Source organism: Prevotella sp. KH2C16, assembly GCF_900113305.1.
Lineage (GTDB): Bacteria > Bacteroidota > Bacteroidia > Bacteroidales > Bacteroidaceae > Prevotella.
Map to the genome: position 1 here is coordinate 115344 of NZ_FOOW01000001.1, position 230686 is coordinate 346029.

At 51.9% G+C, this 230686-nt stretch carries 182 protein-coding genes and 1 tRNA gene (2 of these 183 only partly in view); 86 read left to right on the forward strand and 97 right to left on the reverse strand.

What is annotated here, in order from left to right:
- Nucleotides 1–943, reverse strand: the 5' portion of a protein-coding gene (locus tag BM114_RS00480; protein ID WP_092108988.1) for a zinc-dependent metalloprotease. 1616 nt of this gene lie to the left of the window's left edge; only the first 943 of its 2559 coding nucleotides appear in the window; it begins with the start codon at nt 941–943; the stop codon falls past the left edge of the window.
- A gap of 140 nt (nt 944–1083) precedes the next feature.
- Between BM114_RS00480 and BM114_RS00485 the strand changes: the two genes are divergently transcribed.
- Nucleotides 1084–2580, forward strand: a complete 1497-nt coding sequence (locus BM114_RS00485; RefSeq protein ID WP_092108992.1) for a xylulokinase — start codon at nt 1084–1086, stop codon at nt 2578–2580.
- Between the two features lie 100 nt (nt 2581–2680).
- Nucleotides 2681–4000 carry a xylose isomerase gene (gene xylA, locus BM114_RS00490; protein ID WP_092108997.1) on the forward strand — a complete coding sequence of 440 codons (1320 nt, stop codon included), beginning with the start codon at nt 2681–2683 and terminating at the stop codon, nt 3998–4000.
- Between the two features lie 202 nt (nt 4001–4202).
- On the opposite strand, the gene BM114_RS00495 is transcribed toward xylA, so the two are convergent.
- Nucleotides 4203–5642, reverse strand: a complete 1440-nt coding sequence (locus BM114_RS00495; RefSeq protein ID WP_092109001.1) for an aspartate ammonia-lyase — start codon at nt 5640–5642, stop codon at nt 4203–4205.
- Nucleotides 5643–5683: 41 nt separating this feature from the next.
- Nucleotides 5684–6883, reverse strand: coding sequence for a porin (locus BM114_RS00500; RefSeq protein ID WP_092109004.1), 1200 nt, complete (start codon nt 6881–6883; stop codon nt 5684–5686).
- 397 nt (nt 6884–7280) lie between these two features.
- Between BM114_RS00500 and BM114_RS00505 the strand changes: the two genes are divergently transcribed.
- Entirely contained in the window at nt 7281–9788 is a 2508-nt protein-coding gene (locus tag BM114_RS00505) for a glycoside hydrolase family 31 protein (RefSeq protein ID WP_092109007.1), read from the forward strand.
- Between the two features lie 8 nt (nt 9789–9796).
- On the opposite strand, the gene BM114_RS00510 is transcribed toward BM114_RS00505, so the two are convergent.
- The 12 genes from BM114_RS00510 to BM114_RS00560 all read right to left on the reverse strand — a co-directional run bounded on the left by BM114_RS00510 (nt 9797) and on the right by BM114_RS00560 (nt 30376).
- On the reverse strand, nt 9797–10345 hold the full coding sequence (locus BM114_RS00510; RefSeq protein ID WP_092109010.1) for a hypothetical protein: 549 nt from the start codon (nt 10343–10345) through the stop codon (nt 9797–9799).
- Nucleotides 10346–10463: 118 nt separating this feature from the next.
- Nucleotides 10464–11930 carry a D-xylose transporter XylE gene (gene xylE / locus BM114_RS00515; protein WP_092109013.1) on the reverse strand — a complete coding sequence of 489 codons (1467 nt, stop codon included), beginning with the start codon at nt 11928–11930 and terminating at the stop codon, nt 10464–10466.
- A 44-nt stretch (nt 11931–11974) separates the two neighbouring features.
- Nucleotides 11975–12214 (reverse strand): hypothetical protein, encoded by a 240-nt coding sequence (locus tag BM114_RS14220; RefSeq protein WP_177207007.1) that lies wholly within the window; start codon nt 12212–12214, stop codon nt 11975–11977.
- A 223-nt stretch (nt 12215–12437) separates the two neighbouring features.
- The gene (locus BM114_RS00520; protein ID WP_092109016.1) at nt 12438–14741 is read right to left on the reverse strand and encodes a GH92 family glycosyl hydrolase; all 2304 of its coding nucleotides are present in this window, start codon (nt 14739–14741) and stop codon (nt 12438–12440) included.
- A 9-nt stretch (nt 14742–14750) separates the two neighbouring features.
- Nucleotides 14751–17267, reverse strand: coding sequence for a glutaminase family protein (locus BM114_RS00525; protein ID WP_092109708.1), 2517 nt, complete (start codon nt 17265–17267; stop codon nt 14751–14753).
- Between the two features lie 35 nt (nt 17268–17302).
- Nucleotides 17303–19561 carry a GH92 family glycosyl hydrolase gene (locus BM114_RS00530; RefSeq protein WP_092109020.1) on the reverse strand — a complete coding sequence of 753 codons (2259 nt, stop codon included), beginning with the start codon at nt 19559–19561 and terminating at the stop codon, nt 17303–17305.
- 136 nt (nt 19562–19697) lie between these two features.
- Nucleotides 19698–21995, reverse strand: a complete 2298-nt coding sequence (locus tag BM114_RS00535) for a CotH kinase family protein (protein ID WP_092109025.1) — start codon at nt 21993–21995, stop codon at nt 19698–19700.
- A gap of 408 nt (nt 21996–22403) precedes the next feature.
- The gene (locus BM114_RS00540; protein ID WP_092109030.1) at nt 22404–23900 is read right to left on the reverse strand and encodes a calcineurin-like phosphoesterase C-terminal domain-containing protein; all 1497 of its coding nucleotides are present in this window, start codon (nt 23898–23900) and stop codon (nt 22404–22406) included.
- Nucleotides 23893–25413: a hypothetical protein gene (locus BM114_RS00545; RefSeq protein WP_092109033.1), complete on the reverse strand. Its 1521-nt coding sequence runs from the start codon at nt 25411–25413 to the stop codon at nt 23893–23895. Before BM114_RS00545 ends, BM114_RS00540 begins: the two co-directional genes overlap by 8 nt.
- 2 nt (nt 25414–25415) lie before the next feature.
- Nucleotides 25416–25874: a hypothetical protein gene (locus BM114_RS00550; protein WP_092109709.1), complete on the reverse strand. Its 459-nt coding sequence runs from the start codon at nt 25872–25874 to the stop codon at nt 25416–25418.
- 5 nt (nt 25875–25879) lie between these two features.
- On the reverse strand, nt 25880–27280 hold the full coding sequence (locus BM114_RS00555) for a RagB/SusD family nutrient uptake outer membrane protein (RefSeq protein ID WP_092109711.1): 1401 nt from the start codon (nt 27278–27280) through the stop codon (nt 25880–25882).
- 12 nt (nt 27281–27292) lie between these two features.
- A complete protein-coding gene (locus tag BM114_RS00560; protein ID WP_092109038.1) occupies nt 27293–30376 on the reverse strand; it encodes a SusC/RagA family TonB-linked outer membrane protein in 3084 nt (1027 codons plus the stop codon).
- 206 nt (nt 30377–30582) lie between these two features.
- On the opposite strand from BM114_RS00560, the gene ruvB reads away from it, so the two are divergent.
- From ruvB to ybeY, 3 genes are read left to right on the forward strand one after another with little or no spacing between them, the layout of a single operon-like run.
- Nucleotides 30583–31644: a Holliday junction branch migration DNA helicase RuvB gene (gene ruvB, locus BM114_RS00565; RefSeq protein ID WP_092109042.1), complete on the forward strand. Its 1062-nt coding sequence runs from the start codon at nt 30583–30585 to the stop codon at nt 31642–31644.
- Nucleotides 31641–32093 (forward strand): pantetheine-phosphate adenylyltransferase, encoded by a 453-nt coding sequence (gene coaD / locus BM114_RS00570; RefSeq protein ID WP_092109046.1) that lies wholly within the window; start codon nt 31641–31643, stop codon nt 32091–32093. The genes ruvB and coaD overlap by 4 nt, the downstream gene beginning before the upstream one ends.
- A gap of 2 nt (nt 32094–32095) precedes the next feature.
- The gene (ybeY, locus tag BM114_RS00575) at nt 32096–32521 is read left to right on the forward strand and encodes an rRNA maturation RNase YbeY (protein WP_092109051.1); all 426 of its coding nucleotides are present in this window, start codon (nt 32096–32098) and stop codon (nt 32519–32521) included.
- Between the two features lie 350 nt (nt 32522–32871).
- On the opposite strand, the gene BM114_RS14225 is transcribed toward ybeY, so the two are convergent.
- Both BM114_RS14225 and BM114_RS00580 read right to left on the reverse strand, forming a co-directional pair.
- Nucleotides 32872–33042: a hypothetical protein gene (locus tag BM114_RS14225; protein ID WP_177207008.1), complete on the reverse strand. Its 171-nt coding sequence runs from the start codon at nt 33040–33042 to the stop codon at nt 32872–32874.
- A gap of 17 nt (nt 33043–33059) precedes the next feature.
- Complete coding sequence (locus BM114_RS00580) at nt 33060–36686, reverse strand: hypothetical protein (RefSeq protein ID WP_255406372.1); 3627 nt, start codon at nt 36684–36686, stop codon at nt 33060–33062.
- A 529-nt stretch (nt 36687–37215) separates the two neighbouring features.
- Between BM114_RS00580 and BM114_RS00585 the strand changes: the two genes are divergently transcribed.
- A complete protein-coding gene (locus BM114_RS00585; protein ID WP_092109055.1) occupies nt 37216–38349 on the forward strand; it encodes a helix-turn-helix domain-containing protein in 1134 nt (377 codons plus the stop codon).
- Between the two features lie 151 nt (nt 38350–38500).
- Here BM114_RS00585 and BM114_RS00590 read toward each other — a convergent pair whose 3' ends face one another.
- The 9 genes from BM114_RS00590 to BM114_RS00630 form a co-directional block, all read right to left on the reverse strand.
- A complete protein-coding gene (locus tag BM114_RS00590; RefSeq protein ID WP_092109059.1) occupies nt 38501–40099 on the reverse strand; it encodes a S41 family peptidase in 1599 nt (532 codons plus the stop codon).
- Between the two features lie 32 nt (nt 40100–40131).
- Complete coding sequence (locus tag BM114_RS00595) at nt 40132–42126, reverse strand: DNA topoisomerase IV subunit B (protein ID WP_092109062.1); 1995 nt, start codon at nt 42124–42126, stop codon at nt 40132–40134.
- A 52-nt stretch (nt 42127–42178) separates the two neighbouring features.
- The gene (locus tag BM114_RS00600) at nt 42179–43327 is read right to left on the reverse strand and encodes an N-acetyltransferase (protein ID WP_092109065.1); all 1149 of its coding nucleotides are present in this window, start codon (nt 43325–43327) and stop codon (nt 42179–42181) included.
- 113 nt (nt 43328–43440) lie between these two features.
- The gene (locus BM114_RS00605) at nt 43441–44625 is read right to left on the reverse strand and encodes a THUMP-like domain-containing protein (RefSeq protein ID WP_092109068.1); all 1185 of its coding nucleotides are present in this window, start codon (nt 44623–44625) and stop codon (nt 43441–43443) included.
- Nucleotides 44625–45416 carry a glycerophosphodiester phosphodiesterase gene (locus BM114_RS00610; protein WP_092109714.1) on the reverse strand — a complete coding sequence of 264 codons (792 nt, stop codon included), beginning with the start codon at nt 45414–45416 and terminating at the stop codon, nt 44625–44627. Before BM114_RS00610 ends, BM114_RS00605 begins: the two co-directional genes overlap by 1 nt.
- Nucleotides 45417–45957: 541 nt before the next feature.
- Entirely contained in the window at nt 45958–46836 is an 879-nt protein-coding gene (locus BM114_RS00615) for a hypothetical protein (RefSeq protein WP_143089217.1), read from the reverse strand.
- 169 nt (nt 46837–47005) lie between these two features.
- Nucleotides 47006–47764, reverse strand: a complete 759-nt coding sequence (locus BM114_RS00620; RefSeq protein ID WP_092109074.1) for a succinate dehydrogenase/fumarate reductase iron-sulfur subunit — start codon at nt 47762–47764, stop codon at nt 47006–47008.
- A 5-nt stretch (nt 47765–47769) separates the two neighbouring features.
- Nucleotides 47770–49749 (reverse strand): fumarate reductase/succinate dehydrogenase flavoprotein subunit, encoded by a 1980-nt coding sequence (locus BM114_RS00625; protein WP_092109077.1) that lies wholly within the window; start codon nt 49747–49749, stop codon nt 47770–47772.
- A gap of 37 nt (nt 49750–49786) precedes the next feature.
- The gene (locus BM114_RS00630) at nt 49787–50470 is read right to left on the reverse strand and encodes a succinate dehydrogenase/fumarate reductase cytochrome b subunit (protein ID WP_092109080.1); all 684 of its coding nucleotides are present in this window, start codon (nt 50468–50470) and stop codon (nt 49787–49789) included.
- A 220-nt stretch (nt 50471–50690) separates the two neighbouring features.
- Between BM114_RS00630 and mnmG the strand changes: the two genes are divergently transcribed.
- The 6 genes from mnmG (at nt 50691) to deoC (ending at nt 57056) form a co-directional block, all read left to right on the forward strand.
- The gene (mnmG, locus tag BM114_RS00635) at nt 50691–52562 is read left to right on the forward strand and encodes a tRNA uridine-5-carboxymethylaminomethyl(34) synthesis enzyme MnmG (RefSeq protein ID WP_092109083.1); all 1872 of its coding nucleotides are present in this window, start codon (nt 50691–50693) and stop codon (nt 52560–52562) included.
- A gap of 49 nt (nt 52563–52611) precedes the next feature.
- A complete protein-coding gene (locus BM114_RS00640; RefSeq protein ID WP_092109086.1) occupies nt 52612–53142 on the forward strand; it encodes an adenine phosphoribosyltransferase in 531 nt (176 codons plus the stop codon).
- 156 nt (nt 53143–53298) lie between these two features.
- Entirely contained in the window at nt 53299–55152 is a 1854-nt protein-coding gene (gene uvrC, locus BM114_RS00645; RefSeq protein WP_092109089.1) for an excinuclease ABC subunit UvrC, read from the forward strand.
- A 101-nt stretch (nt 55153–55253) separates the two neighbouring features.
- A complete protein-coding gene (gene dtd, locus BM114_RS00650; protein WP_092109093.1) occupies nt 55254–55706 on the forward strand; it encodes a D-aminoacyl-tRNA deacylase in 453 nt (150 codons plus the stop codon).
- Between the two features lie 49 nt (nt 55707–55755).
- The gene (locus BM114_RS00655; protein WP_092109096.1) at nt 55756–56082 is read left to right on the forward strand and encodes a nucleotide pyrophosphohydrolase; all 327 of its coding nucleotides are present in this window, start codon (nt 55756–55758) and stop codon (nt 56080–56082) included.
- Between the two features lie 26 nt (nt 56083–56108).
- On the forward strand, nt 56109–57056 hold the full coding sequence (gene deoC, locus BM114_RS00660; protein WP_092109099.1) for a deoxyribose-phosphate aldolase: 948 nt from the start codon (nt 56109–56111) through the stop codon (nt 57054–57056).
- Nucleotides 57057–57261: 205 nt separating this feature from the next.
- On the opposite strand, the gene BM114_RS00665 is transcribed toward deoC, so the two are convergent.
- Nucleotides 57262–58239, reverse strand: coding sequence for a polyprenyl synthetase family protein (locus BM114_RS00665; protein ID WP_092109102.1), 978 nt, complete (start codon nt 58237–58239; stop codon nt 57262–57264).
- Nucleotides 58240–58327: 88 nt separating this feature from the next.
- On the opposite strand from BM114_RS00665, the gene polA reads away from it, so the two are divergent.
- Together polA and BM114_RS00675 are read left to right on the forward strand one after the other, a co-directional pair.
- Nucleotides 58328–61090: a DNA polymerase I gene (polA, locus tag BM114_RS00670; RefSeq protein ID WP_092109105.1), complete on the forward strand. Its 2763-nt coding sequence runs from the start codon at nt 58328–58330 to the stop codon at nt 61088–61090.
- A 107-nt stretch (nt 61091–61197) separates the two neighbouring features.
- Nucleotides 61198–62052, forward strand: coding sequence for a tetratricopeptide repeat protein (locus BM114_RS00675; RefSeq protein ID WP_092109108.1), 855 nt, complete (start codon nt 61198–61200; stop codon nt 62050–62052).
- A gap of 191 nt (nt 62053–62243) precedes the next feature.
- Here the strand turns inward: BM114_RS00675 and BM114_RS00680 are convergent, their stop codons facing one another.
- Complete coding sequence (locus BM114_RS00680) at nt 62244–63131, reverse strand: cation diffusion facilitator family transporter (protein WP_255406373.1); 888 nt, start codon at nt 63129–63131, stop codon at nt 62244–62246.
- Between the two features lie 163 nt (nt 63132–63294).
- Between BM114_RS00680 and ychF the strand changes: the two genes are divergently transcribed.
- Together ychF and lgt are read left to right on the forward strand one after the other, a co-directional pair.
- A complete protein-coding gene (gene ychF, locus BM114_RS00685) occupies nt 63295–64398 on the forward strand; it encodes a redox-regulated ATPase YchF (protein WP_092109114.1) in 1104 nt (367 codons plus the stop codon).
- Nucleotides 64399–64532: 134 nt separating this feature from the next.
- Complete coding sequence (gene lgt, locus BM114_RS00690; protein WP_092109117.1) at nt 64533–65390, forward strand: prolipoprotein diacylglyceryl transferase; 858 nt, start codon at nt 64533–64535, stop codon at nt 65388–65390.
- A 61-nt stretch (nt 65391–65451) separates the two neighbouring features.
- Here the strand turns inward: lgt and mutS are convergent, their stop codons facing one another.
- The 3 genes from mutS to BM114_RS00705 form a co-directional block, all read right to left on the reverse strand.
- Entirely contained in the window at nt 65452–68115 is a 2664-nt protein-coding gene (gene mutS / locus BM114_RS00695; RefSeq protein WP_092109120.1) for a DNA mismatch repair protein MutS, read from the reverse strand.
- 67 nt (nt 68116–68182) lie between these two features.
- Complete coding sequence (locus BM114_RS00700; RefSeq protein WP_092109123.1) at nt 68183–69469, reverse strand: histidine-type phosphatase; 1287 nt, start codon at nt 69467–69469, stop codon at nt 68183–68185.
- A gap of 172 nt (nt 69470–69641) precedes the next feature.
- Nucleotides 69642–70676, reverse strand: coding sequence for a C1 family peptidase (locus tag BM114_RS00705; RefSeq protein ID WP_092109127.1), 1035 nt, complete (start codon nt 70674–70676; stop codon nt 69642–69644).
- A 159-nt stretch (nt 70677–70835) separates the two neighbouring features.
- Between BM114_RS00705 and BM114_RS00710 the strand changes: the two genes are divergently transcribed.
- Genes BM114_RS00710 through BM114_RS00725 form a run of 4 tightly spaced genes read left to right on the forward strand, consistent with a single transcriptional unit; the run spans nt 70836 to nt 74380 of the window.
- The gene (locus BM114_RS00710; protein WP_092109131.1) at nt 70836–72095 is read left to right on the forward strand and encodes a peptidase U32 family protein; all 1260 of its coding nucleotides are present in this window, start codon (nt 70836–70838) and stop codon (nt 72093–72095) included.
- Nucleotides 72082–72510 (forward strand): SufE family protein, encoded by a 429-nt coding sequence (locus BM114_RS00715; protein WP_092109134.1) that lies wholly within the window; start codon nt 72082–72084, stop codon nt 72508–72510. Before BM114_RS00710 ends, BM114_RS00715 begins: the two co-directional genes overlap by 14 nt.
- A gap of 10 nt (nt 72511–72520) precedes the next feature.
- Complete coding sequence (locus tag BM114_RS00720; protein WP_177207009.1) at nt 72521–73834, forward strand: retropepsin-like aspartic protease; 1314 nt, start codon at nt 72521–72523, stop codon at nt 73832–73834.
- 3 nt (nt 73835–73837) lie between these two features.
- Nucleotides 73838–74380, forward strand: a complete 543-nt coding sequence (locus tag BM114_RS00725; protein WP_092109140.1) for an RNA methyltransferase — start codon at nt 73838–73840, stop codon at nt 74378–74380.
- A 233-nt stretch (nt 74381–74613) separates the two neighbouring features.
- Here BM114_RS00725 and BM114_RS00730 read toward each other — a convergent pair whose 3' ends face one another.
- The gene (locus tag BM114_RS00730) at nt 74614–75786 is read right to left on the reverse strand and encodes a hypothetical protein (protein ID WP_092109143.1); all 1173 of its coding nucleotides are present in this window, start codon (nt 75784–75786) and stop codon (nt 74614–74616) included.
- Between the two features lie 130 nt (nt 75787–75916).
- Here BM114_RS00730 and cysS point away from each other — a divergent pair, with 130 nt between their 5' ends.
- The 6 genes from cysS (at nt 75917) to BM114_RS00760 (ending at nt 85159) form a co-directional block, all read left to right on the forward strand.
- A complete protein-coding gene (cysS, locus tag BM114_RS00735; protein WP_092109146.1) occupies nt 75917–77407 on the forward strand; it encodes a cysteine--tRNA ligase in 1491 nt (496 codons plus the stop codon).
- A gap of 29 nt (nt 77408–77436) precedes the next feature.
- Nucleotides 77437–80286 carry a leucine--tRNA ligase gene (leuS, locus tag BM114_RS00740; RefSeq protein WP_092109149.1) on the forward strand — a complete coding sequence of 950 codons (2850 nt, stop codon included), beginning with the start codon at nt 77437–77439 and terminating at the stop codon, nt 80284–80286.
- On the forward strand, nt 80283–81242 hold the full coding sequence (locus BM114_RS00745; RefSeq protein ID WP_092109152.1) for a YitT family protein: 960 nt from the start codon (nt 80283–80285) through the stop codon (nt 81240–81242). The genes leuS and BM114_RS00745 overlap by 4 nt, the downstream gene beginning before the upstream one ends.
- The gene (locus BM114_RS00750; protein ID WP_092109155.1) at nt 81208–81789 is read left to right on the forward strand and encodes a non-canonical purine NTP diphosphatase; all 582 of its coding nucleotides are present in this window, start codon (nt 81208–81210) and stop codon (nt 81787–81789) included. The genes BM114_RS00745 and BM114_RS00750 overlap by 35 nt, the downstream gene beginning before the upstream one ends.
- A 95-nt stretch (nt 81790–81884) precedes the next feature.
- A complete protein-coding gene (locus BM114_RS00755) occupies nt 81885–83891 on the forward strand; it encodes a type IX secretion system anionic LPS delivery protein PorZ (protein ID WP_255406374.1) in 2007 nt (668 codons plus the stop codon).
- The gene (locus tag BM114_RS00760) at nt 83867–85159 is read left to right on the forward strand and encodes an ArnT family glycosyltransferase (protein WP_092109716.1); all 1293 of its coding nucleotides are present in this window, start codon (nt 83867–83869) and stop codon (nt 85157–85159) included. Before BM114_RS00755 ends, BM114_RS00760 begins: the two co-directional genes overlap by 25 nt.
- A gap of 630 nt (nt 85160–85789) precedes the next feature.
- Here the strand turns inward: BM114_RS00760 and BM114_RS00765 are convergent.
- Nucleotides 85790–86839 (reverse strand): glycosyltransferase family 9 protein, encoded by a 1050-nt coding sequence (locus BM114_RS00765; RefSeq protein ID WP_092109161.1) that lies wholly within the window; start codon nt 86837–86839, stop codon nt 85790–85792.
- 9 nt (nt 86840–86848) lie between these two features.
- On the reverse strand, nt 86849–87454 hold the full coding sequence (locus tag BM114_RS00770; RefSeq protein WP_092109164.1) for a DUF4254 domain-containing protein: 606 nt from the start codon (nt 87452–87454) through the stop codon (nt 86849–86851).
- Between the two features lie 293 nt (nt 87455–87747).
- Between BM114_RS00770 and BM114_RS00775 the strand changes: the two genes are divergently transcribed.
- From BM114_RS00775 to BM114_RS00795, 5 genes are all read left to right on the forward strand, one after another.
- Nucleotides 87748–87984 carry an acyl carrier protein gene (locus BM114_RS00775; RefSeq protein WP_092109717.1) on the forward strand — a complete coding sequence of 79 codons (237 nt, stop codon included), beginning with the start codon at nt 87748–87750 and terminating at the stop codon, nt 87982–87984.
- Nucleotides 87985–89247, forward strand: coding sequence for a beta-ketoacyl-ACP synthase II (gene fabF, locus BM114_RS00780; protein ID WP_092109167.1), 1263 nt, complete (start codon nt 87985–87987; stop codon nt 89245–89247).
- Complete coding sequence (rnc, locus tag BM114_RS00785) at nt 89237–90304, forward strand: ribonuclease III (RefSeq protein ID WP_092109169.1); 1068 nt, start codon at nt 89237–89239, stop codon at nt 90302–90304. The genes fabF and rnc overlap by 11 nt, the downstream gene beginning before the upstream one ends.
- 144 nt (nt 90305–90448) lie before the next feature.
- A complete protein-coding gene (locus tag BM114_RS00790) occupies nt 90449–90805 on the forward strand; it encodes a hypothetical protein (RefSeq protein WP_092109171.1) in 357 nt (118 codons plus the stop codon).
- A 40-nt stretch (nt 90806–90845) separates the two neighbouring features.
- Complete coding sequence (locus tag BM114_RS00795; RefSeq protein ID WP_092109174.1) at nt 90846–93116, forward strand: TonB-dependent receptor; 2271 nt, start codon at nt 90846–90848, stop codon at nt 93114–93116.
- A gap of 454 nt (nt 93117–93570) precedes the next feature.
- Here BM114_RS00795 and BM114_RS00800 read toward each other — a convergent pair whose 3' ends face one another.
- From BM114_RS00800 to BM114_RS00835, 8 genes are all read right to left on the reverse strand, one after another.
- Entirely contained in the window at nt 93571–95472 is a 1902-nt protein-coding gene (locus tag BM114_RS00800) for a family 20 glycosylhydrolase (RefSeq protein WP_092109177.1), read from the reverse strand.
- Nucleotides 95473–95489: 17 nt separating this feature from the next.
- Nucleotides 95490–97976, reverse strand: coding sequence for a glycoside hydrolase family 3 C-terminal domain-containing protein (locus tag BM114_RS00805; RefSeq protein ID WP_255406375.1), 2487 nt, complete (start codon nt 97974–97976; stop codon nt 95490–95492).
- Between the two features lie 70 nt (nt 97977–98046).
- Nucleotides 98047–100164, reverse strand: coding sequence for an alpha-N-acetylglucosaminidase (locus BM114_RS00810; RefSeq protein WP_255406389.1), 2118 nt, complete (start codon nt 100162–100164; stop codon nt 98047–98049).
- Between the two features lie 48 nt (nt 100165–100212).
- Complete coding sequence (locus BM114_RS00815) at nt 100213–101124, reverse strand: endonuclease/exonuclease/phosphatase family protein (protein WP_255406376.1); 912 nt, start codon at nt 101122–101124, stop codon at nt 100213–100215.
- Nucleotides 101125–101282: 158 nt separating this feature from the next.
- Entirely contained in the window at nt 101283–103064 is a 1782-nt protein-coding gene (locus BM114_RS00820; RefSeq protein WP_369808385.1) for a RagB/SusD family nutrient uptake outer membrane protein, read from the reverse strand.
- A gap of 15 nt (nt 103065–103079) precedes the next feature.
- A complete protein-coding gene (locus BM114_RS00825) occupies nt 103080–106538 on the reverse strand; it encodes a TonB-dependent receptor (protein ID WP_092109189.1) in 3459 nt (1152 codons plus the stop codon).
- A gap of 237 nt (nt 106539–106775) precedes the next feature.
- Entirely contained in the window at nt 106776–107789 is a 1014-nt protein-coding gene (locus BM114_RS00830; protein WP_092109192.1) for a FecR family protein, read from the reverse strand.
- Nucleotides 107790–107854: 65 nt separating this feature from the next.
- Nucleotides 107855–108448, reverse strand: a complete 594-nt coding sequence (locus BM114_RS00835; RefSeq protein WP_092109195.1) for an RNA polymerase sigma-70 factor — start codon at nt 108446–108448, stop codon at nt 107855–107857.
- 262 nt (nt 108449–108710) lie between these two features.
- Here BM114_RS00835 and BM114_RS00840 point away from each other — a divergent pair, with 262 nt between their 5' ends.
- Nucleotides 108711–109238, forward strand: a complete 528-nt coding sequence (locus BM114_RS00840) for a very short patch repair endonuclease (RefSeq protein ID WP_092109198.1) — start codon at nt 108711–108713, stop codon at nt 109236–109238.
- A gap of 207 nt (nt 109239–109445) precedes the next feature.
- On the opposite strand, the gene BM114_RS00845 is transcribed toward BM114_RS00840, so the two are convergent.
- The 3 genes from BM114_RS00845 to BM114_RS00855 form a co-directional block, all read right to left on the reverse strand.
- Nucleotides 109446–110822 (reverse strand): TrpB-like pyridoxal phosphate-dependent enzyme, encoded by a 1377-nt coding sequence (locus BM114_RS00845; RefSeq protein ID WP_218151478.1) that lies wholly within the window; start codon nt 110820–110822, stop codon nt 109446–109448.
- A 62-nt stretch (nt 110823–110884) separates the two neighbouring features.
- A complete protein-coding gene (locus BM114_RS00850; protein WP_369808386.1) occupies nt 110885–112162 on the reverse strand; it encodes an O-acetylhomoserine aminocarboxypropyltransferase/cysteine synthase family protein in 1278 nt (425 codons plus the stop codon).
- Between the two features lie 117 nt (nt 112163–112279).
- On the reverse strand, nt 112280–112654 hold the full coding sequence (locus tag BM114_RS00855; protein WP_092109207.1) for a DUF488 domain-containing protein: 375 nt from the start codon (nt 112652–112654) through the stop codon (nt 112280–112282).
- Between the two features lie 390 nt (nt 112655–113044).
- On the opposite strand from BM114_RS00855, the gene BM114_RS00860 reads away from it, so the two are divergent.
- The 3 genes from BM114_RS00860 to BM114_RS00870 are packed head-to-tail and all read left to right on the forward strand — an operon-like array spanning nt 113045 to nt 117361.
- Entirely contained in the window at nt 113045–114553 is a 1509-nt protein-coding gene (locus tag BM114_RS00860; RefSeq protein WP_092109211.1) for a GH3 auxin-responsive promoter family protein, read from the forward strand.
- 25 nt (nt 114554–114578) lie between these two features.
- Entirely contained in the window at nt 114579–116549 is a 1971-nt protein-coding gene (locus BM114_RS00865) for an Ig-like domain-containing protein (RefSeq protein WP_092109721.1), read from the forward strand.
- A gap of 2 nt (nt 116550–116551) precedes the next feature.
- Entirely contained in the window at nt 116552–117361 is an 810-nt protein-coding gene (locus BM114_RS00870) for a DUF3108 domain-containing protein (protein WP_092109214.1), read from the forward strand.
- 47 nt (nt 117362–117408) lie between these two features.
- Here the strand turns inward: BM114_RS00870 and BM114_RS00875 are convergent, their stop codons facing one another.
- From BM114_RS00875 to BM114_RS00940, 14 genes are all read right to left on the reverse strand, one after another.
- Complete coding sequence (locus BM114_RS00875) at nt 117409–117855, reverse strand: DUF4252 domain-containing protein (protein ID WP_092109217.1); 447 nt, start codon at nt 117853–117855, stop codon at nt 117409–117411.
- A gap of 4 nt (nt 117856–117859) precedes the next feature.
- On the reverse strand, nt 117860–118318 hold the full coding sequence (locus BM114_RS00880; protein WP_092109220.1) for a hypothetical protein: 459 nt from the start codon (nt 118316–118318) through the stop codon (nt 117860–117862).
- Nucleotides 118319–118330: 12 nt separating this feature from the next.
- Complete coding sequence (locus BM114_RS00885) at nt 118331–118825, reverse strand: RNA polymerase sigma factor (RefSeq protein WP_092109223.1); 495 nt, start codon at nt 118823–118825, stop codon at nt 118331–118333.
- Between the two features lie 13 nt (nt 118826–118838).
- Nucleotides 118839–119327 (reverse strand): DUF4252 domain-containing protein, encoded by a 489-nt coding sequence (locus tag BM114_RS00890; RefSeq protein WP_092109225.1) that lies wholly within the window; start codon nt 119325–119327, stop codon nt 118839–118841.
- A gap of 13 nt (nt 119328–119340) precedes the next feature.
- Nucleotides 119341–119838 (reverse strand): DUF4252 domain-containing protein, encoded by a 498-nt coding sequence (locus BM114_RS00895; RefSeq protein WP_092109228.1) that lies wholly within the window; start codon nt 119836–119838, stop codon nt 119341–119343.
- A gap of 282 nt (nt 119839–120120) precedes the next feature.
- Entirely contained in the window at nt 120121–121098 is a 978-nt protein-coding gene (locus BM114_RS00900) for an aldo/keto reductase (RefSeq protein WP_092109231.1), read from the reverse strand.
- Nucleotides 121095–122954, reverse strand: a complete 1860-nt coding sequence (locus BM114_RS00905; RefSeq protein ID WP_092109723.1) for a 4-hydroxy-3-methylbut-2-en-1-yl diphosphate synthase — start codon at nt 122952–122954, stop codon at nt 121095–121097. Before BM114_RS00905 ends, BM114_RS00900 begins: the two co-directional genes overlap by 4 nt.
- A 36-nt stretch (nt 122955–122990) precedes the next feature.
- Nucleotides 122991–123500: a 5-(carboxyamino)imidazole ribonucleotide mutase gene (purE, locus tag BM114_RS00910; RefSeq protein ID WP_092109235.1), complete on the reverse strand. Its 510-nt coding sequence runs from the start codon at nt 123498–123500 to the stop codon at nt 122991–122993.
- A 10-nt stretch (nt 123501–123510) separates the two neighbouring features.
- Nucleotides 123511–124122, reverse strand: a complete 612-nt coding sequence (locus BM114_RS00915; RefSeq protein WP_092109239.1) for a phosphatase PAP2 family protein — start codon at nt 124120–124122, stop codon at nt 123511–123513.
- On the reverse strand, nt 124119–125624 hold the full coding sequence (rpoN, locus tag BM114_RS00920; RefSeq protein ID WP_092109242.1) for an RNA polymerase factor sigma-54: 1506 nt from the start codon (nt 125622–125624) through the stop codon (nt 124119–124121). The genes BM114_RS00915 and rpoN overlap by 4 nt, the downstream gene beginning before the upstream one ends.
- Nucleotides 125625–126275, reverse strand: coding sequence for a hypothetical protein (locus BM114_RS00925; protein WP_092109245.1), 651 nt, complete (start codon nt 126273–126275; stop codon nt 125625–125627).
- 136 nt (nt 126276–126411) lie between these two features.
- The gene (locus BM114_RS00930) at nt 126412–127743 is read right to left on the reverse strand and encodes a porin family protein (RefSeq protein ID WP_177207010.1); all 1332 of its coding nucleotides are present in this window, start codon (nt 127741–127743) and stop codon (nt 126412–126414) included.
- Between the two features lie 11 nt (nt 127744–127754).
- Nucleotides 127755–128321, reverse strand: coding sequence for an RNA polymerase sigma factor (locus BM114_RS00935; RefSeq protein WP_092109251.1), 567 nt, complete (start codon nt 128319–128321; stop codon nt 127755–127757).
- Nucleotides 128322–128511: 190 nt separating this feature from the next.
- Nucleotides 128512–129111 carry a DUF4840 domain-containing protein gene (locus BM114_RS00940; RefSeq protein ID WP_092109254.1) on the reverse strand — a complete coding sequence of 200 codons (600 nt, stop codon included), beginning with the start codon at nt 129109–129111 and terminating at the stop codon, nt 128512–128514.
- Between the two features lie 261 nt (nt 129112–129372).
- On the opposite strand from BM114_RS00940, the gene BM114_RS00945 reads away from it, so the two are divergent.
- Nucleotides 129373–130179 (forward strand): carboxylesterase family protein, encoded by an 807-nt coding sequence (locus tag BM114_RS00945; protein WP_092109257.1) that lies wholly within the window; start codon nt 129373–129375, stop codon nt 130177–130179.
- Between the two features lie 35 nt (nt 130180–130214).
- On the opposite strand, the gene BM114_RS00950 is transcribed toward BM114_RS00945, so the two are convergent.
- Nucleotides 130215–130985, reverse strand: a complete 771-nt coding sequence (locus BM114_RS00950) for a hypothetical protein (protein WP_092109260.1) — start codon at nt 130983–130985, stop codon at nt 130215–130217.
- A 114-nt stretch (nt 130986–131099) separates the two neighbouring features.
- The gene (locus BM114_RS00955; RefSeq protein ID WP_092109263.1) at nt 131100–132110 is read right to left on the reverse strand and encodes a LacI family DNA-binding transcriptional regulator; all 1011 of its coding nucleotides are present in this window, start codon (nt 132108–132110) and stop codon (nt 131100–131102) included.
- 147 nt (nt 132111–132257) lie between these two features.
- On the opposite strand from BM114_RS00955, the gene rbsK reads away from it, so the two are divergent.
- From rbsK to BM114_RS00975, 4 genes are all read left to right on the forward strand, one after another.
- A complete protein-coding gene (gene rbsK / locus BM114_RS00960; RefSeq protein WP_092109725.1) occupies nt 132258–133175 on the forward strand; it encodes a ribokinase in 918 nt (305 codons plus the stop codon).
- Between the two features lie 28 nt (nt 133176–133203).
- Entirely contained in the window at nt 133204–134217 is a 1014-nt protein-coding gene (locus BM114_RS00965; RefSeq protein ID WP_092109266.1) for a GRP family sugar transporter, read from the forward strand.
- A gap of 43 nt (nt 134218–134260) precedes the next feature.
- Nucleotides 134261–135772: an ADP-ribosylglycohydrolase family protein gene (locus tag BM114_RS00970; RefSeq protein WP_369808389.1), complete on the forward strand. Its 1512-nt coding sequence runs from the start codon at nt 134261–134263 to the stop codon at nt 135770–135772.
- A gap of 100 nt (nt 135773–135872) precedes the next feature.
- Entirely contained in the window at nt 135873–138464 is a 2592-nt protein-coding gene (locus BM114_RS00975) for an ADP-ribosylglycohydrolase family protein (RefSeq protein WP_255406379.1), read from the forward strand.
- A 68-nt stretch (nt 138465–138532) separates the two neighbouring features.
- Here the strand turns inward: BM114_RS00975 and BM114_RS00980 are convergent, their stop codons facing one another.
- Nucleotides 138533–139069 carry a nitroreductase family protein gene (locus tag BM114_RS00980; RefSeq protein WP_092109275.1) on the reverse strand — a complete coding sequence of 179 codons (537 nt, stop codon included), beginning with the start codon at nt 139067–139069 and terminating at the stop codon, nt 138533–138535.
- 105 nt (nt 139070–139174) lie between these two features.
- Nucleotides 139175–140014, reverse strand: a complete 840-nt coding sequence (locus tag BM114_RS00985) for an aldo/keto reductase (protein WP_092109278.1) — start codon at nt 140012–140014, stop codon at nt 139175–139177.
- A gap of 234 nt (nt 140015–140248) precedes the next feature.
- Here BM114_RS00985 and BM114_RS00990 point away from each other — a divergent pair, with 234 nt between their 5' ends.
- Together BM114_RS00990 and BM114_RS00995 are read left to right on the forward strand one after the other, a co-directional pair.
- Entirely contained in the window at nt 140249–140485 is a 237-nt protein-coding gene (locus BM114_RS00990; RefSeq protein ID WP_092109281.1) for a YecH family metal-binding protein, read from the forward strand.
- A 13-nt stretch (nt 140486–140498) separates the two neighbouring features.
- Nucleotides 140499–140795 carry a glutaredoxin-related protein gene (locus tag BM114_RS00995; protein ID WP_092109285.1) on the forward strand — a complete coding sequence of 99 codons (297 nt, stop codon included), beginning with the start codon at nt 140499–140501 and terminating at the stop codon, nt 140793–140795.
- A gap of 342 nt (nt 140796–141137) precedes the next feature.
- On the opposite strand, the gene BM114_RS01000 is transcribed toward BM114_RS00995, so the two are convergent.
- From BM114_RS01000 to BM114_RS01020, 5 genes are read right to left on the reverse strand one after another with little or no spacing between them, the layout of a single operon-like run.
- Nucleotides 141138–142232: an ABC transporter permease gene (locus tag BM114_RS01000; protein ID WP_092109288.1), complete on the reverse strand. Its 1095-nt coding sequence runs from the start codon at nt 142230–142232 to the stop codon at nt 141138–141140.
- Nucleotides 142233–142234: 2 nt separating this feature from the next.
- Nucleotides 142235–143296 (reverse strand): ABC transporter permease, encoded by a 1062-nt coding sequence (locus BM114_RS01005; RefSeq protein ID WP_092109291.1) that lies wholly within the window; start codon nt 143294–143296, stop codon nt 142235–142237.
- Nucleotides 143297–143299: 3 nt separating this feature from the next.
- Entirely contained in the window at nt 143300–144817 is a 1518-nt protein-coding gene (locus BM114_RS01010; RefSeq protein WP_255406380.1) for an ATP-binding cassette domain-containing protein, read from the reverse strand.
- A 9-nt stretch (nt 144818–144826) separates the two neighbouring features.
- The gene (locus tag BM114_RS01015) at nt 144827–145738 is read right to left on the reverse strand and encodes an HlyD family secretion protein (RefSeq protein ID WP_092109295.1); all 912 of its coding nucleotides are present in this window, start codon (nt 145736–145738) and stop codon (nt 144827–144829) included.
- 32 nt (nt 145739–145770) lie between these two features.
- The gene (locus BM114_RS01020; protein ID WP_092109298.1) at nt 145771–147009 is read right to left on the reverse strand and encodes a TolC family protein; all 1239 of its coding nucleotides are present in this window, start codon (nt 147007–147009) and stop codon (nt 145771–145773) included.
- A gap of 169 nt (nt 147010–147178) precedes the next feature.
- Between BM114_RS01020 and BM114_RS01025 the strand changes: the two genes are divergently transcribed.
- From BM114_RS01025 to BM114_RS01035, 3 genes are all read left to right on the forward strand, one after another.
- Nucleotides 147179–148084, forward strand: a complete 906-nt coding sequence (locus BM114_RS01025) for a helix-turn-helix transcriptional regulator (protein WP_092109301.1) — start codon at nt 147179–147181, stop codon at nt 148082–148084.
- A 332-nt stretch (nt 148085–148416) separates the two neighbouring features.
- Entirely contained in the window at nt 148417–150294 is a 1878-nt protein-coding gene (locus tag BM114_RS01030; protein ID WP_092109304.1) for a DUF6057 family protein, read from the forward strand.
- Nucleotides 150272–151738 (forward strand): TolB family protein, encoded by a 1467-nt coding sequence (locus BM114_RS01035; protein WP_092109307.1) that lies wholly within the window; start codon nt 150272–150274, stop codon nt 151736–151738. Before BM114_RS01030 ends, BM114_RS01035 begins: the two co-directional genes overlap by 23 nt.
- A gap of 37 nt (nt 151739–151775) precedes the next feature.
- Here the strand turns inward: BM114_RS01035 and BM114_RS01040 are convergent, their stop codons facing one another.
- The 5 genes from BM114_RS01040 to BM114_RS01060 form a co-directional block, all read right to left on the reverse strand.
- A complete protein-coding gene (locus BM114_RS01040) occupies nt 151776–153089 on the reverse strand; it encodes a class I adenylate-forming enzyme family protein (RefSeq protein WP_092109310.1) in 1314 nt (437 codons plus the stop codon).
- Entirely contained in the window at nt 153086–153322 is a 237-nt protein-coding gene (locus BM114_RS01045; protein WP_092109313.1) for an acyl carrier protein, read from the reverse strand. Before BM114_RS01045 ends, BM114_RS01040 begins: the two co-directional genes overlap by 4 nt.
- 172 nt (nt 153323–153494) lie before the next feature.
- Nucleotides 153495–154361, reverse strand: coding sequence for an AmmeMemoRadiSam system radical SAM enzyme (gene amrS / locus BM114_RS01050; RefSeq protein ID WP_092109316.1), 867 nt, complete (start codon nt 154359–154361; stop codon nt 153495–153497).
- Between the two features lie 2 nt (nt 154362–154363).
- A complete protein-coding gene (gene amrB, locus BM114_RS01055; RefSeq protein WP_092109319.1) occupies nt 154364–155851 on the reverse strand; it encodes an AmmeMemoRadiSam system protein B in 1488 nt (495 codons plus the stop codon).
- Nucleotides 155852–156041: 190 nt separating this feature from the next.
- Nucleotides 156042–157136 carry an SGNH/GDSL hydrolase family protein gene (locus BM114_RS01060; protein ID WP_092109322.1) on the reverse strand — a complete coding sequence of 365 codons (1095 nt, stop codon included), beginning with the start codon at nt 157134–157136 and terminating at the stop codon, nt 156042–156044.
- Nucleotides 157137–157372: 236 nt separating this feature from the next.
- Here BM114_RS01060 and BM114_RS01065 point away from each other — a divergent pair, with 236 nt between their 5' ends.
- Entirely contained in the window at nt 157373–157717 is a 345-nt protein-coding gene (locus tag BM114_RS01065; RefSeq protein ID WP_092109326.1) for a DUF1893 domain-containing protein, read from the forward strand.
- Between the two features lie 58 nt (nt 157718–157775).
- On the opposite strand, the gene BM114_RS01070 is transcribed toward BM114_RS01065, so the two are convergent.
- The gene (locus BM114_RS01070) at nt 157776–159494 is read right to left on the reverse strand and encodes a Na/Pi cotransporter family protein (RefSeq protein WP_092109329.1); all 1719 of its coding nucleotides are present in this window, start codon (nt 159492–159494) and stop codon (nt 157776–157778) included.
- Nucleotides 159495–159759: 265 nt separating this feature from the next.
- On the opposite strand from BM114_RS01070, the gene BM114_RS01075 reads away from it, so the two are divergent.
- The 5 genes from BM114_RS01075 to BM114_RS01095 all read left to right on the forward strand — a co-directional run bounded on the left by BM114_RS01075 (nt 159760) and on the right by BM114_RS01095 (nt 167368).
- A complete protein-coding gene (locus tag BM114_RS01075; RefSeq protein WP_092109332.1) occupies nt 159760–161418 on the forward strand; it encodes a nucleoside kinase in 1659 nt (552 codons plus the stop codon).
- 175 nt (nt 161419–161593) lie between these two features.
- Nucleotides 161594–162820, forward strand: coding sequence for a glycoside hydrolase family 27 protein (locus BM114_RS01080; RefSeq protein ID WP_255406381.1), 1227 nt, complete (start codon nt 161594–161596; stop codon nt 162818–162820).
- Between the two features lie 254 nt (nt 162821–163074).
- The gene (locus BM114_RS01085) at nt 163075–164976 is read left to right on the forward strand and encodes a 2-oxoacid:acceptor oxidoreductase subunit alpha (RefSeq protein ID WP_092109337.1); all 1902 of its coding nucleotides are present in this window, start codon (nt 163075–163077) and stop codon (nt 164974–164976) included.
- An 18-nt stretch (nt 164977–164994) separates the two neighbouring features.
- Nucleotides 164995–166008 (forward strand): 2-oxoacid:ferredoxin oxidoreductase subunit beta, encoded by a 1014-nt coding sequence (locus BM114_RS01090; RefSeq protein ID WP_092109340.1) that lies wholly within the window; start codon nt 164995–164997, stop codon nt 166006–166008.
- Between the two features lie 88 nt (nt 166009–166096).
- On the forward strand, nt 166097–167368 hold the full coding sequence (locus tag BM114_RS01095) for a glycoside hydrolase family 18 protein (RefSeq protein ID WP_092109343.1): 1272 nt from the start codon (nt 166097–166099) through the stop codon (nt 167366–167368).
- A gap of 179 nt (nt 167369–167547) precedes the next feature.
- On the opposite strand, the gene fucO is transcribed toward BM114_RS01095, so the two are convergent.
- The 8 genes from fucO to BM114_RS01135 all read right to left on the reverse strand — a co-directional run bounded on the left by fucO (nt 167548) and on the right by BM114_RS01135 (nt 176085).
- A complete protein-coding gene (fucO, locus tag BM114_RS01100; protein WP_092109346.1) occupies nt 167548–168702 on the reverse strand; it encodes a lactaldehyde reductase in 1155 nt (384 codons plus the stop codon).
- 102 nt (nt 168703–168804) lie between these two features.
- The gene (locus tag BM114_RS01105; RefSeq protein WP_143089219.1) at nt 168805–169173 is read right to left on the reverse strand and encodes a tellurite resistance TerB family protein; all 369 of its coding nucleotides are present in this window, start codon (nt 169171–169173) and stop codon (nt 168805–168807) included.
- Between the two features lie 3 nt (nt 169174–169176).
- Nucleotides 169177–169455, reverse strand: coding sequence for a hypothetical protein (locus BM114_RS01110; protein WP_092109352.1), 279 nt, complete (start codon nt 169453–169455; stop codon nt 169177–169179).
- A 298-nt stretch (nt 169456–169753) separates the two neighbouring features.
- Entirely contained in the window at nt 169754–170755 is a 1002-nt protein-coding gene (locus BM114_RS01115) for a hypothetical protein (RefSeq protein WP_092109355.1), read from the reverse strand.
- A gap of 10 nt (nt 170756–170765) precedes the next feature.
- Nucleotides 170766–172136 (reverse strand): MBOAT family O-acyltransferase, encoded by a 1371-nt coding sequence (locus tag BM114_RS01120; protein ID WP_092109359.1) that lies wholly within the window; start codon nt 172134–172136, stop codon nt 170766–170768.
- Nucleotides 172137–172148: 12 nt separating this feature from the next.
- Complete coding sequence (locus tag BM114_RS01125) at nt 172149–172379, reverse strand: acyl carrier protein (protein WP_369808387.1); 231 nt, start codon at nt 172377–172379, stop codon at nt 172149–172151.
- 25 nt (nt 172380–172404) lie between these two features.
- A complete protein-coding gene (locus tag BM114_RS01130) occupies nt 172405–173898 on the reverse strand; it encodes an amino acid adenylation domain-containing protein (RefSeq protein ID WP_092109366.1) in 1494 nt (497 codons plus the stop codon).
- A 207-nt stretch (nt 173899–174105) separates the two neighbouring features.
- A complete protein-coding gene (locus BM114_RS01135) occupies nt 174106–176085 on the reverse strand; it encodes a glycoside hydrolase family 97 protein (protein WP_092109369.1) in 1980 nt (659 codons plus the stop codon).
- Between the two features lie 151 nt (nt 176086–176236).
- On the opposite strand from BM114_RS01135, the gene BM114_RS01140 reads away from it, so the two are divergent.
- Both BM114_RS01140 and buk read left to right on the forward strand, forming a co-directional pair.
- Nucleotides 176237–177094, forward strand: a complete 858-nt coding sequence (locus BM114_RS01140; RefSeq protein ID WP_092109372.1) for a phosphate acyltransferase — start codon at nt 176237–176239, stop codon at nt 177092–177094.
- Nucleotides 177095–177112: 18 nt separating this feature from the next.
- Complete coding sequence (gene buk / locus BM114_RS01145; RefSeq protein WP_092109375.1) at nt 177113–178174, forward strand: butyrate kinase; 1062 nt, start codon at nt 177113–177115, stop codon at nt 178172–178174.
- Nucleotides 178175–178365: 191 nt separating this feature from the next.
- Here the strand turns inward: buk and BM114_RS01150 are convergent, their stop codons facing one another.
- Nucleotides 178366–179070, reverse strand: a complete 705-nt coding sequence (locus tag BM114_RS01150; RefSeq protein ID WP_092109379.1) for an SIR2 family NAD-dependent protein deacylase — start codon at nt 179068–179070, stop codon at nt 178366–178368.
- Nucleotides 179071–179209: 139 nt separating this feature from the next.
- Between BM114_RS01150 and BM114_RS01155 the strand changes: the two genes are divergently transcribed.
- The 6 genes from BM114_RS01155 (at nt 179210) to BM114_RS01180 (ending at nt 185207) form a co-directional block, all read left to right on the forward strand.
- Complete coding sequence (locus BM114_RS01155; RefSeq protein ID WP_092109382.1) at nt 179210–179815, forward strand: FKBP-type peptidyl-prolyl cis-trans isomerase; 606 nt, start codon at nt 179210–179212, stop codon at nt 179813–179815.
- A gap of 127 nt (nt 179816–179942) precedes the next feature.
- The gene (locus tag BM114_RS01160; protein WP_092109386.1) at nt 179943–180827 is read left to right on the forward strand and encodes an FKBP-type peptidyl-prolyl cis-trans isomerase; all 885 of its coding nucleotides are present in this window, start codon (nt 179943–179945) and stop codon (nt 180825–180827) included.
- A gap of 22 nt (nt 180828–180849) precedes the next feature.
- Complete coding sequence (locus BM114_RS01165; RefSeq protein ID WP_092109389.1) at nt 180850–181761, forward strand: FKBP-type peptidyl-prolyl cis-trans isomerase; 912 nt, start codon at nt 180850–180852, stop codon at nt 181759–181761.
- Nucleotides 181762–181883: 122 nt separating this feature from the next.
- Nucleotides 181884–182348: an Lrp/AsnC family transcriptional regulator gene (locus BM114_RS01170; protein WP_092109393.1), complete on the forward strand. Its 465-nt coding sequence runs from the start codon at nt 181884–181886 to the stop codon at nt 182346–182348.
- A gap of 31 nt (nt 182349–182379) precedes the next feature.
- Entirely contained in the window at nt 182380–184140 is a 1761-nt protein-coding gene (locus BM114_RS01175; RefSeq protein WP_092109396.1) for a membrane dipeptidase, read from the forward strand.
- 2 nt (nt 184141–184142) lie between these two features.
- A complete protein-coding gene (locus tag BM114_RS01180) occupies nt 184143–185207 on the forward strand; it encodes a M28 family peptidase (RefSeq protein ID WP_092109400.1) in 1065 nt (354 codons plus the stop codon).
- 75 nt (nt 185208–185282) lie between these two features.
- Here BM114_RS01180 and BM114_RS01185 read toward each other — a convergent pair whose 3' ends face one another.
- Entirely contained in the window at nt 185283–185933 is a 651-nt protein-coding gene (locus BM114_RS01185; protein WP_092109403.1) for a DUF4294 domain-containing protein, read from the reverse strand.
- A 112-nt stretch (nt 185934–186045) separates the two neighbouring features.
- On the opposite strand from BM114_RS01185, the gene BM114_RS01190 reads away from it, so the two are divergent.
- The gene (locus tag BM114_RS01190; RefSeq protein ID WP_092109406.1) at nt 186046–188040 is read left to right on the forward strand and encodes a ComEA family DNA-binding protein; all 1995 of its coding nucleotides are present in this window, start codon (nt 186046–186048) and stop codon (nt 188038–188040) included.
- Nucleotides 188041–188106: 66 nt separating this feature from the next.
- Here BM114_RS01190 and BM114_RS01195 read toward each other — a convergent pair whose 3' ends face one another.
- The 9 genes from BM114_RS01195 to BM114_RS01235 form a co-directional block, all read right to left on the reverse strand.
- Nucleotides 188107–189291 (reverse strand): glycosyltransferase, encoded by a 1185-nt coding sequence (locus BM114_RS01195; protein WP_092109409.1) that lies wholly within the window; start codon nt 189289–189291, stop codon nt 188107–188109.
- Nucleotides 189292–189326: 35 nt separating this feature from the next.
- Nucleotides 189327–190121 (reverse strand): DUF5672 family protein, encoded by a 795-nt coding sequence (locus tag BM114_RS01200; protein ID WP_092109412.1) that lies wholly within the window; start codon nt 190119–190121, stop codon nt 189327–189329.
- A gap of 3 nt (nt 190122–190124) precedes the next feature.
- Entirely contained in the window at nt 190125–191039 is a 915-nt protein-coding gene (locus BM114_RS01205) for a glycosyltransferase family 2 protein (RefSeq protein ID WP_092109417.1), read from the reverse strand.
- A complete protein-coding gene (locus BM114_RS01210; RefSeq protein ID WP_092109421.1) occupies nt 191036–192004 on the reverse strand; it encodes a lysophospholipid acyltransferase family protein in 969 nt (322 codons plus the stop codon). The genes BM114_RS01205 and BM114_RS01210 overlap by 4 nt, the downstream gene beginning before the upstream one ends.
- Nucleotides 192001–193974, reverse strand: coding sequence for an LTA synthase family protein (locus tag BM114_RS01215; RefSeq protein WP_092109424.1), 1974 nt, complete (start codon nt 193972–193974; stop codon nt 192001–192003). The genes BM114_RS01210 and BM114_RS01215 overlap by 4 nt, the downstream gene beginning before the upstream one ends.
- Before the next feature lie 99 nt (nt 193975–194073).
- Nucleotides 194074–195903 (reverse strand): ABC transporter ATP-binding protein, encoded by a 1830-nt coding sequence (locus BM114_RS01220; protein ID WP_092109427.1) that lies wholly within the window; start codon nt 195901–195903, stop codon nt 194074–194076.
- A gap of 360 nt (nt 195904–196263) precedes the next feature.
- Nucleotides 196264–197598 (reverse strand): tRNA (N6-isopentenyl adenosine(37)-C2)-methylthiotransferase MiaB, encoded by a 1335-nt coding sequence (miaB, locus tag BM114_RS01225; RefSeq protein ID WP_092109430.1) that lies wholly within the window; start codon nt 197596–197598, stop codon nt 196264–196266.
- The gene (locus tag BM114_RS01230) at nt 197595–198578 is read right to left on the reverse strand and encodes a phosphatase PAP2 family protein (protein ID WP_255406383.1); all 984 of its coding nucleotides are present in this window, start codon (nt 198576–198578) and stop codon (nt 197595–197597) included. The genes miaB and BM114_RS01230 overlap by 4 nt, the downstream gene beginning before the upstream one ends.
- 2 nt (nt 198579–198580) lie before the next feature.
- A complete protein-coding gene (locus tag BM114_RS01235) occupies nt 198581–199576 on the reverse strand; it encodes an NAD-dependent epimerase/dehydratase family protein (protein WP_092109436.1) in 996 nt (331 codons plus the stop codon).
- A 476-nt stretch (nt 199577–200052) separates the two neighbouring features.
- Between BM114_RS01235 and BM114_RS01240 the strand changes: the two genes are divergently transcribed.
- The 3 genes from BM114_RS01240 (at nt 200053) to BM114_RS01250 (ending at nt 203468) form a co-directional block, all read left to right on the forward strand.
- Complete coding sequence (locus tag BM114_RS01240; protein WP_092109439.1) at nt 200053–200277, forward strand: hypothetical protein; 225 nt, start codon at nt 200053–200055, stop codon at nt 200275–200277.
- 227 nt (nt 200278–200504) lie between these two features.
- Nucleotides 200505–202787, forward strand: coding sequence for a ribonuclease R (gene rnr / locus BM114_RS01245; RefSeq protein ID WP_092109442.1), 2283 nt, complete (start codon nt 200505–200507; stop codon nt 202785–202787).
- Between the two features lie 15 nt (nt 202788–202802).
- Nucleotides 202803–203468, forward strand: a complete 666-nt coding sequence (locus BM114_RS01250) for a PAQR family membrane homeostasis protein TrhA (protein ID WP_092109445.1) — start codon at nt 202803–202805, stop codon at nt 203466–203468.
- Between the two features lie 24 nt (nt 203469–203492).
- Here the strand turns inward: BM114_RS01250 and BM114_RS01255 are convergent, their stop codons facing one another.
- Both BM114_RS01255 and upp read right to left on the reverse strand, forming a co-directional pair.
- Nucleotides 203493–204341, reverse strand: a complete 849-nt coding sequence (locus BM114_RS01255; protein ID WP_092109448.1) for a patatin-like phospholipase family protein — start codon at nt 204339–204341, stop codon at nt 203493–203495.
- Nucleotides 204342–204396: 55 nt separating this feature from the next.
- Nucleotides 204397–205056, reverse strand: a complete 660-nt coding sequence (gene upp, locus BM114_RS01260; protein WP_092109451.1) for a uracil phosphoribosyltransferase — start codon at nt 205054–205056, stop codon at nt 204397–204399.
- 221 nt (nt 205057–205277) lie between these two features.
- On the opposite strand from upp, the gene pckA reads away from it, so the two are divergent.
- The 11 genes from pckA to BM114_RS01315 all read left to right on the forward strand — a co-directional run bounded on the left by pckA (nt 205278) and on the right by BM114_RS01315 (nt 217520).
- Nucleotides 205278–206891, forward strand: a complete 1614-nt coding sequence (gene pckA, locus BM114_RS01265; RefSeq protein ID WP_092109454.1) for a phosphoenolpyruvate carboxykinase (ATP) — start codon at nt 205278–205280, stop codon at nt 206889–206891.
- 877 nt (nt 206892–207768) lie between these two features.
- Nucleotides 207769–209172 carry a DUF6242 domain-containing protein gene (locus BM114_RS01270; protein ID WP_143089220.1) on the forward strand — a complete coding sequence of 468 codons (1404 nt, stop codon included), beginning with the start codon at nt 207769–207771 and terminating at the stop codon, nt 209170–209172.
- 6 nt (nt 209173–209178) lie between these two features.
- A complete protein-coding gene (locus BM114_RS01275; protein WP_092109460.1) occupies nt 209179–209859 on the forward strand; it encodes a type IX secretion system protein PorG in 681 nt (226 codons plus the stop codon).
- Nucleotides 209859–210647 (forward strand): isoprenyl transferase, encoded by a 789-nt coding sequence (locus BM114_RS01280; RefSeq protein ID WP_092109465.1) that lies wholly within the window; start codon nt 209859–209861, stop codon nt 210645–210647. The genes BM114_RS01275 and BM114_RS01280 overlap by 1 nt, the downstream gene beginning before the upstream one ends.
- Entirely contained in the window at nt 210647–213286 is a 2640-nt protein-coding gene (locus BM114_RS01285; RefSeq protein WP_092109468.1) for a BamA/OMP85 family outer membrane protein, read from the forward strand. The genes BM114_RS01280 and BM114_RS01285 overlap by 1 nt, the downstream gene beginning before the upstream one ends.
- 82 nt (nt 213287–213368) lie before the next feature.
- Entirely contained in the window at nt 213369–213884 is a 516-nt protein-coding gene (locus BM114_RS01290) for an OmpH/Skp family outer membrane protein (protein WP_092109471.1), read from the forward strand.
- 114 nt (nt 213885–213998) lie between these two features.
- Nucleotides 213999–214484: an OmpH/Skp family outer membrane protein gene (locus tag BM114_RS01295; RefSeq protein WP_092109473.1), complete on the forward strand. Its 486-nt coding sequence runs from the start codon at nt 213999–214001 to the stop codon at nt 214482–214484.
- Between the two features lie 77 nt (nt 214485–214561).
- Nucleotides 214562–215068, forward strand: coding sequence for an OmpH/Skp family outer membrane protein (locus BM114_RS01300; RefSeq protein WP_092109476.1), 507 nt, complete (start codon nt 214562–214564; stop codon nt 215066–215068).
- Nucleotides 215069–215073: 5 nt separating this feature from the next.
- Nucleotides 215074–215907 carry a glutamate racemase gene (gene murI, locus BM114_RS01305; RefSeq protein WP_092109729.1) on the forward strand — a complete coding sequence of 278 codons (834 nt, stop codon included), beginning with the start codon at nt 215074–215076 and terminating at the stop codon, nt 215905–215907.
- A gap of 4 nt (nt 215908–215911) precedes the next feature.
- The gene (rbfA, locus tag BM114_RS01310; RefSeq protein WP_092109478.1) at nt 215912–216247 is read left to right on the forward strand and encodes a 30S ribosome-binding factor RbfA; all 336 of its coding nucleotides are present in this window, start codon (nt 215912–215914) and stop codon (nt 216245–216247) included.
- Nucleotides 216248–216287: 40 nt separating this feature from the next.
- A complete protein-coding gene (locus BM114_RS01315) occupies nt 216288–217520 on the forward strand; it encodes an FtsX-like permease family protein (protein ID WP_092109481.1) in 1233 nt (410 codons plus the stop codon).
- Nucleotides 217521–217587: 67 nt separating this feature from the next.
- On the opposite strand, the gene BM114_RS01320 is transcribed toward BM114_RS01315, so the two are convergent.
- Together BM114_RS01320 and aroQ are read right to left on the reverse strand one after the other, a co-directional pair.
- The gene (locus tag BM114_RS01320) at nt 217588–218286 is read right to left on the reverse strand and encodes an O-methyltransferase (protein WP_092109484.1); all 699 of its coding nucleotides are present in this window, start codon (nt 218284–218286) and stop codon (nt 217588–217590) included.
- Between the two features lie 15 nt (nt 218287–218301).
- The gene (gene aroQ / locus BM114_RS01325) at nt 218302–218718 is read right to left on the reverse strand and encodes a type II 3-dehydroquinate dehydratase (RefSeq protein ID WP_092109486.1); all 417 of its coding nucleotides are present in this window, start codon (nt 218716–218718) and stop codon (nt 218302–218304) included.
- 39 nt (nt 218719–218757) lie between these two features.
- Here aroQ and xerD point away from each other — a divergent pair, with 39 nt between their 5' ends.
- The 11 genes from xerD to BM114_RS01385 all read left to right on the forward strand — a co-directional run.
- Entirely contained in the window at nt 218758–219678 is a 921-nt protein-coding gene (xerD, locus tag BM114_RS01330) for a site-specific tyrosine recombinase XerD (RefSeq protein ID WP_092109489.1), read from the forward strand.
- A gap of 189 nt (nt 219679–219867) precedes the next feature.
- A complete protein-coding gene (locus BM114_RS01335) occupies nt 219868–222687 on the forward strand; it encodes a M16 family metallopeptidase (protein WP_092109492.1) in 2820 nt (939 codons plus the stop codon).
- Nucleotides 222688–222980: 293 nt separating this feature from the next.
- Nucleotides 222981–223469: a hypothetical protein gene (locus BM114_RS01340; RefSeq protein ID WP_143089221.1), complete on the forward strand. Its 489-nt coding sequence runs from the start codon at nt 222981–222983 to the stop codon at nt 223467–223469.
- Between the two features lie 468 nt (nt 223470–223937).
- Nucleotides 223938–225197, forward strand: coding sequence for a methionine adenosyltransferase (metK, locus tag BM114_RS01350; protein WP_092109499.1), 1260 nt, complete (start codon nt 223938–223940; stop codon nt 225195–225197).
- Entirely contained in the window at nt 225194–226225 is a 1032-nt protein-coding gene (locus BM114_RS01355) for a DUF4271 domain-containing protein (protein ID WP_092109502.1), read from the forward strand. The genes metK and BM114_RS01355 overlap by 4 nt, the downstream gene beginning before the upstream one ends.
- A 9-nt stretch (nt 226226–226234) precedes the next feature.
- Nucleotides 226235–226984, forward strand: coding sequence for a uroporphyrinogen-III synthase (locus tag BM114_RS01360; RefSeq protein ID WP_092109504.1), 750 nt, complete (start codon nt 226235–226237; stop codon nt 226982–226984).
- A 4-nt stretch (nt 226985–226988) separates the two neighbouring features.
- Nucleotides 226989–227390 (forward strand): ribonuclease P protein component, encoded by a 402-nt coding sequence (locus tag BM114_RS01365; RefSeq protein ID WP_092109507.1) that lies wholly within the window; start codon nt 226989–226991, stop codon nt 227388–227390.
- Nucleotides 227387–227635 carry a membrane protein insertion efficiency factor YidD gene (gene yidD, locus BM114_RS01370; protein WP_092109509.1) on the forward strand — a complete coding sequence of 83 codons (249 nt, stop codon included), beginning with the start codon at nt 227387–227389 and terminating at the stop codon, nt 227633–227635. Before BM114_RS01365 ends, yidD begins: the two co-directional genes overlap by 4 nt.
- A 60-nt stretch (nt 227636–227695) precedes the next feature.
- The gene (tyrS, locus tag BM114_RS01375) at nt 227696–228997 is read left to right on the forward strand and encodes a tyrosine--tRNA ligase (protein ID WP_092109512.1); all 1302 of its coding nucleotides are present in this window, start codon (nt 227696–227698) and stop codon (nt 228995–228997) included.
- Nucleotides 228998–229055: 58 nt separating this feature from the next.
- Nucleotides 229056–229126, forward strand: a tRNA-Gln gene (locus BM114_RS01380).
- Nucleotides 229127–229789: 663 nt separating this feature from the next.
- Nucleotides 229790–230686: the beginning of a SusC/RagA family TonB-linked outer membrane protein gene (locus BM114_RS01385; RefSeq protein WP_092109515.1), read on the forward strand. 2784 nt of this gene lie beyond the right edge of the window; only the first 897 of its 3681 coding nucleotides appear in the window; its start codon is at nt 229790–229792; its stop codon lies beyond the right edge, outside the window.

A 230686-nucleotide genomic window follows, 5' to 3' on the forward strand; every position in this document is an offset into this window, starting at 1 on the left:
GCTTGTCCTTTGGTTCAAGGCGGTAACGGGCTATGAACGACTCACGCTCTGTCTTGTGCTGGTCGTCGCTGAAGACAGTGAAGTTATTCACAAAGTAACCCACCCGCTTGTCCCATAGGCGTTTACGCATGGGCTGCACGGGAAGCATCACGATAGAAGTGTTCATGCCGAGTGTGGCACTCCCTGTAGAAGCGGCGGCCAATCGCCCACTCGTAATGGCATAGGTGCGGGTGGTGGCTACTTCTATGTTAATGGGAAACACCTTCACGGTGTCGATGAATGTACGGTCGGAAGAGAGTGCGCCAAGCTTGGGAGCGCCCAATCTGCCTCCCGAAATGGAAGTCATCAGTTTGTTATCTTTCAGGAAAAGACCAGTAACCTCTATCAGGTTCAGGTGCTTGTCCTTATTCTTTCCGATAATCTTAAACGAAGCCACGATGGGATCCGTCGTCGAAGCCTGCAAGGTTTTAGAGATGTTATCCTTTTCGTCGGCAATCTGAGAGAGCACATAAGCACGCAGGAGCATGGTCTTGTAGTCGCGCTTCTCAAAATATACAGTAGCCTCGTTGACCTCTTCTCCAGAGAACTTGCCGAATCCCTGCGGCACGGAGGTATAGCGGGTAACGCAAAGCAGGTATCGCCCAAGCAATGAATCCGGCACCTCAAAATACCATTTGTCCTCTATATGGCGAACCGTGAAAAGCCCCTTGTGCATGGTGCCTTTCTTCTTCAACAGTTCTTCATACTCGTTCTTCTTCTCCGGTTTTTTCTTGGCATCAGCTTTCTTGTCTTTGGAAGACGACTTCCTGTCAAGCTTGGAACTGTCTTTTACAACTACAGAGGTATCTTTCTGAAAGGTAAAGGACGGCAAATTGAAAGCTTGCAGATTCAGACTGAAAGCTACTGTGGCAATGCACAGTAGTAAAGGTTTCTTGTTTCTCATTTGTTACAACTAATTGTTTCAAGTTGCAAATTTAATTATTAATTCGGAATTATCGAAATAATATATTTGGAAATGATGTTTTTTTCAAGATATTTTATATCTTTGCAATTGAGGATTTTAAACCTAACGATATTCTTTACATGAGCAGACAATACTTATTGGGCTTTGATGTTGGCAGCAGTTCTGTCAAGGCATCGCTCGTAGATGTGGAGACAGGGGCTTGCGCAGCAGCAGCTTTCTTCCCCGAACATGAGGCTCCCATCAAGGCCGTGAAGGCAGGATGGGCAGAGCAGGACCCCGACTCATGGTGGCTGTATGCCAAGCAAAGCCTTGCCAAGATTATGGCTGACAACGCCGTCAAGGGCGAGGACATCAAGGCTATTGGCATTTCTTACCAGATGCACGGCCTCGTTTGCGTCGACAAGGAATGCCGTCCGCTGCGCGATGCTATCATCTGGTGCGACTCGCGTGGCGTTCCTTATGGAGAGAACGCTTTTGAGAACATTGGAAAAGAGCTGTGCCTCGAACACTTGCTGAATTCCCCGGGCAACTTCACGGCCGCTAAACTGGCATGGGTGAAAGACAAAGAACCCCAGCTATACGAACAGATTTACAAGATAATGCTCCCCGGAGACTATATCGCCATGAAACTGAGCGGAGAGATTAACACCACCATTTCCGGTCTTTCAGAGGGCATATTCTGGGACTTCAAGCAGAAGCAAGTGGCTGATTTCCTCATGAAATATTATGGTTTCAGAGAAGACATCATAGCCGACATCGTACCGACATTCTGCGTTCAGGGACAGGTCTCAAAGGGCGCAGCCGAAGAAACAGGACTGAAGGAGGGCACTCCCATCAGCTATCGCGCCGGCGACCAGCCCAACAATGCCTTGTCGCTGAATGTGTTCAACCCAGGAGAAATCGCCTCTACTGCCGGCACTTCGGGAGTAGTTTACGGGGTCCTCGGTGAAGTCAATTACGACAAGAAAAGCAGAGTAAACACTTTTGCGCATGTGAATTACACAGAGAACCTCACCCGACTGGGCGTACTGCTCTGCATCAACGGAACGGGAATCCTCAACGCCTGGGTGCGCCGCAATGTGGCTCCGGAGGGCATCTCCTACAGCGAGATGAACGACCTTGCCGCAAGCATCGCCATCGGCTCAGAAGGCCTGAGAGTCATCCCATTCGGCAACGGGGCAGAGCGCGTGTTGGAAAACCGCGAGGTGGGATGTTCCATTCACGGCATCAACTTCAACAACACTACCCGTGCGCATATTGTGCGGGCCGCCCAGGAAGGCATCGTGTTCAGTTTCTGCTACGGCATGGAAATCATGCAGCGCATGGGAATGGACATCCGGAAAATACACGCGGGCAAGGCCAACATGTTTCTCAGCAAGCTATTCCGCGACACTCTGGCCTCTACCAGCGGCGCTTCCATCGAGCTCTACGAAACCGACGGCAGCCAGGGAGCTGCCAAGGGAGCCGGAATGGGAGCCGGCATCTATAAAGACCACGACGAGGCCTTTGCCACTCTGAAGAAGCTTGAGGTCGTAGAACCTGACTGTGCACGCCAGAGAGCGTATCTCAATGCCTACGCAGAATGGAAGGAAACCTTAAAGAAATCCGTAGGCTAAGGCAAAAACAATAAGACAACAAAACATTAACCCAGAAGTCCGCGCCCATTCTTTATCAAACAGGATCAGGCACAGCTTCAAAACGATTATTTTAATAAATATGGCAAAAGAGTATTTTCCACAAATCGGCAAGATTCCTTTCGAGGGAACCGAGTCGAAGAATCCTCTCGCATTCCACTATTACGATGCGGAGAAAGTAGTTTTAGGCAAGAAGATGAAAGACTGGCTGAAGTTCGCCATGGCTTGGTGGCACACCCTCGGTCAGGCTTCGGGCGACCAGTTCGGAGGCCAGACCCGCTCCTATGAATGGGACAAGGCGGCCGACCCCATACAGCGTGCCAAGGACAAGGCCGACGCAGGTTTCGAAATCATGACCAAACTCGGCATCGAATATTTCTGCTTTCACGATGTAGACCTCATTGAAGAGGGCAAGGACATCGAGGAGTATGAGGCTCGCATGGTGGAGATTACAGACTATCTGAAAGCAAAGATGGCGGCCGACCCTACCAAGAAACTACTCTGGGGAACGGCAAATGTATTCGGGCATCAGCGTTATATGAACGGAGCCAGCACCAACCCCGACTTCAATGTAGTGGCACGGGCCTGCGTCCAGATCAAGAACGCCATCGACGCAACCATCAAGCTCGGAGGCACCAACTATGTGTTCTGGGGCGGAAGAGAGGGATATATGAGCCTCCTGAACACCGACCAGAAGCGTGAGAAGGAGCACATGGCCACTATGCTGGGAGCCGCCCGCGACTATGCCCGCAGCAAGGGTTTCACGGGAACTTTCCTGATTGAACCCAAACCGATGGAGCCCACAAAGCACCAGTATGATGTGGATGTAGAGACCGTATTGGGATTCCTCCGTGCACACGGACTGGACAAGGACTTCAAGATTAATATTGAGGTTAACCATGCCACACTGGCCGGCCACACCTTCGAGCACGAACTTGCAGTGGCCGTAGACAACGGAATGCTCGGTTCCATCGATGCCAACCGCGGCGACGCCCAGAACGGTTGGGACACCGACCAGTTCCCGATTGACAACTTCGAGCTCACGCAGGCCATGATGGAAATCATCCGAAACGGCGGACTGGGCAACGGAGGCTCTAACTTCGATGCCAAGCTCCGTCGCAACTCCACCGACCCGGAGGATATCTTCATCGCACACATCAGCGGCATGGACGCAATGGCACGCGCCCTCGAGAACGCAGCCGCCATCCTCGAGGAGAGCGAACTGCCTGCCATGAAGAAGGCACGCTATGCCAGCTTCGACAGCGGCAAGGGCAAGGAGTTTGAGGAAGGAAGGCTCTCGCTTGAAGACATTGTCAGCTATGCAAAGGCCAACGGCGAACCCGCACAGACCTCAGGCAAGCAAGAGCTCTATGAAACTATCGTAGCACTCTACAGCAAATAATGGAACCTGGGCTCGCAACCGAGCTCCGGTTCATGCAGCGAGGAGAGGACCGCCCGGTGTCCCCTCCTCGTTCTCTTTTTACTACCAAGTAGCCTTATAGCCACCTCAAGGCTGACAAAATCGGCGAGATTGAACGACAAAATCGGCGATTTCGTAGAACGAAACCGCCGATTTTGTTAGCCCGTTTGCCGTCAGCGGGCGATTATTGCCGCACCTTTGCAATGTCGTCTTTCAGCCTGAAGCTATGCGACTGGAGCATGTTGTCTGGATCGAGGGCATTGTCAAGCTCCTCTTGCGTCATCAGTTTCTTTTCCAAGACGATGTCGTAGACAGATCGGCCAGTCTCCAGAGCCTCCTTGGCCACTTTCGTACTGTTTTTGTATCCGATGATAGGATTGAGGGCAGTTACGATGCCGATGCTGTTCTTCACCATCTCCTTGCAGTGCTCCTGATTGACCGTGATGCCGAGAATACACTTCTCCGTGAGCGTGTCAATAGCGTTGCGCAGCCAGCAGAGGCTCTCAAAGAGACACTCGGTGATGACCGGCTCCATGACATTCAGTTCAAGCTGGCCGGCCTCAGCGGCAAAGCTAACGGTGGTGTCGTTACCGATTACCTTGAAGCAAGTCTGGTTTACCACCTCGGGAATGACCGGATTCACCTTGCCCGGCATAATGCTCGAGCCCGGAGCCATGGCAGGCAGGTTGATTTCATGCAGTCCGCACCGCGGACCGGAAGCCATCAGGCGGAGGTCGCTGCAAATCTTCGATAACTTGACAGCCAGCCGCTTCAGCGCACCTGAATAGCTGACATAGGCACCCGTGTCGGGCGTTGCCTCGACAAGGTCGGGCGAGGAGATGAAGTTCTCGCCGGTAAGCTTGCTCAAGTTGGCTGCACAGAGTTCAGCGAAACCGGGCACGGCATTCAGTCCGGTGCCGATGGCCGTACCGCCCATATTGATCTCGTGGAGCAACTGTACATTGCGGTCGAGATTCAGGATTTCCTCCTCGAGGTTGTCGGCATAGGCATTAAACTCCTGCCCGAAGGTCATGGGGACGGCATCCTGAAGCTGCGTGCGCCCCATCTTGATATCCTTCTTGTACTCCCCTGCCTTGTAGCGGAAGGCACTGATGAGGCCCGTGAGGCTGGCCACGAGGGTCTTGTTCATACGAATTAGGGCCAGACGGATGGTTGACGGGTAGACATCATTGGTGGACTGTCCGCAGTTACAATGATCGTTTGGCGAACAATACATGAACTCCCCGCGCTTATGCCCCATGATTTCAAGAGCCCGGTTGGCGATTACCTCATTGGCATTCATGTTGACCGAGGTGCCCGCGCCGCCCTGCATCATGTCGATGGGGAAGTCTTCGTGCATCTTCCCCTCGATAAGCTCGTGGCAAGCCTGCTCGATGGCAGCTGAAATCTCGTCGTTGATAACGCCCAGGGCATGGTTGGCCTGTATAGCCGCCAGCTTCACATAGGCTATCGCAATGATATAGTCGGGATAGTCGCGCATCTTCATGTGAGAGATGCGATAGTTGTTGATGGCACGCTGTGTCTGCACACCGTAGTAAGCTTCTGCAGGCACTTTGAGTTCTCCTAAGAGGTCAGACTCTACACGGAATTTTTCTTCACTCATAGCTTTATTCGTTTAAAAGTTTTATTGATGTTGATATTTTCTTAGAAAGCCTTGATGCGATACATGAATCCGAGCTCCACACGATGGGTGTCGTAGTCTTCAAGAGTGCATTGGCTGGTATAGTTATATTTCCTGCCTATATAGGCGGCAAACAGCCGGAAGTTCTGGCGCTTGACGGGGTAATACTCCACGCTGGCCAGATAGCCCCATGCCTTGCGGTAGTTTTTGAACTGCTCTATCTTCTCGACGCTCGCCGTCTCATACATCCCCTTGAGCATCAGATTCCATTGCGGGGCGAACTGCCAATTGGCCTTTGCCACCAATGCATCATAGTGCACATCGCTGAAATACCCCGCCCCCGAGGCCGAGAGGTAGTCGGCCGCCTCGGTGGAGGCTATGCGCAGACAGTCTAACCCATCGGAGGCTGCATAATAGTCCATATAGAACTGAAGCCTCGGCAGGTTGAGCCTCTGTCCCAGCATGAGCAGTCGACTGTATTTATGGCGGGCCTGCGTCTGGATTCCCCACGACCACCGCGTCTGCAACCGGTCGTTCAGGAAGCTCCCGTTCCATAGGAATATATAGGTAAGCGGATGCTTCGATGCCTCCACTTCCTTCACGGCACCCGCATTGGCAAGCGTCAGCGGGGCGTCGCCATACTCCTCGCTGAACTTGCCGTTATAGGTGTTGGTAACATTCAGGTTGAGTTCCTGCGTGGCTAAAGGTCTGTAAGAGAGATTCACGCCCGCCATGAAGATGTCCATATAGTTGAGCATGTCGCTGTATTGGTAGATGAACATCGGGTTCTCATCATACTCGAATCCGCCGAAGTTCTGGCATACCTTACCCGCCTGAACGCCTATCTTCTCATTGAACTGGTATCCCACGAAGAGCAAGTCCGTGGCTTTGGCAAAGTTGTCTTCCCCCTTTGCGGCGTTACTCTTGTTCAGCCGATGGCGGAAACGATAGCTCAGCTTCGGCGTGATATTGCCCTTTATCTCGAAGCGGGCATCCCTGTTGCGGAACGCCGAGCCCCACTCCTTCCTTTCATACGACTCCTGAAAGGCAGCCGAATAGTTGAAATATACCTGAAAGGCATCCGCCTTCTTCTCCAACTTAAGCACACGCTCTGTCAGGCTCTCAATATCTGCGTCGTCTCCGCCCATCCCCGGATTTTTGCCTTGCGACCACGCTCCTGTCGAGAAACACAGCACGACTGCCATCAGCATTATCTTCTTCATACTATTCCGTGATGATTAAAAGGTTCATACGATAATGTCTATTGCCGCGACGGCAGCAATAGCAACGATGACGAATACTTCGTTACAGTACATGGTGATTGCCATAATATCAGTATTGATTACTTTAAGTCCAGCTCTTGTAGTGTATTTTTGCAAAGATAGCAAAACTTTTTCAATACAGCTCATAAAAACCAGATATTTTCTTGCAGCCTCCTTTTTCCGCTTCTATTTCCATTCCTCGCCTCCATGGGGCATATTACCATTCATACAAACGGGTTAGCAACAGCGTTACAAACGACATGGCAGATCGATAAAAAGTTATAAATTATCGGCGGCAAAACTTGCCATATTGAAACTTTTTTCGTAATTTTGAAGCAAATATCAATAACCTAAACAAATGAAGAATCAATCCAGATTACTGCTCATGTTATGCTGTGTGGTATTTGCCCTGCATGCCAACGCACAAAAAAACATTGCCTATCAAGACGCACAAGTCCGTATTTCCCTGATTACAGACGGGGTTGCAAGGTTAGAATATGTACCCGACGGAAAGTTCATGGATGACTTCTCGTTCATTGCCGTCAATCGCGACTATCCCCAGGTAGACTACAAGGTCAGCAACCACAGCAAGCAGGTAGAAATCAAGACGGCCCAAATGGTGATTCGTTACCTGAAAGGCAGCGGCAAGTTTACGCCTTCCAACCTCACCATCACCTCTGCCAAGGGAGCCCGGAAGCCCTTCAGTTGGAAACCGGGGCAAAAGGATGACAAGAACCTTCTGGGTACTTATCGCACTCTTGACGGCTACGACGGCGACTACCAAACCTGGGAAAAGCGCACGATGCCTATTGAGGATGGACTGCTCTCACGCAACGGATGGACCTTCATAGATGATTCTGAAGGCTATATATTCGACCATTCCGACTGGCCTTGGCTGGCTAAACGACACGAGGAAGGCTCTACGCAGGACTGGTATTTCATGGCTTACGGGCACGACTACAAGAAAGCGCTGAAAGACTTCACTGTTTTCTCAGGCAAGGTGCCGTTGCCTCCACGCTACGCTTTCGGCTATTGGTGGAGCCGCTACTGGTCATATTCCGACGCGGAACTACGCGATCTCGTGCGCAAGTTCCATCAATATCAGATTCCGCTCGATGTGCTTGTCATCGACATGGACTGGCATTACACCGAGAAAGGCAAGGGAGGCTGGACCGGCTACACATTCAACAGGCGTCTTTTCCCCGATCCTGCCAAGTTCCTGGGGTGGCTCAAAGGCAACGACCTGCAGATTACATTCAACCTTCACCCCGCCGACGGCATCAAATCCTACGAGGAACACTATCCTGAAATGGCCAAGTGGATGGGCATAGACCCCGCCACCCAGCAGGACATTCCTTGGCAGGCCTCCAGCAAACGGTTCATGACGGGATGGCTCAACACCCAGCTCCGCCCCATGGAAAACATGGGGGTGGACTTCTGGTGGCTCGACTGGCAGCAGTGGGGCAATGACAAAGAGTTCCCGAAACTTAGCAACACATGGTGGATTAACTACGCCGTGTTCACCGATATGGAGCGTAACCGCGACACGCGACCCATGCTCTACCACCGTTGGGGCGGTCTGGGCAACCATCGCTATCAGATAGGATTCTCCGGAGACTCACACATCACCTGGAAATCTCTCGACTTCCAGCCTTACTTCAACTCCACCGCATCCAATGTGCTCTATGGCTTCTGGAGCCACGATATCGGCGGCCATATGGGCGCACCGGGCATAGACCCCGAGCTCTATGTGCGCTGGATGCAGTTCGGAGCCTTCAGTCCCATCCTGCGCACGCACTCTACCAAGCAGGCCGCACTCAAGAAAGAACCTTGGGTTTTTGACAATGAGCACTTCGAAATGCTGCGCAATATCGTGCTGCAACGCTACCGCATGGCGCCTTATGTGTACACCATGGCCCGCAAGACCCACGACGAGGGACTCTCGCTCTGCCGCCCGATGTACTATGACTACCCTGAAAGCCAGGAGGCCTACGACAACAAGGACGAGTATATGTTCGGAGACCAGATGCTGGTCTATCCCATTACTGCTCCCGCCAAGGACGGAATCTCGGAGAAACAGGTATGGCTCCCCGCCGGAAACGACTGGTTTGAGACCGCTACGGGCACGCTCCTCAAGGGCGGGCAGGCTGTTTCCCGCACCTTCCAGTTAGACGAGATGCCGGTTTATGTCAAGGCCGGTTCCGTGATTCCCGAGTACGGCGAGGTGAAGAACCTGCGCCGCAACGACAATTCCATCACCGTAAGCGTGTTCCCGGGACAGCGTGGCGAGTTCTGCATGTATGAGGATAACGGCAACGACAAGGACTATGAGAACAATTATGCTACGACCCTGCTCTCCTCGGAGCGGGTCGACAATAGGCTGACCGTGAAGATCGGTGCTCGCAAAGGCAACTATAAGGACATGCCGGCACGGCGCCAGTTCAAGGTGAAAGTGGTGGCCTCGGCCATTCCCGAGCAGGTTAGCGTGAACGGGACAGAAGCCAAATATGAGTACGACGGCGAGAATCTGGCTCTCATCATCGATGTGCCGCAGACCGACTGTGCCGTGGAGAAGACCATCACCATTACTTATCCCAAGGATGCCGTCGATGTTTCCGACGGCCTGCAGGGGCAGATGAAGCATGTGCGCAACGGCATCGTGATGCTGAAATACAACAATGCGGGCATCGTGCTCAACGAGGAACTGGGCACCATGGGGTCGCTCGGTGAGGCCTTGCAGTACTTTTCCGACCGCTTCAACGAGCTCGTGAATACCTTCAAGGCCAACTATCGCAATCTGCCTGAAATCCTCAAGGCCAACAAAGTTGACGATGCGGCCATGGCCAGATTCCTTCACCAGAAGTAAATCACCGGCTACAGCCGTCCGTACAGCAGGAAAGAGAGCAGGATGAGCAATGCTATCAGGCCGACCGCAGCCAGCAGCAGCGAGATACCCAGATTCTTGCGGTCGGTCTTGTCGGCATGGCGGTCGAAGAGATTCCTGCCGCTCCAGCCGTCAATTTCATCCATCAGCCTGCGGTCGGAACAGGCATACAGCCCCATATCGGTCTTATAAAGGCTGCCGTCCAGCAGGGTAACGACCAGCATTTTGTGCACGGCCGTGTGGGTAGCGACCGACGACAGTCCCCTCTGATAGGTGCATGACGCCACCTTCTCCCATCTTATCTTGCGATGCCATTCGGCTACTTCCATGCCTTCCCGGTCGAGAATCATGTAGTCCTTGCCGCCAACGAAATAAGGCAGGATGGTAAAGAAAGCTATTCCCACGGCTATCAGGCCGCAGGCAATCCATCCTCCACCCGTGTTACGAAAGCACAGCGTGAGCACACCTGACAGCAGGATGAGCATCGTGCCGATATAGACTGCCGTGCGGCTTTGCCTGATGAGTAGTCGGTTTCTCATGCTGCTGCGTGATAAAAGGCTTGATAAAAATAATATAGAGACATCTCACCCTGCAAGCCGGGCGAAGCGAGAGCAAGGCAATTCCTTCTTCCGTTTCGCCCGATTGGCCAGCAGACGATTATTTTCTCCAGAGATGCGTCATGTCTTCCAGCGTCTTGCCCTTCGTCTCGGGGACGAGTCTCCACACGAAGAGAGCGGCCACGACGCAGATGCAACCATACAGACCATAGGTAAACCAGTGGCCGAAATCGTCGCCCGGAGCCAAGTGCATATTGAACATCGGCACGAAAGTGGAGCTCACGATGAAGTTGAAAATCCACTGGAAGGCCACGGCGATGGCCACGGCGGCACCCCGGATGGTGTTCGGGAATATCTCGGCGATGAGCACCCAGGTGATGGGCCCCCACGAGAACATGAAGCTCGCGCTGTAGACCATGATGGAAATCATGCACACCATGGACAGCGCGGGGTTGCCGAAAGTGAGCGCCACGCCGAAGGCACCGATAGCCATGCCGATGGAACCCCAGATGAGCAGCGGCTTGCGACCCAGCTTCTCCACCGTGAAAATGGCAATGAGCGTAAAGGTAAGGTTGATTACTCCCATCAGCACCGTCTGCACCATGGGGTTGTCCATGCCCATGTCGCCGAAGATGCGAGGCGCATAATAGAGCACAGCGTTGATGCCGATGGCCTGCTGGAAGACGCTCAGCATGATGCCGATGAAGATGCACATGAAGCCGTAGGAGAACAGCCGCTCGGTCTTCACGCTGATGGTCTCCTTGATTTCGGCAAGGATTTCCCGTGCCACGGCCGTCCCGTTGATGCGGGAAAGGATGCTGAGTGCCTTCTCGTCCTGGCCACTCATCACGAGGTAACGAGGCGTCTCGGGCACGAAACAGATGAGGATGGCAAACAATCCGGCGGGCACCATCTCGCTTCCGAACATATAGCGCCACCCCGTGGAGACGGTCCAGGGGTCGCTGCCAGGCATCACCTGCGCCACGCCCTGTCCTATCGACTCGATGACAGGATTGGTGTGCTCGCCTAAGATGAGGAAGTTGACGAAGTAGACGATGAGCTGACCGCCGATAATGGCAAACTGGTTCCAGCTCACCAGCATGCCGCGGATGTTGGAGGGAGCCACCTCGCCGATATACATCGGGCAGATGGCCGACGCCATGCCGACACCGATGCCACCGAGAACACGATAGAGATTGAAGACCAGAAGCAACCGGAAACTGGCCTCGCCCTCGGGCAGCACATAGCTTTCAGGCGTCATGGAGCCCCATGCGGAGAAGAAGAAACACAGACCGGCGAAGACGAGCGACCGCTTGCGACCGAACTTTCCGGCGAAGAGACCCGACAAGGCACTCCCGATGATGCAGCCGATGAGGGCACTCGAAGAGGTAAATCCATGCATGAACTCTGAATACTGGAAGTCCTTGGCGCCCAGAAAGAAGGCCTGGAGCCCCTTCTCCGCTCCCGAGATAACGGCCGTGTCATAGCCGAAGAGCAAGCCTCCGAGCACGGCGACCAGCACGATAGAAAACAAGTAGGCTCTGCTACCGTTCTGTGTTTGTTCCATATAATTGGTTTGTTTAAGTTTATAATCGTTAGGTTCTGATGTCCTTACAGACGATGCAAAGATAACAAAAAACGATAAAAAACAAAAAGGAATTCCGGAAATAAAAACCAAAAAGAGGGCAAAGAGACATCCTTTTGCCCGGCTATGGATTGTTTCCAACTTTCCGGAAACGCTATTCTCGGCTGATGAAAGCCGCCATTACGAAATGTGGGAAGGGCTAAGAGCATTGGTGCAAGCGGTTTAAAGGATTGTCGCAAGCCGCTGAAACATGTTGTTTCAGTCATTGAAACACGGTGTTTCAGCCGTTGAAACAATTTGTTTCAACTACTGAAACTATTTCGGAAGGGCACTACTATTTCTCCTGAATATTACGATTGCGATCGAAAGAGGCCACATCCACGGCAAGCGGGAGCAACGGACGGCAGACAGCGAGAAGGCGAAGAGATCGGCCTTGCGCCACATCCCTTCGCCTTCTGCATCATCGGGTTCCTCACCGAAGACACTCCTTTACCGCCTCTTGGCTTTCCCCGCAGCCTTCTGCAGCGTCTTCGAGAATGAGTAAGGCGCACTTCCCGGTGCCGTTCCGCGCAACTTGTCGGGTGTGGCGGAGAGGCTGTAGCGGATGTCGGCACCCTTTACGAGGTCGGCATGCGTGAGGAAGTTCTTGTCATAGGAAGCCCCGTCGACGGTCATCGAGTGGATGTATCGGTTAGCTTCCGACAAGTTCTCCGCGTCAAGATTCACCTTTCGGCCGTTCTCGAGATGGAGAGTTACATGGCGGAAATAGGGCGTTCCGAGCACATACTCGTTGCTGCCCGGGCACACGGGATAGAACCCCATGGCCGAGAACACATACCAAGCCGAGGTCTGGCCGTTGTCTTCGTCGCCGCAATAGCCGTCGGGCATGGCGCTGTAGAGCCTGTCCATCACCTCCCGAATCCAGTATTGCGCCTTCCAGGGCTGGCCGCTGTAGTCATAGAGATATATCATGTGCTGGATGGGCTGGTTGCCGTGGGCGTAGTTGCCCATGTTCATGATCTGCATCTCGCGTATCTCGTGGATGACCCCGCCATAATAGCTGTCGTCGAAGACTGGGGGCACCACGAAGACGGAGTCCATCATGCGATTGAAGGTCTCGTTGCCTCCCATGAGATCGATGAGCCCCTGCGGGTCGTGGAACACGCACCATGTCCAGTGCCAGCTGTTGCCCTCGGTGAAGGCATCGCCCCACTTGTAGGGACTGAACGGGCTCTGGAACTTGCCGTTCTTCAGGCGGCCCCGCATCATGTTGACGCTCTTGTCGAACACATTCCGATAGTTCAGGGCACGCCGGGCGAAGGGTTTTAGCTCTTTGGCCGACTTGCCGAGCGCCTTTCCGAACTCGTAGATGCACCAGTCGTCGTAGGCATACTCGAGGGTGCGGGCCACATTCTCCTTGATGTTCACATCATAGGGCACATAGCCGAGCTTGTTGTAATAGTCCACGCCGGCACGCCCCGTGGACATAATCTGCGGATGGGCGGCATTGGCCCCGTGGACCACGGCCTCCCAGAGAGTCTCTATGTCGGCCTTGCTGCGCACTCCCTTCAGGTAGGCATCGGCCACCACGGAGGCCGAGTTGTTGCCTACCATGCAGTCGCGATGTCCCGGCGAGGCCCACTCCGGGAGGAATCCGCTCTCACGGTAAGCGTTGGCAAGCCCGTTCTGCATCTTCTCCCCCATGGAGGGATAGACCAGGTTCACGAGCGGGAAGAGGCTCCGGAAGGTATCCCAGAAGCCTGTATCGGTGAACATATAGCCCGGAAGCACCTGGCCGTTGTAAGGGCTGTAGTGCACGGTCTGCCCCCCCGCGGTAACCTCATAGAAGCTGCGCGGGAAGAGCACGGCACGATACAGGCAGCTGTAGAAGGTGCGCAGGTGGTCGATGTTGTCGTCTTTCACCTCGATGCGACCCAGCGTCTCGTTCCAGCGTTGCCGCCCACGGTCCTTCACCTCGTCGAAAGTCAGGGAGCCCAGCTCCGTCAGGTTCTGCTCTGCCTGCTCGTAGCTGATGAACGAAGAGGCCACGCGCACATGCACCTGCTCGCCCCTCCGGGTCTTGAATCCTACGATTCCGCCGGCATGCTCGTTACCCGTTTCCAGACTGCGGCGGTTGATGACGCTGTCGTTGACGGTGGCCGTATAGGTAAACGGCTTGTCGAAGACCAGTACGAAGTAGTTCTTGAAGTTGTCGGGCACGCCTCCGTGGTTGAAGGTCGTGTACCCGATGATCTTGTTTTCCTCGGGAATGATCTTCACATAGGAGCCGTGATGGTAGGCGTCGAGCACGAGATAGGAATGCTCGCTCTCGGGATAGGTAATCCGGAAGATGGCCGCACGGTCGGTGGGAGCCACCTCGGTAACCACATCATAGTCGGCCAGATAGACCTTATAATAATAAGGTGTGGCCACTTCTGCCTTGTGCGAGAACCAACTCTCGCGCCTATCCTCGTCGAAGACAGGCGCCCCCGTCTCCGGCATCAGCGAGAACACGCCGTAGTCGTTGATCCAGGGACTCGGCTGATGGGTCTGCTTGAAACCTCTTATCTTGTTGGCCGAGTAGGTGTATTGCCAGCCGTCGCCGTTCTTTCCGGTCTGCGGAACCCAGAAGTTCATGCCCCAGGGCATGGCAATGGCGGGATAGGTATTGCCCGTGGACAGGGCAAACTTGGAGTCTGAACCTACCAACGTGCTCACATAGTCGACAGGGTCGGTGGCTGCTCCTGCACCCAACGCGAGGAACAGCAGCGATGCTGCTAATATTCTTTTCATATTTATCGGTTATTTACTCTTTGCCAATTCGCGGTCCATGAGCACCTTCATCCAGTAACCGCCGACCACGGAGCGAGCCTTGAAGCCCACCCACTGGCCGCTGGTGGTATAACTCCAGTCGCTCAAGGGAACGCGTGAGGAAGTCTCGTTGATATAGTTATATACAGGTTCCATGAACTTGAGGAAGTCCTTGTTGTCCTTTGTCATGGCAGCCACCCACATCACCCAGTCGGTCTTGGTGTAGTCCTTGCGGTTGTCAAGGGGCACTCCGTAGCGGTTCTGCTGCTTCAGATAGAAGGGGAGCTCGCGCTTCATGACGCTGCCGGGGAACACCTTCGTGCCCCACAGCTTATCCCACACCATGTTGTATTTCAGGCTCCAGGTGTTGTCGCGGTCGAACGCCAGCCGGTAATGATCGCCCTCGCGAGCGTCTTTTTCCCATTTCGAAGCCATCTCCCGGGCCTTGGCAAGATATTTGTCATAGGCTTTCAGGTCGCCCCTTAGCCTGCACATCCCAGCGTATCCCACAACTCCCATGATGGCTTTCACGGAGAGATTGCAGTTGTGCGCCCAATGACCCGCAAAGTCGTCGGTGCAGAGCTGGTTGGTAGGATCCTGCCCGTTCTCGACGAGATAGTCGGCCCAAGTGGTAATGACATCCCAGTAAGGGTCTACATATCGGGTGCTGCCCTCCAGGCGGCAGAGCTCGGCAGCGAGAATAATCATGTTGCCGCTCTCCTCCAAAGGCATGTCGCCGCCATAGACCTGACCGTTGGCAATGGGATAGGTTCCGAGGTCGTGAGCGGCGAAAGGCTTGTTCCAGCGGCCGCTTTTCGAATACTCGAAGATGCTCGTCATCATTCCCTTCAGCAAGTCTGGATTATAGAGCAGGAAGAGCGGAGCCGAGGGATAGGTCAGATCCACAGTGTTCACGCAGCCGTTGGAGTTGTTCTCCTTGCAGAAATAGAGCAGGTTTCCCGCCTTGTCCATGAAGAGCTTGTGGGCTGCCAGCACCTGACGGTAACAGCCGGAGAGTATCTCGGCATAGTGGGCGTTGCCAGCCTTCAGCCCGTCGTCATAGATTCGCTTGTCAAGAGCCTTGGCCTTGGCCATAATATCTGCATACTGCGTTCGGAACTTATCGAACGCATCGAAGATGGAAACCTTGCCCCCATGCGTCCAGTAGGCCTTATAACGCTCGAACATATATTCCATGTCATAGACCTCGTCGTAGCCCACCATCGTATAGCTCGCTGCCCGGGCGGTCGTTCCGAAGTCGTGCTCATAGGCCAGTATCGGCATCGTAGAGGCCTTGTAGTTGCGAATCAGGCGACTCCCGACGGCCTGCGCAGAGCCCGAGATTAGAAGATTTCTGATTTCCGACTGGCTGCCCAGCGTGAGTTTGCCATTCAGACCGCAGAGATAGAAATACCCCCAGTCGCAGGAAATGTTGTCCCCGGCCTTGGCAAGATAGGGTTGCTCTATGGTTCCCGTCTTGAGATACTCCACTCCATGCTCCGTGATAAGACTGCTCTCGGTGGGCTGGTCGTTCTTGTTGAGCACCATTTGCGGCGTCGTTGTGATAAAGAGCTGAGCCTGATGAGCCTTTCCGTCGTTAGACCGAACCTGATAGGAAATGTAGTTAATGGGGGTGGAAACCATGTCGAGGTCGTCTATGAGCATCGGGGCCGTGAACACGAGGTCAAGGTCCAAGCCGCCGCAACGGAAGGTGTAGTAAGTACTCGTGGCCATAACATCACATCCCAACTGACGAGCTTTTTGCTCTTGATACCCCTTAGGGGCAATATCCTTCGCGAAGCCTACATCCGCCATGGCACCTCCCTTGCCGTTATGGCAATGGAAAGCGATCATGTTCCCGCCCTCTTTGAGAAGTGATTTCTGCTGTTCACTAAGCCTCTTGCTCACCCCCATACCGTAGTGAGAAGACGACTTTGCAAGCAGTTTGCCGTTGGCGTAGACCTCCATGTCATCGTCGAAAGAGAGTATGAGATAGAGTTCTTCCCTCAAGTCTTCCTCCTTGAAGTTAACGACACGGCGAACCCAGATGTCGGAATCATAGTCTTTCCAGAGGGTGCGCACCCCGGTATTGCCCTCGCTGCCAAAGGCTCCCTTCCCTTCTTTCCAACCCTGGGCATTGAAATCCACGGCAGTCCAGTTGTCCGCCGGCCTCTCACGAGTGTAAAGCGCATCATAATCTTCCTCGTCTCCGGCGGGAACGAGCGTCTCAAGAATCTCCCGAGGCTCCCCGCCCATGAAGCGATAGTTTACCCCGTCTACACGCAGGATTCCATTCAACGGCTTCTTATAGCGTGCCCAGTGCTGCGTGAAACCGTCGTAAAGATGATCGAACGGCGACCAGATAGACAGGTAAGGGTCGTTCATGAGTATCGGATTCGAGGGTAGGCGCAGCGCCGATTCCCTATAAGGCTCAAAGAAATCGTCATTCTGAGCATTCGCCGTGAAGGCAAGCGTCAGGCCAATCAGTAAGGTTGCAAGTTTCTTCATCATATCAATTATGGATAAATTATTAAAGTTCTCTCTTATTTCAAGACAAATTTCAGCAACTTGCCTTTTGTAAGTTCATCGTGAGAAATACGATATTTGCCAAGCTTCTTGCCCCCAAGCGTCATGCTCTGGATGAGATGCGAGTCTTTCGCCGGATGCACCGCCTCGATGACAATGTCGCCCTCTGGATAATAACGCTTGTCAAGATGCAGGGTAACTCGGTCGAAGACAGGAGCCGTGAGCGAATAGTAAGGACTGCCTGGGCAGTCGGGATAGAAGCCCATCATGGTGAAGAGAGCCCATGTCGACATCGTTCCGCAGTCGTCGTTGCCGGGAATGCCGTCGGGCTTGTCGGTAAAGTTTTTCATCAGTTGTCTGTAGGTTTGCTCCTGCGTGCGCCATTCCTCGCCCTTAAAGTAATTGAAAAGATAAGGATAGGCTATGTCGGGCTCGTTGGCAGGGTCATAAAAGCCTTTGTCAAAAACCATCTGAAGTTTGTCCACAAAAGCCTTGCCGCCACCCATTAGCTTTGCCAGACCCGGGATATCGTGCGGTACATAGAAGGTGTAGTTCCATGCGGAGCCTTCATGGAAGCCAGGCGCATTGCTGAAGTCAGCACCGTCTTCCGGATTGAAAGGCGAGAGCCAGGAGCCGTCGGCCTTCTTCGGACGGAGCGTTCCATCGGCCTTGGAGTAATAATTCTTGTAGCCCAAGCTGCGCTTCAGAAAAAGCCTTGCATCGCCCCTATGCCCCAATGCCGAGGCGAGATTTGACAAAGCGTGGTCGGCAATATAGTATTCCAGCGCATGGGAGACGCTGTTATCGCCGGAGTTATCCTGTGCATAAGCCCCCATAGGAACATAGCCTTTCTGGATATAGCCGTCGATATCAGGGCGCATCAGGTTGTCCTTGCCGGGCAAGGTGGCACTCTTGCGGAATGCCTCATAGGCCGTTTTAATATCGAAATCGCGCAATCCTTTCAGGTAAGTGTCTGTAATGACGGGAATGGCAGGGTCGCCCTCCATCGTCCAGGTCTCCCTCCCATAAAGCTCCCACTTGGGCATCCAACCCCATTCCTTGTACATTTCAATCATGGAGCGGACCATGTCAAGCTGCCGTTCGGGATAGAGCAAGGTCTCCAACTGATGCACATTGCGATAAGTATCCCACAGGGAATAGACCGTATAGCGGTTACCCGAGTTAACGCCGTTTGTCGCACTCTCCATCTTAGGATACTCGCCGTTGACATCCTGGAGTACATTGGGATGAATCTGACTATGGTAAAGGGCCGTATAGAATATCTTTTTCTGAGCCTCGCTACCCCCTTCGACAGTAACCACACTCAAGGTTTTCTCCCACTCCTGACGGGCTTCCGCGCACACCTTGTCGAAGTTGAAGCCCTGTTGTTCCTTCTCCAGATTCTCCCGGGCATTGGCCGTAGAGACAAAGCTGACGCCTATCTGTACCTCCAACTGCTCGCCTTCCTCGGCATCGTAGCTGAAATAATAGCCAATCTCGTTACCGGCAAGTTCCCGGCCATAGTTCTTATAGAGCTTGTATTTGCCGTTGTCGTGGTCCCACTCGGCAGCCACGCCGGCAAGTTTAGGCTGCTTCTTCCAGAACCCGGCTTCCTTGGGAGCCTTGTTGACACGCATCACGAAGTACATGGGAAACACAGCCTGCGAGTTATAGCAGAAAGTACCCACCAGACGAGTTCCCTCTATCTCTGTCAACGAGACACGCTTGATGGAACCGCCCACCTCATTGGTAAGTCCGTTACCAACATTCATCAGCAGATGCGCTTCTCCTTTCCGGAAAGTGAAGCGCTCAATGCTGGAGCGCATAGCGGCCGTAACCTCACAGCGGATGCCATACTTCGTAAGCTCATTGCTGTAATATCCCGGCGAAGCCTTCTCGTTCTTATACTCAGAACCATAGTTGTGATAGTCGACATCCAACTTACCACTTGTAGGCATCAACAGGAGCGTTCCCAACTCCGGGCACCCCACTCCGCTCAAGGTTACATGGGCAAATCCCGTGAAATACTTGTTCTCATAGAGATAGGGCGTTGACCACCAACGGGAATCCTTATCGTAGACATTCAAATCTGAGCCCATTACATTGAACGGCACGACCGACATCATGGAATGCGGGCGGATAGCCCCGGGAGTACAAACGCTGAAATTAGTGGTCCCGATGAAAGGGTCTACATAATCGACAACGCTTTTCTGGGCACTCGCACTAAATGTGCATGAAAGGAAAACTGCCGACAGTAAGGATTGCTTAAGTTTCATGATTCAGGATTTTGTAATTTGCTACAAATTTACAATAAATTTCCAAGAACGCAAAACGAGAGGATAAAAATAAGGACAGAAACCAGCAAGTATAAGAAAAGCCGGAATCCGCCTCATATATACAGAGGTGTCAGATTTATTTGATTATAATCCTGCGAGCCGTGCCATCGGCATACCTCACGATATTAAGTCCCCTCTGCAAGGTCCTCCTCTTCGTGCCATTAATGGAATAGACGGCCACAATGGCCTGAGAAACATTCACCATAGGAGTCTCGATTCCTGTGGTTACAGGGACATAGGCCAGGGCAAGTATTGCCGGATGGCCCTTTTCCGAGCCTCGTGTGAACCTGACGCTCTCAATAGTCTTGTTCGCATCCGTGGGGACACTCTGTTCTATTATTTGAAAATTGGCATTACCCTGAAGTTCACCGGCATCCACATTCGCCCATCCCACATGCGTCGTGGCCATCCTATGAAGATGATTCACGATGGCATGGCTGTCGGCCGTGTCCCAATTGTTAAAGTGTATGCTGCCGATACCGGTAGTACCGTCGGTGTAATTAACGGTTACAGATACCGTATTATCCCCGTCGGCACTTAAGCCTGCAAAATAGAGACAAGAGCTCTGCACGGGAGAAGAAAACAGCAAAATTCCTTCGTTAACGGCACATTCATTGCTTGCATCAGCTCCCTTGAGGACAAGGGCGTTGTTTATCGTAGCCGTCTTTGAGACATTCAATTTGTAGCTGGCATGCGGGCTCGCCAGATTCCCCTCTTCATCACAAACATATCCGTCGGAAAGACTGCTGCTTGCCCCTTTGGCATAATAGACGAAGCCTGCCGTGTCGAAGCCCATGTTCCTTGCCTCGGCATCGTGTGTGGTCGTATTCATGATATTCGAAACATCCTCACAGATTACATCACAATTAAAACCGCTCTTAATATCAGCGGGGAGTGCCGTAGATGGCTGGTCGCCCTGCCCGCCAGTATCGCCGCCATCAGGATTGGAACCAAGCCATCCCGCATCAACAAAGGACAGACGGGTCTTGACATAGTCATGGAGGGCTTCCTTTTGGGCAGCCAGGTTCTCGAAATGATTACTCCATGCCTGATTGTCGCGGTCAGCAGCCCCATTTGCAGTAAGCACCGTTTGCAAGGAATCGAGCTTAGCGGTGATGAAAGCCTCGGAATAATTGCCCATACGAACCTCTGCCCAGCGCCTCTTCAGTTGCTTGACATAAGCCTCATCGTTCATCAACTTATACCAGAAAAACGGGATAAGCTGATTATCCCTGACATACATCACATCGTTGGCCGTATAGCGCCAGATGCCATCAGCCTCCGGTGAATAGTAGCCCTCGTTGCCATAGGCGATGTTAAAGTCCCAGAGAGCAGTCTTCCACTTTGCGTTATCGCCGAGCTTAGCGGCATGGGAGTCGCTGTATTTATAAAGTGGCGAGCTCAGGCGATACCCGTCGATGTTGTTGGAAACCTCGACGGCAATCTCCTGATCGATAAACGACGGCACATCAATATACTGCCGATATCCGGTAGCCTGATCCTTGTAATTGACAGAGGAAAATGCATCTTCCATGGCGTTGATGGCATCCTGTATGGCTTTTTCCGTACCTGCAGGAAGCTCTGCGAAGTCCTCATATTCCGGTTCCTTATACTGATAAGTGATCTTCCTGCCGTAGATTTCCGTCCCGTCGCTCTTCGCGGGAGGATATTTCGACTGGTAGTAGTGATCTTCGTCGTCGCGGTCTATCTCCACATGAAAGTCTCCCGACATATCCTCAGGCGTTACATCATTCAGATTCAGGCGACCGGAGCCCTTGGTGGCACGCTCCGACATGATATAAATGCCATAGTAGATGCCGTCGACGATTACCTCACAATACTTCATGTGAGGCGCAAAGGTATGGCTCCCACGAGCCATGGCCATCGTGAGAACATCGCGCATATAGCTCTTGTCTTGCCAAGGTGCCAAGAGTGCCCAGTCATTGTCCTTCTCCATGCCCATGATCTTCACCTTTTCTTTTTTTGCATCCACACCGTTGGCGACAACATCGCTCGCCTTCAGCGGACGGATGGAGAAAGGTTTCTTCCTTGAGTTGTAGAACGACGAATTGCCGCGATACTTGATGGAGACATATCCTTCGTAATCCACTTTTTGGCCGGTGTGGACCAGCGTATCACGATAGTTGTGCCCGTCGCCATTATCTATGATTTTCATCGTTGCTAGTGTCTTGCTGTCGCGACGGATGGTCTGTCCTTTCACATTGATGAACACAAGGGGAAGATTCGTCTGCGTAAAGGTTACCTTCTTAGCAGGGGCGAAGTTGTCAGAAGCCCACTCGCGGCCATCCCACTGCGCAAAAGAAGACATAGCGGCGAGACACCCCGCAAAGGTAAGGAGTAGATGTCTAAGCATAGGCTTTATTCAAATTTTGTCCGATCTCAATCATATAACATTTCGGAATATAAAAAACCACCCTTCTTTTCAGGAAATTCCGCGAAAAGGGAAGTAAAGGTCTGAAATACCCCAAGTCTGTTCCTTGGATTTTTTTATCCTACAAAAATAGAGATTTTTTCCCTTTCCGGCAAGCATTCCTACAGAAAATTGAGAAAGAGGTGAAAATCAGCCTTTTACATTACAGCTAAAAACCCAAAAGTAAAAGGCGGCCTTTTACGCTCCTTTTAGCCGTTAGAAGCTCTCCTTTTAGCCGTTAAAAGGCGACCTTTTAACGGCCTTTTACAAAACCGCCGTACAACTACCTTGAAAGCCTTTGCCGAGAAGGGCTTTTTCAACCATGGCATTTAGCCTTACGAAAGGTTGCCCTTAGTCATAAACGAACACTCGTTGTCCCCTTGCCTCGAGCCCGTATCTATCACTTGCCTGCACTTCTATGCGGTGGACTCCCTTGCGGGCAGAGTCGGGAAGAGGAAGCACCCATAGCTGAGGCGAAGGATTCCTGCGCATCGGATTGACGCGGTTATACCTCGTGGGGTATGATTTCAGAAGGTTCATTTCGCGTATCCGCGCCACATTAGGGTCGATGAAATCGGCCTTTTTTGCCAATTGCCACTCACCTCCGTCAATGCGGCATCTCACCTCGGTAGAGTCGCAGCCGCCCCAAACGGTCAGCAGGGCCTGATAAGATTCCATGTCTCTTAAGTCCCGAAGGTGGGTATCAAGGGTGTCGATACCTGTAATGTGGATATTCATCTGCCTGCTCTCGTCGAGCCCTATGCCCTTACAGCGCAGCTTATAGGAATTGCCCTCAAAGTCAAGAACAAAGTAGTTGCGAGGCGTTCCGCCCTGCTGAAGAGCCGAGGGCACGCCCTCCCAGTCTTTTTCTCCTACCCACCAGAACCCGCAGGTGGCACCGGCTCCGAGCTCATGGACATGAATTCCGGGCTTTCCATAGAAGAAGCGCATCACGCGGTGGAGATGTCCCGTAATGGCAAGCACCTCTTCCCTGCCTTTCAGAATGTCGAGAAGAGCATTGCGATTCTTCGTGATGGCCAGAGGAATATGCATGCTCAGGCAGATAAGGTTACCCTTGGGAACCAGGCTGACATCGTTTTTCACAAACTCCAGTTGCTCCTCCGTCAGCTCTCCGTGATAGCCTCTGGCTCCGTCGCCATAGACATTGTTGAGGACAATGAAGTGCACCTTCCCCTCGTTGAAGGCATAGACATCGGAGCCGAAAATCGTGTTATAAGTCTTTGTCTGGCCTCGGCGGACACTGTCGGCATCACGGTCGTGATTTCCGATGACCGTCCAGCTTTGCGACGGCAACAGTTCCATCATTTCCTTCAGTTTAGACTGGAGAGGGAGGTTGTTGTTCACCAGGTCGCCAAGGAAGAGATTTACATCAGCCGAATCCGTATCGAGAAGTTCCGGCCACAAGGTTTTTGCAGCATAGTCGAGTTCCTGATAGTTGCCCACCTGCACATCGCCGATAGCATTCAAGCGGAAGTTCCGTTTCACGGCCTTGGACTTCAATCCGAAATCACAGCCATCCTTCATTTTCTTTAAACTGACGACGAAACTGCTGTTTACCACCTTGCCGGCCGACATGGTATAGTCAGAAGGCAAGATGGGGAAGACACCGAATCCGTCGGCAAGGCGGATTCTGTACTTTCCCTTTCCGTTTGTCATCACGATATCCCTGCCGTTTGAGACGGGTATATTGGCTATTCCTCTCTCATGACGGTCTCTCTGCCCGTTGCGGTTAGAATCCAGATACACATAGCCTTCGACTGTCTGCTGGGCTTCAGCACCGACTGTCGAGAGCAAGGAAAACAATATTAAGACAGCAATCCTACTCATACTTGAAGATACGGACTTTACTACTGTCGTCAGTAAAGGTTACATAGCCCACTCCTGTCTTTGCAAAGCCGATACTTAGACCCGTAGCAGAGATATCGGCAATCTTCACGGGAGAGCTCCATTGCTGGGTTTCCTGATCAAGATACATGAAATAAGGATACCCCTGATCGGCCAAATTGTTATAGACAATATAAGGTGTGCCGTCGTTGGTAACGGCAAGGGCTACCTCGGTATGACGGTCGGGAGCGAAGCCGAGGGGCAATACATTTCCGCCGAGAGTCAGCCAGCTGTCAGTCGTGGAATCGTAGTATTTCATACGAATGGCCGCTGCCCCGGAGGCATCGTCCAATGTCCAGATATACGGAGTCTCGTCTGGAGCCACATAGACACCGATTGTAGAGATGTTATTAAAATTAGGAGTATTGCCGGGCTCAAGATAGTTGAGTATCATGGCCGTCCATTCACCGTTTTCATACTTCAGGACATTGTACCCGCAATTGACGCCGCTTACCATGCCCCGATTGATGCTGATGACATAGGCAGCCTTGCTACCGCCTGCCACATTCGACATATACACAAGGTTGGTGAGCATAGACGGGGTCTGGCTCGTCCAGCCACCGTCCTTGTAGTTAGAAACCACGAGGGTGCGGCGGACATAGTCTGACTTGGTACTGTTATTCACCTGGGCACCTACTATCTCGCCGTTAGCAAGGACGGCAATACCCAGATAGTTGGACTGGGCGTTCAATACACCTGCCGAGCCGCCCGTAAACTGCCATGTGCCGTTCGTGAAGTCCTGAACGGTGAGCGCACCGCTGGTGGATGCCGTATTGTCAGAATAGCCGACAAACGGAACTCCGTCTGCGTTCAGGTCCATATCGAAGTAAGAGCTGCTGATCTTGTTGCCGAATGGCCCACTGCCCACATATTCCCAGCCATTGTCGGTCAGCTTTATCACGACTGGGCGATAATCGTTGTCAGTACGAACCTTGAACCCTACATACGGCTCATGGGTCTGCGGATTGATCTTCATGACCGGATCGCCAAAGACCGTCAAGTCTGCGAAAGCCGGAGCTTCAAGCCATTTCATGTTTGTGCCCTTGGTTACGGTTACGGCATAGCGCACATTCAGGCTGCCTTTAGACACAATATAATCAACGGGAATCTTGAAATTATTAGCAGTAGACTGGCTGGTCTGCTCCACTCCGTTCACTTTTACTACCGCGCCGTCGGATGTAGTGAAGCGCGCGATGAGACTTGACTTGTCAACCGTAGAAGGTAAAGGAACATCCACTGACACCGTAGAGGTACCAGAGACTATGCGTCCGGAAAGGTCGACGACATGGTCGCTTGAAAGGAATTCCGGATTGTCCTCTTCATAGAAACCAAAGGAAAGAATCTTCGGGGCATCCACATCCTGATAAAGGAAATTCGTACTGTCGGAACATGCCGTGAAGACCAAAGCCGTCAGGGCAAGTACAACAAAGCTGTATAATGATTTCATCGTCTTCATAATCAATTCTTCTTTTCTATTACTAATGACTTTCTATACCCAGACTTTCCGGGAAGACCAAGGGTAAAATCCTTACTATTGGAGGTAAGGGTGATGGTCAGCGTGTTGTCCTTGCTTTCGTCTACCGGATGCGACATCCACCGGATACGGACAGGCATGTCGTAGACACCCGGCTCGAACACAAGTGAGTTGCCCGTAGTTACGAGCTCATAGTCTACTCCTTCCTCAAGTCCATCGCCAACGGTAATCTGATAATTAACTGTCAGAGGCGTTTCTAAAGGGCGGGAACTGACCAATACCATATAGGTATTGATGTTGTTCACATTCGACAATACCGTTATAGAAGAAGCTCCGGTCTCAGTGGCAATGCTGACAAACGGATTGTCATATCCATCAAACTCCTCCTTATTGCAACTTACCAGAGTGGCAAGCACCAAACATAAAAACAATATTCTTTTCATTTCCATTAGTCGTTATTGGGGTTAGGAACCATGTTGTCGTTGGCATTCAGCTCATACCGCGGAATCGGGAGAATGAAGAGGTCGCTCGGATACGCAATCTTTTGAACCGTGGAAGTGGTGCTCTTTTCACGAACGAGGTCCTGCTTCCACCGAGTGATGTCGAAGAAGTTATGACCTTCGAAGCAAAGTTCCTTCACACGCTCAGTACGGATGAGGTTGATGAGGTTGGCATCCGTATATCCGGCAAGCACCTTCTGTGCCTTCTCACCGCCGACAGCCCGCTCCACGATTGCCTCGATATAAGAACGGGCATCGCTATAGCGTCCGAGATTCCAAGCTGCTTCTGCGGCATTCAGATACATCTCTGAAAGACGGAAGACGATAGGGTCTTCGCGACGATCTTGATTGTCGGGGATAGTGGTTGCGGTATATTTCACGCATCTTTTAACCCCACCTTGCTGCAAAAGTTGCAATCGGATGTCATCCGTATCATAGAGAGAGATTAGCGTGTCGGCGGGCATACACTCCGTGGTATAAAACCCCTTGAGCTTACCACTCATGTCGTGCCCATTCAGACGGAAGATTGCCTCACCGGGCGTATTTAGGTCTAAATACATACTAATATAGTCTGTGCCTTGGGCAAGGGGCTTGTTGGCAATCGCCCGCTTTGCATAGTCGAAGGCATTCTGCCAGTCTTCCATATAGAGATATACACGGGAGAACATGGCATTTACCGCCTGAAGAGAACCATAGAAGCGATTGGCTGCGACCTCATCGGTCAGCAGGCCTGACGCTTGGTTCAGATCAGAGAACACTTGATTGTAGACTTCCTTCACCGTAGCCCGCGCAGGATTGTCATTAGGCCCTGGGGTCTTGGTCAATACGGGGACGCCCAGATGCGACGCGTCGGCAGTAGAGTTATAAGGCTGCGCAAATACCCTTACGAGGTCGAAGTGGCAAAAAGCCCGAAGGAGCAATGCCTGCCCGAGAATCTTCTTACACTTGTCGGCCTCCGTAGGATAGGCAGCCTCCACGCTCGGCGCATATTGAATGATGTTATTGGCATTCACCTGAGCCTCGTTAATACGAGACCAAATGTAATAAGCCGTGGTAGCATTCTCGGGATCAGGGGTAAAGTTATACTGCTCAAGCATGGAAGAGCCCGACGGCAGGCTGACGGAACTCATGTTGCCCGCTACTTCGGGATATTTGGAGAACTCTCCGTCGTAATAAGCATAGAACTTGTTGTAAGCACCCACAAGACCCGCCTGCAGTCCTCTCGGGTCTGAGAGGAACGAGGGGATGGTGGTCCTACCCTTCTGCTCGACGCTAAGGAAGTCGCTACATCCTGTCAGGGCTATCGTAAGGAAAGCTAATAAGCTATATTGTATGATATTCTTTTTCATTTTCATCATCGTTTAGAATCCAACATTCAATGACAAGGTGAAAGTGCGCTCCAAGGGATAGCCGCTCATCACTGTCTTATAAGAGTTGCGGTTACTGCCCGCATAAGGGGAATATGCAAAGAGATTATCTCCTATCAGAGATACATCGGCACTCGTGAGCCCCCATTTTCTAACCCAGTCTCTGGGAATCTGGTAACCCAGCACGATATTCTGAAGGCGCACCAAATCCTTTTTGTAAAGGAAGCGGGTAGACTGACGGGAAGAACCCGTACTCACGCCTGAAATGGGTTTAGGGTTTAAGGCTATATCGCCGGGAGCTTTCCAATAATCCTGTTGCTCAATAGCCTGGTTGTTGCTGATGACACTATAGCCGTCGCTATTGCCGATTGAGGCAAAAGAGCTATAGGTGTATCCCCCAAACTGATAGTTCAGGAGAACTCGGAGAGAGAATCCCTTATAGGTCAGAGTATTGACAAGACCACCCGTAACGGTAGAGTTTGACTTCTTGCCCCTGACACGATTATTGGCACTATCGTAGGTCTTCGTGATGTCTCCATTGGCATCATACCACAACGGACTGCCGTCATAAGGGTCGACGCCGGCCCACTGAACAAGATAATAAGTACGGATATCTTCGCCCTCTATCCACGAGATGCCATCGGTAAAGTTCACCTGTGTGCCACGATAAGACTTCTTCAACTTATTAGAGTTACGGGCAAGGTTGAAATCTGTCGTCCATGTAAAGTCTCCCTCTTCCTTGGCAATGAAGTTGCGGGTCGTCATATTGATTTCAAAACCCCGGTTCTGGATTTCACCCACATTGCGATAGACACGGGTATCACCCGTGGTGAGCGAAACCGGCAACTGACTCAGCAGATCCTTCGTAAGGTTGTTATACCACTCAAACTCGAAGTCAATCCGGTTAAAGGCAGCAATCCGGAAACCCAGGTTCGTCATGTAAGTGGTCTCCCAGCTGAGCTTGCTATTAGGCGATTGGCCTTGTGCACCGCCACTCTCACCGTTATAAGCATAGCTGTCGCCATAGGAATAAGTACCCATAGATTCCTGAGATCCGATGCGGGAGTTTCCATTGGCACCGTAGCTGGCCTTAAACTTCAACACTTTCATCCATGGAATGTTAAACCATTTCTCGTTATGGATATTCCAAGAAGCGCCCACCGACGCGAAGTTTGCCCAACGCACATCGGTGCCGAACTGGGAGTTGCCGTCCTTACGGCCGTTCACCGTCAGATAATACCGATGGTCGAAGGAATAGCTCAACTGGCCGAGGAAAGATACCTTACGGCTCTTGCTGCTTGAGTTATACCCTTGTCGGAGGGAAGCCTGGCTTACATCCTGAATATGATCGTTGATGAAGCCAGACCCTGTTACATACATGGTCGTATAGTTGCGGGAGTCTGCCTCAAAGCCGAATACGCCGCCCACGGTATGCTTTCCGAAAGTGTTGTTATAGTTCAGACGGTGAATGGTGGCCCAGTTCACGATATCTGCTGACGAACGGCGCGCATACCCGACAGGATCCCCAGCCGTGTCCATACCCGTCCAGTTCTTCTGGGAATCATAGGTTTGCTCCAGCGTACTCTGATAGTCATAAGCAAACTGTCCGGTATATTTCAGCCCCTTCATGATGTCGTAGGATAATTGGAAGTTCGTGTGGAGATACCATGCTTTCTGGTTATTGATATTCTGGTCGCGTTCCAAGACGGAATTGGAGAGGAACTTCTGCCTTGCGTAGATGGGATTTCCATCGGCATCGATACCGCTTACGATCTTATTATAAAGACGATAGGTGCCGTCGGCATTGTAAGGACTATAGATGGGCAGCAGTTCATAATACTCCCTTCCAAGTGCAAACAGGTCGTTGTCATTGTAGGAGGCCGAAAGTTCTACGGTCAGTTTCAGCTTCTTTAACAGCTGGAAACCGAGGTTCGAACGCAGAGACAGGCGCTGCTGCTCGTTGCCCTTGACGGTTCCCTTATTATGATAATACTGTCCGGAGACATAATAATCAGACTTTTCAGAGCCTCCGTCCAGCGACACATTTGTGAGGAATGTCGTCCCGGTTCCGTAAAAGACATCTCGCCAATTGGTATCAGTGGTGGAATAGGAGTTCATGTCATTATCTTGATAGGGGAAGGTACGCATGTCAAGTCCGGCATTCTGGTAGGCCTGTCTTGCCAAATCCATCCACTGGGCGGCATTCATCACCTTAGGAGCCGTGCTCTCGTCAATGTTTGCAACACCATACTGCACATTGGCATGAATGTCGGTTTTGCCCTTCTTGCCTTTCTTGGTGGTAACGAGAATCACACCGTTGGCTCCGTCAGCACCATAGATAGAGGTGGCGGTCGCATCCTTCAATACGGTGATCGACTCGATATCGTCAGGGTTCAAGAAAGAAAGCGGACTCACCGTATAGCTCGTTCCCGGCATCATGTTCGTACGGTCGCCGGTGTACATAGGTGTCCCGTCGACAACCCAAAGCGGTTCATTGGATGCATTCAGAGAAGCCTCTCCACGCACACGGACATTGAAGCGAGTGCGCGGAGAACCCGGATCTTCTGTGTTTGGGGTAATCTTGACACCTGGTATCAGGCCGTCGAGCATGACATCCAGGCGTTGCTGGGGAAGTCCTTTCAACTGGTCGGAATTCACCTGGTAGGCACTCCCCACCAAGTCCGAACGCTTCTGAGCCGTACCGTAAGCCCCCACTACGACGACATCCTGCAACTGATTGGCATCTTCCTCAAGCGTCGCGTTTGCCACATTGCCACTGACCTGAACGGTCTGAGGTTTCATCCCAACATAGGTAATCACCAAGATGCGCGATGCCCCAGACTTCAACCGCAGGGTGTAATGACCGTCAATATCGGTAATCGACTTGTTTTCCGTTCCTTTCTGCTGAACGGTAGCACCAATAAGAGGCTCTCCGTCAGCGTCTGTAACGACTCCGGTAACTATATCCTCTTGAGCTTGCTCCACTGCCTTCGAATCATTCATGACATCCATACTTACTGGATAGGCATGACCTGCCATAAATGTGAAAGCCAACATTAGACTGATTAGAATTCTCATAAATGCAAATAATTTATGGTGCAAAGATATTAAATTTTAATTAAAACTAACATTAGAATTGTAAATTAGTACATATTTTCGTAATTATAATCGTCTATCTTGATTTGAGTCAACCCTACAAGGGGACTTCTTTTCAGTCTTAGTTTAAAATATTTGCAGGTTCTGGAGAAAAAATGTATCTTTGCAGAGGATTAAAAAATAGATGAATGTCCGACGAATTTGACATAAGAGACGAGCAGCTCTCCAAGGCCGAAAAGGAGTTTGAAAACGCCCTACGCCCGTTGAAGTTCAACGATTTCAGCGGCCAGAAAAAGGTGGTGGAGAACCTTGAGGTTTTTGTGGAAGCAGCCAAATACCGTGGCGAGCCGCTCGACCATACCCTCCTGCACGGTCCTCCAGGACTTGGGAAAACCACGCTGAGCAACATCATTGCCAACGAACTGGGCGTAGGCATCAAGATTACAAGCGGCCCGGTACTCGACAAGCCGGGCGACCTTGCCGGCATCCTTACCTCGCTGGAGCCCAACGATGTACTGTTCATCGACGAGATTCACCGCCTCTCGCCCGTCGTAGAGGAATATCTCTATTCGGCGATGGAAGACTACCGCATCGACATCATGATCGACAAGGGACCCTCGGCCCGCTCCATACAGATAGACCTGAACCCCTTCACGCTCGTCGGAGCCACCACGCGGGGCGGACTGCTGACGGCTCCCTTGCGAGCTCGCTTCGGCATCAACCTCCACCTGGAATACTATGAGCCCGACACGCTGCAGCGCATCATCAGGCGAAGCGCGAGCATCCTGCAGGTGCCCATCGACGACGATGCCGCCGTGGAGATATCCCGCCGGTCGCGCGGAACGCCCCGCATCGCGAACGCCTTGCTGCGCCGGGTCCGCGATTTTGCGCAGGTGAAGGGCAACGGACGCATCACCAACGATATTGCCAAGGTGGCCCTGAAGGCCCTGAACATCGACCAGTACGGCCTTGACGAAATAGACAACAAGATTCTCCTCACCATCATCGACAAGTTCCGGGGAGGCCCCGTAGGACTTTCCACCATCGCGACCGCCATCGGCGAGGATACCGGAACCGTGGAAGAGGTCTACGAGCCGTTCCTCATCATGGAGGGATTCATCAAGCGCACGCCCCGCGGACGCATGGCCACGAAGCTCGCCTACGACCATCTCGGCCGCAATCCCTATAGTGGCAACATCCTGGAGCCGCAGCTTTTTCTAAACCGCAAGACCAAAGACAACGAGATATGAGAACAGGTATTTTCGTGGGAAGCTTCAATCCCTTCACCGTGGGGCACGACGACATTGCGCGGCGGGCCCTGGCTCTCTGCGACCGGCTGGTCATCGGCGTGACGGCCGACAATGTGCGCAAGCCTGACCTCAAGCCTGCCGAAGAGCGCATCCGGGCGATACGCGAGCTCTATGCCGACGAGCCCCGCATAGAGGTGAAACCGTTTTCCGGCCTCGCCGTTACCTTCGCAAAGGCAGAAAACGCCCATTTCATCGTGAAAGGAGTGCGCAACACCAGCGACTTCGAATACGAACGCGAGCAGGCCTTCGCCAACCGTTTCCTCTCGGGAATCGAGACCATTCTGCTCTTTGCCGACCCTCAGTTTTCCACCATTTCATCGACCATGATTCGCGAAATGGAGCACTTCGGCGCCGACATCAGCAAATTCATACCCCATAAAAAGCCATAATCATGATTACTTATAACACCGACGGCGTCAGGATGCCGAGGATGAAGAAGCGTGAAATCACGAGGTGGATCAAGGCCGTAGCCGAGTCTTATGGCCGCAAGGTGGGAGAGATAGGCTATCTGTTTGTCAGCGACGAGAAAATCCTGGAGTGCAACCGCGAGTATCTGGGGCATGATTACTATACCGACATCATCACCTTCGACTACGACGAGGGCGACCGGATAAACGGCGACATCTTGATAAGCCTCGACACCGTGAGCACCAATGCCGAGAAGTTCGGCAAGCCCTACGACGAGGAACTGCACCGCGTCATCATCCACGGAATACTCCATCTCTGCGGCATCAACGACAAGGGACCGGGCGAGCGGGAGATTATGGAAGCCAATGAAGACAAGGCACTTGCGCTCCTGCGGGAGATGCAAGGATAGGCCTTCCCGGCTGCCCTTTCAGCCCCCGGAAACCTCCGCAAAAGTAAAAGGCCGTTAGAAGCCCGCCTTTTAGCCGTTAGAAGCCAGGCTTTTAGCCGTTAAAAGGCGAGCTTCTAACGGCTAAAAGAAAAACCGGTGCCCAGCTACCGAAAACATCGCAGGGATTGCCTGAAAATCAGACAAGGATTCCAAGCGTCGCCCCGTATACCGCCCTGCCAGACTCAGCCCCTCGATACCACCGGGCGGAACGGCCTCACCGCCGTGATATATCAAATGAGATAACGCAGACCGAGCCTCCTATAAAAGAATAGAGGACATCCCTGTTGAATGCCCTCTATTCTTGACTTTAGTTATTTCCACACTCCCACGGGCTGAGGAATGTCCTCCTCTTCCGAATTCTCTTCCTCCTCTAAGAGAAGGCCGGGCTTTGCGTCGGCATGGTCATAGCTATGGCCTGCCAGTAAGTTTTCCACTTCAGTCTGTACTGTCTCTACAACCGGCTTTATATACTTTTTCTTCATAATTCGGTCTCCTGTCTTTACCTGACGATGATTTTCACTCCGTTAATAACATATAATCCTGCTGGCACCGAGAGCGTCCGTGTCTCGTCGGCCTTCAACGAGAGCCTGTCCACGCATACGCCACTCACTGCGGTTACCATTACTTTTGTGTCGACAGCTGCCGAAAGGGTGATATTACCATTACCCGCACTTATCATCAAGTCTGCTTTTCGGGTCATATCCGTAATACCGGTAGCCTCGCCGTTCTCACCATATTCCACATAGAAGCCCCTCATTGCCTTGGCTCCGGAAGAAGTCGTGTACTTATAATAGCCACGGAATGGATATATGTACACATTCGGATGGTTATCGTCCAGCTCCGTCGAGTTCACGAACATATTATTCGAGAAATAGAAGAGCCGATCCGTCTTTGGCAGTTTCTTGCCCGAATAAGAGCCATAGTTCTGGAAAGCGTACGAATTGCCGCCTACCATTCCTGCTGCTTGTTCGCCCGAGAAAGTATAGTCTGCGCCCATCAAAGCCGGCGTAGCAATCACATCAGAACCATACTGGGTGGCAACGAAAGAGATATTTGCATCCTCCGGAGCCGTCTCTATTCCTACCATGTAAGGCACATTTGCCTCTGTATGACTTTCCGTAACAGGAGAGAAATATCCTGTGAACTCCGTCGTCGTCCCATTGTCCTTCATAGAAAGGGCATCCTCGGCCGTCATCTTGTTCACCGTAAATGAGCAAAGTCCGTCCCTGTTGGTGTGCACTCCACCCTGTAACTCAAGCGTAAATGGCAACATGATCGTTGCACTGGCCACCTTGCCGTTCTTCGGAATGGTAATCTCACGGGTATAAGTTGCATAGTTCTCTGCCGGAACCGTAATCTTATACGGCGCATAGAACGGCTGCCGGTCGGTAATCACGATGTTCTTGCAGGCACGATAGTCGCCGCTGAGGGTCTTCTGGATATAGTTGTCCTCGTTGAAACTTGACCGGACGGGGAAATAGATCAGGCAGTTAGGATTGAGCAGGGCCTTCATCTCGTCCATCTCGGCCTTTTCCGGAATATGGACCGAATAGAGATTGGTGTAGTCGAGATAAAGCACTTGCATGCCCGTAGGCCTTGCGTCGGGATTGCCCTCCGGGGCTTCTGCCGTCAGGGCTTCTATCAACGCCTGGCGCATCATCGGCACGGTGAGGTAAGCGCTCTCGCTCGGAATCTCCTCGCCCGTAACGGCATCCAAGGCCTTGAACACGCCGCCGTACATCGGCAGTTCGGCATCGGCGCCGTCCTTGTTGTAGCAAGTGGTGTCGTAGAGCTTGGTCAGCACGCACTTTGCCACATAGTCCTTGGTCTCCAGCTTCAGGTCCATCAGGTAGTAGGCGTAGTAGCGATGCTCCCACGCCGTGGTGGGCGCGATGTTCCAGCGGGTCTCGTCGGCCGTGAAGAGGTAGCAGGGCTTCTCCTCGTCTACAGCGAGCACGATATCAGACGAGAAACTACCGCCCTGCTCCAAATAGAGGGCCTCGGAATAAGGATACTCCTCCAATGTCGTAGTGCCGCCGGAGGTGTTGTTCGGGTCGAGCTCATCGATGTTGCTGTACTTGAACGGCTTGTCGCCGCACATGTTGCTATGAATCTTGTCGGCAGCCGGTTCGTTACCGGTCGTGAGATATTGATGTCCGTCGTATTGATTATAATAAGGTGACTTCACGAAGAAGTAGCGGGCATGATGCGGGTCTTCATTACCATAGGTTTCATCACCATACTTGCTCATCAGGTTCTCGAAGGTGAAGCGGCACTTCTGCTCGCCACCGCCGAAGAAGTCCTGCGGCACATAGAAGATGAACTTTCCGCCTGATACCTGGAAGTCGTTGCTCGTGAACTGCTGCATCAAGGTAGGACCGTTCTCTGCCAATGAGTGGCACACAATATCAATGGAGTTGACAAAAGGATTGAGGGCTTCGAGGGTAAGCTCGAAGGTGATGAGGGCTTTAGCCCCCTCCGCCAGTCCTTCTACCGAGAACTTGATGGCATCGTTGTTCAGACCGGTCAATACTACTTCGCCATCGTCACCTGCCCCGACGCTTACCGTCTGGCTCACATTGTCCTTGTCGGTCTTGTATATCTTCAAGGTGTAGGGCGAAGGCGTGAAGGCCGGGTTCTGCACAGAGCCTGTTCCCGTGGCCGCCGTCCAGCTGGCAGCATTGTTGCTTGAGTTGGTTATCTGGGCATGGGTATTATTACTATGAACTACAAAACCATTACCATACTTGATGTTACCTCCGCTGATGGTAAAGGTCGTAGCCTGATTAGGATCGGTCGTACCATAGATATAATACCGAGTATTGTATCCCGTTCCACTCTGAGATACATACAAATAGTTATCCCCGCTATAAATCTTACCGGTACTGGCCGCGTTGCCGTTCAGCTTCCACAGCACGGGGCTGGTGCCCCAGGTACCGTCTGTCTTCAGGTAGTAAGTCGTATTATTATAAGACCTATGTGTGATGTAGAACCCTCCCAAATCACCGTTATAGGTTACCGTGCCGGCTTCAGCCGCCGTACCATAGTGATAATGAATCTTCGCCCCCGTGATGCGGTAGCCCAACGGGATGTCGGTGCCGTCTTGCGAGGTGGTGGATGTAGGCGTCTCTATATAATAGGTGTTGTTACCCAAGGCATAATAAAGGTCGTCGCCGTTTTTCAGAGCCTGGATGGAACCGCTGCCGGGGGCAGCCGGAAGTTTCTTGTCAGCCGTCACGGCATCCTCCTGATAGAGCCAGTTACTGGCCGTAAGTTCCTTCACATCGCGGAAGTCATAACTATAGAAGGTTACGCCGTTCTTTGTGTGAGGCTCTATTTTACCCAAGTCGAGCTTGCTGGTCGGGAAGGCAGATCCAACCATGTTCACGCCCTCGCTGATGATGTTGGCAGGCTTGCCAGGAGTAACATCAGCCTGGAAAGCACCCTCGGCCGTAAAGTAAAGCTCGCACGACTTCAGCGTAACGCCATAGAAACCTTCCTCTGTGTGATGCAACAGGAAGTAGAGGTTGTTGCCCATGTCGGTCTCGGTCTTGCTGGTGCGCTCAATCACATATTCTTTCGCATCGTTCTGTGCTGGCATATAGTCAGTCTTCATCTTATAATTATTAAAGTTGAAGTCGCTGCCTGTCTCGTAGAAAGTCTTGCTTCTATTGGCCACCGTAATTCCACCAACAGGCTTCCCGTTCACATTGTTCAGCAGTACGATGCGATAACCTGTGAAGCGATAGCCCTTGGGCAAGGAAATACCCACATGCAATTCCGTTGTCAGAGGAGCTCCCGACATGAGTACATAGAGATTCTGGCTGGTATCCAGGATGATGTCGCCCGCAGGATCTTTCAGTACTCCGCTCTCCGTAATGAGGTCCTTGTCCGACACGGTGAGCGTCAGGGGCAGCTGGTTGTGCCGCCAGAGCGAACTCCATCCGTTCTGGAATCCTATCTCACCTTCATAGGTAAGGCCGGCCACAAGTTTTCCGGAGGAAGGACTAATCGTTACATTCTGCGCCTGCGCAGGCATGCAGAACACAGCCAGAAGCATGGCCACCACTATAGGGAGCAGCCTGCTTCCCATTCTTTCAATAGGTAATTGTCTCATTGGTTTCATGTGATTTATTTAAAAATTATGCTTTCTTTTAAAGCGGTAAGCATTTTTACATCTCATCCTCTGACTTTACGCCTTCCCTTTGAGATTGTTTGCATCGGACATTGTATCCCGCTATCCGATCTTATTTATCTTTTACAAGCGATTGCAATAAGGTATTCCGGCAGTATTTTCCGGCATCAGGACTCAAACTTTCCGAGTGATTTCAAGGCGTATTCTCTTCTTTTCCTGAACTCACCTATTTATTCACGCTTTTCCTTTTAGTAGTGGCAAAGGTATCAAAAAACAACCTTTAATAATTGGATTATCATAAAAAAGACGAACATCATTTTTGTAAAAACAACAAAAACGCGCACAATTTTTGAGCTTGTTTTTGGATTTTTGAGCTCTCAAACGGCACCCCTCCTTAAAATCTTAGGTATTAAAAGCTTTAATAACCAGCCAATTATAAATTTATTAGAAAAAACATTTTAGTAAAATAGAAAATACCAAGAGTTTTTCGTATCTTTACCCGGGAATACAAAAAAACAAAATGAAGGGAAGCATTTTTCTTGAATATTTAATGGTCGTGGCCTTAGTCCTGTATCTCTTTATGGGAGTAAACCTCATTCTGGCAAAGACTCCCAAGCGCGACCTCTACGCCCCCTACAGAAATTCAAAGCTACTCGTAGGCATCGCTTTTCTCCTGATAGGGCTGATGCTGAGTGGCCTATGGCTGGCCCGGGCGGCCAGATGGGCAGAGAACGCAATCCTCGCCATTGACCTCGTGAGCCACTATGCCGTCTACATCCTGCTCACCGTTGCCTCCATCAACCTTTTCAAACACGATTATCTGAACAGGGCAAGCGTCAGAAGGCTGGCTATGGGGTTCGCCGCCATCACCGCCATCTCCGCACTCTCTCTCCTCATTACGCCGAACAGTCAATGGACGGTGCAGGCAGCCGGAACGGCATGGCTTTTCGGCTACATGATATGGTTTATCGCCTATTTCCACAAAATCATCCGGCAAGTCAGGGCCAAGATGGCCAACTATCATAACCGGGCACTCACGCACTACATACGATGGGTCATCCGCAGCGTGATGCTGTGGGTGATCTTCGGCCTCGCCAGCACTTTCGTCCCCTTTGCCCCGACATGGGTTCAGATTGCATTCCGCATCTATGGAATAGCCGTCAACTGTTACATCTATGCTTCCTTCCGGAATTATCTGATGCATTACGAAGCCGTGGAACTGGACATCCGCGAAATGGAGAGGCGGCACTACAACAAGCATAGACCGCCGAAATCACAGGCGGAGGAGACCAGAGACCAGATGATAGAACAGGGCATACAGGTGTGGCTGCGGATGAACGGCTTCACCCAGACGGGGGTTACCGTCGAGCAGCTGGCCCTGCAGATAGGCACCAACCGAAGCTATCTCTCCTATTACATCAATCGCACCTACGGCACGAAGTTCAGCGACTGGCTGAACCAGCTGCGCCTGAAGCATGCCAAGAACATGCTCCGCGCCGACAAGAGCCTCAGTATGGAAGAGGTGGCCCTGCGTTCCGGATTCTCGTCAGGCTCGTATTTCACCAAGATATTCGTCAAGAGCACGGGCAAACCGCCCATGAAATGGAGAGAACAGAATACCAGACCTCACACCGGAGGCGACAAACAAGAATAGCACCCGCGGCCAGGTGCTATCCTATCAGTATCCTTCTGGATTTGTGCCAGCCGCTGAACCGCCGTGTTTCAGTCATTGAAACACTGTGTTTCTGCCGTTGAAACAAACTGTTTCTGCCGCCGACACACGCAAGGCCGGCCGACAGCCAGCCTTACCGTATTAGCTGCACGGCCTTCTGAACGATGCGATTCTCCTCATTCATGATAGAGAAATACTCCGACATATCCCATAGGTCGCGGGCTATCAGAGCCTTCAACTGCAGCTTCAGATAAGGCAGCGTGCGCTGCAGTTCGGCGTCGTCCTTGGGCTTGACACCCTGCTTCTCACCCTCACGCAGCACCTCGTCGACGAGGCTCCGGGGAACTTCAAACCGAGCCTTAAAATCTGCGAAGGCCGGATTTTGCGCCTTCAGCACACGGCGGTGCCTGTCCACATACTTGAGGTTGGCGTTGAGCACGATGCCCTTGGCCACCAACTGACGGTGCAGGGGGGTGAACTGCGCGGTGTCGAGCGGCACGAAGAAGTCGGGCATGATGCCGCCTCCGCCATACACGGCACGATGGCGGCGCAGGGTGTAATACTTCAGGCTGTCGGCGAAGTGTATGCTGTCGGCGCTGTAAAGCTCGCCGTGCTTATAGCGCTGATCCAGCTCAAGGGCATAGTCCTTCATGTCGCCCTTCACATAAGGCTTCTGTATGCAGCGGCCGGAAGGCGTGAAATAATGGGCTATGGTGAGGCGCATCATCGAGCCGTCCTTGAACTCGATGGGGCGCTGCACGAGTCCCTTGCCGAACGAGCGGCGGCCTACCACCTGCCCGCGATCCTGGTCCTGGATGGCTCCCGTTACTATTTCGGCGGCCGAGGCGCTAAACTCATTGATCAAGACCATCACCTTTCCCTCGAGCAGATGACCGTTGCCCTGAGCCCGGGACTCCTGCTTCGGCACGGAGCGTCCCTGCGTATAGACAATCAGGTCGCCCTTGTGGAGGAATTCGTTGGCCACCTGTACGGCAGCCTGGAGATAGCCCCCGCCGTTCTCCTGAAGGTCGAGGATGAGGTCGCGCATGCCCTCCCGCTGCAAAGCCTTCACCGCCTCCATGAACTCGTCGTAGGTGGTAAGGCCGAAGCTGCCGATGCGGATATATCCCACTTGCGGCCGAATCATGTAGTAGCCGTCGACGGTCTTCACGGGAATCTTGTCGCGCACCACCTGGAAAGTAAGCCTCTCGCCGATGCCGCGGCGCACCACGCCCAGCCTTACCCGCGTTCCCTTGGGGCCGCGGAGCCGCCTCATGATTTCCTCCTTGCTCATCTTGACGCCCGCAATCAGCGTGTCGTCGACCGTAACGATGCGGTCGCCGGCCATGATGCCCACCTTCTCGGAGGGACCTTTCAAGACGGGCTGGATGACGAGCAGCGTATCCTCCACGAGGTTGAACTGAACGCCGATGCCGTCGAAGGAGCCGTTGAGCGACTCCGTCATCTCCTTGGTCTCCTTGGCGGTGGAGTAAGACGAGTGAGGGTCGAGCTTCTCGAGCATTCCCCGGATGGCATCCTCCACGAGCTTGTCCTCGTCAACGGAGTCGACATAGAGGTTCTTCACGGCCATCTCCGCTATCTGCAGCTTGTGGATGGGGCTGTTGGAATTGAAGTCCAGGCGCAACTGGGCGTTCAAGGGTAAAAGGGTGAAAAGGCAGAAGGGCAGAAAGAATACGGCTCTTTTCACGCCCCGACTATTTGTTTTGTTCATTCTCTTTCGTATTATTGCACCATAAATTCCTGTCATTCCAGAGGCCTGCTGTCTTCCTCGGGGATGTCTTCCTCGATGACGAGGTTGTCGATGATGAAGTTCTGACGCTCCATCGTGTTCTTGCCCATGTAGTATTCCAGCAGCTTTGCCACCTGGTCGGTCTTGTGCAGCGTTACCTGCTCGAGCCGCATCTCGGGGCCGATGAAATGGGCAAATTCCTCCGGGCTGATTTCTCCCAGCCCCTTGAATCGGGTGATTTCAGGGTCGGGAGCAAGGTCGCGGATGGCTTCCTGCCGCTCTTCCTCGCTGTAGCAATAGCGAGTAATGAAGTCGGTCTTCTTCTCATTCTTGCCCAAACGCGCGTCGGCCTCCGTTATCACGCGCTTATTCTTAATCTTCGTGCGGCGGTTGCGAACACGGAAGAGCGGTGTCTGGAGCACATAGACATGCCCCTTCTTGATGAGTTCCGGGAAGAACTGAAGGAAGAAAGTAATGGTAAGCAGGCGGATGTGCATGCCGTCGACATCGGCATCAGTAGCCACGATTACCTTATTATAACGCAGGTTGTCGAGGCCGTCCTCTATGTCGAGCGCCGCTTGCAGGAGGTTGAACTCCTCGTTCTCGTAGACCACCTTCTTGGTCAGGCCAAAGCTGTTGAGGGGCTTTCCGCGGAGCGAGAACACGGCCTGCGTGTTCACATCACGGCTCTTGGTGATGCTTCCGCTCGCCGAGTCGCCCTCAGTAATGAAGATGGAGGACTCCTCCTTGCGGTCGTTCTTCGAGTCGCAGTAGTGGATACGGCAGTCGCGCAGCTTCCGGTTGTGCAGGTTGGCCTTCTTGGCACGCTCGCGGGCAAGCTTCGTAACGCCCGCCATCGCCTTGCGCTCGTGCTCGCTCTCCTTGATTTTGTTCTCTATGATCTCGGCTATGTCGCTGTTGATATGCAGGTAGTTGTCCACCTCCTTCTTGATGAAGTCGCCCACATACTTGTTGATGGAGTCGCCGCCGGGGGCCATCTGGGTGGAGCCCAGCTTGATCTTGGTCTGGCTTTCGAAGACGGGCTCCTCCACATTCACGGCAATGGCCGCCACGATTCCGTTCCGGATATCGGTGTATTCATAGTTCTTATTAAAGAATTCCTTGATTGTCCGGGCTATATGTTCCTTGAAAGCACTCTGATGGGTGCCGCCCTGCGTGGTGTGCTGACCGTTCACGAAGGAGTGGTATTCTTCCCCGTACTGATTGGTATGGGTAAAGGCTATCTCGATGTCCTCGCCCTTCATGTGGATAATCGGATAGAGCCCGTCTACCGTCATGTTGTCGGTGAGCAGGTCTTCCAGCCCGTTGCGGCTGCGTATGCGACGGCCGTTATACATGATGGTGAGGCCTGAGTTCAGGTAAGTATAGTTGCGGAGCATGGTCTCCACGATGTCATCGTGGAACTCATAGTTCTTGAACAGCGTGCCGTCCGGCTCAAAGAAGATGTAGGTGCCATTCTCGTCGGCTGACTTGGCGGTGGTGTCTCCTTTCTTGATACCCCGCTCAAAGGCAAGCTCGCGAACCTTTCCGTCACGGAAAGACTTCACCTCGAAGCGGGAGCTCAGGGCGTTTACGGCCTTCACGCCGACGCCATTCAGCCCGACGCTCTTCTTGAAAGCCTTGGAGTCATACTTGCCTCCGGTGTTCAACACGCTCACGGCCTCGACGAGCTTTCCCTGCGGAATGCCGCGCCCATAGTCGCGGACGCTGACACGGAGGTTGTCGATGATGTCGACTTCGATGCGGTCGCCGGAATTCATCTTGAACTCGTCGATGGAGTTGTCGATGACCTCCTTGAGAAGCACATAGATGCCGTCTTCGGGCAGACTGCCGTCGCCGAGGCGACCGATGTACATACCCGGACGGGTGCGCACATGCTCCATATCCGAGAGGTGGCGGATGTTGTCGTCGGTATAGGCAACCACTTCCTCCGGCTTCTGCCCCCCTACAGGGTTCTTGACTTCTTGACTATCTAAAACTTCTGGCATATCTAATGTTCTGTTTTCTTCTTAGTTAAACACTTCCCGTGGGCATCAGAGGCTACAGCGACTTCCTATAGCACTTCCTGCGCTTATGGAGCTGAGTCTCCAGGGCACCCCACATGCTCTTCACATTCTCGTTGGCCTCCATCTCCACCTGCGTCTCTCCCCACTCGATGCCATAGTGGATGTAACGGGGAATGAGGTCGCTGAAGAGAAGCGCGTTGGCTCCTTTGGCCCGGTAATCAGGGTCTACACCGATCAGGAGGCAGTCTACGATATTGGTCTTATGGAACTTGATAGCCCTGATGAGATGCCACCACCCGAACGGGAGCAGCCTCCCCCTGCGGCATTTCTGCAAGGCATGGGAGAGCGAGGGTATCGTTATCCCGACCCCGACCAGCTTGTTGCCGGCACTCTCGTCCTCGACCAGCGTGATAAAGTCAAGGTCGGCAAAGGCCAGATACATGTCGACATACTGGTCAATCTGCCTGTCGGTAAGCTCGGAATATCCGTAGAGGTCCTTATAAGTCAGATTGATGAGGTTGAAAATCTTCTTTCCGTAGCCATCCTCGCCACATATCTCACTCTTCTTGAGCTTCTTGATGCGCAGGTTGTAACGGCTTTGAATCATCTCGGCAATCTTGGCATACTTCTCCGGAACGCTTTTCGGCACGATGAGCTTGTATTCCACATAGGTGTTGTCGACCGTGAATCCGTCGAGGGCCTCTATATGCTCGGGATAATAAGGGTAGTTGTAGATGGTGGCCATCGTGCCCAACTGGTCGAAACCTTCCGTAAGCATGCCTTCCGGATCCATGTCGGTGAACCCCAAGGGACCCACTATATCCGTCATTCCCTTTGAACGCCCATAGTCCTCCACCGCACTCAAAAGAGCCTTCGACACCTCCCGATCGTCGACGAAGTCTATCCATCCGAAGCGCACATCCTTGCGGTTCCAACGCTCGTTGGCCTTATGATTGATGATGGCGGCCACGCGCCCTACCGGCCTTCCGCCCCTGTAAGCCAGATAATACTCAGCCTCGCAGAAGTCGAAAGCCGCGTTGTGCTCCTTACTTAGGGTATTGAAGTCGTCGCTGAACAGGGTCGGCGTATCATACTTGTCGCCCTTATACAAATCGTAATGGAAATCAATGAAAGTGGTCAGGTCTTTCTTTGTCTCTATCTTCTTAATCTCGACTGATGACATTGTCTTACTTTTTTAGTGAAGAGGCGTTTCCTCCAAGCCGCTTGACGGCTAAAGCCCTCTCGTTAGCTACATAAAACATGCAAAAATACTAATAATAAAGGACATTTCCAAATTTAGCATGCTTTTTTGCATATAATTAAGGTGTGGCTGCCGTCTTGCAGCGTCGTGCCGAAGAGATAGACATCTCCGCCATCACGAAGCTTAAGCCTCCGGCGCAGCGCAGCCGCACTCATCGGAAAGTTTCTTACGCTTATATTGGCTTTGGAAACGGTTTTCAGATGCTGGCGGACGGCTTTCTTGTTGAGCGGTGAAATCGCCGAAATCTGAAACACACGACCGATGGAATCGTCGATTTTCTCTTCTGAGACGAAGAGATGGGAGCCGGGGGCCAGCATCTTCCATCCCCTGGCCTCGGAGAGAGCACCGAAACAACCCGCCTTCTGTATGGACGCATTGGGCTCGCAGAGATACATCCCCGTTCTTAAATCACCCTCCAGATAGGAAACTGGCACAGGTTCTGCCCCACAACGGAATGCCGCGCCATCGTTCACGCAGGTGAGCGTCAGGGGCTCGGATTGCTCCCGGGAAAGCACAAGAAGGAGTTCCTTGCACTCATTGGACACGGAGACGATGTGAATCTGCCTTACATACTGAAGTTCCTTCACGGCCTCGTGCCAGTCGAACATCGGCGAGAGCTTGACCATCACATACCGCGCCTTCTCTACCAGCAAATCTTTCAGGCCCGACACATCGGGCGTGCAGTCCTTTATGGCATAGGTCTTGCCCCCGTGCTCATCCCTGCGGGCAGGGTCAATATAAATAAGGTCTACGGGCTGCATTTGCCTCAGATAGTCAACTCCGTCCTGGCAATGCACCCCGAAACCGCCCGCCGCAAGAACCGCAAAGTTGTGGCGGGCAATGTCGCACAGGTCAGGCTGCCGCTCCACATAGTCAACCGCCTTGAACTGATGCCCTATATAATAGCAGTCGACGCCAAATCCGCCCGTGAGATCGGCCATGCTGCGCAGTCCGGGAACCAGCCGGCGAGCCAGCTGTGCCTTATAGATTGCCGTAGCCTCGGAGCTGCACTGCTCCATCGAGAGACGGGAAGGATAACAGACGGCGGCATTCTGTGCCAATGCGGGGAGCTTCCGGCAGGCCTGCTGCCAACCCCTGATCTGGTCGAGGGCCACCGGGAAATCCACCTCGGGAAACTTGTCGCCGAGGAAAGCCAGACGACGCACATCGTCCGTGCGGTGCTGCCTGACGAATTCGAGCGTGGCCTCGTTGAGCCGCATCAGTCGGCAGATGTAGTGGCTGCACTGGCCGCCTTCAGCGTGAGCATACAGGTTACCGGCTCGTCGGTAGTGATATAGTCAACCCCCAACTTGCGCATTTCCTCCATCGCAGAGACCTTGTTGACGGTCCAGACATTCACGGTCATGCCCAGCCGTCTGGACTCCGCAAGCCAATGTCGCGTGGCCGGGCGGCGGAATACATTCTTCTCAAAGTCCACGCCCGTACACCCCTCCGAAAAAAGACGGCACGGCGTATACTCCCAACCCAGATAAGCCACCTTGGCCTGAGGGTCAGTCTGGGCAACGGCCACACACGCATCCAGATTGAAGGAGATGTATTCCACCTTGGCCTCTACCCCATATCGCCTTACTTCAGCCACCGTAAGGCGGGCAGCCTCACGGTTACGCTCGGGGGTGGAGTGTTTCTTTATCTCGATGATAAGTTTCGTCGGCCCCTGATATTCCCGCATCATCTGCAGGAAGTCTTTCAGTTCGGGCATTTTCTCACCATTCTTCAGGGTGAGCTCCTTGCACTGTTCATAGCTTGCCTTCTCAATCTCTACCCCGTCGAAAGTGGCATCGTGGTTCACCATGATGTGTCCGTCGGCCGTCAGCCAGACATCGGTTTCAGAACCGTAGATATTCAAGTCGAGGGCATACTGCAGGGAGGCGCGCGAGTTCTGGGCCGCCCCCTCATGCTTCCAATAGCCGCGATGGGCAATCACCTGCTGTGCACAGAGCATATGAACGGCAATCAGAGGCAATAGAAAAGTGAGAAATGTTCGTTTCATGATCTTCATTATTAATTCCCTGCAAAGATAAGGAAAAAGATTGATTACGGCATGGTTTTCCAAATAAAATAAAAGGAATGCAGACGATTCGCGGCACCTGCGGTTCACGGCATCCTGATTTGGAAAGGATGAAGATGTTATATCTTTTCACAATTCACGGATTATGCAGTTTTCTCACATTACCGCATATTATGCAAAAAACGAGCCTCCGACTTGTAAAAGGCGGCCTTTTGCAACTCTTCTAACGGCCTTTTAGCTTGTAAAAGACGGCTAAAAGCAGAGTAAAAAGCCGCTTCCTGTTTTACGAAACTGTATATTTTACGCTGAAAACAGAAAAACAAGTACTTAACAAATGTTAATCATGGGGTTTTAACGAGCCACAAGCTCATAAATCCGACTGCACCTGTAACTCCTCATCCGCGTGTCGAAACGCCGCCTGAGAAGATTTGAATATTTATGCATTTCCAGCACACAAGGATGTCCGAAAAACTTCACATGCTCTCAGAAATCGGCCTGAACAAGCAAGGAGAGACGAAAAGACCTATCGCATGACATCCTGCCAATAACAGAACCGGAAGCTTTTGCGGGTCTGCTTGTCGCCTTTCGTGAGGGTAAGGGCAGGCTTGTCCTCATTGGAATCGTCGCTGAAGGTGATGGTTTCCTCGCCGTCTGTAAACTCGAAGAGCCTGGTCCGGAGAGTGCCTTCCACATCGAGCTTTCCCTTAAGCACCTTGACGGGAAGCGCATTGGCGGCACTTCCCTTCGGATAAACGCAAAGGCGAAACTCGTCATCGCCATCGGCATAGTGCGCGTCTACACGGTAAACGAGCCCCTCGCCACGCGTAATGAGGCAGGTGTAAGGAGTCCAATCACCGCCCTGCAGCGACGGATGGAGCAACGAGAGGTCTCTGCGCACGGCTTCATAAAGGGCTTTCTCGCCTTCGGCCGACAAGCGGTTTACACTGATGAGTCCGCCCTCATCTGCCCAGAGGGAACCACTATCGAACATCCAGCCTCGCCAGCCCATCTCTTTCCAGGCAGAGAGAGGACTCTGGCTCACCGTGCGGATAAAGGGGGAATCGAACAGAAGATGGAAATCACGGCGCATAGCGCGCTGGTCGGTAATGTCCTTCAGCGGATAAGGCATGCGCAGAGGATAGTGCACATGCCTGGAAAGAAGGGCGGCATCGGCCGTGGCAATGGCCTGGTGAACCAAGGCCACCTCGCGCGGAACTCCTGCCTCGACGGTGTCGCTGACGGCTTCGGGCACCGGGGCTGACGCCACACGCCGTGCCACTTGTCTGCCATGCGCGGATTCTGAGACGGCGGAAACCGACCTGCCAGGCCCCTTTGGGGCACATGCCGACAAGAAAAGAGTCAGCAAGAGACCCAGAAACAGATTCAAACCGTGTATCTTCACTTTGCTTTCAATTACTTACCTTTATATATAAAGACCTTTTCAAAATCCTACCGCGGGGGCAAAACGCCTTGTCAGCGACGGGGAAAACAAGAAATCCCGCTCGCTGCCCTCCCCCGAGGGAAAGGCAACTGCGGGATTAAAATATCACATCAGGTTCCAAGAACCGGCATTAATCGGCAAGCTTCGCCTTCAGATACTCGCGGTTGAGGCGGGCAATGTTGGCGATAGACTCGTTCTTAGGGCATACCGCCTCGCAGGCGCGAGTGTTGGTGCAGTTGCCAAATCCGAGTTCTTCCATCTTGTCAATCATGGCCTTGGCACGCTTGGCAGCCTCCGGGCGACCCTGTGGAAGCAGGGCGAGCTGGCTCACCTTAGAGCTCAGGAAGAGCATGGCAGAACCGTTCTTGCAAGCTGCCACGCAGGCTCCGCAGCCAATACAGGTGGCGCAGTCCATGGCTTCGTCGGCATTCTCCTTGGGTATGAGGATGGCATTGGCATCCTGTGCCTGCCCCGTGCGGATGGTGTTGTAACCGCCGGCAGCGATAATCTTGTCGAACGCCGAGCGGTCTACCATGCAGTCTTTGATGACCGGGAACGCAGCCGAACGCCAAGGCTCGACGGTGATGGTGTCGCCGTCGCTGAAGCGGCGCATATAGAGCTGGCAGGTGGTAGCTCCCCGCTCGGTCTTCCCGTGAGGAGTGCCGTTGATGTAAAGGGAGCACATGCCGCAGATACCCTCACGGCAGTCGTGATCGAAAACGAAGGGTTCTTCGCCGGCCTCAATGAGTTCCTCGTTGAGGATATCGAGCATTTCGAGGAAGGATGTGTCGTCTGGAATATCCTTCATCTCGTGTGTATCAAAGTGGCCTTTATCCTTCGGCCCGTTCTGACGCCAATATTTGATTGTAAAACTAATATTCTTTGCCATAGTCGTTAATTCTTATAATTTCGTGTTTGTACCTTGATTGCCTCATACTCGAGAGGTTCCTTGAGGAGCTCGGGAGCGGTAACATCATCGCCCTGATACTTCCAGCAACCTACATAGAAGTAGTTTTCGTCATCGCGGGCAGCCTCGCCCTCGGGAGTCTGGTGCTCCTCACGGAAGTGTCCGCCGCAGCTCTCGTTGCGGGAGAGGGCATCGTAAGCCACCAGTTCACCCATCAGGAGGAAGTCGCGCAGATGGATAGCCTTGTCGAGCTCTATATTCAGCCCTTCCTTCTTGCCCGGCACGAAGAGGTTGGTATCGAACTCCTTGCGCAACTTGGCAATGAGCTTCAGGCCTTCCTCAAGACCTTCCTTGGTACGACCCATGCCCACATGCTCCCACATGATGTGGCCAAGCTCCTTGTGGATGGAGTCTACGGAGCGCTTGCCCTGAATGCCCATCAGGCGGTCGATTTCGGCCTGTACGCCCTTCTCTGCCTCCTCAAACTCGGGGGCATCGGTAGGAACCTTCGGCCAGACAGCCTGGTCGGCCAGGTAGTTCTGTATGGTATAGGGCAACACGAAGTAACCGTCGGCCAAGCCCTGCATCAATGCAGACGCACCCAGACGGTTGGCACCATGGTCGGAGAAGTTGCACTCGCCGATGGCGAAGAGCCCGGTGATGGAAGTCATCAGCTCATAGTCAACCCAGATACCGCCCATCGTATAGTGGATGGCAGGGAATATCATCATCGGCTTATAATACTTCACGCCGTTAATCTCATTGGCAAGATCGCCGGGGAAGACATCCGTAATCTCCTCATACATCTCGAAAAGGTTGCCATAACGCTGCATGATCTCGTCGAGACCGAGGCGATTAATAGACTCGGAGAAGTCGAGGAACACGGCAAGACCGGTGTTGTTGACACCAAAGCCCTTGTCGCAGCGCTCCTTGGCGGCGCGAGAAGCGACATCACGGGGAACAAGGTTTCCGAAGGCTGGATAGCGACGCTCCAGATAGTAGTCGCGGTCTTCCTCGGGAATCTCCCATCCCTGGAGGGTTCCGGCCTGCAACTTCTTGGCGTCCTCAAGCTTCTTGGGCACCCAGATGCGGCCGTCGTTACGCAGCGACTCCGACATCAGGGTCAGCTTAGACTGCTTGTCGCCGTGAACGGGGATACAGGTCGGATGGATCTGTACATAGCAGGGATTTGCAAAGTAGGCGCCCTTGCGATAAGCCTGGATGGCTGCCGTACAGTTACAACCCATGGCATTGGTGGAAAGGAAATAGGCGTTGCCGTAACCACCGGTAGCAAGAACCACTGCGTTGGCAGAGAAACGCTCGAGCTTACCGGTAACGAGATTCTTGGCAATGATGCCGCGGGCACGACCCTCGACGATAACCACATCCTCCATCTCATAGCGGGTGTAGAGCTTTACCTTGCCGGCATGTACCTGGCACATCAGCGAAGAATAGGCTCCGAGCAGCAACTGCTGACCGGTCTGCCCCTTGGCATAGAATGTGCGGGAAACCTGTGCTCCACCGAAAGAGCGGTTGGCCAGCATCCCACCATACTCGCGGGCGAAAGGAACGCCCTGAGCTACGCACTGGTCGATGATGTTGTTGCTTACCTCAGCCAAGCGATATACATTCGCCTCACGGGCGCGATAGTCGCCACCTTTCACCGTGTCATAGAACAAACGATAAACGGAGTCGCCGTCGTTCTGGTAGTTCTTGGCCGCATTGATACCTCCCTGCGCAGCAATGGAATGCGCACGACGGGGAGAATCCTGAATGCAGAAGTTGAGAACATTGAACCCCATCTCGCCAAGCGTGGATGCGGCACTTGCACCGGCAAGACCTGTACCCACAACGATAACATCGAGCTTCAGCTTGTTTTTCGGGTTCACCAGGCGCTGGTGAGCTTTATAGTTAGTCCATTTCTCGGCCACCGGCCCTTCTGGAATCTTTGAATCTATTTTTGACATAATGTTCTGAATTGTAAATTATGAATTGAATTGCGAATTAAGCACAGCACATACTTGGTGCGAAGCCCAGCCAGAATGAGAGCACAAGGAGTGCGAAAACACCCATCAGAAGTGATACATAGACAATCCCAATAACCTGCCAACGCCTGAACCAAATCTTCCCGTTGACACCCAAGGTCTGCATGGCACTCCAGAAACCATGTGAGAGATGGAACCAAATAGCCACTATCCAAAGGAGGTAGAGGATTGAGAATACGGGATTGGAGAATGTGTCCTGAATCCAGGCAAAGCCGTCAGACGGGTCGTGAGCGACCTGAATCTCGGCAAGCTCTGCAAACATCATATGCCCCCAGAAGTTATAGAGGTGCAGGACGAGCCCAATCAGGATAATCAGTCCGAGCACCAGCATGTTCTGTGAGGCCCAGCTCACTTTCTCATAAGTAGCCGTAACCGCATAACGGGAATTGCCACGGGCACGACGGTTCTGGGCTGTCAAGATGAATGCAAACACGATGTGGCACACAGCCAAGAACGCAAGGGCAAGCGTGCCCGCTACCGCATACCAATTTGAACCCAAGAACTTGCAAATCACATTGTAAGCATCTCCCGAAAAGAATGCCACAACATTCATGCAACAGTGGAATGTCAGGAAGAGAATGAGGCAAATGCCAGTTACGGACATCACCACTTTTCTACCAATAGGTGAATTTAATAACCACATAAATGATTGATTTTTAATTATTTAATTGTTAGAACTAATATCTATTTTATCTTACAAAATCATAGTCTTGCAAATCCAATTCATAGTCCAGTATCCCCATCCTTAGGTATACGCATGGGGATTCTTGTGGTGCAAAAATACTATATTTTAATGATAAATCAAAGCAAAAAGCATAAAAATCAATTTTTATTTCTTACTTTTGCATAAAATACAACTTAGGATGAATCTCAAATATGATGTCATAGTGATTGGTGGCGGCCATGCCGGTTGTGAAGCTGCAGCAGCGTCAGCCAATATGGGAGCTAAGACCTGCCTCATCACAATGGACATGAACAAGATAGGGCAGATGAGCTGCAACCCAGCAGTAGGCGGCATAGCGAAGGGACAGATTGTAAGGGAAATAGATGCGTTAGGCGGGCAAATGGGGTTAGTGGCAGATGCCACGGCCATTCAGTTCCGCATGCTAAACCGCGGAAAAGGTCCGGCAGTCTGGTCTCCTCGCGCACAGTGCGACCGCGAAAAATATATTTGGAAGTGGCGACAAGTGCTCGACGCCACCCCCAACCTTGACATCTGGCAAGACCAGGCAGAGGAGCTGCTCGTAAAGAATAGTGAAGCCATAGGCGTAAGAACCATATGGGGAGCCGAATTCCATGCGAAAAGCATCGTCGTTACGGCAGGAACATTCCTCAACGGGCTGATGCATGTTGGACGCCACCAATATCCCGGCGGACGATGCGCGGAGCCCTCGGTCTTACACTTCAGCGAAAGTATTTCCCGCTGGGGGATTCATTCTCACAGGATGAAGACCGGTACTCCCGTGCGTATAGACAGACGATCTGTGCACTTTGAAGACATGGAAGAACAGCCGGGAGAAAACGATTTTCACCAGTTCAGTTACATGGGCGGGCATCAAAGACTGAAGCAATTGCCCTGCTGGACATGCTACACGAATGCTGAAGTTCACGAAACATTAAGGAGTGGGCTTGCAGATTCGCCGCTTTTCAATGGGCAGATTCAAAGCACAGGACCAAGATATTGTCCATCCATTGAGACAAAGCTTGTTACTTTCCCTGACAAAGATCAACACCCCCTGTTCTTGGAACCTGAAGGTGAAGATACTAACGAAATGTACTTGAACGGTTTTTCCTCCAGTATGCCCATGGATATCCAGTTGGATGCCATCCACAAAATTCCCGCACTCCGAGATGCTAAAATATACCGACCAGGCTATGCTATAGAATATGATTATTTCGATCCGACCTTGCTCAAACAATCATTAGAATCTAAAATTCTGAAAGGCTTGTTCCTTGCCGGCCAAGTAAACGGAACTACTGGCTATGAAGAAGCGGGCGGGCAAGGACTGGTAGCAGGCATCAATGCGGCTATCCACTGTGCAGGGGGCACTCCTTTTGTCATGCAAAGAGACCAAAGTTACATAGGCGTTCTCATCGATGACCTTACGACTAAGGGCGTGGACGAGCCCTATCGAATGTTTACATCAAGGGCTGAATATCGTATCTTGCTCCGCCAAGACGATGCAGACGCACGGCTTACAGAAAAGGCCTATGAATTAGGCATCGCCAAACGCGACCGCTACGACTGGTGGATACAGAAGAAAGAAGATGGCAACAGACTATTAGATTATTGCGAAAACACATCGGCAAAGCCAACCGAAATCAACTCTGCACTTGTTTCTTTAGGTACCACTCCACTAAGAATGGGATGCAAACTTGCAGATTTAATTGGAAGACCTCAGCTCTCAATTAACTCATTAAAGTCAATCTTCCCAGACTTAAAAAGCCAAATAGAGAGTCTTCCTAACCGCAACGAAGAGATAGCCGAGGCGGTAGAAATAAAGATTAAGTATAAAGGTTACATTGAGCGCGAGAAGATTATTGCCGACAAGATGCACCGCCTTGAGAACATAAAGATTAAAGGTAGGTTTGATTATAATGAACTTCATGAAATCTCGACAGAGGGGCGCCAGAAGCTTGAGAGGATAGATCCGGAGACCCTTGCCCAGGCGAGCCGCATCCCGGGGGTATCCCCCAGCGACATCAATGTTCTCCTAATACTATTAGGAAGATAATGTTTCATGTGAAACATATAAAAAAGAGTAATATAAAAACATATAGAAGATGAACAAAAAGATTTTGTTAGACAACCTACGCAGCATCCAAGACTGGCCTATCAAGGGAGTAAATTTTAGAGATGTTACCACAATGTTCAAAAGCTCCGATTGCCTGAAAGAAATCTGCGATGAAATGTTTGAACTTTACAAAGACAAAGGTATCACTAAAATCGTCGGCATCGAGAGCCGAGGTTTCGTAATGTCTTCAGCCCTTGCTATCCGCCTCGGTGCCGGTGTAGTTCTTTGCCGAAAACCCGGGAAATTACCGTGTGAAACTGTACAAGAAAGCTACGCAAAAGAATATGGCATCGACACAATAGAGATACACAAAGATGCTATCGATGAAAACGATGTGATTTTACTCCATGACGACCTGCTTGCAACCGGCGGGACCATGAAGGCCGCATGCAACCTCGTAAAGAAATTCCATCCAAAGAGAATCTATGCCAACTTCTTAATAGAGCTGGAGTCCGAATTTCCACAAGCAAGAGACACCTTTGATAAAGATGTAGAGATAACTTCCTTATTGCAATTCTGAGCAACAGAGAGGCATATGGGAAAGAAATAGAACCATCGGACGCAACACTTTCTGCAATCAATGCTAACATCCGATGCCTTTCCAAAAAGCCCTTTCAATTGTTTCACATGAAACATCAGGCGGCAAAACACCCTTTAAAAGAGCATCTTAGAAAGAATGACAAGAGAAGAAAACGAACAGCGTTTAGAGCATTGCAAGAACAAAGTCCTTGCCATGCCAGAGACTCCTGGCTGCTATAAATTCCATGACAAAGAAGGCGCTATTATATATGTAGGTAAAGCCAAGAACTTGAAACGCCGTGTTTCTTCCTATTTCCACAAAGAGGTTGACCGCTACAAGACAAAGGTTCTTGTGTCTAAAATATGGGATATCACCTATAGCTACGCAAATACAGAGGAGGATGCATTGCTCATGGAGAACAGCATGATCAAGCAATACAACCCCCGATACAATGTTTTATTGAAAGACGGAAAGACCTATCCTTCCATTTGCATTACCAAAGAGCTATATCCGAGGATATTCAATACGCGCACAATCAACAAAAAATACGGCACCTTTTATGGTCCCTACAGTAAGATTTCGAGCATGTACAACATCCTTGAAATCATCAGGAAGGTATTCAAACCCAGGACCTGCAGGCTGCCGTTGACACCAGAAAGCATCAGAGAGGGCAGGTTCAAGCCCTGTCTGGAATACCACATCGGCAACTGTCTGGGGCCTTGCATCAACCGGCAGAGCTATGATGACTATCAGGAAAACATCCGCCAGGCCCGTGAAGTGTTGAAAGGAAACACCCGCGACATGCTGAAATACCTCACGGAGAAGATGATGGAGAAGGCTGAAGAGTTGAAATTCGAGGAGGCCGAGATACTGAAGCAGCGCCATATCATGCTCGAAAACTTCGTTGCCAAGAGCGAAGTAGTGAGCTATACCATCAAAGATGTCGATGTATTCAGCATTGAAGACGACGATTTAGAGAAGAATGCCTTCATCAACTACATGCATGTGAGAAACGGAGCTATCAACCAGAGTTTCACCTACGAATACAAGCGCAAGCTCAAAGAGAGCGACGAGGAGCTGCTGATGCTGGCAATTCCAGAGATCAGGAGCCGCTTCGAGAGCACCTGCAAGGAGGTGATCGTGCCCTTTGAAATGAGCTGGAACCTCAAGGACGCGGAGTTTTTTGTACCCGAGAGAGGCGATAAAAAACACCTTCTCGAGCTCTCCCAGATGAACGCAAAGCAATATAAGTTCGACCGCCTGAAGCAAGCTGAGAAGCTGAATCCCGAACAGAAGCAAACCCGCTTGATGAAAGAACTCCAGGAAAAGCTGAAACTCCCCAAGCTGCCTTATCACATCGAGTGCTTCGACAATTCAAATATCAGCGGCACAGATGCCGTAGCGGGATGCGTTGTCTACAAGGCAATGAAGCCCTCAAGGAAAGATTACCGGCGATACATCATCAAGACCGTCGAAGGTCCGGACGACTACGCCTCCATGCAAGAGGTAGTGCGCCGCAGATATTCAAGGATGATTGAGGAAGGTACAAGCCTCCCCGACCTCATCATTACCGATGGCGGAAAGGGGCAGATGGAAGTTGTCAGAGAGGTTGTGGAAGACGAACTGCAATTAAAAATATCCATAGCAGGCCTCGCAAAGAACGACCGCCACCGCACCAACGAGCTGCTTTACGGCTTCCCCCCACAGGTAATAGGCCTGAAAACAGACTCCGAACTCTTCCATGTACTTACCCGCATTCAGGATGATGTGCACAACTATGCCATTGAATACCATCGGAATAAGCGGTCGAAGCACGCCCTCCACAGCAAGTTGGACGACATCAAGGGGATAGGCCCGAAGACACAAGCCCTGCTGATGAAGAATTTTAAGAGTGTAAACCGCATTAAACTTGCTGATTATCAGACTCTTAATGATTTGTTAGGAGCGGCAAAGGGAAAGATCGTTTACGACCATTTCCATCCTACAGGCAAACAGGGAGAGGATGTTTGAGAATTTCCCTATCTTATTGATAATGAGCAGATAAATCATCGGAACCCACTTTTTTGAAAGCTAAATTTGGTTTTGTTAGAAATAATCAATATCTTTGCAATATGAGAGTTGTCGTCCAAAGAGTCAGCCATGCTTCCGTAACCATAGGCGGAAAGATGAAGTCAAGCATCAAAAAAGGTCTTTTGATACTCATAGGAATTGAGGAATCCGATACCTCAGAGGATGCAGACTGGCTTGCCAGAAAGGTTGCCAACCTCCGCATCTTAGACGATGCGAACAGCGTAATGAACCGCTCCGTCATGGATATTGATGGTGAAATCCTCGTTATCAGCCAGTTCACGCTCTTTGCAAGCTACAAGAAAGGAAATCGTCCATCATGGCTCCGTGCGGGCTCTCACGAGCATTCCATCCCCCTCTACGAGCATTTCTGCGAGCAGTTGAGTGCCACCTTGGGCAAGGAAGTTGGCCGGGGCGAGTTCGGGGCAGACATGCAGGTAGAACTCCTTAACGACGGCCCGGTAACCATTTGCATGGACACGCATCAGAAAGAATAAGGAATATGGGAAGAGCGATGAACTCCTACTCGTTTAAACAGGAAGAAACATGACGATAAAAGAAGCACAGGAGGCCGTAGACATGTGGGTGAAGACCTACGGCGTGAGATATTTCTCGGAACTCACCAATATGGCCTGCCTCACCGAGGAGGTGGGCGAACTTGCGCGCGTGATAGCCCGCAGATATGGCGACCAGAGCTTCAAGGAGGGCGAGAAGCCCAACCTCGGAGAAGAAATGGCCGATGTCCTATGGGTATTAATGTGCCTGGCCAACCAGACAGGGGTAGACCTTACGGAAGAGCTCACCAAGAGCTTTGAGAAGAAAACCCGCCGCGACGCCCACCGCCATCTGGAAAATCCCAAACTGAAAGCATAACCAAGAACGATAAAACACAAGCAGAAATGAGTAACATTAAAGACAGCGTTCTCAACGACAACGAGAACCAGAAACAGAACAAGCCGCTGGAATCCAGCAAGGTAGAACAAGCCCTTAAGCTATACGACTTCAATATCAGCGACAACGAGGTAAAGGCCGCAGTACAGAAAATCATCAAAGAGAAGGTCCCTGCCAATGACACTCTTGATGTGAAGAAGTTCCTTCTGGGCAGCGTGGAGCTCACCTCGCTGAACACGACCGATACCGAGGAAAAGATCCTCGGCATGGTGGAGAAGGTGAACCGGTATGCGCATGAGTTCGCAGAGCTCCCCCATGTGGCAGCCGTGGTCTGCTATCCCAACTTCACCAAGCTCGTCAGCCAGAGCCTGGAGGTAGACGGAGTGGAAATCACCAATGTCAGCGGCAGCTTCCCCTCGTCGCAGACCTTCATGGAGGTCAAGGTCGCAGAGACTGCCCTTTCCTTGAGGGACGGCGCTACGGAGATTGACATCGTCCTCCCCGTGGGCAAGTTCTTCTCCGAAGACTATGAGGGCATTGCCGACGACATAGCGGAACTGAAGCAGGTGTGCGGCGACCACACCATGAAAGTCATCCTCGAGACCGGCGATCTGGGCTCTTGTGCCAACATCAAGAAGGCAGCCATCCTCTCCATGTATTCCGGCGCAGACTATGTGAAGACCTCCACAGGCAAGGAGAAGATAAGCGCGACGCCCGAGGCAGTCTATGTAATGTGCCAGGCCATCAAGGAATACTACGACCAGACAGGCATCGTCATCGGCCTGAAACCTGCCGGAGGCATCAATACGGTGCGGGATGCCGTAACCTATTACACCATCGTCCAGGAGGTTTTGGGCGAGAAATGGCTCACCAACAAGCTGTTCCGCCTGGGCACATCCCGCCTCACCAACATGCTCATGAGCGAGGTTCTGGGCAAGGAAATCAAGTTCTTCTAAATCGTAGTAACCAATGAGAAGTGGGAACAACGCATCTGTTGTTCCCACTTCTTGTTATCTTCTGCCCGACAAAATCGGCGATTTTGTGCGACGATTTCGGCGATTTTGTCCTTCAAAATCGCCGAGATTATCATTCTGTCAGCCACCTTTTAAATTCACCCCTGTGCCTTTCTGTTCTCCATGGTACGGCACTCCCCGCCCCGCGTCAGACATTCCGCTCGATCACAAAGTCCAGATAGGCCTCAAGGGCACGCTTGATGGCCGGGTCGGAAACCTTTCTGTCGATGAACTGCCGGCACTCCCCGTGGAAATCCCACATGCGTCTGTCGGCATATTCAATGCCTCCGTTCTCTTTCGTGAAGGCCACCAAACGGGCGATTTCATCGCTCGTTATCTCCCTGCTCTTCACCTTCTGTGCCAGCCGGAACATTTCCTCGTCGCCCGTGGAATTGAGCGCATAGATGACGGGCAGGGTCAGCTTGCCCTCAGCCATGTCGTTCCCAGTGGGCTTGCCGATTTCCTTCGAGTCATAATAGTCGAAGATGTCGTCGCGAATCTGGAAGATAATCCCCAGGTTCTGGCCGAATTTCTTGGCCTGCTGCACATCCTCCTCCGATGCGCCCGACGCCTCGGCGCCGATGGCGGAACAAGCCTCGAAGAGCGCGGCGGTCTTTCCCTTGATGATGTTATAGTACACCTCTTCCGATATTTCCTGGTTCTGAATATTGGAAAGTTGCAGGATTTCACCGTCCGAGAGCGTCCTGCCCAGCTGGGCAAGGTATCTAACGATGCGCTCCCTGTGGGTATAAGACACATACAGCAGTGCCGTTGAGAGGATGTAGTCGCCCACCAATACGCTCACCTTGTTGTCATATACGGCGTTCACCGAGGCCTGGCCGCGGCGTTCCTCACTCTCGTCCACCACATCGTCGTGCACCAGACTGGCCGTATGAAGCAGCTCCAGCCCTACTGCAGCATGCTGGGTAACCTCGGTAACCGCACCGAAATTCTTCGCCATCAGCAGTATCAGCATGGGGCGCATGCGCTTTCCGCCGCGCTGGCGGATGTGGTCAAGCACCTGGGCAAGCATCCCGTCGCTATGGTCGAGAGAGCGGTTGAAAAGGTCGATGAAATCGGATAATTCTGAAGAAATCGGTTGTTTGATGAGCGGTAGATAATCCATCTGATACTGAATTTTGATACAAATTTAGTGATTTTATCAGTAAATGTTGCAAAAAATTAGTAATTTTACACGAGAAATACTATTTATTATGGAGAAACTTTTCCTTTTGGATGCCTACGCATTGATATATCGGTCGTATTACGCTTTCATCAAAAACCCCCGTATCAACTCCAAGGGGCAGAACACATCGGCCGTAATGGGATTCCTCAACACGCTCAACGAGGTGATCACCAAGGAGCAACCCACCCACATAGGAGTGGCTTTCGACCACGGAAAGACCTTCCGCAACGAGGTTTTTCCTGCCTATAAGGCGCAGCGCGAGGAGATGCCGGAGGATATCAAGGCCAGCGTTCCCATCATCAAGGATATCCTCGAGGCCTACCATATCCCCATTCTGCAGGTCGACGGGTTCGAGGCCGACGATGTCATCGGCACCCTTGCCACCCAGGCAGGCCGTCAGGGCGTGGAGACCTACATGCTCACGCCCGACAAGGACTATGGTCAACTCGTGGCCGACAATGTCTATATGTTCCGCCCGAGGCATGGCGGCGGTTACGATAAAATCGGCAAAAATGAAATCAGCGACAAGTATGGCATCAGTTCGCCGGAACAGGTCATCGACCTGCTGGCCCTCATGGGCGACTCGGCCGACAACTTTCCGGGCTGCCCCGGGGTCGGCGAGAAGACCGCGGTGAAGCTCATCAACGAGTTCGGAAGCGTAGACGGTCTCCTCCATCACACCGACCAGCTGAAGGGGAAGATGCGCGAAAAGGTGGAGGCAGCCGTCGACGACATCAAGATGTCTTACTTCCTCGCCACCATCCGCACCGATGTGCCCGTCAACTTAAATCTCGAAGAACTGAAACTCGTGGCACCCGACGAGGAAAAACTCGACTCCATCTTCACCGAACTGGAGTTTAAGAGCCTGAAGAGCAAGATTCTTAATAAAACTGAAAATAAGCCAAAAACCGATAATCCACAGCTCGATTTATTTGCGGAAATCACGCCCGAGAGGTCGGCCGAGCCTGAAAATGCGCTAAAAAACAGCTTTAAAACCATTAAAACCGAATATCAATTGGTTGAGAATGAGGCTCTTATGCTTGAAATTTGTGATTTTTTCAGGACAAAAGAAATTCTCAGTTTAGATACGGAAACCACTTCCACCAATCCCGTCGACGCAGAATTGGTGGGGTTGAGCTTCTCCGTGGAGGAAAACAAGGCCTTCTATGTCCCGGTTCCAAGCAATCGTGAAGAAGCCCAAAGAATTGTGAATATATTTAAAAAGGTGTATGAGGACGAGACTATCCTTAAGGTCGGGCAGAACATCAAGTATGATTACGAGGTGCTGATGAACTATGGCGTGCGCATCCGAGGCAGGATGTTCGACACCATGCTGGCACACTATGTGCTCCAACCAGAGCTTCATCACAACATGGACTACATGGCCGAGACCCTCCTTGACTATCAGACGGTGCACATCGAAGAACTCATCGGCCCGAAAGGCAAGAACCAGAAGAACATGCGCGACCTGCCGCCGGCTGAAATCTGCGACTATGCCTGCGAGGACGCCGACATCACCCTGAAGCTGAAGAATGTGCTCGAACCGCAGCTGAGGGCAGCCGGAGCCGACGATTTATTCTGGAATATAGAGATGCCGTTGGTGCCCGTACTGGCCGAAATGGAGATGAACGGCGTGAGGATAGACACCGATTCGCTGAAGGAAACATCAAGAATTTTCACAGAGCGAATGAACCGATATGAGGAGGACATCTATCAGTTGGCGGGCGAGCGGTTCAACATCTCGAGCCCCAAACAGGTGGGCGACATTCTTTTCGACAAGATGAAGATCGTGGAGAAGCCGAAGAAGACCAAGACGGGGCAATATGTTACCTCCGAGGAAGTGCTCCAGCAACTCAAGTCGAAAGCACCTATCGTGGAGCAAATACTGAACTATAGGGGCATGAAGAAGCTTTTGAGCACTTATGTTGACGCCCTTCCGAAACTCATCAACCCGCGAACCGGACACATCCATACCAGCTTCAACCAGGCACTCACCGCCACCGGACGCCTGAGTTCGTCGGATCCCAACCTGCAGAACATACCCGTGCGCACCGAGGACGGAAAAGAAATCCGCCGCTGCTTCATACCCGAACAAGGATGTAAGTTCTTTTCAGCAGACTATTCCCAGATTGAACTGCGCATCATGGCACATCTTTCCGAAGACGAAAACATGATGGAAGCCTTCCGTTCCGGCTTCGACATCCACCGCGCGACGGCAGCCAAAATCTGGCACGAGGATATGAATGCGGTGTCCGACAGCCAGCGCAAGAAGGCCAAGCAGGCCAATTTCGGCATCATATACGGCATCACCACCTACGGTCTTGCCCAGCGCATGGAGATTCCGAACGGGGAAGCGCGGCAGCTCATAGACGACTATTTCAAGACTTTCCCCAAGGTGAAGGACTACATGGAGCGCGCCAAGGAGACGGCGAGGGAAAAGGGTTATGCCGAAACTCTCTTCGGACGGCGACGCTATCTGCCCGACATCAACTCGCAGAACGCAACCGTGCGCGGATTTGCCGAGCGCAACGCCATCAACGCGCCAATACAAGGCTCCGAGGCCGACATCATCAAGGTGGCCATGATCCGTATCTACGAGCGTTTCCGGAAAGAGGGCATCCGCTCGAAGATGATACTCCAGGTGCATGACGAACTCAACTTCTCGGTCTACCCCGAGGAGCAGGAGCGGGTGGAGCGCATCGTGCTCGAGGAGATGCAGAACGCCTGCAAGCTGCGCGTGCCGTTGGTGGCAGACGCCGGATGGGGCACCAACTGGCTGGAGGCGCACTAAGAAGCCTCTACCCTGCCCTTCCCGGAAGGGAGGGAGCAAGACTGCATACGGGGCTGAAAAACTAACAAGAAAAGAAACGAAAAAGACCAGCAAACAACCCAACCATCATGAAACTCTTCACCCTTATCGTAAATTTCATTTACGGGAACCGAACCTATCAGATTTCCGCGAACAGCATCCGCGAGGCCCTGCACCAGCTTTTCGATACCCGCGAGATGGAGGGCGTGGGGCCGAAAGCCCTCCGCCAGCTGCATGCAGACATTGACTCCGAGCTCTGGAAGCCCTCGCCCTACATGGATATGACCAATACATGGGTCTGCCAATACCGAGTGAACAATGAAGACATGTATATAAACATCGTCAAGACCGACGAGCAACAAGACCCCGACGAGCCGTCAGAACACCTCGAATACAGCGACGGCTTCTACACGGCCGAGCAGGGACACCGCATCATGGAGCATTGCAGCCGGCTGGAGGAAAAGGACGACTGGAAAGCGCTCAAGCGCTACGCCACAAAGATGAGCAAGCTCTACCCCAGAGAATACTACCTGATGACCAAGGTCGCCAAGTGCTGCTACTTCCTTGAAGAGCCGGAGGAAATGCTGCAATGGGCACGCAAGGCCTACGAGGAATGGAGTGAGGATCCCTACACATCGTTCTGGTTAGCTCTCGCACTCTACGAGAACGGTCGCTGGCAGGAGGCCATCCGGCACAGCGACACGATACTCTACTGGGACTTCCGAAACCTTGCCTACGGCCGTTACGGCGAGGATGCCGACTATGCCAGACAGCTCATAGACGACTGCAAAGCCATCAAAGGCCTCTCGCTCTTGGCACTCAATCAGGCGGGCGGAACGGCTCTGTTGCGTGAATACCTTGCCCACGCGAAGGCCTCGGCATCCTATTTCAAGAAGTCGTGGGTAAGATCCAGACTCAAAGAAGCAAGCCTGAAGGAAAACTAAAGGCCGCCGAAAGAAAAGAAAAATCGGTTATTTTATACCGTAAAACAAGTGATTTTATAAGGTAAAATAAGTTATTTTGCCTTGTAAAATGAGTGATTTTACTTTTGCGTTGGTTACTTTTTACGCATACAAAGGCCATCTATTAGAATACGAAAAGCCGCCGGCAGCATCTCTGTCGGCGGCTTTTCGCCTTATGCGGGGTTCACCTGAATGTTTACTTGGGTATGCTCGCCGAGCTCTGCCTTCAGCCTCTGCTCGATGCGCTGCGTGTGCACATAGGTATCGGCAAGCGTCAGTCCGGGCGGCATGGCTATGCACAGGTCTATCGCGATGTCGTTTCCTATCTTGCGAGTCTTGAGCTGCAGCACGCCCGCCACCTGTTCCTCGGCCTCCACTACCCTTCTCGCTGCCTCTTTCTGTGCCTCCGGAATGGCATGCTCCGTCAGTTCCCCTACGGCCTGACTGACAAGTTTGTAGGCCATGCGGATGATGATGAGCCCCATGACGATGGCCGCTATCGGGTCGAGAACGGCCCACCGGGGCCCTAAGAGGATGGCTCCCGCAATGCCGAGCGTGGTGCAGATGGACGACAGGGCGTCGCTGCGGTGGTGCCACGCATTGGCTATCACGGCGTCGGAATTCCACCGCTCCCCCACCCTGTGCATAAAGCGGAACACCCATTCCTTCATCAGCACGCTCATTATCGCTACCACGAGGGCTATCAGGCGGGGCTGTCCGAGCGGCCGGCCGGCTATGGCATCCATCACCTTCTCTATCGACTCGTAGCAGATGGCAATGCCTATGCCAAGGAGAATCAGGCCTATGATGCCCGTGGCCAGCGTCTCATATTTGCCGTATCCATAGTCGTGATTCCTGTCTTTGGGACGGCTTCCGAGCTTCACGAACAAGATGACGATGAGGTCGCTCAGGCAGTCGGCCAGGGAATGCACGGCATCGGCTATCATCGCCGACGACTTGCCGAAGAAGCCGGCGACGAACTTCAGCAGCATGAGCGCTACATTCACGCCGCTTCCTGCTATCGAGACTCTGTAAATATCGGTTTTTCTGTTTCTTGTCATAATCGGTGTCTGCCGGATGGGGAATCCTTGATTAGAGAGTACAAAATTAATAAATTAATTTGAGACAAAACGCTCCCGCGGGGCATTTTATCATTTCCATACATCCTGTTTCTCAAAATATTTCACTATCTTTGCAGCCGTATATACAAAATTCAGATTCTAAATGGCATTAAAATGTGGTATCGTGGGACTCCCGAATGTGGGGAAATCCACGCTTTTCAACTGTCTTTCGAGTGCCAAAGCACAGGCAGCCAACTTTCCTTTCTGCACGATAGAGCCCAACTTAGGCGTCATTACCGTTCCTGACGACCGCCTGACGAAGCTCGCCGAGATAGTGCACCCGGGCCGGATAGTGCCCGCTACCTGCGAGATCGTCGACATCGCAGGCCTCGTAAAGGGAGCTTCCAAGGGCGAGGGACTGGGCAACAAGTTTCTCGGCAACATCCGCGAGTGCGATGCCATCATCCATGTCGTGCGCTGTTTCGACGACGACAATGTGGTGCGTGAGGGCGGCTCTGCCGTCAATCCCGTGTCGGACAAGGAAATCATCGATACCGAACTGCAGCTGAAAGACCTCGAGACCATCGAGGGACAGCTGGCCAAGCAGCAGAAGATGGCTGCCGCGGGCAGCAAGGAGGCCAAGGTGATGGTCAGCGTACTGGAGGCTTTCAAGGCTGCGCTGGAACAGGGTCGGAACGCCCGCAGCGTGGAGTTTGAGAGCAAGGAGGAGCAGCAGGCCGCCCACGACCTGTTTCTGCTGACCACGAAGCCCGTGCTCTATGTCTGCAATGTGGATGAGGCGAGTGCCAAGATGGGCAACGATTACAGTCGCCAAATCGAGCAGATTGCCGCCGAAGAGGGAGCTGAAGCCATGGTGATAGCCGCCAAGACCGAGGAAGACATTGCCTCGCTGGAGACCTATGAGGACAAGAAGATGTTCCTCGACGAGCTCGGACTGGAGGAAAGCGGCGTCAACCGCCTCATCAAGAAGGCCTACCATCTGCTCAACTTGCAGACTTTCATCACCGCCGGAGAGATGGAGGTGAAGGCCTGGACCTATCACAAGGGCTGGAAGGCACCGCAGTGCGCGGGCGTCATCCATACCGATTTCGAGAAGGGATTCATCCGTGCCGAGGTCATCAAGTATGCCGACTACCTGCAATACGGTTCCGAAACTGCCGTGCGCGAGGCCGGAAAGCTCCATGTGGAGGGCAAGGACTATGTGGTGGAAGACGGCGATATCATGCACTTCAGGTTTAATGTTTAGGCATAGAAACCCATCCAAGCCTTCCCAAAGGGAAGGATATGAAAAAGAAAACAATACTTAAAACAGACCGATACCAACTCATGTTATCAAACATCCTTCCCTTTGGGAAGGCTTGGTTAGGTCCTCAATGAATTATGAATATACTATCTTTCATCCTTTGGAACCCTGACCCCGTCATCGGGCACTTGGGATTTATCACGCTCAGGTGGTATGCCACCTGCTGGATTATCGGCCTCTTGCTCGGCACGGTGCTCATGCACAAGCTCTACAAGCAGCAGAATATCCCCGAAGAAAAGTTCGACCCGCTCTTCTTCTACATATTTTTCGGAGTGCTCATAGGGGCAAGACTGGGACATTGCCTCTTCTACGACCCGGCCTATTTCCTCGGCTCCTGGGATCATTTCATCGAAATGCTCATCCCCTTCCACCATATGCCCGACGGCTCGTGGAAGCTCACGGGCTATGAGGGGCTGGCCAGCCACGGCGGCGTCATCGGCATGCTCGTGGCCATCTGGCTGTACTGCCGGTCGACGAAGGTGTCCGGCTGGGTGGTTCTCGACAACATGGGCATCTGCTCAGGCATAACGGCTGCCTTCATCCGGCTGGGTAATTTGATGAATTCAGAGATTATCGGCAAGGTTACGGATGTGCCCTGGGCGTTCATATTCGAGCGTGTGGATCAGAGTCCGCGCCACCCCGGGCAGCTCTATGAGTCGCTCGCCTACCTCTGCTTCTTCCTCCTCATCCTCTTCATCTATAGGAAGAAAGGGCCTAAGAGCGTGGGAACGGGCTTCTATTTCGGGCTTTGCCTGACCCTCATTTTCACCTTCCGCTTCTTCATCGAGTATACAAAGGAGATTCAAGTAGCCTTCGAGGCCGGGCTCCCCATGGACATGGGACAGATCTTGAGCCTGCCACTGATCGCCATCGGCGTGGCCTGTCTGGTAGGCGGAAAATGGATGCGGAAACTCGGGGCAAAGCCCAGAGGATAGATAAAAACAAATACTGAAGGGGAAACAGGCAATGGGACATCCTGCAAAGTGGGGTTCCCGCCTATTTTCCCTTCAGTATTTTCTTAATGTCATTCAACTTGTTGAGAGCCTCGACAGGCGTCAGATTGTTCACATCAAGGCTCAATATCTCGTCGCGAATCTGGCTCAAGACCGGGTCGTCGAGCTGGAAGAAGCTCAGTTGCATGCCCTCCCTACTCTCCTCGAGATGCTTGATGTTCGGCTTGCCGGCACTTCCCACGCTCGCATTATCGGCCTCAAGCTGCTTCAGAATTACATTCGCGCGCTTCACGATGCTCTTCGGCATGCCCGCAATATCGGCCACATGGATACCGAAAGAGTGCTCCGAGCCCCCGCGCTCCAGCTTGCGGAGGAAGATAACCTTGCCGTCTACCTCCTTTACACTTACATTATAATTCTTAATACGCGAGAAATTCTTCTCCATCTCGTTCAGCTCGTGATAGTGCGTGGCGAAGAGCGTGCGTGCCCGAGCTTTCGGCTGTTCGTGCAGATACTCAACGATAGCCCAGGCAATGCTTATCCCGTCGTAGGTAGAAGTTCCTCTCCCCAACTCGTCGAAGAGAACCAACGATTTCGGGGTAACATTGTTCAGGATGTTGGAAGCCTCCGTCATCTCGACCATGAAAGTAGATTCGCCGAGCGAAATATTATCCGACGCCCCCACTCGAGTAAATATTTTGTCCACCAGACCGATTCTCGCGCTCTCTGCGGGCACGAAGCATCCTATCTGGGCAAGTAGCACGATGAGTGCCGTCTGGCGCAGCAGAGCGCTCTTTCCGGCCATGTTCGGACCGGTAATCATCATAATCTGTTGCTTCTCCGTGTCGAGATAGATGTCATTGGGCACATACCGCTCTCCTATCGGCAACTGCATCTCGATAACCGGGTGGCGACCCTGCCTGATGTCGATGACCTCGTCATCGCTTTCTACCACCGGTCTTACATAGCCATTTTCCTCGGCAGTCTTCGCGAAGGAGAGCAGGCAATCGAGGCGCGCCAGTAGGTTGGCGTTGATCTGTATCTGGGGAATAAACTCCTGCATGGCGGCTATGAGTTCGCTGAAGAGCTGCGCCTCGAGCGCCAGAATCTTCTCGTCGGCTCCCAGAATCTTCTCTTCATACTCCTTCAATTCCTGCGTAATGTAGCGTTCGGCCTGTGCCAGAGTCTGCTTGCGAACCCACTCCTGCGGCACTTTATCCTTGAAAGTGTTGCGCACTTCGAGGTAATAGCCGAAGACATTGTTATACCCCACCTTCAGGCTTGATATGCCCGTGGCCTCGATTTCGCGCTCCTGAATCTCAAGTAGATAGTCCTTTCCGTTGCGCGAGATGCGCCGGAGGTCGTCCAGCTCGCTGCTATAGCCGTCGGCAATCACATCCCCCTTGTTCACCAACTGTGGCGGATCGGGTTGGATTTCCTGCTTTATGCGCTCCCTCAAAGACTCGCAAAGGTTCATCTGCTCCCCCATTCGCTTCAGCGTTTCATTCTTCGCATACAGGCAGGAGCTCTTGATCGGCTCGATGGCAGCCAAGGCATTCTTGAGCTGAACCACCTCACGGGGCGACACCCTGCCGACGGCCACCTTCGAGATGATGCGCTCCAGGTCGCCGATACGGTGCAACTGCTCGTCGATGAGCTGGCGGAACTCGGGCTCCTTAAAGAAGAATTCCACCACATCCAGCCGCTGGTTGACGGGTTTCTCGTCTTTCAGGGGGAACACAATCCAGCGTTTCAGCAGGCGTCCACCCATCGGCGTGGTGGTCCGGTCTATGACATTGAGCAGCGACGCGCCGTCTTCCTGCATGGGGGCAAGCAGCTCCAGCGAGCGTATGGTGAAGTTGTCGAGGCGCACATAGCGTTCCTCCTCAATGCGGGAGAGCGTAGTGATATGGTTGATATTCGTGTGCTGGGTAATCTCCAGATACTGCATGATGGCCCCTGAGGCGATGATTCCGCTTCTCAGATGTTCCACGCCGAAGCCTTTCAGGTTCTTCGTACCGAAGTGTTTGAGCAGCTTCTGGCGTGCCGTCTGCTCCGTAAACACCCAGTCGTCGAGCTCAAAGACACAATAGCGAGTACCGAAAAACTTCTCGAACTCTGCCTTCCGGGCGCGGTCATAGAGCACTTCCTTGGGTCCGAAGTTGCCCAGCAGCTTCTCCACATAGTCGTATGTGCCCTCTCCTACAAGGAATTCGCCCGTGGAAATGTCGAGGAACGACACGCCGCAAGCCCCTTTTCCAAAGTTCACGGAAGCCAGGAAGTTGTTCTCCTTGTAGTTGAGCACATTGTCGCTCATGGCTACGCCGGGCGTAACGAGCTCTGTGATGCCCCGCTTCACCATCTTGTCCATCTCCGTGAGACCTTTCTTTCCCTTGATCATCTCACGCTTCTTCTTCGGGTCTTCCAGCTGGTCGCAGATGGCCACGCGCTTTCCCGCACGGATGAGTTTGGGCAGATAGGTGTCGAGGGCATGATGGGGGAATCCTGCCATTTCGGCTCCCGAGGCGGCTCCGTTGTTCCTTTTCGTGAGCGTAATGCCAAGTATCCTGGAGGCTTCTACCGCATCTTCGCAGTAGGTCTCATAGAAATCCCCGCAGCGGAAGAGCAGCAAAGCCTCGGGATGCTTGTTCTTGAAGCTGAAGAACTGCTTCATCATAGGAGTCATTCCCTTGTCGTCTTTTGCCATCAAACTAATCTTTTAGAGCCACAAAGATACTGAATTCCGGCGGAAAATCCAAACAGCCCGTGTGATTTTATTCCTGATAGGCCGCCAGTTTCTTCAGGTAATAGTCCTTGAAGTCCTGCCAATGATAATAGGGGGCACGGTCGGTGGAGAAGGGGAGAGTTACCTCGTTCTCGTTGTCGAGCACCTTCACGAGGATGTCGTTGCGGTCGGCCTTGCTGCGATAGAAGATGAACTGCAGGTTGGCTCCCATCGGCACGATCTTGTAATCGCGGAACCCTGAGCTGGCAAGGGCTTCCAGATTGTCTACTGGCTTGTCCAGTCCGTTGATGCCGAGAAGGCAGGTGAGCGGATAGACCATGCTGTCGTGCCCGTAGCGGAGCGTCGCTCCCGGATGGTCGAAAGCCATGCAGGAGTCAGCTTCCTCGATGATTCTCCTCAGCAGGTTGCGCTGCTTGTAGGGTCGCTTGCCGTCCGTCAGCTTGTCAGGGCCGCCATAGAGATACCATTCCGCATTGTCCAGCAGCCAGTGATGGTAGACTTCGTCCTCGTCGAAGATATCGAAGAGATCGATGTCCTTGCGCAGTTCCAGGCTCTGCATGTTGGAGGCAATGGCAAAGAGCTGGTTCGAAAGCTTCGTCGCGTTCAGCTCATTCTGCCAGTAATTCTTGTCGTTGAAGAGCAGTTTCATGGTATGTTCGTGGCGGTCGTGCCGCTTGCAGAACTCCTCATAGGCCTTGTCGGCTCCCCGGCTCTTGGAAAGCGAGTCGAGTTTCTTGTCGCTCATATTCATATAATACATGTCGGCATAGCTCGCATCGTGGCTGATCTGCAGTTCCGGATTCAACCTCAAGAGAGCCTGAAGGGCGTTCTCCATGCTCAGGATACAGCGGATGACGATGGTGCTGTTGGCCTTGATGTCGGTTTTCCCTGCAAAGACCTCCGGAAAGTTGCGGTACATACGCGTGGCAATCTCCTGATGTTGCCGTGCTCCGAGCCGGCTCAGCTCGCCATCGCGACCGTTGGCGGCCTTCGTTACGAGAGCCACCTTGGCGAGCACCTCCTTGCCCTTGGCAGTCAGCTTGCCGGCCTTGTCGGCCCTCTCCAGCGTGGCAAGGGCACCTGCATAGGCCTGCTTGCCGATCAACCAGCGGGAGCCGTGGCGGCCGTAGTGGCTGATATAAAAGGGTGCATAGCCTTGCGGGGTGGGGGAGTAGACCTGCTGTTTAGGGCCGGGATAGGCCAGATAGCAGCCTCCCGAGCGCAGCCTGTTCTCCTTGATTTCCTTTTTCGCGTCCTGGGCCTGTGCTCCGCAGGCCACAAGTAATGTGGTCAATAAAACGATAAGATGCTTCATGTCGAAAAGATTATTTGTTTCCAGCAAAAGTAATCAAAATATTTGGAATGGACAAAGATTGCCGGCCGAAAAGCTAAATGCCGTCTTCTATGCGACAAATTCGGCGATTTTGTCAGACGGTAAGCGGCCTTTAGCTCTTCAAGGAGGCTTGTCTGCCCTGCCAACCGGCGGCTCATCGCAGCACTTCTCGGCTCATGAAGGCAGCAATGGTCTTCTTCCTCACATAGTTGAAAGACAGGTACATAAAGCCACGATACGGGTTGTCGGTGCCCCAGGAGTTCTTCGCGATGAAGTATTTATTGCCCTCCCTGTCGTGGGCGATGCCCACCAAGGCCATCGTGTGGTCGTCGGTGGTCTGGATATGGTCGAATGCCGACTGGCGCTCCTCCTGCGTGCACGGTGTTCTCTCGTTGTCCAGTCGGGCAATTCCCTTGGCAAACGAGAATCCCTCTTCCGATGTATCACCCTCCCAGCAGACGGCATGGCCGCTGCGCAAGGCTTTCTCCATATAGCCCATCAGGTCGTCGATGGGAAGGTTGAGATAGGTGTCATACATCTTGTTGTCGGGCGTCTCCAGTACAAAAGACTCTCCGAAAGGATGATGCAAGAAGCTCGTCAATGCCACATACTCACCTTCACGGCACACGCTATGCCCGAATTCGAGCGGGCTATACTGTGCTCCGAGCATGAAGACCATGTGCGGCTGATAGTCTATTTCCTGGTCGAGCATATCACCCATGCCGCGGCGGAAATCGCCGAAATCATGAGTTGTCGCCGACAACTGCCGCAACTTGCGGCACAGGACATTGTAGTTTACGCCTTTCCGTGCATGATAAGAGTCATACGGCATGGCTCCGTAGAGACTAAGCAGACGGAGCGCCGTCGAGCCCATGCCCCTCAAGTCTATCCCCTGAGACCCGTGCGAGAGATAGCTCTGACAAGCCTGATACTCCAGATACTTACGGGCCAGAAAGTCGATAGACAAGTTCACGGAGTCGCCCAGACCTATATGTTCACTCTCGATGGTGGCCAGCATGGCGTATATCCAGCACAGCGAACTGCGCCCCTGATTCTTCACGGGCGTGGTCTTGAGTCTCACCTCATCCACGAAATCAGCTATCCCGCCCGGCATCTTGCCCGACCTCGAGCATCCGGCGAGCAGCAATGTCGCCAGCAACAATGATAGATAAATCTGCGATTTCTTCATAATCAACGGGACAAAGATAACAAAAAAGAAGAAAAACGGAAAGGATAAGGGGATGAAAAGTGAACGGGCATTCCCTCAACAATCATGATTTATCTTATAAAAGATAACCTTTTACCTTTTTATAATTCAACTTATTTTGTTTTTTCGTACCTTTGCAGCATGAACGAGAATATCCAAGATTTTGAGATTATGGCTCCCGTGGGCTCAAGGGAGAGCCTCGCGGCAGCCATTCAGGCGGGTGCTAACTCTGTCTACTTCGGCATCGGACAGCTCAACATGCGGTCGCACTCGGCGAATCACTTCACCATCGACGACCTGCACGACATCGCGCAGACCTGCCAGGAACATGGCATCAAGACCTATCTCACCGTCAACACCATCATCTACGACAACGACATAGAGACCATGCGGCAGATTGTCGACGCGGCGAAGGCGGCCCGCATCTCGGCCGTCATTGCCTCGGATGTGGCCGTTATGACCTATTGTAACAGGGTAGGGGTGGAGGTTCACCTCTCCACTCAGCTCAATATCACCAACATCGAGGCGCTGAAGTTCTATGCGCAGTTTGCCGATGTGGTGGTACTTGCCCGTGAACTGAACATGGATCAGGTGGCAGCCATCTACCGGCAGATACAGGATCAGCAGATAAAAGGCCCCAAGGGAGACCTCGTGCGCATAGAGATGTTCTGCCACGGAGCCCTCTGCATGGCCGTCTCTGGGAAGTGTTACATGAGCCTTCACAATGCCAATCGCAGTGCCAACCGCGGTGAATGCGTGCAGATTTGCAGGCGTTCCTATACCGTAACCGACAACGAAACGGGCAACCAACTGGAGATAGACAACAAGTATATCATGAGCCCGAAGGACCTGAAGACCGTCCGTTTCATCGACCGCATGATGCAAAGCGGCGTGCGAGTATTCAAAATCGAGGGGCGTGCCCGCGGCCCGGAGTATGTCTACACCGTGGTTTCCTGCTACAAGGAGGCCATCCGCAGCGTGCTCGAAGGCACCTTTACCGAGGAGAAGAAAGACCAATGGGACGAGCGATTGGCCACTGTCTTCAACCGGGGATTCTGGGACGGCTACTATCAGGGGCAGACCCTGGGCGAATGGAACAAGCACTACGGCTCCGTGGCCACGGAGAAAAAGGTGCTCATCGGCAAGGTCATCAAGTACTTCTCCAAGCTGGGCGTGGCCGAGATAGCCGTCGAGGCCGCCCCGTTCAGCAAGGGCGACAAGCTCTTGATAACGGGAAACACCACGGGCGTGATGTATCTCGACGCCGACGAGATACGCTATGAGCTCCACCCTGTGGACACGGCGGAGCAGGGATGGCGGGTCTCCATCCCCGTAAGCGGCAAGGTAAGACCTAACGACAAGTTGTTTAAGTTAGTAAAACAAGCCCATGAAAACGATTAACGAACTACAAGACGAGGTCATCGAGGAGTTCTCTGACTTCGACGACTGGATGGATAAATACCAGATGCTCATCGACCTCGGCAACGACCTTGATGTGCTCGACGAGAAGTATAAGACCGAGCAGAACCTCATAGACGGCTGTCAAAGCCGCGTATGGGTGCAATGCGACTACGAGGGGGGGCGGCTCCGGCTCACCGCAGACAGCGACGCCCTCATCGTGAAAGGCATCATCGCCCTGCTCATACAGGTGCTTAGCGGCCACACGCCGACGGAGATTCTCGGCGCCGATCTCTACTTCATCGACCGGATAGGACTGCGGGAACACCTGAGCCCGACCCGTTCCAACGGACTCCTTGCCATGGTAAAGCGCATCAAGGGCTATGCCCTGGCCTACCAGAACAAGGAAAACAGCTAAGACCGGAAAGATGAAACGATTGTTTAATATCCTCATTGTGTTCGCATTGACCCTGCCCATACAGGCACAGGAAACCGACAGCCTCGTCGCCGCATGCCTCAACCAGAGCGACTGGTTTCGCCTGCAAGAGGTGTACCGCACCGATAGCAGTCGGATTTCCCCTTTCCTCCGACTATTCTCGAAGGCCATGCTCAACCATTTTCTCGGTCGCCCGAAAGCTGCGGTGAACACCCTAAGGCAGCTCTTGAGAGACTATCAGGGCGAACTGGGAAGCTCTAATCTGATCTCCCTGGTTGCCATGCTGGGGCAGAACTATAGTCTGCTGGACGACAACAAACAGGCGGCAGCCGTCTTGCAGAACCTCGTCAACGCATACAAAGACAAGATTGACTCCACCTCGCTGGCACCCTATGTGGCACGCCAGCACAACTATCGTGGCCTGAGTGAATACGACCTCTATCAAGCAGAACAGCCGAAGACCATCTATCAGATACCTTTCAAGGTTCAGGAAGTGGGCGACTCGGCCCAGTCGCTGTTCTTCGCCGACGGGTGGTTGAACGGCCACAAAGGCAGTTTCGTCCTCGACACGGGAGCCAGCTACAATGTGATTACTCCCGACTTGGCCGCTGCCTACGGACTGAAAACCATCGACGGAAGCGTTCTGGCAAAGGGAATCAAGACGCTGGAAGGCCAGACGGCCATCGCCGAAAGCCTGCAGATAGGCGATCTACGGCTGCGCAATGTGCCCTTCGTGGTGCTCGACCTCCAGAAGGGAGACAGGATTCCGGCACAGGCCTTGGCACCGCTGAAGCTGATTATCGGGCAGCCCTTGCTGCGCCGGTTTGCCTCCTGCACCTTCGATTTCACGCAGAACACACTCACGCTGCATGCCGACAGCACGGTCTCAAGCAACCTAACCGACCTGCGACCCAACCTCTGTTTCACGTCGGGAGGCGTGCTGCAAGTGAACACCGGCGATGGCCGTCGCCACTATCCCCTCGTCTTAGACAGCGGCGCGACCACCAGCTGGATGGGCCCCGACTACTACAAGGACCACACGGCTGATGTGGCCAGAGAGGGAAAGTGGGATATCAAGGGCGGCGCAGGCTACGGCGGAGTGAGTTATACGAGCCAGTTCGTCATGCCGCAGATCACCCTCACCATCGGCGAGACCACCTTCAGCATGAAGCAGATACCCGTTATCACAATGTCGACCGAACAAAACAACATCGACGGCGGAGCCGGCCGACTGGGCAACGACTTCTTCCACCGGTGGCAGCAACTGACCATCGATTATACCCGGATGACTCTCGAACTGAAATAAAGCATGCGTAAACTGCGTACCATAGAGATGAAACGGCTCTCCGTAGACGAGTTCAAGGAAGCCCGCAAGCTGCCCCTCGTCGTCGTGCTCGACGATGTGAGGAGCCTCTACAATGTCGGATCCGTGTTCCGCTCATGCGACGCATTCCGCGTGGAGACCGTCTATCTGTGCGGTATCACGGCCTGTCCGCCCAATGCGGAGATACACAAGACCGCCCTCGGAGGCGAGGACAGCGTAGACTGGCGATACTTCGAGCGCACCGAAGACGCCGTGCGGGAACTGCGGCGGAACGGCTACTTCGTCTACAGCATCGAACAGGTGGAGGGTTCCACGAAGCTGCAAGACCTTGACCTTACCCATGAACTGCTGCACGAAGACCGCTATGCCGTGGTCTTCGGCAATGAAGTGAAGGGCGTGAAACAGACCGTGGTCGACCTGAGCGACGGCTGTCTGGAGATACCGCAGTTCGGCACCAAGCACTCGCTGAATGTCAGCGTCGCGGCGGGCATCGTCATCTGGGAATTTGCCAAGAGGCTGGAACTGTAAGAGTAAGTCGCCGCCCGCAACCCTTTCAGCGGTCTCCTTGACAGTAAAACAACTTATTTTATCTTTTAAAATAACTGATTTTACCGGCTAAAATAACTGATTTTATATTGTGAAATAACTCATTTTACTTTTCTGAAAGCCGTCCTTCAAGTTCAGGGAAACGGCTTTCTGCATCTTTGGTAGTCGTTTCCGACCGTCTTTCCTGTAAATGAATTTCCCCCGGTCTGCCCTTGCTATTCGAAAAGGCGATAGGTTCTCGGCATCTTTTTCATGGCCATTTCGTTCTGTTGATGCCGCTTCGACTCTATGTATATCACGGCGGAATGCTTGTCGTTGGGAATGTCGTAGAGCCGCTGCAGGGGCCTGTCGTTTGTCGGCGAGAGGCTCAAACTGGCCTCCCGCATGGCAAAATAAGTCTCCCGCTCCTTCTTGGGGCGGCCCTTGCCCTTGATATAATTGGAGCGTTTCACATAATACCGATAGGTAACTTGCGCCGGATAATAGGCTCCGGCGTGCTGGGAAAAGCGGATATGGGTGTCCATTGTCCAGTCTTCATAGCGCAAGCCGATGGCAGCCTTGGCAATGGAAAGAACCAGGGAATTCATCTTCTCGTCAAGGTTACACTGCAGGCCCGTGAAGCGCGAAGCCTCCAGGACTACGCAGCGGGCAGTATCGAGGGTCAGCGTCCCGCGGTCGTCCTTGTATTTCTGCGACCAGAAGACCAGCTGGACGATGTTCTTGTCGGCACTCTCATAGGCCTCGTTCACCCTGAACACATGCTGCCGGATGAACTTGCGGTCGATGGCTGCCGCCGCATGTTCATAGAGCATCAGCTGCATGGCATAGAAATCCACGCCCGCCGTAGTGTCTTTATAGAATACCACATTGGTCTCCGGACACACCTGATACATGCTGTCCCTGCCCAAATTGCGGAGGGAGGGCACATACATGATTCCCTTGCTCCGGAAGGCATAGCCCACGGAATCGCCGATGTTGCGCTTGTCATAGTCGTAGGCAGCATAGGTGTCGGCGGGCTGATACAGCAGAGAACGCAGCTTGAGGTAGCGAGCGAGTTTGTCTTTTATCCACCCGGGTTCCTCGTTTCTTACCGTAACCTCCGACAGGAGCTGAACCTTAGGCTCCAGAAAGACGGTATCCGTAAGGTTTCGCAGCACCACAGGGCGGTAACTGACATGGGAGATTGTCAGCTTCTTGAAGGGAAACCGCACCACGGCTACGCCATTGCTGTCCGACGAAGTGGCAAGAACGCCCTTCCCTCCGCTCGTATAAAGACTCGCATGAGATACCGGCAGCCCATTCACCGCATCCCATATCACGCACCTTTCCTGTGCCTCGCACGCCACCGAGAAAAACAAATATATCAACAGAACCTGGAAAAAACGCATTTGAGTTATCTCTTTGAATGCAAAGATAGCACATTCACGGCTATTTTGAAAATTATGAGTCCGATTTTAAAATTTTATCATGAATTTAATGTATCTTTGCACTTAATTAATAAATAGTTTACAGGAAATCATGGAACAGACTTTGCTTGTCTATAATACCCTTACCCGCCGGAAGGAGGCTTTCAAGCCTTTGCACGCGCCGAATGTGGGCATGTATGTCTGCGGTCCTACCGTCTACGGCGACCCGCATCTGGGACATGCCCGGCCGGCCATCACCTTCGACATTCTCTTCCGCTACCTGAAGCATCTGGGATACAAGGTGCGCTATGTGCGCAACATCACCGATGTGGGCCATCTGGAGCACGATGCCGATGAAGGCGACGACAAGATAGAGAAAAAGGCACGGCTGGAACAGCTCGAGCCGATGGAAATCGCACAGCACTACACCAACCGCTATCACAAGGCAATGGAGTTGCTGAATGTGCTGCCGCCGTCCATTGAGCCGCAGGCCACGGGGCATATCATCGAGCAGGAGGAGCTGGTGAAGCAGATTTTAGCCAACGGCTATGCCTATGAGAGCAACGGCAGCATCTACTTCGATGTGGAAAAATACAACCGGGACCACCAATACGGCATTCTCTCCGGCCGCAACCTGACCGACATCATCAACCACTCGCGCGACCTCGCGGGAACGGAAGAGAAGCACAATCAGGCCGATTTCGCCCTCTGGAAGAAGGCACAGCCGGAGCACATCATGCGCTGGCCCTCACCCTGGAGCGACGGATTTCCCGGCTGGCACTGTGAGTGTACGGCCATGGGGAGGAAGTATCTCGGCAGCCACTTCGACATCCACGGCGGCGGCATGGACCTCGTTTTCCCGCATCATGAGTGCGAGATAGCTCAGGCTGTGGCCTCGCAGGGCGACCAGATGGTGCACTACTGGATGCACAACAACATGATTACCATCAACGGACAGAAGATGGGGAAGAGCCTCGGCAACTTCATTACGCTGGAGCAGTTCTTCACCGGCAGCCACGAGAGCCTCGACCAGGCCTACTCGCCGATGACCATACGCTTCTTCATCCTAAGTGCCCACTATCGTGGTACCGTCGATTTCTCCAACGATGCGCTGAAAGCGTCGGAGAAAGGACTCGAGCGCCTCATGAACGGCATCGGCGACATGGAGCGCATACAGCCGGCAGCCGAGAGCGATGCGGCAACCCACGATTTCGTGAAAGGCCTCGCCCAGAAGTGCTACGACGCCATGAACGACGATCTGATGACCCCGCTCGTCATCAGTAATCTCTTCGAAGCCTGCAAGCTTATCAATACCCTGCTCGACCATAAAGCGACCATCAGCGCCGAAGACCTCGGCAAATTAAAGTCGACTATGAACCTCTTCACTTTCAACCTGCTCGGCCTGAAGAGCGAGAAGGGCAGCAACAACGATGCCCGCGAGGAAGCCTTCGGCAAGGTGGTGGACATGGTATTGGAGCTTCGCGCCAAGGCCAAGGCCGACAAAGACTGGGCGACAAGCGACAAAATACGCGACGAGCTCGCTGCCGACGGCTTTGAAGTGAAGGACACCAAAGACGGTGTTACCTGGAAATTGAACAAGTAGTCTCATCAAGCTGATAATATAAAACGGAAATGGAATATAACTTCAGAGAAATAGAGAAGAAGTGGCAGAAGAAATGGGTGGAACAGCACACCTATCAAATAACGGAAGACAAGCAGAAACAGAAATACTATGTGCTCAACATGTTTCCGTATCCTTCAGGGGCAGGACTGCATGTAGGCCACCCTTTAGGCTATATCGCCTCGGACATCTATGCACGCTACAAGCGCCTACAGGGCTTCAATGTGCTCAACCCGATGGGCTATGATGCCTACGGACTGCCCGCCGAACAGTATGCCATACAGACTGGTCAGCATCCGGCCATCACCACCGAGCAGAACATCCGCCGCTATCGCGAGCAGCTGGACAAGATAGGATTCTCGTTCGACTGGACCCGTGAGGTGCGTACCTGCGACCCTGTCTATTATAAATGGACCCAGTGGGCATTCCGGAAGATGTTCAATTCCTATTACGACAACGACCTGAAGAAAGCCCAGCCCATAGAAAACCTCATCCATCACTTTGAGGACAACGGCACGCTGGGCATGAATGTGGCATGCTCGGAAGAACTCGTCTTCTCTGCCCGAGACTGGAGGAGCATGAACGAACATGAGCAGCAGAAGACCCTGATGAACTATCGCATAGCCTATTTGGGCGAGACTATGGTGAACTGGTGCCCGGGTCTTGGGACGGTGCTTGCCAATGATGAGGTCATCGACGGCGTTTCCGAGCGCGGCGGCTATCCGGTAATCCAGAAGAAGATGCGCCAGTGGTGCCTGCGCGTAAGCGCCTATGCGCAGCGTCTGCTCGATGGTCTGGACGACATAGACTGGACTGATTCCCTGAAAGAGACACAGCGCAACTGGATAGGACGGTCAGAAGGTACGGAAGTGGAATTCGCCGTCAAGGACAGCAATGTCAAGTTCACCATCTTCACCACGCGTGCAGACACCATGTTCGGCGTAACCTTCATGGTGCTGGCTCCCGAGAGTGAGTATGTGGGAAAGGTAACCACCCCGGAACAGAAAGAGGAGGTGGACAAATATCTGGAGTATGTAAAGAAGCGCACCGAGCTGGAGCGCATGTCAGACCGAAAGGTTACCGGCGTCTTCACAGGCTCCTATGCCATCAATCCGTTTACGGGTGATGCCATCCCAATCTGGGTTTCGGAATATGTGCTTTCAGGCTATGGAACCGGTGCCATCATGGCTGTTCCTGCTCACGACAGCCGCGACTATGCCTTCGCCAAGCACTTCAACCTGCCCATCCTTCCATTGATCGAGGGGGCTGATGTATCACAGGAGAGCTACGATGCGAAGGAAGGCATCGTGATGAACAGCCCCGTCGCGGGCAAGCAGACACCGTTCTCCCTGAACGGACTCACCGTGCAGGAGGCTATCGCTGCTACCAAGAAGTATGTAACCGAGACAGGTCTTGGCCGCGTAAAGGTGAACTATCGGCTTCGTGATGCCATCTTTTCGCGTCAGCGTTATTGGGGTGAACCGTTCCCAGTATACTATAAAGAAGACATGCCCTACATGATTCCGGAGCAGTATCTGCCGCTGGAATTGCCGGAGATAGACAAGTATGAACCCACGGAAACCGGTGAGCCGCCATTGGGAAGAGCCAAGAAGTGGGCATGGGACACCGCCAACAACAAGGTCGTGGAGAAGAGTCTCATCGACAACAAGACTGTGTTCCCGCTCGAACTATACACTATGCCGGGCTTTGCAGGCTCTTCGGCTTACTATCTGCGGTATATGGATCCAAAGGACGAAAATGCCCTCGTGGCCAAGGATATTGATGAATACTGGCAGAATGTAGACCTCTATGTGGGTGGAACGGAGCATGCCACGGGGCACTTGATTTACTCTCGATTCTGGAATAAGTTCCTCCATGACTATGGCGTAAGCTGCAAGGAAGAACCCTTCCAGAAACTCATTAACCAAGGCATGATACAAGGGCGCTCCAACTTTGTCTACCGTATCAACAGCGACGATCATGATGCAGCCCCCGTATTCGTATCCCTCGGCCTGAAAGACAAGTATGAAACCACTCCCATCCATGTAGATGTCAACATCGTGCATGCCGACATTCTCGACATCAACGCTTTCAAGACATGGAGACCTGAATATGAGAATGCGGAGTTCATCCTTGAAGATGGCAAGTATGTCTGCGGATGGGCCGTGGAGAAAATGTCGAAGTCGATGTTCAATGTAGTCAACCCCGACAGGATCGTAGAACAGTATGGAGCCGACACGCTGCGCCTTTACGAGATGTTCCTGGGTCCTGTAGAGCAGAGCAAGCCTTGGGATACCAACGGCATAGACGGTTGCCACCGTTTCCTGAAGAAGCTTTGGAATCTCTTCTATGACAACCGTACCGGCGCATTCCTCGTCAATGATGAAGACCCCTTGCCGCAAAGCCTGAAGAGCGTACACAAGCTTATCAAGAAAGTTACGGGTGATATTGAGAACTTCTCGTATAATACCGCCATCTCCGCATTCATGATTTGCGTAAATGAAATGGGGCAGCAGAAGTGTCATAGCCGGGAACTACTCACCGATTTGGTCATCCTCATCGCCCCCTTTGCGCCACATATTGCCGAAGAACTCTGGGAAACTCTGAATATGAAGGGTAGCGTCTGTGATGCCCAATGGCCGACATGGAACGAAGAATACCTCGCGGAAGACGAGATTCAACTTACCATTTCCTTCAACGGAAAGGCCCGGTTCCAGATGAAATTCCCGGCAGATGCCTCTCATGAAGACATTCAGAAGGCCGCACTTGCTGATGAGAAATCACAGAAGTATATGGATGGAAAGAATGTCGTTAAGGTAATTATTGTTCCTAAAAAAATCGTAAACATCGTGCTTAAATGACATTAGAGAGACAATATTTGTGGAGAGAAGCCAAGGATTATATCTTCATTACCTTGGGCTTACTCCTCTATACCTTTGCCTGGACGGTATTTCTCCTTCCCTACGAAATTGTAACGGGCGGTGTAACAGGTATGTCGGCCATCATCTTCTATGCCACTAAATTCCCCATTGAAAATACCTATCTCTTCATCAATATCGCCCTGTTGGGCGTAGCCTTGAAAATATTGGGCTTCCGGTTTATGATGAAAACCATCTATGCCATCATCGCGCTCTACTTCATGTTGAAGTTCGCACAGATGCTGATGCCAAAAGACGAGACAGGACACTTCATCCGGATACTCGGCGAAAACCAGAACTTCATGTCGCTCATCATAGGATGCTGTCTGACCGGAACCTCGCTCGCCATCGTCTTCCTGAATAACGGAAGTACCGGAGGAACCGACATCATCGCAGCCTGCGTGAACAAATACCACAACTTTTCAATAGGACAGGTATTGATTCTCGTGGATTTCCTCATTATCGGAAGCTGCTTCTTCTTCCCGCAGTTCGGGCAAATCTTCGAACGAGCCCATAAGGTGGTATTCGGTTTCTGCACCATGGTCATAGAGAATTTCATGCTCGACTATGTGATGAACCGCCGTCGCGAGTCGGTACAATTCATGATTTTCTCCAAGAAATATCAGGAAATTGCGAATGCCATCGGCACCGAAATGGATCACGGAGTAACGATTCTCGACGGACACGGATGGTACACCGGACAGGAGATGAAGGTGCTCTGCATACTTGCCAAGAAGAACGAAAGCGTGAATATATTCCGCCTCATCAAGATGATAGACCCGAATGCCTTCGTATCGCAAAGTTCTGTCATCGGCGTATATGGTGAGGGATTCGACGAAATGAAGGTAAAAGTTCCGAAGCAATATGAAAATAGTTTTCGCGACGAACAACAAGAATAAGCTTCACGAAATCCGTGAGATTTTGGGAGACAATTTTGAGATTGTCTCCCTGAACGACATTGGCTGCCACGAGGACATTCCAGAAACGGGCAATACATTGGAGGAAAACGCCCTTCAGAAAGCCAGATATGTCTATGAAAAATACCACATTGACTGCTTTGCAGATGATACTGGACTCGAAGTGGAGACTCTTGACGGAGCACCCGGCGTCCATAGTGCCCGCTATGCCGAAGGAACTGATCACGACAGTGAAGCCAATATGCAGAAACTATTATGCGAGCTGAGCAACAACGAAAACCGGGAAGCACAATTCCGGACGGTCATCGCATTGATACTTCATGGCGAATTACACGAGTTTGAAGGCGTGGTAAAGGGACATATTGGAACCGAGAAACATGGCACGGAAGGTTTCGGATACGACCCTCTTTTCATTCCTGAAGGATATGACAAAAGCTTCGCCGAACTGGGGGATGATGTGAAGAATAGAATCTCTCATCGGGCAAGAGCCGTAAGGAAGCTGGCCGACTATCTTGTAAAAAACCGTTAGAAGGATTGCTTTTAGCCGTTAAAAGGAACGCTTCTAACGGTTAAAAGGAGAGTAAAAAGCCGTCTTTTACAAACACAAAAACCACAACGCTGAATATGAAGAAAATCCTTTTGTCAATCATACTGATAATCAATACATTATCTGCAAGCGCAACAGCCATCGGAACATGGAAGGCCTACATGGCCTATCAGGATATAACGGAGATTGAGAAAGGCGGAAACACGATGTATGTACTTGCCTCCAGTAACCTGTATTCTTATCATGAAAACGACCAGAGCATACAGACTTACGACAAAATAAACTTCCTCTCCGACAGTGAAATCACGCACATTGCATGGTGTCAGAGTGCCAAGCGGCTCGTGATTGTCTATCAAAACCAGAATATTGACTTGCTCGACCAGGAGGATAAAGTTACCAATATCTCTGAATTCTATAGCAAGCCGATGACCGAAGACAAGACCATCTACAGCATAGACATCGACGGCCAATATGCCTATATCAGCACGGGATTCGGAATCCTCAAGCTGAATGTCAGTAATGCTGAAATCTCAGACACCTATAACCTCGGCTTCCGCATAGACTACAGCTATACAGACGGAGGATATCTTTACGCAGCTTCCTCCACCAACGGCCTCTATCGTGGCAATCAAAACACTAATCTACTCGATAGAAATAATTGGAGCAGAGTAGGGAACTATATTGCAAAGACTAAAGATATAGATGCCGAGATGCTTAAAGTGGTAAAAAACTTAAACCCTGGAGGTCCTAAATATAACTATTTCGGATTCATGAAGTTTGCCAATAACCGCCTTTATACTTGTGGCGGAGGATACTATGTAACAAGCGACTTGAATCGTCCCGGCTGTATACAAGTGCTTTCCGACAATGATGAATGGACTATTTATGAAGACAATCTGAGACAGAAGACAGGAGTTTCCTATGTCGATCTTTCCTGTCTGGATGTGAATCCGAAGAATGAAAACCATGTCTTTGCAAGCGGTCGGACGGGAGTCTATGAATTCATGGATGGCAAATTCGTGAAACTCTGGAACAGCGAAAACAGTCCTCTCGAATCTGCCATCGCAACTGCCGACAAAGAATATATCCTCGTCTTGGGACTTGGATTTGATAAGGCCGGCAGTCTCTGGTGCCTGAACAGCCAAGCTCCGCAACAATCCTTACTGGAATATACAAACGAAGGAAAATGGATTTCGCATACCAAGGACGCCCTGATGAAACTGGGCGGGAAAAGCCTTGGAAAACTAACGAATATCTTTCACGACAGCCGAGGGCTCATATGGTTTGGCAACGACCATTGGACAGTACCGTCGCTCTATGCCTATCAGTCTTCAAGTGACAGGCTGAATGCCTACACGACATTCACAAACCAAGACGGACAAAGTGTCGGCGTATCCTCCGTTCAATGTATTGCGGAAGACAAAAACCATAATATCTGGATAGGAACCAGCGTCGGCCCACTCATGTTAGAACCGTCTGAGATTACCTCAGACAACTATCAATTCCAGCAGATAAAGGTTCCCCGTAATGATGGAACCAACTTTGCCGACTATCTCCTGGACGGGGTAAACATCTCGGCAATCGTAATCGATGAAGTCGGAAGAAAGTGGTTTGGCACCAAAGGCAACGGTATTTACCTGATTAGTGCGGACAATATGACCCAAATACAACACTTTACCACCGAAAACAGCAGGATTCTATCCAATAACATAGAATCAATGGCCATCAATCCAAAGACCGGCGAATTGTTCATCGGTACTGACAAAGGACTGTGCTCCTATATGACCGACGCATCAGTAACGAATGAAAACATGACCACGGAGAATGTCTATGCCTATCCTAATCCCGTAAGACCTGAATATACAGGCCCTATCACCATCGTAGGGCTCAGCTATGATGCCGATGTGAAGATTGTAACTTCAAACGGAGTACTTGTAAATGAAGGCAGGAGCAGCGGTGGAACCTACACTTGGAACGGGTGTGATCAGAAAGGAAAAAGGGTTGCCAGCGGTGTCTATATGGTTCAGACAGCCACCCAGACAGGAGATAAAGGAACGGTATGCAAGGTAGCTATCGTAAACTGATACTGTTATTTTTTCTATTCCTGCTTGCCGTTCTGGCAATCTTTGGATATACTCCGACGAACGACGGCATTGGATATATAGAGTATGCGGAAACATGTATCGAGGCTGGAGAACCTTATCCATGCCTCGGACTCATCAAAGGATATCCGTTTATCTGGAATATCGGCGTGATAAATCTCACGGCTTTATTCCTCAAGACATTCCACTCCATATATCCAATACTTGTCTTCTTCTGCCTCTTAAAGGCATTGACAGCCCTGCTGATAGCCAAAATCTCGGAACTCGTTTTTAATTCAAAGGTTGCCTTTGCAGCACTTATATTATATATCCTCTATCCTAACAACTGGGGTGAAGTTACCACCGTGAATTCTGAAACCCCGATGATATTCCTCATTTTACTCGCATTCTATATCATATTGAAGAATTCAGAGAATATCCGGTGGCTGTTTCTCGGAGGAATGCTCATGGCCCTGGCCAATTGGTTTCGCCCCATCGCCCTTATCTTCTTGGGATCATTGATGCTTTATTATATACTCTTTGAAAGAAAGAATATCCTCCGAAAAACTGTGGGAATCTTATCTGGATATATCCTTATCATCTTTCTTTTCGGCATAGAAAGCTATTCCAGGACCGGATATTTCATCTATCAGGCAGAGTCGTTATGGTTCAACATGGCTGAAGCCACTTATGAAACGAGCGTAAGACCGCATTATAACACCGAGATGTATCCCGTAGGAACGGTACGATATATCGACAACATGCACGACAAGACAGCCATTGAATGCAACCAGATTTGGAAAAAGAGAAGTCTGGAATGGCTCAAGAACAATAAACTCAACTATCTGAGTAAAGTGCCGGGAAGGCTGCTTTACATGTATTTCACCGACATAGACAATATGACTTTCCTCATAAAAGATAAGTCAAAGGCTGAAAACAATTATATCACCCTGCCTTACAGGAATATCATCCAGAGACTAAACGGCCTGAACTATGTTCAAACGGCGGCATTCATCTGTATGGTTTTGTATTACGCACTTCTGTTGTTCGCCCTATGGGGAACAATAAAGCTGCTTGCTCGAAAACGGTTCAAAAACGCCTTCCTGCCGCTTATCATCATCATTGGCGGTTCATTGGCCATCGTACTCGCTATTCACGGAGAGACACGCTTTAAGGCTCCTTTCATGCCGTTCATCTTCATGCTTGCCGCAACAAGTCTATCAGAGAAGTTGTCTTTGAAAACGAAGAGCCAACAAACCACAACTGATTGACACGAAAGAATTATGTTTTCCTCATCGCATTGTTTATCAACAACAATACATCTATATATTCTTTGTTTTTCTTTTTAAAATAAAAGATGGATATGATGATAGTGCGTGGAAAAGTGCAAAACTTTCTTTTAAAATATTTGGTATTTCAGTTATTAGACTCTTTTTTGGTTTTATTGACTGCTTCTTCTCATACTATAGTATTGGTAATGATAGGTTAAGAGTATTTATCCACAATTTTGTAATGATGGATAGAAGCCATAATATGACTTATTTTTATTTCTTTGAAATGGTGGAAAATACAAAATCTGCATGTGGAAATCTCGATGGATATTCACATCCGCATTTTCTTATCTTGTATATTGTGGATATATGATTAGTTTTCAACCGTATTTATTAGAGTTATCAACATAGTTTTTCACAGGTTTATGTCGTTATCCTATATGTTACAAGCGGCGTGTAATCCCATTACACACTATTTGTAACAGCATTACACACGGCTTGTAACTTGTAGACTTACTTCTTTTAGTTTGGCAACGGTGGTTGAAAAGAGAGGAAAATGGTGGTTATCGTTCTCTCAGAAAAGTAGGATTCAGGGAATCTGTGATAAAGGATTTGGAAATAGAAGTCCATTTATTGATTTAAAATAGTCGCTACTTTATCACAGATTTGCTCGGGAGCGATACTGTTCATGCAGGCATAGTCGCCTCGGAAACATGGCTTGTTTCCATAGATGGAGCAGGGACGGCAGTTCATATCCGTTTGTACCGCATTCTCACTTTTCTGGTTCCAGCCCATGAATCCGGCGTAAGGATGAGTGGCTCCCCAGACGCTGATGACGGGTGTATTCACCAAAGAGGCCAGGTGCATGTTGGCACTATCCATGGAAATCATGGCATCGAGATGACTCATCAACCGTATTTCGTTCTCCAATCCTCCAAGTATGGCAGATGCATTCATACATTGCTCATACTTTTCTGCCAACGAGTCGAGTATTTGTTTTTCCTCCTTTCCGCCTCCGAAGAGGAATATCTTTAACTTTGGAAACTTCTTTATAATCAGTTGGATAGCTTTTTCCATCCGCTCAATGGGATATATCTTTCCCTTGTGAGCGGCAAACGGGGCGATTCCCAGCCATTTATAATTCTCTTTCTTTTCACCTATAATGCCGTATAAATCGTCTATCTGTGCACCATCTTGCGGATAGATGGATGTGAATTCCGGCTTTATAGAGTAGCCAAGCTTGGTTATTACATCAATATAATTCTGGAATGAGGTGGGCTGTTGCACGAATACCTTATTATATTTACGCGCGAGAAGCCGCTTTCCGTGCCGGTGCTTGTTGATGTGGGCAACCTTATAGCCTCCCAGGAAAAACCTCAGTCGCAAGTATTTCGTACGCAAGACATCATGACAGTCGGCAACAGCGGTAAACTGTTTGGACACCAGTCGGCGGTAGAGCACATTGAGTCCGTGCAGTCCCTTGTAGTCTTTTTTCAAGTCAGCTTCCATGAATCCTACATTCGGAGCCAGGTTTTCGAAGAAGCATCGGGTAAAGGGACGACTGAGTACAGTAATGCGCATATCAGGGTATTGCCGTGCCAGCGATGCAACCACGGGAACGGTCATGGCTACATCACCCATTGCCGAGAATCGGATGATGAGTAAATGCTCTGTCTTCACCTGATGTCCTTACTTCTTCCCGTATAGGATTGGATTTGTAGACGGGTCGTTATACATCTTCATTTGTCGATATACCTTCATGTATTTGCGCCCTGCCTCAATGTCTTCCAACAGTTGATCGATGGCCGTGCCCAAGTCTTTCCGCTGTTCCAAGAGCACATTGAGCTTACCCTGACACTTCTCCCTATGCTCGGCGGAGGCATCTTCGCGGTCTACTTGATCCTTCATATGATAGATTTTTAGTGCCAGGATGCTCAGTCGGTCGATGGCCCATGCCGGGCTCTCGGTGTTAATCTGTGCTTCAGGAAGAATGTTTACCTCACTATATTTCTGACGGAAGAAAGAGTCAATCTGCTCTACCAGATCAGTTCTATCTTGGTTTGATCGGTCGATACGGCGCTTCAGAGCCAGCGCGTCAACGGGATCTATGTGCGGGTCTCGTATAATATCTTCAAGATGCCACTGCACAGTGTCTATCCAGCACTTTAGGTATAGGCGATTGTCTATCGACTCCCTGTCGTATGGATTGTTGATGTGAGTGTCTACATCGTTCTTGATGTGATAGTCGCGAATTACCTGATTGAAAATCAAATTACATCGTTCAGTGAAAGTCATAATATGCGAGTTGGTTTTAAAATTATTACACGACAAAGATAGTTGAAATAATAGAAAAAGCAAAATAAAACTCGACGATTTTTCAATTTGTCCCTAAATAATGGATAAAAAGACTGTATTTTTGGTTTAATCCTAACTTAAAAAAATGCACAGTTGCAATGGTTTGTGCAACTAAAAACGCTTTTTTTATTAAAAAATTTGTGCATTTGGTAATTTTTTCGTTCCTTTGCATCCAGATTTTTAGTTTGATTCCAATTCAGAAACTATTTATAAACATTTTAAAAGTTACAATTATGTCAGAAATTGAAAGCAAAGTAAAGGCTATTATCGTGGATAAACTTGGTGTTGATGAGGCTGAAGTTAAGCCAGAAGCAAGCTTCACAAATGATCTCGGTGCAGACTCTTTGGATACCGTAGAGCTTATTATGGAGTTTGAAAAAGAATTCGGTATTTCCATTCCAGACGATAAGGCTGAAACCATACAGACTGTTGGCGACGCTATCAACTATATTGCTGAGAACGCTAAATAAATGGAGTTAAAGAGAGTAGTCGTAACAGGACTTGGAGCCGTAACACCCTTGGGCAATTCACCGGAAGAAACATGGCAATCCATGTTGGCCGGTAAGAGCGGCGCAGCTCCTATTACACATTTCGATGCTTCCAAGTTCAAGACACAATTTGCCTGCGAGGTTAAAAACCTTGATGTGAACGATTGGATCGACCGCAAGGAGGCTCGCAAGCTCGACCATTACACCCAGTTGGCTATGATTAGTGCCATTCAGGGTGTAAAGGATAGTGGTATTGATTTGGAAACGGAAGACAAAAACCGCATTGGAGTAATCTATGGCGTGGGTATTGGCGGTATCCGTACATTCGAGGATGAGGTAACCTATTATGCGCAGCATATAGATGACGGACCGAAGTTCAGTCCGTTCTTCATTCCCAAGATGATTGCAGACATTGCCTCAGGGCATATCTCTATTCATTTCGGATTCCACGGACCTAACTTTACCACGACTAGTGCCTGTGCATCTTCAAGCAATGCACTCGCCGATGCCTTCAATCTTTTGAGATTGGGAAAAGCGAACATCATCGTTGCAGGTGGTGCCGAAAGTGCAATCTGTGCTTGTGGTGTAGGCGGTTTCAATGCGATGAAGGCTTTGTCTACTCGTAATGATGATCCGGAACATGCCTCTCGTCCGTTCAGCGCAAGCCGCGATGGATTTGTCATGGCTGAAGGAGCAGGCTGTATCATCCTTGAGGAGCTCGAGCATGCCAAAGCTCGTGGAGCTAAAATCTATGCAGAAATGGTAGGTGAAGGCGAGAGTGCCGATGCATATCATATCACGGCGTCTCATCCTGAAGGGCTTGGAGCCAAACTTGTTATGGAGGCTGCACTTGAAGATGCAGGCTTAAAGCCGGAGGATATCGACTATATCAATGTGCACGGCACTTCCACTCATGTGGGTGATATCAGCGAGGTGAAGGCTATTAAGGATGTATTTGGTGATGCAGCTTATAAACTGAACATCAGTTCTACAAAGTCAATGACAGGTCATCTTCTCGGTGCCGCCGGAGCCGTTGAGGCCATGGCGTGCATACTGAGCGTGAAGAACGACATCGTTCCTCCGACAATCAATCACGAAGAAGGCGATGAAGATCCTGAGATTGACTATAACTTGAACTTCACATTCAATAAGGCACAAAGGCGCGAAGTTCGTGCTGCCCTCAGCAATACCTTTGGTTTTGGCGGGCACAACGCATGCGTAGTATTCAAGAAATATGCTGAGTAATATAATCGACAGAATAAGGCTCCCTTTCCGCAAGGATAAGGAGCTTTATTTGTCTTTGTATCCCATTATCGGTTTCTATCCGCACGACATCAGTTACTATAAACTGGCGCTGATGCACAAAAGCGTCATGCGCCGTAATAAAAAAGGAAAACCCGTAAACAACGAGCGGCTTGAATTTCTCGGAGATGCCATTCTCGATGCTACTGTAGGAGACATTGTCTATCATCATTTTCCCGGTAAGAGGGAGGGATTCCTCACCAATACCCGGTCGAAGCTTGTGCAGCGTGATACACTCAACAAACTCGCGCAGGAGTTAGGGCTTAACCAGCTCATCCTTTCAAGCGGGCGCAGTTCCTCTCATAACAGCTATATGGGAGGAAACGCTTTTGAGGCATTGATAGGAGCCATCTATCTTGACCGTGGATATGATGCATGTATGCGATTTCTTAAGAATCGTATCCTGGCGCAGATGATCAACATTGACAAGGTGGCCTACAAGGAAGTAAACTTCAAGAGCAAGCTTATTGAATGGAGCCAGAAGAATCGCGTAAAGCTAGAATTCCGCATGCTCGATGAGAAATCCGACAAGGGCGGGTCACCGGTGTTTAGTTTTCAGGTGATTCTCGAAGGTGTGAAAGGTTGCTCTTCAAGTGGATACAGCAAGAAGGAGGCGCAGCAGCAAGCCTGCAAGCTTACCCTTGAGAAACTGAAGAAAGAGTCCCAATACATTGATGCGGTCTTTGCAGCCAAGGCCAACCGCACCAAGATGGAAGAAGAACCTGTGGAGCAAGTGCCTGATACGGAGGTTAAAGACGATTTCATCATTGCGCAAAGTGGAGAAAAACCAATTGAGGAAAAGCATGAAACGGTGTTTCAGGAACAAGTGTTTGATGAGCGTCAGAGTGCTGTGGACGAACGACATGAGGCTATTATAAATAATAGCTCCGCCAGTGATGATGATAATGAGTTCGATCTTAGCGATATTAGTGCCAAAGCACAGAGTCGTGAGGAAATCATTGCCGCCGCCGAGGCTGCTGCCTTCATCGAGGCGCAGTAAGGATATTTATTTTTGAATGGAATTAAGGCAGCCTTGACAAGAGGCTGCCTTTTGTGTCATAAGGAGTTATAAGAAGTAAATATCTGAGAGAAAAGAAACGGATAATCTTGTTTTTTCTTTTATTTTACATTATCTTTGTACCCAATGATAGATTCAGCGGTGCATAGAAAGTTCTCAGCCTGGATACTCCTTGGAGTATTCATGCCAATGCTCCTGCTGTCAGTATTCCATATTCATAAGATGGAAAAACCCGAAGATGTATGCTATGAGTGCATACACCATGTCCGCCATGCAGGCCATATCACCGCCACTACATTTTCGGTTAACCAGTGTGTGCTGTGTGAGTTCCTCGCACTTGTATACCTGGCTCCTGCAGCCATTATTCCCGTTGTCCTTACGCTGGGGCTCGGGGCTGTCCAGAACGACTTGGAGACTTGGTTTCCCTCTTGTCGGATAGCGATGAAGAGGCTTCGTGCGCCTCCCTATGGTTTATTTATTTAATGAACATAACATAAATAAACCAACTTTTAAAATTATCTACATGAACCGATTTTTTTCAATCCTGCTCATGGCATTCCTCTCTGTGGCTGCCATGGCAGATTCACAGTCCGACGCCGTTACGCTCAGTGGAAAGGTTACCGATATGGCGAGCGGAGAGCCACTCATCGGCGTTACGGTCTATTTCCCGGAGCTGGAGACCGGAACCACGACCGACGAGGAGGGACGATACTATATCATGAATCTTCCCCGGAAACAGATAGAGATACAGGTGAGCTATCTCGGTCATCAGACCATTGTTGAGGCCGTCGACCTCAGATATGTACGCACTAAGGATTTCACGATGAAGGAATCGAATGCCATGCTCCACGAGGTCGTGGTAACAGGACTTACGGGAAAGGCGCTTCTAAAGGATTCTCCCACGCCGATTTCCATCGTGGACACACGAGAATTGCACTCCGTATCATCCACGAACATCATCGACGCCCTAAGCCTGCAGCCCGGCGTTTCGCAGATTACTACGGGTGGAGGCATTTCAAAGCCTGTTATCCGCGGGCTTGGATTCAACCGCATCGTTGTCGTCAACGACGGCATCCGGCAGGAGGGAAACCAATGGGGTGCGGAGCACGGCATTGAAATCGATGCCGAGGGCATCTCATCGGCAGAGATTCTCAAGGGGCCGGCCTCGCTGATGTATGGCTCCGACGCCATGGCCGGCGTAGTAATCTTCCATGGCGAGCCTGTCATGGCGCACAACACCATGCAGGCTAATCTGTCGACGGAATACCAGACGAACAACGGACTCTTTGATTATTCACTCAATTTCAAGGGCAATCGCAGCGGCATCTTGTGGAGCGGGCGCTTCACCGACAAGATGGCACATGCCTACAAGAACCGTTCCGACCAGTATGTGCTCGGTTCCCAATTCCGCGAGCGCTCGGCCGAAGGCCTGTTGGGCATCACCCGCAACTGGGGGTTCAGCCATCTGGTGCTCAGCTATTATCATCTCACCCCGGGCATCGTGGAGGGAGAGCGCGGCTACAGCCATAGCTATGGGGCCCAGCTTCCGTTTCAGCAGGTGCATCATTATAAGGCCGTGAGTGATAATTCATTTTATCTGGGGGCCGGCACTCTGCGAGCCATTATTGCCTATCAGCAAAACCAGCGTCAGGAATATGAGGAGAGTTTTGCCGAGCCGGAGCTTGACTTCCGTCTGCATACCATTAACTACGATGTCAAGTACCTGTGGCCGGAACACGACGGGCTCAAGTTTGCCGCAGGCATCAACGGCATGTATCAGCGTTCGCTCAACAAGGGCGAGGAAGTGCTGATACCGGCTTATCAGCTCTTTGACATCGGAGGTTTCGCCACATCAAGCTACAAGACTGGGCGATGGAGCCTCAGTGGGGGATTGCGTTTTGACAATCGCCATCTGCACAGCTTTGCCCTCGAGAATGTCTTCCAGCCCGTCTCGCGCAATTTCACGGGCGTTACGGGAAGTCTGGGGGCGGTCTATGCCATTGCCGAGGGTATGCACGCACGGGTCAATCTCTCCCGCGGATTCCGGGCACCCAATCTCAGCGAGCTCGCCTCTAACGGCGTCCATGAGGGATCCGTGCAGTATGAGCTGGGAAACAAGGTCCTCGATCCGGAATACAGCTGGCAGTTAGACGCGGGCTTCGACTATACATCGCCCGTGCTCACGGTCCAACTGTCGCTCTTTGCCAATCGTATCGACAACTTCATCTTCCTCTCGCGGCTCGAGGGAGTGATTACCGAAGGCTATAAAACCTATCAGTATACTCAGGGCAATGCACGGTTGCTTGGAGGCGAGCTGAGTGTAGACCTGCATCCTGTGGAACTCCTCCACTGGCAGAATTCCTTCTCCTATGTGAACAGTATCCAGCTTCATCAGCCCGAGGAGTCTAAGTATCTGCCGTTTACACCGGCCCCGAAGCTCACATCGGAGCTTCGCTATGACCTGATTCGCCATGGCCGCACCCTCGGCAATACCTATGTCTCGATGAGCGTGGAGTGCAACCTCCGCCAGAACCATTTCTATGCCGCACAGGGCACGGAGACCGCTACGCCGTCATATACTCTCGTGAATCTTGCCGCGGGCACCGACATCCGCATCCGTGGCCGTAAGGCTGCCACCGTCTATCTCACGGCCGACAATATTTTCGATCGTGCCTATCAGAATCACCTTAACAGACTGAAGTATACCATGCTCAATCCGGAAAACGGCCGTATGGGCATCTTCAATATGGGTCGCAACATCGGGATAAAGTTTCTCGTGCCTGTCAACCTGTAGAGCCTTCTGGCCTGTGAGCGGTCATTTACCGTGAGGGCTGCCGAAAAGTTTTCGGCAGTTCCCGCCGATTTGCGGAGTGGGCCTGGCGCAGGCCGGTTGCTGTCCTATGGTTTAGAGATAGCTGTGAGGCATGCAGGAAGGGAGACTATGTATTTCCATTCATTACTTTCAATGGTTGTTTCAGCCGTTGAAACATCGTGTTTCGGCTGTTGAAACAAAGTGTTTCAGTCATTGAAACAATTATCGGGAGCCGTCAACACAGGGACTGGAGATAGAAAGATTCCGGGAAAATGCCGTTTTCCCGGAATCCTAAAACTGGTCAGTGCTCGTCGTCCCGACGAAATGTCTAACTTAAAAATACAAGTACCTGTTTCTGTCCATTGTGCTTGCAGGTTTCAGAGAAAGAGCCTAAACTGCTCTTCTGGTATATAGCTTACAGTGCTTTCAATCTATTTTAAGGTTGATTCCAGTTCTTTGAGAAGCTGATGCCTCTCACCTCTGATACATGTCCGGAGGTATCCATGGACAGAGGAATGAAGCTGGCAAACCATGTCTCATTCGGGAATACCCGCGGGCAATACAGCAGGATGGTGTTCTCGCCGGCCTTCAAGGGTATGCCGGCAGGTTTCCTCATCCAGAAGAGTTGCTCGTTGGTGTAGGGTATTTCGTTAAGCGCCGTGTGCCATGTATAGTCAAACGAGCGATATTTGCCCGGCTCATTCCAAGGCTCCGGAGGGAAAATTTCGTTTCCGTTCACGAAGAGCCTTCCCTGCGCTTCCCATTGTCCCTGATAGCCTATGCCGTCGGACATCCTGTTGGATCGTTCCGGAGTCTCGAATCCCACCCATGCGTAGACCACGGTGTCTTTAGGACTGAAGATGCGAGTCTTCATCCATGCGTCCATGGTGGGGAGTATTTCCACATGATGCTTCTGGGCCAAAGCCTTTATGTCTACCACGCCTCCCCATGCGTCCACCCACTTCATGGAGTCGATGCTGGTGCCCCTGCGCTCCGGGAGGCTCACCTCCCAGTGCTCATCGAGGCTGCCCACCCATCTTACATTCCAGTCTTTGAGGAACCTGTCGCGATGGTATGCCATCTTCTTTTCAAAGTCGTGCATCTCCTTCCAGAGGCTCGTCGACGGGCCGGGTATCAGGTCTTCTTCTGCCACGGACACTCCTTTGCCCCCTCTCCAGAACCTCTCGGAGAAGGGGAGCAGGGCCTCCGGCATGCCGTTGTGGGGAAAGGTCAGGCTTTTGTCCGCCACCCGCACATCATTCCATAGACACAGAATGCCTCCAAGGGCTTTACCGTCGGCCTTCTCAATGCCACAGGGAGTGTGCATGAAACACTTGTACAGGTTGAATATCGGGTTTCCTGTATTGAGATAGCCCATATACGAATCGATGTAGCGATGGGTGCATCCCGTCTTTTCGATGGCCTCTCCCACGGCAGCTCTCCATACCTGATAGATGACCTCACCGGAGCCTTCCAGCCCGGGATTCCATGCCAGGATTTCCCTGTTATTCTGCCTGGCCATCCGCTCGCAGAAGGCCATGAACTCGTCAGGGTGGGCTATCGTGATTTCGTCTGACCCGAAATGAATGTACGGGCAGAGCGACCGGGGAATCTCGGTAAAGAACTCCTTGACCAATGTCTCCAATACCTTCATACCCTCCTTGGATGCCATCGGGAATCCGAAGGCATTCGTGAAGTATTCGCTATGCCCCGGCATGTCGATTTCGGGAATGACGGTGATGCCCCGTTCCCTGGCATAGGCTATGACATCGCGTATCTCGTCGTAGGTATAATACTTGCCTTGGTCGCGGTCTTTTCTTTGGTATTTAGGATCGTTGAGCCGAGGAAACGCCTTGGATTCTATGCGCGAGGCAGGATTGTCGGTCAGATGCCAGTGAAAGACATTCAGCTTATAGAAGGAAAACAGGTCAAGCTCCTTTTTCAACTGTGCCACCGACCTGAAGTTTCTTCCCGTGTCGTGCATGAAGCCCCGGATAGGGAAGGCCGGATAGTCAACGATAGAAGTCTGTGGAGACATTCCCTTCTCATCTTCCAACTGCCTTAAGGTTACCTTGCCCCAGACCAGTCCTTGACGGTCCTTTGCCCGGATAACGGCCTTGTTTCCCTTAATCGTCAAGGAATATCCCTCTGCCGGGAGGTGGAGCGATTTGTCTATCCTGGCATCTATGCTCTTCACTCTTACCTTTCCTCCCAATGGCTTCTGGCTTACCGGCGACGGGATAAGGTTCTGACCGTTTATAGCCGGTGTAGCGAACAGCAGACACAAGCATAGGCATATCCGACATTTGTGCATCGCGCCTTTCATGTTTTTCTTCATATCAACTGTTTTTAAATTTATAAACGAATATTTCCCTTTAATCTTATATTTTCTGATGAGGAACCTACTAATATATCAAAGCTGCCCGGTTCCAAGACCCATTTGTGCAGGGTCGGATTATAATATTCGAAAGCCTCTTTGTGCAGGTTCATCTCGATGGATTTCGTTTCGCCGGGTTTCAGATACACCTTTTCAAAGTCCTTCAATTCCTTATAGGGTCTTTCCATTTTGCTTTCGGTGTCGTGTACATATAGTTCCACCACTTCGGCGCCATCCCTCTGGCCGGTATTGGCAATGTCCATGGTTACCTTTACACAGCCGTTTTCCTTGTCAATAACCTGAACCTTCAAGTTGGAATAGTTGAAATCCGTGTATGAGAGGCCATGCCCAAACGGGAACAGGGGCTTTACCCCGCGATGCTCATAGCCCCTATAGCCGACAAAGATTCCTTCACGATAGTAGACTTTCCGTTTCTTCCGCGTTTCATCATAGTTGCCATAGGCAGGAGAGTCTTTCCATTCCCTCTCTATGGTAAATGGTAGTTTGGCCGATGGATTTACCTTTCCAGACAAAATGTCGCCGAATGCGGTTCCGCCTTCCTGCCCGGGATAGAGCAGATGAATAACCGCTGCCACATGGTCTATCCAGGGTGTCATCCTAAGACCACCGCCTCCGTGAAGGGCAACGATAATGTTTGGGTTGGCCTTAGCCAGGGAATTAATCAACTCATCCTGCCCGTAGGGAAGCTCGAATTGACGGTCTGTCCCCTCAAATTCCAGGCTGGCATCGAGGCCGCCGCAGAATATGACATAGTCGGCCTTGGAAGCTATCCTGAGCGCTTCAGAGGTGTCTATTGAAGAAGCATAGTCCCATGCAAGGCGAATTTCTGCCGGATTGCAATTCTGGTTCCAGTATTCCAGTCTGACGGATATTCTCTCATTTCTTTTAGAAGCAATCCTTACATATCTGTTGGCAAACGACTGCGAGTTCCTCTCGTCAATGACAATCCTGCCACCGACGGTCAGTCGGTAGCCGCCTTGAGCATCCACGAAGAATATAATGGGATCGTCTTTTTCCGGAGTGATAAACCCATCCCACTGGACCTTATAGTTCTTTCCCAAGGCCTTGGCCTCGTTAGAGTCCTCTGCCCAATTGAAGTCTATGGCAGCATCCACTCTCTGAATGCTTGATTTAATCACTTTTTTAGGATTCTGTTCATCCAGCATGTAGTAAGTACCTGTAAGCCCACGACGGCCTTCTTGCGTCTGGAAAGAAGAGTGCTTGAACAAATTACGCTTATAGGCATTTGAGACACCTTCGTGATATAGGATTCTTGTGTTTGGAAAAGCACGGCGAATACCTTCCATATCATTAACTACATACCAGGGATTTACCTTAGAGCTTCCACCTCCGCCATAAGATACTCCCTTTACATCGTATACATTATCATCGGCAATATTCGGATTGGCGTTCGGGCCGATGACGGCAATTGTCTTTGGTGAAGCCAAAGGAAGTATGTTTTTTTCGTTCTTGAGGAGGATGATTCCTTCACATGCTTCTTGGTAAGCGGCTTTGTTTGCCTCCTCGTTAAATGTGGGAATCGATGTATCTTTCACCGTATTCCGGTCGAAGATACCCAACTCAAAACAGGGTCGGAAGATATGGGTTACCATAGAGTCAACCTGGCTTTCTTTTATTTTCCCGGCTTTTATGAGTGGCAGGAGTTTTTCCTTGTTTAAGTAATCAAATGTCCCCAATTCCATGTCCAATCCTGCTTCGACGGCCTCGTATGCAGCATGGGTGGCTCCCCAGTCTGACATGATTGTTCCTTTGAAGCCCCAGGAATCTCTAAGGATGTCTTTCATCAGATACCTGTTTTGGGCACAATAAATGCCGTTCACAAGATTGTATCCCATCATGATGGCTTTTACATCCGCTCTTTGGACTGCAGCCTTAAAAGGAGGAAAGTAAATTTCATGCAAGGTTCGTTCGTCTACCTCACTACTCACTTTATACCGGTCAAACTCCTGATCATTAGCGACAAAATGCTTGACGGTTGCGATTACTCCCCCTTGTTGTATGCCTTTAATAAGCGGTACTACCATTTCTGAGGCAAGATAAGGGTCTTCGCCCATGTACTCAAAATTCCTGGAGTCTTTTGACGATCGGTAGATATTCACCCCTGGGCCATAGAACACATTGATGCCTCTGGCGCGCCATTCCTTTGCATACAGACTCCCGATGTGATGAGCCAGGTTTCGATTCCATGAGGCGGCCAGGGCTAATTGGCATGGAAATGCGGTAGCCCGGCCTTTAAGTCCCCACGACGCAACTCCGGAAGGGCCGTCGGCCGTCTCAATGCGCGGAATGCCCAATCGTTCACATCCTCTATAGGAGAAACCACTTTCGAGAACATAGATTTTCTCTTCTAGTGTCATTTGCCTGACCAAGTCATAGATACGGTCTTTAGGATATAAAGTGGCATTATATATTTGAGCCTTCATAGATATAGGTGTAATGGCTATAAACAAGAAAGGAAAGATTCTCTTTAGTCTCTTCATATTGATATCTAAATTATTTAGTTAAAGTTGTAGCAATCACATGATCTACCATCTCTATATAGTTACCGCTCGCTTCCGTAGGGTAAGCGTTGGTCTTCAAAGCCCATTTCCGTTCCATGGCGAAAAAGTCTACAGTCTCTACCTTATCAGAAGATAATCTTGCCTGAAGCCTCTCGAAAAAAGTTTTCCAGCGTGGAGCGTAATAATCTTTTAGAAGCCCCGCCCACTCTTTATTTGCATAGTCATGGACACGGGTAGTACTGTCGTTAGGTCCCCAATAGGTTATCTGCATTCGTGCATTGAGGAGAGATAGCTTCCTGTCAGTATCTGTGCTTCCGTACGATGCAGCTTGTTTGAGCCAATTCCCTAAAAGAAAATGACTGTCTGTCTGTAGAAGACGGTCTTGTAGAAGAATAAGATCAATGAATCTTTGTGATTGAGCAGATAATTCTTTTTTATTCTTATCATTGTAGGCGTCTATTACTTTCTTATAAGCTACGCGCCCATAGTTTGCCATGACTTGTCTGGCCAAGTCTATGAGGTCATATTTATAGGTTTCCGATTTTAGAAAATCATTTGCGGCCTTCCTGAAAAATAACAGAGCTCGTTCCAGCATCTTCGGGTCGTATTGCATTCTTTTAGGTCCCCATGTCGAAACGCTCGTAACATGAAGGCTCGGCCGAGCACAATAAATGGATTCAAAAGTGCCCTCTCCTTTTATATTGAATTCCCCGAAGACGGAGCTATACAATAATTTCCACGCTTCGTACAGGTCTTTGCTCCACTTGCCATACCGATAAAGTATGTAGTTGCGAGTAAGTGTATCCAGGTCTGGAGTATCTTTATACCATGCCGTTTTTAAAGCGAAGTCATACACCACCGGGTTGCTGAGGATGCCTTCCGGGAGGATTCCTATTCCCTGAAGCAAGTGCCCGGCAGATTTTTTGTAAGCCCGGTGAGGTTCGTTTATTAAAACAGGCAGCTGTCCTCCCATATCAGTCTTACCTCCGAAATGATTCACGCTACCCCAAATCCATGGGGTCTTACCGAACTCATCTGAGTTTTCCCAAGACGCGGCAATCTCTCCCGATAGGTTAATGAGGAGCACATGCTCCTTGTCAAGCCCGGAGAGAAGAAGGGGCTTGGGATTGTTGTTCCATCCCTGAAGAACCCATTTGGCCTGTGGAAAGAACTCCAGCATCTTTTGCTGGACAAGCCGAGCGGTCTTTGACAGGTCTACACCTTGAGAGTTTCCTCCCTCATGAAACAGGTCGCCACCAAAGAATTGGAAGTCATCTCCAAAAAATTTCTTCACACATCCATAGTATTCTTTAGCCACCTTATCGAAGAAATCATTGCCAGGAAGTAGTATATCAGGGCGTTGGAACGCTCCCCAGAGTCCTTGGGAGACGACTTGTGCAGAGGGATACCTGCTCTTGAAGAACGACGGGACGATGCCGGGGAATCCTTGCAGGACGGGTTTGATGCCCAGTTCCTTCATCCTCTTCAGAATCTTCAGTTGCAACTGATACCGGTCTTCTATCATTTCCTGGCTCATCGGACCGCCCCAACCTTCCAGATTTCCCATCAGCCACCATGCCGTATAGGCCGGGCCCGGAATAAATTCAGAAACATCCTCTTTGCTGAAGCCCAGCTTTAGTAGAGTTTCTTGCCACACAATCTCCGTGCCGACGGGTGCTAGCATGAGGTTAATTCCGTTGAGTGCCATCCAGTCCAGCTCTCGCTCGAAGTCCTCCCAGGTATAGAACGGATAACTATAACTATAGGTGCAATAGTTCAGAGCATACCGATATTTAAACGGCGTAGAGATTTTGATGGGCTTTCTGAGCCTTATGATTTTCTTCAGCGGCCTGATGTTGTTTCCACAATGCGAAAGACTCATGTGGCAATAGTAGTTCAGATAGTAGGTTACACCCTCTGATGCAGCCGATGGAGAGTTTGCCTGAACTATGATTTTATCTCCCTTGGTAGAGAGAATAAAGGTTTCATTGCTTTCACCTTTTAGTATTTGGAAAACGATATGTTCTTTCAGAAAGGGCAGTCTTCTGGCCACCATTTCTTTTATGCCGTTAAAGTCTTGGGCAAAACAACCATAAGGCAACCCTATCATAGCTGACAAAATCAAGGTTTTAAGCAACGAGATCATGGTGTAGTCAACTTATTTTATTTTCATATCTACATAAACCGGATAATGGTCTGAGACGGTGGAGATGTCTTTCTGCTCACCGTTGATGGACAGCCTCTTTACGACATGTGTTCCGGAAACCACTACCTTGTCCTTGTGTGAGGTGTCGAGCAGGATATAGTCGATGGTCGTATTCGGCTGGTCAGGCAGGCTTCCCTCCGTGGCGCTTATGATGGTGAATGACTGGGTAAGTAGTGGAAATGCCGATTGCGCGGTCTCCCACGATGGAGAATCGTTTAAGTCGCCTGCAAGGAAGACGGGTACGGAACTGTCGTTCATCTCGTTCTTGATGATTTCTACAGAGCTTCTGCGTTTCTGATTGTTTAGATCCAGATGAGTGGTGAAGAAGGAAAAGTTAGGAAGCATCACCTCAATCAGTTTCCTGCTCTCGTCGCCAGGGAGTGCGACATACTTTACTTTTACGACATTCAGGGACCTCTTTACCATCACGCCACATCCGATTCTACCGCCATCAAATTCTGCCGCCGATCCGAAGTAGATCTGATAGTTCGTCCCTGTGGCGTCTTTTATCTCTTGTAGCAGATACCTCTTGTTCCTCTGCGTGCAGTTGCTGTCTAATTCCTGAATGGCAATAATGTCGGGATCCAGAGACTTTATCACACTTGCGAAAGCCTTTGTATGCTCCTCCGTGAATGACGCCGTGCCCGTGTTGCTCTTGCAGTAGAACGAATTATAGGTCATCAGTCGTAGGCAGCCTGCAGGCTTGGTATACTTATAGTCATTCACCGCAATCGGCGGATTTTCACCTCCACTGCCATGTCCGGGTTCTCCACCGTTGCCCCGGTTGTCATCTCCGCCACATGTGGTTAAGGCTATCATCAATAGTCCTGCCGTAAGAAATAAGTAGTTAAGTCTGTTCTTCATATTGTCGAAAATTTTAATCTGGCGATGCGCCAATAGCTATTCCGGAAATTACCAGTAATTAGTAACGGCGTTACCAACGGCTGGTAATGTTGTTACCAGCCGCTTGTAATTTCTCAGGAGTCTGTTTGACGCATTGCCATGAACAATTAATAGGATTCTTACCAATTAGGATTCTGTGTCAAAGATCCTCCATAGAGCGTAATCTGGTCTTGCGGGATGGGGTAGAGATAATCCCTGTCCTCATTCCATTTCCTCGGTGCAACCTTGATGTCGTGTATGAGGATGTTTCCGCCGTTGACACCATTCTCCAATGACAAGTTGTCATCCAGTTTCAAGAAGATGGTAACTGATGCCAGCTCCGGGTAAGTGGCGGCGCTTGGAACGGTGCTACCTGAATAGATGCATACATCGTAAGAGTCGTTAGCACCATTACCGTTCAAATCCAATACGACGAACTTTTTGACGGGATCCAGTGCCGGAACATACATTCCCTTGAACTGCTTTTCAAATGCTTTACCTTCTTTCCATCTCATTAAGTCATCATAACGGAAACCTTCATCAAACAACTCGATGGTGCGCTCACGGCGTATCTCCAGAATAACGCCCTTATTGGTACCGGACACATTGGGGTATCCAGTCTCTGCGCTCATAAGATATGGGTCTGGATTTGCATTTGCCTGCGACAGGTTAAGTGCGGGCATTCCCACTCTGGCGCGTATCTTGGTGATAGACTTGTCGAGGTCGGCTTGTGTCAAAGTTCCCAGCTCGGCCTTGGCCTCTGCAAAGTTGAGGTATACCTCGGCTGTGCGGAACAGAATTATGTCATTGTGCGATTTGTTATAACCGTCTTGAGCAGCATCGGTAACCCATTTGGTAATCTGATACCCTGTTGTCGTAGAAGAGAAGCTAGGAGAAAGAACGGTCGAAGAGCCGATTCTTGTATACCCTGGAGTAACTATCGTCTGGGCAAGGCGAGGGTCGCGGTTCTGCATCTCATCATAATACTTTATGGTCTTATAATTCGGATTGTCCGTGAAGCGGGAACCGTCATTCATCAGATAGCTATCAACAATCTTCTTGTTCATGCCAGGCTTGGAGCCACCTGTAAGGAAGTATTGATTGACGCTATGAACGATGTTAAGGCCTAAATTATAGTTTCTTGCAAGAATAACTTCCGAGTCGATGGCATTATCTGCAGTAAAAATATCCCTATAAGGTTGGCTCCCTTTAGCGTAAATAGTGTATGGACTATTATTTATAAATTCATCTGCTGCATCTGTGGCTTGTTGCAAATAGGATTGGTATCCATCGATTCCATGATACTTGCGATAAGTACCTTCGAATAAGAAGATCCTCGATTTCAAAGCCAAAGCAGTCCACTTTGTTACACGATACTTATTAGTAGTGGTTGGTAAATTATCGATGGCATAATTAATATCTTTTAGAATATTCTCTATTAATGTATTGCGGTCGGTTCGTGGCTCGTAAAGCAAATTGTCTGTCGATGTAAGCGGGGTATTAAACCAAGGCACCTCACCGAATCTTTTGACCTTATTGTAATAGAAGTATGCACGGAAGAATCGAGCTACACCATCATACTCTGCGCGCGCTTGCTCGTCTGGGCAGCGCGAAGACTTCTGCAGATAGGTGTTGATATTGGCCAAGCTGCCCCATGACCACCCCCCTCCTGATTCAGGAATGTTTCGCGTACCCATAACTTCACTGATTAATGAAGTTGGGATTACTTCATCACTGGTCTCACCATAGACTGTTTCCGCAGTCGGAAAATCAGTATAGAACCCATTGGTGAAGGTTTGAAGCTCGGCCCGATTATTAAAGTAGTTCTCTGAAGCGAGGGTATCCAGTGGGTTTTTATCTAAAGAACATCCCGCCATTGTTAATAGAGAAAATACAACAGGTATATAATATAGTTTTTTCATAATCATCAAAGTTTATTAAAATGAGATATCAACACCAAAGGAGAATGTCTTTGAGAACGGATATACTCGTCCGTTAGAATCCGTAGTCATCTGTTCTGGGTCAAGATAGTCACTTTTTAATTTTGTTGTCGTAAGAAGGTTCTCGCCGCTAAAATAGAAACGGATTTGATCTAGATTAATTTTCTTAGTTAAAATCTTTGGCAATGTATAACCAATAGTAAGATTCTTCAATCTGCAGTAAGCAAGATTTTGAAGATATCTATCGTTAGTACGACTCATTGCAAACCAACGGGCTTGATCTGTACCAGCTCTTGGAAAATATGAGTCAAGATTGTCTGTACTCCAAACTTTTCCTGCAAAATCTGCAGGTATGAAAGAACTATAAGCACGCGCATAAGGTCCCCAGAACATCATATTATTTTGTCCTGGATAAATATTCTGTTTACCAATACCTTGCCAAAACATAGAAAAGTCAAACCCATACCATGACATGTTAAGTGAAAAGCTATAATGATATCTAGGCTGACTATTGCCAATCTTTATCAAGTCTCCATGATCTTCAAGAGTTCCTTTACCATTATCGATTTTCTTACTATTATCAATATCAGAGAATATCAAGTCTCCTGCATTAGATGTATATCGGTTACCACCTAAGAAAGTCTGATCTACTCCTCGTGCTATAGCATCTGCATCAGTTTTGTAAATACCCTCAATATGGTATCCCCAGATTTCTCCCCATTCCATGCCTTCATAATTTTTCCCAAGGGTTTTAGTTTCATTACCAGCATATTTAACAAGCTTTGATTTGTTATCGGCAAGTGAGGCTGAGATGCTGTATATAAATGGATGCCCAATCAAGTTAAAATGATCATTCCAATTTAACATAATTTCATAACCATTTGTTTTTAGTTGTCCGTTATTCTCCAAAGGGGCATTGTAGCCATAGACATTTGGTAATGTCAATGAAGATGCAAGCATATCCTTTGTATCACGACGGTAGATATCTATATTTACATTCAATTTGTTATCAAAGAATCCCAGGTCCATTCCGAAGTTTTTGGTAACGATAGTTTCCCAAGTTAGACTTCCTGAAACGGGTGCATCTAATTTAATATAAGCAGCTTGTGCATTATCAAAGATATAGCCAATGGTTGTTGTATTTGTTATAGCTGCACGGCGAATATATGGATAATATGCATTGGGATAACCATCAGTAACCTGATTACCCAATGAACCGATAGACCCTCTCAGCTTGAAGTTACTTACTACTGACTTAATGGGATTAAAGAACTTCTCGTCGCTTACCCTCCATCCTAATGCAATAGATGGAAAGAATCCCCAGCGATTGCCAGAAGGGAAGCGAGAGGTTCCATCATAGCGCATATTAACTTCGGCCAGGTATTTACCTAAATAATCATAACTGATACGCCCAAAGTACCCTAATAAGGCAAATTCATGTTGTCCACCTTTCGCACCTTTGTTGCCTGTTGCTAGTGCTAAATCATTCAATATTTCAGATTGAAGAGTATAAGATGAAGCTTCAACATTCTTATAGTGTTCTATCTCATAATTAGTGCCTAATACGATATTTAAATTATGTGCATTGTTGAATACTTTTGAATAGGTTGCATACAGGTCGTAGTCTGAGACGGACTCCGACTGACGAATCTCTTTGAGTCGGTTAGCAAAGAATCCTGAATTTGCAGTCAATATTTGCCCTGGTCTTTCAGAGTATTCAAAGTTAGCAACGCGGAACTGTTTATCTTTAATGTAATTCTTATAGGTATATTTTCCTATTAAATCCAAACCAGGCAAAATATGAATGGTTGCGCCCAAAGCATATGTTTGCTGAGTCTTTTGTACTTTTGTGAAACCATTCCCGGTGCGAATCATAGCATAAAAGCCATCACCAGGATAGTTTCCAGAATTGGGTTGCGTATAGACATTCGTTCCGTCTGGATTAATCGGGCTCAACCAAGGCATTGCATGGAATGAAAGGTTGCCGAAGTTTCCGCCATCTTCATAGTCGTATCCAGGTTGCTTATAATTGGATTTGAATAAAGAGGCGCTTGAAGAAATATCTAACCATGATGTAACTTGTACATTAAACTTGGTCATTAAAGTACGAGTATGATATTTGTCAGTACTGATAGCATAAATACCCTTACGGTCATTGGCACTACCACTAACAATATAGTTGAATTTCTCATTGCCTCCATTAATATTTAGGTTGTTACTCCAAGTTGGCTGTTTGTAGTCAAGCAAGTAATCATACCAATTAAAATTTCCATAATAATGGTATCTCCCATCACTTCCTATAGTTATCCAAGGACGGTTAGAATCTTCAACTGTATCATAGCGACGAGCTTCCAATTCTGCATAGTCCGCTTGGGAGAAGTTGGTATAGCTGCTATTATTAGTGGCCATATTAAATTCGTCAACTAGCCTTGCAACATCATAACCGTTTGTCATGAAATCTGTTTTTGTCGTAGGGGCAGAGAAACTATAGCGACCATTGTAAGTAATATGTACATTTCCGTCTTTATTTGACTTTGTAGTTATCAAGATAACGCCGAATCCAGCACGAGCACCGTAGATGGCAGCAGAGGCTGCATCCTTCAGAACAGAGATGGACTCGATGTCATTAGGATTGACGCGGTCAATATCGCCTTCCACCCCGTCGATCAATACAAGCGGTGCCCCGCTATTGACTATAGAAGTAGCACCACGAATGTTGAGTATTGTTGATTCTCCTGGTGTTCCAGAGCCGAAGGTAATGTTCAGGTTAGGGACTTGTCCTTGTAGCATCTGGCCAACGCTGCTTACGGGGCGATCCTTTATTTCATTAGCTGTTACCGTACTTACAGCACCGATTAGGTTAGCCTTTCTCTTGGTTCCATAGCCAATCACGACGACTTCGTCCAGAGCTTCCGTATCTTCAATCAGGTTCACGGAAACCTGCTTGCCGGGCGACTTGATGGTCTGCGTCCGGAACCCTACATAAGATATTTCGAGATCGGATCCTTCGGGCACATCCATAGAGAAGTTTCCGTCAATATCCGTTACTGTGCCGAGGTTTGTTCCTCTAACTTTTACGGATGCTCCGATGATGGGCTCTCCCTTTGAATCGGTAATACTTCCAGTTACGGTATGCCTCTTGGCATCAGGAGCCGATGCTGTTCTTGAGACTCTATGAGATACAATGATATTCTTGCCTTGTATCTTGTAGTCTACATCCTGGCCGGCCAGAATCTGCTCTATTGCCTTTTCCAGGCTTGTCGCATGCACGCTTACCTCTCTGGATGTATTGAGATCGGCGGCTTCATAGACAAAGGAATACCCCGTCTTTTGATATAATTCCGTCATGGCTTTCTTTACTGAAACATTCTTCAGGTTCAGATTAAGGCCTTGGGCTAATGACACCATACCATAGCTGAAGGCGATAGCCAATAGAATGATTTTCTTTAGATTCATGTTAAAACTGTAATTAATGTTATTAATTTAAGATTAAGTTGTGTCTATAAAAGAAAAACATTAACTTTGTAGAAATTCTCTTATAGGCATACTGTACACGGTTGTTTAGGGAGATTACCACGGCAGAAAGAACTTCCACTTCTTTCTGCTTTTTCATCTCCGGCTTAGGGCACTGCTCTTATCAGCTTCATATCTGCGGTTTTTAAGATTAACATAATGATAGAGTTATTAATAGATTCAGTATAGGGTTACATTCTTGCCATCTATCTTGTAATGAAGTTTCCCAGTTCCTTTCAGAGCCTCAAGTACATCGGTGAGCGATTGTTCCTGCCGGATAAAGTCTCCATAGAAATGGAATTGTTCAAGCGTCTTCGAAAAAACCGTAACCTTCACGCCATAGGATCTTTCCAGTTTCTTGGCAATGGTGTAGATGGATTCCCCGTCGAGAATGAGGAAGCCCTGGGTCCACATGTGCGATTTTCCGGCGTCGTATTCGTCAAGTTCAAACTTGCCGGTCTTCTTGTTGAGTACTGCCCGTTGCCCGGGAATCAGGGTCTTGTATTCATGGTTGTTTGCCATCAGGCTCTTCAGGGACACGAAACCTTCCGACAAGACCACCTCGGCTTCGGGGTCTTCGGGATAGTCGCGGAAGTTAAACTTGGTTCCCAATACATTTACTTGCAGGATTCCCGACTTGACCGAGAAGGGGAGGTCCTTGTTCTTGGTAACTTCGAAGAATCCTTCTCCCTTCAAAGAAACCTGTCTGTCTTTCAGGCCGAATCCCTGTGAGTAAGTGAGCTTTGAGCCGGAGTTGAGCCATACGGATGTTCCGTCGGGCAATATGGTCTTCGTCCTTGAGCCGGGGGCGGGCTCAATTACGATTTCGGCAAATGCTTCGCTCAGCTGTCTTTGTCCGTGTTGGTATGCAAAGATTGAAATCAAGGCGACAATTGCAATCATTGCCGCATAGCGGAGCAGACGGCGAATCCTGTTGGAAGACTTTTTCTGCTTGTCAGCCCCGGTTTCAGCGATGTGGCTGAGGAAGGATTCAAATGCCTTGGAGGCATCATATCTTGCAAGTTCGTCTTTGTCTACGGACGAAAACCAGATTTCCTCCTGGATTTGAACATAGTTTTTGTTCTCGTCGGAAATCGCAATCCAGTTACGAAGCTCTTCCTGTCCTTCATGATTCAGCTCGCCGCAAAGCAGTTGAATAATCAAGTCGTCAATATGTTTTATCGTCTCTTCCATATTAGGTTTCTTTTTGTATGACGAAAAAAAAACTCCTTGGGGTAGTCGCAGGAGTTTGTTTTTTCTTAGTTTTGAATAAATGTGAGGAATAATATCAGTAGGTATTTCTGTAAGTCAGTGCGCAAAAGAGTGAGTGCATGTTTGATGTGATACTTTACGGTATTGATGGAAATGCCAAGCTCGGCAGCTATTTCTTCATCCTTCTTGCCTTCAAATCGGCTGAGCCGGAACACTTTCCTGCATTTGTCCGGCAGACGCTCGATGGCACTCATAATCTGCTCTTCAAGCTCTTTTTCCAGAAGTTTGCCCAGCGGATAGTCGTCATGGTTGATATATTGAACGACGGGCAAGCGGGAAACTCCGAGCCTCCCGGAGACCATTTCCTTCTGGAATTGCTGTGATTTCAAGTAGTCGAGACATCTGTGCCTGACGCTCTGTGCCAGATAACTCCGCAGCGAGGTCGTAATCTGGATGCTGGCACGGACCTCCCAAAGGTGAAAGATAACATCGCTGACTATGGTTTCTGCCAGGAAATCGTCTTTTACATACTGGTTGGCTATATGGCAGAGTACGGCATAATGTTTTTCATACAGATGCCTGTATGCCTTCTCATTACCCTCCACGAGTTGCTGGATGATTAATTCCTCTGTCCGTTCCACGGTTTATAGGCGTTTCGTTTCTGTTCTTGTTAGGTTTCCACCGGTTTTCCGCAATCGGTTGCCTTCAAAAAGATGTTGGCACTGTTTCTGGGCATTCTCGTTTTCTTATCTATTTGATAGCAATACAAAGATATTAAAAATAGTTATTGGCTCATTCCATTTAAAGGATTTTAACACGGAGAGAATCGGGATATCAGGCTGATGTTTTTGATTTCCTCCGCTTTCTGTCGCTTTTCCGGATTAAAGTTTATATCTTTGCGATATGGACAGTCTTTCCCAAATACAACGACATGCGAACATGGCAGCCATCAAGAGCAAGGGCACGAAGCCGGAACTGCTGGTACGCCGGTATCTCTGGGCACAGGGATTCCGCTATCGGCTGAACAGTCCGCGTCTGCCCGGGCATCCTGATTTGGTGCTCCGGAAGTATCGCACCTGCATCTTCGTGAACGGTTGCTTCTGGCACGGCCATCGGGTGCATGTGATGGCCGGGGGCGGCAAGAGGAATATCGAGAGCTCCGGTTGCTGTAAGATTCCGCATACAAACAGGGAGTTCTGGGTGAACAAAATCCTGCGTAACAGGGAACGCGACATCGAGGAACAGAAGCAGCTGGCAGCGATGGGATGGCACTGCATCACGGTGTGGGAGTGCGAACTGAAGCCCAAGGTGCGCGAGGAAACCTTGCGCTCGCTGGCCTTCACGCTCAACCATATCTTCCTGCAAGATCATTCTTACCGGCGCATGGAGGAAGAGCAGGAACTGGACATGGCGGCAGAACCTCAGCCTTGACCGTAGAACTGACTTCCTTGCGGGCAGTCCTCAGCTATGAAAAGGAAAACTGGAAAAGACCTAATAAGAATGCGGCAACCGCCTTTAGTCGGATTACACGCCGCTTGTAATAGGGTTACACGCTGTGTGTAATGCCGTTACAAGCCGTTTGTAACAAGACATAATGACGGCTGCCGCACTTCTCTTGCAGGCAGAAGGCCGGACCGCTTACTGGTTTCCTACCTTCGGGAGCTTGGCCAGGGACTCGGCGATGGCCTCGTCGCTGGGGATAATGTCGGTCATTGTTCCGTCATTATACTGCTCATAGGCCTTCAGGTCGAAGTATCCGGTGCCCGTCAGGTTGAAGACGATGGTCTTTTCTTCTCCCGTGAGCTTGCACTTCAGGGCCTCATCGATGGCCACGCGGATGGCGTGGCTCGACTCCGGTGCGGGCAGGATGCCCTCGGTGCGGGCAAATTGCTCGGCCGCCTCGAATACCGGCGTCTGCTCCACGGTGCGTGCTTCGAAGAGTCCGTCGTGGTAGAGTTGTGCGAGGATGGGGCTGATGCCGTGGAATCGGAGCCCTCCGGCATGGTTGGCCGAAGGGATGAATTGGCTTCCGAGGGTGTACATCTTGGCCAGCGGGCATATCATGCCCGTGTCGCAGAAGTCGTAGGCGAACTTGCCGCGGGTGAAGCTCGGGCACGACGCAGGTTCCACGCCGATGATGTGATAGTCGGCCTCGCCGCGGAGCATATCTCCGAAGAAGGGAGCTGCGAAGCCTCCGAGATTGGAGCCGCCGCCTGCGCAGCCGATGATGATGTCGGGCTTGATGCCGTATTTCTTCAGCGCGGCCTGCGTCTCCAGGCCGATGATGCTCTGGTGGAGCACCACCTGATTGAGCACCGAGCCGAGCACATAGCGATAGCCGGGGGTCTTCACGGCAGTCTCCACGGCCTCTGAGATGGCGCATCCGAGCGAGCCGCTGGTTCCCGGATGGTCGGCCAGAATCTTGCGGCCCACCTCGGTGGTCTGACTGGGCGACGGCGTTACGGTGGCGCCATAGGTGCGCATTACCTCGCGGCGGAAGGGTTTCTGCTCATACGACACCTTCACCATGAACACCTTGCAGTCGAGTCCGAAGTAGGCGCAGGCCATGCTCAGGGCGGTGCCCCACTGCCCGGCACCCGTCTCCGTGGTTACTCCCTTCAGGCCTTGGGCCTTTGCGTAATAGGCCTGGGCAATGGATGAGTTGAGCTTGTGGGAGCCGCTGGTGTTGTTGCCCTCAAACTTATAGTATATCTTTGCCGGCGTACCGAGCGCCCTTTCGAGGAAGTAAGCCCTGACAAGAGGCGACGGGCGATACATCTTATAGAACTCCTGCACGGGTTCCGGGATGTCAAACCAGGCAGTATCGTTGTCCAGCTCCTGCCGGTTGAGCTCCTCGCAGAAGATGGGATTCATCTCTTCCACGGTGAGCGGATGGCCGTCGGCCGGGCTGATGAGCGGTGCCGGTTTGTTTTTCATGTCGGCCCTTACATTATACCACTGCGTCGGAATTTCGTCCTCATGCAGATAAATCTTGTAGGGAATCTTCTTTTCCATAATCCTTGTTGCTATTTTTGTTGTGATTCAAGTATGCTGACCGTGTTGTCTGTGCGGCGTTCTTACATCTTTTCCATGGCCTGTTCGAGGTCGGCGATGATGTCGCCTACATTCTCGATACCCACCGACAGGCGTATGAGGTCGGGTGCAATGCCGGCCTCGCGGAGCTGTTCGTCGCTCAATTGGCGGTGTGTGTGGCTGGCTGGATGCAGCACGCAGGTGCGGGCATCGGCCACATGGGTGGCAATAGAGATGAAGTCGAGATTGTCCATGAAGCGTATGGCGTCTTCGCGCGTGCCCTTCAGTCCGAAGGCAATGACGCCGCACGAGCCCCCAGGCAGGTATTTCTGCCCCAGCGTATAGTACTTGTCGGAGGGCAGGCCACAGTAATTCACCCATGCCACCTTCGGGTTTTCCTCAAGCCATTCGGCCACTTTCTGGGCGTTCGAGCAATGCTGCTTCATGCGCAGAGCCAAGGTTTCGAGGCCGAGATTGAGGATATAGGCGTTCATCGGAGCGGGTATGCTGCCGAGGTCGCGCATCAGTTGGCTCAGGAGTTTGGTGCTATAAGCCATCTTTCCGAATGCCTTGGTATAGGTGAGTCCGTGGTAGCTTGCGTCGGGGGTGGTGAGTCCCGGGAACTTTTCCGCATGTGATTCCCAGTCGAAATTGCCGGAGTCTACGATGGCGCCGCCCACCTGCGCGGAGTGCCCGTCCATGTATTTCGTGGTGGAATGGGTAACGATGTCGCATCCCCACTCAAACGGACGGCAGTTGATCGGGGTGGCAAAGGTGTTGTCTACAATCAGCGGAACGCCGTGCTTATGCGCCATCTTGGCGAACCGCTCGATGTCGAATACATGCCCACCGGGGTTGGAGATGGTTTCTCCGAAGAAGCATTTGGTGTTTGGGCGGAAGGCTTCTTCTATCCTTTCGTCGTCCCAGTCGGGATCGATGAATGTGCATTCGATGCCGAGTTTCTTCATGGTTACCCCGAAGAGGTTGAAGGTTCCGCCGTAAATAGAGTTGGAAGTGATAAAGTGGTCGCCGGCCTCGCAGATGTTGAATACGGCATAGAAGTTGGCAGCCTGCCCGCTTGAGGTGAGCAGTCCGCCCACTCCGCCTTCGAGGGCTACGATTTTCTTGGCCACATAATCGTTCGAGGGGTTGGCCAGGCGCGTATAGAAGTAGCCCTCGTCCTGCAGGTCGAAGAGGCGTGCCATCTGCTCGCTGGTGTCATACTTGAAAGTGGTACTCTGGATGATGGGCATCTGCTGGGGCTCTCCCTTGTGGGGTTTGTAGCCGCCGTGGATGCATAGGGTCTCAAGATTCTTTTTCATTTTTTCTCTCATTCGTTACATACTATCTTCGGGGCAAAGGTAATCATTTTCCCATAAAGACCAGCTTTCTCGTCAGAATAATCTTGGGGAATGCTGGAAAAATCGTCGCTACGAGGGTTAAACCGAGCCTAAATCCTTAGTAAGAATCCAGTTTTTCAATACTACGGCATGGTTACAGGTCGGGCTCTTGGCACCGAAGAGGAGGGTTACATTTCCCTCTTTCAGCAGTTCACGGATGTGCCGGGCAAAAGGCAGGGCGGCAGGATTGCGCTCCAATTCCGCCCTGTATCTGGCGGAAAAGTCGCCGAAGTTCTCCTCCTTGTGGCCGAACCACTTGCGGAGGTCGGGCGTCGGAGCTATCTCACGGCACCATTCGTCCAGCGCAGCTGCCTCTTTCTTGAGGCCCCGGGGCCACAGGCGGTCTATGAGTATGCGGTGGCCGTCGGCTTCGTCGGCGGGCAGATAGACTCTCTTTACTTGTAGTTGGTTCATGTAGCAAACGCTCCTTTTTTCTTCAATTTCGTGCAAAAGTAAGTAATTTCTTTGAAAGATGCAATTCTCGGGGTGATAATCTTTCATCGGTCTTGTTGTGGGGAGAAATATCGGAAGCCGTGAACAGGATGACAAAATCGCCGATTTTGTCGCACGATTTCGCCGATTTTGTCGGTCAATCTCGCCGATTTTGTTGAGCTGGAAGCCACCTTTTTGATAACGGGGAGCAAGGTCCTGCCGAAAGCCGGGTAAGGAGCGAAGCTGCCAAGAGTCGCTCTCTTGACTTTCGGTCAAAGTATTCAGGCACTCTGCAGTATTAAAATTAGTGAATTTTCCCTTTTTGTTGAAAGATTAAGTTACCTTTGCAATTTAAAGTGATAGACAGATAAAATGAGTTTGACAAGCATAGCGGGCAAGTTTTTCCTGCCCAGACAGAAGGAGTTGGAACGGCACACCGACCATGCGGAAGAGTTGCAGAGCGAGGTGCTGAGCTACCTCCTTGAGCGGGGCAAGGAAACAGAATATGGGCGGAACCACCTCTTCAACATGACGAAGAGCTATGAGGACTTTGTGCGGAATGTGCCCGTGAATACCTATGAGGAGCTCAAGGGCGACATCGACCGCATGCGGCATGGTGAGCACAATGTGCTCTGGCCGGGACAGGTGAGGTGGTATGCCAAGAGCTCTGGCACCACCAACGACAAGTCGAAGTTCATTCCCGTGTCGCACGAAGGCTTGCGGAACATCCATTATCAGGGCGGCAAGGATGTGGTGGCGCTGTATCTGAAGAACAATCCGGCAAGCCGTATCTTCGACGGAAAGAGCCTCATCCTCGGCGGAAGCCACTCGCCGAACTACAATCAGCATGGTTCGCTGGTGGGAGACTTGAGTGCCATCCTCATCGAGAACATCAATCCGCTGGCCAATCTGGCGCGTGTGCCCAAGAAGTCGACGGCCCTGCTCTCCGACTTTGAGGTGAAGCGCGACCGCATCGCACGCGAAACGATGGGCAAGAATGTTACCACCCTGTCGGGCGTTCCCTCGTGGATGCTCAGTGTGCTGGTGCGTGTGATGGAGCTTTCCGGCAAACAGCATCTGGAGGATGTGTGGCCCAATCTCGAGGTGTTCTGGCACGGCGGCATCGCCTTCACGCCTTATCGCCGACAGTATGAGCAGCTCATCACCTCGCCCCGCATGCACTACATGGAAACCTATAACGCCTCGGAGGGATTCTTCGGCATACAGAGCGATCCGACGGACGCAAGCATGCTCCTGATGCTCGACTACGGCGTGTTCTACGAATTCATCCCGATGGACGAATACGGAACGGACAATCCCACCGTCGTTCCGCTCTCCGGCGTGGAGACAGGGCGCAATTACGCCATGCTCATCTCCACCTCCTGCGGCCTCTGGCGCTACCTGATCGGCGACACCGTGAGGTTTACCTCCAAGAATCCCTATAAGTTCATCATCACGGGACGCACCAAATACTTCATCAATGCCTTCGGTGAAGAGCTCATCATGGACAATGCCGAGAAGGCCCTGGCCTATGCCTGCGAGCAGACGGGGGCAGAGGTGAGGGAATACACGGCGGCTCCCGTATACATGGATGCCGACGCCAAGTGCCGCCACCAGTGGCTCGTGGAGTTTGCCAAGGAGCCTGCCGACCTGCAGGAATTCTCCAATCTGCTCGACCGGAAGCTGCAGGAAATCAACAGCGACTATGAGGCCAAGCGCTCGCACGACATCACCCTGCAGCACCTGGAACTCATCCAAGCACGGCCGGAACTCTTCAACGACTGGCTCAAATCGAAGGGGAAGCTCGGCGGACAGCACAAGGTTCCGCGCCTCAGCAACTCCCGCAAGAATATCGAGGAACTGCTCGCGATGAATGAATAATGCTTTTTACACGGACATGACGCTCATGAAAAGAAACAAGACGACATATGCAATCCTTCGGATGCGCTCATGGAAACTCCTGACGGGACTGCTGTTTCTCGGCCTCTTTGTCACCTCCTGTGCCCGCATGGGCCAGCCCGACGGGGGCTGGTACGACGAGACGCCGCCGCAGGTGGTGAGTGCCTCGCCCGCCGAGCGTGCCGTTCAGGTGAAGGACAAGAAGATATACATCAACTTCAGCGAGTATATCAAGATTGAAAATGCTACCGAGAATGTAGTGGTTTCGCCGCCCCAGCTCGAGGAACCGGAAATAAAGAGCCAGGGAAAACGCATCGTGGTGGAACTGCAGGACTCGCTGAAGCCGAACACCACCTATACCATCGACTTCTCGGATGCCATCACCGACAACAACGAGGGCAACCCGCTGGGCAACTATACCTACACTTTCTCCACCGGAGAGGTCATCGATACCATGGAGGTGTCAGGCTATGTGCTCGAGGGCGAGAACCTGGAACCCGTTAAGGGAATCCATGTGGGGCTCTATGCCAACCTCTCCGATTCCGTCTTCAAGAAAGAAGCCCTGCTCCGAGTGTCGAAGACCGACTCCCGCGGACGCTTTGTCATCAAGGGCGTGGCACCGGGAAAATACCGGGTATATGCCCTTCAGGATGCCGACGGCAACTTCTTCTACTCTCAGAAAAGCGAGAAGATAGCCTATAATCACGACATTATCGTGCCCTCGTCGAGGCCTGATATACGGCAGGATACCCTGTGGCGAGACTCGCTGCACATTGATTCCATCGCCCGCATACCTTACACCCACTTCCTCCCGGACGACATTGTGCTGCGGGCGTTCACCGCTACGCTCACCGATCGCTACCTCGTGAAGAACGAGCGCAAGGAAGCTGACCGCTTCACGCTGTATTTCAGTTATGGCAGCGACAGGCTTCCCGAGCTGCGCGGACTGAACTTCAATGCTGACGGCGCATTCCTCGTTGAGCCCTCTGAGAAGAAGGATACCATCACCTATTGGCTGCGGGATACCGCGCTGGTGAATCAGGATACGCTTCGCATGGAGGTTAGATATGAGATGACGGACTCACTGGGAAAGTTGCAGCCACAGACAGATACCCTTGAGATTCTTTCCAAACAGCCTTACGAAAAACGACAGAAGGCTTTGGCCAAGAAGCTGAAGGACTGGCAGAAGAAGCAGGAAAAACAGAAAGAAAAGGGGGAGCCTTACGACAGCGTGATGCCCCGAGAGGCCTTGATCCCTAAGCTGAGCGTAACCTCGCAGATGGATCCCGACCAGAATGTGCGCCTTTCGTTCACGACTCCTCTCGACCGTGCGGATACCGCGATGATACATCTCTATTCGAAGATAGACTCCCTCTGGTATCAGGCAGACTATGAAGTGAGGAAGGTGGAGAAGGTTCCCCGCACCTACGAGATTGCCGCCGAGTGGCGTCCGGGCGTGGAATACAGCCTCGAAATAGACTCCGCGGCTTTCCGGGACATATACGGAAAAGAGTCCGGCAAGCTCAAACAGGGCTTCAAGGTGCGCTCCCTCGACGATTACAGTTCGCTCTTCGTTACCCTCCAAGGTATGTCCGGCAAGCCGGTCGTATGCCAACTGCTCAATGGACAGGACGCTCCGGTAAAGGAGGTGAGGACTACGAGCGGCACGGCCGAGTTCTTCTATGTGAACCCGCAGACCTATTATCTTCGCATGTTCGTCGACGAGAATGGGAATGGAAAGTGGGATACGGGCGACTATGAGCGGGATTTACAGCCAGAGCCGGTGTATTATTTCCCCGAGGAGATAGAATGCAAGGCCAAGTGGGATGTATCGAAGACTTGGAATCCAACAGCTAAACCTCTTAACGAACAGAAGCCCTCAAAGATCGTGAAGCAGAAGGCCGACCGGAAAAAGACGGTTACCCGCCGCAATGCGGAGCGTGCAAGACAGTTAGGAATACCCTATAATCCACAATGATTATGAAACAATTGAAATACTTTATGGCATCGGCCATGCTCGTCATCGGCGTGAGTGCCGCAGCTCAATGCTCGTTCCACAACGACGCATTCAGGTCGGGAGAGTTCCTTTCCTACAACCTTTATTACAACTGGCAGTTTGTTTGGGTGAAAGCCGGAACGGCCTCCATGTACACCGTGCAGAGCAATTATAAGGGCAGGCAGGCCTATCGGGCAAGCCTGACCACAAGAGGTAACAACAAGGTAGACAACTTGTTCGTGCTTCGCGACACGCTGCTGTGCTACTCTTCGCTCGACATGGAGCCGCTCTACTTCCGCAAGGGGGCTCGCGAGGGCAAACGATATACGGTGGATGAGGTGTTCTACAGCTATTCGGGAGGCAAGAGCAACATCAGCCAGCACCGGATAAACAATGACGGAATACACACCTGGGAGAAACACAGCTATACCTATTGTGTCTACGATATGCTGAACATCTTCCTACGGGCTCGCTCCTTCAACCCAGAGGGATGGAAGAACGGACACGATATCGACATACCTATTGCCGACGGAAACAGCGTGAATCCCGCCAAGCTTCGCTACTTGGGTAAGGAGAAAATCAAGGCGGATAATGGAAAAAAGTATCGTTGCCTGAAGCTGGCCTACATGGAGAAGGAAGGCAACAAGTATAAGCGCATCGTGGACTTTTATGTGAGCGACGACAAGAACCACATTCCCGTGCGCCTGGATATGTTCCTGAAATTCGGATCGGCAAAGGCCTTTCTCGTTGGGATGAAGGGCATCCGGAATCCTATTACGGCGCAGGTAAGATGAGTTCTCCCGCTATCCTTTCGTGTGAAGGGGTAGCGGGAGGCTGGCTTTTATTCGGCGATTTCCTTGATTTCCTTTAGTGTCAGGGTGCCGAGAAGGTTCACAATGGTAAGCTCGTCTTTCTCGGTAGTGAGGATTACGAACTCGTTGTGCTTGCCTCGTTGCTTCTGATAGATGTAGGTAACTTCGTCATCGTCGGTGGTGCGCATCATCTGTTCGTACTTGTCTTTCTTGAAAACGCCCAGCGCATAGTCGCGTATGCCCTGTATGAGAGAGGGTCGCTCACAGGTCAACACCTGTATCCGGTCTATCTTCTTGATTGCCTTGTTGACCTTCAGGTCGCCTATGTCGGCTGTTCCCATCAACGAGAGCAGGCTCTTCGAGATGTAGACGATCTCCACGCCCTTGGTGTTTTCATACTTCTTAAACAGCTCGTCCTGCGCACGGAGCGCACCGCAGATGGCGAGGATCATCATTGATAATATCAGTCGTTTCATCGTTTTATTTCTTTTCTTTATGGTTTAATGCGTTCAATCCCTTGTTCAGGTTCTCTGAGAAGAGCATGAGCACCTTGCGCGTTTCCTTGTAGGCATCCTCCGGATTGGTGTAAGTGTCCTCCTGGAGGGCAAAGGAACTGGCATCTTCCTGCTGATTCAGGAATACCCCGAGGGATAGGATGAGCAGTAGTGAGGCGGCAATGCCTACGGCCCAGCGCAGCGACTTGCTCATTGCCTTCCGGCCAAAGCTCTTCTCCACGGTGTTCCATTCGTCGATTCGCGATTCCAGTTCGAGGTCGTCGGGCATGGCTTCGTCAAGGCGGAAATACTGCCTGAAGAAGTCTTTCTCTTCCTGCAGCTTCGCGGGAACATCGTTCCCCGCGAAGAAATCCATCAGCCGGAGTTCCTCTTCCTCGGTCGCCTTGCCGTCGTAGAACCGGTCTATGAGTGTTTGAATGTCCATTTCCTTCTTGTTTTATGATTTTCCAAATTGTGCCCGGATGCTCTTACGGGCTCTGCTCAGGATGACCCTGATGTTTGTTTCCGAGAGGTTTGTGAGCTGTGCTATCTCGTCAAACGGTCGGTCTTCCACATCCCGCAGCGTGATGACGAGGCGCTGGCTCTCGGGCAGTTGACGGATTCTCTCCTTCACCTTGTCCGACAGCCGGGAGGCATCTATGCGCCTCACGATGTCTTCCTGCGAAGCTATGGGAAGCTCCTCTGCCGTGATGCTCACCGTCTTGAGATGCCGGGCACGATATTTGTCGTAGTAGAGCCGCCTTACGAGGGTGATGCAATAGGCTTCTGCCGACTCCATCCTGGGGAGTTCCGAGCGGCGGGTCCACAGTTTCAGGAAGGCCTCCTGCACCATGTCTTCCGCCTCCTGGGCGTTGCCAGAGAGTCTCCATGCCGTCCAGTACATGGGTCGCTGAAGGGGCAGGAACCGCTGCTTGAATTCAGAGGCGTCCATATACCTTATTATATTAGTGGCCTCCCTGCATCATCTTCTCCAGTTCCTTCTTCTTGATGGAGCCGCGGAACTGTACCAGGGCGCAGTCGTTGTCCTCCTTGTCAAACCCGTAGATAAGCATCTCTACGATGTTATCACCCTCCGCACGGCTCAGAATCAAGACCTTGGAGTCTCCCTCCATAACCGAGACAAGCTCCTCGTAGCCTTTGTCTTTCAGGCTGTTGACACGATCGAAGACGGCTTCCCGTACTTTCTTGCTACATTTTCCGAGGCTGAGTACCTGGATGGAGGAGATGTTTTTGGGTATTTCCCCGCCCAGCTGAATCTTGCCGTCCATGACATTCAGGCCTTTTTCCTTGCTGGCATTGAGCATGTTCTGGTCTACGAGCACATATTCTGCGTCCTTGGCAGTCTTGAACTCATTGAAGATGGAATCTGACTGTTGTGCCTGCGCGGTGAGGCATGTGGCGATGGCAAACATCGCTAAAATTATTTTTTTCATTGTCGTCTCGCTTTTATTTGTTATAGATGTTGTTGTCTTTCACGAGCCTGTCGATGTCATCCATACTGATGTTTCCCTTTATCTGCACGGCTTCGCCGCCATCCTTACCGCCATTCAGGATAAGGAGCTCGCGTATTATCTTGCCTTTCTTCTTCAGCAGGATGCGTGTGGTCTCGCCGTCGCCATTCGCCCGCATAAGCTCTTCGTAGCCCTTTGTCTGCAGCTTCCCCGCGGCTTCGGCAAACCGTTTGCGCACCTGCGGAGAGCATTCCTCGAGGTCGAGAACATGGATGCTGCTGATATTTTTAATGAGGTTATAACCTTCCAGGTCGTCCTCGTCGTCGATATTGCTCTTGATGACAGCCTTGCCCAAAGCCATCATCAGGCGTGGGATATGTACGAATTCTGCCTTGGGTTCGTTCTTGAACTGGTCTATCAGGCTGCCTGCGGTCTGTGCGAATGCCGTTTGGGCCGCTATGACCAGGCACATTGTAAGGAATAGTTTCTTCATAATCGTTGGGTTTTGATGGGTTATGTTTCGAAGCGCTTACAATAGTTCAGACGCAAGTCGGCGACATTCTGTTACAACTTTTTTTCCTTTCTGTGGAAAAGCGGGTTGCAAGCCGCAGAATAAAAGGTCGCTGGGAGCTTGACAAAATCGGCGAAATCAAAGCACAAAATCGCCGATTTTGTCCGACAATCTCGCCGAATTTGTTAGCCTTTTAACGGCTGGCGAACAAGCGGGCAGCGATGGGCAGTCCACCGCCGGGTGAACCATAAAACTGCCGGAAGCCTACAATCCCTCTACCCGGGGCGCATGTATGCACTTCATGTCGCCCTCAAGCTGGGCCACGGAACTGGCTCCCACGAGCACGCTCGTAACTCCCCGCTGGCTCAGAATCCAGGCCAGGGCCATCTCGGCAAGCGTCTCCCCGCGCGCTCCGGCCTTTGCGTTCAGGTCCTTGAGGTGGGCGAGCAGCTCGGGAGTGAGCGCCTCTGCCGTGAGGTTTTCCCGTCGTGCCATGCGCGAGTCGGCAGGAATGCCGTTCAGATAGCGGTCAGTAAGCAGCCCCTGCGCCAGCGGCGAGAAGCTGATGAAGCCGATGCCGTGCTCTGTGCAATAGTCGAGCTGCCCCTCCTCCTGCGGCTTGCGGTTGATGAGGTTGAGGCAGTCCTGATAGATCAGGAGGGGCACATCGCGCTCCCTGAGATATTGGTCGGCAAACTTCAAGGCCTCGAGCGGCCAGCGGCTGATGCCGATATAGAGTGCCTTACCCTGCTTCACGATGTCGACAAGAGCCTGAAGCGTTTCCTCAAGAGGGGTCTCGGGGTCGAAGCGATGGCTGTAGAAGAGGTCTACATAGTCAAGGTGCATGCGACGCAAGCTCTGGTCGAGACTCGCCATGAGATACTTCCGTGAGCCCCAGTTGCCGTAAGGGCCGGGCCACATGTCGTATCCCGCCTTGCTGGAGATGAACAGTTCGTCGCGGTAAGGCCTGAAGTCGTCGTCCATGAGGCGCCCCATCGTTTCCTCGGCAGTACCGTAAGGAGGACCGTAATTGTTCGCCAAGTCGAAGTGGGTGATGCCGTGGTCGAAGGCATAGTGGGTGATGGCACGGCTCCGCTCATACGGATCGTTGCCCCCGAAGTTATGCCAGAATCCCAGGGAAATCTTCGGGAGCATTACTCCCGACTTCCCGCACCGCTGATACAGGGCCTCCTCATCGTCATAGCGATGGGCTGAAGCCACATATTTTTCTTTCAGGTTCATAGGCTTTCTTTATCTTTTTGGATTAATGCCAACAGGTGTTCCACGGCCTCTTCCTCGGGAATGTTGTGCTCCACGCATACCTGCTTGCGATAGAGCGACACCTTTCCGGGGCCTGCGCCGACATATCCGTAATCGGCGTCGGCCATCTCCCCGGGACCGTTCACGATGCATCCCATGATGCCGATCTTGAGTCCTTTCATGTCGCTTGTGGCAGCCTTGATCTTCGCGATGGTCTCGCGGAGGTCATAGAGCGTGCGTCCGCATCCCGGGCAGGAGATGTATTCGGTCTTGGAAGTGCGCAGCCGGGCGGCCTGAAGGATTCCGAAGGCGGTCTCCTCGATAGTCTCGGGGCATAGCTTTCCTTCGTTCATCAGCCACACGCCGTCGGCCAGTCCGTCGATCAGCAACGCCCCCAAGTCGGCCGCGGCGTCAAGCTGGAAGTCGCTTTTCTCGTCAATCTGATACATTTCCGAGAAGATGACGGGGTTCTGCAGGCCGGCGTTCATCATCTCGTGGACGAGTGCCCGCTGCTCTCCCGTGCGGTTGGGGTGGTTGCTCATGCAGACTACTACGACCTCGGGATGCGCTTTCAGGCATGCGATATACTCCTCTGCAGGAGCCCCGAAGCGCAGGACGAGGAACTTGCGCTCGGCCTTGACCATGCTCACGAACGGCATGGCGCTTACCGGGAAGACGGGATAGACGGCCTTTCCCGCCAGCTCCTGCCGGTGTTCGGCATAGACATTGAAGTCGAGAATGTACTGTCTGCCGTCATCGAAACGGGTAGGAAGCTCCGCTCCCAGATAGAGATAGTCGGCCTTGGAGGCTGTCGCAAACGCTTCGTCCGACGGCTTCCGGACAGACGAGACGACGACGGGAACATGGTCGCCGCCGATGTCTCCGACGACCTTTGTCGGCCTCCTCGTGGGACAGGTCCAGTTGAAAGCCCCACTTGCCGTTCCCGGAATCATCACATGATGCGCCCTGCGGTTGAAGTGATTGACGAGATGGCGGGCCACGGGAATCTCCTCCTCGGGTTCCTCTGACAGCGATACGCGCACCGTGTCGCCGATGCCGTCGGCCAGCAGAGCTCCTATTCCCACGGCACTCTTGATGCGTCCGTCCTCGCCTTCGCCGGCCTCCGTAACGCCGAGATGCAGCGGATAGCACATGTTTTCCTTCTCCATCTGCTCGACGAGAAGGCGCACCGAGCGTACCATCACCACGGTATTCGACGACTTGATGCTGATGACCACATCGTGGAAGTTCTCTTTCTCGCAGATGCGCAGGAACTCCATGCAGCTCTCCACGATGCCCTCGGGAGTGTCGCCGTAGCGGTTTCGTATCCTGTCTGACAGCGAACCGTGGTTCACGCCGATGCGAATGGCGGTGTGATGAGCCTTGCAGATGTTGAGGAAGGGCACAAACCGCTCCTCTATCTTCCGCAGTTCGGCGGCATATTCCTCGTCGGTGTAGTCTATCTTGATGAACTTCCGCGCCGGGTCTACATAGTTCCCGGGGTTGATGCGCACCTTTTCGATATACTGCGCGGCAATGTCTGCCACATTGGGATTGAAGTGAACATCGGCCACAAGCGGCGTATTGAAGCCGTCCTGGCGGAGACCCTCGCAGATGTTCTTCATGTTCTCGGCCTCGCGGCGGCCTTGCGTGGTGAGCCTGACCAGCTCCCCGCCGGCGCGGATGATGCACTCGGCCTGGTCGATGCTGGCTTGCGTGTCATTGGTATTCGTCGTTGTCATCGACTGGACGCGGACGGGATTCTCCCCGCCCATGTCGAGTGCTCCGATATGAACTATCGACGACTTGCGGCGTTGGTAATTGAACAAATCTATCATGGCTTCTCCTTTATCCTCTCCCAAGGAGAGGGCGCTTTAGTTACACTTGTATTCGTAGTCGTGGATGGCGGCCAGATCCGCGTTGGCTTTTTCTATTTTTACCCCCAATCCGGCCTTCCAGGCATCTACTTTCCTGGCTACTTCGTCATCCGCAAGGGCTATTATCTCCGCCGCAAGAATGGCTGCGTTCTGGGCTGCGTTGACTCCCACGGTAGCAACGGGTATGCCCGGAGGCATCTGGATGATGCTGAGCATGGCGTCGAGACCGTCGAGCATGCCCTTGATGGGCACGCCGATGACGGGTAGGGAAGTGCTTGCGGCGATGACGCCGGGCAATGCCGCGGCCATTCCTGCCGCCGCGATGATGACCTTGATACCGCGTTCTCTGGCTCCTTTGGCAAATGCCTCCACGGCCTGCGGCGTGCGATGGGCCGACAGGGCGTTGACCTCAAAGGGTATCTGGTTGTCGTTGAGCCACTTACAAGCTTTCTCCATGACGGGCAGATCGCTGGTGCTGCCCATGATAATGCTAACTAACGGTTTCATATTTGATGGTTTAAATAATTGCGAAAAATGCCAGGAAGAGGCCTACGAGGAAGCCCGTGAGAACCTGTGCAAGGCTGTGTTGGCGGAGGATGATGCGGCTGGAACCCACCATTCCGGCGACGACGAGTATCACACAGAGCCACCAGCTGGGGTTGAAGGAGAAAAGGAATGAGAACGCTACGATGGCTCCTGCCACTCCTCCGATGGCCGCCGAGTGGGTGGAAATCTTCCACCACACATTGATAACGGCACATACGATTTGTATCAACAGTGCCGCCAAGAGTATCCGGGCCATGAAACTCGGGATGTGGAGCATGGTCATCAGATAGTAACAACCAAAGTAACAGAGGATGGAAATGACATAGGGAACCATGCGGCGCTCCCTTGTTCCCAGCTCTATCAGGTCCCATCCCTGATAGCGGCGGTAAAGGTGGATGAAGACGGAGGGGAGCAGGATGGTGAATATATACACCAGTCCCAGCACCATGAGCTTGTATTGCCATGGCAGGAGACTCATATAACTGAAGGCGAACAGCGCCATGAGTCCCACCAGAGGGAGGTAGAAGGGCGTGAAGACCATGCTCAGCACCCTTGCCGTCAATATGATATTCTTCTCTTTCATACTCTTCTTAACCGGGCTACGGGTATTCCCAGCTGCTGCCGGTATTTGGCTATCGTGCGGCGGGCGATGGGGAATCCCTTGTCTTTCATCATCTCCGCGAGGGCATCGTCGCTCAAGGGATGGCTCTTGTCTTCCTTCTCCACGATTTCCTTCAGCGTGAGACGGAGCTTGCGGGTGGAAGCCTCCTCGCCGTCGGCGGCCACATAGCCGTCGCTGAAGAAGAACTTGAGGGGGAAGGTGCCCCACTTGGTCTGTGCGTATTTGGCGTTCGCCACGCGCGAAACGGTGGATATATCGAGGCCGGTCTTGTCGGCAATGTCTTTCAGGATCATGGGCTTGAGGTCGGCTTCATCCCCGTCGAGGAAGAAGGCGCGCTGGTATTCTATGATGGCCTTCATGGTCAGGTAGAGCGTATGCCGCCGCTGCTTGACGGCATCGATGAAGCCCTGGGCCTTGTCCACTTTCTCCTTGGCATAGAGGAGGGCTTCCTTTTCCTGCCGGTTCATGCCCTGCCTGTTGTTGCGATAAGTGTCCACCATTTCGGTGAACGACGGCGAGATGGTGAGCTCGGGGATATTTCCGTGGTTGAGGGAGAAGCTGATCAGTCCCTCGTCTTCATCCGTCTCGACGATGAAATCGGGGGTTATCTGCTGCAGGTTACGCCCTTCGGTCTCGCCGAGCGACGCTCCCGGCTTCGGATTCAGTTTGAGAATCTCGTTGCGGAGGGTGTCTTTCTGGAGGTCGGTGAGGTTCATCTCACTCTGTATCTTGTCCCAATGCTTCTTGAGAAACGCATCGTAGTGCTTGTCGATGACTTCTTGCATGAGCTCCTTCTGGCGGCTTTCCGGTTTCCGGTCGATTTGCAGGAGCAGGCATTCCTGCAGCGACCGGGCGCCGATGCCGGCAGGGTCGAAGCCCTGGAGAATCTTCAGCAGCCGTTCGACTTCCTGTTCCGGCACATCGATGTTGTGGTAGATGGCCAGCTCGTCGCTGATGGCGTCGAGCGACTTTCGCAGTATGCCGTCGTCGTCGAGGGAGCCTATGAGGTACTCCATGACATCCCGCTGCGTTTCCGTAAGGTTCTCCATGCCCATCTGTTCCTTGAGTTTGTCGTAGAAAGAGGTGGTGTCTCCATAGACGATTTCCTCATAGTCGGCATTGTCCTGCATCTGCCGTGCACTCGAAACGGGAGGAAGTTCGTCGTCGCCGCCCAGTCCTTCGAGGGCAGAATCCAAGGCTTCCTCGCGCTCTTCGCGTTCGGTTTTCTCCATGAAGTCCTCTTCCGGTTCGTTTGCCGACTCCCCGTCCGGGGCAAGGTTGTCGTCGAGTGCATCCTTGTCGCCGGCCTCAAGGGCCGGATTGTCGTCCAGTTCGGTGAGCACGCTCTCCTCAAGTTCGTTAAGGGGCATCTCCACCATCTTCACGAAGAGCATCTGCTGCTGTGTCAGGCGTTGTTGCTGGGCAAGCTTCTGGGTCTGTTCCTGTATGAGTCTCTGCGGCATTTATTTCTTGAAATATTCCTTGAGCTGGGCGGCGAAGGCCGACAGCTTCTCGGGGTTATCGTTGCCATAGCGCTGCCATATCTCCTTGCAGGGAGTGAGCAGCGGGCTTATCATCATGTCGGCACGGTTCAGATAAGGGTCGTAAATCTGATAGATTTCCATGATATCGCATATCTTCCGTCCCGGCACCTTGATGAGTTTGGCGAGTTCTTCGATTTCGGGAGTCTCGGGCACCATGGTGATGGGCGTGAGGCGGAAATACTGGTCGAGGATCAGGATGAGCTTGGCAGGGGTGATATCGGGGTCTTCCTCGACGGGCTTGAAGTCTTTTTCCCACGACTCCTGTATCTCCACGCCGTCGTAGAAGTCGGATGCCAGCCCGAAGCCGTGCATCTGGCGGAGGAGTTTTACGCCTCGGGAAAGTTTCTTGGGACTCTTTGCATAGGCGTTCCACAGCTTCTCGATGCGTGGCGTATCGAGCCTGCGCAGGCGGAACATTTGCTCGTAAAGGAACTCCGGCTGTATGTGGAGCTCGAGCGCGAGGTCGATCATAGGGCGTGAGTAGAGTGCCTTCACGCCCACGGGCTTCTTCAGATAGAGTTGCATGAGCAAGAGCCAGTACTCGTCCGACCAGTTTTTGGGTTTTGCCATAACACGATTCTTTTTGCAAAAATAGCATTTTTTGGCGTTATGGCAAAATAAATAAGGTGATAAAAATGTGAAATCGGGTTTATTCTTTGCAAATTAACCTGGGGTCCGATTTCTGTAGGCAGGCAAGCGGGAGGCCTCACTTGCTGATGTTGAGGCGCAGTCCCACATTGAGGTTGAACTTCAGCGGCTTGTCGGTGTAATAGGTTTCCAGCTGGCTTCCGTTTCTGAAGTAATAGCTCGCGCCCGGCTCCGCGTAGAGGCTGAGGCGGTTGGTCAGGTTGTATTCCACGCCTGCCGCGGCGTTGCCCGACAGCTGCAGCTGGCTCATGTGCACTTTTTCGGTGGTCTTTGCGGCTGCGTTTCCCTGCATGGAAGTTTCCGTCTCTGTGTTTCCGCTCACCATTTTCTGTGCCTCGCCGCCGGCCGTGAGATACACATTGAGCCGCCGGGTGCGGTAGACGCTGTAGCTCGCGTTTACGGGGATTCCCACGAAGTGCAGCCGGCGGTGCATGGATTCTTCCTTCGGAGGCATATAGCTATGGAAGTCGGAAGACAGGTAAGTGTAGGATACGCCCGTCTGTATGCTCCACCGCGGGTTGATGTCATAGCGAATCTGGAAGCCCATCTTCACGGGCAGGTGATGGTGGCTCTTCTCCTCGTGATAGCTATTGGCCAGCAGCGACATGCCGCGGGGGGCGGCGTCATACATAACACCTTCTGCTGAAGGAATGCCCGACGGACTGGATCCTGCGGTCATCCCTGAATAATAGACTCCCAGCCGCACTCCTGAATTACGGCTGCCGGTACCACGATAGGCCGCCTGTCGGAGGGACAAAGCCTTGCGACCAGTCTGCTGCGGGCCTTGCCCCGGGCGGCGAGACTGTGGCTGCGAGTTAGCCTTCTCCTGCGGATTTTGATCGGCGGCAGGATTCTTCAGAAGTCCATCGGGGGCTACCTCCGGGCGTGCGGCCTTGCGGTTTCCAGCCTCAGCCGCGGCCTTTCCGGCCTCGGCAAGCAATGGAGAATGAGAGTCTTCGTTGCCCTGGTGAAGTATCGAGGCTATCCGGCTGAATACGGAAGACGGCTTTTTGCCTGACAAATTCGCCGATTTTGCCTGACAAATTCGCCGATTTTGTCTGACAAATTCGCCGATTTTGTCATTCGAAAGGTTACCTCCATGCTCCCTGCCTGCCAATTCCTGTCCGGAAGCGTGTGGGGCTCCTTGTTCCCGGGCGACGCGGGAAGTGTCGGGGGCATTGAAGAGCTCAGTCCCTACGAGCAGTGCCACGGCAAGCAGGGCGGCCGCGCCGGCCGCACGCAAGGCCCACGCCGGCACGACAAGAGCCCTGCGCCGCCTGACAGGTACAGGACTGATGCCCCGACGATGCATCTCTCGCTTGATGTCGTCGAGCAGACCTTCAGGCGCCTTGCGCTGGTAGTCGCCCATCCGGTCGCGCGTTTGTTTCATCCAGTCTTGTTTCATATCGTGTGTGCTGAGGTTCGTTGTTCTTTGATCATTCGTGCGAGCAAGCATTTCGCCCGGTGGAATTGTGAGGCTGAGGAGTCGGGCTTGATGCCGAGCTTGCGGGCTATCTCCTTATGGCTGAGGCCTTCGATGGCGAAGAGGTTGAACACCTCCCGGTAGCCCTCCGGCAGCCGGCGGATGAGCCGGGCGAGGTCGGTGCTGTCCATGCCGTCGGTGTCGGGGTCTTCCTCGGGTATGTCGGGCGGGTCGGCCAGGAGTTTCTCGGGAGCCCGGAGGCGTTTCTTGCGGAGGAAGAGGAGCGACTCGTTGACCACGATTCTCGACATCCAGGCCTTCAGCGAGCCTTCGCCGCGATAGCTGAAGCTGCCCATGCCCATGAATATCTTGATGAAACTCTCCTGGAGCACATCTTTCAGATCGTCGTCAGCGGTAACATACCGTGCGCATACGCCCGTCAGATAGTCGGCATAGCAGCCATACAACCTGTCCATGGCCGAGGGGTCTCCCCGGTTGAATAGCTGTATGATTTGTGGCTCGATATTATTTCGTGCTATGCTCATCCTGTCTCTGCGGGCGGTAACTTGTAGGCTTCTGTTCTGTTTTCTGACTGCAAAGATAGAAAACCTTGTCCTAAGCTGTCGCGATATTCCGTTCGTTAACACCTTGTCAGGGCAGGCTTTCTATCTTGGGTTTTGCACTTGCAGTCAATCGCTTGGGTGCCGGTGCGGCTATTATCAGAAAAAAGTTACTTTATTGTTTGCTTCCGCTGAAGAGGATGGGCGTAGGTGTTTTCAGGTAATTGGTCTGCCCCTTGTCTACGAAGATGCCTCCCAGCAGAAGTTGTATCTCGGACTTCTTGTTAGAGGAATTATAGACTCCATAGGAATAGGTGTTGTTGACATAGAAGGAAATCTGCACCTGATGGTCTGCTTCGCCATACCTGACGGGTATCACGAGGGGAGTGGCATTGGCGAGGAAAACCACCGGCGAGACATTGGTGAAATAGATGCTGCTCTTGAGTTCTTTGTTATTTATGGTCTCAAGGGCGGCCTTGAGGTCCTTGTCTTCTACGAACTTGGCCACCAGGCTTACAGGAAACTGGTTCACGACAATCGTGGTGTCGGCAGTGGCACTCCACTGGATGTCGAGGGAATCGGTCGTGTCGGAGGGAACTTTGGGGTTCTGGCTGGGGTAGATCAGCTTGCCGGTATAGTTGCCCTGCACGGCATTGAGGCAGGCGGCAATATCCTCCTTGGTGAGTGTGTATCCGTCGTCGTCGGTATTGCAAGAGGTGAAAGACAGGGCTGCCATGCAGCATAGCATTACTGAAAAGATTTTTAATTTTTTCATATTTCTTGTTTTTAAGTTGATGAATTAATGTTTATCGTTATTTTATTTATTAAATGCAAAGATGGCGAAAATCTTGCATAGAATGGAAAAATATTATAAAAAAAGTTGATTTTTATCCTGGAAAGGGAATAATTTTGGCGTTTCGCCACCTTTCTTTTATCTTTGCATGTATTACGACCTGCGGCATGGACATGGCTCTTCCGGCAAAGGGAAGGCGCAGGTCGGCAGCAAATCTACCGAATATTAAAAATCATCAGAAGTATGAAGCAATACCTATTTTATATGATGCTGTCGCTGTGGCTCGCACTTCCCGTGGCCGCACAGACCAAGGGAAAGATCGAGGAGAAGCGAGGGGTCGTCTCCGGAGGCTATAATTTCCTGCTCTTCACTCCCGACGAATATGAGGCCGACCGCCATCCGTTGCCGCTCGTCATCTTTCTTCACGGGGCAAGCCTTTGCGGCAACAACCTTGACCGGGTGCGTCGCTACGGCACGCTCGACGCCATAGAGAAAGGTCGAATCATCCCCACTTTCGTCATGGCGCCGCAGAATCCGGGAGGGGCATGGAGCCCCAAGAAACTCAACGACCTTCTGGAATGGATGGAGGAGCACTACGAGGTGGACCGATCGCGCGTCTATGTGCTGGGCATGAGCCTTGGCGGATACGGCACGCTCGACTTCGCGGGCACCTATCCCGAGAAGATAGCTGCTGCCATGGCTCTCTGCGGGGGATGTAGCCTGAAGGAGATGCAGGGGCTGGGCCGGCTGCCGCTCTGGATTATGCACGGCACCGCCGACCGTGCCGTATCCGTGGAACAGAGCAAGCGGGTGGTCAAGGCTCTGCAGGACAAGGGCAACGACAAGCTCCTGCGCTACGACTGGGTGCAGGGAGGGTCGCATGGATACCTTGCCCGCGTGTTTTATCTTCAGAAGACCTATGACTGGCTTTTCTCGCATTCGCTGGACGACAAGCCACGCGCCGTAGACCGTTCTTTCGACATCGACAGGAAGGATATACAGACGACCTATCAGGATTTGAGGAAAATGGATATGTATGAGAAGGACTGATATCCACCGGAACGGCTTTCCTGCCGTTCCCGATGTCAGTTTCCGGATGCAAACAGAGAGTAGAGGAAGAGGATGAGATTATTGCGCGTATGCTCCGAAACCCTCTTGACGGGGAAGTCTACCTTCAGTCCGATATTGAAAGCCGTGCGGATGTTGTCGTTCACATGATGGCTCACTTGTCCGGCTTTGGGTCCGTCTATGTAGCGCACGGTGTAGCGGTTATGTCCCCACAAGCCAATCCGCAGGTCGCCGTCAAGGCATAGCGAGACGGTGCTGAACAGGCGAATGTCGACCCCAAGCTTAGGAGCGGCCGTCAGCGCGGGGCACTGCACATCGTAGTCCATTTGGAAATAAGCTCCGGGATAGGCCTGTTTTGCTATGTAGGTTCCTGAGCCTTTCCTGTTTCCAAGGTTCAGGAAGTTGGTCATGAGCGAGGCTCCTACATGGGGCTGAACTATCCATTTGGTAGGGAAGAAATAGAATTTTGCACCGCCCAGCAGGCCTGCCATGTTGACTTTCTTCATTCCGATTCCGTCCGCGGCGTCGGTCATCATGCCGTCTTGCTCCCAGTAGATTCCACCCGTGAGTGCCAGTCGGCGGGTCAGGAAGTAGTCGGCCGTGAGATGGAAAGTGTTGCCCTGGTCTTCGTTGAGATAGAAATCTTGTCCGTCGGGAGAGTCGTCGGAGAGCGTTGTGCCGCCAAAACTCGCCTGAACAGACCATTGGCGTACAGGGATTTCTCGGTTCTGGGCATACAGGGATGTTGCCAGAAGGCACAATAGGCTGCATGAAAAGAGTTGTTTCATTTCCTTGATTGGATTACTTCTTGTTTTCACGGCAAAGGTAATTCTATTTTCCTCCTCATGTAAGTAATTCTCAAAAAACTTGGTAAGAATCCTTGGTTCCTGCCGAATCTGATGTCATCTCCTTATTTTCACGGAATCTCGGACGGTAAGCGTCGGCGTCATGAGCATTTTGGAATGGAGTTCCCGGTGCTCGCGAATACAGGTAGCGAGCAGTTTGATAGCCGCAATGCCCATGCTCTGGATAGGTTGCGCAACGCGCGTGATGGCTGGCTTCATAAAGTCGAGGGAAAGGTTATTGTCAAAGGTAATGACGGAAACATCGTCGGGAATGCTCAACCTTTGTTCTTCGAGAGCTTTGTAGGTGCCGAGGAAAATGGTGTTGCTGAGCGTAAAAATGGCTGTCGGCGGCGTGTTTCCTTGTAAGGCAAGCTTCGTTTCTATATATCCGTTCTGGATGGAAAACTCATTGCCGAGCACCTGCATGTGGGCTCCTTCCCCAAAGGCGTCCATGGCCTTGCGGCATCCCATGATTCGCTCCTGGGTGGTAACAGAGACTGTAGGGCCTCCGATGACGAGCACCTCCTTGTGGCCGCTCGTGAGGAGGAGCTTCATTGCCTGAAAGGCACCTTCGAGGTTATTGGTAGAAATATAGGGCAGGAATGAGTTTCGAAAGTAACGGTCGACAAGGATGACAGGAGTATTCTTACTGATTTCTTCGAGGCGCTTTGGACTTTCGCCACAAGGAACGATGATGATTCCGTCTACATGGTAGTCTACCATGGCGTCAATGGCATTGCTCTCAAGCTGGGGATCTTCCTGGGTGTCGAAAAGCATCACCATGAAATCATTCTTTTTTGCTTCTATGGAGATGTGGCTGGCAATGCTCGCGAAGAACGGATTACTCAGGTGGGGAACGGCAAGAGCGATGGTGTTGCCGGATTTCTTGCGCAATGTTTGTGCAAGAAGGTTGGGCCTGTAATTGATTTCACGGGCAGTATTCAAGACTTTCTCTATGGTGTCGGGACTGATTCGGAACTCTTCTCCTTTGCCGTTCAGCACTCGTGAAATGGTAGTCTTTGAAAAGCCCGTAATTTTTACGATGTCTTCTAAGGTTTCTTTCTTCATGGTGTCAAAGGGGGTGATTTATGGCGCAAAGATAAGAAAAAAACGACTTGATGCCAAAAAAATAAGAAATATTTTGGAGTTTTCATGCTTATTCTTTATCTTCGCACAATCGATTGAGCAAAAATATTAACCATTTGTACCATGATAATGAACGAGAAAAAGAAAATTTTGGTTATAGGGAGTGCCAATACGGATATGGTCATATCGGCAGAACACTTTCCTAAACCCGGCGAAACTTTGATTGGCCATGACTTTATGACGAATCATGGGGGAAAGGGTGCGAATCAGGCAGTGGCAGCTGCACGCCTTGGAGGATATACGGCGTTCATATGTAAGTTAGGAGATGACAGCTTTGGGCATTCCACAATGGAGATGCTGGAAAAGGAAGGTATTGATGTCTCGCATTCATCCTTCTCTGATAAGGCTTCTTCCGGAGTAGCTTTGATTTGCACGATTCCAAGTGGAGAAAATAGTATTATAATAGATTCGGGAACCAACGCGCTCTTGTCGCCAGACGATATGATAGCTGCCGAACCTCTTTTTGCCGACGCTGCTGTCGTGCTAATGCAGTTGGAAACTCCGATTGAAACCGTTATCAAGGCTGCCGAGCTTGGGAAAAAGCACGGAGCCTGTGTAATCCTGAATCCGGCTCCGGCTCCGACAAGTCCTCTTCCAGAGGCACTACTGAGGAATGTAGATTTGCTCATTCCAAATGAAACAGAGGCAGAATATATTGCGGGAGTTAATATCCAGACTGACGAAGATGTTGCTACGGTAATGGATAAGATTCAGAAGCTGGGCGTAAAGAATGTTATTATTACCGAGGGATATAAGGGAGTCTATGCTCGCATTGACGGAAAACTGGTGAAGGTTCCGGCCTTTAAGGTCAAGGCTGTGGATACTACGGCAGCCGGCGATACATTTTGCGGTGCTCTTTGCGTATCCCTCTGTAAAGGAAATAATTTAGAGGAAGCCATCCTCTTTGCCAACAAGGCGTCTTCTATCTCTGTTACCCGTCGCGGTGCCCAGATATCGATGCCGTATCTGAATGAAGTGAATTTATAAGTGATAATAACCAAAAAAATGAATTAGTATGTTTATAGTAAACAGTTATACGCTGGCCATTGTGCTTTGCGTAGTTACAATGCTTTGTTGGGGTTCTTGGGGCAATACCCAGAAGCTGGCAGGTAAGACATGGCGTTATGAACTTTTTTATTGGGACTATGTGATTGGCATCCTGATCTTCTCGCTGCTTATAGGCTTCACGCTGGGCAGCTTTGGCGAGAAAGGCGTTCCTTTCCTTGAGAATATTAAACAGGTAGCGCCTGCCGCCTTTACTTCTGCTATCGTGGGAGGTATTGTATTCAACCTTTCCAACATTCTGCTATCAGCATCAATCTCATTGGCAGGTCTTGCCGTAGCTTTCCCATTGGGCGTGGGTCTGGCACTGGTGCTGGGTGTCTTCAATACCTACTTCTTTTCTGGATCAGAGAATCAGGGGAATCCCGTGCTTATCTTCAGTGGCGTAGCTCTCATCGTAATAGCCCTTGTCTTGAATGGCATTGCGTCGGCCAAGAAAGGTTCTGACGATGCCAATAAGGCGAATAACAAGAAAGGTGTTATCCTGGCCATCGTCTCAGGAATCTTGATGTCAACCTTCTACGCTTTCGTAGCTCGTGCCATGGACCTTGACAACTTCGAGGCTCCGGCAACAGGAAAGGCTACTCCTTATGTAGCTTTCTTCATCTTCGCTCTGGGCATCTTCATCAGCAACTTCGTGTTCAACACCATCGTAATGAAGAAGCCTTTTGCGGGAGCTCCCGTAAGTTATGCTACTTATTTCAAAGGAAAGATGTCCACGCATCTTGTCGGGGTGCTTGGTGGCTTTGTCTGGGGACTTGGAACCGTGTTGAGCTATGTGGCCTCAGGGAAGGCTGGTGCCTCCATCTCCTATGCTTTAGGACAGGGTGCCCCGATGATTTCTGCTTTCTGGGGACTCTTTATTTGGAAGGAGTTCAAGGGAAGCAATAAGTCGGTCTACACATTGCTCACCCTCATGTTTGTATTTTTCATCGTAGGCTTGGGAATGATTGTAGCCGCAAGGTAATGGCCAGAATTGAAATAACTAAAAATAGACTAACGAAAAAATGATGAAAATCTTAAAGTTTCCGATACTGCTGAGTATGGCTTTGCTTTTGCCTTTGGGTAGCTTTGCCAAAAGTGTAACGATTTCCAAGGCTACCTTGATGGACAAGATCAAGGGGGGATGGGCCGGAAAAGTAATTGGCTGTACCTATGGTGGCCCCACGGAATTCAGGTATAAAGACCGGATGATTCCCGATAATGTGGAAATCAAATGGCCGGACCATCAAATCAAGTGGTATTATGACCATGCCTCGGGATTGTATGATGATGTATATATGGATCTGACTTTCGTGGACATCTTTGAGAAGAAGGGGCTGGATGCCCCCATCAATGACTTTGCCAATGCCTTTGCCAATGCCGGTTATCCATTGTGGCATGCAAATCAAAGTGCACGATACAATATCCTAATCGACAAATTGATGCCTCCACAGTCTGGCTATTGGAAGAACAATCCCCATGCTGATGATATTGATTTTCAGATAGAGGCCGACTATGCAGGCTTGATGAGTCCGGGTATGATTAATACGGCAGTAGGCTATACTGACCAGATTGGCCACATTATGAACTATGGCGACGGCTGGTATGGAGGAGTCTATGTGGCGGCAATGTTCTCGCTGGCTTTCGTCTCGAATGATGTCAACTATATTGTCAGCGAGGCTTTGAAGACCATCCCCGCACAGTCCACTTTCCATCAGTGTATTGCCGATGTCATTAAGGGGTACCAGCAGAATCCTACTGATTGGAAGAAGACTTGGCAGCTGATTCAGGATAAGTACGGAAAGGAAATCGGCTGCCCCGAAGGTGTGCTGAGCGACTTTAATATTGATGCCAAAATCAATAGCGCCTATTGTGTGATAGGATTGCTTTATGGTCAGGGAGACTATTCCAAGACTTTGGAGATTTCAACTCGCTGCGGTCAAGACTCCGACTGCAATCCTTCCACGGTGGGAGGTATCCTGGGAACCATGATGGGGTATAGCCAGATACCTGATTATTGGATGAAGCCTTTAAAGGAAGTGGAGGACCGTCCGGTCAAGTATACAGATATTTCCTTGAACAAGGCCAGTCAGATGAGTTTTGACCAGGCGTTGAAGGTAATTGCCAAGAATGGCGGGAAAGTTTCTTCTAAGGCTGTAACCATAAAGACGCAGAGGCCGAAGGCCGTACGCCTTGAGCAATCGTTCGAAGGTCTTGCGCTCGTCAAGAAGGTGGGCTTGAAGAACAAGCCGCTCGATTCACTGGGTGAAATAAAGTTCACGGGCTGCGGCATCGTGCTCCGTGGGAAACTTGAAGCAGATGACAAAGCCTATGTGGGATTGCTGGATGTATATATCGACGGAAAGAAGATGAAGACCGTCCAGCTGCCGGCTTCTAACCATAACAGGGCCAATGATATTTACTGGAACTATGACTTGGAGCAAGGCGATCATGTGCTTACCGTGAAGCGGCTGAATCCCAAGGATAATGTAAAGACAACGGCTTGGAGCTTAATCGTTTACAAGAAAGCAGAAAATTAGACTCATTCAATTTATGAAAAGACGAAAGATTGCCCTATCTCTCATCTTTATGTTAAGCATCCTTCCTGCTTTGGCGGGGAGGATGCCTTCGACTTATAAGATGAGCAAGAATACCCTTTTAAATAAGATAAAAGGAGGATGGGCCGGACAGACTATCGGAGTTACCTATGGCGGCCCTACTGAGTTCAAGTATTTGGGGCGTACCATTCCAGACACCACGGAAATCACATGGCCGGAGCATCAGTGCAAGTGGTATTTCGACCATGAGCCCTTCCTTTATGACGATATCTATATGGACCTTACCTTCGTGGGAGTCTACGATAAGTTAGGGCTGGATGCGCCTGCCGATGCGTTTGCCAAGGCTTTTGCCTATGCTCGATACGAGTTGGCACACGCCAACCAGCAGGCTCGTTACAACATTGCCGTAAAACATCTGAAGCCTTTGGAGTCCGGTCATTGGAAGAATAATCCGCATGCCGACGATATCGATTTCCAGATAGAGGCCGACTTTTCAGGCCTGATGAGTCCCGGAATGCCGAATGCAGCCATTCATTTTGGCGACCGGATAGGCCATTTGATGAACTATGGCGACGGCTGGTACGGCGGCGTCTTCGTGGGAGCAATGTATTCCCTTGCCTTCGTGAGTAGTAATATTGCCTATATCGTAGACACGGCGCTGAGGGCCATACCGCGCCAGAGCACATTCTATCAATGCATTAGTGATGTCATTCGCTGGCACAAGGAACATCCGGACAACTGGAGAACAACCTGGCAACTTGTGCAGGATAAATGGGCCGACGAGATAACCTGTCCCGACGGGGTGATGCAACCGTTTAACATCGATGCGAAACTCAATAGTGCCTATGTCGTGATGGGTCTGCTTTATGGAGAAGGAGACTTTGGCAAGTCATTGGAGATTTCCACCCGCTGCGGTCAGGATTCCGACTGCAATCCGTCTACCGTAGGTGGAATCTTGGGCGTTATCTTGGGCTACGACGGAATTCCTGAGCTTTGGATGAAGCCTTTGAGGGAGATAGAGGATATTCCGTTCAAGTATACAGGTATCTCCCTGAACAAGGCTTACGGCATGAGCTATGGGCAGGCCTTGCAGGTCATCGAGCAGTTTGGTGGCAAGGTGGGGTCCAACGCTGTCGAGATAAGGGTGGAGGAGCCTCTCGTGGTGCGCTTCGAGCAAAGCTACGACGGGCTTTACCTTGCCGAGAAGCGTGGCTTGGGGAACAAGTCGGTGCAGGATGTGGGAGCCATCCGATTCGATGGCTGTGGCATCGTGGTCCGTGGCAAGCTTGACTGTGCCGACAAAAAGTATGTGGGCGAGGTCGAGGTCTGGCTTGACGGCAAGAAGATTGAGACGCGGAAATGGCCCTCCCGGAAGTGGAGAAACCGTGCTCCCGAGGCCTATTCCCTTTTCGGCTTGCTTGATATGCCCCATGTGCTTACCTTCAAATTCTTGAATCCGCGCGACAGCGTGAAGACCGATTTGTGGAGTATTCTCGTATATAAATATAAGAAAACGGGTACCGAAGTCTTCACTACGGCTCGTGATGCCGAAGTGCCTTACCGCATTCCGGCCATTGCGCAGACCAAGACGGGCGACCTTATATATTTCACCGACTATCGTCCCTGTAAGGATGATATCGGTTTCGGACGGGTAGACCAGCATTATCGCATCTCCCGGGATGGCGGAAAAACCTGGGAAGCGGAGCAGATTCTTGTAGAGGGAACGGGCGTAAAGGGTGCCATGGACTGTGCCTACGGCGACCCGGTGATTGCCGCCGACCGCGAGAGCGATGAGCTCTATCTGGGCACGGGATGCTGCGACCGTCCTTATTATGCAGCCACTACCACCCGACAGAATCCTTTCCCGATGGTGAACTGGCGCAGCAAGGATGGGGGCAAGACATGGAGCCGGCCACGGAATATAACGGAACAGATTTACGGGATGCTCGACAAGGGCAGCCTGGGGCCTGCGCAGAGCCTGTTCTTCAGTAGTGGAAGGATGATGCAGAGCCGCATGGTGAAGAAGGGCAGGTATTACAGGCTCTATGTGGCTATCCTCGTCCGCGAACAAGGAAACTATGTGCTCTATTCCGATGACTTTGGGAACAATTGGAAAATCCTTGGTGGAAATCAGGTGCAGCCCTGCCTTAAGGGCGACGAGGCCAAGTGTGAGGAACTGCCCGACGGCTCCGTGCTCCTGAGTTCCCGCAAGCATGGAGGGCGCTTCTTCAATATCTTCAACTATACGGATGTGAAGAAAGGCAGGGGAACATGGCAGCAGTGTGCCGCCTCGCAGGATGATAACCACGGATGCCGGGCGACAGATAATTTCACCAACGGCGAGATTCTTTCGGTGAAGGCCGTACGGCAGGAAGACCAGAAAGAGGTAACCCTCCTGCTACAGAGCGTGCCGCTGGGGCCAGGTCGCTCGCATGTGGGCATCTGGTATAAGGCCCTCGAGAGCAAGGCCGACTATGCGTCGCCAGCCGTCATTGCACGGAATTGGGAGGATTTCTTCCAGGTTACGGCACGCAACTCTGCCTATAGCACCATGATTCAGCTGCACGATGGCAGTATAGCCTTTGCTTGGGAAGAGGCCACTTACGACCAGGCCTACACCGAAATGTTCCGTAGGCTCACCGTAGAGGAAATTACATGCGGAAAATATAAATAAGATACATTCCGCTGGAATGTATTGCATGGACACGGGGTATCAGCCTCAAAGGCCGATACCCCGTGTGTTTAATAGCGCATGATGCGCCCTTCCTTTATCTTCTTAGGGGCAGGAGCTTTAGCTGGATAACCCAGGATGCAGCAGCCTACGCCCTGATAGCCTTCCAGTCCGAGTTCTTTCATGATGGCCTGTCCCTCTGGCAGCTCGAGCATTTCCTTGCATCGGTTAATCCAGCAGGAGCCTGCGCCGATGGCAAAAGCCGCCGTCTGCATGGCACCGATGACCAGCGAGCCGTCTTTCACGGGGTTCAGGTCATACTTCGGAGTGCCGTCGTATCCCGGATCTACGGGTGCCACGATGAGGCAGACCGTGGGCGCGCCATAGAAAGGGTCGCCCTTCGTGCCCATGATGGCAGCGTTCAGGTCAGAGAGGAGCTTGATTTTCTCAGGCTCTTGAACCACTACGATTTTCGTCGATTGCTTATTGCTGCCGCTCGGGGCGTTGAGAGCACATTCGAGTATGGTATTCAGGTCTTCCTCCGAGATTTGCTGCCCGGTATATGTGCGGCAGCTCCTTCGGGTCTTCAGCGCTTCTATTGCTTCCATTTCTTATTGTTTTGCGTTTCTATTGTTCTTATCGGTGCCAAAGTTAGTCATTTTCTCTTAGACTCCGAAACATTCCTGCCGGAAAAACAGAAAACGGTCAGAAGCTCACCTCCACCCCATGAACATCTTCACGGTCTCCGGGTCGAGATGGTCGAAGAACTGGCTCTTCTTCAGGTCAAGTGCCAGTATTTGCTCCATCTCGGCATCGGTAAGGGTGAAGTCATAGATGTTGAAGTTTTCTATCATACGCTCCTTGTGCGTAGACTTCGGAATGATGATGACATCGCGCAGGGTGAGGTATCGTAGTGCTACAGCTGCCGCGCTCACGCCATGCTCCTTGCCGATTTCGGTGAGTACGGGGTTGGAAAAGAGCCCGTTACGCCCCTCTGCGAGCGGTCCCCAGGACATGATCCGGGTGCCGCACTCCATCATGTATGCATTGGCTTTTTGCTGCTGGCAGAACACATGGGTCTCCACCTGGTTCACGGCAGGCACAACCTCCACATTGCTTGCAAGGTCTATGAACTGATTCGGTTGGAAGTTGCTCACTCCGATTGCACGGAGCTTGCCCTCATGACAGGCTTCCTCGAGAGCACGGTAGGCACCGTAATAGTCGCAAAAAGGCTGGTGAAGCAACATCAGGTCGATGTATTCGGTTTGTAGTTTGCGCAGGCTTTCCTCGATGCTGGCCTTTGCCTTCTCGTATCCGTAATTGCTTATCCATACCTTCGAGACCAAGAACACCTCGTTGCGGAGAATGCCCGACTTCTTGACGGCGGCTCCCACGCCCTCCTCGTTGCCGTAAGCCTGTGCCGTATCCACCATGCGATAGCCCACGCTGAGCGCATCGCTCACGCAGCGTTCGGCCTCGGCTGGGTCAACTTGATAAACACCATACCCCAGCTGGGGCATCTCAACTCCATTGTTTAACTTGATTGTCTTCATATCTTTAAATGTTATAAGAATGCAGATAGGTTCACATGGAAATAACGGAAAATGTCCCGCCATGTTGTGGCGAAGTGCTAAAAAACCAATTGTTTGCACTCGCCCTCCGTCAAGTCAGCCTCCAGTGCCGGCGAAGAAATAAAGAAAGTTAAAAACTCGGGATAACTCCTCGGATTTGCCCGCGTTAGGGGAAGAATTAAGTAACTTTGCAGCGACAACAATAGAATAAGGTATATGATACACGGACATGAAGTACTCCAGATGATGGAGGGCAACAGCTATGCTACGCGAGAGGAACTCGTCAGCGAAATTATTGCGAGGTTCGGTGCGGAGGAGCGCTTCTACACTTGTTCCGCGGAAGACATGACGGCTGCGCAGCTTGTAGACTTCCTCGAGGCCCGGGGCAAGTTCATGCCTTCACGGCAGGACGGATTCACCGTAGACACAACTAAGGTTTGCAACCACCATTAATACCCTGATAAGTATGATTAAGATTTATGGCATGAAGACTTGCCCTGACTGTGCCTTCGTGGAAGCGCAGGTGAAGGGCGACGATCGCTACGAGGTTATCGACATCGGCGAACACATACGCTATCTGAAGGAATTCCTGCGCCTGCGGGATGGCAGCCCGGTCTTCTCTGAGGCCAGGCAGATGGGCTATGCCGGCATTCCCTGCTTTGTGCTGGAAGACGGCACCATCACCCTGAATCCGGAAGAAGCCGGCCTGAGAGCCCGGGATTCTGAGGGTGCTTCCTGTCGCCTTGACGGTACCGGTTGCTAATCGGTGGTGGTGGCGGCATGGGCATCCGCCGATTCGTTTAACTGCCTCCATATGAGTAAAACGGGCTGTTTTTAAGCCCAAAATAAGTTATTTTGTGATGTAAAATAACTTATTTTACCGACCAAAACAACTTATTTTAGCCTGTAAAATAACTTATTTTACTGAGCTTCTAACGGCCTTTTTCCCTTTCTGCGGACATAGACGGTCTGTCTTTCAGGTGTTTTTTGTCAAGAAGGCAATCTCATTGCGTTTTTCCGCCCGTTGTTTTATCTGTAGTGAGGAGAGATTTCCCGGGCATGGATTTGTGATAGGGGAATCTCCTCGCCACGGCAGGGGCGGCTTTCATCGCTGGTTTTTCTTGTAGCTGGCTACAGCCCATAGGTCCATCACCAGGGCAATGAGGGCGAGCGCCCCTACTTCACGGGTTATGCTCTGAAAGTCTCCTCCTCTGACGAATACCGTCCGGATGCCGTCAATGAAGTAATGTATGGGGTTGATGACGGTGGTCATTTGTGCCCACTCGGGCATGGAACGCACAGGAGTGAAGAGGCCGCTCATCAGGATGAATATCATCACGAAGAACCACAGTACGAACATGGCTTGCTGCATGGTGTCGTTATAGTTGGAGATGACAAGGCCGAATCCGCTGATGACGAGGGCCAGCAGCAGGGCCAGCAGGTAGATCAGGACCAAGCTCCCGGCACTCGTGATGCCGTAGATGAGCCATGAAAGCAAGAAACAGATGGTCATCACGACGACTGCGATGAGCCAGTAGGGGATGAGCTTGGCGAGGATAAAAGCCACCTTGCTCACGGGTGTTACATTGATGGCTTCGATGGTTCCCGCCTCTTTTTCTCCTACGATGTTGAGGGTCGGAAGTGCCCCGCAGATGAGCATGACGAGGATGGCCATGAGAGCGGGTATCATGAAAAGCTTGTAGTCCAAGTGCTTGTTATAGAGATAGAGCACGCTCACGGCATCTTCCGCCTTGTCGAGCGCAGGCAGGTCAAGGTGCTGCGACACGATTTGCGACATGTATCTGCCGCCCATCATGCCCTTGGTGCCGTTCACGGCATTGGCTGCAATGAGAATCTGCGCCTTGTGTCCGTTCTGCCTGTCGCGGCTGAAGCCCGCGGGAATCTCCACGATGAGGTCGGCTTCCGACCGCTCCACATCCTCCAGGGCGGCCTGGTAGTCAGGCTTCTGGCCGTGGAAGATGAAGTAGCGGCTGGCTTCGATGCGATGTACCAATTGCTGTGAGAAGGGCGAACGGTCATTGTCCACCACATCCACGACGATGTTTTTCACCTCCATGTCCATCACCCACGGCATCACGCACATGATGACGACGGGAAACACGACGATGAACTTCGGCAGGAACGGATTGCGCCGAATCTGCAGGAACTCCTTCCAGATGAGATATTTGAGGGTCGACATAGTTACTCGAGTCTTGTGTTAAACTTCTTGAGAGCCACGAGCAGGAAGAAGAGAGTCATCCCTGCGAGCACGAGGACCTCTTGTGTTGCGTTCCCCACGGATACTCCCATAATCATCAGCTTACGCATCGCGCTGATGTAGTAGCGAGGTGGTATCACGGCGGAGATCCATTGCAGAACCGCCGGCATGCTCTCTATGGGAAACATCATACCGCTGAGCAGGATGCTCGGCATCAGCAAAATCATGGCCGAGACGATGAGAGCCACGAGCTGGGTCTTGGCTATCGTGCTGATGAGCAGTCCCAGCGAGAGAGCCAGCAGGATGTAGAGTGAAGAGACGAGAATGATGGCCGTGAGGCTTCCTGCCAATGGAACCCCAAGCACGAAGCGCGACATGAGCAGGATGCAGATAAGCACGGTGAAGGCCAAAGCCAGATAGGGCACGGCCTTCGCGATGATGATCATGAGCGGTCTTACGGGCGACACGAGCAGTACCTCCATCGTTCCGCGCTCCTTCTCCTTGACGATGCTGATGCTCGTCATCATGGCGCAGATGAGCATCAGCAGCACCCCCATGATGCCGGGCACGAAGTTATAGCTGCTCTTCATCCGCGGATTATAGAGCAGTCGCATGGATATCGGGCTGCTGGAGGAGGCGTTTTGCAGAACGAGCGAGGCATAGTTGGCATACTGCTGGGCCATGTTGGGGTCGGCTCCGTCGGTAATCAGTTGTATTCCGCCCTGCCGGCTGTCGAAGTCGGGGCTGAAGACGATGGCCATATCTGCCTTCTGCCCTCGGATGAGCTGCTCCGCCTCGGCGGGCGTATGGACATGGTCGGCCAGGCTGAAGTATTCCGACTGGTCAAGCTCCACCATCTTCTGCTGGGTCAGGGGGCTCATCCTTGAGGTAACGACGACGGTTCGCACATTGCGCACATCCGTGCTGATGGCAAAGCCGAAGAGCAGCATCTGCACGATGGGCATGGCAAAGAGGATGAGCATCGTGCGCTTGTCGCGCGTGATATGGCGGCCTTCCTTGATGACGAATGCGATAAACTCTTTCATGACTTAGTCTGATTTGCGGGTTGCCTGTCGGGCTAAATAGGTGAAGACGGCCTCCATGTCGGGCAGGGCGAACTGCTGCTTAAGTTCCTCGGGACTTCCCATGGCACTGATTTTCCCATCCACCATGATGGAGATTCGGTCGCAGTATTCCGCCTCGTCCATGTAGTGGGTGGTAACAAATACCGTGATGCCCCGTGCGGCAGCATCATAGATGAGTTGCCAGAACTGTTTGCGGGTGGCGGGATCCACGCCTCCCGTGGGTTCGTCGAGGAATACGATGCCGGGCTCGTGGAAGATGCTTACCGAGAAAGCGAGCTTCTGCTTCCATCCCAGCGGCAGCTTCCTGACGATGCTGTCGCGCTGTCCCTCCATGCCTAAGTAGGCCAGCATCGAGTCGGTCTTCGCCTTGATTTCCTGTTCGTCCATGCCGTAGATGCCCCCGAAGAGGCGTATGTTCTCCGCCACGGTCAGGTCTTCGTAGAGCGAGAACTTCTGACTCATGTAGCCGATGTGCTTCTTTATCTGTTCATATTCTCTCGAGATGTCGAACCCCATGACGCTGCCCCTGCCGCTGGTGGGCTGGTTCAGTCCCGTGAGCATGTGCATGGCGGTGGTCTTCCCGGCCCCGTTTGCCCCGAGGAAGCCGAATATCTCACCTCTTCTGACCGTGAAGGATATGTCGTCTACGGCGCGGAAGGAGCCGAAGGCCTTGACAAGGTGCGACACTTCTATCACATTCTGTGGTGCGGAAGGCTCCTCCGGGCCTGTCGGGGCTTTGCTCGGAGGAGCGGGATTGAATACTCCCTTGAACCGGGTGATGAGTTCGTCGGGCGTACCGATACCCTTCACGGAGCTTTGGTTCTTCGCTTCCTCGTCGGGAGAAGAAAGGTAGGCCACGCGCTCGCACATCCTCACTTCGTTCAGATAAGGCGTTGCGGCCACGATGGTGATGCCTTTCTCTTTCAGATTGATGAGCATTTCCCACAGCTCCCTGCGACTGACGGGGTCGACGCCGGTAGTAGGCTCGTCGAGGAAAAGCACTCTCGGCTGATGGACGAGGGCGCACGAAAGGGCGAGTTTTTGCTTCATCCCGCCTGACAGCGCGCCAGCCTTACGATTGCGGAAAGGCTCTATCTGTGAGTAGATGGGCTTGATGAGGTCGTAGCCTTCGTCGATGGTCGTGCCGAACAGGGTGGCGAAGAATTCGAGGTTTTCCTGTACGGAGAGGTCTTGATAGAGCGAGAACTTGCCGGGCATATACCCCAACCGGCTGCGTATCTGCGTCATCTGGCGCACGACATCGAACCCGTCTACCGTGGCCGTGCCGGCATCCGGCAGGAGGAGCGTGGCCAGAATACGGAAAAGCGTGGTCTTCCCGGCTCCGTCGGGTCCTATGAGTCCGAAGAGTTCCCCGGGCTTTACGGAGAGCGAGACATCCCTCAGAGCCTGTCTGCTTCCATAGTTTTTCGACAGGTGGCTTATCTCGATGGCCGGCTGCATGCTTGCGCCTTCTTCTTTCATCTTTATTCTTTATTCTGCCGTCCGTACTTCCACCGACCCGTACATGCCGATTTTGATGTAACCGTCGTTCTTTACGGCCACCTTCATGGCATATACCAGATCGGCCCGCTCGTCGTCGGTAAGGATGGTTTTGGGCGTAAACTCACTCTTCGAGGATATCCATGTTACCGTGCCCCGATACTCCTTGCGGTCGCCGTTGCCGTAATCGGCGAAGACCTTTGCCGTCTGTCCGATGCGGACTTGCTTCAGTTGCGCCGTCGTGATGTAGGCGCGGAGATACATGTGGTCGATGTCCGCGACCTTGAAGAGCGGCTTTCCTGTGGTGGCAAACTCCCCCGCTTCGGCGTATTTCTCAAGCACGATGCCCGTGATGGGCGCATGGATGTGGCACTTCAGGAGCTGGTCGGCTATCTGGAGCCTTTCCACATCGGCCGTTCCCATCTGTGCATTGAGGCTCTTCGTGGAAGTGTTGAGAGCCGAGGTCTGCGCCTCGAGCTGGCGTTGGAGCACTTGCAGCTGGCTCCGTGCGTCGTCGAGGAGCTTGCGGTTGGCAGCTCCCTCCTTGACGAGCTGCGCATAGCGGTTTACATCCTCACGGGCTTTCTTGATCTGCTGGGTGGTGGCGGCCACTTGTTTGTGCGCCTCCGGCTTCTGGCTCTCGTAGACGATCTTCGTCGCTCCTACCTGCCGTGCCCTCAGATAGAGTTGCACCGTGTCGATGAGTCCCACCTGGGTTCCGGCCTCAACCTTGTCTCCCTCGGTGATGTCGAGTCGCAGCAGCTTGCCCGTTTGCTCAGCTGAGACGGTGATTTCCGTGGCTTCGAAAGTTCCGGAGGCAAAGTTACCTTTCTCCTCGTTGTCGCAAGCGACAGGAATAATCGCCGCAAATATCATTACGATGGCATTCTTTAATATCTTCATGTGTCTATGATTTTTATGTAGGATAGTTCTATTCAGTTTCCCTTGAGGGTATTCAGGGCATACAGTTCCTTGAGGAGCTCAATCTCGTGGAGCGCCTTCTGCTGGCGTGCCAGGGCGACGGCATTGATGTCGCGGAGCATTTCGTTGACGCTTTCCGTGCCCAGCCTCACCTTGCTCTCGCTTTTGGCGCGGATGCTCTCTCGCAGGTTTACAATCTCTTCATCTTGTTTGATCTGTTTCCGTAGGATATTGATATTACTGCTGCCGTTCTCTTCCAGCAGGGAGTTGTTGAAGAGGAAGGTTTCCCGCTGTGCGTCTATCTGTCGGCGTTGGGTCTCCAGCAGTCGGAGGTCGTTCCGCCGCGAGTAGAGTGCGCCGATGTTCCAGCTCAGCGTGAAGCCGCCTGCGAGCATGCCGTTCCTCATCATATCGGTTACCTTGGTGTGATAAGTGCCCATCCCGAAGGCTTTCAGGGTAGGGTGGAGCCGTGTGTCCAACTGCCGTCGCCGTGCGTCTATCATTCGGTTTTGGGCTGCGTAGTATTGCAGTTCCGGGCGTGTGTTCTCCCGTTGGCTATCCTTGACAGGAGGAACGGCGAGCCGGGTTTCTTCCCCGAGGGATTGCCTGATGAAGATGCCGAGCATGTGCAGATAGGCCGTCCTGGAGGCCTGTTGGGCATCATAGGCCTGTTGGGCCTTCACTTCTTCCACCCTTACGGCATCGAGGTCGCTTTGGTTTGCCACTCCTCCCCGCATCATGCTCTCCACGCCCTTGCGGGCAATGCCGAGGTCGTTTTGCAGCAACTGGGTCTGCCTAAGCCGCTCGTCGAGCATGAGTATGCCGAAGTAGAGCTGCTCGATGCGCTGGTTGAGCTCATAGAGCGACACCTTGAGCTGCTGGGTTTGCACATCTGCCTGTGCGCTTGCCACCTCTTTCTGCGCCTTGACCTGTCCGCCGTCGTACAGGTTCTGGTTGACGACGACCGAGCCGGCAGCCATCCAGTTCTCTGTCTCGAGCCCCATCTGCCGCATGGGGGGACTTGTCTTGAGCACATCGGTGAAGGTCGCGGCCGCGGCCGAAACGCTGACTTGCGGCAGCCAGGCTTTCTGTGCGTTCTTCAGAGTATAGTCGCGCGACAGCTTTATGAGGTCATATTGCCTCACGGCGGGATAGTTGTCGTGGGCCTTCTGTTTGCATTCCTCGAGCGTAATCGACTGTGCCTGTGCCATCAGAGGCAGCATGTATAGGATGACATAGATGATTTTCCTCATAGTTCCGGTGTTAATTCTTTGTCGTAAGTCTGGCTGCAAAGATACGCTCCAATTTCTTATATGCCGTTATCTGCAAGTAGAAGAAAAAGCTCTTTTCGTACACAATATGTCGAAAAAGAATACGATATGATGTTTTTTTATTATCTTTGCGTCATATCAAGGTTGGAATATGCAGGCAAGAAAACCAGAAAAGCTCACCTTTGAGCGTATGACTGAATTGTTCAATGACGACTCCGCTCGTCAGTCCGACAAAGTGTTGTTAGGCAAGGAGATGTCCATTATCTTCGATGTCAGCGCGGGCGTGCAGCGTGTGGTGCAGTCGGGCTTGTTGCTGCAGATGCCGGACTATCGCTGTGGATTCATCCGTCGGGGCTGGGTACGGGCGAAGATAAACCTCGTGGAATATACCATCGGTGCCGGTACCATGGCTTTCCTGACGCCCGGGAGCATCGCGGAGCCTCTGGAGTGTAGCGCCGACTTTATGCTGGAGGGCATGGCCGTGTCGGCCGAGTTGGTGCATCTGGCACTCAACAACCATCTGCCGAGAATCTTCAATGGACACAAGACCGATGGGCGGGTGCGGGTGTCGGAGGAGACCTGCGGCATAGGCGACCGCATGTTACATCTGCTTTTCGATGTCTCTCACAAGACCCGCTACGACAATCAGGTTGTCTTGAACCTCATCGCGGCCTATCTGAACTTTTTCGACCAGCAGTTTGCCGAAGGCATGGAAATGCCGGTAGGCCATAATGTCAGCGAGCGATTCCTCTTCGAGCGTTTTCTCTCCCTCGTCAACAACCATAGCCGCAAAGAGCACCACCTCGGCTTCTATGCCGGCAAGATGTGCATCACGGTGCGCTATCTGAGCACGATGATTCGCAAGGCGAGCGGCGTTACGGCCAAGGAATGGATAGACCGATCGCTCGTTACGCAGGCCAAGGTGATGCTTAGCTACAGCAACAAGAATGTGATGGAGATAGCCGACGAGTTGAACTTCCCGAATGCCAGCTTCTTCTGCAAGTATTTCAAGCGACTGGCCGGATGCACGCCGCAGCAGTACAGGGCGGCAAGGTAATCTCCTCGGGCGTGTCTCGATTTTTCCCATAGGTGGTAAATGCAGTTTGCCGATGTGGCTCGGGGGATGATTACCAGCCATTGGTAACAGTATTACCAGCAAGTGGTAATCTCATTACCAACGGCTGGTAACGGCGTTACCACTTGCTGGTAATTCCATGGTAAGCAGCTTTGAGGGCGGCGGATTCACATTTCCCTGGTTTTTCTTGGCGGTTTGAATCTAAATTCTTAATTTTGTATGCGCCTCCCCGGGGGCATATTCCTGCCGTGTGCGAGCGGGGAGTCGGAATCGGAAGAATACCATGAGAGCCTACGCTAAATGAAGAAAAGCCTATGAACCAGAAAAGAATCAACCTGCTTCTTGCCCTTGCCGGCGTCATCGTTGTCGTGATGCTGGGCTTCTATCTGTATGCCACGCAGAAATACGGGCTGGCTTTTCGCGAGCAGCAACAGCTCTATCTGGACACCGCAGCCTATCGGACAGGCGTGCTGGAAGAGGCCGGAGGCCTTGCTACTCTGCTGTCGCGCTATCTGGTGGACGGCTTCTGGCGGCTGTGGGCGGGAGCTGTCTGTACGGCCGTCGTGTGCGGTCTGTCGTCGTTCTTCACATGGTTGGTCATCTGGAAGATAGGCGGTGGGTGGCATTTGTTCCCCCTCTGCTTTCTCCCTTCCCTGTTCCTTGTCATCTCCCTGCTCGACAATGCGTTCCTCTATCAGGGGCTTACGGCCTTCTTGCTGGCCGTTATGGCTCTGTATGCCTACACCTTCTGCTCTGGCAGGGGAGTGTGGGGGCGAATCGCGATAGGTGCCTTGCTGGTGATCGTCCTGTTCTGCACGGCAGGTTCCGTGGCGCTGCCCTTTGCGGTGAGTGCCGTGCTCTATGATGCTTTCAAGAGGCGCAGGCGGGTGGCATGGTCGCTCGTGCTTGTCGCCGTGGCCCTGCTTACTGCGTTCGTAGCGGTCAAGGCGGGATATGTAGCTACCTACAGGCATGCCCTCACCCCGCTTTTCTATGTCTATGCTGTCGACGAGACCCTTCCGTTTGTCCACTGGCTGGCCTGGATTCTGCTGCCCGTGGTGCTTGCGGCGGCCTTTTTCCTGTCCGGTCTTTCTGGCGGACACAGGGCGGCGAAGGCCGCATCGGCATTACTGACAGCCTTGGCCGTGGTGTCTGCCTTTGTGTGGAGTTACCGCTGGAAGCAGCATCCTGCGGCTGAACATTTCATGGAATTGAACTATCATTTGCAGCATGGCCAGTGGGCGTCGATTGTCTCCGCCTGTCAGGGCGGTCCCTCCAATGCCCACGAGGCCAACTTCCTGAACCTGGCCTTAGCCCATGAAAGCAAGCTGTGCGAGCGTCTTTTCGATTATCAGCAGGTAGGGCCGGAGTATCTGTTGGCAAACGGCAACAGTCAGGACTTGGGCCAGCTCACGCTGAATGCGCATGTGCTCTATGCGATGGGGAATATTGCCGCCGCACAGAGCGAGGCTTTCAACGCGTTGTTCTCGCTGAGTGGATATAATCCCACGATGCTGAAGATGCTGGCCGACTGCGAGCTGATTCGCGGCGACTACAAGCTGGCCGACAAATATCTGACCCTGCTCGGGCAGAACGGGCATTACCGCGACTGGGCCGTCGGGCGGCGACGCTTCCTGAAAAACGACAAGCTCGTGGAACAGGACAGCGTCCTCGGCCGTGGCAGGAAAGACCTTCCTCGGGAGGAGGCATTCGTCCTTTTCACCAATCCTATGGACGATATGTACAAGATTGTGGAAACAAATCCTGCCGACGGAATGGTCATGGACTATGCCCTGGCCTATCTCTTGCTCTGCAAGGACATAGAGCATGTGCGCCAGTTCATCGACAAATACTATGGCACGCCCGGCCTCCGGAGGCTTCCGAAGGCGGCGCAGGAGGCACTGCTGTTCTATTCCGACTACTTCAACTCCATGGACGAGGGCTATGCCTCGGAGCTCGGACTGACACCGGAGCAGTTTGCCCGTAACCGGAGCGTCGACCAGCAGTATTGCCGGGAGCACGGAGTGGAAGAGGAAACATTCAGTCGCTTCGCCGTTTTCCGTAGTGCATACGGCCGTGCGCAGCAGAATCCTTCCGCGGAGTTGTACGACTACCGCGACACTTTCTGGTATTATATACTGTTCATCCAGACAAAACAAGTAGCGCCTTATGCGAAAGATAATATCTATTAGCCTCATTGCGATGCTCCTCCTGGCAGCCTGCCAGCAGGAGCGGATTACGCTGACGGGGCATTTGGATGCCCTGCCGTCGGTGTATCCCGACTATCGGAATGTTACCGTTCCGTGTAACATCGCCCCCCTGAATTTCTCTTATCTGGGCGGCGGAGAGTGCTGCCTGCTTGTCGAGGGCAGGTCGGGAACGGTGCAGATAAAGGGCGACGGCGGTCTGTTCGACCTCTCCTCCGCCTGGGCGGAACTGATGGAAGCCAACAAGGGGGGCAGCCTGAAGCTCACGGTGGCTGTTGAAAAGAACGGCGAATGGGCGGGTTACAGGGCGTTTCAGATTCATGTCTCGCCCGACAGCATCGATCCCTATCTGTCTTATCGGCTGATTCCTCCCGGCTACAGAGGCTGGGATCAGATGGGCATTTACCAGCGCGACTTGGAAAGCTATGAGCAGACGGCCATCTACGAGAACACGCTTACCAATCGCAACTGCGTGAATTGCCATTCCTATTGTCAGGGAAACCCCGACCGGATGCTGTTTCATTCCCGCGCCGTTTTTGCCGGTACGGTGATGTTGCGGGGAGGAGAACTGGAAAAACTGAACACCAAGACCGATTCCACCCTTAGTGCCTTGGTCTATCCCTACTGGCATCCGTCAGGGCGGTATGTGGCCTTTTCCGTGAACAAGACCTATCAGGATTTCTTCAATCACCATGCCAACCGCATCGAGGTTTACGACGCCGCGTCGGATGTGGTGGTGTATAATGTGGCGACAAAGCAGATTGCCTACTCCCCTCTGACGAAGTCGGAGAAGGCCTTTGAGACCTTCCCCACCTTCTCACCCGACGGTAAGAGCCTGTATTTCTGTACGGCAGAGGCCGTCGACTCGATGCCGCAGAAATATAGGAAGGTGAAATACAGCCTCTGCCGCATTGACTTCCATCCCGCCGACATGTCGTTCGGAAACCGGGTGGACACGCTCTACAATGCCGTCAGGAATGGCAGGAGCGTCTGTCTGCCACGCGTTTCTCCCGACGGCAGGATGCTTGTCTTCACCCTTCAGGAGTTCGGCAACTTCGCCATCTGGCACAAGGATGCCGACCTGTATGCCGTCAACCTGCGGACAAGAGACTGCTATCCGCTGAGCGAGGCCAACTCTAAAGATGTGGACAGTTACCACTCCTGGAGTCGCAACAGCCGCTGGCTGGTGTTCAGTTCGCGGCGCGGAGACGGACTCTATACCCGTCCCTACATTGCTTACATCGGCAAGGACGGCAAGGCCCGCAAGCCTTTCCTCCTTCCGCAGCAGAATCCCCTGAAGTATTACAAGGCCCTGATGTTCTCCTATAATATTCCGGAGTTGATGGTGAAGAAGGCCACGGTGAGCAAGGCGGCCATTGCCGACCTGCTACGGAACGGCAAGGGCGCTGATGTAAGCGTGAAGAAATAGTTTCTGAAGAAAGCGTATGGCTTTCAGGCTGGCGGTTCTACCGATAGGACTTGCGGTCGAGCTTACCGTTGAAGGTTCGCCTGACGGAGGCCACTTGTTCATAGTAGACGGGCACCTTATAGGCTTCCAGTCGGCTGGCAATGTGTTTTGCCACGGTCGTCTTGTCAAATTTACAGCCCTCTTTCATCACCACGAGGAGCTTGAGCACCGTGCCGAGCACGGGATGCGGGGCGGCGATGCAGATGCAGTCGGCGATGCCGGCCAGGGCAGAAGCGGCATCCTCCACCTCCGAGGGGGCTACTTTGTAGCCGGCGGTATTGATGACATCGTCCTCCCGGCCCAGCAGGCGGAGCATGCCCTCGCCGTCAATCTCACCGCAGTCGGCCGTGTAGAGCACCCCGTTGCGCAGCACCTGCCGGGTGAGTTCGTCGTTGCCTGCATACCCGATCATCAGCGTCTTCCCCTCACAGGCTATCCTCCCTTGCCGGGTGATATGGAAGCTGGAGTGCTTCATGGGGTGTCCGAGGCATTTCTCGAGGCACCGGCCGTCGTTGAAATCATAGGTGGCGATGATACCCGTCTCGGTCGACGCATAGGTGTTATAGAGCCGTGTGCGGGGCAGGAGGCGGCAGAGCTGCCGCATATCGCTATGCGCCATGGGAGCCGCCCCCGTCTCGATGAAGTCTATCTTGTCGGCATAATGCGCAAGCCGCTGCCCGCCGAAGGCGAGCAGGATGCGGATGCTGGCGGGCACGAGGAAGGTAGCGAGCCGGCCTTCCGGATAGTCGAGGGCATGGAAGAAGGCGTTCAGGTCTTTCATTCCCTTGAGAATCAGGAGCGTGGCTCCCTGCATAATAACGGGGTAGAGCTTGGAAAGACTGCCGATGTGGTTCATCGGACCGCAGACCACGAACACCGTCTCATGGCAGAATCCTTGTGCCTCGATGAGGTTTTCACCGTCGGCCACGAGCGTGGAATGACTGATCATGACGCCCTTTGACCTGCCCGTGGTGCCCGTGGTATAGAGCACATCGGCCACTTCCGACGGAAAATCCACCGCCGCCAGTTCAGCTTCCACCGTCCGCATGGTGGCTTCGGGCGTGCCGGATTCCATCGGGACGGCAATGACACCGGCTCTGTGGAGGGCAAGATAGGTGATCAGGAAATCGGATGACTGCGTGTTCCGGAACACTACCGCGCGGCCTTTGCGGTCGCTGAACTGCGCGGCCTTCCGCACGACCGACTCATAGAGGCGGGCATAGCTCAGGCTCTGCCCGTCGGGGTCTATCATTGCTGTCTTCTCGGGATAAAGCCGGGCGTTGCGCTCCAGATAGTCTTCGAGGGTGGTCATGGCTGTTTTCCGGCGAGCTTCTTGTCTACGAGGGCGGCCAGACTGTCGATAGAACGGAGGTTCTTAGGCGTCGCGTCCTGTGATTCAAGTTCGATGCCATACTCATTGGAGAGCATCATCAGAATGGTGGTAACTCCCAGCGAGTCGAGCTCGCTGAAGAGGAAATCGGAGTCCAGGTTTACGAGCGGCAGGGCCTCGGCAAGCAGTTCGCGTATTCTTTCTTTCTTGTCCATAGTTCTCAAGATGGTTGCATGCAAAGATAATGGTTTTTCCTTAACCTGCCAATGGTTTCCCTCAGTTTTTGTTTCAACGGCTGAAACAAGCTGTTTCAACCGTTGAAACTCCGTGTTTCAGCCATTGAAACAAGGCGGAAAGTTCGTTTACACCGATGTCGGGGATTGTTTCTTACAGGTTTCCTAAATACACTTTCCGGATGCCTTCGCTGTATGCGATGTCGCGGGCATCGAACAGCGTCTTCCGGGGGGTCGGCCGAGAGTTGCGCATGTTGTACTGCGGAAAGAAGCGACTGAAGTGGAGCGGACAGTCTCCGAGGCCGTTCTCGACGAGCCACCGGCACATGCTGCGCACCAGTTCCCCGCCATCGTTGACTCCGGGAATCAGCAGATTGGTAATCTCGAGATGGACTCCTGCCTCATGAAGGTTAAGCAGCGTGTCGAGAACGGGTTGCAGCCGGGCTCCGCATACCTTTCGGTAGATGTCGTCGGAGAAGGCTTTCAGGTCTATGTTTGCCGCGTCGATGTAGGGCATGAGCTCGCTCAGGGGGTCGTGATTGATGAATCCCGCCGAGACGAGGATGTTCCATAAGCCCTTTTCATGGGCGAGCCGGGCGGTGTCGTAGGTGTACTCATACCATGTAAGCGGCTCGGTATAGGTGTAGGCAATGCCGGGAATATGGTGTTTGAGGGCAAGGTCAACTGCCCGTTCAGGCATCAGCTCGTAGCACTCCACCTCGTCGGGCCGGGCTTGCGAGATGTCGTGGTTCTGGCAGTTCAGGCACCGGAGGTTGCACCCCGCGCAGGCCAGCGAGAGGCATTTCGTGCCCGGATGGAATTCGGCGAGGGGCTTCTTCTCCACCGGGTCGACGGCTACGGCGCACGGGCGGGCGTACACCTCCGAGACGAGCGTTCCCCTGAGGTTGCGACGGCTGCCGCACCGTCCCCGCTGCCCTTCGGCCAGCGTGCAGCCGTGAGGACAGAGCATGCAACGCAAGCGATTGCCGTCGAGCCTGTGGTAGTAAAGACATTCCTTCATATTCAGAACACGATAGCCTCATAGACATAGAGCTCCGCCGTCTTCCAGCCGTCCCAGCCCAGTCCGGCCTTGTCGTGGCTGCAATGGCTCACGAACTCCTCCTTCGTCCAGTTCACTTCCTCGGCCACCTGCGGGAGATAGGTTCCCGAGTGGTAGCCTTTACGGATGTAGATGCCATGCCTGCCCAGAATGAACTCGCTCAGGTCGTGGATGCGTCGCATGGGGGTGAGCACAGAGATTTCTATATCCAGTTCCGGGAGTTCCTGCCGGCTTACTTTCGGGAACCTCGGATCTTCGAAGGCGGCGGCCTTAGCCATCTTTTCAACGATTTCAAAGAGAGGGTAGTCCTCGCCGAAATGCCCGATGCAGCCACGCAGCAGGCCGTGTTTGTGAAGCGAGACGAAGGCTCCGCACCGTTGCCGGAGCGTCTGGCTCAGGCCGTGGGGCTGGTATCGCTTGCCTGTGAAGGTTGCGAGGATGCTCTCGCGGGCTATCTTCTTGAGCTCGGCTTTATCTTCATCCGTGAGCCGGAAACCCGCCTCTCGGCTGAAGGCGAAGGAATGGTAGCCCACCACTCTGTGTCTTCCGCCGTACGGGGAGTCGCCTGAGTTGCGGTATTCCAGATGCCGGATGCGTATGGCGTCGTCGCCCTCGGTCATCATCAGGAGTGTAGCGATGGCGGCTTCGCCGCAGGCACTGGTGGCCAGGGAATCGATGCCCAGCCGCTCGTTGGCCGCAAGCTGGCCGATGAAATCTTGTGTCCTGCCCGTGAGGATGGCGTCGGCGGTGAGTGCGTCTACTCTCTTTGCGTCCTGATACGACGGGTAGTGGGAGAAGTCGCTGCTGACGACGAAGAGGTTTCTGGCATTCAGATAGGGTTTCAGCGCCTTGGCTATCTGCCGCAGCCGCTCGTGGCTCTGGGTGGCGACGACAATCGGCACAATCGGCGGCACTCGCTTCAGCCGATACTGGAGGAAGGGCAGTTGCACCTCCAAGCTGTGCTCTTGCCGGTGAGCCCGCTCGTCGAAGCAGAAGGCCTCGCAGCCCTCTATGAGACGGGCGCATAGCGCCGTGTCCACCTTCAGGTTTCCTAAAGGCGTGGCATAATAGTCATAGCCGCCTGCCACGGAGGCTTTGTCGAGGTAGACATGGTGGCTCGGGCCCAGTAGGAAGATGTGTTCATAGTCGGCATCGGGGGCTATCCGCGCGAAAGCCGATGCCGCTACGCCCGCTGAAAAAACATAGCCTGCATGGGGCACGATGACGGCCTGTATCGTGCGAGAGCCTTTCACGGCCGCATACTTACCGAAGTAAGTCTGCAAATCCTTGTGGAGTTGTGCGGCATTCGCTTCATAGAACTGTCCTGCAACAGCAGGTTTCCGAATTCTTGCATCCATATTTCCAACCGTTAGAATGAGCAGCAGGGCGAGCACGGAAAGTCTCGCCTGCCGGCACTCGATTACTTTTTCCATCGTTACGAACCTCTTCATTGCATGAGATGAATAACCAAGGCAAAGATAGAAAAAAATCTGAAACGCAGCAATAGTTTGCGGAAAGGTTTGCCAGGGAAAGTTCTGAAAGTTACAATCCCCCATCGCCACCAAGGTTTTAGGCGGTATGCCGGACGCGTCGGGAGCTACCTTTTTCCTATACGGAGGGATGTCAGTTCCCTTTAGGGGGCTATTTCACAACCTTGTCTTCCAGCTTCCATCCCATGATGTTCGATATCTGAGGGATGAGCTTCATGGCTATCTTCTGTTGTCCCTGCGTATTCGGATGCCAGTCGGCACCGAGATCGGCGGGATTGTTGATGACCTTCAGCATCGGTTCGGCCATGTAGACATGCTTGTCGGGCTCCATTCTGCGGGCTAAATCCTTGAAGGCTGTCTGTAGATAGGCACCTGCCGAATAGGGCAGGATGCACAGAATGGGGATGTCGCCGTAGGCCTTTCGGAGGTTACGGATGAACTTCTGGTAGTTTCCGCAATACTGGTCTACGGTGGGGGTGTTGTTTCTTGAGAAGTCGTTGGTGCCCAGCTGGATGCATACGAGTTGCGGCCTGTAGGCTCGAAAATCGTAGCTGAGGGTGTCGAAGTCGTCGAAGATGTGCCCTTGCCGGTCGAGCATGGTGTACTCGGAGGTCTGTTTCTTGTCGCCGTAATTGCGTACCATGCCCATTCCGGAGTGGGCAATGGCGGCGTAGTCGGTATCGAAATACCGGGCTATCAGGCAGGCATAGGAGTGGTTGAAGTCCTCGGTCTCGTAGGTAAAGTGTATCTTCGGTCCCGCAGCCTCGGTTCCATAGCCGCAGGTATAGCTGTCGCCGTAGAACTCGATGAAGCGTTTCCGGGGAGCTACCTTCTGCAGCTTGCCGCCCCTGGCGAGGTAGAAGCCGTGGACGGTGGTGCATCCGCCGCTGCCTTCGGTTACCCTTTGCAGGCACAGGCGGTGGGGCTGGGCGGTCAGGTTTTCAGCCAACACGACGCGGTGGGGCTTCTGTCCCTCGACGGTGATGCGGCGAATCAGCTGTCCGTCGATATAGAGGTTATGATAGGTTTTCTTCGTATCGCTCACCTCGATGGCAATGCTGCCTCCCGTGAAGTCGGTCTGGAGATAGGTGCCCGTCCAGTCGTATCTCACGCTTCCGTCGCTCAGAGCGAGTGTCCGGCCTGTATAGGATATGCCTTGCTGCAGCCGTTTGGTGTAGTCAATCTGGGCTGAGGCCGCCTGGAGGATTGCCATGAACGCAATCAGGAATATAAGTTTTCTTTTCATATTGTTGTTTTTTGGTTTTTAGATGCTGGTGCAAAAGTAGTGTTTTTTCGTGAGATATTCAAACCTGAGGCAGGTTTTCATGAAAATAAAAACGCGGAGGAGTCATGACTTGAACCGCATGTGAAATCAGGTGAAGCCGACTCTTGCATGCCGAACCTGTAAATTTAGTAAAATCTTTACATGCGATTACAAAATAAATTCCTATATTTGCGAAAAAAGGATGGAGGACACGAATTATGATGAATGTACTGAAAGACACCTTGCACGACGAGGACTATTCCTTGGTGGTGCTGCATGAAGGGAACATTTCGACCTTTAAGGGACGCGGCGTCCGTACCTTATATAATATATTAGACGATGAGCCGGAGTTGCTGCACGGTGCCAAACTTGCCGACAAGGCTGTCGGAAGGACGGCTGCCAAGGCAATGGTGGAAGGCGGAGTTGTAGAGGTCTATGCCGACCTGATCAGCGACCAGGCCTACGATGTGCTCCACGATGCCGGCGTCAAGGTTACCTATAAGAAACGGGTAGACCATCCCACTTTTCTCCGTATGTGGGAAAAGATGGGAGAAGTGGTCTGAAAACAAGAAAGAGAAATCAGACGGGCATATGCCTTGAGGCTGATTTCTCTTTCTTGTTCTATGCTCCTGTCTGCCTGATGCCCATGCGAGCCTCGACGACATTAACCACATAGTCGCCGAGTTTCTCACACTCTTGCACGATATCCATGTACATGGTACCCACGCCATAGGTATAGAGATGGTTGTTCACATCATCGATATTCTGGGTTCGGAGTTGGTTGCGATAGTTGTTGATTTCGTTCTCTATATTGAACGAGCGGTTCGGATCGTAGCTGGCGTGGTGGCCTTGCAGAATCAGGTTCATTTGCGTTAGTGCCTCGTCCGTGAGTTCCATCATCTGGTGCAAGTGCTCGTATTGCGGCTCGACGAAGTCCTCTTTCTCGTTCATCTTACGGTTGAGGGTGCGCGCGATGTTGTAGCAGCTGTCGCCGATAGACTCTATCTCACTGATCTCACGCAGCATGGCATGAATCTTGCCCTTGGTCTCGTCGCTCAGGTGAGCATTGGATACCTGGTCAAGATACTTGGCAATCTCTATCTCCATGTTATCGGAGATGGTCTCATACTTCTCTATTCTCGTGAAGAGCTTCACGAAATCTTCAGCTTTCTTTTCGTTCAACAACTCACGAACCATGCCAAACATGCGCTGGATGCGCTCCGAGAAGCTCTGGATTTCCTTCTGAGCCTCGTAAACGCTAAGCTCCGGTGTCTTCATGAGGCCACTCTGAATGAAGCGCAGACGGAACTCTTCCTCGTCCTGATTTGCCTTTGGCTTGATGAGCCAGCATACCAGTTTCTCCATCTGGGGGATAAACCAGATGAGAAGGGAGGTATTGCAAACATTGAAGCAAGTGTGGAAAGCGGCCAGCACGATAGGCAGTTTGAGGGTGATATCGGTGGCAGAGAGGCCCGCCGTATTCTCCGGATCATACCCCACGAGGCTGCAGACGAAGTTGACAAAGGGATAGAACAAGCACATGACCCATATCACGCCGAAGACATTGAAGACGAGATGAGCGAGGGCGGCACGCCTTGCCTGCGTGTTGGCTCCTAACGCCGCGAGGTTTGCGGTGGCGGTAGTACCGATGTTCTCACCCATTACGAGCGCGATACCCATGTATATCGGGAGCACCCCGGTGGAGCAGAGTAGAATGGTGATGGCCATGACTGCGGCCGAGCTCTGCACGATGCAAGTGATGACAGTGCCGATGGCAAGGAAAATCAGGATGGTCCAATGGCTGTTCACATTAAATGAAGAGAAAAACTCGATGGCGCCTGAGTTATGGGCTAAATCCAGCTCTTTGCCCGCCGTACTCAGCAAGACGAGGGAGAAGAAGAGGAAGGCGATGCCGAAGAGGAAGTCGCCGATGTAGCGTCGTTTCTTGCTATAGATGAGCATGATGCCGATGAAGAAGGCCGGAAAGACCACTACCGTAAGGTCAACATTATATCCCAGCGACATGATCCAGGCCGTGAGCGTGGTGCCGATGTTGGCACCCATGATGACCGAGATGGCCTGAGCCAGGGTGAGCAGACCGGCATTGACGAAAGAGACGGTCATGACAGTGGTTGCCGACGACGACTGCACGGCGCAGGTGATAAAGGTTCCGGTAAGCATGCCGGTAAACCGGTTGGTGGTCATGGCGCCCAGAATGTGGCGCAGTTGCGAACCTGCCATTTTCTGTAGAGCCTCGCTCATTACCTTCATACCATAGATAAGCAGTGCAAGAGAGCCGAGAATCTTGCAGAAAATAAAGATGTAGTCGCCTGTTGTCATAGAATAATGTTTTCTCTTTCCGTCGGAAAGAGGGCTTCGCCCAGCATCGTCTTTCTTTCCGGATGTTTCATTTCTGTTGCAAAGATAATAAAAAAATGTTTCCGTATGACTTCTTCCATGAATTTATTTTAGAAAATGTCGGTCGTGGCAGAAAATGTTACGCTCTTTACGGGAAGGGCAGAACCTTAATTTAATTTAATTGTTATTCTTGTGTCGATAATTATTATTACCTTTACCGGCAAATCTAAAGATTACGAGACGAAACATGAGAAAACTTACAATCAGGTGTAAGAACAACAACCAGGCTGTCGAGGTCGAGATGGGCTGCCGACTCGACGAGCTGTATAAGAAACTGGGGCTCGAGATGCAGTACGGGCCCATTGCCGCCAAGGTGAACAACTCGACGGAGGGCATGCATTACTCCCTCTACCACTGCAAGGATGTAGAGTTCCTCGACATGCACAACGCTTCGGCCTCGCGGGTCTATACCCGCACGCTGTTCCTGGTATGCTGCAAGGCCATCCACGACCTCTACCCGGGTTCCAAGGTGCTGATAGACATTCCCGTCTCGAAGGGATATTATGTGAGCGTGAAGTGCTGTCAGAAGCTCACGGGAGAAGATGTAGCCCGTATCAAGGAGCGCATGCAGCAGATTATCGACGCCAAGATGCCCATCCGGCGCTTTGAAGTGCCTACTGAGGATGCCATCGAGATGTTCCGCCGCAAGGGCGACGAGGCTAAGGTGAAGCTGCTGGAGAGCAGCGGAAGGCTCTATACCGTCTACTATCAGCTCGACGATTTCGTGGACTATTTCTATGGCACGCTGCTCACGGACACTGGCGGCCTCTATCTTTTCGACCTCGAGAAGTATATCGACGGGATGCTCCTCCGCATCCCGGCTGTGGAGGATCCGTCGAGGCTGAGCCCCAAGCCGCGTCAGGACAAGATGTTCAGCATCTTCAAGGAGCACCACAACCTGCAGCATCTCCTCGGCCTCCGTACCGTGGGTGACTTCAACGAAGCCGTCGAGAACGGGCATGCCACTGAGATCATCAATGTCAGCGAGGCTCTTCAGGAGAAGCTGATTTCTCGCATCGCCGATGAAATCAAGGCGCGTCAGGGCGTTAAGCTTGTGCTGCTGGCGGGGCCGTCATCTTCGGGGAAGACCACCACCTGCAAGCGGCTTAGCATCCAGTTGCTGGCCAACGGGATAAGGCCCCTTCAGATTTCTCTCGACGACTACTTCGTGGATCGGGAGCATACGCCAAAGGACGAGAACGGAGAATACGACTACGAGAGCCTCTATGCTCTCAATATCCCGCTCATCAACGAGCAGTTCCAGGCTCTTTTCCGGGGTGAGGAGGTGATTCTTCCAAGGTATGATTTCCAGACGGGAACGAGCGAGAAAAGCGACAAGCAGTTGAAGATGGACGACAACAATGTGCTCGTGGTAGAGGGAATCCATGCCCTGAACCCGGAGCTTACGGCACAGATTCCCGAGGAACAGAAGTATAGAGTGTATGTCTCGGCGCTGACGACCATCCTCCTCGACGACCATAATTACATCCCTACGACCGACAACCGACTGCTTCGGCGCATCATCCGCGACAATAAGTATCGTGGCGTTACGGCTCAGGAGACCATCCACCGCTGGCCCTCGGTGCGGGCGGGAGAGGAGAAATGGATATTCCCCTATCAGGAAAATGCCGACGCGATGTTCAATAGTGCCATGCTCTACGAGCTTTCCGTTATCAAGCAACAGGCCGAGCCGCTGCTTGAGCAGGTGCCCGAGAACTGTGAGGAGTTCGGCGAAGCCCATCGTTTGCTCAAGTTCCTGCGTTACTTCCGGGAGATTCCGTATCGCCAGCTGCCGCCTACGAGCTTGCTGCGGGAGTTCCTTGGAGGCAGCTCCTTCAAGTATTGAGAAACCGTGCCGGCAGCCTGTCTTTTCAAGGCCGGCGGCAACCAGAAAAGTAAAAGACCGTTAAGAGCTCGCCTTTTAGCCGTTAGAAGGCGAGCTTTTAGCCGTTAGAAGGCAGGCTTTTAGCCGCCTTTTACAGGGTGGTTCGTAACTTGAAGAAAACCAATAGATTAAGAATATGAAAATTTCAGGTGATTTCGAATCCCGCTTTTTGATTAGAAAGGTGCTGGCTACGGTTGCCCTCTGCCTGTTTTCCCTCTGCTCCCAGGCTCAGGAAAAGCTAACGCCGCCCATGGGGTGGATGTCGTGGAATCTCTTCGGCGAGCACATCAACGAGCAGCTGCTGCGTGAGATGGCTGATGCCATGGTGGCGGGCGGCTACCGCGACGCGGGCTATGAATATGTGTTCATAGACGACTGCTGGCAGGGCGGACGCGACAGCCGCAACAACCTGATAGCTGATCCGGAAAAGTTCCCGAGCGGCATCAAGGCACTTGCCGACTATGTGCACGCCAGAGGCCTGAAGCTGGGCATCTACTCCGATGCCGCACAGCTCACCTGTGCCGGCCGCACGGCGAGCTACGGCTTTGAGGAGCAGGATGCACGCACCTTTGCCTCGTGGGGCATAGACTATCTGAAATACGACTATTGCAATGCTCCCTCCGACAGCGCGGAGGCGCATCGCCGCTATAAGGTCATGGGCGATGCGCTGGCCAGGAGTGGCCGGCGCATACTTCTCGGCGTGTGCGAATGGGGTCAGCTCCATCCCGAGCTGTGGGCAGCTGAGGCGGGCGGAGTAGTCTGGCGGACAACTTATGATGTGCGGGACATGTGGGCCGACAAGGCTCGTCAGGGGGGTATGGGTATCCTCGACATCGTCAATGTTACCGCTCCCCTGTATTCTTACGCCCGTCCAGGGCATTGGAACGACATGGACATGCTTGTCGTGGGCCTGGAGGGCAAGGGCGGTCCATCGAGCGACTTGGGAGGAAAAGGATGCAGCTATACCGAGTATCAGTCGCAGATGAGCCTCTGGTGCATGGAGGCGTCGCCGCTGGCTATGACCCACGACTTGCGTAGCGAGAACGAAGAGACGCGCCGCATCCTGCTGAACAAAGAAATCATTGCCATCGATCAGGATGTCCTCGGCAAGGCCGCGGAGCGCAAGGTGTTCCAGGATACCTATCAGGTGTTCGTGCGACTGCTCTCTGGAGGCCGGTGGGCGGTGGCCGTCCTGAATACTGGCGAGCTGCCGCAGGTAATCGGAGTAGATTTCCCTGCGCTGGGCATAGACGGCAACCGGTCCGTGCGGGATGTATGGGCGCATAGGCAGATAGCGCAGAAAGCCACTCGCTGGAAAGGCCGGGTGGAGGCTCACGAGACAAAAGTGTTTGTGCTTGGATAGCCCCCTCTTCCCGTTTCCGGGGCACGGCTCTATTGCCGGAGAATAAAATCCGTCTTCGCAAGGCGGGGCTTGTACGCTTGTTCCGGGGGCGGAAAGTAGACTGTGCCATCCTCCATTGGCGGAAGGAAAAGTTCTGAAAACTGCCTCCGGAAAGAAAGAAAAGTGGAAAAAACTTTTATTTTTCACTTTTTATTTTGCCGTATCAAGAAAAATTGGCATCTTTGCATTTGTGAACTTAAACTAATAAAAAGATAATGGCGGAAGACTTAGAAGTTAAGGAACTGGACCAGGTTGTTGTCCGGTTCTCTGGAGATTCCGGCGATGGAATGCAGCTTGCCGGGAACATTTTCTCCACTGTGTCTGCAACCGTAGGTAATGGTATCTCAACCTTTCCAGACTATCCGGCTGACATCCGGGCGCCACAAGGCTCGCTGACGGGTGTCTCGGGTTTTCAGGTTCACATCGGAACGGGGAAGGTGTACACGCCGGGCGACCAGTGCGATGTGCTTGTTGCGATGAATGCCGCGGCCCTGAAGACGCAGTACAGGTATGCCAAGCCGCAGGCCACCATCATTATTGATACCGACAGTTTCGGTCCCAACGACTTGAAGAAAGCTGAGTTCAACAGTACCGACTATCTCTGTGAGCTGGGAATCGACTCCGACCGTGTAGTAGCCTGCCCCATCACTACCATGGTGAAGGCATGCCTGAAAGATTCGGGCATGGACAACCGCGCCATTCTGAAGTGCCGTAACATGTTTGCACTGGGATTGGTATGTTGGCTTTTCAACCGGGATCTCTCACTCGTGGAGAACTTCCTGAGAGAGAAATTTGCGAAGAAGGCGGAGATAGCGGAGAATAATATCAAGGTGGTGAACGCCGGATACGACTACGGCCACAATGTGCACGCCAGCGTTCCTGCCACTTATCGCATCGACTCTAAAGTCAAGAATCCTGGCCGATATATGGATATTACCGGCAACAAAGCCACGGCTTACGGGCTGATAGCCGCAGCCGAGAAGTCGGGCCTGAAGCTTTATCTGGGCTCTTATCCCATCACCCCGGCCACGGACATTCTCCACGAGCTGGCCAAGCACAAGTCGCTCGGCGTGATAACGGTGCAGTGCGAAGACGAGATTTCGGCCTGTGCGAGTGCCGTGGGAGCCTCGTTTGCCGGTGCGCTGGCTGCTACCAGCACATCCGGTCCCGGCATTGCGCTGAAGTCGGAGGCCATCAACCTCGCCGTGATGGACGAGCTTCCGCTGGTAATCATCGATGTACAACGAGGCGGGCCGTCAACGGGACTGCCCACGAAGAGCGAGCAGACCGACCTCCTTCAGGTGCTCTACGGGCGCAACGGGGAAAGTCCGATGCCCGTGGTTGCCGCCATCAGTCCTACCGACTGCTTCGATGCGGCTTTCCAGGCGGCCAGGATAGCCCTCGAGCACATGACTCCCGTGGTGTTGCTCACCGATGCCTTTATCGCCAACGGCTCTGCGGCATGGAAGTTGCCGGACATAGAAGAGTTGCCGGAGATAAAGCCCCATTATGTAACCGAAGACCAGAAATATAAGTATACGCCATACCGCCGCGACCCGGAAACCCTTGCCCGCTATTGGGCGGTTCCCGGTCAGGAGGGCTATACGCACATCCTCGGCGGGCTGGAGAAGGATGGCGAGACCGGCGCAATCTCTACCGAGCCCGAAAATCATGACCTGATGGACCACCTGCGCTTTGAAAAAGTGGCAAAGATTGAGGTTCCCGACATTGAGGTTCTTGGCGATGCCGACGATGCGGAATTGCTCATCGTGGGCTTCGGCTCCACCTATGGCCATCTCTATACCGCCATGAACGAACTGCGGAAGAAAGGCCATAAGGTGGCACTTGCCCAGTTCAAGTATGTAAATCCCCTGCCGAAGAACACCGCTGATGTGCTCCTGAAGTACAAGAAGGTGGTCGTGGCCGAGCAGAATCTTGGCCAGTTCGCAGCTTTGTTGCGCATCCGAGTCAACAATTTTGCGCCTTATCAGTATAATCAGGTCAAGGGTCAGCCCTTCGTGGTGAGTGAGTTGGTAAGCGGATTCGAGCGGATTCTCCTCTCGAATGGCCTCTCTAACCATGCCAAGACATTTGAGGAGAACATTATTGAAGCTTAAAGCAGAAAGGGAAAGCACATGAACGAATATACAGCACAAGATTTCAAGAAAGGCCAGCCACGGTGGTGCCCGGGATGCGGAGACCACTTCTTCCTGGCAAGTCTGCACAAGGCGATGGCCGAACTGGGCATTGCACCTTACGAAACGGCGGTCATCAGCGGTATCGGATGTTCCAGCCGACTGCCTTATTATGTGAATACCTATGCCATGCAGACCATCCACGGCCGTGCGGCAGCCATCGCCACGGGAGCCAAGGTGGTGAATCCTGCACTCACGGTGTGGCAGATAAGCGGCGACGGCGACGCCCTTGCCATCGGCGGAAACCACTTCATCCATGCCATGCGGCGGAATATCGACCTCAACATGATTCTCCTGAACAACCGCATCTACGGTCTTACGAAAGGACAGTACAGTCCTACCTCTCCCCGGGGATTCGTTTCCAAGTCGAGCCCTTACGGCACGGTGGAGGATCCCTTCCGTCCCGCGGAACTCTGCTTCGGTGCCCGCGGCAGGTTCTTTGCCCGTTCCGTGGCCAACGACGGACCGCATACCATCGAGATTCTGAAGCGGGCCTATGAGCACAAGGGTGCCTCGGTGTGTGAGATTATGCAGAACTGCGTCATCTTCAACAACGGTGCCTACGACCCTGTCTACACCAAGGAAGGCCGCGGCAAGAATGCCATCTATGTAGAGGATGGCAAGCCCCTGGTGTTCGGCGAGAATCATGAGTACGGGCTGATGCAAGAGGGATTCGGCCTGAAGGTCGTCAAGATTGGCGAGAACGGCATCACCTTGGACGACATTCTGGTGCACGACAGCCATTGCCAGGACAACACGCTGCAACTGAAGCTGGCCATGATGGACAACGAGCATGGCTTCCCCATGGCTCTCGGAGTGATTCGTGATGTCGAGGCACCCACCTACGATGAGGCCGTTAACGCCCAGATAGAGGAGGTGAAGGCCAAGAAACCTTACCATAACTTTGCCGAACTCCTTGAGACCAACGACATCTGGGAAGTCAAGGAAGGGTAGGAATCCTGGCCGCAAGCATAATGTCTAACTGGTCCTGTAGGCTCTCGTCCCGATAGTCTATAGGACCTATTTTAATTCAATACGCCCAATGAGAAAGGCTTTCTTAACCCTGACCCTGGTGCTTATGGCTATGGGTCTCTGCGCTCAGAACACTCCGAAGCGCATCGTGGTTGCCTATGTGGCCGGATGGACCACCGGCGAGTTGCCGAACCCGCGCCTGATGACGCATATAAACTATGCCTTCGGTCATGTAACGAAAACCTTCGACGGCATGGAGGTGCAGAATCCCGACATGCTGCGGAGGGTGGTAGCCCTCAAGAAGGACAACCCGGAGCTGAAGGTGATGCTGTCGGTAGGCGGATGGACCAGTGGAAATTTCAGCGAGATGGCTGCCAGTTCCAAGTTTCGCAAGAGCTTTGCAAAGAGCTGCATGAAGGCCGTAAGGGAATACGGACTTGACGGAATCGACATCGACTGGGAATATCCTACCAGTAGTGCGGCGGGCATTTCCTCGTCGCCTGACGACACCAGGAACTTCACCTTGCTGATGCGCGACCTGCGAAAAGCACTCGGCAACGACCTTCTTCTGACGATTGCCACTCAGGCTGCGGCGCGCTATATCGACTTCAAGGGCTGCATGCCCTATCTCGACTTCGTGAATATCATGGCCTACGATGTGGCCGATCCGCCCAAGCACCACACCACCCTGCACCGCTCAAAGATAAGCGGGAGAATGACGGTGGAGGATGCCGTAGACGCTCATCTTCGTGCCGGAGTGCCTGCCGGGAGGCTTTGTCTGGGCATGCCGCTTTACGGTCGTGGCGACCATGCCAATCAGATTCTCGACAAATACATGAAGACGAAGGATGCCGCCGGCATCTATCATGAGGTTTGGGACGACGAGGGACAGGTGCCCTACCTCGCAAACGAAGACGGCGAGCTGGTCTTCGGCATTGAGAATCCTCGGAGTATAGCGGCCAAGTGTCAGCTGATTATCGACCGGGGACTGCTGGGAGGCATGTACTGGGAAACCACCGAGGACGATGCCCAGCAAGACCTGATGCAGACTGTATACCTCTCTTTGCTGAAGGAAGGCAAGGCCACGGTGCCGCAGCGGCAGGTGCTCTTCCTGAGCAGGGCGGCAATGGATTCCGAGAACCCGCTCGTCAAGGATATCAAGAGCTTGAAGAATACGAGTTTCAGCCTTTTCACGGGCTATGATAAGGGTGTCTTCGACAGGTTCCACTATGTGATTGCAGGACAGGGCGACACGGCTTCCCTGAATGCGGATGCCCGTAAGGAGCTGGAGCGTTATCAGGCTGAAAGGCGAGGCACGCTCATCATCCTCAAGGGCAACTGACGCAGATTGTGCGGCCAGGAATAAGTTACCGCAGAGTTACCAGCAAGTGGTAACAATGTTACCAGCCGCTGGTAACACTGTTACCACTTACCGGTAATGCTGTTACCAACGGCTGGTAATTATTCTGGGAGACACCTCGTCTATAAGGTCTGAAAGCCGTTGGGTGTCCTCCGGACTGTTTAGAGTATTTGGCGATACAGCTGCACGATGTCGTCGCGGGTTACCTCGCGCGGGTTACCGGGCGTGCATACATCGGCAATAGCCTGGTCGGCAAGTGCGTCGATGTCCTTTTCGTAGATGCCCAGGTCCGACAGGTGCTGTGGGATTCCCACTCTGCGGCTGAGTGCTTCGATTTCGTTGCAGGCGGCCTCGGCGGCTTCTTCTTTGCTCATTCCTTCCTTGTAGACGCCCACGGCCTTGGCGATTTCCACATATTTGTCGAGTGCCGCAGGGGCATTGAATCGCATGACGGTGGGCAACAGGATGGCGCAGGCTACGCCGTGGGGAACATCGTGGAGCGCGCTCATCGGATGCGCCATGCCGTGGTCGACGCCAAGGCCCACATTCGAGAAGGCCATGCCTGCCACATACTGTGCCACGGCCATGCCGTCGCGGCCGATGGGATTGGTGGGTTCGTCTACTGCGATGGGCAGATATCGGTGTATCATCTCGATGGCCTTGATCTCAAACATGTCGCTCAATTCCCATGCCGCCTTGGTAATGAGCCCCTCGATGGCGTGTGTCATGGCGTCCATACCCGTGGCGGCAGTGAGGCTCTTGGGCAGCGAATACATCAGTTCTGCGTCTACGATGGCCACGGCGGGAATGTCGTTGGGGTCTACGCACACCATCTTCTTCTGCTTGCTCTCGTCGATGATCACATAGTTTATCGTGGTCTCGGCGGCTGTCCCTGCGGTGGTGGGCAGTGCGATGATGGGTACGGTCTTCTTCTTGGTGTCGGCTACGCCCTCAAGGCTTACGACATCTGCAAACTCCGGGTTGTTGCTCACGATGCCGATGCCCTTGGCTGTGTCCATGGAGCTGCCGCCTCCGAGTGCCACGATGAAGTCGGCCTGGGCGTCCTTCAGGGCCTTCACGCCGTTCTTTACATTGGTAACGGTAGGGTTCGGTTTCACCTCGTCGTAGATTTCGTAGGGAATATTGGCCTCGTCGAGCACATCGGTTACCTGCTTGGCCACGCCGAATTTCATAAGTCCCTTGTCGGTAACTACGAGTGCTTTCTTGTATCCAAGCCGTGCCACTACTCCCGGCAGCTCCTTGCGAGCACCCGGTCCGAAGTAAGAAACCTCGTTCAAAATAAATCTGTTAACCATAAGTGTTTTTTAAATTATAAAGGTATTAATAAAGTGAATATTTCATGGTAGGTGTGTTTTTTCCTGCCCCGGAATAAGAGCCCGGGGCAGGAAAGCGAAGCTCTATTGCAGGCCGAAGGCCAGTTTCCAGAGCTTGTAGTTCTCGTGCTCCAACGGATGTACATGTCCGTCTGCATTCATCACTTTGGTAATGAAGCTCCTAATGCCCTTGAGAATCGACAGGCGTTCCATTTCATGGAATCCGTCGAGCAGGTTGCGGGTATCGGAGATAATCTCGTCGAGCGTGAATTTCCGGTTCAGCGTTCCATAGACTTCTCCCTTCAGTTCCGGCGTGATGTCGCCGATCTGCTCAATTCCCGACACATAGTCGTTGATGTATTGCCGCTCCCTCTCCTGATAGATGCCGTCGACGCTGGCAAAAAACAGGCCCGTCTTGGCCATCAACCTTACTACTTGTATGATCTTCTCCATGGCTCATTCCTCCTCGGTTTCTGTTAGTTCTTCTTCTCCGGCAGTCTCTCCGGCATTCTCTTCCTCCTCGGCTTCTTCGTCATTGCCTTTCACCGACTTGCCCGCAAGTCCGATTACGCTGATCACGCTCTTGGCCATCTGGCCGAGATCAGCACTCTCGATATCGATGCCGAACTTGCTAAGGGTTTGTCCAATCTTCCCATCTTTGAGCTTGGTTTTGGCTCCCTCAAGGACAGAACTTGCGATGTCGCTGTTCAATATGTTTTCAAAAAAACTTCCCATAGGCGTCATTCGTTTAGTTAAAAATAGGGTTATCTCATCGTGTGGACGGCGGTGCAGAGTCTCGGGAGGGCTTGTTCCCGCATGCCTCGACCCGTCTATCTTCTGCAAATATAGGAATTTTTTCGAATGTTCAAAGCTTTTTGGGTGTTTTTTTTGTGTTTTTAGTTTTTATGGGAGTTGGCCGGCGGTTTGACAAATTCGGCGATTTTGTCCTTCAAAATCGCCGAATTTGCGAGGAAAAATAACCGATTTTACTCTGCTGGAGGCGGCAGAAAGCTTTATTGCTTGTAGATTTCCTTCATAATTGCTTGTAGATTTCCTTCATAATATGTCTGCCTACTTTCACTCTGAAATGTGCCCAGTCGTAGAAGTTATGATAGTCGGATAGGGTTCTGTGGTTACTGAAGTCGTAGACATTCTTTGCGCCCAGCACCTGCTTCAGGCACTTGATGTCGCGTGGGTTGATGCGTTGCCGTTCAATGTTCGGTATGAGTACGAACTTCAGGTGGGTATGGTGGCGTTGGCAGAAGTCGGCCAGCTCCTTTAGTTTTTCCATGTGCGGGCGATGAATCACGCTGGGAGCCGTGGTGGGACTGATTGCTGCCAGTCTTCGCAGGTCTATCCTGCGTTGCCAGAAGCGTTCGCCCTCGCGGCGGATGCTGTCTTCCAGAAAGGGCACATAGTCATTGGTATAGAGTTCGTGCGAGGCAGGCCCTTCCGCTATGATGCCTTCCATCGATTTCTCAAAAGTGCCCGTGAGCTGATACTTCAGATAGGGAAAGAGAAATTTCGGTGTGAGGAATCCTTGCAGGAACGCCGATTGATAGCTCATCCAGCTCTTGCCGGTAACATCGGGAGGCATGATGTGCATGAGGCCTCCGCGCGGTGTATAGTTTTCCAGAGTGCTGAGTTCGGCCACGATGAGGAGGTTGGCCACGGACTGGTCAGGCTGCTTTCCGAGGGCTTCCAGTTTCACGCAGATGTCGCCGAGCCCTTCCGCGTTGGAGAAGAAACGGAACGGGCTGCCCTGGATATACTGGCTCCAGTCGGAGCAGAGGAAGCCCCGGGTGCACGAGTTGCCCATGATGAAGGAGTCGTAATGACGCTCAGAGCGCAGCATCTTGTATTTGGTCCATGCCGTGGCACCCTCGCTCAGGCAGACAGGACTGTGGTCGTAGTCGGTATATTTGCGTAGAACCATGAAAGGATCGTCGGCCACATAGATGCCCAGAAGCAGCAGGAAGGGGGATGCCAGCAACAGGCATTTCAGATAAAATCTATGGAGGGGTATGAGTTTCATCGGCTTGCGTTTAGAATTGGATATAGATAAAGTTCTCCACTCCGAAGGCTCCGAAGAGGAAGATAACCATTACCACGCCTATATAGGTAGCCCATCGCAAGGCCGGAGGCAGCTTCTCGCTGCGCACGAAAAGGTCGCCGCGGGCATGGAAGAACTCGAAGAGAAACATGAGCAATACGGCTGTGCCGAAGGATATCCAGTCGCGGTCGGTCATCCCCAACCGCAATTCCTTGACCGACGACTGCAACCCGTCGAACAGATGGGCGTAGGCATAGAACACATTGTCCACCTCTTTCACACGGAAAAACAGCAGCGAGAGGGCGAAGAGCAGGTAGGTGCGCACCATCATGAGCCCCGCCCACACCTTGGAACCTATTTTTTGCCGGACCCATTCCCGCTGGCGGGAGGCCAGGGTCTCGTAAATGACCACTACGCCCTGGAATAATCCGTAGAGCGCGAAGGTCCATCCGGCTCCGTGCCATACGCCGATGGCAACGAAGGTGGCCAGCAGGGCGAGGCATACTCCTGCCTTGCCCCAGTGGCGGAGCGAAGCGTTGAGGGGAGTAAACACATAGTCGCGAACCCAGAAGGAGAGCGTCATATGCCACCGGCGCCACAGATCGCCGGTAGACAAGGCTGTAAAGGGGCGGTTGAAGTTGGGCTTCAGGTGGAATCCCAGCATCTGGCCTAACCCCAGGGCCATGCAGGTATAGCCTGCGAAGTCGGCATATAGCTGCAAGGGATATAGCAGCATAGCCACCAGAAGCTGCATGCTGGAGGAAGTGCGCACATGGTCGAGTACGAGGTCGAGCGACGGAGAGATGCGGTCAGCGATGACGAGTTTGAGGAATACTCCCCATGCCACGAGCTTCAGTCCGCGAGTTACGGCCTGATAGTCGAAAGTCTTTGCCGACTTCAGTTGTGGCAGCAAGTCGAAAGAGCGTTCGATAGGACCGGAGAGGAACTTCACGAACAGCATCATGTAGAGCGAGAAATCCCAGAAATCCTCTTCGGGGTCTTCCTCCCAGTAAATCTCTATGAGGTAGGATAGAGCTTGGAAAGTGTAGAAGGAAATGCCGAGTGGGAAGAGGCTGAACCGGTATCTTGCCATGAGCCAGAAACCGACGAGGGCGGCGATGCTTACCCACAGGAGCAGCGTGGCCCGGGATGTATTAATCCAGCGATGGATCCACTTGCCGGCAACGAAGGTAAATACCGTGATTGCTGCCACAGTGAGGAAATAGGAGGGGTGATAATATCCGATGAAGACACAACTGGCTGCAAGCAGCACGATATGCTGCCAGCGACGGGAGGTGCGGGCGTAATAAAACACGAAAGTGAGCACCATGCATGCCACAAACGGTATAGAGATGAATTCCATGATGCGGCGAGCTTACTTGCCTTCGGTCTTTTTCAGGATGATGTCGCACAAGTCGCCGATGCTATACAGCTTGATGATGTCCCGAAGTTTAAAGTGAATGTTGTATCGTTTTTCTATCTCGCTGATAATCGTCATGTGAGCCAGGGAGTCCCAGCCGTCTACATCATCGGCTGAAGTCGCATACCCAAGTTGCAGATCCTGATGGTTAAGCACGGTTTGGAAGATAGCGTTGAGTTCTTTCAAAATCTCTTCTTTTTCCATTTTCTCGTTATCGTTCTATGAGTTGTTTGATGGTTTTCCTATCTATTTTATTGTTTGCGTTCTGCGGGAATTGCGGCATGCATACCACGCTGGAGGGTACCATATAGGGAGGCAGATACTGCTTGAGCATGTCGACGAGCTGGTTAGTGCCGGAGTCGTCTTCCGTCTCTGCGGCAAGGGCTATCACCGTATTGTCGTGCGCATCCTTGACAGGAACGGCCACCACGGCCACATTTTCTTCATAGAAACGGCGTGCCACATGCTCTATTTCGCTGAGTTCTATGCGGTAGCCCTGTATCTTCACCTGCGAGTCCTTACGCCCATAGTAGAGAAGATCGCCGTCTTCATCCATGGCGCAGATGTCTCCCGTGAGATACCATCGCTCTCCGCCGTGGCAGAAGAAGGCCTCCTTGTTCCTCGCGTCGTTGTCCCAGTATCCGGGCGTGAGCTGCCGTCCCGCAAGGCAGAGCTCGCCTTTCTCGCCCCTGTGGGCTTCCTTATGGTCGGGCGTAACGATGAGTGTCCGCACTTCTTGCATAGGTTTTCCGATGCCGACGATGCCGTTGCATTCCTTTACCCCAATCCGAGGCACGCGATAGGCTGTGCAATAGATGGTGTCTTCGGTAGGGCCGTATACATTCCAGACTTCTGCATCGGGCACGGCCTGTTGCCACAAGGCGGTCTCCTTGGCGTCGAGGGCCTCGCCGCAGAAAAGCGAATAGCGCAGCTGAGGGGCTTCGAGTTCGTCAAGATAGGGAATGAGATAATGGATGACGGAGGGAACCATGAGGACGGAAGTAAGCCGATACTCGTCCAGCAGGCGGAATACCTCCTGCCATTTCACCTTTCCCGGCTTTACCGTATACAGGCAACTCCCGTGAAGGAGGGGCAAAAGATAGCTGCCTACGGAAAGGTCGAAAGTGAGGTCGAACATCTGGAGACACCGGTCGTCTTCGCCTAACTGGAAACCGAGGGCATGGAAGGAGTGTATGAAAGCCTTCAGATTGCCAAAAGAGATAGGTACTCCCTTGGGTCTTCCCGTGCTTCCCGAAGTGAAAAGGATGTAGGCCAAAGCCTCTGCGTCAAGGCTCTTTGTGGGTGGGGTGAGGGTTTCCGTCCCAGACAGGAGGGCCGTATGGATTACCTTTTGGTGATTGTAGCGGGTGTTTTCGCTTGAGTCGAGAATGACGGTAATGCCCACTTGGCTGATAATGTCGCCGCATCTTGCCAGAGGCTGAAGGGGATGGAGCGGCACATAGCACTTTCCTTCCATCCATAAGGCGAGGATGGAAGCATAGGTGTCAATGTCGTCGTTGGCTACAAGACCGATGGTTGTGTCCGGTTCCTTACAGATAACGCTACGGATGTCAGCCACCCGGGCAGCCAGCTGTCCATAGGTGTAGAATGTATCATCCACGCAAAAAGCCTTATTCCCCTTATGACATAGGCAGGATTGGTAGAGTTGATAGACGAAATCCTTGCCAGATTCTATAGTTGTCATTGTATCCTGTTTCCTTATTTCCTATTGTTTATATCCTGCAGGGCTTTGCCCTTTTCTGTTTTTATAACTTCAAAAAACAGGAATCCCCTATTCGTTTTTCTTTTTTAACAGTTGTGGGTTATTGGTGGGCAAGTGTTTTTCAATGTAGACAAAAACATCCCCCTGCTGCCATTGCTGACAACAGGGGGATGTTTCACAGGTGTTTTCCTAAAGTTCTATGGCCACGCCGCCGCCCGGAGCAAGATGCACCTGAAGCTTGCCGTCGGTAGGGATCTGAACTTCTCTCTTTGCCCAGTCTTCGGCGAAAATGCGGGCATTGGGTCCGTCCTCATAAATCGTGGCCGTCTTTCCGGCTGCTTTCAGCGGCCCGAGATCGAGCGTCAGGTCGCGCGGAGTCCAGTTGGTGATGGCTCCGACATACCATTTCTGTCCGCTTCTTCGTGCCACTACGACATACTCCCCAATCTCACTCTTGAGCGGAACGGTCTCGTCCCATACCACCGGAATCCGTGCAATGAACTTCGTGCATTCGGGATTTTCATCGTAATGGGTAGGGCTGTCGCAAAGCATATTCAGCGGCGAGAAGAATACCACATATTCGGCAAGCTGATGGCAACGGGTTCCCTGACTCATCGGACGATAGTTGTTGGGTGCGTAGGTTTGCTGAGTACCATTGATCATGGCTCCCTGCGTATAGTCCATTTGCCCCGCGAACATGCGGGCAAAGGGTACGGTTACATCATACTGAACCTGATTATATTCCTTCATCGTTGCCCATTTGTTCTGCTCCTGACCGTTTACGCCCTCAAAATTGATGACATTCGGATAGGTGCGGTTGAGTCCCGTGGGAGCAAAAGTGCCGTGGAAGTCGCAAAGGAGGTGGTATTTGGCTGCCAGTTTGGCCGCACGGTAGTGGAATGCCACGCACTCTGCGTCGTTGCGGTTCATGAAGTCTATCTTGAAGCCCTTCACCCCCATCTCCGAGAAATACTTGCAGACTTTTTCCATGTCGCGGTCGAAAGCCTTGTAGCCAGCCCACAGGATGATGCCCACGCCTTGCCTGTTGGCATGCCGCACAATCTCGGGAAGGTCTATCTCGGGTATGATTTGGAAGAGGTCGGCCTTCTTGTTTACGGCCCATCCTTCGTCGAGGATAACATATTCTATGCCGTGGCGTGCCGCAAAGTCTATGTAGTATTTGTAGGTCTGGGTGTTGATGCCCGCCTTGAAGTCTACTTTGTAGAGCCCCCAGTGGTTCCACCATTCCCAGGCAACCTTGCCGGGCTTAATCCAGGAGGTGTCGGTGAGGCGGGAGGGCGATGCCAGCCGATAGACCATGTCGTTGTTCAGAATATCCCCGTCATTGGCCGAAACGCCGATGATTCGCCATGGGAAGGTGCGCATGCCCTTTGACTTTGCAATGTAGTTCTCGGCCTTTGTTACGAATTGCTCGAGCTGATTGTGGCCGCCCTGCTTCACTTCCTTGGGGTAGGGGGCGAATAGTGCCTTGAGCCCTGTAGACTGGTTGCCGCTCTTCAGGAACATGCAGGGATAGTCTTCCACATCCGATTCGGCTATGATAAGCTTCACCCCGTTGTCGGCTTTCACGACGAGCGGGAGGAAGGCTAACCGCTTTTTGTCAAACTGCGAGATATTGATCTCATCGTAGCAGTTCTCAAAGGAGTTGTGCAACATGTCCTCCAGCGACTTGTTGTCGCGTACATAGGGAGTCCATGTTCCGAAGTCTTTGGCGAAGTTGAACTCGGCAAGTTCGTCCTCAACATTGAATTCCTTTTGCGTCGCCGACATAAACTGGTAGGCCAGGCCTTCGTCGTAAGCCCGGAATACGATGTTGAATCCGCTGAACTGCAGCAACAGCTGGCGATAGTTGTCGCTGACGGTATTTTTCTTATATATAAAAGGTTTGATGATGCCTTTGTGCTGTGAGACCTTGCCTCCCTTGAATTTGGAGTTTACGCCCCATGTTGCCCCGTCTGCTATCTTGACCGAAACCTGCGAGGGTTGCAGGATAGCCTGCCCGTCGTAGGTGAGTGTGTAGCTCACGGTTTGTGCTACTTTCACGGTAGCCTTGAGCCTTCCGTCGGGTGAAGAAAGGTTGAAGTCCTTGGCTTGAGCGCCCCAGGATACCAGTAAGAGTGTGAAGAGGAGAGTGAGATAATTCTTCATGTGTAGGTAGATTTTATGTTTGCGCAAAGGTAATTTTTTTTTCTGAGAAAACCAAGAGATATCGTTTTTTTTCTTATATTTGCACAAAATACTACACGGCTCATGAAAGGAGCCGGATACAAAAGTTGATTATTATCTGTAATTTGGCAAAATGAAAGACATTAAAAACTTTGAACAACTGATAGGAAACCTCTCCGAACGAGGGGTGAGGAAGCGTATTGCGGTAGTCTGTCCGCGGGATGAATCCACTCGGAAAGCGGTGGAGAGAGCCGCGGGACTTGGTTTCATAGACCCTGTATTTTTTGAGGAAGCCGACCCGCTGGAGGCTGCCCGCAAGGCCATTCGCCTCATCCGGGAGGGCGGGGCGGATATCCTGATGAAGGGACTCATCAACTCGGATGTACTCCTCCGCGCTATCCTGAACAAGGAAGAAGGGCTCCTGGAACCGGGGCATGTGCTCACCCACATCGGGTGTGCCACCATTCCCGACTATCCCAAGCTGCTCTTCTATACCGATGCCTCCGTGATTCCCTATCCCACTCAGGAGCAACGGGTTGAGCAGGTGCGGTATCTGGCCGCGCTGTGCCACACTTTCGGCATCGAGCAACCGAGAATCTCGCTCATTCACTGCAGCGAGAAGGTAGACGAACGGCACTTTCCCTTCACGGCGGGATATGCCGATATCATCCGGAAAGCCGAACAGGGCGAGTTCGGAAACTGCCTTGTCGACGGTCCCCTTGACCTGAAAACCTCCTGTTCGAGCGAGAGTCTCGCCGTCAAGGGACTCTCCTCGTCCATCGAGGGAGAGGCCGACGCCCTCGTCTTCCCCGACATCGAGGCAGCCAACTTGTTCCATAAAGCCATCACGCTCTTTGCCCGTTCCTCGGTAGCCTGTGTGCTTCAGGGAACTCTGGTGCCGGTAGTCATGCCCTCACGGGCCGACAGTCCGGAGGCCAAATTCTATAGTATTGCGCTGGCGGCCATGGGAGCCGGCGCTCCTGAAATTTAACCTTTATTTCCCCAAAAGATGTATATACTCGTCATAAACCCAGGCTCCACCTCCACCAAGATTGCCGTCTATGAAGATGTGAAGCCGGTGATGCTCCGCACGATACGCCACTCCGTCGAGGAACTGAGCCATTTCAAGGAGGCCACCGATCAATATGAGTTCCGCCGCGACCTCGTCATCAACGAGCTCAAGCGCATGGAAATCCCCTTTGTCTTCGATGCCGTTATCGGCAGGGGAGGCCTTGCCAAGCCCGTTGCGGGCGGCGTCTACACCATCAACGAGAAGATGCTTGACGATACCCGGCATGCCGTGCACAAGCATGCCTGCGACCTCGGCTGCATCATTGCCTATGACATAGCCCGGAAGATTCCGGGTTGCAAAGCCTTCATTGCCGACCCCGGCGTGGTCGACGAACTATCGCCGCTGGCGCGGATATCGGGCTCCCCGCTCATGAACCGCATCTGCATCTGGCACGCCCTGAACCAGCGGGCCATCGCACGGAGGTTTGCCAATGAGATAGGTCGCCGCTACGAGGACCTGAATCTCATCATCTGTCATCTCGGGGGAGGTATCTCCATAGCCGCCCACGACCATGGAAGGGCCGTGGATGCCAACAATGCGCTCGACGGCGAAGGCCCTTTCTCGCCCGAGAGGGCGGGCTCGCTCCCTGCCGCCGACCTCGTGCGACTCTGCTATAGCGGGAAATACACGGAGCAGGAGCTGCTGAAGCGCATCTCCGGGCAGGCCGGCCTCATCGCCCATCTGGGCACCAACGACATGAAGGAGATAGAGCGGCGCATTGCCGGGGGCGACAAGCATGCCGAGCTCGTCGTGGATGCCATGATCTATCACACCGCCAAATGCATCTGTGCCGAGGCTGCCGTGCTGTGCGGAAAGATAGATGCCATCCTGCTCACGGGCGGCATGGCTCGCGAGGATTATGTCGTTTCCAGACTGCGGAAGCGCATAGGATTCCTCGCTCCCACCTATTGTTATCCCGGCGAGGACGAGCTTTCGGCCCTCGCCCATAATGCCCTTGCCGTGCTGCGGGGTGAGAGCGAGGCCAAGGAATACACCTGACGGCCGTGCCGGCAACAGCCCTCTCTCCAGCTGTCAGTAGTCTTTCATCCTGCCGTAGAGGCTTGTCGGTGCTGCCGCAAGCGGCAAACAGCCTGACAAAATCGGCGAAATCATGGCACAAAATCGCCGATTTTGTCGCTCAATCTCGCCGATTTTGTCAGATCGTTTGTTACCTCTGTGAATGTCAGGGGCTACTTCATCCCTTTCAGGATGCCGTAAAGTTCTTTCATGCCCTCGCTTGCCCCTTTCTTAATGTGCGTGATCTCGCGGTAGTTTCCGCTGCCCACATCGTCGGGGTCGATGAGGAATACGGGGCAGTCAGACCGCACATAGCCCACCAGTCCGGCGGCGGGATAGACATTGAGCGAGGTTCCGATGATGACGAAGATGTCGGCCTTGCCGGCCTCCAGGGCTGCCGGCTCTATCATCGGGACGCTCTCGCCGAAGAAGACGATGAATGGGCGGAGCAGCGAACCGTCGCCGGCCTTGGTGCCCGCCGCGATGTCGGAATCGTCGGGGGTGAGCTCCCGTATGTACTTCGGGTTATAGGGGTCATGGCTGGAACACACTTTCGAGAGTTCGCCGTGCAGATGGATGACCTTGGAGGAGCCGGCCTTCTCGTGCAGGTTGTCCACATTCTGCGTTACGACCGTTACCTCGAAGTCGGCTTCCAGCCGGCTGATGAGCCTGTGTCCCTCGTTGGGCTGCGCCGCCCAGAGTTTCTTGCGCAGCATGTTATAGAAGTTGGTTACCAGGGCAGGGTCGGCTTCCCATCCCTCATGTGATGCCACTTGCTCTACGGGAAAGTTCTCCCAGAGCCCGTCGTTGCCGCGGAAAGTCTTGAATCCGCTCTCCACCGACATGCCTGCACCCGTCAGAAATACGATTTTCTTCATGATTCCAGTAGTTAGGTTCCTTGTGCAAAGATAGGCAATAATTCTTAAAAAACTTATTTTTTTCCCATTTGTGTGTGGGTAGTCGGAGAAAAGTATTACCTTTGCACATTATTTATAAAGCATAGAAAGATTTTCAGAAATGGACAAAGTAAGTTACGCTTTAGGCCTTGGCATCGGCAGGCAGCTGCTTGACATGGGTGCTCGGGATTTGAACATCGATGATTTCGCCCAGGCCATCAAGGACATCATCGCCGGCAGGAAACCGGAGATTGGCGATCAGGAAGCGCAGACATTGGTACAGAATTTTTTCCAGGAGCAGGAGAAGCAGCAGCGTGCGACTGCGGCCAAGCGCTTTCAGGCCAACCGCGAGCAGGGCGAGAGCTACCTCGTGGAGAATGCCAAGAAAGAGGGCGTGGTTACTCTGCCCAGCGGATTACAATATCAAGTGCTGAAGGAAGGGAACGGCAAAAAGCCGAAGTCTACCGACCAGGTGCGTTGCCACTACGAGGGAATGCTTGTTGACGGAACGCTCTTCGACAGCAGCGTGCAGCGTGGCGAGCCGGCCGTGTTCGGCCTCAACCAGGTTATCAAGGGGTGGACCGAGGGCGTGCAGCTGATGCAGGAAGGCGCCAAGTATCGCTTCTTTATCCCTTATCAGCTGGGATATGGCGAGCAGGGAGCCGGTCAGCAGATACCTCCTTACTCCGCCCTCGTGTTCGATGTGGAACTCATAGAAGTGCTGTAGTCTGTACAGGGCTATAGGATTAAAGATTAAGGATGAGGGAATAAGGCGTTAAGGCAACAGGAAGAAGCCTGCATAGCATTGCCGGAAAACAAAGAATCAAGAATCAAACAAAAACAATAAACAGAAAATGAAAAAGTTGACAATTGTAGCCGTCATGGCTATTGCAGTCGCAACTTTCACCGGTTGTGGCAATTCAACCCCAAAAGCAGACTTGAAGACCGATGTGGATACTTTGAGCTACGCTATGGGTATGGTACAGTCCCAGGGACTGAAGGATTACCTCGTAGGCCGTATGGGCATCGACACCACTTATATGGACCAGTTCATCAAGGGCCTGAACGACGGTGCGGCAGCCGGCGACGACAAGGGCAAGGCTGCCTACTATGCCGGTATCCAGATTGGGCAGCAGGTGGCAAATCAGATGGTGAAGGGCATCAACCACGAAATTTTCGGTGAGGATAGCACCAAGACCATCTCCATGAAGAACCTCCTGGCTGGTTTTGTTACAGGTGCGACGGGGCAGAAAGGTCTCTACGGCATGATGGAGGCGCAGCAGATAGCTCAGTCTAAGATGACCGCCCTCAAGACCAAGAACATGCTCAAGCAGTATGGTGCCAACAAGGAAGAAGGCGAAAAGTTCATGGCCATGAACAAGAAAAAGGCAGGCGTGAAAGTGCTTCCGTCAGGTGTTCAGTATAAGGTCATCAAGGAAGGAACGGGCGCCATGCCCAAGGACACCTCTCTGGTAACGGTGAACTATGAGGGAAAGACGCTCGACGGCAAAGTGTTCGACAGCACTTATAAGCGCAACGAGCCCGTGCAGCTTCGCGCAAATCAGGTGATTAAGGGATGGACGGATGCCCTCGTTCATATGCCGGAAGGCTCCGTATGGGAAGTCTATATCCCTCAGAACCTTGCTTACGGCGAGCGTGAGAGCGGCCCGATCAAGCCTTTCTCTGCCCTGATCTTCAAGATAGAGCTTGTCAAGATAGGCAGCGTCAACAAGAAATAACTGGCAGAATTCGTAAGAATCAATGAAACGGATGATAATCATGGCACTCGTCGTAATGGCGGGTGCTTCTTTGAATATAGGAACGGCGACGGCCGGAAAACCCAAGAAAAAGAAGGGAGAACCTGTTGCTGAGCAGCAGGTGAGGCTTGTCAGTTTGTCGGATTCCATCAGCTATGCTGCCGGAAAGGCTTCTACGCTCGGCCTGATGGAATATCTGCAACGGAAATACCAGGTAGACACGGCCTATATGGCCGATGTGATCGACGGTTTCAAGGAGGCAATGGAGCAGGGTGCCGACCCCCGTTTCAAGGCTCGTGATGCCGGTGTGCAGATTGCGAAGATGGCCATGGAACGCATTCTCCCCGGTACGCAGGAGCAGTTTGAGGGTACCGGCAACAGCATCACCGCTGACCTCTTCAATGCAGGATTTCTCTCTGAGCTGGCCAATGACTCATCTATCTATACGATGGACGCTGCCCGCAAGTTCTTTGAAACCCATCTGAAGACAGCTCGTGAAGCCTCCCAGAAGGATTATATAGAGAAAAATACGAAATGGCTTGCCGAGAACAAGATAAAGGCAGGGGTGAAGGCTACTGCCAGCGGACTGCAATATAAGGTGCTCCGTGCAGGCAACGGTGCCATTCCCACCAAGGACGACAAGGTAACCGTGAAGTATGAGGGGAGGATGATTGACGGTACGGTGTTTGACAGCAGCTATAAGCGCAATCCCCAAACGAGCACCTTTGGAGTTGACCAGGTTATCAAGGGATGGACGGAAGCGCTTTGCATGATGCCCGTAGGCAGCAAGTGGGAGTTGTATATCCCGCAGGAACTGGCTTATGGAAGTCGCCAGGCCGGTAATATCAAGCCCTATTCCACCTTGATTTTCACGGTAGAACTGGAAGCTGTTGAGCCTGCTAAGGCAAAGAAGTAAGAATCTATATAGATTTTGACACGATGCACGAATTTTATAAAGAATTCGTGCATTTTGTTTGTTTATATCATTTAATTTACCTATTTTTGCTATCGTCATAGTAACTAAACTTAAACAGAGCGATGGAAAAAATAGACAAGCTTGACAAAAAGATATTGAGCATACTGGCTGGCAATGCCCGTATTCCTTTTAAGGATGTGGCAGCAGAATGCGGTGTTTCCCGTGCTGCCATCCATCAGAGAGTACAGCATCTTGTAGAAAACGGGGTTATCACAGGCAGTGGCTTCGATGTAAATCCGAAGGCTCTGGGATATACCACTTGTACTTATGTCGGCTTGAATCTGGAGCGCGGCAGCATGTATAAGGAAGTGGTGCAACGCCTCGTGAAGATTCCGGAGGTCGTGGAGTGCCATTTCACTACCGGCCCTTACACCATGCTGATAAAGCTTTACTCCCGTGATAATGAACAGCTGATGGACTTGCTGAACAACCAGTTGCAGACTATTCCGGGCGTAGTTTCCACGGAAACGCTGATCTCGCTTGAGCAAAGCATCAAGCGGGAGATCGTGGTCAAGACTGACGATTAAGACTTAGTAGGAAAGTTTTCGATACGGAGAAATGAATGAATTCAGTTTAGAGGCACATCTGGAAAATATCTATGCAACTTTTCCTGAGGCTCACCAACGGCCTGTTATTGGGATAACGGCCAACTATACAGACGGCGATGCCACTTTGCGCGACCGTTATTATAAACAGGTGGTGGCAGCAGGAGGCATACCGATGCTGATTCCTCCCATCGCCGACCAGGAGGTGATTATCAATACTCTGGAGCATATTGACGGATTGTTGCTGACTGGTGGCGGAGATTACAATCCCCTATGGGCGGGAGAGGAGCCACAGAGAGGGCTTCATGCTATCAATGCAGAGCGAGACCTGCCAGAACTTCTGATTACCCGGCTGGCGTATAACCGGCAGATCCCGATGCTGGGCATCTGTCGCGGCATCCAGACCTTGGCCATGGCTTTGGGAGGAGCCGTTATCCAGGACATTGATGCAAGGCTCAAACATTCACAGGATGCCGACCGCTCCCTGCCGACACACAGGGTGAGGCTTGCTGCCGACTCCACCTTATATAATATATATGGCGAGGAGGAAATCTATGTAAACTCGTTCCATCATCAAGCTGTCGGCGAGGCGGGAAATCGTTTCCGTGTTACCGCTCTGTCGGAAGACGGCATCGTGGAGGCCATTGAGAGCACGGAATATAAACCGATTCTGGGCGTGCAGTGGCACCCGGAATGGCTGAAAGAAGAAGGCTTGAAGCTCTTCCAATGGCTCGTAGGCCATGCTGGGGAGTTTGCCCGGGCTAAGGCTTTGCACGCCAGGATTCTCACTTTGGACACCCATTGCGATACTCCGATGTTCTTCCCGCAAGGCATCCGTTTTGCCGCCCGTGATCCTCGTATCCTCGTCGACCTCCACAAAATGACGGAGGGAAGGCAGGATGCCGTTACCATGGTAGCCTATCTGGAGCAGCCCAAGGAAGGCAAGAGCTTCCGTGAGATAGCACCATTTGAAGTGGAAGGACCGAGAGCCTATGCCGATCTCATCTTCGACAAGATAGAAACTATATTGCAGGAAAATGCTCCCTACATCGCCCAAGCCCGTACGCCGGAAGAGCTTTATGCGCACAAGAAAGCCGGAAAGAAGTCTATTATGTTGGGCATCGAGAATGGTCTGGCCATCGAGGATCATCTTGACAACATCCGGCACTTTGCCGAGCGCGGCATTGTTTACATCACCCTGTGCCATAACGGGGACAATGCCATCTGCGACTCAGCACGCGGCAGCCATACCCACGACGGCGTGAGCGAGTTTGGCGAGCAGGTTATCCGTGAGATGAACCGGCAGGGCGTGATGGTAGACCTCAGCCACGGGGCGGAGCAAAGCTTCTATGACGCCCTCGAAATCAGTACGATGCCTATCGTCTGCAGCCACAGCAACTGCAAGGCTCTGTGCGATGTGCCGCGCAATCTGACCGATAATCAGCTGCGTGCCCTTGCCCGTAAGGGAGGTGTGGCGCATGTTACGCTCTACCATGGATTCCTCCGGAAAGAGGGCGAGGCAAGTATCTTGGATGCCATGCAGCATCTGGAGCATGCCATTCAGGTGATGGGCATAGACTATGTAGGGCTCGGCACCGACTTCGACGGAGACGGAGGAGTGCGCGGGCTGGCCGACTCTTCGGAACTGATTAACTTCACCCTTCAGTTGCTGCGGCGGAAGTTCAGTGAGGAGGACATTGCCAAGATTTGGGGCGGAAACTGGCTCAGGGTGATGCGCCAGGTACAGTCAGTAAAACAAAATATACAGAAATAAAGATGACAAAACGAATGAAGATAGTTCTGGGATGTGTAGCTGCTGCCGTTATCGGCGTCGCCATTTACGGCTGGGGCGGTTTCAAAAAAGGCGGGAGTACAGCCGACGGCGTCGATTGGGGTGCTGAGGCGGAAGAGAAAACACCCCGGGTGAGCTTTGAGTTCAATGCCGATTCGGCCTATGTCTTTATCAAGGAGCAGTGTGATCTCGGGCCCCGCCCCATGAATTTCTATGCCCACAGCACCTGTACTGGTGATATAGTAAGGAAATTTGAGCAGTATGGATGTAAGGTAACCACGCAGAAGGCTGACCTGAAAGGCTATGACGGTACCACGCTCCATGCCACGAACATCATGGCGCAATATCGCCCGGAGCTCACCACGAGGGTGCTTCTCTGCGCACATTACGACACCCGTCCATGGGCTGACAACGACCCCGACCCCGCCAATTGGCGCAAACCCATCATAGGGGCGAACGACGGAGCCAGCGGTGTGGGCGTGATGATAGAGGTGGCACGGCTGTTGCAAGAGGTGGCGGCGGGTCCCCGCAAGGCCGAGGCTCCCAACATAGGGATAGACTTCGTGTGCTTCGACGCCGAGGACTGGGGTACCCCCCAGTGGGCGGAAGTGGAAGACCGTGCTGACAGCTGGGCCTTAGGGGCTCAGTATTTCGCCGCCCATCTGCCCGAAGGCTACGAAGCCCGTTACGGCATCCTGCTTGATATGGTGGGCGGACAAGGCGCCAAGTTCTATCAGGAGGCTATGTCGCAGCAGTTTGCGGGGCAGATTGTCAAGAAAGTGTGGAAAGCCGCTCGCAAGGCGGGTTATGGCAGTTACTTTCCCAAGACTACGGGAGGAGCCATCACCGATGACCACATCCCCATGAACGAAGTGGCAAAGATTCCCACGATAGACATCATCCCTTATTACCCAGATTGCAAGCAGAGCAGTTTCGGACCGACATGGCATACCCTTGCCGATGATATGGACCATATCGACAAGGCAACCCTAAAGGCCGTGGGACAGACGCTGGTGGAGGTGCTGTTCACGGAGAATAAAGAACGCTGAAGCGGCTGATTCTGCGCAAAGAGCTAAGGTGAAACTTTGATAGGAGTAGCAAATTACGATAAGGCGGGCGGATTTTCAGATCTGTCCGCTTTCCACTTGCCGGACCACTCTTTCGGTAAGGCGGTCGATGCCGTTCGGCTCGTATTGCTTCATCAGCGAGGCTCCGAAGAACCAGGCAACACCTTGATAGAGACCGGCGCGGGCAGGCCCGAAGAAGGCCTGTATGAGATTGTAGGATGAAGAACCGCACTCGCGATAGATAAGCTTGATGAGCAGCTTGCCTTGCTGATAGGTGAGCTTCTTCATTCGGGGCGTGTATTCCTTGATGATGCTCTTCTCCACATATTTCATGTGCTTCTTCCGGGCTTCTTCGTTGGGAAGGGTGTTGAGGTAGTCTCCGGTCTCTATGACGACGGTGCTTACCTCTTTGGCTATTGGGAGCACCTTCTTCACATTGTAGACCAAGCGGTTATAGCGGGCTTTCTGTGCCTCGTCCTTGAAGAAAGGGACAGGGTAGACATAGATGTTGTTAAGCTCTACATATTGTATAGAGTCTCCGTTGTTGAGCACCTTGCCGACTTTCACCATCGGCTCGAAACTCGGGGAATCCATTTTCACGGGTCGATCCTCCGGGTTTATATAACCAGGTTGCGTATTCTGTGCCTCCGCCTCCTGGAAGAGGAGGAAGGCAAAGACTCCCGTCAAAAAGGTCTTTAACTTGTACATCGCCGCAAAAGTACGGATAAAATCCCGTTTCGGAAAATATTTTTTATTTTTATTTGCTTAATTAATATATATGTGTTAATTTTGCGGTAACGGCAAGCCATAAGTATATGCTATGAAAAAAACCGCTTTATTTTTGCTTCTCCTGTCTTTGGGAAGCATGCCCCATGTCCAGGCTCAGGTGTCTTGGGAACAGCTCTTGGGAGAGCTTGAAAGCATGGAGGATGTAGAAAGCGACGATTGGGAGTCGTCGCATGAGTTGATGGCGGAACTCGCGGCCCACCCCCTTGATATAAATAAGATAACGCGCGAGGATCTGGAACAGTTGCCTTTTCTTACGGCCCGGCAAATAGAGGGTATTTGTGAGTATGTCTATAAGTATGCTCCCTTGCAGTCGGTTCACGAGCTTGCCATGGTAGAGAGTCTCGACGCTCACCGAAGGGCTTTGTTGGAATGTTTCTTGACGGTGGCTCCACAGCCAGAGAAAGCAAAGGTGCCGACCCTCAAGAATATCTTGAAGTATGGCCGGCATGAGGCGGTGGGCAGCATGAAGATTCCTTTCTACGAGCGCAAAGGAGACCAATTCGGTTATCTGGGATACAAATACAAGCATGGGGTTCGTTATACTTTCCGATACGGCCAGCAGGTGAAGGTAGGATTGGTAGGTGCTCAAGATGCGGGGGAACCTTTCTTTGCGAATCGCAATTCCTTGGGGTATGACTATTATAGCTTCTATTTCCTGCTCAAGGATATCGGCCGTCTAAAGGCCTTGGCATTAGGAAGGTATCGGCTACGGTTCGGTGCAGGGCTTATTCTTAACAACTCATACTCTTTCGGCAAATTGGCTATGCTGTCGTCGTTGGGCAGGAATTCGAACCATATCTTCGGGCATTCTTCCCGTTCCGAAGCAAACTATCTGCAGGGAGCGGCAGCTACGGTGAGTCTGGTGAAAGGTCTCGAGTTGACAGGCTTCGTGTCGTATAGAGATATAGATGCAACTCTGAACAAGGACTCCAGCAGCGTTGCGACCCTTTTAAAGACGGGGTATCACCGCACGCAAAGTGAGATGGACAGGAAGCATAATACCACGGAGTTTCTTGGAGGAGGTAATTTATCATTCAAGAGGTTGCCTTTTACGATTGGGATAACGGCTTTTTACTCGGCATTCAATCGTTCCCTGCAACCTAATACCTCACAACGCTATCGTCGCTATTATCCTCAAGGAAAGAACTTCTGGAACATGAGTGTGGACTATAGCTATGTGTCTTCCCGCTTTACTTTCTCCGGGGAGACCGCCATGGGCGACAGTAAGGCTCTTGCCACACTCAATACTGCGAGTTATAAGCTTACTCACGGACTCACGCTCATGGCTCTACAGCGGTTTTATAGTTATAAATATTACTCGCTTCATGCACGAAGTTTCGGCGAGGGGAGCATGGTGAACGATGAGAGCGGCATCTTTGTAGGAGTCGACTGGCAACCGTCAAGAAGGTGGAAGCTGATTTTTTATAGCGACTACGCCTATTTCACATGGCCTAAATATCAGGCCGATGCGTCGAGCTCTGCATGGGACAACTTGCTCCAGGCAACCTATACTCGTGGCCACTGGTCGTTTCTGGCTCGCTATCGCGTCAGGGTTAGGGAGAAAGACAATGAAGAGAAGACCGGGCTGATGAATGAAACCACCCAGCGGGGGCGCTTGTCCGCTATGTATGGGAACGACAGTTGGAGCACAAAGACGCAGGTTGACATGGCGTTTTCCCAATATAAGAAGAGCAGTTTTGGCTGGATGCTGAGCGAGCATCTGTCGTTCAGGCATCGTTGGCTGAGGCTCTTCGCCACCGTGGGCTACTTCCATACGCAGGACTTCAGCTCACGCGTCTATCTGTATGAGCATGCCCTCTTATACAATTATTCCTTCCCGGTATTCTATGGAGAGGGGATTCGCTATATGCTGGATGCCGAAGCTCGTATAAGCAAACATGTAGACTTGACGGCAAAGGTGGGCACGACCGACTATTTCGATCGCGACCATATCTCAAGCGGCTACCAGCAGATTGACGGTAGTGCGATGACCGATCTTGAGCTACAATTATGCTTCAAGTTCTAAAGAAAAGGAACAACGCTGAAGCGCAGGAAGAAATATAGCTTGATGGCGGACGGTGCCATTATCCTCTCATGAGCCCGTTACTTCTTGATAGAAGCGAAGATAGTCTTTCCCGATTTTCTCTGGCGAGAATCGTTCAATCACATCCTGACGGATGACCTTGGCGTCGTAGCTTGTGGCAAGAGCGGTTCGGATGCCCTCTTCTAACGCCTCGGGCGTGAAGTCAGAGCAGCGGATGCCATTAAAGGGAGTAATCAGCTCTTCCATTCCACTACATGGAAAAGCTACGACGGGCAACCCGCAAGCCATAGCCTCAATGGGAGTCTGGGCAAAGTTTTCCTTGAAACTCGGCAGACAGAAATAGTCGGCGGCAGACAAGAGCCATGATAATTGTTCGGGATTATCCATTCGGCCTATTTCAATTACATTGTCCCAGGAGGATCTGCTGCGGTTCTTTCCGATGGCAAGAATACGGTACTCTGGGGATATTCGGCCAAGGACGAGCGAGAGTTCGTTGAGTCCTTTGCGCGGCTCATTGATATTGCAGGCACAGAAAGCAAATATTTTAGTCTCCGGGGCAATATCGAGTCGTGCTCTTGCCTCCGCCTTGTTCTTGGGCTGAAAAAGACGATAGTCTACCATATTATATATGAGAGTCTTTCGTGCGTGTGCTATCATTTCGTGCTCTCCGTATTGTCGGAACCCCATTTTAGAGAGAAATACTACACCCATTTGCTGCAGCAGTCTGATTTTTTCGAGTTTCAATTGATAGTATTTTTGTTCTAAAGGATGCTGCGACAATCGTTGTTGTTCAAGGTTGGTGATGCCGTAAAGCAGGTTTTCATCGTGCATTGTAAAAATCATGGGCTTCTCCCGCAGGGCGTCGAAGAAGGTTCTGTAGTCGAGGAATTCGCCCACCCAGTGGATATGGATGATATCCGCTTGCTGTACCAGTGGATGCCGACTCAGGTCAATGGGTGAGGTCGGCAGGGTATAGACAGCATTATACAGTTTGGTGAGTTTCCGGCAGATATTGCGGTCGTCTTTTATATGAAGTAACTTGCGGGCTTTGTGCAATATGCTATGTGTGAAGTAGGTATAGTTGCCGTAGCTGTGGACGAAGTCGTCAGTATGCTTCCGGCGGCGTACGATAAGCTGACTGTCAAGCCCCAGTTCCCTTTGGGCCTTGCAGATGCGGTAAGCGCAGAGTCCGGCTCCGTTGAAATCGTCTGTGCTGATGTGTATAATCTTCATGAGAATACTGTTTTTTAGGAATATGGAATCGTGTTCTATTCGTGTCCTTGGCTGGAAATCCTGGGAATAAATTGTTTCCAGAAATCAGTTCTTGTCGGCTTGTTGAAGCCATGGCAACCCATTGGAAGTTGGCTTCCGTTAAGCTCGTAGCAGAGCCGGGGCTTCAAATCGAACGAGAATTTGAGGGCTGTCTCCACGCTGGGATAGTTGAATTCTTCGGGTACTAACGCCCAGAAGAGATCCTCATTGTAGAGTACATCCTTCAGGGAGTGGGCGACAAACTGCCTCGCTTCAGCCTGATATTTCTCACAGGCCTCGCTGAAGGCCTTCACCCGGCGCAGGCAGAGTCCTCCGTTTCCTATGCGCCCGAACATGTCCTGATGCAGAATCTTGCCTTTGGGAGCAAGCTTCCTGCGCAGTCTGAGATATTGCTTGAGGGGGAACCTGCGGTAGCGAGGTCTCATCGGCCATGGTGCCGCCACGATGTCATAGCCCTGTCGGCACCATTGTTCGAGTTCGTCGCGGAAGATCCATGCGTCTGTATGGCAAATCAGGATATACTCGCAGTCGGTAAACCTGTCGTAGAAGTCTTTCGACATTGTCATCTCGTTGTATCCTGTAATGCCCCGTTCCAGCCCCAGCCAATCACTGCTGACACGCATAACCCCGGCTTGTGGATAGAGCTTGGCAAGTTGCGAGATGTCTAAAGAGTCTGGAGCCAGGAACACAATAGGATGTGAAGCAAGCTTTCTCATTGTGTTTTCGAGCGAAGCTTCTTCTTCCGACCTTAGTGGTAGTCTGTATATAGGTATGACGATCTTGACAAGCATGGGCTATTTTCTTTTTCCTAAGCGTTCATGGATTCCGTCCTGATAGGCACCCCAGAGCATGCCGAGGTCTTTCCATTGCCATGCCTTGGTGAAAGGCATGCTACAGATGGCGGGGATGGTGTAGCCTATGACTCCGATGAAGCTGCGCAGATAGCGCACGCCCCAGTTGCGTCCGTAGTGGTAGTTCAGGTAGGCCTCGTTGCGCACTTGGTAGTAACGCTTCCATTTTTTCTTCTGGTTTCGGGTAGTCCAGGTGTCGTTGTTGAAGAACTTGTGCTTGTCCATCAGGGCATGGATGGCGTAAACCAACTTGAATCCAGCCAGATGGGTGCGCAGGCAGTAGTCGGTGTCGTCGCAGAAAATGAAAAGGTCCTTGTTGGGTAACCCTATCCTCTCTACGACCTCGCGTTGGATGAAAGGTCCTTCAAAATCGCATCCCACGATAGGAATGGAGGGCTCTTTTGCATGATCTATGTCCTCGTTCTTCAACTTTCTGCCATGCATGGAGGCAAAAGGATGCGAGAAATCATAGTGTCGGAACTCGTGCGTAAAGGTCGTTCCTCCCATTTTCCGGTGGGGAGCGACGATGCCTGCACCTTCGGTTTCGGCAACTTTGATTAGGTTTTCGAGACATTCTTCTTGAGGAAAAACATCGTCGTCCATACACCAAATCCAGTCATACCCACCCTCGTAGGCTTTCCGGATGCCGGTATAGAAGCCACCGGATCCGCCCACATTATCCTGATGGATGACTTCAAGGTCAGGCTGGCTGTCGAGCCATTCATGGGTGCCGTCGGTAGCTCCATTGTCTACGACGATGATATTTTCAAGTCGTCGGCTTTGCCCGCGCAGGCAGTTGATGCCCCTTTCGAGCAGTTCCCTACGGTTATAGGTTACTACGACTGCCGTAATCTTCATCTTTCCAATCTTGTTTTAAGGTTTTCTGATGTTTCGTTGTTCTCGCGGCGCACCACCTTGCCGTCTTTCTCAATCCAGTCGCGGTCGAACTCTTCATGAGTCCGTTTCCATCGGTTGTGGCTCCAGAGCCAGTTGGCAGGTTCGCGACGGATGCTTTCCTCGAGCATCTTGAAGTACCAGTCGGTGATTTCCCATTCCGTGGTTTTCTTGGGTTCCGTGGTCATCAGGCGCATGTCGCATTGGTAATATCCTCGCTTCAAGCGGCGTATGTCGCCGTAGAACACGGCTTGGTTGGTATGGCGCACGATTCGCTCGGTACCTGTAAGCACAGGCGTGTCGTGATGGAGGAAGTCAGTCCAATGATGGATGTTCCACCACAGGGGCACTTGATCCGCTATATATCCCACTACGACGGGGTGTCCCTCCCGGTTGAACTGCATGATTTTGCGCAGCGATTCCTGCATGGGGATGCAAAGGGCGTTCTGTTTCTCCCGGACAACCTTGAAGAGTTTATCCATCGCCGCGTTCTCAAGGGGATGATAAAGTTCGCAACACTGGCAGTCTTCTGTTATCCAGAGCGGCAATGAGGTCATCCATTCCCAGTTGAAGACATGGCCGAGATAGACAGCTACCGATTGTCCTTCTTTCAGCAGACGATTGACTTCTTCAGTACCAGTATAGACCATCCGGCGACGGAACTCTGCCTTGCTGATGGTCATCATCTTGATGGTTTCTACGATATAGTCGCAGAACAGGCGATAGAACTGCTTCTCGATGGTGTGCAACTCTGTCTCGCTCTTTTCTGGAAACGAATCCGTGAGGTTCTTCCATATCACCTTATGGCGATATTTCACTCCGTGTGCTATCAGCAGATAGAGCCCGCCGCTGAGCAGATAGAGCACTCGGAAAGGCAGTAGTGAGATAAGCCACCAGAAGGCATAGTATATGGAGTAGACTATTTTCATGGGTCAGGCATCAGTTTGTCGTTTACCATTCGTTGCATGTATTGCTGTATGATGGCCTTGATTTCGCGCTCCATCTGTTGCTGTTGGGACACTTTCCCTGCGAGGTTGTGCTTCATGAGCCTGTCGGAAAGGGCATATACGGCCTTGGTCTTCTGCCCGTCGAACTGCAGCACATAGCCGTCTTTCACATATTGATAGGTGCCGTTCAGATAGTTTACGGCATAGGTATCTTCAGCCGGTGTGCTCATGAGGTCGCATCCGAAGGAAAGATAAGGCTTGTCGTAGCCCAATATTCCGAGCACGGTGGGCATGATGTCTATCTGCTGGGCAACGGCATCTTGCATGCCGGGCTGCACCTCGCCGCTCGGGTCGTAGATGATGATGGGCGAGGCGAAGAGGCCGAGGTCGGTCTCATATTCCGCATGGCAGCTCTGGTTGGTGTGGTCGCTGGTCATCACGAAGATGGTGTTCTTGAACCACGGCTGTTTGCTTGCGTTCTCGAAGAACTTGCCGATGGCCATGTCGGTATAGCGGATGCATTTATGGATGGGCACCTTGCCTTCCTTGAATACACCCCGGTATTGTTCCGGAACCTCAAAGGGATGGTGGCTCGACACGGTGAAGAGGGCCGTCATGAAGGGCTGTCTGAGTTCTCCGATCTTGGCACACCAGTATTGCAGGAACGGCTCGTCCCAGATTCCCCAGTTGCCGTCGAAGTCCTTGTCGCCCCCGAATCGACTGTCGGCATCGTAGTCCTGCCGGCCGTAATATTCCTGAAATCCCGTCTTGTTGGCAAAGGCCAGGAACCCCATGCTGCCTCGGTTGGCACCGTGGAAGAAGGCCGTCTCATACCCTTCCTTTCCCAGGATTCCCGCAATGCTGGTATATGAGTTCATGGAGGCCGGCGTGAGCACGAACGGCTCCACGAACATCGGGATGCCGCAGAGCACGGAGGGCATGCCGTCAATACTCTTGCGTCCGTTGCAGAAAGAGTATTTGTAGACGCGGCTCTTCCTTACGAGCTTGTCCACATTCGGCGTATAGCCCTTGTATTTTCCTCCTTCAAGATCTTTGTTGAGGGCTCCGATATACTCCCTGCCGAAGCTTTCCACGATGAGAATTACCACATTCTTCTTCTGGAAGGCATGTGTGGGACTGGGAATATGTATGGGCGTGAAGACTCGCTGCAGCTCGTCTTGGCTCTTATAATAGTCAGGAACCACGAAGACACTCTTGCCGATGGTGCGCAGCAGGGCAAACGGCGTGTTGAGCACCAGTCCGCATTCCACGGGCCGGTCTACATACTGGTTGGCGTTGTTGATGGTGATGGGGCGGATTCCCGTTCCTAATCCTCCGCGGGCTCCGCCAATGCAGAGGGGCACGGCGGCGGCGAGGAAGAGGGTGTACCATCCGGCGAACTTCCATCGCTGTCTGAGGGTGGGGTAGTCCGTGCGTTGGGTTCTTGGCATCACATAGAGTTTCCACATCAGCCAGACGACCACGATGGCGAGCAATACCAGATACCAGTGATTGACAACCTCCGTCAGGAAGATGCCGCCGAGGTTGTTCTCGTTGTCGAATTCCTGAAACACGCTTGTCGTTGTTCTCCTTGAAGTGTAGGGGAAGTAGACGGAATCAGCGAGGTTGGCTACGAGGGTGATTGCGTTTACCACTACGAAAAGCCACTTGCAGATTCTGTGATAGAGCGGAGTCTCCTTGATGAGCAGCGGGAAGAGCATCATCAGGATGTAGAGCATGTGGGTGTAGACGATGGCGGTGCGGTCGAACATGAATCCTCCGCCGAACATCCGGCACAGATGGGCAAAGGTGAGATCAGCCGAGAACAGGTCCCAGTTCTCCAGCAAGAATTCCACCCGGGCTATAGAATAATAGACGAATGCCATCGCCAGATTAGCCACAAGTGCTATGACGGGTCCCATTTGGGTATTTAGAATCGTTCTTTTCTTCATAGGTATGGCTATTCAAGTCCGTCTCTCCGTGCCCCTTTTCGAGGGTAGGGAGTCGATGCTTCCCTTTTGGCTGTCAGGGAGCGGCGGGCTTAAAGTTCTTTATATCTCCTGCATGTCGTGCAGTTTCTTGTAATATCCGTTTTTCTCTATGAGTTCGTCGTGCGTGCCCCGCTCCACGATTTCTCCCTCGTGGAGCACGCAGATCTCGTCGGAGTTCTTGATGGTAGACAACCGGTGTGCCACGGCAATGGTGGTGCGCGTCTTCATCAGCTTGGTCAGCGCGTCCTGCACCAGCCGCTCACTCTCGGTGTCGAGGGCTGATGTCGCCTCGTCGAGGATGAGGATGGGCGGGTTCTTCAGGATGGCGCGGGCAATGGAGATGCGCTGCCGCTGTCCTCCGGAGAGCCTGCCGCCCCGGTCGCCGATATTGGTTTCGAACTGATGATCCGACTCCATGATGAAGTCGTAGGCGTTGGCAATCCTCGCGGCCTTTTCCACTTCTTCCTTCGTAGCATTGTTCACGCCGAAAGTGATGTTGTTGTAATAGGTGTCATTAAATAGGATGGCTTCCTGGTTTACATTCCCGATGAGCTTGCGCAGGTCGTGGATGCCGAGCTCCTTCACATTGATTCCGTCGATGAGCACCTCGCCTTCCTGCACATCATAGTAGCGGGGAATGAGGTCGAGCAGGGTCGACTTGCCGCTTCCGCTCTGCCCCACCAATGCCACGGTCTTGCCCTTGGGGATGACGAGGTTGATGTCTTTCAGCACCCATTGCTGCTCATACTTGAACGAAACATGGCGAAACTCTATCTGGTGCTCGAAGTTTGCGATGTGTATGGGTTTTTCCGTTTCCTTGATTTCCACCTCCGCCTGGAGTATCTTGTCGATGCGCTCCATGGAGGCCAGTCCCTTCGGGATGTTGTATCCGGCTCTCGAGAACTCCTTCAGGGGATTGATGATGGAATAGAGAATGGTCAGATAATAAATGAATACCGGTCCGCTGATCTGGTGGCTGCGCATGACCATGATGCCGCCGAACCATAGCACGATGACAATCATCAGCGTACCGAGGAACTCGCTCATGGGGTGAGCGGCCTGCTGGCGTATCTGCACCCGCATCAAGTCGTTGCGGTAGGCCGAGTTGGTGCGGTCAAAGCGGTGGTTCATCTTGGTCTCTGCCCCGAAGGCTTTGATGATGCGGAGGCCGCCGAGGGTCTCCTCCACCTGGCTCATCGTGTCGCTCCAGAGAGCCTGCGCCTTGATGGAGTTGGCTTTCAGCTTTCTGCCCACGAAGCCCATGAACCATCCAAAGAGGGGCACGAAGAACAGGGTGAAGAGCGTAAGCTTCCAAGACACCAGCATGAGGGCTATGAAATAGGCCACGATGAGTATCGGATTCTTGATGAGCATGTCGATCCAAGCCATGATGGAGTTCTCTATTTCCTGTACATCTCCGCTCATGCGGGCGATGATGTCGCCCTTGCGCTCGTCGGAAAAGAATCCTATGTGCAGCGAGGTAATCTTGCGGTAGAGCAGGTTGCGGATATCGCGCACTACGCCCGTGCGTACCGGGATGATGAATGCCGACGACAGGAAGTAGGAACCGGTCTTGAGAAAGGTCATGAAAGTGAGTGCCAGCCCGATGATGAGGATGGTCGTTACGGGATTGGTAAGTTCTATAAGTTGGCGCACATAGTAGTCGGCGTTGTTGCTCAGCACCTCGGTAAACTTGCCCGAACCCCATGCCATGAGCTGGGTGGCGGTAGCGTGTCCCTTCGTGTCAAACAGTATCTGCAGGATCGGGATGATGGCTGCGAACGAGAAGATGTTCAGCAATGCCGATATCAGGTTGAATACAATCGACCAGATCAGATACTTCTTGTAGGGCGGCACGAAGCGCCTGATGACTTGTAGGAATTCCTTCATGGCTGCAAAGATACATCTTTTATATAGGACAGCCAAATTATATGCCGATTTTTTCGCCTCCGTTTTTTCACGGGAAATGCTCTGAAAGTACGATTGGAAAGGCATGGAATCACAGCCAAGACACACGGCTTGCCTCCGGAAAGGTTTCTTGTGGGAGGCCTGAAAGTGGCTTGCGCCGTCGGCATCGGCTGTGGGCGGTAGGTCGAGGGGCTGCTTTCTGTGTTGTTACACGCCGTGTGTAACAGGATTACACACGGCGTGTAACGCGATTACACACGGCTTGTAACCATGGTGGGGGTACCCTTTGCTTTTTTTAAATGCCGCCATCGGCGGAATTGTTTATGGGGAAAGGCGGAGGAATTAACGGTTTACCTCCTCGCCGAAGAGCGTTGCGCTGGTGCTTCCCGTAATCCTCACGCGCACGGTCTCGCCGATGTGGTGGTTGCCGCGGTCGATGATTACGGCCTTGTTTTGTGGCGTGCGCCCCATTAATTGCTGGCGGCTCCGCTTCGAGAAGCCCTCGATGAGGACATCAAACTCCTTGCCCTCGTCCTTCTTGTTCTGCTCCGCGCTCACCTCGGTCTGCAGGTGGATGAGCTCGTTGAGCCGCCTCACCTTCACCTCCTCGGGCACATTGTCGGGCAGATGCTTGGCCGCATAGGTGCCCGGACGCTCGGAATACTTGAACATGAAGGCGCTGTCGAAGCCTACCTCGCGGACGAGCGAGAGCGTCAGTTGCTGGTCTTCCTCCGTCTCGTCGTGGTAGCCCACGAAGATATCGGTCGTGATGCCGCAGTCGGGAATGATTCGCCGGATGGCGGCAATCTTGTTCAGGTAGTCCTCACGGGTGTATTTGCGGTTCATCAGGCGTAGTATCTTGTCGCTTCCGCTCTGTGCCGGGAAGTGGATGTGGTGGCAGAGGTTAGGTTCCTCGGCTATGGCGTGGAGGATGTCCTCGGTCATATCCTCAGGATTGGAGGTGGTGAAGCGCACGCGCATGGCAGGCACGGCCTGTGCCACCTTGCGCAGGAGCTGGGCAAAGGAGGTGCCGTTCTCGGGGCGTTTGCCGTTGGGGAGCAGGCCGTAGGAGTTCACATTCTGGCCCAGCAGGGTAACTTCCTTGAAGCCTTTCTGCTCCAGATCCTTCACTTCCCGCAGGATGCTCTCTACATCGCGACTGCGCTCGCGACCACGGGTGAACGGTACGATGCAGTAGTGGCAGAAGTTGTTGCAGCCGCGCATGATGCTCACGAAACCGCTCACATGGCTTGCCCCGATGCGCTGCGGCACGATGTCGCGATAGGTCTCGGTGGTGGAGAGCTCGATATTCATGGCATTGTGGCCGTTTTCACACTGCGCGATCATGTCGGGCAGGTTGAGATAAGAGTCAGGGCCGCATACCAGGTTGGCATAGTGGTGCTGTATGAGGTCGTCCTTCACGCGCTCTGCCATGCAGCCCAGGACGCCGAGGATGACCTTGCGCCCCTTCTTCTGCTCCGCATGGAGAGTGTCGAGGCGGTGATAGATCTTGTTCTCCGCGTTCTCGCGCACCGAACAGGTGTTCATGAAAATGGCGTCGGCATCGGCCTCGTTCTCGCACAATTCGTAGCCGGCCATGCCCATCACGGAGGCCACGACCTCGCTGTCGGCCACATTCATCTGGCATCCATAGGTTTCTATATACAGTTTCTTCATTTCCTTCTCTTTCTCTTGCTTGGGGGTGCAAATGTACTCATTTTATTTGAAACGGCCAACAGACCGTAGAAGAAAGCCGCTCCCGTGAAGAATCCTGCTATGGCATCGACGGCGTAGTGGGCTTGGATGTAGACCGTGGCAAGGCACAGGAGGAAGTATACGGGCAGCACGATGAAGAAGAGCGACTTGCTCTCTGTTCTTAGGATGAGCAGCATGCAGACGGTGGCCACGCCCACATGCGAGCTGGGAAAGGCGGCCGTGGGCCTTTCGCCGGCCTGCTTGGCGGTCTCCACGAGCTGATAGAACACGCCGTGGGTGTAGCCCGGAGAAGGCAGGCAGTCGGTGTGCTGGTTGAAATAGTCTCCCACGGAGGGGAACGCACCCTTGGCAATCTGGTCGATGCCTACGGCCTTGTAGTAGAAGGTGGGCCCCACCACAGGCAGCAGGTCGAAGATAATGTAGAAGAGGAAGAACGAGCCCATGATGATGAACACGCACTTCTGGAACTCGTCATGACGGCGGAAGAAATACCACAGGGCCACCAGCGCGATGATGAAATAATACATTGAGTAGCCCATGTCCATCAACTCGCTCACGACGGGCGACGGCAATGCCTTGGCGAAAAGCAGGGCAGGCTGGAAGCCGAAGAGAGCCTGGTCGGCTGCGGCAAACCAATGGTCGAGGTTGGGGAAGATGCGGTTGATTTCGTAGGTGTCGGGATACCATACGCTCAGGAGTGCCATCTGGGGCAGCACCCGCAGGAATTCTGTAAACCTGCAGGGCACGAGCCGGTAGACAATCCACAGCGCGGCGGTCATAGCGAGGATGCGTATGCGCCCCGTGATCATCGACTCCGGGTTTTCCAACTTCGTGTAGGCGAAGAAGACGAAGGCGAGGGTAAGCAGGAGATAGGCGATGACCACCCACTCGAAAGGATAGAGTCCCTTGCGGGGATTCTGCTCTATTTTGAAGAAATTCATATTTAAAGCCATTGGTTTTCCTTATACCACTTGATGGCAAGATGCGTTCCCTCCTTCAGGTCGAAGCGAGGTTTATAGCCGAGCTCGTCCACGGCGGGCTCGATGTCGCACCGCCAGTTGCGCTGGCGCAGGATGTTATACTTGTCGTTGTTGAGGGCAGAGATTTTTCCCGTGCGCCTCGCGATGAGTTCCCCGAAGTAGGTTACGATGCGCAGTACCCATACCGGTGCCTTGACGCGTATCCACCACGGACGGCCGAGCTCTTCGCGGATGTAGTTGCTGAAGGTGGACGACTGGTAGACCTTTCCGTCGCTCAGGAAATACTTGCGGCCGTTCATGCCGCGGTCGAGGGCGAGGAATACGGCCTGCACCACATCTTTCACATAGACGAAAGTGATGTCCTGGCGCCTGAAGCCGACGCTGAAGTCGGTGTGCGCCTTTATCGATTTCGCCATGAGGAAATAGTCTTTCTCCCGCGGGCCGTACACTCCCGTGGGTCGCAGGATGATGTAGGGAAAGCTGCTGCCGATGGAGTCGAGGAACCGTTCGGCCTCGAGTTTGCTCTTCCCGTATGCCGTATTCGGCCTCGGAATGTCGTGTTCGGTGATTTCCTGATAGGGCTGTCGCTCCTTGATAGCCCCGAAGACGGAGAGCGAACTCAGGTAGACGAATCGCCTGATGGGCATCTGCAGGGCGATGAGCGCCTCTGCGAGGTTCTTCGTTCCCTCGTAGTTTATCTTGTAGAAGTTGGTAGGGTCCAGGCATTTCGTGGTTCCCGCGGCATGCACGATGTAGTCGAACTCATGGCCTTTGAGCTGCTCTTCGAGCCGCTGTCGGGAAGAGAAGTCGAGCTCGATGAAATGGATGCGCCCGTCTTGCAGGTACTGCCTGGAGGAAGTCTTCCTGACGGCGGCCCATGTCTCGAAGCCCTGCTTGAGGGCTTCCTCCACGATGAAGCTTCCGATGAAGCCGCTGGCACCCGTGATAAGTATCTTCATTCCTTTTCCTTGAAAATGATTTCCGCTGCAAAGTTACTCCAAAAAAGCGGAGTGCGCAAGCGCAGGTGGGTAATTTTATTGTTTTTTCAAGAAAATCAGTCTCTTAGGGATGGCAGGACGGGCGGCGGCTTCCCATATTCCTTTTAACGGCTTCCAGCCTGACAAAATCGCCGATTTTGTCCCATGATTTCGGCGATTTCGTCGAACAATCTCGCCGATTTTGTCAACAAGGAAGCCGCCGCCCGTTTTCCTCCCGGCAGACAGTCGCATCGATGCCAGTAGGCCTTAGTTTCTCTTTTCATGGTTTTTTTGTTAGGATCTGATAATAGGTGCCAAGCCCCGAGGTGGTTGATAAATGTTATTTTTTTGTGTATTTTTTTACAGGTAATAGCTTTTTTTAGTATATTTGTATCGTTATAGAATGCCGATGATCTATCAACCGAACTCTAAATATTACTTTTAAATAAGGAAAAACGATGATGATGCTCCTGAAAATACTGGGTTATATCCTGATGATTATCCTAGAATTGGTTTATGCATACATAATTATTGGGGTGGCAAAGAATGTTTGGACAGGCATAAAAGAGAAGTCCAGCTTCATGATAGTTTGGAATTCGGTAGTGCTGATTCTGTGTTTTGCAGTTTTTGTTTGGCTCTTCCATCCCCATATGCTGGAAGACCTCTTCGGGTGGAAGGTGTGATTTTGTGTGGAAACAGACTTCTGAATAAACAGTAAGCGATGCCAGGGCCGTATGCCCGAGGCATCGCTTTTCGTGCGGGGAGGGCTCTCCGCATCTCTTCTTGTTAGCCTCTTGTTGTCGGAAAAATACTTCTTGGATGCAAATTTCTATAAATAATATGGATAAAATTGTCTTTTCTCAAATTATTTTAGTTAATTTGCAGCCGAACCAAAAAACATATTATCATTATGGGAAAAGAAACAAAAGGGGGAAAGCGCGTTACGAAGCGCCAGCTGGGCGAGCAGCTCGAGGCGTTTTTCTCCTCGCAACCGGATAAATCATTCTCGTTAAAGTACATCTTCAAAGCCCTCCATCTTAACACACATCCGGCAAAGATGCTGGCCATCGACACGATGGAGGAAATGGCGTGGGACGACTTCCTGACCAAGGTTTCGGACACTTCCTATCAGCTGAACACGAAAGGACAGGTGCAGGAAGGCCGCTTCATACGCAAGTCGAACGGGAAAAACTCATTTATTCCCGACGGTGGCGGCACACCTATTTTCGTCTCGGAACGCAACTCGATGTCGGCCTTGACGGGCGACCGGGTCAAGGTTTCGTTCATGGCGCGCCGTGCCAAGCATATCAAGGAGGCGCAGGTGATAGAAATCCTGTCGAGGAAGAAGGATACTTTCGTGGGTCGGCTGCGGGTGGACAGGGACATCGCGTTCCTCGTAACGAACGAGGCTCTCTTTACCCATGACATCCTCGTGCCGAAGAAAAAGCTGAAAGGAGGCAAGACCGACGATAAGGCCGTGGTGCGGATTACGCAGTGGCCGGACGCCGATCACAAGAATCTGGTGGGTGAAGTAATAGATGTCCTTGGCCAGATGGGCGATAACGACACCGAAATGAACACCATTCTGGCTCAGTACGGGCTGCCCTACAGGTATCCGAAGGCCGTGGAGAAAGCCGCCGACGGGATTTCCGGTGAGATTACCGAGCAGGACCTGAAGGAGCGGGAAGACTATCGCAGCGTGTGGACTTGTACCATCGACCCCGCCGATGCCAAGGACTTCGACGACGCGCTGAGCATCAAGAAGATTAGGAAAGGCCTCTGGGAGGTGGGCGTGCATATCGCAGATGTGTCGCACTATGTAAAGGAGGGCGACATCATCGACCGTGAAGCCCAGAAACGCGCCACCTCGATATATCTGGTAGACCGCACCATTCCGATGCTTCCCGAGCGTCTCTGCAACTTCGTGTGTTCGCTGCGTCCCGACGAGGACAAGCTCTGCTACAGCGTCATCTTCGATATGAACGATGAGGCCGAAGTGCTCAAGTATCGCATCGTGCATACCATTATCCGCTCCAACCGCCGCTATGCCTATGAGGAAGCACAGCAGCTATTGGAGCAGAACGGCGTGGTGGACGGCACGGGAGAGCCTGCGCCGAACCCCGGAAAGGCCGGCTATAAGGGCGAGTATGCCGAGGAAATCATCACCCTCGACCGCCTCGCGAAGAAGCTGCGGGCGCAACGGTTCAAGAGCGGAAGCGTGAAATTCGACTCCGAGGAGCTTCACTTCGATGTCGATGATAAGGGGAAGCCCATCCGTTGCTATTTCAAGCGATCAAAAGATGCCAATAAACTTATCGAGGAATTTATGCTGCTGGCCAACAAGACGGTGGCGGAAAGTGTGGGAAAGACCGTCAGGGGCAAGAAAGCCAAGGTGCTGCCTTACCGCATTCACGACAATCCAGACCCCCAGAAGATGGAAACCTTGCGGGAATATGTCGTCAGGTTCGGCTATAAAGTGAAGACCGACGGCACTAAGGGGGCAATAGCAAAGTCTATCAACAAGCTCATGGACGACTGCGAGGGCCGCCCGGAGCAGAAGCTTGTGCAGACGGTGGCTCTCCGGGCCATGATGAAAGCCAAGTATTCCGTGCACAATATCGGGCACTTCGGACTGGCCTTTGATTACTATACCCACTTCACGAGCCCGATTCGCCGCTATCCCGACACGATGGTGCACCGACTTCTCACCCGCTATGCAGAGGGCGGCCGCTCCGTCAGCGAGAAGCATTACGAAGAGCTTTGTGAGCATTGTTCTGACATGGAGCAGGTTGCCCAGAACGCCGAACGCGACTCCATCAAGTATAAGATGGTGGAGTTTATGGGCGAGCATATCGGTGAAGAGTACGACGCTCATATCAGCGGGGTTACGGCTTATGGCATCTATGCCGAGATAGACGAGAACCATTGCGAGGGCATGATACCGATGCGAGACCTCGACGATGACTACTATGAGTTCGACGAACGCAACTTCTGTCTGGTGGGCCGGCGGCATCATCATCGCTATCAGTTGGGCGATGCGGTCCGCATCCTTGTGGCAAAGGCGGATCTTGAGAAGCGGCAGCTCGACTTTACGATAGCCGGGAACAAGAGTGCGGAGAACCGTAATCGGCAAGAGAGCAGGCCGCCCTTCTCCAAAGAGAAGTCTTCGAGGAGAAACCGTCGGCGCAGATAGCAGTCATTGGAAGGAATGAAGATGCCGGAAAGGAAGCCCTTCTTTACCCGCAGCGAGGAGCTTTGGAATTCGTGGAGCCATGCCGGAGGCATTCTGCTGGGCGTGGTGTTCGGGGTGGTTTTCCTCGTGTGGTGCTTCCGTGAGCATGACGGATGGGCTACGGCAGGCGTCAGTCTCTACCTTTTCGGCATGCTCTGTTCGTATATTGCCTCGACGGCCTATCATGCGTTGAGGGCCGGCAGCAAGTGGAAAGAGCGTCTCCGCAAGTGGGATCATGCCGCCATCTACTGGCATATAGCGGGTTCCTATTCCCCCATCACGCTCGTGGCTCTTCGCGAGAGCGGCCTATGGGGGTGGGGATTGTTTGCCTTCGTATGGCTGTGTGCCATCGGGGGCACGATAGTCTCTTTCCGGAAGCTCAGCGATCACAGCAATTTCGAGACGCTGTGCTTCGTTGGCATGGGACTTTCCGTGCTCGTGGCGTTCAAGCCTTTGTTGGAAGCAGTCAGCACGGGAGCCGTTGTCTGGATTCTTGCCGAGGGTGTCGCATATATCACGGGGGCAGTTTTCTATACCCTTCACAGGCGCAGATATATGCACACGGTGTTCCATTTCTTCGTTCTTCTGGGCTCCGTCTGCCACATCATTGCCGTCTGGGACATCCTGCTGGAATACCTGTAGGTAAACGGAAAAGTTTCCTTCTTTCTATTTCCCGTTGACAAACTTCTTGATTTCGGCCAGTCGGCGTGTCGCGAGATTGCGGCCCGTCTGATAGGCCTCCATCATCTCTTTCGGGTCATGACTTATGTGCCCGATCTTCAGTTTTTCCTCCGGACGGAGCACGAGAACCATACCGTCGGCCTCCTGACGCCGCACATAGGCCTTCTGCGCATTATACATCTGGGGTCTGCGACGCATGGCCTCCACGAGCGCGGGATACCGGTGGAGTGCTGCTTTCATGAGACCGAACATGCGATAGGGCGTCTTAGCGTAATCGCGAGGCTGCGTCTCGATGACGATGTTGCGGGTGTAACCAATGCCTTCAAAGAACTTTAGCGGAATGGAATCCGTGATTCCGCCGTCCAGCAAGCGGTATCCTTCCAGTTCCACGGGTCTTGCGGCAACCGGCATTGAGGCCGAGGCCCGTATCCATTCGTAAGCCTCGTAACAGCCTTTCATGATTTTCCGATAGACGGGCTTCCCCGTATCGATATCCGAACAGACAACATAAAACTCCATCGGGTTGTCTTCGAATGCCTTTGCATCAAATATATCCAGTTTCTCAGGCATATAGTGATAACCGAATTCCGCCCCGAAGAGGTCGCCCGTCGTAAGCAGCGAGCGGAGACTGCAGAAGCGCCAGTCCTTCGCGAAGCGCTGGTTATAGCGGATGACTCGTCCCGGTTGCCTCGACTTATAGTTGCAACCGAAGGCCGCGCCAGCCGACACCCCGATCATCCCGTCGAACTGAATGCCATGTTCTATCATGACATCCAGGCATCCCGCGGAGAACAATCCCCGCAGGGCTCCACCTTCAAGTACGAGTCCAGTCATAGCTTCTATGGTTAAAAGACATCCCTTTTCAAGCGGGATGTACAGGAAACTTCTCTTACAGTTTGTCGCCGTAGCAGAGGTCGCCGGCGTCGCCGAACCCGGGCACGATGTACTTATGCTCGTTCATGCCGGGGTCGATGGCTGCGCACCAGATGGTGGTCTTGTCGTGGGGGAATACCTTTGCGATGTGGTCGATGCCCTCCGGCGTAGCGATGACGCAGGCCACATGGATGCGCTTCGGCGTGCCCTTGGTGAGGAAAGCCTTGTATCCCAGCTCCATGCTGCCGCCCGTGGCGAGCATCGGGTCTGCTATGATGAGGTTCTTCTCATCGATGCTCGGTGTGGCGAGATACTCGATGTGGATGCCCACCTGGTGGTGCTCGGCATCGGTATACTCGCGGTAGGCCGACACAAAGGCGTTCCCCGCATGGTCGAACACATTAAGGAACCCGTTGTGGAAGGGTAGTCCGGCGCGGAAGATGGTGGCCAGCACGATTTTGTCCGTGGGCACATTCACCCTTGCTATGCCTAACGGTGTGGCAATATCCTTGGCTTCATAGCTGAGCGTTTTCGAGATTTCAAAGGCCTCATACTCGCCGATGCGCATGATGTTGTTACGGAACAGCAGCCGGTTCTTCTGATATTCCTTGTCGCGAATCTCGGCCAGGTACTGGTTAATGATAGAATTCTGTTTGCTTAGATCAATAATTTCCATGTTGAATTGATAAATTTTTGCAAAAGTAGAAAAAGATATTTATTTTTGCAAAGTCTAAATTGCAAATATCTCCGGAAAACCTTTGTTTTTTAATTCTTTAACCTAAAAAGGTGTCGGGAGCTTGATTTTTACAGGCGGAAACTTTGGTATTCCATGAGAAATATATAACTTTGCATTCGGTTTTAAGGAACTTTTAAATACTCAATAAATACAGAAAAGAAATGGCAAAGTTTGACAAAAAGACACTTGAGCAGTACGGCATTACAGGTGCTACTGAAGTATTGTACAATCCTTCTTATGAAGTGTTGTTCAACGAGGAGACCAAGGAAGGCCTCGAGGGCTACGAGGTTGGTCAGGAGACGGAGCTCGGCGCTATCAATGTGATGACGGGTATCTATACCGGTCGCTCTCCAAAGGACAAGTTCATAGTAGACGACGAGACCTCTCACGACACCGTGTGGTGGACTTCCGATGAATATAAGAACGACAACCACCGTGCTTCCAAGGAGACTTGGGAGGCTGTCAAGGAGATTGCCAAGAAAGAGCTGTCCAACAAGAAACTCTTCGTGGTAGACGGATTCTGCGGCACCCACAAGGATACCCGCATGAAGGTGCGCTTCATCATGGAGGTGGCTTGGCAGGCTCACTTCGTTACCAATATGTTCATCCGTCCTCAGAACGAGGCCGATTTCGAGCAGGAGCCGGACTTCATCGTCTACAATGCTTCTAAGGCAAAGGTTGAGAACTACAAGGAACTGGGCCTGAATTCAGAGACGGCCGTTGTGTTCAATGTAACCAGCAAGGAACAGGTGATTATCAATACATGGTATGGCGGTGAGATGAAGAAGGGTATGTTCTCCATGATGAACTACTTCATGCCTCTGAAGGGCATGGCTTCCATGCACTGCTCTGCCAACACCGATATGAACGGCGAGAACACCGCCATCTTCTTCGGACTCTCCGGAACAGGTAAGACCACGCTGTCTACCGATCCGAAACGCAGACTCATCGGCGACGACGAGCACGGATGGGACGACGAGGGCGTGTTCAACTACGAGGGTGGATGCTACGCTAAGGTCATCAACCTCGACGCTGAGGCTGAACCCGATATCTATAATGCCATCCGTCGCGACGCACTGCTGGAGAATGTAACCGTAGACAAGGACGGAAAGATTGACTTCGCCGACAAGAGCGTGACGGAGAATACCCGCGTGTCTTATCCTATCTACCACATCAAGAACATCCAGCGCCCGGCTTCTGAGGGACCGGCTGCAAAGCAGGTGATTTTCCTCAGCGCAGACGCCTTCGGCGTTCTTCCTCCCGTATCCATACTCGACGCAGAGCAGACAAAATACTACTTCCTCTCCGGATTTACTGCTAAGCTGGCCGGTACGGAGCGTGGTATCACCGAGCCTACTCCCACCTTCTCCGCTTGCTTTGGTCAGGCTTTCCTCGAGCTGCATCCTACAAAGTATGCCGAGGAACTCGTGAAGAAGATGCAGAAGAGCGGTGCCAAGGCTTACTTGGTAAACACGGGATGGAACGGAACGGGCAAGCGCATCTCCATCCGCGACACCCGCGGTATCATCGATGCCATCCTGAATCACTCTATCGACGCTGCTCCTACGAAGAAGATTCCTTACTTCAACTTCGTCGTTCCTACGCAGCTCGAAGGAGTAGACACAGGTATCCTCGACCCACGCGATACCTATGCTGACGCAGCTCAGTGGGAAGAGAAGGCCAAGGACCTGGCAGCACGCTTCATCAAGAACTTCAAGAAGTATGAAGGCAACGAGGCAGGGAAGGCACTCGTAGCAGCTGGTCCGCAGCTTTAATCTGGAAATCAGAAGATCTTTATATCATAAGCCCCGCACCTTGAAGTGCGGGGCTTATTGTTGCCGTAGGACTTCAGCTGGGCGGCAAAGGCTTTCCCGCCAATGTTTCCTGACACGGACGGCGGCATGGAAATCTGTCTTCGCCCCGGGCGGAAAAGGGCTAAGAGCAGGCTTCTTAATGTCTATCTTCAGGGAGCGGCATGACCTTGACGGGCGCATTCACGGTGTTCTGTCCTATGGGCGGCGGCTCATGCCTCTGCCGTTTACTGCCTCTCGTAAGGCAGACAGCGGCCTCCTGCCTGACAAAATCGGCGAGATTGAACGACAAAATCGCCGAAATCATGCCACAAAATCGCCGATTTTGTCAGGAGGTTTGCGCCCTTCTGAAAGCCTCTGGCTGTCTTCCGGATTCTCAGGAAGTATCGTGCCAGTATGTCCAAAGAGGCTCCGGAGTGTGGGGAAGCCTATTTTGACCTATGTCAATAATTAGCCGTTTTTGTGGAAAAAGCGAACTAAATGTTTGCTGTGTTCGGCCACAATGTGTAATTTTGCATTGTGTTCGAGAGAATACATTTCATTTTAGGTTAGTAGATTTAAGGTTTTTAGATTTTGTTTAGGTTAGCTAAAAGAGCATGGTGTAGAGACACTTATTGCTCTTTTTTTTATTTATGAAATCACAAACAAACTTAAAAAACGGCCTCTTTCATGCTGTTTTGCATAATAAAGTATTAAAAAAGGCCTTTATTTAAAGAATTCTGATTAAATTTGCAGACAAAATTCTGTGAAGCGTGGCTTCGTCAATGCAGGGGATGCTTTTTCTTTGCAGTAGCGGAGTACTTTCTTCATGGCAATGTCGGTTTTAAGAAAAAGAGCGTAAATGAGATTCAAGTTCATTGCATTTGCTGTATTGTTTTCAGCAATATTCATGTTCTCCTCCTGTCTGAGCGACACCAAGGACGACATCGTTTATTATGACGACTGTGCCCTGACGGCCTTCTCCGTCGGGACTCTGAAAATCGTCAAGGACACCGTCTCCTCGAAGGGAGAGGACAGCACCTATACCACCACGCTGGACTGCAGCCGCTATGCATTCACCATTGACCAGACGAGAGGACTGATCTACAACCTCGACTCACTGCCCCGCGGCATCAACGCGGCGAAGGTGCTGGTTACCGCCGTGGCGAAAAACGGCGGCGTCGTGGCCATCAAGAGTCTGACAAGCGACTCCCTGTCTTATTACAGCAGCTCCGACTCCATCGACTTCTCTCAGCCCCGCCACTTCGTCGTGTACAGTCTGCGGGGCGATTCCAACCGCGACTACACCGTTACCCTGAATGTGCACAAGCAGAAGCCGGAGGAGTTGGTATGGAACTCCGCGGCCATCATCAACGGCAACCTGGGCTCGCTAAAGGCCATGAAGGGCGTGGCCTGCGATGGCAAGGTATATGTTTTCGGCTATGACGGTTCGAAGACAAGGATATTCGCCGCCCCGGAGAGCAATGCCGCCGCATGGAGCGAGATCACCCCTGGCACGACCTTGAGTGCGGATGCCTATAAGAGCGTGGCCGCCTATGCCGGCAAGCTCTATGTCTACAGCAACGGCTCGCTGCTGGCTTCTGCCGACGCGAAGGCCTGGACGAAGGTGGCAACTCCGGCCCTGAAGCTGTTGCTCGGCGCAAGCAATGCCCGTCTCTACGGGCTTACGACCGCTCATCAGCTGATGAGCAGCAAGGACGGCGGTGCCACATGGACGGCCGACGAGCTGGACTCTGACGCCGGACTGCTTCCTGCCGACAACCTCAACTTCATCACCCTGCCTCTTTCCGGCAGTACGGCCGGCTGTCGCATCGTGCTTGCCGGCACCACGGCTACCGAGGCTCGGGTGTGGGGGAAGATAGAGGAAAACGACCCCAACGCACAAAACCAGCCTTGGGCTTACTATAATGTCTCGTCGGGAAGCAAATATAAGGCTCCCAACCTGAACGGATTGCAGGCTGTCGGCTACGACGGCGGCATCCTGGCGACAGGGGGGCGTGTCATCGGTGCGGCGGATTCCGCCCCGTTTGCCTGCTTCTACAGGAGCAGGGATGCGGGCATCACCTGGAAGCCCGATGCCGACTACCATTTCCCGAAAGGATTCTCTGCACCGGGCGAAGTGTTCACGATGGTGAAGGACAGCAAGAACTATCTGTGGATTATCTGCGGCGGCACGGGCCAGGTGTGGCATGGAGCAAAGAACCGGCTGGTATGGGATGCCGCAGAGCGTTACTTCACCGAATAGCATGATATGCGGAAGATAGTCGTCATAGCCCTGCTTCTGGCCTCGTCGCTTGCCCTGCATGCGCAGAGCGATCCAGAGTATCTGATGGAAATCGGAGCAGGAGTGGGCATGGTCTCCTACGAGGGCGACTTCAACAACAGCATCCTGAAGAATATGCAGCCCATAGGCTCGGTGGTGCTCCGCAGGAACTTCAATCCCCATATGGGACTGCGTCTTGCGGGCTCTTTCGGCAAGCTGAAGGGGAGTTCCAAGGATGTGGAGACCTATTATCCCGACTACCAGGCTTCGCCGTATGAGTTCAACAACTCGCTGGTGGATGTCAGTCTGGTCTACGAATACAACTTCTGGCCTTACGGGACGGGGCGCGACTATCGTGGCGCAAGGCGCCTCACGCCCGTTGTCTTCGGCGGACTGGGAGCCACCTATGTGTCGGGAGGCGACAAGAATGTGTTTACGGCCAATGTGCCTCTCGGCTTTGGCGTGAGATATAAGATGGGTGAACGCCTGAATCTGGGCGTGGAATGGGCTGTCCACTTCAGCCTGAGCGACAAGCTCGACGGAGTGAAGGATCCTTACTATGTAAGGAGCAAGGGAGCGTTTAAGAACACCGATTGCTACTCGGCCCTGCAATTTACGCTTACCTATAGTTTTATGGCAAAGTGCAGAACTTGTAACAACGACGATTAATGGCAGCAGAACTCGATATGACGCGCATTCCCGGACACATCGCCATCATCATGGATGGCAATGGACGGTGGGCAGCCGAGCGGGGCAAGCCTCGCAGTTTCGGTCATCAGGCAGGGGTGGATGCCGTGCGGAGGATTACCTCCGAGTGTACTCGCCTCGGCGTGAAGTTCCTCACGCTCTATACCTTTTCCACGGAAAACTGGAGCCGTCCGGCCGACGAGATATCGGCCCTGATGGGACTGGTGCTTACCTCCTTGGAAGATGAAATCTTCATGAAGAACAATGTGAGGTTTCAGGTTATCGGCGACATCGCGCGCCTTCCGCAGGATGTGCAGGACAAGCTCGGCCAGACCATGGAGCGCACGGCGCAGAACGACGCGATGACCATGGTGGTGGCTCTCAGCTATTCATCGCGCTGGGAAATCATCGAGGCGATGAAGCAGACGGTATTCCACGCCCTGACCGAGGGCTCCGCGACCCTTGTCGGTCATTCAGGGGCAGCCGTCTATGCCGGTCTGGAGGCGCAGCTCACCGAGGAAAACTTCGAAAAGAACCTTGAAACCGCGTTCATGCCCGACCCTGACTTGCTCATCCGTACGGGCGGCGAGGTGCGTCTGTCGAACTACCTGTTGTGGCAATGTGCCTATACCGAGTTGTATTTTTGCGACACTTATTGGCCAGACTTCGGGGAGGAAGACCTCCACAGGGCCATCCGGAGCTATCAGAATCGTCAGCGGCGATACGGGAAGACAGAAGCTCAAATAGAGAAAGAAAATAATTCCAAATAATGAATAAAACAAATAAGGTGTTGACATTGCTCGCCGCCCTGATTTTCATGGGCTGTATGAGCATGCGGGCGCAGGATAAGATAGTGTATCCGGAAATCAGCTATGCCGGGGCACCACGCACCGTAACCATTGCCGGCCTGAATGTGTCGGGTGTCGAGGGCTATGAGGACTATGTGCTCACGGGCATCTCCGGTCTCGTGGTCGGGCAGAAGGTAGAATTGCCGGGCGTGGAAATCACGGAGGCCGTGAAGCGCTATTGGAAGCATGGGCTCTTTTCCAAAGTCCAGATATCAGTCGACTCCCTCATTGGAGACAAGGCTTGGCTGCACATCGCGCTGCAGGTGCGTCCACGCGTCTCTACTATCAATTGGATAGGCTTAAAGAAATCAGAGCGTGAGGATATGGAGGCAAAGCTGGGACTCTTGAAAGGCTCGCAGGTTACGCCGAACTCACTGGCGCGTGCCAAGATCCTTGCCACGAAATACTTCGACGACAAGGGGTACAAGAACGCAGAGATAGAAATCAACCAGCGCGAGGATGTGGCCGGCAAAAATCAGGTGATTCTCGATGTTCTCGTAGACAAGAAAGAAAAGATGCGGGTGCATGAAATCATCATCGACGGAAACGAGCAACTTACCGACAAGAAGCTCAAGGGAAACCTGTTTTCCAAAGGTGCCTTTGCCAAGATTCACGAGGCAGGGAAGCTGGGTAACTTGTTCAAGTCGAAAAAATATACTCCGGAACGCTGGAAGGAAGATCGCAAGAATCTCATAGCAAAGTATAACGAGTTTGGCTACCGCGATGCCACTATTCTGGCCGACAGCGTCTGGAACTACGACAACAAGCACGTAAACATCTATGTGAAAGTCGATGAGGGTAAGAAGTATTACCTGCGAAACATCAGCTGGGTAGGCAACACTGTCTATTCTACCGACTATCTCAGCCGGGTGTTCGGAATGAAGACTGGCGATGTCTATAACCAGAAACTGATGGACAAACGGCTCTCGAGCGACGATGATGCCGTGGGCAACGAATACTGGAATCACGGTTATTTGTTCTATAACCTCGACCCTACTGAGGTGAACATCGTTGGCGACAGCATCGACTTGGAGATGCGTATTACCGAGGGACCTCAGGCGCATATCAATCGTGTTCGTATCAATGGTAACGACCGCCTGTATGAAAATGTGGTGCGTCGGGAACTCCATACCAAGCCGGGTGATCTCTTCTCTAAGGACGCGTTGCAGCGTTCGGCGCGTGAGCTGGCATCCATGGGACACTTCGATCCCGAGAAGGTGAACCCTGATGTGAAGCCCAATGTAGAAGACGGTACGGTGGATATCAACTGGAACCTCGAGCAGAAGTCTAATGACCAGATAGAGTTCTCGCTTGGCTGGGGCCAGACGGGAGTCATCGGCCGTGTCGGACTGAAGCTCAACAACTTCTCGTTGCGCAACCTCTTTAATAAGAATAAGGAGCATCGGGGCATCCTGCCTATCGGCGACGGCGAGGTATTGAGCCTCGGTGCGCAGACCAACGGTACCTATTACCAGAGCTATAATGCCAGTTACAGCACCAACTGGTTTGGTGGGAAGCGGCCTATCCAGTTCAGTGTAGGAGGTTTCTACTCCAAGCAGAGCGATGTTTCGTCCAACTTCTATCATAATAATATGAACAATTACTATGGTTATCTCGCTGGTTATGGTAGTAGTTACTATAACAACTACGAAAATTATTATGACCCGGATACCTATATCAAGCTCTATGGTGTGAATGTGGGCTGGGGTAAACGCCTGCGCTGGCCTGACGATTACTTCTCATTGTCGCTGCAGTTGTCGTACACTCGTTATTCTTTGAGAAACTGGAGCTATTTCGTGATGTCGAACGGAAACGCCAACAACCTGAACCTGAGCATTTCCTTGAGCCGCACCTCAACCGACAACCAGCTCTTCCCTCGTCGCGGATCGGAGTTCATGGCTTCCGTAACGCTCACTCCGCCTTGGTCGAAGTGGGAAAAGAAAGATTACAAGAACCTGGCGAACAATCCACAGTCAGCCACTTACTCTCAGGAACAGCAGGACAAGTTCCGCTGGATAGAGTATCATAAATGGAAGTTCAAGGCCCGTACCTTTACTGCTCTTTCGAGTGGTCAGAAGTGCTTCGTACTGATGACGCGTGCCGAGATCGGGATCCTCGGTTCCTACAATCGGTATAAGAAATCGCCGTTCGAGACCTATTATGTAGGTGGCGACGGTATGAGCGGTTATTCTTCCGGCTATGCGGAGGAAACCATCGGTCTGCGAGGCTATGAGAATGGAAGCGTGTCTTACTCTCCTAATACGGGATATAACGCCTATGCCTACGACCGTTTCACCCTCGAGCTGCGCTATCCGTTCCTGCTGGGTAACACCACCATCTATGGACTGGGCTTCGTGGAGGCGGGCAATGCATGGTATGACACCAAGAAGTTCAATCCTTTCGACATGAAGCGTAGTGCCGGTATCGGTGTGCGCATATTCCTGCCGATGGTGGGTATGATGGGCATAGACTGGGCTTATGGTTTCGACAAGGTGTATAATGGTTCTACTTTCGAAAAAGGCGGAAGCCAGTTCCACTTTATCCTTGGCCAGGAATTTTAAGTCGGAATATTAAAAATAGATAATTTAAATAACTTTTCGGGTGCCTCGTGCGTCTATAAGTTTAAATGTAAAATATCAGGGTATGAAGAAGTTAATGTCAATATGTCTGTTGGCCCTCGTGGCAATGACGGCAAGCGCACAGAAGTTCGCGCTCCTCGACATGGAGTATATCTTGAAGAATATTCCGGCCTATGAGCGTGCCAATGAGCAGCTCAATCAAGTGAGCAAGAAGTGGCAGGCCGAGGTGGAGGCTCTCAATACCGAGGCCAGTACCATGTATAAGAACTACCAGAACGAGCTGGTGTTCCTCTCGCAGGAGCAGAAGAAGGCCCGTCAGGAGGAAATCATGAAAAAGGAGAAGGAGGCTTCCGAGCTGAAGAAGAAGTATTTCGGTCCCGAAGGCGAGCTCTTCAAGAAGCGTACGAGCCTTATGAGCCCGATTCAGGAAGAAGTGTATAATGTGGTAAAGGAAATCTCAGAGTTGCGTGGATACAGCCTTGTGCTCGACCGTGCGAGCGACTCTGGTATCATTTTCGGATCTCCGAAGATTGATATCTCTAACGAGGTGCTCCAGAAATTGGGGTACAGCGTTCGTTAAAGGGCCGTTTTGGTGAGGCGAAAAACAATTTCCCGGCAGCAGAAAGAAGGATGAATTCCGGAACCTGCCAGAATAAAAGAATAAATCATTAATCAAATTACAACAAGAAAAAAAATGAAAAAAGTAATCATTATGTTGATGCTTCTGGCGCCGATGACAGCATTTGCCCAGAAGTTTGGCAAAGTAAACACGCAGACCGTGGTACAGACTATGACCGAATACGGCAAGGCTCAGGGAGAACTCCAGGCATTGCAGAAGCAGAAGGAAACCGAGCTTAAAGGTCTTCAGGATGAACTGCAGCGCAAGAGCGAGGAGTATGACAAGACTAAGAGCACCCTGAACGCTACCAAGCAGAAGGAGACAGAGCAGGAATTGCAGAATATGTATACAAAGGTTCAGCAGGCTTATCAGGATGGTCAGCAGGAACTCCAGAAGAAGTCTCAGGAGCTAATGACTCCTATTCAGGCCAAGATCATGAATGCCATTCAGGCTGTCGGCAAGGCTGGCAACTTTACTTATATCTTTGAAGAGGGTACCGCAGTCTATACGGGCACCAATGTAGAGGATGTAACGAGCAAGGTTCAGGCCCAGCTCAAGTAAGAGAAAATATTTTTTCCGATAATCGATATGGGGGGCAGGCTGAAGGTGGCCCGCCCCTATTATATATTAAAAAGGTGATGAAACAGTTAATTCTTTCTTTAGTCCTATTTGTGATGCCTTTCGTGGCTGATGCACAAAGCCAGTTGAAATATGGCTATTTCAGCTATAAGGAGGCGTTTGAGTCCATGCCTGCCTACGCCGCTGCCAAGAGAAGTCTGGAAGTGCTGAAAGGCAAGTATGATGCAGAGATGAAGCGCGTGGAGGACGAGTTCAACAAGAAGTATGAGCAGTTTCTCGACGGGCAGAAAGATTTTGCTCCTTCAATTCTTAAGAAACGGCAGGCCGAGCTGCAGGAATTGATGGAGAAAAACCTGGCTTTCAAGGAGGAGGCGAAGCGCCTGCTCAAGCAGGCAGAGGAAGAAGCCTATGCACCGCTCAGGCTTCGTCTCTCGGAAGTGCTCCGCGGTATCGGCGACGCACGGGGCTATGCCTTTATCCTGAATACCGACAACGACGCCGTTCCCTATGTCAGCTCGGTGGTTGGTGAGGATATTTCATCACTCGTCAAGGATACATTGCGTTGACGGATATGCTGCCCCCGGCTCCAGGGCCGATTGGAGTTTTCGATTCCGGCTATGGCGGACTGACCATCTTGGACGGCATTCGCCAGCTGTTGCCCCAGTATGACTATATGTTCCTGGGCGATAATGCCCGTGCTCCTTATGGTCCCCGCTCGTTCGATGTGGTGTATGAGTTCACGCGGCAGGCTGTATGGAAACTCTTTGAGAAAGGCTGCCATCTGGTAATTCTCGGATGTAATACGGCTTCGGCAAAGGCGCTCCGAACCATCCAGCAGGACGATTTGCCCAACTGGGACTCTTCGCGCCGTGTGCTTGGGGTCATCCGTCCTACGGCAGAAGTCATTGGTACGCTTACTCGTAACAATCATGTGGGGCTGCTTGCCACCGAGGGTACCGTGAGAAGTCATAGTTATGACCTTGAGATAGCAAAACTATGGCCGGGGATTCGGGTTACGGGCGTGGCGTGTCCTTTCTGGGTTCCGCTGGTGGAATACAATGAGGCTGACAGCCCGGGAGCCGACTATTTTGTGAAGAAACGCCTCGACGAGCTGATGTCCAAGGACTCGGCCATCGATGCAATCATTCTCGGTTGTACTCATTATCCCATCCTTCTTCCGAAGATCCGGAAGTATGTCAAGGAGGGGATAAACATCATTTCGCAAGGTAAATTTGTAGCCGAGAGCCTTAAAGGTTATTTAGAGCGTCATCCGGAAATAGCACGCAACTGTACCAAGGGCGGCCGCGTGGAATACTACACTACGGAGAATCCAGATAAATTCAAGGAAGGAGCACGCATCTTCCTTCATGACAAAGTTAGAATAGAACATATAGATTTAGAGTAAATACATGCAGGAGACAAGAAAAAACCGTATCTCACGCCTGCTTCAGAAGGAGCTCGCGGAATTATTCCAGTCGCAAACCCGTAAAACGCACGGCATCCTCGTGAGTGTTACCCGTGTGCGTATAAGTCCGGATTTGAGTATCTGTACGGCTTATCTGAGCATCTTTCCCTCGGAAAGAGGTGAGGAGTTCTTGAAAAATATAACGGCAAATGAGAAGACCCTGCGCTATGAACTGGGCACTCGCGTCCGTAACCAGCTCCGCATTATCCCGGAGCTGAGGTTCTTCATCGATGACAGCCTTGATTACATTGACCACATCGACGAACTCTTGAAGAAGTAAACCGACTACACCTTTGAGGCTCTCAGCAAGGAAGCGGATCATGAATTTCCCTTTTTACATAGCCCGTCGTTATCTCTTTTCAAAGAAGAGAACGCATGCTATCAATGTCATCAGTATTATTTCGATTATCGGAGTGGCGGTGGCCACGATGGCCTTGGTCATCGTGATGAGTGCTTTCAATGGTTTCCACGACCTCGTGGCTTCGCTCTTTACGAACTTCGACCCGCAGATAAAAGTGGTTCCGGCGATGGGAAAGACGGCTCCGAGCGACGATCCCATCCTCACCCGAATCCGCCAGTTGCCGGAGGTTGATGTGGCAACGGAGTGCGTGGAGGACAATGCGCTGGCCGTATATCAGGACAAACAGGCCATGGTCGTCATCAAGGGAGTGGATGATAACTTCGCTGAACTCACCCATATTACGGATATTCTGTATGGCGACGGTGAGTTTGGCCTGCGTGCCGCCAATCTGAACTATGGTACATTGGGCATTATGTTGGCCCAGACTCTGGGGACGGGTGCCCGTTGGAGAGGTTCGCTTCGCGTCTATGCGCCTGTGAAAGAGGGGCAGCTCGACCTCTCGGATCCTACCAGCGGCTTCATCGTAGACTCTCTGGAATCTCCCGGAGTGGTCTTTCAGGTGAAGCAGTCGAAGTATGATGCCCGCTATATCATTGTTCCTATTTCCTGGGCTCGCATCCTCTTTGAGCAGCAAGGCATGCTCTCTTCGCTTGAGCTGAGGCTCAAGCCAGGGAGTAACTTGAACGATGTAAAGGCGGAAATCAAGCAAATAGCCGGGGATAAATATAAGGTTCGCGACCGTTATGAGCAGCAGGAGGACACTTTCAAGATTATGTCAATCGAGAAGTTCTTTGCCTACATCTTCCTGACTTTCATCCTCGTGGTGGCATGTTTCAATATCGTCGGTTCGCTTTCGATGCTTATCATTGACAAGAAAGAGGATGCCCTAACCCTTAGAAACCTTGGCGCTACCGACCGGCAAGTTACCAGAATCTTCCTTTTTGAGGGAAGGATGATAGCCGTAATGGGTGCCGTGGCAGGAATCGTAGTAGGTTTACTACTCTGCTGGCTGCAGCAGACTTATGGTTTTGTACATCTTGGTGATAGCGATGGTTCTTTCATTGTTAACGCCTATCCGATAAGTGTCCACTATACGGATGTCGCTCTCATTTTCGTTACCGTTATCGCCGTGGGATGGCTTGCGGTGTGGTATCCGGTACGGGCGTTGAGTAAAAGGCTGTTGAGTGATTGAAAACGGCCTTTGCAAGGCTGCTTTCTTAGAGAACAGGAAATCATCAGAGCCTTTCTTTGTCAATGTCTTATTTTTTTCTGATGAGGGTCAGCCCGTCCCTTAAGGGCAGTATCACTTTCTCCACCCTGTTGTCTTTCGCGATGAAATCGTTGAATTCCCGGATGCCTTGCGTCTGCTGGTCGTCATCATAGGCGGGGTCGATGACATGCCCGTCCCACAGTGTGTTGTCGGCCAGGATGAAGCCTCCGGATCGCATGGCCGCCAGCACCGTCTCGTAGGTTTCTTTGTAAGTGCGCTTGTTGCCGTCGATAAAAGCCATGTCGAAGGTAACGCCCAATTCGGGGAGCAATTGGTTGGCATCTCCGATGATAAACTCAATCTTGTCGGAATAGGGTGATTGCTCTATCCACGGACGCGTGAAATCCTCCATCTCATCATTAATTTCGAAGGTGTAGATTCTACCTTCCGGTGGCAGGCCTTCTGCCATGCAGAGTGCACTATAGCCGCTGAAAGTTCCCACTTCGAGTATGTTTTTGGGGCGAATCATCTCTACCATCATCTTGAGCAGACGGCCTTGCAGGTGCCCGCTGGCCATCCTGCCATGTACGGTTTGCACATTCGTAGCCCTCCAAAGACGGTGCAGGTAGTCGCCCTCTGGGTCTATATGGGTGAGAATGTAGCTGTCGAGGGCTTCTATTGTGGAGACCTCTGCGTCTGTGGCCGCAGTCCCCGGTGTGAGCGAGCTATTTCGTTTACCATTGCTCATGTTACTGTGGCTCTTTTATTCCAGGAAAGATTCCACGGCCAGCCGATAGCTGTCGAGCCCGAATCCAGCAATCACACCCTTGCATGCAGCTGAAATGAGAGATTGATGGCGGAATCCTTCACGCGAGCTGACATTGCTGATGTGCACTTCTATGACTGGGGTTTTCAGGCTGCGGATGCAGTCGTGCAGGGCCACGCTGGTATGTGTGTAGGCACCCGCATTGAGGATTATGCCGTCGAAACTGAAGCCTGCTTCCTGCATTTTATTGATGAGCTCGCCTTCTATGTTACTCTGATAGTAGCTGAATTGGATGTCGGGATACCGGATGATGAGTCTTGCGAGATAGTCTTCAAATGACTCCTGACCGTAGATATCTGGTTCGCGCACTCCCAAAAGGTTCAGATTTGGGCCGTTTATAATTTGTATTCTCACAATTTCCTTGTATTTTTGTGGGCAAATATAGCAAATAAAATGGAAAAAGACAAATCTTCCGTAGATATTGTGAAGGTCTATCAGCGTTATCTGAAGTTAGGGAAGAACTATTCCGTAAACACAGTAGAGGCTTATAGGCACGACTTGGAGCACCTGCTTGAGTTCTGTAAGACACAGGAGAAGAGCCCCCTCAATCTGCAACTTGAGGATTTGGAAAAGTTTGCCGTGCTACTGCATGAGAGGGGGATAGGGGCCTCCTCGCAGGCTCGTATCCTAAGCGGAGTGCGTTCCTTTTATCGTTTCCTGTTGCAGGACGGATACTTGGAGAAGGATCCTACGGAACTTCTTGACTCCCCGCGCTTGGGTGAACATCTGCCCGAGGTGCTCTCCGTGGAGGAGGTTGACCGCATGGAGGCAGCCATCGACTTGTCTAAACGCGAGGGGCAGCGCAACAAAGCCATCATAGAAGTGCTCTTCTCGTGTGGTCTCCGCGTGTCGGAGCTCGTCAACCTCAAGCTCTCTCAGCTTTATTTCGACGAGCGATTCGTGCGTGTCTTGGGTAAGGGAAACAAGGAACGCCTTGTTCCCATCTCCCAAAAAGCGGTCAAGGAGCTTCAGCTCTGGTTTGCCGACCGTGTACACCTGTATATAAAGCCCGGTGAGGAAGACTATGTGTTTCTCAATCGTCGGGGGCGTCATCTCACCCGCACCATGATTCTTATAATGATCAAGTGCACCGCCCGTGATGCAGGTATCCATAAGACCATCTCACCCCATACGCTGCGCCACTCATTTGCCACGGCTCTCCTGAAGGGCGGAGCCGATCTCAGAGCCATACAAGCCATGCTGGGTCATGAGGATATCAGTACCACTGAGATTTATACCCATATCGACACAACGACTTTGCGGGAAGAAATTCTCCAGCACCATCCGAGAAATATCAGATCGTCTGACTTCTGAGTGAAAAGTTATTCTTTTTCTTTTCCGTGGCTTGTAGGCCAGACAGAAAAAGGATGCCCTAACCTTCTCCCCGGCTTCTGACTCTATATATTTTGATTTTTTGCAAAATAATACCAAATAATTAGGTAAGCCAAGGTTTTTTTAATATCTTTGTCATTAGAAATCGTTTAATTTAAAATTGTAGTAAACATGAAACTGAGACACCTCTTAGTGTTAGTTCTGATTTTTGTAGCCGGTTCTGCCCGGGCACAGATGGACATGACCATTCCTGCCGATACGGCAGTACGGAAGGGCGTGCTTCCTAACGGACTTACCTATTACATTCGTTACAACAACTGGCCGGAGCATCGGGCTAATTTCTACATTGCCCAGAAAGTGGGTTCTTTGCAGGAGGAAGAGAGCCAGCGTGGCTTGGCTCACTTCCTGGAGCATATGTGCTTTAACGGCACGACTCATTTTGAGGGCAACGGCGTCATCGAGTGGTGTCGTGCTCACGGAATAGAATTCGGGGCCGACCTGAACGCCTATACCAGTATAGACGAGACCGTATACAACATCAGCAATGTCCCCACCGGCAGCCAGGGCACTCTCGACTCCTGTCTGCTCATCCTTTCTGACTGGGCCGACGGCTTGATCCTCGACCCTAAGGAAATAGACAAGGAGCGTGGCGTCATCCACGAGGAGTGGAGGCTGCGATCGAGCGCGAGCCAGCGAATGCTCGAGCGCGCGCTGCCGAAACTCTATCCCGGCAGTAAGTATGGGCTGCGTATGCCCATCGGACTAATGAGCGTCGTAGACAATTTCAAGCCTAAGGAGCTACGCGATTATTACGAGAAATGGTATCATCCGACCAATCAGGGCATCATCGTTGTCGGTGATGTGGATGTAGACCACACGGAAGCCATGATCAAAAAGCTCTTCGGCGGTATAAAGAATCCAGAGAACCCTGCCCCCATTGTAGATGTAGAAGTACCCGACACGCCTGCTCCCATTGTCATCGTAGAGAAGGACAAGGAGCAACGCCAGGCCGTTGCCCAGCTCATGTTCAAGCACGAAGTCTTTCCAGACTCTTTGAAGGGGACGATTGTGAATCTGATACAAGGCTATACGAAAGGGGCTGCCATGTCAATGCTCAACAATCGCATGAGGGAGACGGCTCAGCAGCCGGAGTGTCCGTTTGTGAATGCCAGCGCCGACGACGGCAGCTATCTTTTCTCCAAGACTAAGGACGCCTTCACCTTAGGAGTGGTTCCCAAGGTTCCGGAAAAGACCTCGGATGCGCTCAAGGCAGTATTCGTAGAGGCTCGTCGGGCGGCAGAGTTCGGATTCACCCCTACGGAATATCAGCGTTATCAGGAAGATTATCTTTCCGGACTCGACAAGGTTTACAGCAATAAGGACAAGCGCACGAACGAGGCATTCTTCTCGCAGTACTTGAATAATTTCCTGGAAAATGAGCCGATGCCCAGCATCGAGTATACCTATCCGCTGATGAAACAGCTCGTCCCGAGAATTCCCGTTCAGGTAATCAACGAATATATGAAAGAGCTTGTGCCTGCAAGCGACAGCAATCTGGTGGTGCTCAACCTTAATCCGGAAAAGGAAGGAGCAGTCTATCCTACGGAATCCCAGCTCCTTGGAGCCTTGCAGGACGCCCGTGCAGAAAAGGTTGAGGCCTATGTGGATAATGTGAAAAACGAGCCCCTGCTGGCGCAGTTGCCTAAGGCAGGAACCATCAAGAAGGAAGTGAAGAACGACAAGCTCGGCTATACGGAGCTCACGCTCTCCAACGGTATCAAGGTGGTGCTGAAGAAAACCGATTATAAGAAAGATGAAGTGCGTCTCTCCGGCGAGGGCGATGGCGGTAGCTCGCTTTATGGCGACAAGGATCTCTATAACACGAAAGTGTTTAATGATGTAATCGGCATCAGCGGTCTTGGCAATTTCTCAAGCACCGAGCTCCAGAAGGCACTCGCGGGAAAGATTGCGAATGCCGACCTTACGATGAGCGACCGCAAGATGGGTCTCGGCGGTTCTTCTACTCCAAAGGATGTGGAGACCATGTTCCAGATGGCTTATCTCTATTTCACCAAAATCAACAAGGACCAGAAGTCGTTCGACAACTTGATGAATCAGCTTGAACTTGCCTTGAAGAATCGAGACAAGCAGCCAGATACAGCTCTCTCGGACTCACTTACCGCCACACTCTACGATCACAATCCGCGCATGGCAAGCCTGAAGCTCGACGACTTGAAGAAAATCAATTACGACCGCATCCTCGAGATTGCCAAGGAACGCACGGCGTCGGCCCGAGGCTGGGAGTTCACCATCATCGGCAATTATGACGAGGCTACCATCCGCCCGTTGGTGTGTCAGTATCTCGGCGCACTGCCAACAAAGGGGAAGGTGGTTAAGGGACACCGCATTGCCAAGCTACATCAGGGCAAGGCCGTGAACGAGTTCCGCCGCAAGATGGAGACCCCCAAGGCCAACAGCTACTTCGTGTGGTATAACGAGAAGATGCCTTACACCGTTGAGGACGGTATCAGGGCCGACATCGCGGGAGAAGTGCTTTCGCAGATTTACCTGAAGAAAATCCGCGAAGATGCCAGCGCGGCATACTCTTGCGGGGCGTATGCGGGAGCGTCGCTGTCTGATGACGGTTACCATGTATACCAGATTCTCGGCTACTGTCCGATGAAACCGGAGAAGAAGGACATAGCCATTAAGATTATGAATGAAGAACTCCCGGCCCTGGCCAAAACCTGCGACAAGGATATTCTTGAGAAGGTGCAGAAAACCATGCTCAAGCAGTTGGAGACCTCATTGAAGACCAACACATTCTGGCAGGGTGTCATCGGCATGCAGCGCAAGTACGGCATCGATTCCAGTTACGAGGTTCGCAAGGCGGCCATTGAGCGCCAGACCCCGGCAAGCATCTCTGCTTTCGTGGCCGAGTTCCTGAAGGATAACGGCGGGGTAAGCGTCATCATGCTCCCCGAGGAATAGCCTTTGCGGAAAGCAACCCTATAAGGAAAGGCCGGAGGATTCGTCTTCCGGCCTTTCTGTTTGCTGTCAGGAGGATGACAAAAGCGGAGAGATCGCAGGATTTGACAAATGTTTTCTTTTCCTTGCAGACTTAGGGAAAATAGCCCAACAGTTTACCCGGATTGCATGTCTTATAATTTTTTTCTGCCCAAAGTATAGGTATATTAAGAAAAAAGAGTAATTTTGTGGTATTAACCGAAAACCAATAGAGATACTGAGAACTAAATATAAAACTATAAAAAGTGGAGAATGAAATGCAGTTAATACTTCTCTTAAACCTCATTTTTGTGGTCTGTAACTATATCGTGATTTTCCATACCCGGTGGTGGGACACATTGGAGGAGAACTACTACGACTTGACAGGCCGTGATAAACCAAGGTGTCTGCTGTCGGTTTTCCTGATGGCAGGATATGTGGTTTTCATGTTTTTGCTGTTGATCAATCTTAAAAACCTTGCCTTATGGCTTGTCATTGGCCTTACGCTCATTTATGTGGCGCTATGTGCATATCTCGTGTTGGCAAGGTCTTGGCTGCGGAAGATGGAGGAGAAATCCAAGAGGAGGAAGGTGGCTCTTTTCTTCCTGGGCAGTCTGGCGGTTACGGCCTCTATTTGCTTAGGCAGGCTGATCAGCCGTTATTATGCACTGGGCGAGGAAAAGGTAAGGGGCTTGATACTCTTGATATTGATAGTATTTACTGGCTGTGTGTGGATTTGGCGGAAGTTCTCTGGTAAGAAAGAATGAAAGCAGGATGCCTTCAGCATGGGGCACAAGTGCGGCATCGGTTCAGTTTACTTATACGGAAAGGCCGGAGGATTCGTCTTCCGGCTTTTCTGTTTGCCGTCAGGAGGATGACAAAATCGCCGATTTTGTCCCATGTTTTCGGCGATTTTGTCGTTCAATCTCGCCGATTTTGTCGCGCTGTCAGCGGCTTTCTGGTTTGCGGGGAGGAATGTGCCGGGGCGGCAGGTGGCACCTTTATGACCTCCGCCACTCCTGTTTTTGATGCCCCGAGGTTGATAAATGGCCTCTGAATATTTGGAGAAGTCGGAAATAAGCCGTACCTTTGCAGTCGATAATAACATATTGGTTTAACACTTGTGGAAGAATTTGGCTGCTTGCAACCACACTAAAAAATGCTAAAACTGCAAAATCCCAAGAAAGATTTTACGGTCGTTTGGTGTTTTTCCACTTAAAAAAGTTTGGGGAAAAATGAGTTATTTGTTTTCATCAGAATCCGTTTCCGAAGGGCATCCAGACAAGGTTGCCGATCAGATTAGCGACGCGTTGGTCGACCAGTTCCTGGCTTACGACCCCAAGGCGCATTGTGCCATCGAAAGCTTTGTTACCACCGGGCAGGTGGTAATCATGGGCGAAGTGAGGTCGGAGGCCTACATCGACCTCCAGACCATTGCCCGCCGCACTATCAACCGGATAGGCTATACCAAGGCGGAGTATCAGTTTGACGGCGACAGCTGCGGCATCATGACCGCCATCCATGAGCAGAGCGGCGACATCAACCGTGGCGTGGAGCGCGCCGACGAGGAAGAGCAGGGTGCCGGAGACCAGGGCATGATGTTCGGCTATGCCGTCAACGAGACCGAGAACTATATGCCCGTGTCGCTCGACCTGGCCCATCTGCTTATGACGACACTGGCCGACATCCGCAGGGAGGGCAAGGTGATGACCTACCTCCGGCCCGACTCCAAGAGTCAGGTTACCGTGGAGTATAGCGACGACAACATCCCGCGGCGCATAGATACCATCCTCGTAAGCACGCAGCACGACGAGTTTGACAGCGACGACGAGCGCATGCTGGCGAGGATCAAGGCAGATGTGGTCAACATCCTTATCCCTCGCGTGAAGGCTCAGATTCACTCCGAGAAGGTGCTTGCGCTCTTCAACGACGACATCAAGTATCTGGTCAACCCCACGGGAAAGTTCGTTATCGGCGGGCCTCACGGCGATACGGGTCTCACGGGGCGCAAGATCATCGTCGACACCTATGGGGGCAAGGGCGCTCACGGCGGCGGTGCCTTCTCGGGCAAGGACCCCTCGAAGGTGGACCGCAGCGCTGCCTATGCCGCCCGCTATATCGCCAAGAACATGGTGGCGGCCGGCGTTGCCGACGAGATGCTGGTTCAGCTCAGCTATGCCATCGGCGTCGCGCAGCCCGTGAGCATCTATGTGAACACTTACGGGCGGAGCCATGTGGGTCTCTCTGACGGAGAAATCGCGAAGAAAATCGGTCAGATGTTCGACCTCCGGCCGAAAGCCATCGAGCGGGCGTTGAAGCTTCGCCAGCCCATGTATTTCGAAACGGCCTCATACGGGCACATGGGGCGTAAGAACGAGGTGGTGAAGAAGACCTTTACCAGTCTCTACCATGAGGAGAAGACGGTGGAAGTGGAGCTCTTTACCTGGGAGAAACTTGACAGGGTAGAAGACATCAAGAAGGCCTTCGGCTTATGATACAGCAGGCAGACTCCATCTTTTCAGGCCATACAGGCGAAGCCGGACTCGGGAAAGAAGTGGCCCGGCCCGCCCGGCAGCGCCACCAGCCCACCCCCCGCGAGGTGGTGAGCTGGCTGCCGAAGAATGCCACGCCTGCCCAGATGGACTCTGCCATACAGCTGCATGTGAAGCCTTCGGAGATTCATTGGAGCCAGATGCCGGACACGCTTCACCTGCCGGGGCATCCCCGGGGCAAGAGCGTGCGCGACATGGAACTGCCCACCTATTACAAGGAGTCGTTTTTCATGAAAGACTCGCTCTTTCATCCGGAACTCCCTGGGGGGCGTCTCGGCGTTTCCGGCGACCCGATTCCTTATGCCATTGCCAACGATAATTTCTTTACGGGCCTGCTGATAGGCTGTTTTGTCCTGGCATTGGTGGCTTTCTCGCAGTCCAGGAAGTTCATCTCCCGGCAGGCCAAGAACTTCTTCTTCGTTCCCCATGAGCATGTAACCCAGATTCCGGAGACGGCCAATGAGATTCGCTTTCAGATATTCCTGGTGCTGCAGACCTATCTGCTTCTGGCTCTTTTCTTCTTTTTCTATAGCAATGCTTATGTGGGCGAGGCCTTCATGCTGGCTCCATATCCGGTCATCGCAATCTATACGGGCGTCGGATTTTCCTATTTCCTGTTGAAGGTGTTTCTTTACTGGTTCACGGGATGGGTGTTTTTCGATAGGAGAAATAACGAGCTATGGTTGAAGTCATTTTTATTTATAGTTTCGATGGAGGGCGTTGCTCTTTTTCCTGTTGTCGTACTTCAGGCTTTTTTCGGAATGCCGATGCAGACTGCAGTGATTTATGCCATTGTCCTCTTGGTTTTTGTGAAAATGCTCACCTTCTATAAGACATATATCATCTTTTTTCGCAAGAAAGGCTCTTTTCTGCAAAATATTTTGTACTTTTGTGCGCTTGAAATAATTCCAATGCTTGCATTGGGGGGAGTTATGATTACAATAAACGGGTATTTGAAAATAAATTTTTAAGACAGAAAGATGATAAAGAAGATTCTTATTTCACAGCCAAGGCCTTCTAGTGAGAAGTCGCCCTACTATGATCTGGAGAAAGAATATGGCGCTCAGTGCGTTTTCCGTCCATTTTTCAAAGTGGAGGGATTGTCTGCGAAGGAGTTCCGTCAGCAGAAAATAAACCTGCTTGACTATACGGCCGTAGTGTTTACTTCGCGTCATGCCATAGACAACTACTTCAAAATCGCCAAGGAAATGCGTATAACGATTCCCGAGGACATGAAGTACTTCTGCGTCATCGAAACCATAGCTCTCTATATCCAGAAGTATGTACAGTATCGTAAGCGCAAGATATTCTTCGGAAATACCGGAAAGATCGACGATCTCGTACCTGTCATGGCAAAGCATAAGGCAGAGAAGTTCCTCGTTCCGATGAGTAGCGTCCACAATGATGATGTGAAGAATATGCTCGACGAGAAGAAACTGAATCATGCGGAGTGCGTTATGTATCGCACCGTGAGTAACGATTTCACGGAAGACGAGAAGAACAACTTTAACTATGACATGCTCGTATTCTTCAGCCCCACGGGCGTAAAGGCTCTGAAGAAGAACTTTCCGGAGTTCAAGCAGGGGGATATCAAGATTGCCGCTTTCGGCCCGGCCACGGCAAAGACCGTAGCAGACGAGGGACTTCGCCTTGATGTAGAGGCTCCCTCAAAGGAATATCCCTCGATGTCGAGTGCCTTGAAGGTATATCTGAAGAAGGGAAAGAAATAAGGATATGCCTGCGCCGGGAGCTCTCACACTAAAGAAGGAAGAGCGCATATGCAGCAAGAAGCTGATAGACGAGCTCTTTACGGGAGGTGAAAGCCATTCCATGACGAGCTATCCCGTAAGAGTGGTATATATGCTGAAGGAGCGGGAAGCAGTAGAGGAACCATCGGCAATGATGCTCGTAAGTGTCCCGAAGCGATGTCTTAGGCATGCCGTAAAGCGCAACCGGGTAAAGCGGCAGATTCGTGAAGCCTATCGCAAGAATAAGGCTTTGATAACCCAGAAGCTGGATATGGGTACATATCGGCTTGTCATGGCACTTATATGGCTTGACAATAAGGTGTATTCTACAGATAAGGTAGAACAGAATATCATGGGGCTCCTGACCCGTTTAAGTGAAAAGATATGAGGAATCTGAAGTTCGTTCACTGGATTTCGAATGGCCTGACATGGCTGCTCATACTTCCTATCAGATTTTATCAGAAGTTTATCACTCCCTACACACCTCCTTCGTGCCGCTTTACGCCGACCTGTTCGGAATATGCCCGTCAGGCTTTAGTGAAACACGGGCCGATAAAGGGGCTTGTTTTGGCCATTTGGAGAATATTAAGATGTAATCCCTGGGGTGGTTCGGGCTATGACCCCGTGCCGTAAGTTTCCGGACATGCCGGGCTCAGGCAACAAAAATATAAAAATAAAAATATCTACGATTCGATGACAAAAAATTTTGTAGAAGAACTGAAATGGCGTGGTATGCTGGCTCAAATCATGCCGGGTACGGAAGAATTGCTTCAGAAAGAAGTAGTTTCTGCCTATTTGGGTACTGACCCTACCGCCGACTCATTACATATCGGTCATTTGTGCGGAATCATGATGCTTCGTCATTTGCAGCGTTGCGGCCATAAGCCCTTCTTGCTTGTGGGCGGAGCCACCGGTATGATCGGCGACCCCTCAGGCAAGAGCCAGGAGCGCAATCTGCTGGATGCGGAAACGCTTTACCATAACCAGGAAGCCATCAAGAAGCAGGTTTCGAAGTTTCTTGACTTTGAGGGGAACGAGCCGAACAAGGCCGAGATGGTGAATAACTATGACTGGATGAAGGGCTTCACCTTCCTGGACTTTGCCCGCGAAGTGGGTAAACACATCACGGTAAACTATATGATGGCGAAAGACAGTGTGCAGAAGCGGCTCAACGGAGAGGCTCGCGACGGACTTTCTTTTACGGAATTCACCTATCAGCTCTTACAAGGTTACGACTTTCTCTACCTTTACCAACATCATGGGGTAAAGCTCCAGCTCGGCGGAAACGACCAGTGGGGCAATATGACGACGGGTACGGAGCTTATCCGCCGCACCCTTGGCCAGGAGGCTGAGGCCTATGCACTCACTTGTCCGTTGATAACCAAGTCTGACGGAAAGAAATTCGGTAAGACGGAAAGTGGTAATATCTGGCTCGACCGCAACCGTACGACCCCTTATAAGTTCTATCAGTTCTGGCTGAATGTAAGCGACGAGGATGCAGAACGCTATATCAAGATATTCACTTCGCTTGACAAGGAAACCATAGAAGCTCTTGTAGCCGAGCATAGTCAGGATCCCGGGCAGCGTGTCTTGCAGAAAAGACTTGCGGAAGAGGTTACCACCATGGTGCATTCCAAGGAAGACCTGCAGGCTGCCGTCGAGGCCTCTGGCATTCTCTTCGGCAAGGCCACGAAAGAGAGCCTGCGGCAGCTTGACGAGCAAACTCTGCTGGATGTATTCGAGGGGGTTCCCTGTTTCGAGATGTCAAAAGAACAGCTTGGTCAGCCGGCAGTAGACCTCTTCGCTACCGATGAAGTTAGAATATTCCAGAGCAAGGGAGAAATGCGTAAACTCGTACAAGGTGGCGGCGTCTCTCTGAACAAGGAAAAGCTTCAGGCTTTCGACCGTCTTGTTATGGCAGAAGACCTTATTGACGGTAAGTATCTGTTGGTGCAGAGGGGTAAGAAGAACTATTATCTCATTACCGTCAAATAAAGAAAAAGGCTTGAAAATTTGGTGGTGGGTGAAAAATCCACTACCTTTGCACCCAGATTGTCCTATGGTGTAATGGTAGCACTACAGTTTTTGGTTCTGTCAGTGGTGGTTCGAATCCGCCTGGGACAACAGATGTATTCCACACTTCATTGTTCATCAATGTTGTGTGGATTTTTTTAGAAATTATATGGTGATGTCTAATGAAAAACCAATTTATATAGCCTCCTCCAGTACATCCTTCTTCCAGCCCTTTCTAATCCTTATGCTATGTCATTTGGGGTAATATGAAATCCTACGATAAAGCTGGAATGTTTTTTTGTTCATTTGGGTTCGACCAAAGGAAAACTATGTTTTTATATTGGGAAAACAGGATGGATTGTAAGGGCGGTTGGTTTTTGTGAAGTCATCTTTGTTTTTTCTATTTTTTCATTGTGATTTATTACCATGATAATCTTTCAATTTAGTTTTTATTCATGATATGGTAAATAAGTATTGAATCAACCTTTTGCGCAAAAAGATGAGCTTATTCAACTAATTTTCAAGAAATGTAAACCAATTATTTGTAAGATATACGATTTTTCTGTATATTTGCGAAGTCAGTAAAAAGAAGAAGGCTGCTTTTATAGTAGTACCATGGAAAATGTAGTGTGATTTTTTATTCAATAACCAGAAAGAATTCTAATTTATATAAAGAACCTAATAATCCACTAAAGAAGAACAGTTACACGGCAGCAGGCTGCCATATAACTATACTGTGGAATCAATATATTATTTAACCTAAAATCGTAATTTATGGATGAGAATTTGAAGAGTCGTTCATTCGGTTTGCCGGAGAGGAGACAGTGGAAGTATCTGTTTGCCGCCTCTTTGTTCCTGCTGGCTCCAGTATGTGTGTCGGCAGCGGGAAGCTACGCTAATGAGAAAACTGTTGCCCTACAGCAGCAGGCAAAGAAAACAGTTACGGGCACGGTCCTCGATGAGACAGGTCAGCCCGTAATGGGAGCTACGGTGGTGGAGAAGGGGCATCCCTCGAATGGAACCATTACCGACATTGACGGAAAGTTTACATTGCAGATTCGTGAGGGATCCAAGATTTCTGTGAGCTATGTGGGCTACAGATCACAGGATGTAGTTGCGTCCGGTAATTCCGTGGCTGTAACCTTGACTCAGGACTCCGAGGCTTTGGATGAGGTAGTTGTGGTGGCTTATGGTACCCAGAAGAAGAAAGATCTGACTGGCTCCATGACCTCTGTAAGACCGGAAAATGTTCAAGTACAGAATACGACCACTATCACTCGAGCATTGGAAGGTGCAGCACCAGGTATACAAATTGCTGCTGTTGATGGTCAGCCGGGATTCGATATGGCCGTACGCATTCGTGGTGTAAGCTCTACGAATGGAAACAGTTCGGCGGCTCTTATTGTAATTGATGGTGTTGCTCAGCAGACCAACTCTGAATGGGAAAACCCATTAGCTCAGTTGGATCCTAATGACATTGCCTCTATTTCTATTCTAAAAGATGCTGCGTCTACGGCATTGTATGGTTCTCGGGGTGCCAATGGCGTTGTCTTGATTACTACCAAGAGTGGACAGAGTGGTAAGGCGAAGATTAACTTCGAGGGCCGTTGGGGATGGAATTCCATCGGCGACTACAATGTCAATTCAATAGATAATGCGGCTACCTATTAT

Excerpts from the sequence above, each read along its gene's own strand:
- BM114_RS00485 (WP_092108992.1), top strand. The coding sequence starts at position 1,084 with ATGAGCAGACAATACTTATTGGGCTTTGATGTTGGCAGCAGTTCTGTC.
- xylA (WP_092108997.1), top strand. The coding sequence starts at position 2,681 with ATGGCAAAAGAGTATTTTCCACAAATCGGCAAGATTCCTTTCGAGGGA.
- BM114_RS00495 (WP_092109001.1), bottom strand. The coding sequence starts at position 5,642 with ATGAGTGAAGAAAAATTCCGTGTAGAGTCTGACCTCTTAGGAGAACTC.
- BM114_RS00500 (WP_092109004.1), bottom strand. The coding sequence starts at position 6,883 with ATGAAGAAGATAATGCTGATGGCAGTCGTGCTGTGTTTCTCGACAGGA.
- BM114_RS00505 (WP_092109007.1), top strand. The coding sequence starts at position 7,281 with ATGAAGAATCAATCCAGATTACTGCTCATGTTATGCTGTGTGGTATTT.
- BM114_RS00510 (WP_092109010.1), bottom strand. The coding sequence starts at position 10,345 with ATGAGAAACCGACTACTCATCAGGCAAAGCCGCACGGCAGTCTATATC.
- xylE (WP_092109013.1), bottom strand. The coding sequence starts at position 11,930 with ATGGAACAAACACAGAACGGTAGCAGAGCCTACTTGTTTTCTATCGTG.
- BM114_RS14220 (WP_177207007.1), bottom strand. The coding sequence starts at position 12,214 with ATGACTGAAACAACATGTTTCAGCGGCTTGCGACAATCCTTTAAACCG.
- BM114_RS00520 (WP_092109016.1), bottom strand. The coding sequence starts at position 14,741 with ATGAAAAGAATATTAGCAGCATCGCTGCTGTTCCTCGCGTTGGGTGCA.
- BM114_RS00525 (WP_092109708.1), bottom strand. The coding sequence starts at position 17,267 with ATGAAGAAACTTGCAACCTTACTGATTGGCCTGACGCTTGCCTTCACG.
- BM114_RS00530 (WP_092109020.1), bottom strand. The coding sequence starts at position 19,561 with ATGAAACTTAAGCAATCCTTACTGTCGGCAGTTTTCCTTTCATGCACA.
- BM114_RS00535 (WP_092109025.1), bottom strand. The coding sequence starts at position 21,995 with ATGCTTAGACATCTACTCCTTACCTTTGCGGGGTGTCTCGCCGCTATG.
- BM114_RS00540 (WP_092109030.1), bottom strand. The coding sequence starts at position 23,900 with ATGAGTAGGATTGCTGTCTTAATATTGTTTTCCTTGCTCTCGACAGTC.
- BM114_RS00545 (WP_092109033.1), bottom strand. The coding sequence starts at position 25,413 with ATGAAGACGATGAAATCATTATACAGCTTTGTTGTACTTGCCCTGACG.
- BM114_RS00550 (WP_092109709.1), bottom strand. The coding sequence starts at position 25,874 with ATGAAAAGAATATTGTTTTTATGTTTGGTGCTTGCCACTCTGGTAAGT.
- BM114_RS00555 (WP_092109711.1), bottom strand. The coding sequence starts at position 27,280 with ATGAAAAAGAATATCATACAATATAGCTTATTAGCTTTCCTTACGATA.
- BM114_RS00560 (WP_092109038.1), bottom strand. The coding sequence starts at position 30,376 with ATGAGAATTCTAATCAGTCTAATGTTGGCTTTCACATTTATGGCAGGT.
- ruvB (WP_092109042.1), top strand. The coding sequence starts at position 30,583 with ATGTCCGACGAATTTGACATAAGAGACGAGCAGCTCTCCAAGGCCGAA.
- coaD (WP_092109046.1), top strand. The coding sequence starts at position 31,641 with ATGAGAACAGGTATTTTCGTGGGAAGCTTCAATCCCTTCACCGTGGGG.
- ybeY (WP_092109051.1), top strand. The coding sequence starts at position 32,096 with ATGATTACTTATAACACCGACGGCGTCAGGATGCCGAGGATGAAGAAG.
- BM114_RS14225 (WP_177207008.1), bottom strand. The coding sequence starts at position 33,042 with ATGAAGAAAAAGTATATAAAGCCGGTTGTAGAGACAGTACAGACTGAA.
- BM114_RS00580 (WP_255406372.1), bottom strand. The coding sequence starts at position 36,686 with ATGAAACCAATGAGACAATTACCTATTGAAAGAATGGGAAGCAGGCTG.
- BM114_RS00585 (WP_092109055.1), top strand. The coding sequence starts at position 37,216 with ATGAAGGGAAGCATTTTTCTTGAATATTTAATGGTCGTGGCCTTAGTC.
- BM114_RS00590 (WP_092109059.1), bottom strand. The coding sequence starts at position 40,099 with ATGAACAAAACAAATAGTCGGGGCGTGAAAAGAGCCGTATTCTTTCTG.
- BM114_RS00595 (WP_092109062.1), bottom strand. The coding sequence starts at position 42,126 with ATGCCAGAAGTTTTAGATAGTCAAGAAGTCAAGAACCCTGTAGGGGGG.
- BM114_RS00600 (WP_092109065.1), bottom strand. The coding sequence starts at position 43,327 with ATGTCATCAGTCGAGATTAAGAAGATAGAGACAAAGAAAGACCTGACC.
- BM114_RS00605 (WP_092109068.1), bottom strand. The coding sequence starts at position 44,625 with ATGCGGCTCAACGAGGCCACGCTCGAATTCGTCAGGCAGCACCGCACG.
- BM114_RS00610 (WP_092109714.1), bottom strand. The coding sequence starts at position 45,416 with ATGAAACGAACATTTCTCACTTTTCTATTGCCTCTGATTGCCGTTCAT.
- BM114_RS00620 (WP_092109074.1), bottom strand. The coding sequence starts at position 47,764 with ATGGCAAAGAATATTAGTTTTACAATCAAATATTGGCGTCAGAACGGG.
- BM114_RS00625 (WP_092109077.1), bottom strand. The coding sequence starts at position 49,749 with ATGTCAAAAATAGATTCAAAGATTCCAGAAGGGCCGGTGGCCGAGAAA.
- BM114_RS00630 (WP_092109080.1), bottom strand. The coding sequence starts at position 50,470 with ATGTGGTTATTAAATTCACCTATTGGTAGAAAAGTGGTGATGTCCGTA.
- mnmG (WP_092109083.1), top strand. The coding sequence starts at position 50,691 with ATGAATCTCAAATATGATGTCATAGTGATTGGTGGCGGCCATGCCGGT.
- BM114_RS00640 (WP_092109086.1), top strand. The coding sequence starts at position 52,612 with ATGAACAAAAAGATTTTGTTAGACAACCTACGCAGCATCCAAGACTGG.
- uvrC (WP_092109089.1), top strand. The coding sequence starts at position 53,299 with ATGACAAGAGAAGAAAACGAACAGCGTTTAGAGCATTGCAAGAACAAA.
- dtd (WP_092109093.1), top strand. The coding sequence starts at position 55,254 with ATGAGAGTTGTCGTCCAAAGAGTCAGCCATGCTTCCGTAACCATAGGC.
- BM114_RS00655 (WP_092109096.1), top strand. The coding sequence starts at position 55,756 with ATGACGATAAAAGAAGCACAGGAGGCCGTAGACATGTGGGTGAAGACC.
- deoC (WP_092109099.1), top strand. The coding sequence starts at position 56,109 with ATGAGTAACATTAAAGACAGCGTTCTCAACGACAACGAGAACCAGAAA.
- BM114_RS00665 (WP_092109102.1), bottom strand. The coding sequence starts at position 58,239 with ATGGATTATCTACCGCTCATCAAACAACCGATTTCTTCAGAATTATCC.
- polA (WP_092109105.1), top strand. The coding sequence starts at position 58,328 with ATGGAGAAACTTTTCCTTTTGGATGCCTACGCATTGATATATCGGTCG.
- BM114_RS00675 (WP_092109108.1), top strand. The coding sequence starts at position 61,198 with ATGAAACTCTTCACCCTTATCGTAAATTTCATTTACGGGAACCGAACC.
- BM114_RS00680 (WP_255406373.1), bottom strand. The coding sequence starts at position 63,131 with ATGACAAGAAACAGAAAAACCGATATTTACAGAGTCTCGATAGCAGGA.
- ychF (WP_092109114.1), top strand. The coding sequence starts at position 63,295 with ATGGCATTAAAATGTGGTATCGTGGGACTCCCGAATGTGGGGAAATCC.
- lgt (WP_092109117.1), top strand. The coding sequence starts at position 64,533 with ATGAATATACTATCTTTCATCCTTTGGAACCCTGACCCCGTCATCGGG.
- mutS (WP_092109120.1), bottom strand. The coding sequence starts at position 68,115 with ATGGCAAAAGACGACAAGGGAATGACTCCTATGATGAAGCAGTTCTTC.
- BM114_RS00700 (WP_092109123.1), bottom strand. The coding sequence starts at position 69,469 with ATGAAGCATCTTATCGTTTTATTGACCACATTACTTGTGGCCTGCGGA.
- BM114_RS00705 (WP_092109127.1), bottom strand. The coding sequence starts at position 70,676 with ATGAAGAAATCGCAGATTTATCTATCATTGTTGCTGGCGACATTGCTG.
- BM114_RS00710 (WP_092109131.1), top strand. The coding sequence starts at position 70,836 with ATGAACGAGAATATCCAAGATTTTGAGATTATGGCTCCCGTGGGCTCA.
- BM114_RS00715 (WP_092109134.1), top strand. The coding sequence starts at position 72,082 with ATGAAAACGATTAACGAACTACAAGACGAGGTCATCGAGGAGTTCTCT.
- BM114_RS00720 (WP_177207009.1), top strand. The coding sequence starts at position 72,521 with ATGAAACGATTGTTTAATATCCTCATTGTGTTCGCATTGACCCTGCCC.
- BM114_RS00725 (WP_092109140.1), top strand. The coding sequence starts at position 73,838 with ATGCGTAAACTGCGTACCATAGAGATGAAACGGCTCTCCGTAGACGAG.
- BM114_RS00730 (WP_092109143.1), bottom strand. The coding sequence starts at position 75,786 with ATGCGTTTTTTCCAGGTTCTGTTGATATATTTGTTTTTCTCGGTGGCG.
- cysS (WP_092109146.1), top strand. The coding sequence starts at position 75,917 with ATGGAACAGACTTTGCTTGTCTATAATACCCTTACCCGCCGGAAGGAG.
- leuS (WP_092109149.1), top strand. The coding sequence starts at position 77,437 with ATGGAATATAACTTCAGAGAAATAGAGAAGAAGTGGCAGAAGAAATGG.
- BM114_RS00745 (WP_092109152.1), top strand. The coding sequence starts at position 80,283 with ATGACATTAGAGAGACAATATTTGTGGAGAGAAGCCAAGGATTATATC.
- BM114_RS00750 (WP_092109155.1), top strand. The coding sequence starts at position 81,208 with ATGAAAATAGTTTTCGCGACGAACAACAAGAATAAGCTTCACGAAATC.
- BM114_RS00755 (WP_255406374.1), top strand. The coding sequence starts at position 81,885 with ATGAAGAAAATCCTTTTGTCAATCATACTGATAATCAATACATTATCT.
- BM114_RS00760 (WP_092109716.1), top strand. The coding sequence starts at position 83,867 with ATGCAAGGTAGCTATCGTAAACTGATACTGTTATTTTTTCTATTCCTG.
- BM114_RS00770 (WP_092109164.1), bottom strand. The coding sequence starts at position 87,454 with ATGACTTTCACTGAACGATGTAATTTGATTTTCAATCAGGTAATTCGC.
- BM114_RS00775 (WP_092109717.1), top strand. The coding sequence starts at position 87,748 with ATGTCAGAAATTGAAAGCAAAGTAAAGGCTATTATCGTGGATAAACTT.
- fabF (WP_092109167.1), top strand. The coding sequence starts at position 87,985 with ATGGAGTTAAAGAGAGTAGTCGTAACAGGACTTGGAGCCGTAACACCC.
- rnc (WP_092109169.1), top strand. The coding sequence starts at position 89,237 with ATGCTGAGTAATATAATCGACAGAATAAGGCTCCCTTTCCGCAAGGAT.
- BM114_RS00790 (WP_092109171.1), top strand. The coding sequence starts at position 90,449 with ATGATAGATTCAGCGGTGCATAGAAAGTTCTCAGCCTGGATACTCCTT.
- BM114_RS00795 (WP_092109174.1), top strand. The coding sequence starts at position 90,846 with ATGAACCGATTTTTTTCAATCCTGCTCATGGCATTCCTCTCTGTGGCT.
- BM114_RS00800 (WP_092109177.1), bottom strand. The coding sequence starts at position 95,472 with ATGAAGAAAAACATGAAAGGCGCGATGCACAAATGTCGGATATGCCTA.
- BM114_RS00805 (WP_255406375.1), bottom strand. The coding sequence starts at position 97,976 with ATGAAGGCTCAAATATATAATGCCACTTTATATCCTAAAGACCGTATC.
- BM114_RS00810 (WP_255406389.1), bottom strand. The coding sequence starts at position 100,164 with ATGATAGGGTTGCCTTATGGTTGTTTTGCCCAAGACTTTAACGGCATA.
- BM114_RS00815 (WP_255406376.1), bottom strand. The coding sequence starts at position 101,124 with ATGAAGAACAGACTTAACTACTTATTTCTTACGGCAGGACTATTGATG.
- BM114_RS00820 (WP_369808385.1), bottom strand. The coding sequence starts at position 103,064 with ATGAAAAAACTATATTATATACCTGTTGTATTTTCTCTATTAACAATG.
- BM114_RS00825 (WP_092109189.1), bottom strand. The coding sequence starts at position 106,538 with ATGAATCTAAAGAAAATCATTCTATTGGCTATCGCCTTCAGCTATGGT.
- BM114_RS00830 (WP_092109192.1), bottom strand. The coding sequence starts at position 107,789 with ATGGAAGAGACGATAAAACATATTGACGACTTGATTATTCAACTGCTT.
- BM114_RS00840 (WP_092109198.1), top strand. The coding sequence starts at position 108,711 with ATGGACAGTCTTTCCCAAATACAACGACATGCGAACATGGCAGCCATC.
- BM114_RS00845 (WP_218151478.1), bottom strand. The coding sequence starts at position 110,822 with ATGGAAAAGAAGATTCCCTACAAGATTTATCTGCATGAGGACGAAATT.
- BM114_RS00850 (WP_369808386.1), bottom strand. The coding sequence starts at position 112,162 with ATGAAAAAGAATCTTGAGACCCTATGCATCCACGGCGGCTACAAACCC.
- BM114_RS00855 (WP_092109207.1), bottom strand. The coding sequence starts at position 112,654 with ATGAACCAACTACAAGTAAAGAGAGTCTATCTGCCCGCCGACGAAGCC.
- BM114_RS00860 (WP_092109211.1), top strand. The coding sequence starts at position 113,045 with ATGAGTTTGACAAGCATAGCGGGCAAGTTTTTCCTGCCCAGACAGAAG.
- BM114_RS00865 (WP_092109721.1), top strand. The coding sequence starts at position 114,579 with ATGAAAAGAAACAAGACGACATATGCAATCCTTCGGATGCGCTCATGG.
- BM114_RS00870 (WP_092109214.1), top strand. The coding sequence starts at position 116,552 with ATGAAACAATTGAAATACTTTATGGCATCGGCCATGCTCGTCATCGGC.
- BM114_RS00875 (WP_092109217.1), bottom strand. The coding sequence starts at position 117,855 with ATGAAACGACTGATATTATCAATGATGATCCTCGCCATCTGCGGTGCG.
- BM114_RS00880 (WP_092109220.1), bottom strand. The coding sequence starts at position 118,318 with ATGGACATTCAAACACTCATAGACCGGTTCTACGACGGCAAGGCGACC.
- BM114_RS00885 (WP_092109223.1), bottom strand. The coding sequence starts at position 118,825 with ATGGACGCCTCTGAATTCAAGCAGCGGTTCCTGCCCCTTCAGCGACCC.
- BM114_RS00890 (WP_092109225.1), bottom strand. The coding sequence starts at position 119,327 with ATGAAAAAAATAATTTTAGCGATGTTTGCCATCGCCACATGCCTCACC.
- BM114_RS00895 (WP_092109228.1), bottom strand. The coding sequence starts at position 119,838 with ATGAAGAAACTATTCCTTACAATGTGCCTGGTCATAGCGGCCCAAACG.
- BM114_RS00900 (WP_092109231.1), bottom strand. The coding sequence starts at position 121,098 with ATGAACCTGAAAGAAAAATATGTGGCTTCAGCCCATCGCTATGACGAT.
- BM114_RS00905 (WP_092109723.1), bottom strand. The coding sequence starts at position 122,954 with ATGATAGATTTGTTCAATTACCAACGCCGCAAGTCGTCGATAGTTCAT.
- purE (WP_092109235.1), bottom strand. The coding sequence starts at position 123,500 with ATGAAACCGTTAGTTAGCATTATCATGGGCAGCACCAGCGATCTGCCC.
- BM114_RS00915 (WP_092109239.1), bottom strand. The coding sequence starts at position 124,122 with ATGAAAGAGAAGAATATCATATTGACGGCAAGGGTGCTGAGCATGGTC.
- rpoN (WP_092109242.1), bottom strand. The coding sequence starts at position 125,624 with ATGCCGCAGAGACTCATACAGGAACAGACCCAGAAGCTTGCCCAGCAA.
- BM114_RS00925 (WP_092109245.1), bottom strand. The coding sequence starts at position 126,275 with ATGGCAAAACCCAAAAACTGGTCGGACGAGTACTGGCTCTTGCTCATG.
- BM114_RS00930 (WP_177207010.1), bottom strand. The coding sequence starts at position 127,743 with ATGAAACAAACGCGCGACCGGATGGGCGACTACCAGCGCAAGGCGCCT.
- BM114_RS00935 (WP_092109251.1), bottom strand. The coding sequence starts at position 128,321 with ATGAGCATAGCACGAAATAATATCGAGCCACAAATCATACAGCTATTC.
- BM114_RS00940 (WP_092109254.1), bottom strand. The coding sequence starts at position 129,111 with ATGAAAAAATTAAAAATCTTTTCAGTAATGCTATGCTGCATGGCAGCC.
- BM114_RS00945 (WP_092109257.1), top strand. The coding sequence starts at position 129,373 with ATGAAGCAATACCTATTTTATATGATGCTGTCGCTGTGGCTCGCACTT.
- BM114_RS00950 (WP_092109260.1), bottom strand. The coding sequence starts at position 130,985 with ATGAAACAACTCTTTTCATGCAGCCTATTGTGCCTTCTGGCAACATCC.
- BM114_RS00955 (WP_092109263.1), bottom strand. The coding sequence starts at position 132,110 with ATGAAGAAAGAAACCTTAGAAGACATCGTAAAAATTACGGGCTTTTCA.
- rbsK (WP_092109725.1), top strand. The coding sequence starts at position 132,258 with ATGAACGAGAAAAAGAAAATTTTGGTTATAGGGAGTGCCAATACGGAT.
- BM114_RS00965 (WP_092109266.1), top strand. The coding sequence starts at position 133,204 with ATGTTTATAGTAAACAGTTATACGCTGGCCATTGTGCTTTGCGTAGTT.
- BM114_RS00970 (WP_369808389.1), top strand. The coding sequence starts at position 134,261 with ATGAAAATCTTAAAGTTTCCGATACTGCTGAGTATGGCTTTGCTTTTG.
- BM114_RS00975 (WP_255406379.1), top strand. The coding sequence starts at position 135,873 with ATGAGCAAGAATACCCTTTTAAATAAGATAAAAGGAGGATGGGCCGGA.
- BM114_RS00980 (WP_092109275.1), bottom strand. The coding sequence starts at position 139,069 with ATGGAAGCAATAGAAGCGCTGAAGACCCGAAGGAGCTGCCGCACATAT.
- BM114_RS00985 (WP_092109278.1), bottom strand. The coding sequence starts at position 140,014 with ATGAAGACAATCAAGTTAAACAATGGAGTTGAGATGCCCCAGCTGGGG.
- BM114_RS00990 (WP_092109281.1), top strand. The coding sequence starts at position 140,249 with ATGATACACGGACATGAAGTACTCCAGATGATGGAGGGCAACAGCTAT.
- BM114_RS00995 (WP_092109285.1), top strand. The coding sequence starts at position 140,499 with ATGATTAAGATTTATGGCATGAAGACTTGCCCTGACTGTGCCTTCGTG.
- BM114_RS01000 (WP_092109288.1), bottom strand. The coding sequence starts at position 142,232 with ATGTCGACCCTCAAATATCTCATCTGGAAGGAGTTCCTGCAGATTCGG.
- BM114_RS01005 (WP_092109291.1), bottom strand. The coding sequence starts at position 143,296 with ATGAAAGAGTTTATCGCATTCGTCATCAAGGAAGGCCGCCATATCACG.
- BM114_RS01010 (WP_255406380.1), bottom strand. The coding sequence starts at position 144,817 with ATGAAAGAAGAAGGCGCAAGCATGCAGCCGGCCATCGAGATAAGCCAC.
- BM114_RS01015 (WP_092109295.1), bottom strand. The coding sequence starts at position 145,738 with ATGAAGATATTAAAGAATGCCATCGTAATGATATTTGCGGCGATTATT.
- BM114_RS01020 (WP_092109298.1), bottom strand. The coding sequence starts at position 147,009 with ATGAGGAAAATCATCTATGTCATCCTATACATGCTGCCTCTGATGGCA.
- BM114_RS01025 (WP_092109301.1), top strand. The coding sequence starts at position 147,179 with ATGCAGGCAAGAAAACCAGAAAAGCTCACCTTTGAGCGTATGACTGAA.
- BM114_RS01030 (WP_092109304.1), top strand. The coding sequence starts at position 148,417 with ATGAACCAGAAAAGAATCAACCTGCTTCTTGCCCTTGCCGGCGTCATC.
- BM114_RS01035 (WP_092109307.1), top strand. The coding sequence starts at position 150,272 with ATGCGAAAGATAATATCTATTAGCCTCATTGCGATGCTCCTCCTGGCA.
- BM114_RS01040 (WP_092109310.1), bottom strand. The coding sequence starts at position 153,089 with ATGACCACCCTCGAAGACTATCTGGAGCGCAACGCCCGGCTTTATCCC.
- BM114_RS01045 (WP_092109313.1), bottom strand. The coding sequence starts at position 153,322 with ATGGACAAGAAAGAAAGAATACGCGAACTGCTTGCCGAGGCCCTGCCG.
- amrS (WP_092109316.1), bottom strand. The coding sequence starts at position 154,361 with ATGAAGGAATGTCTTTACTACCACAGGCTCGACGGCAATCGCTTGCGT.
- amrB (WP_092109319.1), bottom strand. The coding sequence starts at position 155,851 with ATGAAGAGGTTCGTAACGATGGAAAAAGTAATCGAGTGCCGGCAGGCG.
- BM114_RS01060 (WP_092109322.1), bottom strand. The coding sequence starts at position 157,136 with ATGAAAAGAAAACTTATATTCCTGATTGCGTTCATGGCAATCCTCCAG.
- BM114_RS01065 (WP_092109326.1), top strand. The coding sequence starts at position 157,373 with ATGATGAATGTACTGAAAGACACCTTGCACGACGAGGACTATTCCTTG.
- BM114_RS01070 (WP_092109329.1), bottom strand. The coding sequence starts at position 159,494 with ATGACAACAGGCGACTACATCTTTATTTTCTGCAAGATTCTCGGCTCT.
- BM114_RS01075 (WP_092109332.1), top strand. The coding sequence starts at position 159,760 with ATGAGAAAACTTACAATCAGGTGTAAGAACAACAACCAGGCTGTCGAG.
- BM114_RS01080 (WP_255406381.1), top strand. The coding sequence starts at position 161,594 with ATGAAAATTTCAGGTGATTTCGAATCCCGCTTTTTGATTAGAAAGGTG.
- BM114_RS01085 (WP_092109337.1), top strand. The coding sequence starts at position 163,075 with ATGGCGGAAGACTTAGAAGTTAAGGAACTGGACCAGGTTGTTGTCCGG.
- BM114_RS01090 (WP_092109340.1), top strand. The coding sequence starts at position 164,995 with ATGAACGAATATACAGCACAAGATTTCAAGAAAGGCCAGCCACGGTGG.
- BM114_RS01095 (WP_092109343.1), top strand. The coding sequence starts at position 166,097 with ATGAGAAAGGCTTTCTTAACCCTGACCCTGGTGCTTATGGCTATGGGT.
- fucO (WP_092109346.1), bottom strand. The coding sequence starts at position 168,702 with ATGGTTAACAGATTTATTTTGAACGAGGTTTCTTACTTCGGACCGGGT.
- BM114_RS01105 (WP_143089219.1), bottom strand. The coding sequence starts at position 169,173 with ATGGAGAAGATCATACAAGTAGTAAGGTTGATGGCCAAGACGGGCCTG.
- BM114_RS01110 (WP_092109352.1), bottom strand. The coding sequence starts at position 169,455 with ATGGGAAGTTTTTTTGAAAACATATTGAACAGCGACATCGCAAGTTCT.
- BM114_RS01115 (WP_092109355.1), bottom strand. The coding sequence starts at position 170,755 with ATGAAACTCATACCCCTCCATAGATTTTATCTGAAATGCCTGTTGCTG.
- BM114_RS01120 (WP_092109359.1), bottom strand. The coding sequence starts at position 172,136 with ATGGAATTCATCTCTATACCGTTTGTGGCATGCATGGTGCTCACTTTC.
- BM114_RS01130 (WP_092109366.1), bottom strand. The coding sequence starts at position 173,898 with ATGACAACTATAGAATCTGGCAAGGATTTCGTCTATCAACTCTACCAA.
- BM114_RS01135 (WP_092109369.1), bottom strand. The coding sequence starts at position 176,085 with ATGAAGAATTATCTCACTCTCCTCTTCACACTCTTACTGGTATCCTGG.
- BM114_RS01140 (WP_092109372.1), top strand. The coding sequence starts at position 176,237 with ATGAAAGACATTAAAAACTTTGAACAACTGATAGGAAACCTCTCCGAA.
- buk (WP_092109375.1), top strand. The coding sequence starts at position 177,113 with ATGTATATACTCGTCATAAACCCAGGCTCCACCTCCACCAAGATTGCC.
- BM114_RS01150 (WP_092109379.1), bottom strand. The coding sequence starts at position 179,070 with ATGAAGAAAATCGTATTTCTGACGGGTGCAGGCATGTCGGTGGAGAGC.
- BM114_RS01155 (WP_092109382.1), top strand. The coding sequence starts at position 179,210 with ATGGACAAAGTAAGTTACGCTTTAGGCCTTGGCATCGGCAGGCAGCTG.
- BM114_RS01160 (WP_092109386.1), top strand. The coding sequence starts at position 179,943 with ATGAAAAAGTTGACAATTGTAGCCGTCATGGCTATTGCAGTCGCAACT.
- BM114_RS01165 (WP_092109389.1), top strand. The coding sequence starts at position 180,850 with ATGAAACGGATGATAATCATGGCACTCGTCGTAATGGCGGGTGCTTCT.
- BM114_RS01170 (WP_092109393.1), top strand. The coding sequence starts at position 181,884 with ATGGAAAAAATAGACAAGCTTGACAAAAAGATATTGAGCATACTGGCT.
- BM114_RS01175 (WP_092109396.1), top strand. The coding sequence starts at position 182,380 with ATGAATGAATTCAGTTTAGAGGCACATCTGGAAAATATCTATGCAACT.
- BM114_RS01180 (WP_092109400.1), top strand. The coding sequence starts at position 184,143 with ATGACAAAACGAATGAAGATAGTTCTGGGATGTGTAGCTGCTGCCGTT.
- BM114_RS01185 (WP_092109403.1), bottom strand. The coding sequence starts at position 185,933 with ATGTACAAGTTAAAGACCTTTTTGACGGGAGTCTTTGCCTTCCTCCTC.
- BM114_RS01190 (WP_092109406.1), top strand. The coding sequence starts at position 186,046 with ATGAAAAAAACCGCTTTATTTTTGCTTCTCCTGTCTTTGGGAAGCATG.
- BM114_RS01195 (WP_092109409.1), bottom strand. The coding sequence starts at position 189,291 with ATGAAGATTATACACATCAGCACAGACGATTTCAACGGAGCCGGACTC.
- BM114_RS01200 (WP_092109412.1), bottom strand. The coding sequence starts at position 190,121 with ATGCTTGTCAAGATCGTCATACCTATATACAGACTACCACTAAGGTCG.
- BM114_RS01205 (WP_092109417.1), bottom strand. The coding sequence starts at position 191,039 with ATGAAGATTACGGCAGTCGTAGTAACCTATAACCGTAGGGAACTGCTC.
- BM114_RS01210 (WP_092109421.1), bottom strand. The coding sequence starts at position 192,004 with ATGAAAATAGTCTACTCCATATACTATGCCTTCTGGTGGCTTATCTCA.
- BM114_RS01215 (WP_092109424.1), bottom strand. The coding sequence starts at position 193,974 with ATGAAGAAAAGAACGATTCTAAATACCCAAATGGGACCCGTCATAGCA.
- BM114_RS01220 (WP_092109427.1), bottom strand. The coding sequence starts at position 195,903 with ATGAAGGAATTCCTACAAGTCATCAGGCGCTTCGTGCCGCCCTACAAG.
- miaB (WP_092109430.1), bottom strand. The coding sequence starts at position 197,598 with ATGAAGAAACTGTATATAGAAACCTATGGATGCCAGATGAATGTGGCC.
- BM114_RS01230 (WP_255406383.1), bottom strand. The coding sequence starts at position 198,578 with ATGAATTTCTTCAAAATAGAGCAGAATCCCCGCAAGGGACTCTATCCT.
- BM114_RS01235 (WP_092109436.1), bottom strand. The coding sequence starts at position 199,576 with ATGAAGATACTTATCACGGGTGCCAGCGGCTTCATCGGAAGCTTCATC.
- BM114_RS01240 (WP_092109439.1), top strand. The coding sequence starts at position 200,053 with ATGATGATGCTCCTGAAAATACTGGGTTATATCCTGATGATTATCCTA.
- rnr (WP_092109442.1), top strand. The coding sequence starts at position 200,505 with ATGGGAAAAGAAACAAAAGGGGGAAAGCGCGTTACGAAGCGCCAGCTG.
- BM114_RS01250 (WP_092109445.1), top strand. The coding sequence starts at position 202,803 with ATGAAGATGCCGGAAAGGAAGCCCTTCTTTACCCGCAGCGAGGAGCTT.
- BM114_RS01255 (WP_092109448.1), bottom strand. The coding sequence starts at position 204,341 with ATGACTGGACTCGTACTTGAAGGTGGAGCCCTGCGGGGATTGTTCTCC.
- upp (WP_092109451.1), bottom strand. The coding sequence starts at position 205,056 with ATGGAAATTATTGATCTAAGCAAACAGAATTCTATCATTAACCAGTAC.
- pckA (WP_092109454.1), top strand. The coding sequence starts at position 205,278 with ATGGCAAAGTTTGACAAAAAGACACTTGAGCAGTACGGCATTACAGGT.
- BM114_RS01270 (WP_143089220.1), top strand. The coding sequence starts at position 207,769 with ATGAGATTCAAGTTCATTGCATTTGCTGTATTGTTTTCAGCAATATTC.
- BM114_RS01275 (WP_092109460.1), top strand. The coding sequence starts at position 209,179 with ATGCGGAAGATAGTCGTCATAGCCCTGCTTCTGGCCTCGTCGCTTGCC.
- BM114_RS01280 (WP_092109465.1), top strand. The coding sequence starts at position 209,859 with ATGGCAGCAGAACTCGATATGACGCGCATTCCCGGACACATCGCCATC.
- BM114_RS01285 (WP_092109468.1), top strand. The coding sequence starts at position 210,647 with ATGAATAAAACAAATAAGGTGTTGACATTGCTCGCCGCCCTGATTTTC.
- BM114_RS01290 (WP_092109471.1), top strand. The coding sequence starts at position 213,369 with ATGAAGAAGTTAATGTCAATATGTCTGTTGGCCCTCGTGGCAATGACG.
- BM114_RS01295 (WP_092109473.1), top strand. The coding sequence starts at position 213,999 with ATGAAAAAAGTAATCATTATGTTGATGCTTCTGGCGCCGATGACAGCA.
- BM114_RS01300 (WP_092109476.1), top strand. The coding sequence starts at position 214,562 with ATGAAACAGTTAATTCTTTCTTTAGTCCTATTTGTGATGCCTTTCGTG.
- murI (WP_092109729.1), top strand. The coding sequence starts at position 215,074 with ATGCTGCCCCCGGCTCCAGGGCCGATTGGAGTTTTCGATTCCGGCTAT.
- rbfA (WP_092109478.1), top strand. The coding sequence starts at position 215,912 with ATGCAGGAGACAAGAAAAAACCGTATCTCACGCCTGCTTCAGAAGGAG.
- BM114_RS01315 (WP_092109481.1), top strand. The coding sequence starts at position 216,288 with ATGAATTTCCCTTTTTACATAGCCCGTCGTTATCTCTTTTCAAAGAAG.
- BM114_RS01320 (WP_092109484.1), bottom strand. The coding sequence starts at position 218,286 with ATGAGCAATGGTAAACGAAATAGCTCGCTCACACCGGGGACTGCGGCC.
- xerD (WP_092109489.1), top strand. The coding sequence starts at position 218,758 with ATGGAAAAAGACAAATCTTCCGTAGATATTGTGAAGGTCTATCAGCGT.
- BM114_RS01335 (WP_092109492.1), top strand. The coding sequence starts at position 219,868 with ATGAAACTGAGACACCTCTTAGTGTTAGTTCTGATTTTTGTAGCCGGT.
- BM114_RS01340 (WP_143089221.1), top strand. The coding sequence starts at position 222,981 with ATGCAGTTAATACTTCTCTTAAACCTCATTTTTGTGGTCTGTAACTAT.
- metK (WP_092109499.1), top strand. The coding sequence starts at position 223,938 with ATGAGTTATTTGTTTTCATCAGAATCCGTTTCCGAAGGGCATCCAGAC.
- BM114_RS01355 (WP_092109502.1), top strand. The coding sequence starts at position 225,194 with ATGATACAGCAGGCAGACTCCATCTTTTCAGGCCATACAGGCGAAGCC.
- BM114_RS01360 (WP_092109504.1), top strand. The coding sequence starts at position 226,235 with ATGATAAAGAAGATTCTTATTTCACAGCCAAGGCCTTCTAGTGAGAAG.
- BM114_RS01365 (WP_092109507.1), top strand. The coding sequence starts at position 226,989 with ATGCCTGCGCCGGGAGCTCTCACACTAAAGAAGGAAGAGCGCATATGC.
- yidD (WP_092109509.1), top strand. The coding sequence starts at position 227,387 with ATGAGGAATCTGAAGTTCGTTCACTGGATTTCGAATGGCCTGACATGG.
- tyrS (WP_092109512.1), top strand. The coding sequence starts at position 227,696 with ATGACAAAAAATTTTGTAGAAGAACTGAAATGGCGTGGTATGCTGGCT.